Origin of the sequence: Pseudoalteromonas sp. B62 (assembly GCF_037162565.1) — a bacterium.
GTDB classification, from domain to species: domain Bacteria; phylum Pseudomonadota; class Gammaproteobacteria; order Enterobacterales; family Alteromonadaceae; genus Pseudoalteromonas; species Pseudoalteromonas fuliginea.
The window spans coordinates 1-230,686 of sequence record NZ_JARLVB010000002.1 but is presented as its reverse complement, the minus strand read 5'-3'; the positions used below and the strand labels follow the sequence as shown (position 1 = coordinate 230,686).

The window sequence follows — 230,686 nt, the reverse complement described above, 5'->3', positions numbered from 1 at the left end:
ATTAAATGAAAACCCCGCGAGCGAGGTTTTAATACTATGACCTTTTGTTGCCAACTCATAGCTTATCGAAACTAACTTCAATATTTGCATTACCAGCATCGCTAGTGAATGGCATGATGATTTTTTTACCTTGGCTTTTATGGGTAATTGTATGCCCTTTCCCTGATACGACAATAGGTGTTGCCATATCAAAATCAAAGCCTTTTTCACCTAATAAATTTTTAGCGCCACCGGTAACCATATTAGTAATTTCGCCAACCATATCGGTTACTTCTTCATCAATTGAATCAGGGCGTTCGCCTAGCATGCGTTCCATAATAGTTAATGCTAGCTCTTCATCAAAGGTAATTGAAAATGAACCTTTAGTTTTTGGGCCTACCATGCCAATAAGGCCAGACACATCACCACAGGCTATTTCATCTGTTTTTATACGTGGTTTACCTGGCTTTAATTGAGTTTGAGCCATGGTACTTAATACATTTATCAAAGAAGATAAAAAAGGATTGATGAACTCTACATTCATATTGCTTACTCTTAAATTGATACTATGAAAATGGCTATAATTATATTAAGTATAGCCAATGTGGGTAACTTTGAGGGCTAGGATGTCCTACAAGAATCACATTTTCCATGTGCTTCGATAGTTTGTCCTGAAACAACAAATCCACCCTCAGCCGCTAAGTTATTAAGCTCATGTGAAATAATGGTAGAATGTAACTCTTTTACAAAACCACAAGTATCGCAAATTAATAACTGTACGGGATGAATATGATCAAAATGATGACACAGCATAAATGCATTTGTGCTTTCAATTTTATGAATAAAGCCTAGTTCGGCCAAAAAATCTAAGGCGCGATATATAGTGGCAGGTTTAGCACCTGACTCAGTTACTTTTAATTGTTCAAGTAAGTCATAGGCCCCCACGCCACCTTGGGCACTAGCGAGTAAGCGAAATACTTTCTCACGAATGGGTGTGAAACGTGCGCCACGGTTATCACATACTTGTTTTGCTTTACCTACGAGTGATTCTATATTCATCATTCTCTTATCCTTACGCTACCGTGATATACTAGCATACTGTGTTGTAGTTGCAGCGTTTTTATTAGACGCTTTTTATCTAGGAAACCCAGTAATGCATGAATTATTAGCCATATTTATCTTCTTTTTTGCGGTGATAGACCCCATTGGCACTGTACCTGTATTTATTGCAGTTACTCGCGGTGAAGATGAAAAATTTAAGCGCAAAGTAATATTTAAAGCCGTAGGTGTATCTGCCATCGTGCTTTTATTTTTTGTTGTAGCGGGTGAGCAACTACTTAATGCCATAGAAATTCCGCTTTCAGCATTTCAAATTGCTGGCGGCATAGTATTACTTATTTTTGCACTTTCAATGATATTTGGTGAAAGCAAACCAGAAACAGAAATAAAAAGTGTTCGAGATAGCACTGAGACTGCCATTTTCCCACTGGCTATTCCTTCTATAGCAAGCCCTGGTGCTATGTTGGGGGCCGTGTTGATGACTCGTAACGAAGAGCATACATGGGTTGAGCAGCTAATAACATCATCAACGATGTTAGCGGTGTTGGCTATTGTCCTAATTTTATTGCTCTTAGCTACGCATGTGCATAAATTAATTGGTGACAGTGGTGCAAGTATAATAAGTAGAATAATGGGGCTTATTTTGAGTTCAGTTGCGGTAACAAATATTTTAAGCGGTATTGCTCATTACTTTGGTTTGCAAGTGTTTACTTAAAGTCGTTGCGATTTTAGGAGACCATGACATTATATTTACTAACTTGAATTTGAAATAATTAATCACACGTAACGATATTTATGACTGGGAAATATTGGGTTTGCGTGTAGTAGGCCTACTGCTTATATGCAAATTACTCTTGCTGCCATTATGCGTATTTTAAATGTAATTTTTTGATTTTAAAATGTATTGTTGTTTTTGAGTGCAGTTTGGCCGTGTTTTATTAGAACGATATAATACTAAACGCAACCCCTTACTATATCGTTACAGTCTTAAATTGCTCACTCGTAGCGTTGTGTAAATTAAAGTAGGTATTTTTTATAGTACCAATCCTCATAAAAGTTTTAGCCTAGGAGCAGTTTATCTTTTGAGATTTAATTTTTAGCTGTGTGTTTGTTTTTTAGGCAAGATAGAGCCTGTGTCGTGAATAAATAGGCGATAATGCAGTACAAATATGCGCCGCCCTAATGGGGGGAGGGACGATTAACCTTCTGTTACTTACATTGATGAAGTTAAGTAGGCGCGAGCTAGGCATGAAAGCTTTACTCGGTTTTTACATGCACTTAAAGGGATGCAAGCCATTAGAGTTACGCGGGAGCAGTTACCGAACCCACTCGATTACAAACCTCGCACCGCGATTTAATCTTCCTTGGATTGAACAAATTTCTATTCACAAAGATCAACATGGCCTAGCTACAGTGCAATTTAATTATTGTTAATAGACCTCAAATCTAAGCCGATTGTTGTAAGTGAAATAGTATTGTTTTTATTTTTTAACTGATTTTATAAAAAATTTTACTAAGTAAATAATCCTGCCTATATTTATTAACAATACCACCCTGCATATAGAATAAATGTTTTTCTTAATTGTTTATTAGTTATTACATTTTTGGCTTTGTTGTAAGGAATACTCATAGCTTAGTTCTTAAGGAACACAGACCGTGTGACTTCCTATCTTAAAACGGCAAATATCATTGTTTTTCTCAATGCTTTGCCGCTTACAATTTACCGCTAGTAGCTCAAATACACGATGTATCTTATGGCTGCACCGTGTTTGTTCTATGCAATCCAGAATATCATCCAACCAAAGATAACTGCACTTACTCGCTCTAAATGTCGAGATCGCACACTTAAACATACCCGCTGCACTATGGCAGATAAAACGCTTGATAAGTGTTTGCAGTATGCTCAGCCAAACCAATGATTCGGCAATATGAGGATCTCGTGTGATGAACCCTTTAAGGTTATTCCATGACTTTAGTTCTTTGAAAAACAACTCAATTTGCCAACGAGTTGCATATATATCGAGTAGTTCGTCAAAGCTAAACTGTGCCTCTTTTAAATTAGTAACAAGGAAAACGGGGCGCTTTTCATTCGGTAAATAGATAAGCCTGTACTCGGGCCCATTTTTCTTCCAACGTACTGTTAATTCAAGTGGTTGGCTTGCGAATTTATCGAGTAACGTTTTGATTTTAATGTTCTTTTCTTTAAGTTCTATACCCGCGCAATAAGCTGATGTAACGATTGGGTTAATGTTTTTATTTGCTCTGATCAAAAAATATCCGCCATCTTGAGCTACTTGCTCAAAGTAATCTAAGTCAAAATACCCAGCATCAGCAAGTAATAACGTATCTTCAAGTGTGTGGCTACCTGGTAAAAAGGCGCGCTCAGTTTCAACATCAGGACGAATATCTATTTCGCAGGGTTGTTCATTAAATAGGTCATAGGTAACGTGCAACTCAATTGCGGCAGGACTTACAGCAGTAAAACGACCAGCAAAAACCTGCGCTAATTCATCATGTAGAGCAAATGAAGAACCATCTTGCAATAACACTCGCTGTATTCCTCGCTGGGTAAAAAAGGTTTTATCCAGCGTGTTTACAGTCAATTTAGACATCGCTTGAATAACGAGCTCACGGACAAGCTCAGTCAAGGCTGGTTTTCGAATTTGATTATGAAAGGGTTTATAACTTATCGTGCAATCAGCCTGCGTTCGCAAGTTTTGATGGATATCTGACAAGTTAGCGTCTTGCAGGCAAGATAGGCTTTTAAATACGGCTTTGAGCAGAGAAACGATCGACAGGCAACGGTGTCGAACTTGAAATCCAGAGGTTTTTGCAAGCTCAATGAGGTGTTTTTCTGAGATAAGGGCTTTTAATTGGTTTGAAACTTGGTTAATCTGCATGTGAACTCTGTTTTTAGTCATGTTTTTATTGGCGTAACTATTTGATCATTAACAGAGTTCAACTTCAAGTTTTCTTAAGATCCAACCTATGAAGGAATACTAACGTTGATGTGATGCTGGAGTGTTTGTTTGTTTCCTTATTTACAAGAGAAGATTATGAAAAATAAAGTTTTAAAATTTACAGCGTGTTTCTTTATATTTTTGACTCCTGCTGTTCAGGCGGGTGACGAGGTGAAACATATACCAGGCGTTTTTATTGGTACTACACATTTTGACAGTGAAAGTGAGTTTACGTTTGGTGTTGAGTATGAATATAAAATCACTCAAAAATGGGGCGCCGGAGTGGTGTATGAGCGAACAAATGATGCACATCATGGCGATGGTACTGCTGTCGCTTTGGCTTCGCTCTATTATCATCCAACTAAAAATATACGTTTAGGGGTGGGTTATGGTGAAGAGCGTATAGGCGGAGCTCATCCTCATAATGAGGATTTATATCGCATTAGCTCAGCCTATGATTTCCATGTCGGTGATTTTGGTATAGCACCAACGATAGCTATTGATTTTATTGATGATGAAGAAGCAGTAGTTGTCGGTTTAGCTATTACTCGACCTTTTTAAGTTTTTACTTTGTAACAGTAAAGTTAGGTTTAAGCCTAAAATATGAAGGGGTCTAAAATGTTAAATAAGTTATCTATTACAAGTAAAATATACTGCCTAGGAATATCACAAATATTTTTAATGGCGGTAATTGGGATTATATCTTTAACACAAATGAACAAAATTGGTATAGAGCTGGTTGATATAGCTGAGCGAGATATTCCGCTCAGCAACATGCTTACTACAATGTCTGAGCACAAATTAGAACAAACGATATTTTTTCAGCGAGCTTTATTACACGCAAGTTTAGAACCAGGTAAAGCCAATGAAGAAATCGAGAATAAACTCACGTCATTAACGCAAAAAATTCAAAGTGAATTTAATAAGTCAGAAAAATTTGTCACCGATTCTATTGATTATTTACACAGTGAAGAGGCAAAAGCGAGTTTTACTTCGCTAGCGAGTGACCTGAAGCTTTTAAATAAAGAATACCAAAGTATTTCTCTGAATATTAATGACATTATTGAGGCCACTAAAACGCAATCCGTTGGCAGCTTGGGTGATAAAATAAAGTTAATAGAAGTCGCAGAAGATAAATTTGAGGAAAAACTTATAGCTTTACTCTCTCAGATCCAGCAGTTTACTTTAAACTCAGCTTTGCAAGCTGAAAATGATGAAAAGCAAGGTATTAACCTTATTATTTATATATTTATCTTCTCCGTTATTGTGGGTGTTGTTTTGTCATATATGATTAGCAGAGCAATCGCTTTGCCTGTGAATATGCTAAAAAATAGATTAGTTGAAATAGCTGATGGCGATGGCGATTTAACGTTAAAGCTTGATGAAAGCGCCGGCGATGAAACTGGCGATACAGCAAGAGCGTTCAACAAATTTTTATCAATGCTAAGAGAAACAATAAATGAAGCTAATATACATTTATCGCAATTAGACGACTCATCAAAGTTTGCCGTAACTGTTATGCAGGAAACGGTAGTTAATGTTGAAAAGCAAAGAGCTGAAACCGAAATGGTTTCAACAGCAGTAGAAGAAATGAACTGTACAACTTTAGAAGTTGCGAGTAATACCCAGAATGCTTCTGATGTAACAGAAGCAGTCAAAGAGCGTGTATTAAAGGGCAAGGTAGAAGCTTCTGAGGCAAAAGTTGTTATTCAGCGTTTAGCTAAAGAAATAGATGAAGCAAGTACCGTAATTGAGTGCCTTGTTACAGAAACAAATAATATCGGCAGCGTTTTAGATACAATACAGAGTATTGCCGAACAAACCAATTTACTCGCTTTAAATGCTGCAATAGAAGCCGCTCGTGCTGGTGATACTGGTAGAGGTTTTGCTGTTGTAGCGGACGAAGTCAGGGCACTTGCTCAACGAACACAGGTCTCAACTGTTGATATACAAGGGCTGGTTACTCGCTTACAAAGTGAGGCGAAAAATGCGGTTGTTAGTATGAATAAAGGGATTAGTAGTGCTGACGAATGCCTTAAAAAAAGTACTGAAACGTCAGAAATATTTGCCAACTCAGCCATTGCTGTTAATGAGATTACGGACCTAAACTTACAGATTGCTACCGCAGCGGAAGAGCAGTCTGCTGTTGTAAGCGAAATAAATCAAAATTTAATTAATATTACTGATATTGCAATAGAAACATCTACAGGAGCAAAAAATACGTCAGAAGCAAATGAAAGTATCGCCCGATATATTGCTAATTTAAGAGTTAATTTGAATAAATTTAAAGTTTAAATTATGTTTTTATATAGAAGCAATGGAAGTGTGGCAATTCGGTAACATCATTACTAATTTAAAGATGTATATTTCTTTGATAATTAATGATTTTATGGGTTATGTAATTGTCTTGGGGCAGTGGTATTAGTTTAATGACTGTCGTGTACACAAATTAATGATATTTGCGTAAATTTATTAGTAGAGCCATATGGTTTATTTTAAGCTCGGCTACACCGATTGTCTTTTAAATGGTGTAGCTCATTATTTTAGTTTTTAGGTGTTTGCTTTGCATTGATGCCCGCTAGGCTTTTGTGTAAAATACAGCGCCTTTTAAGCTGTGCTTAATAACTTAATACCCTGAGGTTTGCTTTGAATAAATGTACTTTGGATAGACGCTTTTCTGTAGCCCCAATGCTTGATTGGACTGATCGTCATTGTCGTACTTTTCATCGCAAAATGACTAAACACACTGTGCTTTATACCGAAATGATAACCACAGGGGCTATCTTATTTGGTCGAGGCGATTACTTACATTTTAATAAACACGAAGGCCCAGTTGCGCTGCAACTTGGTGGCTCTGATCCTAAAGCGCTTGCGCAATGTGCAAAGCTAGCAGGTGAGCGTGGCTATGACGAAATAAATTTAAATGTAGGGTGCCCGTCAGACAGAGTTCAAAATGGCCGATTTGGCGCATGTTTAATGGCAGAGCCTCAATTAGTTGCTGAGTGTGTTGCAGCAATGAAAAACGAAGTAAGCATCCCTGTTACCGTTAAAACACGTATTGGTATTGATGAGCAAGATTCGTATGAGTTTTTGTGTGCGCTTATTGAGGCGTCGCATAAAGTAGGGTGTGATGATTTTATTATTCATGCTCGTAAAGCATGGCTCAATGGTTTAAGTCCAAAAGAAAATCGTGAAGTTCCACCGCTTGATTACCCACGTGTTTACCAACTTAAAAAAGATTATCCGCAGCTAGACTTAAGCCTAAATGGCGGTGTTAAAACAATTGAGCAGAGCCTAGAACATTTACAACATATTGATGGTGTAATGATTGGGCGTGAAGCTTACAGTAACCCATTTATGCTCAATGACGTTGATGAGAAAATTTATGGTGATACTGCAAACACGCAATCACGCCACGATGTAGTACGCTCAATGTACAGCTATATTGAAGAAGAAATGCGTTTGGGTGCTAATTTTTGGCATATTGCACGTCACATGCTCGGTATTTTTCAGGGGCAGCCTGGTGCGCGAGGTTTTAGACGCCACCTTTCTGAAAGTGGTCACGGTAAGCAAGCCGATTTATCAGTAATGGATAAAGCATTAAGCTTTGTACCCGAATAAAACTAAGCTTTAAAAATTCTAAATTTAAGCCACTTTCAAGTGGCTTTTTTGAACCTAAAAATTAGTCAAAAGCATAATTTATTGGCTAATTACACTCTATGCTATTCAGCTTAAAGTTACTAAAAATTTAATGGTTTATTAATTATATTATTGATATTAGGCTATTTTTCATTGTTTTTATGAACTTGGCACAACTCTTGGAATCTTCTTGTTGAAATTAATTAAAAATCAACAGGAGAATACCATGGGAATATTTAACCGCGTAAATGATGTAATTCAATCAAACATTGTGGCCATGCTTGATAAAGCTGAAGACCCTGAAAAACTTTTAAACCTAATGCTTACCGAGATGCAAGATGCATTGAATGAGTGTCGTAGTACAGCAGCCGCTTTATTGTGTGAAGAGAAAGTAATTAATCGCCAAATTGATACTAAAAAAACAGAATTAGCAGCTTGGCAAATTAAAGCAGAACGTGCGGTTGAGAAGGGCAGTGATGACCTTGCTAAATCAGCCTTACTTGAGAAGCAACGCGTTAACGAAAGCATTGAAAATAAGCAAAATCAACTAGAAACATTGCAAGAGTCTATTGCAAAAATTAAGGTTGATTGTGAACGCTTGCAGCAAAAAATGGCTATGGCTAAAACAAAGCAAGCTCAGTTAATGCAACGTCATCATGTTGTTATTGCTAGAGAGCGAATTAATACGCAATTACAAAGTGATAAAGTTGCCCATGCGTTGTCTCGTTTTGAACAAATAGAGCAGCGTGTTGAAGGCATTGAAGCTCAAGTAGAGGCTTATGAGCTGACTGATACAGCAAGCTCTACCAGTGCCCAAATTGAGTCGTTAGTTAAAAATGAAAAAATTGATGCTGAACTGGCTCGCTTAAAAGCGAACTTAAATACTAATTTAAAACACACTGCTTAGGAGATTGCTATGAACAGCTTTAATCGTCAACGAGGTTGGTATAAAGATACTTTGAATAAAAAAATATCGGGTGTTTGTAGTGGTTTAGCACATAGATTGGACTTTCCAGTATGGGCAACCCGCCTAGTTACTATTTTATTATTTTTGAGTTTTCCGTTTGTAATTGCACTTGGTTATTTTATAGCGCATTGCTGCCTTGAAAATAAAGAGTATTAATACTAAGAGGCATAAATGTTTGAACAATTTAACGAATTAAATCACTCTATAGCGTTGTTGAATTTTTTATTTAGAACAACTAGATATAAAAACTTTTGCCTAGTTATAGCGCAATTTTCTTCTCGTTAAATAGACCCATATATAAGCCGGTTGGTATAAGGAGAATTACTATGAAAGCTTTGGCAGTATGTGTATTTATCTATTTATTACTGTTTACTGATTTAATAGCGTTTGTGCATGTTGATTCTTGGCAGTTACCATTATGGATTGCTGATATTAGCTGGGCAGGGCTCGAGCTTGTAGGTGCTTTGGCCGCAATTGTTGCTGTGGTTGCGGTAGTGGCCTTAATTACTATGGGATTAGTTGGAGCGGGTGTTGTAGCATTAGCTGGGACTGTTTTAGCGTTTTTATTCGGATCAATAATGATTGCATGGCCGTTACTATTTGTTGCAGTGTTGTGTTGGCTTGTTGCTGATAACAAAAAAGTAGCCTCTTAATCCTTAATTTGACTGACTATTATGGGTTAACTATGTTAAATTTAGCCTGTAATTTAATGTTTTCACTAGGGATGAAATGATGACAAAGCAGTTTTTTTCGATGGCTTCAGCGTTAATGTTAGGTTTATTTACGTCATCATTGGCGGCGCATTCAGGGCATGAGCATGGTTCTGATGTGGCTGTACTCGAAGTAACTAACGCGCAAGTGAGGGAGTTTTTACCTGCCAGTACTGCAACTGTAGGCTATTTAACGCTTATTAATCACAGTGGAACAAACGCCACTTTAACTAAGGCAACAATTGATGGCTTAGGGCGTGTGGAAATACACGAGCATTCACATGTAGACGGCATGATGAAAATGCAACAAGTTGAATCGGTTGTAATTAAAGCGCATGAAAGTGTTAGCTTCCAACCAGGCGGTTATCATTTAATGGCATTTGAACCATTAGAGCCATTAAAAGTAGGGCAAGAACGTAAACTCACGCTATATTTTAGTGACGGTAACCGCTTGTTTACTAATGCTCAAGTGGTGTCGCTTGAAACGCAAGCTAAGCAGTCAAAACCATCTACTCAACACGCTCATCATTAGGAGTACACATGTCGCAACATAAAGGAAAAATAGCAGGAACAATTGTTTTACTGCTTATCATATTTTACGCAATTGCTGTTTATTGGAGTACTGAACCGGCACGTTTTGATGTTGTCGCTAATGCAAAAGAGCAAGCGCAGTTACGTAATGAAAAAATAGTTACAGGTTATACAACAACGGCAACGCTTATTGAGGTAGCGAGTACGATACTAAATAAACCGGGTGGTTATTTATCGAATGATGTTATACCGCCAAGTATTATTATGGATGACATGCCAGCGTGGGAATATGGTGCGTTAGAAATGACGCGTGATTTAGCGCTTTCTATGCGAAAAGATTTTAGCCGTTCGCAATCGCAATCAACAGAGCATGAAGCACTTAAAAAAGCACAGCCACAGTTTAATATAAGCTCTGAAGCGTGGGCATGGCCAAGCGCGGAGGAGAGTATCAAAAAGGAATTGATTATCTAGTCGTTTATCGTACACAAATAGCGAATCAGCACGAACGTGATAGCCAATTTTATGCGCGAGCTGATAATCTACGTAGTTGGTTAAAAGAAGCGGAAAAGCGCTTAGGTAGCTTAAGCCAACGTTTAAGTGCCAGTGTCGGCCAAGAAAAAGTGAATACTGATTTAGCTGGAAATTCGTCAAATAAACAAGCGACTCTTGCACCATTACAACAGCAAGTCAGAACACCTTGGCTAAAAATTGATGATGTTTTTTATGAATCTCGTGGCGCAACTTGGGCGTTGTTACACTTTTTACAAGCGGTAGAGTATGACTTTGCAGATGTACTTGAGAAGAAAAATGCTCGTGTTAGTGTGCAACAAATAATACGTGAACTTGAGGCAACCCAAGAAACGGTGTGGAGCCCAATAATTTTAAATGGGAATGGTTTTGGCTATGTGGCTAATCATTCCTTAGTTATGGCAAATTATATTTCTAGAGCCAATGCGGCTTTAATCGAACTTAGCGAACTACTAGCTCAAGGATAAAAAATGAAAAAGTATTGTTTAGCAGCAGCCCTTTCAATGGCATGTTTAGCACCTGCAGCACACGCTGACACTTTATTAGGTTTATATGTAGGGGTTGATGGCTGGAAATCAGATAATGATGGTCAGTTTTCTTATAAAAATAATGCATCTCAAGATTTCAATTTTGAAGATGAAACATTTATAAGTTATTATGCAGCCCTTGAGCACCCAGTACCGTTAATACCTAATATTAAATTAAAGTATACCGAACTTGAACTAAACGGTTCTGCAGTTTTAACTGATACATTTAGCTTTAATGGTTCAGACTATGTGGTTGGTACGACAGTTAATTCAATTAGCGATCTAACACACATTGATTATATTCTGTATTACGAAATTTTTGATAACGATTTAATCTCTATTGATTTAGGTTTGAATGCGAAACAGTTTGATGGTGAGGTTGCTGTAACGGGTACTACTCAAAGTGGCAACACTAACTTTACTGAAACCGTTGATTTTTCAGGTTTTGTACCACTTGCTTATGGTCGTGCAGAAGCCGGCCTGCCATTTACTGGTTTAAGTGTGTTTTTTGAAGGTAGCTTTTTGGCTATAGACGATAGTAAAGTACAAGATTACCAAGTGGGTATTGCGTGGGAATTTATTGATAACCTAGCGATTGATGTTGCAGTTAAAGCTGGATATCGCTCCATGGTATTAGAACTTGATGATGTAGATAATATTACTACAGATATCGATGCATCTGGCCCATTTGCAGGTATTCAGATTCACTTTTAATTACTCACTTGATAACTAGTTGAGTGATTTTATAGCGTGGTTTACTACTTAGTAGCATGCCACGCTAAATCAAATTCTACTTCTAATGCACTATTTATTAATTGTTTATACACTTTATTTACTGGAACGTTTATTAGTTTAGATAGCTCATCACCCGTTTGAGTGAATTTGTAATAACTCAGTACTAAATCATTGCTTTTTGCTTTTAACGTTACTTTTTGAGAAAAAATGAAAGCGTAAGTTCTTGCCCTGATTTTAACACGGCTGATTCAATTTCTTTTCGATACAATAAGTTAAGATCCATTAAAGTTAAAATGTCAGGAAAGCTGATACCTGTTTTTCCTAAATTTAGAGATACTTTATTGCCTTTGCGTAGTAAGTCAAAAATCGATGGTTTTTTATAAAATCCGAGTAAAATAAAGTGACTGTCGTCTTTTTCGTTATAGCTACTTAGTGATACACATTTTTGTAATGCATCGGCTTCGCGCTGAGTCATGTGCTTAAGTGTTTGCAGGCTCTTAATTGAAAATGTTCCAGGATTAAGGGTTTCGCCTGTAAGTATTTTTGCCCATAATGTTTGCATTGATTCGTTTGAGGTGTCTTCACAGAGCCCAATAAAGTGCTCTACCCAATCCGCATCAGGTTGTTTGCTACTTGCTACATCGGGACAAAACGCCATTGCCATCGCTAAGATTGTTTCAATATTTTGCTGTTGCTTAATAAGTAGTAAATCTTGTCGCTTTTGAGCGCGAGCTAAAACTGAATTATCGCTACTAATATGGTACAGCGGTTTTATTTTCCCCTGTGGGTTATAGTTTTTTTCATCGTTTGAGAGTGCGCCATTACTTCCTACCTTGGTTATAGAGTAACCAAGTAATGATTCTATGATGTTTGCGAGATTAATTCTTGCTTGTGCTGTTTTGACTGTCATGACTTTCCATTACATTTTGTATATCACTTAGTTGAGCAACTGTTTTTAAATTATTTAGCCCTAATGCAATTGTATTATTGAGCACATATTCGCTAAATATAGCCATGTAACCAGAAACAAGTATTGTCGTTGCTTGCCCTTCAATATGGCACTCTACATTTACACTGTTGTTACTATTAGTTGTAAACGTCAATGTGCCTTGTACGATATGTTCATTATTTAATAAGGTATTAAATACCATCTTACGATCATTTAATGCAGTAATTGTCATCTCACCATGCCCCCATTTACTGATCCATGATTGATGAGCTCCAATACCAGCACTTGGTTCACTAACTGCAAATTTAATGGATGGATCGACTTGTTGCCAAGGAGACCATTTATGCCATTCATCAAAATCGGTTGTTAATGATTTGATAGTACGAATACTTGCATTCACTTCGATAGTCTTATTGACGCTATAGTTTTGAGGAAGCATTAAGCCAATAATAATAATAGTGAGTAACAAAATTAAGAGACATTTTAACAGTGTTTTTAATAATTTAATAATTAGGCCTTAACTGAATTATTTACTTAAAATATAACAACTTTCCATTAGTAGACTATAGTATGAGTAGAGTTGTAAACCAAAATCTAAATCTAAAGCTGTAAACTTAGAAGTTCAAACAATCTAATCCTAACTAAGGTGTTAACGAGAATGTTGAGCTGTTGTTTTTACTAAGTTATTGTTTTTAAGTTGGTTGTTTTTTTGCTTGTTATTAATAGGATCATGAATGTCATCAGAATCGAGCGGTTTTTTATTTTTAAAAGAAGACCATGATGAAGTCATCTCAGAGCCTTCTGATTGCTGGGATATTTTAATCGTCGATGACGATCCTGCTATTCATTCTGTAACTAAATTAGCTCTCTCTGGGTTGGAATACAAAGGAGCTGGATTTCGATTTCATGATGCTTATTCTGGTGCTGAAGCTATTGCTATATTATCTCGAAAAAACTCAATCTCAGTCATTTTTTTAGATGTGATAATGGAAACTGATGATGCAGGTTTACAGGTTGTAAGGCGGGTCCGTGAGGAGCTTAATAACCAACATGTTAGGATTATTTTACGTACGGGGCAAGCCGGTAGCATACCTGAAGAAAAAGTAACTCGTGAATATGACATCAATGATTATAAAACAAAAACGGAATTAACACGTTCTAAGCTCGTCACCTCTTTAATTACCGCAATTCGCTCATATGAACAAATTGGCCAATTAGAGTACCAGCATAAAGCAATGGACTCTATTTTATCGGCTTCGAAGTCTATTTTAGGACAGACCGACATAAAAGTACTGTGCAGAAGAATTATAAAGCACTTAAGTGTTATTTTACAGTGTCCGGATAAAGGCTTAATTTGCAGCAAACTAGATGGTAATAATTACATTCAAGTCTTGGGTGGTTGCACGCGCTATGAAACATACTTTGGAGAAAATTTAGCTGAGGTTGATAGTCGGATATACAATGAAGTAGAAGCGTCTTTTAGTCAAAAAAACATCAATATACAGATACTAGCGCTACATTTTTTAAGAAGTAAGCACAGAAAAGCAGCCATTTATATTGAATGCGACGAAGTGATAACGCGTACTCAATTGCAATTTGCAGAAATATTTTTTGCAAATGTAAGCATTGCTTTAGATAACGTTAGGCTATTTGTTAAGTTGAGAGATGCGGCTTACAGAGACGTACTGACAGGTATTTCCAATCGAACTAATTTTATTGAGCGAATAGAGCGCTATCAAAAGCCACAAAAAAATGACTACCTTCTTGTTTTACTTGATGTAATGAATTTTTCGGATGTTAATAATGGTTTAGGGCAAGAGGTTGGTAATAAGTTATTAATTGCTATTGTTGAGCGTTTAAAGGAAATTTATCCAACAGCTAAATTACTATCACGTATTGGGGCTGATGTATTTGGTTTTGTTATCCTTAAAAATGAATTTAATATTACAGACTTTAACGAAAAACTTAGTATTTCATTTTGTGCTGCAGAGCATATATTACCGGTGGGGTTTAAAATTGGTTTATGTCAACAGCAAGATTTTCAAAGTACAGGTATTGAAACCCTCAAAGTAGCTTATATTGCGCTTAATCAAGCTAAAAAGAATAAACATAAAGAAGGTGTTTATTACTGCGTTGATATGGAGGACGCCATTGCATGGCGACTCGGTATTATTAGGCAACTAAGGCATGATTTTGCTAGAAATAAACTAGAGGTGTGGTATCAGCCTCAATTGGCGTTTAATGATCTATCATTAATTGGCTGTGAGGCGCTTTTGCGCTGGCCTTTAGAAAATGGCACTTATATTTCACCTGCTGTATTTATTCCCTTAGCTGAAGATGCAGGGCTAATAGTTGATATAGGACAATGGGTATTAGAGCAAGCATGCCAGCAACAAAAACGATTGGAAAGTGCCGGCGCAGATATTTGCATTGCAGTAAATGTATCTGTTCCACAATTTAAAGTAAAAGGGTATGCACAAACCGTTAAAAATACATTATTAAAATATGGTGTGCAGCCAAAAAATATAGAGTTGGAAGTAACTGAAAGTGTGGTTATGGATGAGTTAGAAACTGTCATTAATACACTCCAAGAACTCAAAAAATTAGGTGTTGAGGTGGCTATTGATGATTTTGGTACAGGCTTTTCATCTTTAAGTTATATCCAGAGTTTACCAATTGATAGATTAAAAATAGATAGGGCGTTTATTAAAGGTTTACCAAATGATGACACCGGTGCAATTGCTGCTTTGGTTATATCACTTGGTGCTAAGTTGGGTTTAAAAACGATTGCAGAAGGAGTTGAAACGCAGGAACAAGCTAAATTTTTGAAAGATTTAGGGTGCGATGAGGTGCAAGGGTTTATGTATGCCAAGCCGATGCCTGAGCACGAATTAATTGAGTTTATTAATAAGCAAAATAATTAAAGTTAAATTAAGATTTTACAGCTAAAGGCGCATCACAGATTGTAATGTTGTATATATAAACAATGCTATAAGGTATAATTCGCGCCTTTTGTTATTCTACGGCTAAATTTATGAGCACACTCAAAGCTAAGCGCGCCTTATTTTCATACCCTAAATATTGGGCTGAATGTTATGGCACCGCGCCATTTTTACCTACTACACGTGAAGAAATGGATGCACTTGGCTGGGATAGCTGCGACATAATTATTATCAGTGGCGACGCGTACGTTGATCATCCTAGTTTTGGTATGGCGGTAATTGGCCGTGTACTTGAAGCGCAAGGCTTTAGAGTGGGCATTATTGCCCAGCCAGCATGGGACTCTAAAGATGCATTTATGGAGCTAGGCAGACCGAATTTATTTTTTGGTGTAACAGCTGGGAACATGGATTCAATGATCAACCGCTATACTGCCGAAAAGCGTATGCGTCATGATGATGCTTACACACCTGATAACGTCGGCGGTAAACGCCCCGATCGTGCCGTAATGATTTACTCGCAAAAATGCCGTGAAGCATACAAAGGTATCCCCATTGTTATTGGTGGTATTGAAGCTAGCCTTCGTCGTATTGCTCATTATGATTATTGGCAAGAAAAAGTACGTCGTAGTATTTTGTTTGATGCAAAAGCGGATATTTTAATTTATGGCAACGCAGAGCGCCCGTTAGTTGAAGTTGCACACCGTATTGCGGCCGGTGAAACGATGGATACGATTCAGGATATTCGCGGCACGGCTGTTATTCGAAAAGAACCCCTACCAGGTTGGCGTGGCAGTGATTCTACCGCTATTGATAAAATTGGTAAAATCGACCCTATTCCAAACCCATATGGCGCGGATGATGTTGGCTGTAGTAAATCTGAATTTAAACAAGCCGGTATTGATTTAAAAGCTGAAGCTGCAAAACCAATTATGGTTCAGCCTGCGCGACCTAAACCGTGGGAAAAAACCTACGTTAAGTTACCTGCTTATGAGCAAGTAAGTGTTAACAAACCTTTGTACGCCCACGCCTCGCGCATTTTGCATCAAGAAACAAATCCTGGTTGTGCAAGAGCGCTGTTTCAGCGACACGGCGATCGTTCTATTTGGGTAAACCCGCCAGCATACCCGTTAGAAACACATGAAATGGATGCTGTATTTGGTTTGCCGTATCAGCGTATTCCTCACCCAAGTTATGGTGATGCTAAAATACCTGCTTACGATATGATTAAAACATCAGTTAATATTATGCGTGGCTGTTTTGGTGGTTGTTCGTTTTGCTCAATTACAGAGCATGAAGGGCGCATTATTCAAAGTCGTTCGCAAGAATCTATTATTGAAGAAATTGAACAAATTAGAGATAAAGTTCCCGGCTTTACTGGTGTTATTTCTGATTTAGGTGGTCCAACGGCGAATATGTATAAGCTGCGCTGTACGAGCAAAAAGGCAGAGAGTACCTGTAGACGCTTATCATGTGTATATCCTGATATTTGTAAACACATGGATACAGATCATACGCCAACAATAGATTTGTATAAAAAAGCACGTGAAGTTAAGGGTATTAAAAAGGTATTGATTGCTTCAGGTGTACGTTATGACCTAGCTGTACGCGACCCTCGTTACGTTAAAGAGTTAGTAACGCATCATGTGGGTGGCTACTTAAAAATAGCGCCAGAGCATACAGAGGATGGTCCATTATCAAAAATGATGAAACCAGGTATGGGAGCGTACGATCAATTTAAAGAACTATTTGATAAGTACTCTAAAGAAGCCGGTAAAAAGCAGTATTTAATTCCGTACTTTATATCTGCTCACCCAGGTACAAAAGATGAAGACATGGTAAATATGGCTTTATGGCTTAAATCAAACGACTTTAAGCTTGATCAGGTACAAAATTTTTACCCATCACCTATGGCTAATGCGACGACTATCTACCATACAGAGATGAACTCTTTACGTAATATAAAAAACAACTCAGAAGTTGTTCCAGTACCTAAAGGCGCTCGCCAACGTAGATTACATAAAGCTATTTTACGCTACCATGATGCAGCAGGTTGGCCGATGATACGTGAAGCACTACGTAAAATGGGTAAAGCTAATTTAATTGGTAAAGGACCGAACTGTTTAGTGCCTGAAGAAGGGCGTGATGAAAAAATAGGTAAAGGCGGTAAAAAAGGCGGGCGACCAGCATTAACGCGACATACCGGTTTTAGCCAATTTAAAAAGGCAAACACTAAACCAAAAGTAGGTGGTAATCGTCAAAGTACACGTTAGTAATTCAATCTGCCAGTTATTAGTTTAATTGCGATACGCGCTTTTCAGCCTTCGTAATACGTAAGTTGAGTTAACCTTGCTCTTTATTATCAATATTATTGTAGATGATAAAGAGTGAGCTTTTAGAGCCCCCTCTTTGAGCTGCGCGTATTTAGTGCCTATATATTTGCAGTCAGTTCTTCCTTATAACGTTGATGATAACCACAAACGTAATTTAAGTGACCATAACGGCTGAATACCTGTTAGCCCTTGCGTCATTTTATTATCTTTTAAGATTATATAAGATGGCGTGACTTGTCCCTGCCAATCGGAAAATATCTCCCCGTGTTGATCGTTAACAGTACTGAAGCTGTAGCCTTGCTCATTTAGATAGTTATGTAGTTCTTGATCAGAACCTGATTTTATTGCGATGCTCACGATAGGATAATTATTCTCGTTTGCGAGTTCGTTTATGGCAGGGGAGGTAATACTACAAATAGAGCACCAAGTTCCCCAAAAATACACAAGGGTTGGTTTATCTTGGCTCATTGCAGCTAGATCAATGTTTTGCCCTTTATAATCTGTTAATTGTAATTGAGGATTTGCTGGCATGACAGGTTGTCGCCACCAATTGACGGCAGTATAAATGACGAAAAATATAGAGCCATATACCAATACACTTTTTAATATGGATACGCTTTTTTGTTTTAGCGTTTTTTTGGGTGTCACTTTTTTATTCTTGATATTCGTTGTCATAATTGCTGCTTTACCCTAAGTATTTTTTACTTTAGTTATTTGCAAAAAATTCTAATTTATACCAGCAACCAGGTAGCAGTTCCTAAAAAGGCGAATATACCAACAATATCTGTCACTGTGGTTAGCACCACACTCCCTGCAAGTGCGGGGTCTATATTCATTCTTTTAAGTATTATTGGAATACTTGCGCCAGCCACACCAGCCACGACTAAGTTCATAAACATAGCGAAGGCAAGTACACCACCAAGCATAAAGTCCCATTGCCATAGGGCAATAACACCTGCAATTAATAATGACCACAAAATACCGTTTAACGCACCAATGGCAAGTTCTTTCATCATTAAAAAGCGTTGGTTTGTTTGGTTTATATGGCCTACTGCAATACCGCGTATAACAAGCGTTAACGATTGACTTCCTGCAACGCCACCCATAGAAGGGACAATACCGTTTAGTACCGCCAAAATAGGTAAAACATCTAGTGTTCCTTCAAAAAAGCTAGCAACAAAGGCCGCTGCAAGTGCGGTTAGTAAATTGACACCTAACCAAACTGAGCGCTTTTTAGAGCTTTTGAGTACTGGCGCAAAGGTATCTTCTTCATCATCTAGACCGGCTAAGCCTAGTAAACTATGCTCTGCATCTTCTCGAATTACGTCAACAATATCATCGATAGTGACACGACCAAGTAATTGATCGTTATCATCAACAACAGGTGCTGATATCCAATTATGGCGCTCAAATAGTTGCGCGACTTCACTTTCATCCATTGAAATTGGGATTGATTCACAATCTTCATCCATTAAATCGCGAACAATTTTTTCAGGTGGGTTCGTTAATAACGTACTCAGTGATAGAGCGCCTATAAAACAGTTGTGTTTATCAACAACATATAGGTCATCTGTACCTTCTGGTAGCTCCCCACGTAGCCTAATATATCTAAGTACAACATCGAGCGTTACATCAGGACGAATGGTTACCGTATCGGTGTTCATTAGCGCGCCAGCTGAACGCTCTTGATATGAAAGTGCTTGTGTTGCACGCTCACGGTCTTGAATATCCATCGCGCTGACAACGTCTTTATAAACGGTGTCTGGTAAACTACGGAGTACTTCACCTAAGTCATCGTGGCCCATGTCTTCAGTTGCGGCTGCAATGTGCTCAGGTTCCATTTGGGCAATAATGCCTAAACGAACATCTTCGGAAAGCTCTTCAAGAACATCACCTTGTACATCAGGGTCAACCAATTGCCAAAGTAGTCGGCGAATTTTATGCGGCGATGACTCTAATAATAATGCGGTATCACAAGGAGCTGTTTTTGCTAACATCCGCCTAACTTGAACAAATTGACCACTGTTAAGCGACTTTGTCACTTGTTTTAATTGTTGTAGTGGATAGTCTTGTTCAAAAGCTTCGGGCATTGGCGTCCTTATTGATTTTTATATAACTATGGATAGGGAGGTTTATTAATGGGGTAATTAACCACATTTAGTTTATCTTAGTTTCGGTTTTTAGCTAAGTGCTATTCTTCTTCATTAAAGCGTTGTGCTATCAATTGACCAACGGCATGTAAAGCTTGTTCGGCATCAGGGCCCTCACACACTACTTTTACCTCTTTTCCTTGACTGCTTTCCAGTAGCATTAAAGCCAATACACTGTCCCCAGGCGCTTCTTTATCATCTTGATATATCATGATTGAGGCATCAAATTTAATTGCAAGTTGCGCTAATACTGTAGCGGCTCTTGCATGAAGTCCTAATTTATTTTTTATTAAAAAAGTGTCTTCTAAACGCATAAGTTACTCTACCTAAGCTGAACAGATGATTATTTTGAATGAGTTATTTTTCTTGTTCTCTATGGCGGATTTTTACATTTGGATGTGTCATCGAAAAACTTTCACCAATCGTTTGTGCTAAATATACTGAGCGATGTTGCCCACCAGTACAACCTATAGCAATAGTTAAGTAGCTACGGTTATTTCGCTCTAAATGTGGCAACCATGTTTGTACAAAAGTTTGAATTTGCCAAGTGAACTTTTGGACAATGCTGTGGCTGGCTAAGTAATCCTTTACGGGTTGGTCTAAGCCATTTAAAGGTTTTAATTCTGGCTCCCAATGTGGGTTCGGTAAAAAGCGTGCATCAAAGACATAATCAGCTTCCTTAGGAATGCCGTGTTTAAAGCCAAATGACTCAAAAGTAACAATGAGTTGTTTATCTTTTTTACCCAGAATTTTTTCACGAATTGATTCAGCAAGTTGATGAACACTTAAATCACTCGTGTCGATCATATAGTCAGCGCGAGTAGTGAGAACATCGAGTAGTTCTTTTTCTTTTTTTATAGCTAAATCAAGAGGTAATGAGTCAACTGATAACGGGTGTAGACGGCGAGTCTCAGAAAAACGTTTAATTAATGTTTGATCCTCACTGTCTAGATAAAACAGAGTCGGTTTAGCAAAGCCAGGTAAGTATTCAAGGATATCGTTAAATTCATCTTGCTCTTTTGGTAAATTACGGACATCAATACTAACTGCAATTTTGTCGTAGTTATCAGATACACTTCTCACTAAAGAAGGTAGCAGATTAATTGGAATATTATCTACGCAATAATAACCTAAATCTTCAACTACGCGTAAAGCAACCGATTTTCCAGAACCGGAACGGCCACTTATGATAATTAATTCCATTTATCACCCATTATGTTAATTACGATTGTTCTACAATAACTTGATACAGTTCAGTATCTGATTTTGCGCTGCGTAACTGTTTACAAAAATCTTTATTATTTAGTTTATCAGCTATCGTTGCGAGCGTCTTTAAGTGCTGCTGGTTATCGCCATCAGGTACGATGAGAGCAACAAATATATCAACAGGGCGATTATCTATTGCATCAAAATTAATAGGTGTTTCGCTTACTAATACGAGTGCTAAAGGCTCTTCTGCACCGCTCATTCGCCCATGAGGGATTGCAATACCTCTTCCTATACCAGTGCTTCCCAGTTTTTCTCTATTCATTAAGGCGCTGAGAATATCTTGTTGAGAAAGATATGGAAGCTTGTCATGAGCAAGTTGACTGATGAACTCTAAAATTCTTTTTTACTATTAAAAAGGACCGCAGCTCTGCTGCAGTCCTGGCATATAAGTGAACTTAATTTCATAATATTAGTGTCGAGCAAGCTTCTCTTTGTGTTTAATAACTTGGCGATCGAGCTTGTCAATCAGCGAGTCAATGGCGGCGTACATATCTTGATGTTCAGTAGAGGCAAATAACTCAGCTCCACTTACATGAATCGTTGCCTCAGCTTTTTGGTTTGATTTTTCTATATCAAGAATGACATGAACATTATTAATATGATCTGAGTGTCTTTCTAGCTTCGCAAATTTGGTATTTACATAATCTCTTAATGAATCAGTTACTTCTACGTGACGACCAGTTAAGTTTAGTTGCATAAGCATTACCCTCTTTGTTTAGCGTCTTAAATCAAACTTTTTCGCTGATTTGACGGTGGAATAGCTAGAGATTCGCGATACTTTGCGATTGTACGTCTCGCTACTTTTATTCCTTGCTCAGCTAATATATCTGCAATTTTACTATCACTCAATGGTTTTGCTGAGTTTTCTGCTGCGATTAATTTTTTAATGAGAGCGCGTATTGCTGTTGATGAGCATTCGCCTCCATTTTCAGTACTTACATGGCTTGAGAAAAAATATTTAAGCTCAAAAATACCGCGAGGTGTATGCATATATTTTTGAGTTGTTACGCGTGAAATAGTTGATTCGTGCATTTCGACCATTTCTGCTACATCATTTAAAACCATTGGTTTCATGGCTTCTGGGCCATGCTCAAAAAAACCTTGTTGTTGCTTAACAATACAATTAGTTACTTTTAATAGTGTATCGTTTCTACTTTCTAAACTTTTAATAAACCATTTAGCTTCTTGTAGATGCGAGCGAATAAACTGGCTATCACCACTTGATTTAACGGTGCGTGACATTGCTGCATATTGGCTGTTGACTCTGATTTTAGGCATGCTATCTGGGTTTAGTTCAACAACCCAGCGACCTTTTATTTTTTTCACCGATACATCAGGAATTACATACTCAGATTCTTCTCTAACTATAGTATCCGCCGGTTTTGGGCTAAGAGTATGTATTAAAGTCATTATTTCTTTAAGCTCTTCTTCTTTGAGCTTTGTTTTTTTCATTAATGTACGATAGTCGCGAGCAGCTAATAGATCAATGTGCTCGGTTAAAATCATTTTTGTTTCATTAATATAGGGTGTTTCTTTATCGTATTGGTTCAGCTGAATACATAAGCATTCTTGTAAACTACGTGCTGCAATACCAACAGGGTCAAACAATTGAATTCGTTTTAAAACCGCTTCTATTTCGTCAAGTTCAACTTCGTTGTCTTCTTCGTTCTCTTGATTAAAACTTTCTAAAATTTCTTCTGCAGCTTAGCGTTAAAATACCCGAATCATCGACGGCTTCAACAATCGCAATCGCAATCGCTTCATCGGTAGGACTAAAGGGAGTCAGTTGTAGTTGCCACATTAGGTATTCGTGGAGCGTTTCAGTCGAGGAGCCTTGGTATATAGATTCATCTTCAGGCATTGGTCCTGATGATGATGCTGGGGCTGCGCTCATATATTCATCCCAACTAACATCCATAGCCATTTCATCACTTAGCGTATCTTTAGCAAGTGCTTCACCACTGTCTTGCTCATATTCGCTCGGAACATCATCAGCATTTGCGCTAACAGTTACATCGTCGTTATCTGCTTTTTGCTCGTTTTTACCAGCAGAATCTTCGGCGTAATCTTGCTCTTCAACCTCTAATAGGGGTTGCTGTCGAGTGCTTCTTGTATTTCTTGCTGGAGATCCAATGTACTGAGTTGCAACAGGCGAATTGCTTGTTGCAGCTGTGGAGTCATTGTAAGTTGCTGGCCCATGCGCAGCTGTAATGATTGCCTCATGTATCTCTAACAATCCTTTTATGTTGTTATAATTAATACTAGCAGATGCTTAAAGACATGGCGTAAATGTTACAGCCTAAATTGCTCGCCTAAATAAACATCACGTACTGTTTTATCGTTTAATACGTGTTCTGGAGTGCCTGATGCAATTAACTCACCATGAGAAACTATGTAGGCTTTTTCGCAAACATCAAGAGTTTCTCTTACATTATGGTCGGTAATTAACACACCAATACCACGATTTTTAAGATGTTCTATTATTTTCTTTATATCTAACACTGAAATAGGGTCAACACCAGCAAAAGGCTCATCAAGCAATATAAATTTAGGATCAGCGGCTAGTGCTCGCGCTATTTCAACTCGGCGACGCTCGCCTCCTGATAATGCCATACCTTGGCTATCACGAATGTGCTGAATACTAAATTCATCTAATAAATTGTTAAGTGTGTCTTCTCTTGCTTGCTTATTTAGCTCTTTACGTGTTTCTAAAATAGCCATTAAGTTTTGATAAACAGTAAGCTTTCTAAAAATTGATGATTCTTGGGGTAAGTAACCAATGCCTAATCTAGCACGACTATGCATAGGTAAAAGAGTAATATCGTTATCGTCGATAGAAATTTTGCCTTTATCACTAGGTACAAGGCCTACAATCATATAAAACGTTGTGGTTTTACCTGCACCATTAGGGCCAAGTAACCCGACTATGCTGCCAGCCTTTACTTCCAGACCTACATTTTTTACAACTTCACGGCCTTTATAACTTTTAGCTAATAGTTCTGCTTTTAATGTACTCATGGCTGACCTTTATCGTTTTTTTCTTTTTTAGTCTCAATAGGTACTAAAATAGTATGCACACGATCGGTTGAGTTTTCGTCTTTTTCAGCGCTAATTAATTGCTGTTGCATATCGTAAGTAATACTCTTGGCATTTATTTTTTGACCCGCTTGCGATACTTGTGCATCGCCAATAAGGGTTAAAAATCGTTTAGCTACATCATAACGAACTTCGTTTGCGCTGGCGCTCATTATAGTGCCATCAGTTTGTTTTTCTTCGAAATATGCAGGGCTACCAGTTGCAATTAGTAGCTGTTTATTATCGCCTAATTCATCACGTTTATGTACTTCTAAACGGTCGGCTGTAATACGGCGGTTGCCGTGAATAATCTCAACATTTTTTTCAAAAATTCCGACGTTTTCTTTTAATTGGCCTTCTTGTTTGTCGGCACTTATTGATATTTGATTCGCTGCAGGTTGAATCGCTTGTTCAGCAGCGCTAAGGTTGAAAGCTAGTATAAGTGTCGGAATAATAAGTATTTTTGAAATTTTATTGGTCATAATATATAGTTCGCGTATGGTTAATAAGTTTTATCACTTCAGTTTTTAAATCGGCTTCAAGGCCTTTACCGGTGATCTTTAAATTGGGTCCCGTAACAATAACGGGTTGCTCTGAACGCATCGTGAGTAGTTTTATATCTACTTGAATATTATCCGCATTAATCTTGTCTATCATTGCATTATCAGTAAGATTCTTGGCAACCACGTTACCTTCTAAAATTAATTGTTTTCCTTCATATAACGTTGCTTCGTCTGCATTTATTCGCCATGTTTGTTTTTCGTTATATAAGGTGAAAATGGGCTTTTCAAAAAAGGTAAAGCCTAACTGTTGATATAATTCCATTTTAGCAGCTGTAACTTTATGATTAATTTTACCATTTTCATCATAGGCCGTTTGTTTTAGCTCAATAGCAATATAATCAGGCTTAGCGATAACTTCAGCTTCAACCTGAGCTGTCATATTTGTTTGTGCAAAATAAGGGTACCAAAGCCAAACCATACAGCTGATGAATAAAACGCTTAAAATTATGCGCGCTGTATTCATGAACTAGTACCTTTGCTAGTAAGTGGTTTGTCGTTCTCTAGCATAAGTAAGTCGGTTAGTTCTCTCACTGCGCCAAAACCACCCAGCATCTGTGTCGTGTAATGTGATAAACGCTTGATTAGTGGGTGAGCATCGTTAACTGCAACGGCAAACCCGACTAATTCCATTACCGGCATATCGGGGCCATCATCACCAATGTAGGCAATTTGATCATCACTTAGGTGAAGCTTGTTTTTTAGCTCTTCGTAAGCAATAAGCTTGTTTTCTTGACCTTGATAAATATGTTGTACTGTTAAACTGGTCATACGTTGTTGCACTATCTGCGAATGGCGACCAGTAATAACAGCCACTTCAAAGCCACTGTTTATAAGCGCTTTAATGCCAAAACCATCTTTTGTATTAAATGCTTTGAGCTCTTCACCTTGATTGCCAAGATAAATTCGGCCATCAGAAAATACACCATCAATATCGCATATAAGTAATTTTACTTTTTTAGCACGTGCTTTTGCATCAGCACTCAGCGGTTGATAGAGTTCTTCAAATTGCATTTATAATACTCCTGCTTTTAATAAGTCTTGCATATTTAGTGCGCCAATAGGCTGGTTTTGCTCATTAACAACAATCAAGCCATTTATACGTTTGTGTTCCATTATATTAAGCGCTTCAGCAGCTAAAATATCTTGTGTAGCTGTTGTGCATGACCTAGTCATAACAAGGTCTATTTGTGTTGTATGAATATCTAGTCTTTGCTCTAAAATACGGCGTAAATCACCGTCGGTAAATAATCCCACTAGCTGATTACTTTTATCAACAATGGCTGTCATACCAAGGCCTTTGGCTGACATTTCAATAAGTGCATCTTTTACGGTTTGTGAGACGCTAATAATAGGTGTATTTGCGCCGCTGTGCATAACATCTTTTAAGGTTAGTAATAATCGTTTGCCTAAACTGCCCCCAGGGTGAGAAAGCGCAAAATCATCGGCGGTAAAACCACGAGCTTCTAACAGAGCCACTGCCATCGCATCGCCCATAGCAAGAGTCGCTGTAGTGCTCGCCGTTGGTGCTAACCCTAAAGAGCATGCTTCTTTTTCTACTTTAATGCATACATGTACATTTGCATGTGTTGCCATGGTCGATTTAGTATTGCCTGTCATGGCGATTATTTTTGCGCCAAGGCGTTTTAAAACAGGGATAATATTTAAAACTTCACTCGTCTCACCTGAGTTTGAAATAAGCATGACAACATCGTTTTTGGTGATCATTCCTAAATCGCCATGGCTAGCTTCGCCTGGGTGTACAAAAAAGGCAGGGCTTCCTGTACTTGCAAGTGTTGCTGCAATTTTATTACCTATATGGCCTGATTTACCCATGCCAATAACAATAATTCGACCTTCGCAGTCAAACATTAATTGGCATGCTTGATGAAAATTTTCATCTACATATTGCGCTATGTCATTAAGTGCTTGGCGTTCAATATTGAGAACACGAAGACCCTGTTCGATAAAGTTCAGCGTCGTCATTATTTACCCTACTTGACTAAAAATGTACCCTTGGTAGCCCAAAAATGCGATAAGCAATAAGCCACCTTCCATTCTATTGATGCGTTGGGTGCCTCTAAAGTTCAATGACATGATGATAAGAGCAAATGTTGCACCAATCATAATGAGTATATCTCGACTCGCTACTGACGGATCGATAATGGATGGATTAATAATACCTGCGAGCGGTAACACAGCCAATATATTAAAAATGTTTGAACCAACAATATTGCCTAGAGCTAAATCATCTTCATTTTTTAATACACCGGCAATTGAAGCTGCAAGCTCCGGTAAGCTCGTGCCAATGGCAATAATAGTTAAGCCAATGACTAGATCGCTTAGGCCAAAGTATTTAGCTATGTCGACTGCGGAACCAATTAAAAATGTGAGCTAACAGGGAGTAGAACCATGCCAATAACTAACCAAAATACCGCTTTTTTAGTTGGTACATCGTTAGGTACGTCGTCACAGGCTTCGGTTATAAATGGGTCATCTTGGTTTTTTGCGCGCAGTGAAATAATAATCAAACCGCCTATAAACACGATAAAGCCAATAAGTAAGGCGACACCTTCGGCTAATGAAAAATAATTGTCTGAAAAAATATACCAGGTAGCGAATGATATCAGCAAGACCAGTGGCATTTCGCGTTTTAATGTACTTGAAGATACAGACAGAGGTCTAAATAACGCTGTAATACCTAACACAAGTAGAATGTTTGTTATGTTTGAACCGACAGCGTTACCAACTGCAGTATCTGTTTTATTTGCGAGCGCTGCAGAAGCGGAAACCATCATCTCTGGGGCTGACGAACCCATTGCCACAACAGTTAAGCCTACAATTAGGGTTGGTACGCCAAAGTTTTTTGCAAGTGCCGCTGCGCCATAAACAAACCTGTCTGCACTCCAAACAAGAGCCGCAAAACCAAGAATTAAAATAACAAACGAGGTAACCATTATATTAAGCCAGTTATTCAAAATACAGATGGCGCGAATAGTAACAAAAGCAAAGGTGAAAGTATAAATAAAAGAGTCAGGTCAACTCTAATTACAATAACTTGTTGAATAATATTTTAAGGCGCTTATATCAGCACCTTAAGCTGCAGTTAAGCCGTTATAAACGAGTCTTATACTCCTTTTTGCAAGTGTATTACAAAATCTTACGAATTGTTTTTTCCATCTTGGTTAAAAAAGCTTTAAAATAGGTGCACTAGTGAACATTGTTATGGAGAGCGACTTGTCGCAATCAATAGTAGAAGTCAAGGATGTTAGCTTTTCGAGAGGCGATAGAAGCATATATAAAAATATGAGCTTTAGCGTTCCTAAAGGTAAAATCACTGCGATTATGGGGCCAAGCGGAATTGGTAAAACGACCATGTTGCGTTTAATTGGCGGTCAACTTAAGCCTGACTCCGGTGATATTTTATTTGAAGGTGGTAGTATCCCAAATATGTCGCGCAAAGAACTCTACGAAGCGCGAACTAAAATGAGTATGCTTTTTCAAAGTGGTGCGTTGTTTACTGATATGTCGGTATTCGATAATATAGCGTTCCCAATTAGGGAGCACACTGAATTGAGTGAAGACCTAATTCGGTTGGTTGTGCTAATGAAATTGCAAGCTGTTGGGCTACGCGGGGCGAAAGATTTAATGCCTTCTGAATTATCGGGAGGTATGGCTAGGCGCGCAGCTCTGGCACGTGCTATTGCGCTCGACCCTGAACTTATAATGTACGATGAACCATTTGCAGGCCAAGATCCTATTTCTATGGGGGTGTTGGTTAAATTAATTAAGTCACTCAACGAAGTGCTTGGTTTATCTTCTTTAATTGTAACCCATGATGTTAACGAGGTAATGAGTATTGCTGACCACGTTATTATTATCGCTGATCAGGGTGTAATTGGTTGTGGAACACCTGACGAAATGCGCAATCATGAGTCTCCTTTAGTGCAACAGTTTTTAAAAGGTTTGTCTGATGGTCCCGTGCCTTTTCATTTTCCAGCTCAAACATATGCAGATGAGTTGCTTGGAGAAAAAGCATAATGTTGGATTTATTTCAAAAATTAGGGCATAAGACGCTAGGTCGTTTTGCGGCTCTGGGTCGCTCAACTTATATGCTTTTTGGCGCACTTGTAAATGTACCTAACTTTAAAAAGGGTACACCTCTACTTATTCGTCAGCTCTACATGGTGGGTTCGCAATCTTTGCTCATTATTATGGTGTCAGGTTTATTTATCGGTATGGTCTTGGCATTACAAGGCTATACGGTATTAGTTGGATATGGTGCAGAGGATAGTTTAGGGCCATTAGTGGCATTAAGTTTATTACGAGAACTCGGGCCTGTTGTTACAGCGTTATTATTTGCAGGGCGAGCGGGCAGTGCGCTTACTGCAGAAATAGGCTTAATGAAAGCAACAGAACAGTTATCATCATTGGAAATGATGGCAATTGATCCACTAAAACGAATTATTGCACCGCGCTTTTGGGCAGGCTTTATAAGTATGCCGTTACTAGCGGTGATATTTTCAGCAGTGGCAATTATTGGTGCTCATTTAGTTGGAGTTGATTGGCTTGGTGTTGATACGGGTAGCTTTTGGTCAATTATGCAATCACAAGTATCGTTTCAGCAAGACATACTAAACGGTATTATTAAGAGCTTTGTATTCGCCATTGTGGTGACTTGGATAGCACTTTATAAAGGGTATGACTGTGTGCCGACCTCTGAAGGGATCAGTAAAGCAACCACCGAAACGGTTGTTCATTCGTCATTGGCGGTTTTAGGGTTTGACTTTATTTTGACAGCGGTAATGTTTACCAGCTAATAGGGTATAGATAATGAATTCACGGAAATTAGAAATTTTAGTTGGTTTTTTTGTGGCGTTAGGAATTTTAGCGTTTGCTATGCTTGCGCTTAAAGTCGCCAATTCAGGTATTAGCGGCTCAGGCGAGACGTACACACTTAATGCTAAATTTGAAAACATAGGGTCATTAAAGGCACGTGCACCAGTAAAAGTGGGCGGAGTCGTTATTGGTCGAGTAGAGTCAATTTATGTTCATCCACAGGAGTTCTTGCCAGTGGTTAATATGACCATTGATGCACAGTATTTATGTCGTTTTTCAGACACGAGCTCAATCTCAATTTTAACATCGGGTATTTTAGGTGAGCAGTATCTAGGTATCCACCCTGTTATTTCTCCTAATTCAGCAGAGCAACGCTGTTTAGGTCAAGTCGTAACCGAAAATAAGCAAGACGAAGCAATTGATGATTTATTTGGTGTAGACAGTAAAGCGTTAGGTGACGGTGATTCAATCACTGATACTAAGTCTGCCATTGTACTTGAAGAGTTAATTGGGCAGTTTTTATTCAACCAAGGTAGTGAGTAATTATTATGTTGAAAAAGTTTCTAGCTATTGTAGCAATTAGCACAATGACGCTAACTCAAAGCGTAAGTGCTGCAGATGTTAAACTGAATGATCCAAACAAAATGGTGCGTCAAGTAGCGGACAATACGTTTGCACGTATCAAAAAAGATCAGCCATTAATCATTAAAAATCAAGAGCATCTTCGTGTCATTGTTGAAGAAGAATTAATGCCTTACATTGACTACAAATATGCAGCACTTCGCGTGTTAGGTAGTGAAGTATCTAAAGTACGAGCAATTACAGATGAAGCTGAAAAAGCCCAAGCGATTAAAGATATTCAGCGCTTTATTGGTGTATTTAGAGAATATTTAGTTGCCACTTACGCTGGTGTATTTACACAATATACAAATCAAAAAGTTGAGTTTGGTGCTGAGCAACCATTTAAAGGTAAAGATGTCGTTGTTGTTAAAACTAAAATTCTTGAAGATGGTAAACCTGATATCAGAATAGACTTTAAAGTTCGTGAAGATCGCGATGGTGAATGGCGAGCTTACGATATGATTGCTGAAGGTATTAGTTTATTAGACGCCAAACAAAGCGAACTACAAGGTATTTTACGTCAGCAAGGTATTGACAATGTAAGCAACCTTTTAGAGCAAAAGAGTAAGTTACCTGTTCAATTTAGAGGCAGTAGCTCGAATGACTAAATTGGCAATTAGCCAAGTTGATGAACAGCAGTTTCGAGTAAGTGGTGAACTTACTCGAAATTCCATTAGTAATGAACGGCTTTTGAACGATAAGTTAATAACTAAGCATAAAACCACTTATTTTGACCTTAGTGAGGTATCAAGGGTTGACACAGCGGGCTTAGCTTGGTTAATTCACTCTTTTGCAGAATTTAAGCAGCAAGGCATTCGTCTTGAATTGCAAAATCCACCTGAACAATTGCAAAATTTAATGCAGTTGGGTCAAGTTACAACCCTATTTGAGTGAGAGTTATGGAAACTAGCCAAGTCGAAACATTATTACGCGATGAACTTCAATTAGCTGAAGTGCATGTAAAAGCTAATGGTAGTCATTATGAAGTAATTGCAGTTGGTGAATGCTTTGACGGTTTAAGCCGTGTTAAAAAGCAACAGCTAGTTTATGGTCCGTTGATGAATACAATTTCAGATGGCACAATTCACGCAGTTTCTATTCGCGCTTTCACTCCAACAGAGTGGAAACGTGAACAAAAATTTATTTTACCGCAATAAGTAAGGCCTCCTAAATGGATCAATTTGTAATTCAAGGTGGCACTTCACTTGCTGGTGAAGTTACTATTTCTGGTGCTAAAAATGCAGCGCTTCCTATTTTGTTTGCTGCTTTACTTGCTGATGGTAAAAGTACATTTACTAATGTTCCACGTTTACGTGACATTGTTACCACCGAAGCACTATTAAAAACTTTAGGTGCAGATGTTAATTGGCAAGGCGACACACTTATTATTGATGGCGCAACGGTAAATCAGACGCTTGCCCCTTACGAGCTCGTTAAACAAATGCGTGCTTCTGTGCTTGCACTAGGCCCTTTAGTGGCACGCTTTGGTGAAGCTCAGGTTTCATTACCAGGTGGTTGTGCTATTGGTGCTCGTCCTGTTGATATCCATATTCAAGGTTTAGAGCGCTTAGGCGCACAAATAAGCGTTGAAAATGGTTATATTAATGCAAAGGTAAATGGTCGCTTAAAAGGCGCTGAAATCTTTATGGAGATGGTTAGTGTTGGTGCTACTGAAAATTTACTGATGGCAGCAGCGCTTGCTGATGGAAAAACCATACTTGATAATGCCGCGCGTGAGCCTGAAATTATCGATTTAGCTAATTGTTTAATTGCAATGGGGGCTAAAATTACTGGTGCAGGTACTAGCCGTATCGAAGTGGAGGGTGTTGAGCGCTTGGCGGGTTGTGAGCATAGTATTTTGCCAGATAGAATTGAAACAGGTACATTTTTAGTGGCGGCTGCAATGGCTGGCGGTGAGGTACTTTGTAAGAATACTGATTTTCATTCACTTGAACCCGTGATTGAAAAGCTGCGTGCAACGAATGCATTGCTTGAGGTGCATGATGACAGTATTTACTTAGATATGCGTGGCCGAGAGCTTAAAGCTGTTAATATTAAAACCGCTCCACACCCAGGTTTTCCTACTGATATGCAAGCTCAATTTACAGCATTGAATGTTGTGGCAAATGGCAGTGCAACGATTACAGAAACGATTTTTGAAAACCGTTTTATGCATGTGCCTGAGTTACAGCGCATGGGTGCTAATATTCGTCTTGAGGGCAACACGGCTATTTGTGGTGAAACCAAAAGCCTAAGCGGTGCGCAAGTTATGGCAACTGACTTACGTGCTTCAGCGAGTCTAATTTTAACAGGTATAGTCGCGCAAGGTGAAACCGTTGTTGACCGTATTTATCACGTTGACAGAGGGTATCAGCGCATTGAAGATAAGCTCAGTGCATTAGGTGCTAATATTAAACGTAGAAGCAGTTAAAAGCGCCTAATATATGTAGGTCGGATATGTAAATACACACCGACCTACAATTAGTAGTTATAGTTTTGTTTCAAGCTCTGCGACCATCACCATGATTTTTTCTATTTTGCCATTTCGATAAAGCTCAAACTCTATTTCTTTCCCAGGTTCTGTATTGCCTATTTTTTCAAGTACTTTTTGCGGATTTGCTACGGAAAGCCCTGCAATTTTAATAACGATATCTTGTTCTTCAATACCTGCTTGCCAAGCTGGGCCTAAGGGATCTAAGTTCGTAATTCGCATACCTGAAACAGGAGTTAGGCTATCGTTAACTTCTTTACCTGTGCTGTCTACTGCGGTGCCTTCAAAACCAAGGTAGCCTCTAACTACACGACCATGTCGAATCAATTTTCCCATTACTTTTTTAGCAAGTGAATACGGCACAGCAAAAAATATTCCCTGTATGTTTAAATTTTCACGCGTTTTAAATTGGGCTGAAGTGATACCAACTAAATCACCGTTAGAATTAACTAATGCGCCACCTGAATTCCCTACATTAATGGCGGCATCCATTTGTAATAAGTTATTATAAGGGCTGTCTGTGATTTTTTGCTTACCAGTAGCGCTAATAATACCTTGGGTAATTGTCTGTCCTAAATTAAGTGGGTTACCTATGGCTAGTACTACATCACCTACACTCGACGTATAGCTATCGCTTATAGGAATAACGGGAAGGTGGTCTGCGTTTATTTTAAGTAATGCAAGATCAGTAATCGTATCAAAGCCGATTAGTTGGACATCAAAAAAGCGCCTGCCGTCTGTCAGAATAACCATAATTTGATCTGCATTATTCACTACATGATAGTTAGTAAGAATGTAGCCATCTTGCGACATAATCACACCAGAGCCTAATTCTTGTACGGTATTTTGTCTTTTATAACGAGGCTCTTTCGAAATGCTCTCAGAAAAAATAGTCACTACGGAGGGGGCTGCACGTTTAACAGCATCTGAGAAACTTAAATGACTAGTACTCATTGCACTCGCAAGAGGCACGTTCGGTAATAGAGAAGCTCGCATATTAGGGCTGAAAAAAACCACTAAAAAAGCAATGCTAAGCCCTGCAAATAATGGCGGGAGAATAAATTTTATTAGTTTCAGCACGGGATTCTTATTATAAGGAAGTAATTTCTTTATGATGGCATAAAAAAATAACAGCGGCAAGTGCCACTGTTACTTTTATTTCATTTATAGCAATATTTATTACTGAATTAAGATAAATATAGATTCACGGCCACGTTTCACGCCAAGCACTATATTGCCTTTTGTGTCATCGATGATCTTATTCATATCACGAATTGTTTCTACGCGTTGACGGTTTACCTGCATTATAATGTCACCCTCTTCAAGGCCAACACGGGCAGAAGGTGAACGAGGATCTACAGAGGTAACTTCAACACCTTTATTACTATTTTTTTGCACGTTTTCAAGCTCGGCACCTTGAAAAGCAGGATGTAGCTCTTCCCCTGTTGCCGTAACACCTGATGCACCATCGAGTGTAACTTTAACTGTTTTAATTTTTCCGTCACGATAAATGCCGAGCTTGATTTCTCTACCTTCACCCAAGGTTGCTATTTTGCTTCGTAATTCATGGAAGCCGCTAATATCACCGCCATTAATACTTACAATAACATCACCGGCTTTGATTCCTGCTTTACTTGCAGCGGTGTCATCCATTACTTGCATAACGTAGGCACCTTGTTTGACGTCAAGTTGCTGTGCTTTAGCTAGGCCTGCATCAAGTGGGCGCCCAGAAATACCAAGTGAGCCACGACGTACTTCACCGTGTTCAATAATTTGATCTACTAGGTTTTTCATCATGTTAGACGGGATAGCAAAACCAATACCAACATTACCGCCTGAAGCCCCTAAAATAGCAGTGTTAATACCTATTAATTCACCATTTAAGTTAACTAAAGCACCACCAGAGTTGCCTTGGTTAATCGCTGCGTCGGTTTGAATGAAATCTTCGTAGCCTTCAATGTTTAAACCACTGCGACCAAGTGCACTCACAATTCCTGATGTAACAGTATGGCTAAGGCCAAACGGATTACCGATAGCAACGGCAAAGTCACCCACGCGCAAATTATCTGAGTTTGCTAGTTTTACTTCAGTTAAATCATCAGCGTCGATTTGTAAAAGCGCAATGTCGGATTCTTTATCAGTTCCAATTTTAATCGCTTCAAACTCACGGCCGTCTTCAAGAGTAACAACCATTTTTTCGGCATCTTGAATCACATGGTTATTAGTTACTACATAACCTTCATCAGCATTAATAATAACGCCAGAGCCTAAACCGCTAAATTGACGTTTTTGGCTTCGGGGTTGTTGCTGTCCGAAAAAGTATTCAAGTGGGTCCGCACGGCGACGCACTTCTTTAGAGCCTGAAACTTGAATGCTTACAACGCCTGGAGTAATTTTTTCGAGCATTGGGGCAAGTGTTGGCAACTGTTGACCATTTACGGCAACCGGTATTTTTGCATAAGACGCTACCGGGCTTAATAAAAGGCTAGTAGAAAGAATAGCTGCGCTGATAAGTGATAATTTCATTTTCATAGTCTGGGTTTACTCCACTTCGAGAAAAGCAATAAATTAAAAAGGGCTACATAAGCAGCCCTTTTTAATTTATCAGTAAGATAAAACAACAAAGCTGTTATATCTAAAGACTATGGGGTTAAAAAAAGTTCATCAAGATGCTTTAGAATGTTCTGAAACTTTATTTTGTCCTGCAAATAAACCTGATTCGCCTGAAACATAATCAGCAGGTTGTGCTTTTGCTGATGAGCGATCGCATCGGCGCTCTTTTATCGATGCTTGTAATTGCTCAGTAGTTTCTTTTGAAAAGAAAGGTTCAGCTGGTGTTTGCTTCCGATCCTCTAGCAGCAGTTGATTGGTTTCTTCAACATGGCTAAGTAGTTGATCGTAATTCTCTTTCATTTTATTTACAAGCTTGCCTGTACTCGCTAAATGATCGGCTACATCTTGACGATATTGCTCTAACGCATTGTTAGCTTGCTCTGCCTGTTTTTCCAACTCATCCTGTTTAAATTGTTTTTTAGTGACAAATGCACCAATAAAAAAAGCTATAACAGCAACAATAACAATTAAACCTACCCACGTGACTGTGCCCATAAATCTACCCCTTTGGGAAAATAACTAACGAATGCTTGATTCAATTATAAATCATACTAAGTGTAATATACCCCGAGTATTGATGCGTGTTAATATGCTTTGCAAATTAAACTGCATTTTAACTGTAAATAGATATGACTCCTTGGCAAACATACCAACAAGATTTGAAGCGAGATGACTTTGTACATGATGTAGCACAAGAAAATGCAGTGCGCCATTTACAGCGTTTATATGACGATTTAACCCAGAACAAAATAAAATCAAAAAGCTTTTTTGCCAAGCTTTTTAATAAAGATGAGCCAGCGCCTATAAAAGGTTTATATTTCTGGGGAGGAGTAGGGCGTGGTAAAACTTATTTAGTTGATACTTTTTATGAAGCCTTACCAGGCACGCGGAAGATGCGCGTACATTTTCATCGTTTTATGCATCGCGTACACGATGAACTTAAAAAGCTAAACAATACTGTAAACCCATTAGAAAAAGTCGCGGATATTTTAAAAGCTGAAACAGACATAATTTGTTTTGATGAATTTTTTGTTCAAGACATTACAGATGCCATGCTGTTAGGCGGTTTAATGGAGGCATTATTTGCACGCGGTATTGTACTTGTTGCAACGTCAAATATAGTACCTGATGATCTTTATAGAAACGGTTTACAACGTGCGCGTTTTGTACCAGCTATTGAGTTGGTTAAACTCAATACAGAAATAGTAAATGTAGACTCAGGTGTCGATTACCGATTACGTACGCTAGAACAAGCCGAAATTTTTCATAGCCCGCTTGACGAACAAGCAGATAAAAATCTATTTGATTACTTCGATAAACTTTCCTCAGAGCCTGGCCAATTAGATGAGCCTATAGAGATAGAAGGGCGTTTAATCAAAACGCGCAAAGTAGCTAAATGTGTTGTGATGTTTGAGTTTAGTGAATTGTGCGAAACAGCGCGAAGCCAAGTCGATTACATGGAGATTAGTCGCCTATACAATACGGTTATTATTTCTAACGTGAAACAGCTTGGGCAAACTAACGATGATGCTGCAAGACGCTTTATTGCTTTAGTTGATGAATTTTATGAGCGCCACGTAACTTTAATAATTTCAGCTGAGAAGCCGATCACCGACCTTTATACTCAAGGTAACCTTAATTTTGAATTTAAGCGTTGTATAAGCCGTTTGCAAGAAATGCAGTCTTTAGAGTATTTAGCTAAAGAGCATTTAGTTTAAAGTAAGTAGGCAAATGTGTAATAGGCCAACGCTTAAAAATAAGAGGTACATATATATTACTTCTTATTTCTAAAATTTCTTGTGGAAAAAACAACCGGCGAGTAGCAATGTGTTTTAAGTGCTGGTATACTCCCGCGTCTGCCACGTTGCGTTCTATGCCATCATATAGTCTAGCCACTTGTGAGCGGCGCAAAAGTCTAAAACTCGAAGGGGTTGTAGCAAACTTAGAGCAGTAGTTAATATTAACTACTTGTGGTTTTAATTGAAAAACATTGGATTTTTATAAATGAAAACGTTTGTTGCTAAACCAGAAACAGTAAAACGTGACTGGTACGTAGTTGACGCTGAAGGTAAAACTTTAGGTCGCATCGCTACTGAAATCGCTCATCGCCTACGCGGTAAGCATAAAGTTGAATATACACCGCACGTAGATACTGGTGATTATATCATCGTTATCAACGCTGAAAAAGTTACTGTAACTGGTAACAAATTCAAAAACAAAGTGTACTATTCACACTCTGGTTTTCCAGGTGGTCTTAAGTCTACTACTTTTGATAAACTTCAAGCTGCAAAGCCTGAAATGATCATCGAGAAGGCTGTTAAGGGCATGTTGCCACGTGGTCCTTTAGGCCGCGCTATGTACCGTAAACTTAAAGTTTACACAGGTACTGAGCACAACCATGCTGCACAACAGCCTCAGGTTCTAGACATTTAAGGAGCACCATCATGGCAAATCAATACTACGGTACAGGTCGTCGTAAAAGTTCAAGTGCTCGCGTATTCTTACGCCCAGGCACTGGTAACATCGTAATCAACAAGCGCTCTTTAGAAGAGTACTTTGGTCGCGAAACAGCACGCATGGTTGTTCATCAAGCTCTTGAGCTAGTTGATATGACTGAAAAATTTGATCTTTTCATCACCGTTTCTGGTGGTGGTACAACTGGTCAAGCTGGTGCTATCCGTCACGGTATTACTCGTGCACTTATGGAGTTTGACGAGTCATTACGTCCACAACTTCGTAAAGCAGGTTTCGTTACTCGTGATGCACGTAAAGTTGAACGTAAGAAAGTGGGTCTTAAGAAAGCGCGTAAGCGTCCACAGTTCTCAAAACGTTAATCTATACGTTATCAAAAATTCAAAACCCAGCTTATGCTGGGTTTTTTGTTTTTAAAAATAGTAATTCCGACAATGAAAGATATGCCTAAGTTGACTCGTTATCGTGTCTAGGCTTAATAATTACAGTTACTTGTATTGATCAAACTCCTCAATAACAGCGTATTTAATAAACGAAAGTTAAAAAATACTCAGATAGCTGCAAAAAAGTTAAATAATTATCGTAATTAGTTTAAATCCATCAGTTAATTGGTGGAATTTTTTGCTACAATTGGCATGGAAGTAAAACGATCGAGTTTTACGACACTACGCACCGTTTTAGAGTTTTTGCTTAGTGAAGTTGATCTTGGTCAGTACATAGTTTTTACAGAAACGGTATTATGACTATTCGGCCCTATACTCAAACTGGCTTACTGAACCCTAGGTGAAGTTGGATGTGTTAGAGCATGAGGCTGTGAATAACCTTGTTTTAACCAAGGGTTTTAATTATGATCGTTTCTATTTTAAAAATTCGAATAATTAACCTGCTGTAACTGATGTTCTCAATATAGCAAGTGTTGAGAATCGTAAGTGGAGATAAGTGGATGAGCAATGCGCCTGTAGACAATGGCCGACGTCGCTTTTTAACCATAGCTACCTCTGTTGTTGGTGGTGTTGGTGCGGCTGGGGCTGCTGTTCCTTTTATTGCGTCTTGGAATCCAAGTGAGCGAGCTAAATCTGCGGGTGCGCCTGTGGAAGTAGATATCAGCAAACTTGAGCCGGGACAATTAATACGTGTCGAGTGGCGTGGTAAACCTGTATGGGTTGTATCACGTACCCCAAAAATGCTTGAGCAGATGAAAGAACATGAAGGTCAACTTCGTGATCCACAATCGCAAGAGCCACAACAATTAGAATCATCAACAAATGATTACCGTTCATTACGCCCAGAAATATTTTTGGCTGTAGGTATTTGTACGCATTTAGGGTGTTCTCCTGGCTTTTTACAAGGTAACTTTGGCGAAAAAGTAGAAGGGACTGACGATGGTTTCTACTGCCCATGCCACGGTTCTAAATTTGATATGGCTGGCCGAGTTTTTCAATCGGTACCTGCACCATTAAACTTAGAAATACCACCTTATACTTTTCTAGATGAAACCACTATTTTAGTGGGCGAAGAAAGAGGGGTAGTCTAATGTTTGGTAAGATTATTGGTTGGATAGACGACCGAATCCCAATGACACGTGTTTGGAATATGCACATTGCACAGTATCCAGCACCTAAAAACTTTAACTTCTGGTACTTTTTTGGCTCACTAGCCATGCTGGTACTAGTAAACCAAATTCTTACAGGTATTTGGTTAACGATGAACTTTGTGCCATCTGCTGAGGGCGCATTCGCCTCGGTTGAATACATCATGCGTGATGTAGAATATGGCTGGTTATTGCGTTACTTGCACTCAACAGGTGCTTCAGCGTTTTTCATCGTTGTATATATGCATATGTTCCGTGGCATGATCTACGGTTCTTACCAAAAACCACGTGAATTACTGTGGTTATTCGGTATGTTTATTTTCTTGGCATTAATGGCTGAAGCGTTCATGGGGTACTTATTACCTTGGGGTCAAATGTCATTTTGGGGTGCGCAGGTAATCATTTCTCTATTCGGTGCAATTCCGGTTATTGGTGATGACTTAACACTTTGGATCCGTGGCGACTACGTAATATCGGGTGCAACGCTTAACCGCTTCTTTGCATTGCATGTAATTGCACTCCCACTGGTTATCGTAATCTTAGTTTTCTTACACATTGTTGCATTGCATGAAGTGGGTTCAAATAACCCCGAAGGTATTGAAATTAAGCGTAAGAAAGGCTCTGTAGCTGAAGAAGATAAACCTAAATTTAAATTTCATGAGTATTACACTGACAAAAAAGATATTGTTGATGCAATACCGTTCCACCCTTACTACACAGTTAAAGATATTGTGGGTGTGGTTGGTTTCTTAATATTGTTCTGTTGGGTTGTGTTTTTTATGCCTGCGATGAATGGCTTCTTTTTAGAAGGTCCAAACTTCGAAGCAGCTAACCCTCTTAAAACACCGGAGCACATTTTCCCAGTTTGGTACTTTACGCCATTCTATGCAATCTTACGCGCAATCCCTGATAAGCTTATCGGTGTTGCAGCAATGGGTGCATCGATTGTTGTACTTGCGTTACTACCTTGGGTAGACCGTGGTAGAGTTAAATCGGTTCGTTACCGTTGTGGTTTCCATAAATGGAACATTGCAGGTTTTGTTGTTACTTTCGTTCTTTTAGGTTGGGTGGGTGCAACTCCACAAACAGACCTTAAGACGATAATTTCTCAAATCTGTACTGTGACTTACTTTATGTTCTTCGTACTGTTGTTTGTATACAGTAAGAACGAAAAAACTAAGCCATTGCCAGAGAGGTTAACGAAATGATGAAAAAGCTTATTATTGGTTTATTTGCTTTATCAGTAAACTTGTTGCCGAATATGGTTATGGCAGCGGGTCCATCGGTTCCTTTAATGGAAGCGAATAACGACCTTACTGATCAACCATCTTTACAGCGCGGTGCAAAGTTGTTCATGAACTACTGTCTTGGTTGTCACCAAATGCAGTATCAACGTTATGAACGTACTTTTCGCGATATTGGTATCCCAACAGAGGTTGGTTTAGAACAATTGATTTTTGACGGTTCTAAAGTCGGTAGCCATATTACTAACGCGATTACAAAAGATGATGCAGCAAAATGGTTTGGTGCGGCTCCGCCGGATTTAACGCTAATTGCTCGTGTAAAATCACCAGATTATATTTACACGTACTTAAAATCGTTTTATAAAGATGAATCTCGCCCGTTTGGTGTAAATAATATTGTTTTCCCATCTGTTGGTATGCCTCATGTTCTTCAAGAGCTGCAAGGTTTGCCAACGCCAATTACTGAAGAAGTAGAAGAGCATGGTCACACTGTGACTAAAGTTATTGCTACTGAAACAGATGGTACGGGTGAACTAAGCGTAGATGAATACGACCAAGCAGCTCGTGATTTAACGAACTTCCTTGAGTACGTGGGTGAACCTTCACGTCTTGAGTCGGAAGCATTAGGTATTAAGGTAATCGGATTTTTAATTATCCTGTTTATCTTGGCATTTATGCTTAAGAAAGAATACTGGAGAGATGTTCATTAAGTTTGAACATATTTAAAGGTAATTTTGCAATAGGGGCTTAAGCCCCTATTGCTGTTTTAGTGATTTAATGGAGGTAGGCATGGCCGTAGCTGCCAATAAGCGCCCTGTAATGACCCTTTTTTCTGGGGCTAACTGTATGTATAGCCACCAAGTACGAATTGTACTTGCGGAAAAAGGTGTAAGTGTAGATATTCATTTGGCTGAAAAAGATAACCTGCCAGAAGCACTTCACGAAATTAACCCTTACGGTACAGTGCCAACACTGATTGACCGTGAGCTTGGTTTATATCAGGCAAATATCATCATGGAATACCTTGATGAACGTTTTCCTCATCCTCCACTAATGCCTGTATACCCGGTAATGCGTGGTCGTAGCCGTTTAATGATGCACCGTATTGATACAGATTGGTACAGCCTAGCTGAAAAAATCATCAATAATGCATCTGATGCAGCTCAAGCTCGTAAAGAGTTAACAGAAGCATTACTAGCTGTAGCACCTATCTTTAGTGAAGCTCCTTACTTTATGAGTGAAGAGTTTAGCTTAGTGGATTGTTACTTAGCTCCACTACTGTGGCGTTTACCAGAGTTTGGTATTGAGCTTAATGGTGCTGGTTCTAAAGAGCTTAAAGAATACATGATCCGTTTATTTGAACGTGAGTCATTCCAAGCTTCTTTAACTGAAGCTGAGCGTGAGATTCGTTTATAATGACGCCTAATCGTCCTTATTTATTACGTGCTTTTTTTGATTGGATAGTTGATAACGAATGCACGCCACATTTAGTGGTAGACGCTGGGTTTGCTAATGTACAAGTGCCTACACAGTTTGTTCAAGACGGACAAATTGTTTTAAACATAAGTCCATCAGCAGTCACACAGTTTTCGTTAGACCTAACCCAACTTAGCTTTAACGCGCGCTTTGGTGGTCAGCCAATGCAAGTGTATGTGCCCTTAGGTGCAGTGCTGGCAATATATGCACGTGAAAATGGTGAAGGTACGGTCTTTACAGCAGACGAGTTTTTAGGGGACGAAGACGACTTTGCTCCAGAGCTTGAAAGTGTTGACTCATCAGCTGAATTTATTGATGAAGCACCACCAGAAAAGCCTGAAAAGAAAAAGGCTCTCATTTACGTGTTATTAAATAATACATAAATGCCAAAAAAACCGCTTATTAAGCGGTTTTTTTATGCCTGATACAAAAGCGAGCCGGTGTATGTAATTAGGCTATCTATCATTTTACAACTACATATATTCAAAAACTTTTATTACGCGTTCAACGCCAGATACATTACGTGCAATGTTTACTGCTTGATTAGATTCAGACTCAGAGACTAATCCCATTAAAAATACTTCACCGTTCTCAGTAACTACCTTAATATTATTGCTACTAATATTCTTTGCAGTGAGTAGCTGCGCTTTTACTTTTGAGGTTAACCATGAGTCGTGGGTTTGTGTGGTGATACCAATATTTGATCCAATACGGATTTGATTATGAATTTTACGAATACCAGCAACGTCTTCAATTGTACGTTGAGCTTCACCTTTCATTTCTTGATTTGCGACTTGACCAACTAATAAAACGATACCGTTTACGCTTACTGCATTGATATTAGCAAATTTCTCAATGCGCTCTACCTCACTCAAGGCAATGCTGGCTTTTATCTCAATATTGTTATCATCAATTTGTGAGCCAATAGTGCGGCGATCGTTCGCTGCTGTTACTGCACTAGCTGTACCTGCAACAATAGCGGCCGCACAGCCTTGCAATAATACAACAGTACTTAAAACAATAAGGGAGCGTTTAAACATAGTTTTCATCCTGCGGAAAGAGGGTTAAATCAACAAGTTCGCTTAAACAGTGTAAGTTAACTAAATGCGATTCGATAATACGGCTAGGGCGCTTAGAAGGGGTTCTAATTTCAACGTCATTAGGGCCAAGTAAGCCAACTAATTCCCCTCCATCATCACCGACCATCACGATTACTTTCATATCTTTAGTAAGTGCAGCCTCTACAGCAGAAATAATATGTTTTTCGTTACCGTTTATAGCAAGTGCAAGAAGTAAATCCCCTTGCTGGGCAAAAGCACGAACTTGTCGCGCAAATGTATCGTGATCATCGCCTTGGTTATTTTGACCTAAATTTATATTTTCTTGAGACAAAGCTATCGCGGGGAGACACGGCCGCTCAGTTTCATAATGGTTAACAAGTACACCCGCAATATGTTGGGCTAGCATATGGCAATTTGCAGTGCCGCAACAAATGAGTTTATTACCGTTTATCAAGCTTTGTGCAATGGTAAATGCTGCTGATTCAAGTGCACTGGGTAATACTTCACCTGCAGCGATTTGTACTTGAATGCTCTCTGTAAAAATTTCTTTAATTGTATCTTGCATAGCCTACCAATAATTTATACTTAATCTTTATATGAACTTAAGCCTATATTGCCTAAGTATTTAAAATACGTTTTTAAGCCAGTTAATTTTGGGAGATGATTCTCCTGTAATGGCTACATAATCAATTCTAAGCGCTTCATTTGTTAAGTTTTTAGCGGCTAAGTAATGATAAATACTGCGTTTTAGTCTTGCCTGCTTCTGCGGGCTTAATGCATAATTAGCGCCGCCGCGCGCATTGTTTTTGCGAAATTTAACTTCTACAAAAACAAGGGTGTCACCTTCTTTCATAATGACATCAAGCTCACCAAAGGGGCAGTAATAATTACGCTCAATGGGGTTAGTCCCTGAGATACTAAATATTTTTGCGCTTGGAGCTCATAATACTGACCTTTTTCACGGCTATTTTGCCACAGCTCTTTAAACCACGACATGTCGCCCCCTTTAATTACTTGTTTGTATTGTATTTGCTGATTGCATAAATAGTGGTATTGGGCGCTGCGTTTTTAACTGCACAGGTTTTATACGACGATTAGAATACTGCGCCCAATTTAATGTTCGCTCTATGTGCCCATTGCTGTTTATAGATAACTTACCGCTTAAACCACTAAATTCGTTGCCAGGCACAATACTTAATTGCCTTATTTCTGGAAGTACTAATATTGCATCATACGCCATAGCAAATAAACGTTGGCTTATATCAACTTGTTCAGGCCATAAAGTGTCATATTGTGCTCGCAAGGTATGTAGTTTAACTTGTGAGTTAAGCATCCATGGGAGCTCAGTAAAATATAGCCCTTCTAGATCACCTTTATCTGTACGGTCAATTTGTTTGCTATGACTTTTAGAGCTGGCATAAAGTGGGATACGATCAGCAAATGTACTTACATTTACATCAAGGTAAGGTTTAATTAAACGGGTTTCTATTGCATCACCTAAAATGTAAATAACATCTATGTCACTACGCGATCGCGTTTCGTTCTCTACTTCTTGTTTAAAAAGTGCTTTTACAGTTTTTATACGCTCTTTAGACTTATCAACTTCTAGTAAGCTGGTAATTGTATTAGGCATGTCTTTTTTATCATTATACAGGCCAATCTGAGGTTTGGTTTCACTGTAGCGTTGCCACTGTAAATTAAAGTAGTCAATTAAACGTTGGCCATTTACATTATTAGGTGCAAGCAACATTGGTTTTTGGTAGCCCATGGCTAAAAAGTGTTCTAAAGCTTGTTCTACTTCGTGTTCAGGACTCAGTGCAAAGAAGTAATGCTGCAATGAAATACGCTCACCATCAAAGGTATTTAAATGCAGAGCCGGTATATTTATCAAGGTATTAGCTGCTGTAAGTTTATCAATATTGGCTTTTAACAAAGGTCCAACAACAAAGTCGGGGTTTATTTCCTCAATTTTAGCTGCAAGTTCTTCAGTGTTTAGGTTTTCATCTAGAAACAGAGTTTCACTAATGTTTTGTTTATCAAGCGCAGCTAGAACACCGGCTTTGAGTGCATCGCCTAATCGCTCATTTGGGCCTGATTGCGGGAGCAGTATAACCAAACGTTCTATATTTATAGGGGAAAACTCTGTAAACAATTCATCTTGTTTAGGTAATACCGTTACCGCTGGGTGTCCAACATAGCGGCGTCGCCAGTTATTGATTGCTTGATCTAACTCAACACCGCTGCTTGTATATACTTGATGATATAAGGCAAGGTTAGCCCAACCTTGTTGAATTACTGAACCTCGGTTAAAGCGCTCTAATGCATAAGATGACAGTTTTTTTAAGTTATCCCACAAGTTTTGATTAAGCTGTGGGATCTCAATATTATTCTTAGCTGCTGTCTCAGATGCCCTAAAGAAATAAGGGGCCGCTTTTTTAGGAAAATTTTGTGATGCGTAAATACTGGCAGTTAAAAACTGATGCCATGCAAAGTGCTCGGGTTGGGTTAGTTGCCCGTCTAGCGATTGTAGAATAACCAAGGCTTGAGCATTTTTATCCTGTTTTTTTTGCGCAAACGCAATATAAAGACGGTTTTGAATTTGATCAACACTGGCTGTTAATTCAAGGTCGCTACCTATTTTTTCTAGTAGCGGCCAGTTTTGCTCTGTAATAGCTGCATCTCTTGCGCTATACAACAATTGTATTTTATCAGCCCCTTGACGATTTTGAGCCAATTGATAGATAGATTGTGCGCTGGTAGCTTGATTTTTTAATGCATTTGCACTGTTACTGAAGTTATCACTGTTTTTAGTTGGTTTTTCGGTTGTGCTGCACGCCGATAACCCTGACAATATAATTAATAGACTAACTAGTTTAAGTCGCACAATGATTTCCCAATACGTTAACGCGATTTGCTTATATTACTGACTGACGCAGGAGACCTCAATGTTAAATGAGGAGAATTCACAGAAAATTGGCACTCTTTACATTGTAGCCACCCCAATTGGCAATTATGACGACTTAAGTCAGCGTGCAATCGCGACATTATCGCAGGTTGACTTAATAGCTGCTGAAGATACTCGCCATACCGGCAAGCTACTTAGCCACTTTGGTATCAAGGCTAAAACATTCGCATTACACGACCACAACGAAAAGCAAAAAGCACAACAAATTATTGATCAACTTAATCAAGGTTTAAATATTGCTTTAGTATCTGACGCTGGTACACCACTAATTAGTGATCCAGGCTACGCGGTTGTAAACTTATGCCGTGAGCAAGGCGCGCATGTGACACCTATACCTGGTGCGTGTGCTGCTATTACCGCTGTATGTTGTTCAGGCTTACCAACCGACCGCTTTCAGTTTTTAGGCTTTACGCCAGCTAAAAGCAAAGCTCGGCAAGACTTTTTACCGAAGCTGTTAACTCAGGTATCACCAGCATAATGTACGAAAGTACGCACCGTATTATGGCAAGCCTTGATGATTTAGCACTAGCACTTGGCGACGATCAACACGTTGTGTTTGCTAAAGAGCTAACCAAAACCTTTGAAACATTTTTTAATGGTAGTGTCAGTGAGCTTAAACAGTTTTTAACAGATGATCCTACCAAGCAGCGCGGCGAAATAGTGCTGATGCTTGCGGGCAAACCAAAGCAAATAGACGATGTTCCGCCTGAAGCGCGCAAAATGTTGGCACTTCTTGAGAGTGAAATGCCAATGAAAAAAGCCTGTGGCGTTGTTGCTGAATACTTTGGAATGAAGAAAAACGCTTTATACAAAACAATTATTGAAGAAAAAGAGTAAATTTTACTGCGCTTGGTATTAGCCTCATGTATACTGCGCGCCGAGTCAGCCAAGATGATCGCTGCCTGTGACGAAAATGATCAGGGGGAGGAAAGTCCGGGCTCCATAGGGCAGAGTGCCAGCTAACGGCTGGGGGCGTGAGCCCACGACAAGTGCAGCAGAGAGGAGACCGCCAATCTTCGGGTTGGTAAGGGTGAAAGGGTGCGGTAAGAGCGCACCGGGCCGCTAGTAATAGTCGGTTGCAAGGTAAACTCCACTCGGAGCAAGACCAAATAGGGTTCTATCATTTTAAATAATGAACGCGTGGCCCACGTGAGAACCGGGTAGGTTGCTTGAGCCATAGAGCGATTTATGGCCTAGACGAATGATTATCACTTTCTTCGGAAAGGACAAAACCCGGCTTACCGGCTGACTCACTCATTCAACAAAAAAGCCCGCAGTTAACGCTGCGGGCTTTTTTGTGTTTAAAAATTAAGATAAGTCACTAGTTTTGAGCCGTATGATCGTGTACTCAGCTGAGTTTAAGCAAATAGCGATAAGCTAACAGTGGCAAATTATGATGTATGAAGTCAAGATTTGGTCCCATTGGGTTTCAAAAGGTTGTTGGTCATGAGCTTCCAAAGGTAGGATTACAGATAAATACACATGGCGTGACTAGTGTCAAAAGGTTAGAAGAAGTCGTGAACTCTTTTTAATTTTAAAAAATATTTCTACGCTCTATAAAACATAATTACTAGTGATATAAGCACAGGGACTATTACGAATATAAACCCAATAATAGTGTCATAATGTTTATAGTTTAGTTCTATTCTTAGTCTTTTAAATTTACTTATTTTCGCTATATTTGGAAAGTCATCAGGGTTTTGTAGCTGAAAATAAATATCATCTATTGTCTCATGATTCAGTAAATACTTTGCAGTTATTTGGTTGTATTCATTTGCTATAGCTGAAATTTTGTCTGTTTCAGTATTCGGAATGAATTGTAACTTTGAATAACAGCCATCGAGTTCAATTCCACATGAGTGGTGCCTTTCAGATTTTAGACCGTGCTCTTTACCATTTTCATATAAACCATAAGCCAAAATGATAATAGATATTATAATAGATATGAAACTGAGCCACTGTGATTGGTTTGTAGATATAGTAACTAGATTGGTCAGTTGAATAATACTAATGGCTAATAAATGTATCGATGAACATGAAGTGACAAATGTTAAGGTGCTATTTTTCTTCGCTAGCCTTCTGTAAGCATTAAACCTAGAACCCTTTGTTCGCCAAATTCTATTGTTTAGTAGTTCTTTATTATCCATAATCTTTTTTCCAAATAATGAGGGCACCCCTCTAGTGATTCAAGTAGTTATTCTCTAACGATAAGTTTAAGTTAGAAACTAGAAACAGCTTAAGCCGATATTATTACCTTAGCCCGTTATCTTAAGATAGGGACTTGCACATTTGTACAGGAGGGGTACCTAAGATATGTTACCAATATCTTCTTCTAATTTCACTAATCTTGTACTTTTAGCAATCTCAAACTTTCTTGCAATCTCTTCTTCTGTAAAATTCTGTGTATCTTGCTCATTAAGATAACCAAATTTAACTAAAAAACGAATTTTTTCAATTGTTGATTTGTAAACGCCGTAATTATGTATATAGCCATCAAATGTAGAGTATTTAGCTGAATAATGACTTTTAACAAGTGATTTTAGCTCTTTTGGGGGCTGCTTATTGAACATCTCTAATCGAGTAAATTGTTTACTAATAATAGAATCTAGTTTATGTAAACTATGAATATCGGTTATTTCTATGAAATAAAAGATCCACCCATATCTCTTCGTTTCAGTAATAGCTCCTGTAATCTTTTCATTAATATTTAATAAAAAAAGAGCTTTCATATGCTCAGGTGTTAACCACTTAGAATTTTCGACCCTATAATGAAAGTTTAACTTGAAGTCTGTAAACATAGCGATGATAGAGTTAATAAAGCGATCAATAGTAGACTCTCTGACAGATATTTTTTCAGATGAAATCTTATAACCTAAGTAATCAAATGGCTTTGAAATTAAACCTTTTTCAGTTTTGTCGTTTGTTTCTAAACCTATTTTTTTAAAGCTTTATCGATTTGTTCCTCTATAGCTAATATTTCATATTCGTGAGCAAATATTAAAATATCATCCACATATCTTAAATATTTAATACCTATTTTAGAATGCTCCTTGTCAAAGCTGCTCATATAGATACCAGCAAGAACGTTAGAGATAGACAAACCTTGCGGAACTCCTCGTGTTCCATGATATTTTGATGAGTCTTTTTTCTTATAGTTTTTAGGTACAGTTTTGTTTTTGATAGCACGACGAATTAAAGCAATTACATGCTCATTATTTAGTCCGCCCAAGTAATTGTCTAAAAGGTTCGTATGATCTAAATTGTCATAGAACCCTTTTATATCTATTTTTAGGTAGTGGGTTTTTTCAAGGTCATTTTTACTTATTAGGTCTTTAATCTCTCTAATGAAACTATTCGGCAACTGCTTTTGAATACAGCTGTCGTAATAGTAGTGGAGAGTATCTTTTAAAGCACATAAGGTTAATTTATCTCTAATGGTAGGTTTCGATATTATCCTCGGAGTTTTCCCTCGGCCTTTAGATTTGACTATCTCTAAATATGGGCTGAAACGGTATTGAGAGCTCAGTACTTTTTTTGATATTCCTAATGAAATTAAACCAAGATTTTTTTCTATCTGTGCACTGCTTACTCCATCGATACCTTTACCTGTTTTATTTTTTATTTTTTCATGAAAAGTACTCTGTAACTTAGCTGGGGAAAAATTAAATAAAAACTGTTTTTCAAAATCTTCCATAAATTATAAATCCATAAATTTAGGCTTAAAAATTTGCTAGTAAACAATTAATGCATTCTTCTAAGCAACTCTAATTCGTCTAAATGACATATACTTAGTAAAGCCTGTTTTAATTATTGCTTTCCCTTGGGTTGAAAATCCAACATGGCCTACAATGATAACATCTGAACCATCTAGTTCAGACACATCTTTAAGCTTGAAGTTTGTGAGCAGTTCCTCTTTCAAACGAGAATTAAGAGCTATACTTGGCTCTGTTCTATAATCACCATAGTTGAGCCAAAGATCTCCATTTTTATCTGTGCTCAGATTATTGACCTTTCCCCAGAAAATATAGTCTTTACCAATATGATTTCTAGTTACATTTTCTATTTTTACTAAGCTTTGGTTAAGTCCGCCTTCGATAACTACTCGTCCAGAATTAGCTACGATGGTAATCGTTTGATCATCATCGGCATAGTCAGTATTGCGACATAGGTTGGTTAATAGTTGACGAAGAGATTTTCCTAAAGGGAAGCCATCTGAATTACCAATAGCTCTTTTTTTGGATTTACCTTTCCATTCGGATTCATCATCACCATGTTTATTATTATCATTAGACACATATATAGATTGTGTTGATGCTTTATCTAAATCTACCCTAATATCGCTATTTTGGTTTAATTCATCACCCTCATTCACCTCATGATCGTCTGAAATAAACTCTACAGTTGATGCATTGCAGCCATCTTTATGTTTTGCACCGAAGCATGCCATCCTGTTTACTTTCTGCGTTTCATAACCCTTTGTAAACCATGCTTTTACACCGCATTCTATACAATAAATTAAGCCACGATACTTATCTGGGTTATTTTCATAATCAGTGGTTGTGCAAATTGAATTATCTTCTTTATAGATGCAATTGAGCATTTACCGTCCTTAGTTCAAGTGCTATTTTTGTAAATATATAGCTTTCTTTATGCTTAGCATAAAGTTACATGTAAATGATATGAGCGTAAACAAGCAACTTCGAAATAATTGATGACCTATGTTAGTTGACAAAGGCTTAATATTTCAAGGATACTTTTTATAGTCGTGAGTGAGGGCATTCCGAATTATAAAGCTGCGTTTAGAGGCTGCTATGCAAAAATGCTAAGTAAGTCACTATTAAAAGTAATCCCAGTTAAATTATTTTCTTTCACAAGAGTTTTAAATGCGGCATTACAGTAAATTGATTTACCACCTTGCATGCTCGACTTAAAAATTAGATTTAGATCGGACTTAAAGGCCAGAGATTTTAGACCATCTTCAAATCCATCTAGATAAGCTTTTTCCGTCAAATCTTTATCTTCTTCTTCAAAAATTAGTGGGTTGAATAAAAATAATTCTTTCTCACAATTCAATGGAACAAATTCCCCGCAGCCTTGTAAATGATTACCTATGGCCGTGTAAGCTTTTTTATTTAACACCAAGTAACTCGAAAATAAGTTTATATCATAGTCTTGTTGCTCAGCTTCTTTCTCAACTTTACAGTTAAACCCATTTTCTACAACGTCTAATATTTTAGCTTTCCCTCTTGGGAAATCATCCATAGCTATTTTCACTGCCTCGTTAAAACTGCTCTCTTTTTCTTTAGCAATTTGCTTTGCCATAGAAACAGTCGTGAGGTCGATTATGTCGTATGTTTTTGATGGCTTATGTATTTTGAAAATTACTAGATCCCTTTCCATAACTCATCCTTTTTTTCAAATATTCTAGCAGGTAACATGCCTGTTCTAATAAGCATTTTTGTATTTCTAAGCTTATTTAAGAACACTGTCTTATCTGTAGCCATACTCTCACCTAACATTGCGCCAATCCATGTTTCATAGTTATATCTATGGGTTTTACGATGCGGCGGTGCGTTAGTAGTTGATCAATCAATTATTTTGAGGTAAGAAAACCGTGTTGGTAACAAGGTAAAAATTTCGTTATTTAGTTGTTCTATATCAGAGATTTTTAACGAAGTTGGTGTCTGATTTAATCCTTCAAATTGATTAAGTATTATTACGGATTGGTATCAGTGCGGTTTGACTCATTAGCTAAAATGGGGGAAGTTGTTCGATACTTATAAACAGGCAAAAAAACGGCTCTTGAGAGCCGCTTTTTTAGTAAAAGAAGAATTAACAATTAGTTTCTTCAGCGTTTACGCCTTCTTTAACATTTTCACATGCATCTTCTACTTTGTTTTGCACGTCAGTTACTGCTTCGTCAATACGTTCACCTGCGTCTTCTGCATGATTGTCTTCACAACCCATGATGAAAAAACTTGCGAATAGACCGATTAGTGCTGCTTTTACAGTTGTTGAATTCATAATGTAATTCCTTGTAAGTGTTAATTAAGTATAAGTGTTTGTTAGTCCTATGGATTATCTACCTGGGTGATTTACCACGTAGTGCACCTGAAACTAATGAAATCACTAAAAGTACTAAAAAGATAAAAAATATAATTTTTGCTATACCAGCTGCGGCACCTGCGATGCCACCAAAACCTAACACTGCAGCGATTAAAGCAATAACTAAAAATGTGATTGTCCAGCGTAACACTGTTTTCTCCTTGGTTTATAAATTTTGCTCACAATAACTAATGCCAGTTACATGCCAAAGTGTATTGTTGTTTAATATCATGTGCTTATGTTTTTTGTGTGTTTTGGGTAATTAGTTGATTAGTAACTTTTACGCTTTGCTATGTAAGTTATTCACACCGTTACACATTGCTGGCAAATATTCACTAAATACATTTATTTTGGTAAGACCAATTAACAATTTGTCCTTTGTTTTTGTGTTTCCTATGATTTTTCATGTTTTTTTATTTAACCGGATAGTTAATTAACAACTTATATATAACTATTAGCTATAGTCATTATTTCCTGTAGCTATTGTAGGCTGCGTGATTGCAGGGTTCTGGTATGTAAATTAGTTGAGTTTTATGTTGATTATAGTTTAATTGGTTTTACCAATTTACAAGGAGTAGACAAAATAATTAGTTTTGTTATTATCCAGTGAATAAATATTTAATTAAATCGATTTTTTATTTTCGATATGGGTTTCAAGGGGGAGAAAAATGGATATAGGTGCTCTACTCACAACGGCTGGTAGCTTAATGCTAACTGGTATGGTTGGGGTGTTTGTATTTCTGTCGATATTAATTGGTGCAGTAACGCTTATGTCTAATTTGGTGACGCGCTTTAGCGAACCAGAGGCATCACCAGCTAAATCACCGTCTTTTAAATCTCAAGGTGTGCCTAATGAGCACATCGCTGCTATTAGTGCTGCCATTGCTCAGTACAAATCAAATAACAAATAAGGGGCACACACATGGCTAAATTAAAATTAACAGAATTGGTATTACGCGATGCGCACCAATCATTGCTCGCAACACGTATGCGCTTAGACGATATGCTACCTATTGCTAGCAAGCTAGATGATGCAGGTTATTGGTCTATTGAATCGTGGGGCGGTGCTACATTTGATTCGTGTATTCGTTATTTAGGCGAAGATCCTTGGGAGCGTATTCGTGCGCTTAAAAAAGCGATGCCCAATACTAAACAGCAAATGCTATTACGCGGTCAAAACCTATTGGGTTACCGTCATTACGCTGATGACGTAGTTGAAAAATTTGTAGAGCGCGCGCACAAAAATGGCGTTGACGTATTTCGTATATTCGATGCAATGAACGATGTACGCAACCTTGAAACAGCTATTAAAGCGGCTATAAAAGTAGGCGCACACGCTCAAGGTACTATTTCGTACACAGTTAGCCCTGTTCATACGCTTGAAATGTGGCTGACTCTTGCTAAGCAATTAGAAGATTTAGGTTGTCACTCAATTTGTATTAAAGACATGGCGGGTTTATTAAAGCCATACGATGCTGAAAAACTAATTAAAGCACTTAAAGAAACTGTATCGGTTCCTATTGCTATGCAGTGCCATGCTACAACGGGTTTAAGTACTGCGACTTATCAAAAAGCGATTGATGCAGGCATTGATATGCTTGATACCGCTATTTCATCTATGAGTATGACTTACGGACACACTGCTACTGAAACTATTGTATCGATAGTTGAAGGTACCGAGCGCGATACTGACCTTGATTTAAATCACCTAGAAGAAATTGCTGCTTACTTTAGAGATGTACGTAAAAAATATGCGGCATTTGAAGGTAGCTTAAAAGGGGTTGATGGTCGTATTTTACTAGCTCAAGTACCTGGTGGCATGCTTACAAACATGGAAAACCAACTTAAAGAGCAAGGCGCGGCAGATAAGCTTAATGAAGTTTTACTTGAGATCCCACGTGTACGTGAAGATCTTGGCTTTTTACCTTTAGTTACACCCACGTCGCAAATTGTAGGTACTCAAGCAGTACTTAACGTGCTTACAGGTGAGCGTTATAAAACAATTACTAAAGAAACTGCTGGCGTATTAAAAGGTGAATATGGCTTAACACCAGCACCAATGAATAAAGAGCTACAAGAGCGTGTACTTGATGGAGCTGAGGTTATTACTTGTCGCCCTGCAGATAACATTGCACCAGAGCTTGCAACGCTTGAAGCTGAATTATTAAAAGAAGCGCAAGAGCAAGGTTTAACACTTGCTGATGATCAAATTGATGATGTACTAACTTATGCATTGTTTCCACAAGTTGGTTTGAAGTTTATTAAAAACCGCAACAACCCAGATGCATTCGAGCCAGTACCTTGTGTTGAAGATAAAAGCAGTAAAGCACCTTCTAAATCAACTTCAAACAATAACGGCGTAAAAGCTGAGCAGTACAGCGTAAAAGTAGATGGTAAAGTTTACGACGTAGTAGTGGCGCAAGGTGGTGAACTTAAAGAAGTAACCTTAAAAGACTCTGAGCACATTCCCCAGTCGGCTTCGGTAGCATCAGGCGAAACGCTTAACGCACCTCTAGCCGGTAATATTTTTAAGATTAAAGTAAAAGCTGGGCAAGTTGTTAACGAAGGCGATGTAGTGATTATTATGGAAGCCATGAAAATGGAAACTGAAATACGCGCTACGCATACCGGAACAATTGCTGAAGTGTTAGTTAGTGAAGGCGATGCTGTAACTACCGGCGACGCTATGATTGCATTAGCTTAGGAGTAAATAGAGGATGGAAGGTATTTTAAACCTCTGGAATGCGACAGGCATTGCTAACTTTACAATCCCATCGTTAATAATGATTGCGGTAGGGTGTTTATTACTGTTTTTAGCGATAGCTAAAGGCTTTGAACCACTATTATTACTACCTATTGGTTTTGGTGCGATTTTAACAAATGTACCAGTGGCAGGTTTGTCAGACCCTGGTGGGCTTTTGTACTACGTTTATTATGTGGGTATTGATACGGGGATTTTTCCGTTATTGATATTTATGGGAGTAGGGGCGCTAACCGATTTTAGTGCGCTTATTGCTAATCCACGTATGTTGCTATTGGGTGCGGCTGCACAGTTTGGTATTTTTGCGACTCTGTTTGGCGCGATATTATTAAACTATGTGCCAGGCTTTGAGTTTACTTTACAGGATGCATCGGCTATTGCGATTATAGGTGGAGCAGATGGACCTACTGCAATATTTTTAGCGTCAAAACTGGCACCTGATTTACTTGGTGCAATAGCGGTAGCCGCATACTCATACATGGCACTTGTGCCAATTATTCAGCCGCCAATTATGCGTGCGTTAACAACTCCAGAAGAACGTAAAATAAAAATGCCAGAGCTTCGTAAAGTATCTAAAAAGGAAAAGATTATTTTCCCTCTTATGGTGCTTAGCTTAACGGCTATGTTTTTACCGGCTGCTATACCGCTGGTAGGTATGTTTTGTTTAGGTAACTTAATGCGAGAGTCAGGTGTTGTTGATAGATTAAGTAACAGTGCTCAAAACGAAATCATCAATGTTACAACTATATTTTTAGGCTTAGCTGTAGGCTCAAAGCTTGCTGCAGATAAGTTTTTAACTGTTGAGACGATTGGTATTTTAGTACTTGGCGCACTCGCGTTTGCAATTGGTACGGCATCTGGCGTATTTATGGCAAAAGGACTTAATCGAATATCTAAAACGCCTATAAATCCATTAATTGGGGCGGCAGGTGTATCGGCTGTGCCAATGGCGGCACGAGTAGTTAATAAAGTGGGCCTTGAAAGTAACCCACATAACTTTTTACTTATGCATGCAATGGGACCAAACGTAGCAGGTGTACTTGGTAGTGCCGTTGCTGCGGGTATTTTATTAGCACTTGTTGGCTAATAATTAAAGTGGTAGTTAATAAATGATTTAGCGCAGTTTACTGCGCTTTTTTTGCTTTTATTTCTCGTCGTTAATAGTTTCTTGTTTCTGTATTTTTGTTTAAAGTGGATGTTCTTCGCAATTTTAAGGATAGTCATAATGCTCCACACACCTTTAGCAAAATATTTACCTAATGTTAGTAAGCTTGTATTTGGATGTATGGGTCTGGGCGGCGGTTGGAATAAAGACGCAATCACTGACGCACATGTTAAGCAAACTCATGAATGTATAGATAACGCCATTGAAAGTGGTATTAACTTTTTTGACCATGCTGATATTTATACCTTTGGTAAGGCCGAGCAAGTATTTGGTAAAGCGCTAAGTGAGCGAGCAGAGCTTAGAGAACATATATATATTCAATCTAAGTGTGGGATTCGATTTGAAGATGACTTAGGGCCGAAGCGTTATGATTTTTCAGCTAAATGGATTGAGCAATCAGTCGAAGCGTCCTTAAAGCGATTAAACACAGAGTACTTAGATGTACTTATGTTGCACCGCCCTGATCCACTCATGGAAGTTGATGAAATTGCACGTGTGTTTAGTTGTTTAAAAGAAAGTGGCAAAGTACGCAATTTTGCAGTATCTAATATGCAGCAGCACCAAATGAACTTTTTACAACATGCGCTTGACATGCCAATTGTTGCCAATCAAATAGAAGCGAGCCTGCAAAAACATCAGTTTGTTGATGAAGGCATATATGCCGGTAACAGTGACGGTAAAGATCTTAATTTTACACCAGGCAGTATTGAGTACTGTCGCCATTTTGAAATCCAAATTCAAAGCTGGGGTAGTTTATGCCAAGGTTTGTACACTGGTAGTGATTTATCAAATGCATCGCAGGCCGATATAAACACCAGTATTTTAGTTAATAAGCTGGCAGCATTTTATGGTACTTCTGCTGAGGCAATTGTACTTGCATGGTTGCTTCGCCATCCCGCATCGATCCAACCAATTATTGGGACGACTAACGCTAAGCGAATTAAAGCCTCTTGTGATGCTGTAAATGTAGAGCTAACTCGTGATCATTGGTATGCACTTTATGTGAGCGCTAAAGGGCATGAGCTACCATAAGTAGGGCACTGATATGAATATATTCGTTATTTTAATTGGTTTGTTTGTAGCACTTGCTGTGCTTATTCCGTTACTTGAAAAGTATCAAACTAAAATAGGGCTCAACGGCGCAACCAAATACAGTAAATATATTTGGCCATTAGTGATGGTGTCTTTAGTTATTCAGCTCATATATGTACTAATGTACTAATGTACTAATGTACTAATGTACTAATGTACTAATGGTTTATAGCGTATACAAAAAAGCCTTTGCAGGTTAAACCTGCAAAGGCTTTTTTAATGTTTATTAATAAACTTTATTTAAGTGCTAACTGTAGCTCGCGATTGCGCTCAAGCTGGGCAATAAAGTTATCAGCAATAGGTTTAAACTTGGCAAGTTCTGAGCGAGGTAATGGCTCTGACTTAGGTAGTTTTACAGTTTTAGGGTTACGGTGAACGCCATTTACTAAAAATTCATAGTGTAAATGTGCACCAGTAACACGACCTGTAGAACCTACAGTACCAATTTGTTGGCCCTGTTTAACTTTTTGGCCCGTTTTAACTAGCTTCTTATTTAGGTGTAAGTACTTAGTTACATATTGCGTACCATGGCTAATAAATACGTAGTTACCGTTGTACTTGCTGTAACCCGCTTTAATTACTTTACCGTTACCAGATGCAACAACTGGTGTACCGGTGCGTGCTGCAAAGTCGATACCACGGTGCGCTCTAACTTGCCCAGTAACAGGGTGTAAGCGGCGAGGATTAAAGCTCGAACTAATATACTTAAAGCTTACAGGTGCACGTAAAAATGCTTTTTTCATGCTACGCCCTTCAGGCGTATAAAAATTGCCGTCGGTATGGCGAATAGCTGCAAAGCGCTGACCTTGGTTTACAAATTCAGCTGCAATAATCTTACCGGTACCAATAAACTCGCCATCAACATAGTGAGACTCGTAAATTAAGCCAAATACATCACCTTTGCGAATGTCGTTTGCAAAATCAACATCCCAACCAAATATGTCAGCAAAGTTCATTATTTGGCGTTCGCTTAAACCAGCTGCAATTGCTGAAGTCCAAAAGTTGTTAGATATTTCGCCGCCAGCGGTTTTGGTTAGCGTTTCAATTTCTTTGCTATCAATAGCTGTATCGTAGTTACCTTCTTCATTTAAGGTAACAAATAAAGTATCTGTTTTTGAAATTACATAGCGCAGTTGGGCTAAGGAGCCATCTTCAGCTGTCGCAAAACTAAGTATTTCACCTGGGTGAATTTTAGTCAGTTTGCGAGTCTCTGCATTAGTGTTAATTAGTTTATGAAGCGTTTGAGCCGAAAAACCAGCACGCTTAAAGATAATTGCTAAATTGTCGCCATTTTTAACTTTATGATCGACAAAGTCGTATTCTGGTAACTTTTCTGCTGCTTGCTCTGAATTTAACTCAGTTAATTTTTCGTTGTTATCAACTTTAACTTGTAACTCATAGCGCTTACCAATCTCTAGTGCATTTACACTATTATCTTTAGATGCAGTTGCTTTTTCAGAAGGAAGAAAGAGCAAGCCGGCAATAGCAGAAACCAAACCTAGAATAAGCAATTTGTGTTTTTTGGGGAGGGTGTTAACCACGTGAACCATAACGTGCCTTTTTCTGCTGTCAAGATAATAAATACATAATATTGCAGGATATACCTAATAATGTGCGAATACTAGTGTTTTGTAGATTTAAACTAACGCTGAATTGCGCTAGAATCGAGGTTTGAAGACCTTTTTTAACTGCTTCGTTAACTCAGACTATACGTATTATGTTTAGTTGCATTAATCACTTAAAAAGTTATTTTAATTAGGTAAAATTTGTTATGTTAGTTACATATATAATCTTGGTTTAAACCTGTATTAAATCGAGATAACGCAACTAGCTAGTCGCCTCTTTCGTTGGCAGAATTTTGGAGTAATACACAGTGGATTTACAAACCGCTCTTGCAGAGATAAAACGCGGTGCAGAAGAAATATTAATTGAAGACGAATTAGTTGAAAAACTAAAGACGGGTAAAAAGCTAAAAATAAAAGCGGGTTTTGATCCAACAGCACCTGATTTGCATTTAGGGCACACTGTACTAATTAATAAAATGAAAACCTTTCAAGATCTTGGTCATGAGGTTATTTTCTTAATTGGTGATTTTACAGGCATGATTGGTGACCCAACAGGCAAAAATGTAACGCGTAAACCACTTACTCGTGAAGATGTACTGGCTAATGCTGAAACGTATAAAGAGCAAGTATTTAAAATACTTGATCCAGCAAAAACAACAGTTGCGTTTAACTCTACTTGGATGGAAAAGTTAGGCGCTGCAGGTATGATAAAACTTGCTGCCAATCAAACCGTTGCGCGTATGCTTGAGCGTGATGATTTTAAAAAACGTTACGGCAGCGGTCAGCCAATTGCGATTCATGAATTTTTATATCCACTTGTACAAGGTTGGGATTCGGTTGCACTAGAGTCTGACGTTGAACTGGGTGGTACTGATCAGCGCTTTAACTTGTTAATGGGCCGTGAGCTACAAAAAGTAGAGGGTCAAAAGCCGCAAACAGTATTAATGATGCCATTACTTGAAGGCACTGACGGCGTTCAAAAAATGTCTAAGTCGCTTGGTAACTACATTGGTATTACTGATGCGCCAAACGATATGTTTGGTAAAATAATGTCAATTAGTGATGTGCTAATGTGGCGTTATTACGATTTATTAAGCGCGCTTTCTATTGAGGAAATTGCAGCTCAAAAAGAACGTGTTGAGCAAGGTACTAACCCGCGCGATATTAAAATTGAGCTCGCAAAAGAGTTAATAGCGCGTTTTCATAGTGAAGAAGATGCACAAGCTGCTCATAATGATTTTATTCAACGCTTTCAGAAAAAAGCGCTGCCAGATGAAATCCCTGAGCTGACAGTAACAATTGCCGAAGATGCTATTTTAATTGCTAACTTGCTTAAAGAAGCAAACTTAGTCGTAAGTACATCAGAAGCAATGCGTATGATTAAGCAAGGTGCAGTTAAACTTAACGGTGAAGATAAAATCACCGATACCAAACTTGAAATAGCAAAAGGCACAACGGCTATTTACCAAGTAGGTAAACGTAAGTTTGCAAACATCACTGTAGCTTAAACACAGTTTAAAAACGTAAAAACCAGCCTCGGCTGGTTTTTTTGTGCTCGTATTTTGAGCCCTTTAAATCACTTTTAATATTTCTATGCTGACTATCACTAACAACCAAAATACACGTGCCTGATTCAGTCTATTAATTATTACGGGTACATCATTGGGTGTGGGTAATCTATCAGTACCAATACGCATTTTATTAAAGCGAGTTCCAAAATAAACAGCTGGTCCGCCTAGTTGTACCCCACTAGATGCAGAACATGTACTGAGTAGCCAGCCCGTATTTGTTTGATAAAAGTGCCGGCCATAATGCTTTATATAATGCATGCTTTGTTTGCTTGCTCTACTCGCTGCAATAGTTAAAGCGAGTAAGCGCATAGGAATAAACTCAATGATAAACAAACTTACTTTAAGTGGCTTTAAAAACGGGCTGTTAGGAAAGATATCTCCACGCCATGCTTGCAGTATTAAGGTAAGTAGTCGATAAGCAAGGGCGGCAATGGGGCCAAAAGCTAAAAATATAAATATAACTACGAAATAGTATCGAGCAGTGCGCAGTATTAAACTCTCTATTAATGCTTTGATAATACCAGCAGATGAAAGTCTGCTTACTTCACGGGCAAGCAGTGGTTTTAGTAATTCGCGTGCTGTCGATTTTTGATTTTGTTTAGTTAGTTTTGCAATACGCAGCGCTTTTTTATCAATACTTTTACTTTCGAGGCATAAATATAAAATAAGGCCTGCGAGTAATTCAGGGTAAAAAGCGAATTCAAGCAATAGCACCACAATAATGAGAATGACACTTAAAATAAGCGTGCTTGCGAGTGTTGCAGCTAAATATTGGTAACTTTTAGGTTCTTTGCTTTTATATATACGCTTACCAATAGCACTAAAAACAGCATTTAACGCTGTATTGGGGTGATACCAACTAACAAGAGGAATAAAGCGCTCAGCAAAGAGCGCTATAATAAAGGCAATAAAGTCCAAATGGTTCTGAACAATATTGCTAAGCATTTACAGAGATACTGCCGTTAGCTTTTCTAAAAGTGCGACGACCATTTTAGATGAATTGATTGATGCTGTTTCTAGGTATTCTTCAAATGACTGCGGTGATTCTTTTCCTGCAATATCAGACATCGAACGAATAACCACAAATGGTGTATTAAGCGTAAAACATGTTTGTGCAATTGAAGCACCTTCCATTTCAACGGCAAGCATTGTAGGAAAATCGCTGCGTGCTTTATCAATGCGTACAGGGTCACACATAAATGTGTCGCCAGTACAAATCAAGCCCACTAATGTTTTAACATCACTAATTTTTGCGATTGTTTGCTCTGCTGCTTCAACCAATTTAGGGTGAGCTGCAAAGCCTGCTGGCATTTGTGGTACTTGGCCAATCTCATAACCAAAAGCAGTGACGTCTACATCATGGTGACGTACTTCTGACGAAATGACTACGTCGCCAACACTTAGCGATGGATCGAATCCACCGGCTGAGCCTGTGTTAATTACGCAGTCAGGTTTAAAGTTATCGATAAGTAAGGTGGTTGCAATAGTTGATGCCACTTTACCAATACCAGATTGAACAAGTGTTACTGTGTTACCAGCTAGTTCGCCAGTATAAAAAGTGAAACCTGCTTTAGTTAAAATTTGTGGATTTTGCATAGCTTCGCGTAAAATTTTAACTTCTGGCTCCATTGCGCCAATAATACCAACATTCATAATGTTTAATTCCTGAGTTTGAATGACTTGATTATACGTGAAGTTAGCCATAAAAAACAAAAAAGCGAGCAGTTTTCACGGCTCGCTTAAAATACTTTTAGAAACGTGTTTAGCTCAGAGTATTACTAAATTTCAGCTAAAGCTGTTGTTTGTGCCTTTGCTTGAGAAGGTGATAGTACTGCCGGTTTATGAACACGATTACGAATTGGGCGTTTTGCTTGAGAGGCGCCAGGTTTACCAATTTTATACATAATAGCATCGCGTACTTCAGAAGGGCGGTATCCCGACTTTACTTTCATTCGAATATGAGGAATACCTGCTGCTTCAAGTGCACCATTAACAAACCAATCACGCTGTGCTTTGTGGCCATCTTTATTTGCGTTATTAACTAAATCAACTGCGGCTACAATAGTCATTTTATCTTTATCGATTAATACAAAATCAAGTTGTTTATTTTTTGCTTTAGCAATTGCTGCACGTTTAGATTTAGGTGATAAGCCTTCTTTACAATCAATTACATCGACTAATTTTACGCGGCTTACAATTTTGTATTGATCGCCAACAGCACGTTCTAATAAACTTAAAAAGGCACTCTCTACTTGTGTAAATACGCTCTGCTTGCGAGTAAATGGATACGGATTCCCACCATCGTCACTAAATTTTGATACAACAACAGACGCACCCACAACTAATACTAAAATAGATAATAAAGCGAATTCCATACGGTAACCTCATAACAACAAATTGACACTGCATAACTAAAGCAATTAGTGTGCCTAAATAATGTGTATTAAGGTTTTATTGTTATCGCGTTTTTATGCTTTATTCAGTTTATGGTTAAGCTTGATAACCGTTAGTGAGCCCTTTAACTGCAATAGCAACTGCATCATGGGCATGGAGTGATTCATAATGGTTTATTTGTAGCCAATAATCTGCGTAATTATTATGTTCAAGTAATGCTTTTATTTTACGTGCAGCATCTTCGCAAAACATTAAGTTTTGACCATTCAAACGAGCAAACTCCTGTTCATCTTCGCGCTTAACTGCGGCTTGAACAGGTGTTTTTAGTTCCTCCTCAAGCATGTTTATTAAATTTACGACGTCAAATTCATCAGTTTTGCTATTAAGTTTTACTTTTACATTAGCAATAGAGCGTTGTGAGTGAGGGGTGGCAACAATACCTTGCGTTGTACCAAGCCACTCACGTACGTCTTTCTGGCTTAGTGTTTCTTGATTAAACTTCTCACTAAATGCATTTTGTATCAGCTGACGAGCAAGCGCCGCTGAACAGGGACAGGTTGAAGAATAAGTAACGTCGACTGTTAGCTCATAATGAATATTGTTATTTTCAAGTGTACTAGTGAGCGTAATTGGATAGCTTTTCCAACCTGTTTTACCACTTAGTAGTGATTTACGGCGTAATGGTAGTTCAAATTTAAATTCAATTTGTGCTTTATCGCTCAGGCCTTCGTGACTAGTAATAAATGTATCGAGTGCTTGCGCTATAGTTTGAGGGTTAACTTGCTGCTCAGTAGACAACATATCAAGGGCTAAAAATAGGCGCGACATATGAATGCCTTTAGCCTCTTCTTTGTGAAGGTTAACAAATGCACGGGCTTTAGCATTAACAGTAACAGGCGCTAAATCACGGGATTCGAAAATGAATGGCAGCTCAATTTCACCCATACCAACCCAGTCTAATTTACCTGTTTGTAAAGCGGGGGCGGTGTCAGCTATATCGGGCATATTAGTTTGCATGGTATGTTACTCGTTAATTGCAATGATAAGGCGTCGTATTTTACACGAAATAATCATCTCCTGAAATGAGGACTTTAATAGTGTTTACTTTCGAGCATGAATTTTTTCTGTTTTTGTCGCACAACATGAAAATAGCTAATAGAAAAATGCTAAAATCGGCAAAAATAGTATGTTTAGCAATTTTTACTGCCTTACTTATGTTTAAGCACACCGCTAAGAGATAAAATTACGTATGACCGATTATTCTTTGAGCCCTTGGGTTCGGGTACTTTCCAGCTTAATAACACGATTTGGTGAGTTTAAAACTGCCGCTATTTGTTATTCTTTATTATTAGCCGCATCTCTTATTCTATCGAGCATGTTTTATTATGTCGCAATAGGTGAATTTCACTTTGTTGATATTTTAGCCGTGGTTTTTTTGCTGCTGTTGTGTCTCCGCTAATTATTAGTGTGCTACTCAATTCAATCCGTCAGTTAGACGCCTCATATGCATATTTAGATAGCGCAACCAAACAAGAAAAATTACTAAATCAGACGCTTAAAGATAATATCAGCCGATTAAATATTGAAATTGATGAACGTAAAATGGCATTTCATGCTAAGCATCGCGCTATTGAAGAGTTACGCCGAGAAATAGCAGAACGTAAAAAAACACAGCAAGAGTTAGCACAACAAAGTATGTTGCAACGCTCTATTGTTGACTCATCACCTGATTTATTTTATTACCGCGATAACAATGGTGTGTTTGCTGGATGTAATAAAGTATTTGAAGAAGTAATGGGAAAGTCCAGCAGTGAGCTTATTGGTAAAACAGCTGAGCAAATATTTCCAAGTGATTTTCTATCTGAAGTTTTAAGAACCGATAAAGAAGTAGAGCAAAACCATCAACCCCTAACTATCGATGTTGGTTACGAAGTAAACGGTGAAACTCGTTGGTTTGAACTACGTAAACTTCCTTTTATTAATGATGAGGGCGATTACATAGGTTTACTTGGCTTTGGCCGTGACATCACCAGCCGAAAAGAAGCCGCGCAAGCACTTGAAACAGCATATAAAGATAAAGGGAAGTTTATTGCAACATTGAGTCATGAGTTACGTACTCCGCTAAATGGTATTGTTGGGTTAACTCGGATGTTACTTGATACGGATCTTAATAAACAGCAACGCAGTTGGTGTAATACAGTCTTCTCGAGTGCTGAAACATTAGGTAATATTTTTAACGATATTATAGATTTAGATAAAATAGATAGAGAACAACTCGATATAGCCACTAATTCAATTAATGTTTCTGACTTTATTAATGACGTTGTGAATTTTGCTGGGCTTATTGCTGAACAAAAAGAACTAAAGTTTAATATTGAGCGTCATGGTGTGCTTGACGTATATGCAGAGTTAGATCCGACCCGATTGCGCCAGGTTGTATGGAACTTAATTAATAACGCTGTTAAGTTTACTCAGCAAGGTGAAGTTAAGCTGGTTTGCCGTAGAGAAAATCGCTCTGAAGGCGCTTGGTTAGTCATGAAAATTTCAGATACAGGCCAAGGCATACCGCAAGAGCAACTCCCACGAATATTTGATATGTATTATAAAGCACCAGATATAAAAGGGACTAATGCAATTGGTTCAGGAATAGGACTTGCTGTTACGAAGGCCTTAGTGAGTGCTATGAATGGTATTATCACTGTCGATAGTACCGAAGGGAAGGGCAGTTGTTTTACGGTTCAAATACCGTTAAGCCTCTGTATTGCTCCAACGGAACAAGGTTATGTTGGTCGAAGCCTGCATATTTTACTGGTAGAAGATGTGCCGCTCAATGCAGAGATTGCGACTAACTTATTAGAGCAGCGAGGACACGAAGTATTATGGGCCGAAACAGGTGAAGATGCTCTATCTTTTGTTGAAACTGAAGACGATTTAGATTTAATTTTACTTGATATGCAATTACCAGATATAAATGGTGACGAAGTAGCTAGGCAGATACGAGCAGATAGTTATTTTGATAAATTACCGATTGTTGCACTTACTGCTAACGTTCGAAGCGCAGAAGAAGAGCTTGCGGGAATATCAATACAAGGAGCACTTGCTAAACCTATTAATACAGTGAAACTTGATAAAATGCTTGCTGACCTATTTGATATTAAAAAAATAGAGAATAAAGCGCCTCAGTTAAAAGTAAGTGCAGAAGCACTTAAAGGCATTGATGCTCATTTACTTGATGTTGAGACAATAGAAGACTTTGTTAACTCAATGGGAGTGGTTGTATTTAAACGCAGTAGTCAGTTGTTTGAAAAGTTAAACCCACAATACCAACAAGAGTTACTTGCTTCATTAAATAGCGGTGATAGAGAAGAGTACAAATCGGTAGCGCACAAGCTTAAAGGAGCCGCTGGATCTGTTGGTTTAAATGATGTGCAACTTCATGCAAAAGTAATGGAATATGGCGCTATTGATGAAACTGATGAAGTTTTAAACGAATGGTTAGATGTTCTAGCAGATAAAATAAATGAAGGACAACAAGCCCTTCATTTATTTTTACAGCAATTAGAGTAAATGTTCGTTCTAATTAGCTATCAATTTTACCAATAAAGCGATAACCCTCACCATGGATAGTGCTGATTAACTCTGATGTTGAGTTGTCGCTTTCAAAGTGTTTACGAATACGACGAATTGTAACATCAACAGTACGGTCGTTTGCACGAAGCTCACGGCCCGTCATGTGTTTAATTAATTGCTCACGGCTAAAAATTCGGCCAGGAGAATCAAGCATTAAACGCAGTGCTCTGTACTCACCTTTAGGTAAACGCTTAGCATCACCATTGGGAGATGTTAGGCAACGGCTGTTTTCATCAAGTTCCCAACCATTAAATGTAATAACACCATTTGTTTCTAGTGCTGATTCTTCACCACCTAGCGCTGTACGTGTAATTAGGTTACGCGCTCTAATTGTCAGTTCGCGTGGGTTAAACGGTTTAGTGATATAATCATCAGCACCAATTTCAAGCCCCAAGATACGATCAACATCGTTATCTCGACCCGTTAAGAAGATAAGGCCCACTTTGCGCTTTTGGCGTAATTCACGAGCTAATATAAGACCGTTTTTACCTGGAAGATTGATATCCATAACTACAAGATTAACGTCATCGTTATTTGTAAGCTTGTCATGCATGTCATCGCCATCAATGGCTTCAATAACTTTGTAACCTTCAGCTTCAAATAAACTAACGAGGTTTAGTCGAGTTACGTCTTCATCCTCTACGATTAGAATGACTGGCGTTTGCATTATTAATTAACCTTTTGGATTATTTACAAAAAAATCGGTATTACACATAAAACCGATTACTAGAGATTATAGGATTATATCCAATTGTTAACAAGAAAAAACAATGTGGATAAATTTTAAACAGTAGCGTATTCAAAGTTTACTAAAAAGGGCCGTGCAAAAACTACTGTTTAATAGATATATCTACGGATGTACTCATTTGAATAGTAAAGTCGAAGCCATTTTCTTTTAATAATCGATACATCCATCAATTATGTAAAAGTGCTTAAAATAATCAAACCAATTCAAAGCGAAATTATATCATCATCTAACCTTTCATCAATGTATGTGATATCACAAAGATGATAAAGTTCACAAATGACTTCGTATTAATTATTTAATATTACGTATTTTACCACATGCACTCTTTATGTGGTCATTAAGTAGTAATTCAAGGACTAAATTTTAAATTAATGTACTTTTTAGTTATATTCCATTAAGGAATTGTAATTATAAAGCGTGCACCCTGTTGTTCTTCTAGATCAAAGAGTATTCGCCCCCAAGTGATTGCGTAACTAAATTATAAACTAGATGCATTCCAAGACCGCTTGCACCTTGCCCTCTTTTAGATGTAACAAAGGGGTCAAAAATTCTATGCTTAATACTGTTATCTACACCTTGGCCATTGTCACTATAAACGATAGTGAGTTGTTTCCCGATTAGCTCAATATCAAAGCGTATTTCGTTGTTTTCAGCATCTAAAAAACCATGAATTACAGAATTAAGTAATAGTTGTTGAAATATTTGCTGTAACGGTTCTGATTTACTCTGTATGGCTAAATCAGTAGGACAATTAATAGTAACGACAGGGTTTTTATCGGTAAGCTCTGATTGCATTGATGTTAGAACATCGCTGATAAGCTTATGGATGTTTAAATTGGTATTGTCACCATCATCTTGGATAACCGCAACTTTTTTAAAGTTAGAAATTAAATCAGCAGCGCGATTTAAGTTACGATAAATTAAATCAAGATTTTCTATACCTTCATCTATAAAGTTTTTTAATTGGTTAGACGTAAGTTTTTTATCATCAAAGCTTAGTTTTATATCAGCGAGTTTATCACGCAACAACGTAGAGCCGGTGATCCCAAGTCCAATCGGTGTATTAACCTCATGAGCAACGCCTGCAACCATTTGCCCAAGTGAGGCCATTTTTTCATTTTCTACAATTTGTGTTTGATACTGGTGCATACGCTCAAGTGTCGTTAAAAGATCTTGATTTGCTTCTCTAAGTGCAATAGTACGTCGATTTACTTTTTCTTCTAGATTCAGGTTTAATTGTTTTATTTCTTCTTTATCTTTTTCGTGTCGGGTAAGTTGCTTTTGAGTTCGGGCAAGCATGATATTTAAACTGTTAGAAAGCGCGGTAATTTCTTTTACATTGGTTGATGGCGCTCGTGCGTCGTAATTATGGTTCTTTGATACGTCTTGCAATAGTCTGTTTAAATGCTCAATTGGCTTTGCAATCCGTTTTTGTACTTTTATAGCAATAAAGTACACCACAATAAGTATTAGTAGCGTTAAAAATATATCGATTAGTATTTTTTGTTTTATATATACATCAAGGCTCTCAAGGCTTCCACGCATGTAAACGTAGCCAACTAATTTTTCATCATTTAAAATTGGGCGTATAAGTTCAATATATTCATTGTTGATACGTGGTGTTTCTAATTCGTCAATGCTATCTATTCTAAGTGGCACCGGAGGTGTTTTTTTGCATTAAAACTGATAAAAAAACTGGTTTTTGTGAGGTTTTTTCTATTGAATAAATATGGATGTTTTTAACAAGTGGGATTTTATCAAACGATTTAAGCCGTCTTTCTTCATTTTTTCTATTGTTTGTTATTACAGAGTTTCCTGCATCAAAAGCAACAATTTCAGAAAGAATCACCAGTTTGCTAATAATTAACTGCTTTTGTTCTTTAACACTTAAATAAGTTGAAATAGAAATAGATAACGACAAGCAAATCGCTGTTATAAGCATAATTAAGTTTATTAGCGCTTTGCGAATACTACTTTGATGTACTTTTTTAGGCATTGTTTGATCGTCGCCTGAGTTAATTTAATTAGTTAAGGTTATAGTTTAGCAAAGACGCAGAAAAATGAAGGAAAAAACGAGGCTAATTCTTATATTTATTCGAAAGTTAGCGCGAGCACTTAACGTGCTCAATCAGTTAAATATTTAAATTAGCTACTATAAACAGCAAATTTATTATTTTTAAATACCGTTTGATAGTCTGCAAATTGAGACTCTAGAATAGGCGGGTACTTTAAAAAGCTGTTAGCAACAATATTCAGCTTGCCCACTTTCGTCAAATGTAATTTTGCGTTTGCAAGAAAAGTTTCAGCAACAGTGTAATCAGTTGCAATACCAGTATGAAATGGTGGGTTACTTACAATTAAATCAAATTTCCCGCTAATATTTTTCAGACCATCGCTTAATATAGCAATGCCTTTTATACCATTTAGCTTTAAAGTTTGTTCTGTTGCATATGTTGCTAAGGCGCTAACATCGCTACAGACAAACTCAAGGGCTGAGTTTTGCAGTCCTAAATAGGTTGCTATTAAACCTGCGCCGCAGCCAAAGTCGAGCACTTTACCTTGTTTTATCGTTGGTGCGTTTTCAAGTAGTATTTTTGTTCCTGCATCCAAACTGCCGTGGTTAAATACCCCAGGAACACTAATAGCTGTAAACTCAGTGTCGGCAACATTAACAACAAACTTTTTGTGATAGGTCGTAATATCAAAGTGTGGGTGTTTGGTTATTTCAGCAAATGAGTAAAGAACGCAGTGCTTAGCTGAATCAATCTTGTTACTAAACTCAGCTTTACCAGCTAATTGTTTTTCAATTGATTTAACACCACTTTTGTTTTCACCTACCACCAATAGCTCGGCATCATCAGTAATAGCAGAGCGGATATTATCAAGTGCCATAAGTAATTCTGGTTTTGATTTAGGGTAGTAAAGAATAACTAAATCGTAGTCGTTACCAGGTATTGTGTGACTTACATGAATATCAACATCTTTGGTGTTTTTAGCAAACTCTCCGTTAGCATGGTTGTAGCTAAATGCAGTTACTTTGCTTTGCGGGTTAAGTTCTTTAAGCTCTGTTAAAAAGCCATCTTGAACAAAGTTGACCACCAAGATAGATTTACCCGTTAGTGCCTCGCTATTTCGAAGTAACAGTAAACTTGGGTTGGTTAATACGCTCATAAATGGCTTTGCCTTACAGTATGTTTAGTTTTATTAAAAGTGAGATTAAGTAATTAAAATTTAATTACTCAGTACGCTCAAACATTAAATCCCATACGCCATGGCCTAAACGATGGCCGCGTTGCTCAAACTTAGTAAGAGGGCGCAAATCTGGGCGTGGAACATAATCGTTTGTTTCAGATTGGTTTTTAAAACCAGGTGCTACTTTCATAACTTCAAGCATATGCTCTGCGTAGTTTTCCCAATCTGTAGCCATGTGAAAAACACCGCCCATTTTTAATTGAGTTCTTAATTTTTCAACAAACTCAGCTTGTACAATACGACGTTTATGATGACGTTTTTTATGCCAAGGATCAGGGAAAAATAATTGCAGTGTGGTTAAGCTTTCATTAGGTATGCAATCTGCAAGTACTTCAACTGCATCGTGTTCAAAAATACGTAAGTTGGTAATGCCTGCTTCATCGGCATCCATTAAACAAGCACCAACGCCTGGGCGGTGTACTTCAATACCGATAAAGTTTAGATGTGGGGCATTTGTTGCCATTTCGACAAGCGATTTACCCATACCAAAACCAATTTCTACTACTACATCGTTGTTGTTGCCAAAAACTTCGCTTAAATCAAGCATACCGTTTTTATGCTCTAGGCCCATTGTTGGCCAGCATTTTTCGATTGCAGCGGCTTGGCCTTTGGTTAATCGACCTTCGCGTTTTACAAAACTGCGAATGGTGCGGATGTATTTACCTTCTTGCTTAGCTTGCTCAAGGTTAGTGTTACTTGATTCACTCATATTATTGGCCTGACAAAAACAATGTGTTTAAAAATGGTTGCATATTATCCCTGACCGAGCCCGCAATCACAAGTATTAGCTGGTTTTACACCCCGTATAGCTTGATCTTTTTGTTAACTGCAATAGACTGAGCCGCCATTGGGCATCAGTAAAAGTTAAAAATGTTGGATTTAAATAAAGAACAGTCACACTGGTTTTCTAATCAAGTTGTTGATTGGTATCACCTTCATGGGCGTAAAACACTCCCGTGGCAGCTAGGTAAAACACCTTATAAAGTGTGGGTGTCTGAAGTGATGCTGCAGCAAACCCAAGTTATTACTGTTATTCCGTATTTTGAGAAATTTATGGAGAGCTTTCCAGATATCATAGCTTTAGCAGATGCTGACGAAGATCAAGTATTACACCACTGGACTGGTTTGGGTTATTACGCACGTGCGCGTAACTTACATAAAACAGCCAAAATAGTACGTGACAAATACCAAGGTGAGTTTCCGAAAACACTCGATGAAGTAATGGATTTACCTGGAATAGGGCGCTCTACTGCCGGGGCTGTTTTATCATTGTCGCTTGGGCAGTATCACCCTATTTTAGATGGGAACGTTAAGCGAGTATTAGCGCGCTATTTTATGATTGAAGGCTGGTATGGTGTTAAAAAAGTCGAAAACCAGCTTTGGCATTTATCAGAGCAGTTAACGCCTAAAGATAATGTTACCGAGTTTAATCAAGCTATGATGGATTTAGGGTCGAGTGTTTGCTCACGCAGTCGATTTGATTGCGAGGCTTGCCCATTAAACTCAGGCTGTGGTGCTTTTAATACAGGCAAGGTAAAAGAGTTCCCACATTCAAAACCTAAAAAAACAACGCCTAAAAAAAGCTGTCATCAGTTAATAATTAAGTGTAATGACAAAGTTTTAATGGAAAAACGACCTAATTCGGGAATTTGGGGGGGTTATTTGGCTTTTTTGAATTTGCTGAGTACGCAAATCTAGAAGTATTTATGGCGCAGCAAGGGTTTAAGGCTCAGCTAAAACAGCTTGATCCATTTGCACATATATTTTCGCATTTTGAACTAACGATAAATCCACACGTACTGAATATAGAGTGTATTCCTGATGTTGTTAATGACAGACAGTTAATATGGTATCCATTAGATCAGTCGATAGAAGTTGGTTTGGCCGCACCGACTAAAAAGTTGGTTAAACAAATTGCACCAATAGGTTAAACTGTTTGCATTTATCGCTAAAGAGAATTAATTATGGCACGTACAGTATTTTGTCAAAAGTTACAAAAAGAAGCAGAAGGTCTTGGGTTTCAATTATACCCAGGTGAAATTGGCGAAAAGATTTTTAATAATATTTCCAAAGAAGCATTTGCTCAGTGGCAACATAAGCAAACAATGCTGATTAACGAAAAGCATTTAAATATGATGGATCCAGAACATCGTATATTTTTAGAAGAGCAGATGGTTGGCTTTTTGTTTGAAAATAAAGATGTAGAAATTGAAGGTTATAGACCTCCAGAAAAGTAATTTTACTTTAAATTAAAAAGGGCTGTCTAACAGCCCTTTTTAATTTTGTTAAACGATAGCTAAATTAGCTCATCGTCTTGTGCGGCAATTTTCACTTGTTCTTTTAAAAATTGAGCCGCTTTTGAATATTCAATCTCTAACTTATCTCTTAAATAAATTAGCTCATCACTTGTTAGTTCATCAGCCTTACATTTATCTTCAAATGACGTTGCTAAATCGGCCACCATTTGCGCACCGATTGTCTTTGATATTGACTTTAACTGGTGACAGCCTTCAATTATTTCATTTAAGTCACTTACCATAACACCCGAATTAATAGATTTAATTAAACTTTGGCTTTGTTCTAAATACATTTTGAAAAAACGCATTTGTTTAGCTTTATCACCGTTTACATATTTAGCAACGGCATTCATATCAACAGGTAAAGCGGTATTTTGATGAATAACAACATTTTTACCGTTGTTTTGTTTATCGCTCCAGCGTTTTAAAGTACTTTCTAATGCATTCAATTCAATGGGTTTAGTGATGAAATCATTAATACCTACTGCTAAACAGCGCTCTTTCTCACCTTTTAAAGCATTGGCCGTGACGGCTACAATATAAGGTTGGGCATCGATTGCTTCTAGTAACTCAGCTTCACCTCGGATTTTTTCAACCATGTCGTAGCCAGACATTTTAGGCATATGTAAATCAGTTAAAATAAGTGAGTAATTGCCTTTACGCCACATATTAAGGCCTTCTACGCCATCATTGGCAACTTCTACTCCGTAACCCAATATGTGTAACTGGTCGGTTAATACCTGTTGATTTAAGAGGTTATCTTCAACAAGTAGTATTAGTTTGTTAGCTTGGCGGGCTTGCTCAACATTCAAATAGTTGTTAAGCGTTTTAGTTTTCTTAATCTGTTTTGGTTGGTGCAGGCCAGCGGCAACAAGTATTGAAAGCATAAAGTTAGATTTACATAATGGAGCTGCATTAATATAAAAAATATTTTTATGATTTATGGCTGCTTCATCTAGTTTGCTCAGCACTACCACTTGTTGGTTATTATCTTCCAAAGAATAAAGCAAACGTCTCAAAAGTGCGTTAATTTTATCCATATTGTCGATACCGTCGACGACCCAAATTATATCCGGATCATATTGATGCTCTTCAATTTCCTGCTCATTATACACATTCGTTATTTTAGCACCCATAAATGATAAATAACGATACATTACTTTTTGACGCTCAAGGTGATTACTCACAACAACAATATGTTTAGCGTTTAATGCTCCTTTGTGATCATATTTTATTTTCCCCGAAGTGCTAAATGGGAGCTCAACAGTGAATTCACTACCAATGCCAATATGGCTGTTTACGTGTATGGTTCCAAGCATTAGCTCTGTTAAGCTTTTACAAATAGATAAGCCTAAACCGGTACCGCCATATTCTCTTGTGATTGAGTTTTCTGCTTGAATAAATGGATTGAATATTTCTCGCAATTGAGCTTGTGTCATCCCTTTACCGTTATCGGTTACACAAAAACGTAAAGTGAAGTGATCGGCTGTATTATGTGCAACTTCAACTGAAATTTTCACATGGCCCTGCGTTTTTTCATCCGTGCTAGTAAATTTAATTGCATTACTACATAAGTTATAGAGTACTTGGCGTACTCTAATAGTATCACCTATAAGGTTAATCGGAATGTCTGGGGCAATAGATAGCTCTAAATCAAGCTCACGTTTTTTTGCCACTGAGGAAAGCACTCGAGCAACTTCTTCAATAGTATCAGTTACTGAAAATGGGATTGGGTCTATATTGAGTTTACCAGCTTCAATTTTTGAGAAATCTAAAATGTCGTCCAATATACTTAGTAGAGAAAATGCAGACTCACGAATAATGGTACTCAGACGATGCTGAGCGCCATCTAGCTCTGTTTGACGAAGTAAATCAATAGTACCTATAACACCATTCATCGGTGTTCTGATTTCGTGACTCATAGTCGCTAAAAAAGTTGTTTTAGTTTCACTTGCTCGTTCGGCCTTTAACGTTGCTTGTTCAAGGGCCAGTGTGCGGTTGTGCACTTCTGTTTCTAAGCTGTTTTGAAGCTTTTGTAGCTCTTTTTGGGCTGTGTCGTTATTTGTCATTGCCGTTTGTACTTTTTGCAGCAACAGATTAATATTTTGCGCAACAACATTTAAACCTATTTCAAGTTGTTCACTTACATTACTATCGTAATTACCGTTCTCAGCGATGGCTTGAAGCTCTTCGGTTAGCAAACCAGTGCTTGCACGTAAGCGATTGTTTATATAAGCATTAAACATTAATGCAAATATAAACAGTGCTATAACACTGGCAATAGCGATTAGATAGGTAACAACTTGGGAGTTCTGCATGGTAAGTAAAAGGTTGGATTGCTTTTGCTTAATTATAAGCTCTCCAATAGGTTGGTCGTTTAACATTAGTAAGTGATGTAAAACACCATCGTCAATTAGGTGCTCATTTAGTTTAATAGAAGCGATTGCTGGTTTGGTACTGCTATATACTAATTCTGTTTGTGAAGTGGAGTTAAAGCGATACAAAGTGTAATGAAAGTCATTATTTAATAATGAGGTTAAATCGAGTAACTGCCTTACTTTACCTTGGCCATACATAGTTAAAGCATCGACCATAGGTAAATCAAGCCTAGTTGCGAGATCTGCAATATTTATATACGGCTCTATTTTTTCAGAACGAGTTTGATTTTGTGAGTAAAGTGAATAGGCAACAATAGCAAGCGATGTCACTACTAAATTAATGATTAAAAAAAGAGGTAGTAAGCCCTTTACTGGCGAAGAATATTTACTCTGCATTGATTGTTCCCGTTGGTATATTTTACTACGATAAGTCCTTATCGTATTTATCTGAGTAATCGTAACACCTAAAAAAAATAATTCACTACGTTTTTAGTCTGGTTTCAGTGTATTTATATGCTACATCAACTTTTGTTGTAGGAAAAATAAACATTATTAATAAAAAATGTACGGGGTTGGCTGAAAACCGTGCAAACGGTTATAAAGGATAAAAAAAAGTTGACTTGTAAGGGCAAAACTCGTTTAATACGCCGCACGCCCAGATAGCTCAGTCGGTAGAGATGAGTGGGAATTGCATTAAAAATCATTTAAGATTTTTAATTAGCACTGTTTAAGTGCCTCGATAGCTCAGTTGGTAGAGCAGAGGATTGAAAATCCTCGTGTCCCTGGTTCGATTCCGGGTCGAGGCACCATTTATTAGAGTAATGGTGTTTAATCAACAGTTTAAACATTATTACGCGTGCCTTAGCACACAGCTTTGTGTGCCGACTTAGCTCAGCTGGTAGAGCAACTGACTTGTAATCAGTAGGTCAACCGTTCGACTCGGTTAGTCGGCACCATTTATTTACTAAACTAGTTTAGTAAAAAGTTAACTTAGAAAATTTAGTTAACTAGCACAGTTTATGTGCCTCGATAGCTCAGTCGGTAGAGCAGAGGATTGAAAATCCTCGTGTCCGTGGTTCGATTCCGCGTCGAGGCACCATCTACTTTAAGTTCTCAATCTTTAAAATTGAACGTGCCTTAGCACACAGTTTTGTGTGCCGACTTAGCTCAGCTGGTAGAGCAACTGACTTGTAATCAGTAGGTCAACCGTTCGACTCGGTTAGTCGGCACCATTTATTTACTAAACTAGTTTAGTAAAAAGTTAACTTAGAAAATTTAGTTAACTAGCACAGTTTATGTGCCTCGATAGCTCAGTCGGTAGAGCAGAGGATTGAAAATCCTCGTGTCCGTGGTTCGATTCCGCGTCGAGGCACCATTTATTGAAAAGCCTTGCTTATGCAAGGTTTTTTTATTTTAAGTGCTTTATAAAAGTTATCAATCTTTAAAATTGAACGTGCCTTAGCACACAGTTTTGTGTGCCGACTTAGCTCAGCTGGTAGAGCAACTGACTTGTAATCAGTAGGTCAACCGTTCGACTCGGTTAGTCGGCACCATTTATTTAGGTAACTTAAAGCAACTGACTTGTAATCAGTAGTCTGTATAAGTTACCCGCTCGACTTTGTTAGTCGGCACATTTACTTAAAGCCTCGCTTATAGCGGGGCTTTTTTGTTTTTGTATATTTAATCTCTTAGACACATTACAAAAAATTAATTTTTTATTGTTAAAAATTGCTGATCATTTGCTCATTTTTACCGTATAACTGGCTATTATGTTAGTTCATCGCTAGCTATGTAATGTTATGTAAAGTAGGTTGAGCAAAATTTGCCAAAGTGCTTGAATTAACCTCATAAATAGCAGTAATTTAGGTTTAATTATGATTTGGCAATGCAAGCCAACCCTATTGGCAATTAGTGTGATGCTGCTTAGCGGCTGTGCGAGTGATTTAAACTCGTCGCAGCGCATGCAAGCGCCTAATAATATGCCTCAGCAATGGCAGCAAGAAGCATCAAGCTCAGCATTAAAAGTACAAGAGCAATGGCTTACACAATTACAAAACCCTACGCTTAACAAATTTGTACAACAAGCACTTAAAAATAACCAACAGCTTTTGCAAACGAGTTATGATGTTGAAATTCAAAAGCAGCAACTTATAGTCTCGGGCGCTGCACTTTGGCCAAGCCTCGATTTATCAACACGTACAAGCCGTAGTAAAGACAACCGCCCTGTAAGTTACGACAACGCAAGCTCCGTAAGTTTAAATTTAACTTACGAGGTTGATTTATGGGGTAAGCTTTCTGACGCTAAGCGCGAAGCTAATCTTAACTATTTAGCGCAACAGGCACGATTTGAGCAAGCTAAACAGCAACTTGTTGCTGATGTAGTAACAGGCTGGTTCGATGTGGTTACGGCGCAGCAATTACTGGATTTATTTAAGCGTCGTGAAGCCAATGCACAACAAAATCTAGATATTATTGAGTCTGGCTATCGCCAAGGTATAAACGAAGCGCTCGATGTGTATTTAGCGCGTAATGAGCTTAATAATGAACGCTCTCGCATTGCCACTCAAACAGCGAGTTTATCGGCATCAGCACGTGTACTTGAGCGTTTACTTGGTGAATACCCAAAAGGCGCTATTACTGCTAGTAGTGACTTACCTGTTATTAATACCGATATTCCTCTAGGATTACCTTCTGAGCTTATAACGCGAAAACCTACTCTACGTGCAAGTTGGTATGAGCTTTTAGCAGCCGATGCATCATTGGCATATGCGCATAAACAACGCTTTCCAAGTTTAGATTTAACAGCTTCATTAAGTGATAGTACAGACCGAGTAAGCGACTTGTTTTCTCCATCAAGCCTTGCATGGTCTTTATTAGGTAGTATTTCAGCGCCACTTTTTGAAGGAGGGCGCTTAAAAGCCAACGAAGAAATAGCGCGTCTTAATACTCAAAAGCAAGAGCAGCTTTATTTACAAACGCTTTATGACGCGTTTGGCGATGTTGAAAATGCAATTTCGCAGCAGCAGTCCCTCAAAGCTCAATATACAAGCACATTAGAGGCACAAGAAAACGCACTAGCTGCAGAGCAATTGTCGTTTGAGCAGTATCAAAGTGGCTTGGTAACTTACACGACAGTGCTTGATGCCCAAGACCGTTCTTTTGACGCGCAAAGCTCCTTAATCGATATTAAAAACCAATTAATAGCCAATAGAATTAACTTACACATTGCCCTTGGTGGTGATTTTGCAAAGCCCTCAAGTGAACTAAAGAGCAATAACGATGAAAACTAAAACAGCAAAAATTATTATTCCAGCGGTGGTTATAGTTGCCACTATTTTAATTGTTATGTTTATTAAAAATAACACGCCTGAGGCTAAACGCTTTGGGACACCTCCTAAGGCATCAATAAGTGTGGCTGCGCTTGAGCTAAAACCACAAAATTATCAAGTGATGATAGACAGCTACGGTACGGTAAAACCACGTACACAAAGTTTGTTAGTGGCTCAGGCATCTGGGCAAATAATTGAAGTAAGTGATGACTTTAGAGAAGGCGGTTTTTTTGAAAAAGGCGATGTACTTTTAAAACTAGACGACAGAGATCATCAAGCTGAAGTTAAATCTGCTCAAGCCAATTTATTAACCGCAGAGCAAGGTTTACTAGAAGAAAAAGCGCGTGGGCAACAAGCTATTACCGATTGGAAACGCCTTGGCGGCTCAAATCAGGCAAGCAGCTTAGTACTACGTGAGCCACAACTAGCAGCCGCTGAAGCTGAGGTTTTATCGGCGCAGGCAGCACTTGAAAAAGCGATGCTTGATTTAGAGCGCACTAAAGTAACGGCGCCATATGCGGGGCGTATACTCAGCCGTAGTGTTGATTTAGGGCAAGTGGTTACTAACAACACACAGCTAGCCACCATTTACGCAATCGATAGCGTTGAGATTCGCCTACCAATTAAAAATAAAGATCTCCCATTTGTAAATTTACCAGAGCAGTATCGCGATGGTGCTAAAAACCAAGCGGGTTCAATTGTTAAATTTACTTCTGACTTAGTAGGTGAGCAAACGTGGCAAGGTCAATTAGCACGCACAGAAGGTGCTATAGATGAAGGCGCACAGCAGCTTTATGTAGTTGCTAAAATTAATGACCCGTATAAAGCAACAGCAAATAACCAGTACCCAATAAAAATTGGGCAGTATATAAAAGCGCAAATTACCGGCAGAACAGTATCTAACGCACTTATAATTCCTAACAGTACAATTTATCAAGGAACGTACGTTTACATTGTTGAAGGTGGCGTACTTAAGCGCAAAGACATCACACTAGCTTGGCAAAATGCGACTCAGGCGATGATAAAAACCGGTTTAAACGCAAATGATAAGCTTGTTATTACTCCACTTGGTCAAGTAAGTTCAGGAACTCAAGTAAGTATTTTAGGTGAACAAAGCGCAGATCAACCTAAAAGCCGTGGAGCGAATGGGCAAGGTAAAGGAAAGCGCCCGACTCCAGAGCAGCTTGAACAAAAAGCAAAAGAGCTTGGTATTAGTGTTGAAGAGTTAAAAAAACGTCGTGCAGCAAAGCAAGGAGATAAGCCATGATAGCTTGGTTTGCCAAAAACCATGTTGCTGCTAACTTATTGCTAGTGACACTGTTACTGTCGGGGCTTTTTAGCCTATCAAGCAAAATACCGCTTGAAGTATTCCCTTCATTCGAAACCGACATGATAAGCGTGAACGTAAGTTTGCGTGGCTCAACACCAGAGGATGTAGAGCAAGGCGTAACAATTCGTATAGAAGAAGCCGTACAAGATTTAGAAGGTATTAAGCAAATATTTAGCCGCTCTTCTGAAGGTTCAGGCTCTGTAACAATAGAAGTTGAAACGGGCTACGACCCGCGTGAGCTTTTAGCCGATATTAAAAGTCGTGTAGACGCAATTAACACTTTTCCAGCCGATGCTGAAAAGCCAATAGTCGCGCTTGCGGAGCGAATTCGCGAAGTTATCGCGGTTACCGTATCGAGTGATTACGGCGAAAAAGAAACCCGTGAATATGCAGAAACAGTACGCGATCAAATTCTACGCTTACCAAATGTGACGCAGGTAGAGCTAAGTGGTGTTCGTGATTACGAAATTGCCATTGAAGTAAGCCAAGACGTTCTTCGCCAATACGATTTAAGCCTTGCACAAATATCGAGTGCGATTGCTAATTCAAGCTCTGATATTTCTGCTGGTAACTTAAAAACTGAAGGTGGGGACGTACTTATAAGCTCTAAAGGGCAAGCATATCGTAAAGATGAATTTGCCAATATTGTTGTTAAAAACCAAGCTGACGGCACGATTATTCGTTTAGGCGATATTGCAATAATTAAAGACGATTTTGAAGAAACCCCAGTACGTACTCGCTTTAATGGTAAGCAGGCTGCATTTATCGACGTATATCGAATTGGTCCGCAAAGTGCGATTACTGTTGCTGACGAAGTTAAAAATTACATAAAAGAGCAACAAAGCTCCCTTCCACAAGGATTTGAACTAAGTTACTGGGATGATGATTCGGAGCTGGTTAAAAGTCGAATTGCCACACTAACGACCAATGCCCTACAAGGCGGTATTTTAGTACTTGCTTTACTTACTTTGTTTTTACGACCTGCAATTGCATTTTGGGTATTTATTGGTATTCCGGTATCGTTTATGGGGGCGTTTATAGCGATGCCTATATTTGGCGTAACCCTTAATATCATGAGTTTATTTGGCTTTATATTAGTACTGGGAATTGTTGTTGATGACGCCATAGTTACTGGCGAAAATGTCTATACCCATTTAAAAACAGCTAAGTCGGGCGAGCAAGCTGCAATTTTAGGTACTCAAGAAGTCGCAACACCAGTAACATTTGGTGTATTAACTACCGTTGCTGCCTTTTTACCTTTGGCCTTTATTGAAGGGGCACGCGGTGCCTTGTTTGCACAAATACCGGTAGTGGTTATTCCAGTATTATTGTTTTCATTGATTGAATCTAAATTTGTACTACCCGCACATTTAAAATATATAAAACTACGCCACGAAAAAGGCGAACCTTCAAAGTTTGATGTTATTCAACAGCGTTTTGCAGATGGATTTGAAAACGCGATTTTAAAATATTACCAACCCACTTTAAATTTAGCACTGCGCCATAAATTGGCTTCGGTAAGTTTGTTTGTTGGTGTGTTTATAATAATTTTAACCATGATCACTAGCGGTTGGACTAAGTTTGTATTTTTCCCGCGTATACCAAGCGAAACGGTCCGCGTTAACTTAACACTACCAACAGGTACGCCGTTTGAAGTCACTAATAAATACGTAATTGATATGTCGCAAAAGGCGCAGCAATTACAAGAAAAATACCGCGACCCAGATACAGGTGAAAGCGTTATTTTAAATATATTAGCCACAACAGGTGGGCGCGGTGGTGTATCTAATTCAGGTTCTGTACGCTTTGAAATAACACCGGCTGAAAAGCGTGAATCAGAAATAGGATCAAGAGAGCTTGCCAGCGAATGGCGCGATTTAATTGGTGTCATTCCAGGTGCTGAAAGCTTAACATTTAGAGCTGAAATTGGCCGAAGTTCTGACCCAATTGATGTTCAGCTTAGCGGGACTTCGTTGACTATTTTACAAGACGTGGCTGATCATATTAAAACCCGTTTATCGACCTACCCAACGGTATTTGATATTGCCGATAGCATGTCTGATGGTAAAGAAGAGTTACAAATAGAGCTTACGCAGCAAGGCTTAGCGCTGGGTTTAAATAGAGTTAATGTTGCAGGGCAAGTGCGTAACTCTTTCTTTGGCTCGCAAGTCCAACGTATTCAGCGCGGACGTGATGATGTACGTGTAATGGTACGCTTGCCTATTGAAGAGCGTCGCTCTGTAGCCGATTTACAAAATATACTCATCAATACACCAGCTGGTGGCTCGGTGCCGTTATCGCATGTTGCAACCCTTACCGCAGGGCAAAGTCCATCAACTATTAACCGAATAGACCGCTACCGTACTTTAAATGTAACAGCGGATATCGAAAAAAATAACACCAACATGACCATACTTCAGGCTGACCTAACGGAGTATTTAGATGGATTAATGCAACAATATCCTGGAGTAGATTATAAACTAGAAGGTGAGGCTAAAGAGCAGCGAGAGTCGTTTGGCTCATTGGCTTGGGCACTTGTGTTTGTATTTTTCATAATTTATGCGCTATTAGCAATACCGCTTAAATCTTACTTACAGCCAATTATAGTAATGAGTGTAATTCCATTTGGCATGATAGGTGCTGTAGTCGGGCATTGGATTATGGGCATGGATTTAACCATTATGAGCTTGCTTGGTATGCTCGCTTTAACTGGGGTGGTAGTAAATGACTCCCTTGTACTAGTTGATTTTATTAATAAAAAGCGCAGTGAAGGTGGAAAGTTATTAGATGCGGTTAAAATTGCAGGAGCATCGCGTTTTCGCCCTGTAATGCTAACTAGTTTAACGACCTTTATTGGCTTAATGCCATTACTGTTTGAAAAAGCGACTCAAGCACAGTTTTTAATACCAATGGCGGTGAGCTTAGGGTTTGGGATTATTTTTGCTACCTTTATTACTTTATTGTTAGTACCAATAAACTACATGATGATGGAGCGCTTTCAAGGTTGGTTTAAATAACTCCACTCTTAAATACATGACTATTAAAGCTGTGGGTAAGTAATTACCTACGGCTTTTTTATAAGCTAATAGTAATGTTAGACAATTGAAGATAAGTGAATAAAAAATTTAGATAAATATAAGAGTAAACAGGAAGGTTAATTTTTTTGATAAAGCCTTTTAAAGGCGAGGGTTTGCAAAAAAGGTGTTCCCCAAGATACGGTACTCGGTTTCAGTCCTGAAACCAGAAGGTTTCAGGGCGGGAATCTGCGGTTTACCGTAGGCTTCTCGGTACATGCCGAGCCTGCACAATAGTAGACGAACAGAAACCCTGGTATAAAATTTATCGGCTCAGGGACTTAACTAAGCTCCGGTACCCCAGGGAACAATTTAAGTATATAAGACATAATCCAATCCTTAAACCCCAAACGTAAAAAATTAAACTGTTCGCTTAGTTTTTCCGCATCTTTAACCCGTCATTTACTTAATCGCATGGTTTTTGAGCTTGATCATACAATTAATTGGAGTTGCTTTTTATCGAGTGGTAGCATTGCCTTAACTTGCAAAGCGAAGATTCGATTATGAACGATTTACCCGATTACGAAAAAGCTCAACTGCTTTTAGAAAAAAACGAAATATTTGTATCACCTGCCGAAGCGCATGGTGTAATTAGTGGTTTACTTGCGTGTGGTTTAACCATTGACGACAAAGAATACTTAGGCCTTTTAAGCGATGTGTTTAACGATGGTGAATCGTTTAGTAACGATTTAAAGCAGTTTTTTGGCACTATTTATAAGCAAGTAGTCGCGAGCTTTAATGATGATGAATTTCAGTTTGATTTATTTTTACCAAGCGACGACGAAACACTCATCGATCAGGCTAATGGCCTCGTATCATGGGTAGCAGGTTTTATGCTTGGTTTTGGCTTAAAGCAAAAAGATTACGGTAAACTATCGAGCGATGTTAAAGAAGTTATTACTGATTTTAGCGAAATCACTCGCCTAGATACCACTTTTGAAGAAACCGAAGAAGACAGCCAAGCGCTGCACGAAGTGATTGAATATGTGCGCGTATCAGCACTACTTTGTTTTGCAGAGCTTGGTAAAGAGCAAAACACGCAAAGTACTAAAAAAACACTTCATTAGTTTAAAAAGTTAAACGGGTTGGTTAATAATGGTTGAAGTACAAAAGTCAGAATTTAAAGCACGCCGCGAGCGTTTACTTGCGCAAATGGATAAAAATAGCGTTGCTATTATTCCTGCTGCGAGCGAAGTTACGCGCAGCCGCGATACCGAATATGCATTTAGACAAGATAGCGACTTTTTTACTTAACTGGCTTTAACGAACCCGACGCTGTACTTGTACTATGTAACAACAGCGATGCACCCAGTACTTTATTTTGCCTAGATAAAGACAAGCTTGCAGAAATTTGGCATGGCCGCAGAGTTGGCTTTGATAAAGCTAAAAGTGACTACTTGTTTGATGAAGCTTACCCACTAAGTGAATTAAACGATAAGCTACTCGATATACTAAATGCAAAAAATGCGATTTATTTTGCACAAGGTGCTTATCCTTCATTTGATACAAAAGTGTTTTCGTTACTAGGTACACTTCGAAGTGGCTCTCGAAAAGGCCTCAAAGCACCGAGTACTTTAAAAGAAATACGCGGCCTTATTCATGAAATGCGTTTGTTTAAATCGCCAAGCGAGATAGATGTTATGCGAGAAGGCTGTGAAATTAGTGCGCGAGGGCACATGCGCGCTATGCGTTTTTCACACCCCGGAGCTACTGAATTTCAGCTAGAGGCTGAGCTACATCATCATTATGCCATGAATGGTGCGCCGCACCCTGCATACGGCACAATTGTTGGTAGTGGCGACAACGCCAATATTTTACATTACACGCAAAATAGCGACGTATTAAAAAATGGCGACCTGGTACTTATAGACTCCGGTTGTGAACTACAAGGTTACGCCGCCGATATCACCCGTACTTTTCCAGTAAATGGACAATTTAGCGAAGAGCAAGCCGCGCTTTATAATATTGTACTTAAAGCGCAAGAAGTTGCTTTTGATGAAGTAAAACCCGGTGGTTACATGTCGCATGCTAATAAACTAGCAATGGAAGTAATGACCCAAGGTTTACTTGATTTAGGTATTTTAACCGGCGACTTTGATGAGCTAATGGCAAAAGGGGCATGTAAAGAATATTACATGCACGGGCTTGGGCATTGGCTTGGTTTAGATGTACATGATGTTGGCGATTACAAAGTAAATAACGTTGAGCGTGCATTTGAGCCCGGTATGGTACTCACTATAGAGCCTGGGCTTTATATAAGCGAAGACTCAAGCGCACCGCAAAAATACAAAGGCATTGGTATTCGTATCGAAGATAACTTGCTAGTTACCGAAACCGGCCATGAAAACTTGACCCTAAGCGTACCTAAAAAAATTAGCGATATAGAAGCACTTATGCAAAGTGCTAAAAACGTATAAAGCTCGGAGAGTAAAGTGGCTAAGCAGTTTGATGTAGTTATTATTGGCGGTGGTTTAGCGGGAGCAAGCTGCGCATTAAGTGTGGCTAAAACTAATCCCGCGTTAAATATTGCCGTTGTAGAAGCTAATCAAGTAACCGGCGACTACCACCCAAGCTTTGACGACAGAAGCATTGCACTTGCTCAGCAATCGGTAGAGTATTTACAAAGCCTCAATTTATTTGAGCAAAATGCCCCTTACACCGCAGCAATCAAAAAAGTGAGCGTGTCTGATAGAGGCCACTTTGGCAAAGCGCACATTAATTGCGACGAATTTGCTAAGCCCTCACTTGGTTACGTAGTAGAAGTAAATCCATTTGGCCGAGCGCTTCACCTGCGTTTAACGCAGTCAAATATTACGCTTTTGTGCCCCGATAGCGTAACTGCCATTGAGCAAACTCTGCATAGCAATACACTCACCCTACAAAGCGGCGAGCAATTAAACGCAGCGCTATTGGTTATTGCTGATGGCGCACAATCACCAACACGTAGTTTACTTGGGCTTGGTTTTAATACCCAGCCTTATGAACAAGGCGCTATTATTGCTAATGTAGAAGTGGCTGGTGGGCATAATAATCATGCCTTTGAGCGTTTTACACAAAACGGGCCTATGGCGTTATTACCTATGAGCAACAACCGTTATTCGTTAGTATGGTGTATGCGCCAAGATCAAGTTGAACAGCACATGGCACTTAGTGAGCAATACTTTTTAAGTGCTCTGCAAAGCGCGTTTGGTTATCGCGGTGGGCAATTTACTAAAGTAGGCATGCGCACGAGTTACCCGCTCGTTTACGGGCAAGTTGAGTCTTTGACTGCGCACCGTACAGTGGTTATTGGTAATGCTGCACATGCTATTCATCCTATTGCAGGGCAAGGTTTTAATTTAGGCCTTCGCGACGTGCAAGTACTTAGTAATTTAATAGCAAACAGCCAACACGATTTAGGCAGCTATGCGTTTACACGTGAATATTCAAAAAAGCGCTGTGATGATATAAAAACCGTAATGAGTTTAACCGATGCACTTGTTAGGCTTTTTTCAAACTCATCGCGAGTGCTCGCATTGGGGCGCAGTATTGGGTTGTTTTCGATGGATTTATTTCCCGCATTAAAAGCGCCATTAGCCAAACAGTTAATGGGGCAAGTTAAACAAGGTAGGCGTTTATGAAGCAAGCACAGGTTTGTATTGTAGGTGGTGGCTGCGTAGGGTTGACACTGGCACTTGGATTGGCAAAAGCCGATATAAGCGTAGTTGTACTCGACGGCGCACCAACACAAGTGTTGCCAACTGACGAATATGGTTTGCGCGTAAGCGCGCTAAGCATTGCAAGTCAAACCTTGCTTGAGCAGTTAAATGTATGGCCCGAAATTATCGCACAGCGAGCGTGCGCTTATACACATATGGATGTACGTGATGCCGACAGTTTTGGCAAAATAGCGTTTAATAACGAACAACTTGAGCTTGATCATTTAGGCCACATTGTTGAAAACGACATTATCCGCTTTGCGCTTATAAAAGAGCTAGAGCAACAAAGTAGTGCAACACTAATGTTTGATACGCATTATCAGCAAATACATCAAAGCGAATCAGATGTATTTATAACGCTTAAAAGCGGCGAGCCTATTATTGCTAAGCTGCTGGTGGCGGCCGATGGCGCAAACTCGGCTATTCGTAAACAATTTAATATGGCGCTTAGCTTTAAAGATTACGACCACCATGCGCTTGTTGCGACTGTTAAAACTAAAGAGCAACATGCAAACATCGCACGGCAAGTGTTTTTACCAACCGGGCCGCTGGCATTTTTACCTCTGAGCGATGCAAATACTCATTCAATAGTATGGTCTACTAGCCCAAACCACTGTGATGAGCTGCTTGCAATGGATAACACTGCCTTTAATAAAGCCGTTATGGCTGCAATAGATGGCCAATGCGGGCTATGTGAAGTGCAAAGCAAACGCGCTGCTTTCCCACTTAAAATGCGCTACGCCCAGCAATGGGTTTCAGGCAAAGTGGTACTCATTGGCGATGCTGCACATACAATCCATCCACTTGCAGGGCTTGGTATGAATCTAGGCCTAAAAGACGCCGCTTATTTAATTGAGCTTTTAACAAGTAATAATAAAGAATTTGCAAGCACGCGCACACTTCGCGATTACGAACGTACCCGTAAGCTCGACGCACAAAAACACATAGCCATGATGCAAGGGCTAAAAGAGTTATTTGAAGGTGCAAACCCAGTTAAAAAGCTTATTCGCGGAGTAGGGTTGTCGCTAGTTGATAACCTAGGGCCAATAAAACACTTGTTCGCCAAAGAAGCGATAGGAAAGTAAAAACATCGACAATAAGTTTTGTAAAGAAGGATGCTTAATTTAAGAGCGCCTTTTTTAATGTTTATATTGAGTTAAATTAAGTGCTTCTTATTTTTTGAAATTTATCCAAACTAAACACTTGAATTCAAGACGATTAATTACCAAACCTCGAATTTTATAAGCGCCAAGTTAAACATACCGCTGAAAATTTAACCTCAAAAAATAAACATGCCTTATACCAATCCGCAATAATACTTAATCAATTTGAGGGATTAAATCTGACACTAACTGTGTTAAAATTTTCTGATATAGAACAACTAATTTGCCTTATAATCGACAAGGTTTTCTTGCCCCAAAATAGACCACTTAATTAATTTAGTTGGTATTATTGATAACTATAAAAATAATGAACTGCGCTTAAAGTTAACTTAAAAAGCAAAAAAGAGGATTTAATGGCAAATTTAATAGAACTAACAACTAAAAATAACACAGCTATACTCACCATGAATACCGCTGAAAACCGTCATAATCCAGCGTTTTTGGCTGAGTTTAATTTACACCTAGACCACATTGAAGCAGAACAAAATATTAAGTCAGTTATTTTAACGTCTTCGAGTGATAAAAATTGGTCATTGGGTATCGACCTTCAATGGATGTCTAATCCAAGTATTTTACCTGCAGCAATTTCTGACTTTATGGTGCAAATAGGCGATTTATTTAAACGCATCGTTACGTTTCCTATGCCTATTATTGCTGCGTTAAACGGGCATACCTATGGTAATGGTTCTGTACTTGCGTGTGCGTGCGACTTTAGATTTATGAAATCAGACAAAGGCTTTTTTTGTTTTCCTGAAGTGGATGTAATGGTGCCGTTTGTTCCGTCGATGTTTCCTATAATTAATAAAGCAATTTCGCAAACATTCTTTAATCGTCTAGCTATGTCAGGAGAGCGGGTTGGTGCAGAGCAGCTGCTAGAGAACAAAGTAGTTGAAGCTGTGTTTGCAAATAATGACGAACTACAAGCGGGTGCACTTGAGTTTGCCCAGCAGTTTAATAAAAACCGTTGGATTTACGCTCAAAATAAAACACAAATGAATAAGCAGGTTTTACTTACGATGAAAGAAGAAGACCCAAGCTTTATTGATAATATAAGTAAACTGCTGTGGAAAAACCTACAAAAAAATAAATAACCTGAACTCTGGTTAAGAGATTTACCAACGTATTGAATCATGGTGATATTTAAATTTATTTTCTCTAGCCAGAGATTTTTAGTGAAAACAAGGCGAATTTACGCGTCAATAGCTGGCCTATTGCAAGTATATTCAACGCTGTTAGCGCTGAAAATAGCTGCTCGAGATAGATTTATTATCCAGAGCTCAGGTTATAATAGCGCGAAGTGTTTTAGTATTGTTACTAGATGACTAAATGCTTTGCAGTTAAGGGATCGTTAAGTCCCATTGCGCTAGATTTCTAAACTATACAGTAAGGTAAAAGTGCTTTCTTAAAAGTTTAATAGCTTTTACCTGTCTCATTATAACTATATGGGTTAAAATACCTACATAACCAACTAACAAGATAGTGAATGTCAAACCAAGATCCAAATCTCAGTCGAGAACAAGAAAAGTACGAAAACCCAGTCCCTAGTCGTGAGTTTATACTTACTCACCTTCAAGAGCGTTCAAAGCCTGCTAACTACGCGCAATTATGTGAAGAACTAGCAGTAAACGATGACGAACGCCAAATAGCATTTAAACGCCGCCTTCGCGCTATGGAGCGTGACGGACAGCTGTATTTCAATAAATTTAAATGCTACGCCCTAATTGACGAAGCCGGTTTAACCAAAGGCAAAGTAATAGGCCACAGAGACGGTTTCGGCTTTTTAGAAGTTGAAGGCGAGAGTAAAGATTGGTTTATTGCTAAGCACCAAATGAATATGGTGTTACATGGCGACATTGTACTAGCTAAAGGCACTAAACGTGGTTCTGGCTCAAAATGCGATGCACGTATTATAAAAGTGCTTACTAACGAGCGCGCGCCAATTGTTGGCCGTTACTTTGTTGAGCACGGTGTTGCTGTGGTAGTCGCTGAAGACCCGCGCATAACGCAAGATATAATGATTTTACCAGGCAACGAAAACGGTGCCCGCCATAACCAAATGGTGCAGGTTAAAATTACGCAAAATCCAAGCCGTAACATGAACGCGGTAGGTAAAGTTATAGATGTACTTGGTGAGCATTTAGCCCCAGGTATGGAAATTGAAGTCGCACTGCGCAATCACGATATTCCACATGTATGGCCAGAAGAAGTTGAAGCACAAGTTGCTCACCTAGGTGAATTTGTTGAAGAAGCTGACAAACAAGGTCGCGTAGATTTACGTGATTTACCACTTGTAACTATTGATGGCGAAGATGCACGCGACTTTGATGACGCCGTATACTGTGAACCTAAAAAATCAGGTGGCTGGCGCTTATGGGTTGCCATTGCCGATGTATCGCATTACGTAGGAATGAACACGCCGCTTAACAAAGAAGCAATTTTGCGTGGTAACTCAGTGTATTTTCCTGAGCAAGTAATTCCGATGCTACCAAAAGTGCTTTCTAACGGATTATGTTCGCTTAATCCAAAGGTAGATCGCTTATGTATGGTTGCCGAAATGACCGTATCGAGCGCGGGTAAACTTTCGGGTTATAAGTTTTACGAAGCCGTGATGAACTCGCATGCACGTTTAACTTACACCAAAGTAAATGCCATTTTACAAAACGACGAAAAACTACGCGAAGAATACTCAGCCGTTGTGCCACATTTAACTGATTCTACAGCAAATGTACATGGCACTTAAAGCAGCACGCCAAGACCGTGGTGCCATTGAGTTTGAAACCCTAGAAACACGTTTTGTATTTAACGCTCAACGTAAAATAGAATCAATAGTGCCTGTTATTCGTAACGACGCGCACAAACTCATTGAAGAATGTATGATTTTAGCCAACGTATCTGCGGCTAAAATTCTTGAAAAGCATGAAGCGAGTGCGCTTTATCGTGTGCATGACGAACCAGACCAAGAAAAACTAGGTAACTTTACTAAGTTTTTAGGCGAGTTAGGTATCGAAAGTACATTAAGCGACGAGCCAACACCAAAAGAAATAACGCAAGTATTAGCGCGACTAGGTGACCGCCCAGAAGCTGAACTTATTCAAACTATGTTACTGCGCTCAATGAAACAAGCTGTATATCAGCCAGATAACATTGGTCACTTTGGTTTAGCGTTATCGGCTTACGCGCATTTTACATCGCCAATACGTCGTTACCCAGATTTAGTCGTGCATCGTGCTATTAAAGCAGTAATAAGAGCACAAGGTCAGCAAACGTCTGGCGAATACGCTTATACCGACGACGAAGTTGATCAGCTAGGTGAGCAGTGTTCTACAACAGAGCGTCGCGCTGACGATGCAACTCGCGAAGTAGCCGACTGGCTTAAATGTGAGTTTATGCAAGATCACGTAGGTGACGAGTTTAACGGTGTTATTTCATCGGTCACTAACTTTGGTTTGTTTATTCGTTTAGATGATTTACAAATTGATGGGCTTATTCACGTTACTAATTTAGGCGATGAGTTTTTTGCACATGATGCTGCAAAACACACCCTAATAGGTGAGCACTCGCATACTGTTTATCGCCTTGGCGATAAAGTAACAGTTAAAGTTGCATCGGTTAGTTTAGACGATCGCCGTATAAACTTAACGCTTAAAGGCGATGTTGCACAAGACAGATACTCACGTCGTCGTGCACCTAAAAAAGGCTCAGGCAAATCTGAGCATGCGCCAGCAAGTGTGCGTTCGCAATTAAAAGCAGGCAAAGTACCGGGTAAAAAGTCGCACAGCGATGACAAACCTAAAGGTAAAAAAAGCCAGCAAATAAAGATAAAGGCAAGCCTGCAAATAAGTCTGCAACAAAACCTGCAGATAAAAAAGCAGCAGACACTGCCGTAAAGAAAAAACCGAAGAAAAAGGCCGTTAAAAAGCCTAAAAGAGCAGGCAAAAATGCCCGTAAACGTACTAGCCCAGGAGCAGACAATACGTGAGTAATGAATTAATTTTTGGCTTTCATTCTGTTGAAGCAATTTTAGAAAGCGAACCAGAGCGCTTTGTAGAAATTTATGCCCTTAAAGGTCGTGACGACAAACGCTCAACTCCGATTATTGATGAAGCACGTAAATTTGGTATTTCAGTACAGTTTATGCAGCGCAAAGCCCTTGATAGCAAATCAAAAGGTGAGCAGCATCAAGGTATTATTGCTAACGTAAAAGCAGCGCCAACGTTTAACGAAAAAGATCTTGATGCGATAATCGCTCGTGAAGACACACCGTTTTTACTGGTGCTTGATGGTATTACCGATCCGCATAACTTAGGCGCATGCCTGCGTAGTGCAGACGCTGCTGGTGTTCACGCTATCATTGTACCTAAAGATCGCTCTGCAAAGCTTAACGGCACAGCGCGTAAAGTAGCTTGTGGCGCAGCCGAAACAGTACCGCTTATTCAAGTGACTAACCTCGCGCGTACGCTTCGCGAAATTAAAGATGCAGGCGTATGGGTTGTAGGCACTGCTGGCGAAACTGATAACCACGTATTTGATGCAAGCTTAACAGGCCCAATGGCTATTGTTATGGGTGCAGAGGGCGAGGGCATGCGACGCTTAACGCGTGAGCATTGCGATATGCTTGTTAAAATTCCAATGGCGGGTACAGTTTCAAGCTTAAACGTATCGGTAGCCACGGGTATTTGTTTGTTTGAAGTTTTACGCCAACGTAACGCAAATAACTAATACCTAATAAATAATACCTAATTAAAATTAAGTATTAAAAAAGCCGAGATTGAAATTCAATCTCGGCTTTTTTGTGTCTGTAATTTACGCTTTAACTTTACACCAATTGATGCTCTATTATAGCGATAGGAAAATAGCTCTATAGCAAGGAAAAAATAACGAAATATAGTTGTTCTTATATCAGTTGTTTTTAAAGCAGCTAGTGAACCATTTCTCCTATACAAAGCGCAGGTAAACGGTTTAATAACAAGGTAATAGTTTAGATGTGTAGTGCTTTTACATAAAAAATTATTAACGCTGTTAGTGAACCACTTACCCTATACAAAGCGCAGGTAAACGGTTTAATAACAAGGCAATAATTTAGATGTGTAGTGCTTTTACATAAAAAATTATTAACGCTGTTAGTGAACCGTTTATCTCATACAAAGCGCAGGTAAACGGTTTAATAACAAGGCAATAATTTAGATGTGTAGTGTTCTTACATAAAAAATTATTAACGCTGTTAGTGAACCGTTTAACCAGCTTTCAATTTAGAATGAGTAAGTGTAGCCCATCTGTACAGTACGCGGCTTACCTGGCTGAATGCCACCGTTTGAACGGTTAGCAACGTATGTTTTATCAAACAAGTTATCAACGCTTAGGTATACTTTTTGATTTTCATCGATTAAGTATTTAGCGGCTAAATCCCATACTACGCGGCTATCAATTGCGTTTAAGCCCGACTGCGTTAAGTTAGCATGCGCATCAGATACGTAACGTATTTGGCTGTTAACTACAAACGCAGAAAACTCAGCACCTAACGATAACGCTACTTGGTTTTCTGGTACGTAAGGCATTGCATCGCCTTTTTCTACCGCGCCCCAAATTTCTGAATCAAAATCGTTTTTAAACTCAGAGTCTGTGTAGGTGTACGTTAATTTAACTGGGAACATAGCTGTATCAGTTGCAAACGTACGTGCTGCACTAAATTCAAAGCCTGCTACTTCTACTTCACCGTAGTTGTATTGGTCGCCAATGTTGTCGTCGCTACAACCAACCGCTGCAGTACAGTTACCGTGCATGTTGTCGTAATCTGAGTAAAAAGCAATTACTTCACCGCTAAAGCCATCCATATTAAAGCGAGAGCCAAACTCAATGTTTACACTTTCTTCTTCTTCTTGGTCTGCATTACCAGGTGCTGCTGGTGCATAACCTTTTTGAATGCCCGCAAGTAGCGTTACGTTTTCGTTAAGCGTGTATGTAGCACCTAGTGACGGCACTAAAATTTCAGTGTCGTTCGACACATCTTTAGTTAAACCGTTGCTGCGTGTTGGATCTGATTTAGACCACTCTTCACGAGTAATCGTAATGTCTTCATAACGAAGACCTGCACTTACTACTAATGCGTCAATTGTCCACTCGTCTTGAATAAACAAGGTGCTTGCTTCTGCACTATCTACGCGGTTGCTATCAGAGCCCGGAACGCCTTGCTCTGTAAGCGTTAAGCTTAGGTCTTGATTAAGTGTGTATTTGTCTTCCCACTGAAAACGATCCATTTCGTCTTCGTGGTAACGTACGCCAACAGTCACATAGTGATCGCCTGCAGGAATATGTAATTCAGACTGAATACCTTTAGCTTGGTAGTCGCGGTTATTAGCTTTAACGCCAATACCTTCAATACCTTCGCTTGTAGGGTTTGCTTCAAAATCGCTGTACTGCTCAAGAGTACTTAAGCCTACGCTGCTGGCTTTATACCAGTTACGATGAAAATCGTTTAAGTAAGCCGTAGCTAAAAACTCATAGCCATCACCAAAACGGTACGCGTAGTTAAGTTGGTATGCGTTGTGGCGCGTATTCATTTCATCGTTTTGCGATGCAGCATAACGACGGTAAGGACTTTCTTGATAGTCTTCGTCAGTTAAGCCCATGTATGTTTCGTCTGATGTTTCGTCAGAGTACTTAATTTTTAGCTCAAGATTATGCGCATCGTTTTGACCAAACGTATGGCCAAACTTTAGTAGTAAATCTGTTTTTTCAAAGCCGGTGTTGTCATTGCCTACTGGCAGCTCTTTAAAGCCATCTGCGCCGTAAGTAAATACTTCAATTAAACCTGCTGTGTTATTTTTTTCTTTACCAAAGTAAGCGTGTCCTTTGTAGTAACCGTCGCTACCAAGGGCTGCATCTACCATACCTTTTGAGCTATTTGGCTCAGTTGGTAAGCTGCGCGAAAGTAAGTTTAAAACACCACCCGTAGTACGCGGGCCGTACTTAACTGAGGCTGCGCCTTTTAATACTTCAATAGATTCCATACGACCCATAGTAGGGAAGTAGTATGCAGAAGGTGCTGAATATGGTGCTGGTGCAACTAATACACCGTCTTCCATTACTGATATTTTATCGTTACGGCCAGTACCTGTACCGCGCATACCAATATTAGGACGAAGGCCATAACCGTCTTCTTCTTGCACGTAAACGCCCGGAACAGACGCTAAAACGCGAGAAATATCGGTAAACTGGAATTTTTGCAGATCTTCTTCAGAAATAAACGTAGCCGAACCAGGAATATCGTTAATTGCCTGCTGAGAGCCAATAACAGTAATTTGTTCAAAGCGTTGTTCTTTATTGCTGGTGTCTTTTGCTATTGCAGTAGCACTAAAAGACAAAGCAACCGCAGTTGCCAAAGTAGATACTAAAAACTTAGGGTTCATTGTGTTCCTAATCATGTCAATTATCTTAATTGGCGTAATTTGAACACGTTAACGAATACGAATCAATGTTATTAACTATTTAATTATTCAGTTTAATAGAACTAAAAACACCTGCTTATGCAACTTAATTAACTAAATTGTTTCTTTTGTATTGTTTTGTAATTGTTTTACTAACTATAAAGGCTGAACGAATTATATGTGCTACGTAAGCGCTAGCCCAAGCGTAGAGCTATAAATTCAGCGAGTTTATCTACCGCATTTTCCGACTCACCCGAACTTTTAACCAAGCTAATACCAATATTACCAAGAGCTGGTAAATGCTTGGTTTGAACCTGATAGTTAAGCTCACTCGGTACTGTACTTTTGGCAAGTACCGTAATACCTAAGCCTTCTTTTAATGCAGCAATAAGGCCGGTTAAATCGGCGTTGCTATAAACTATTCGGTATTTAATGCCTGCACTTTTTAATGCATCAGTAGCACGGCGACGATAAATACATCCCTCTGGTGCGGTAACTAGGGTAACCACCTCATTATGCGCAAGTGACAGGTCGCCCACCCACACTAGCTCGTCTTGCATAAAAATAGGAAACTTATCAGAGTTGAGTCGCTCATTTAGCGCAAGTACTAAATCAAACTGATCTTGGCGAGAAGCCGAAAGCAAATGCTTACTTAAACGCGACTTAACCTCTAACGACACCTCAGGGTAGAGCGCCACAAAGTCGCCAATAATAGAAGGTAAAATACGCGCTGCAAATTCGCTCGGAATACCCAAACGCACTTTACCTGCAATGTTTTCTGAGGTGAACTGCTGCAAAATAGCATCGTTGTGTTGCATCATCTGCTTTGCCATAGGCAGTAATAGCTCGCCGTACTGGTTTAATACTTGGCGCTGTCCTTGTTTTTTAAATAGTTTATAGCCAAGCACATCTTCTAAACGTTTTATTTGTAGGCTTACCGCAGGTTGCGATAGGCCAAGTAAGTCGCCTGCTTTAGCAAAACCACTTACTTCAACTACCATTACAAAGGTGCGTAAACTGTCGGTTGATATGTTTTTCATATTTATAATTACAATTTATATGGCTATATATATAAGTATTATTTATCAATTGATAAATAATTACAATTTGTTGTTACACACCTCGCGCAATATACTTTTAGCATTGAAAATACACAGGTGTTTGTTATGACTTTTAACCCAATAATGTTTGCCCGCCACAGCAACGCAAGTAGTGCGGTTACTAACGCTTTGCAAGCAAACAGCAGCAATGTTGTAATGGATTTTAGTGGCACCGAAACCAGTGTATTTTTAAGTTCTATTTTAGGCCTTGATTTAACTAAGCTTACCGCTAGCGGTTTAGGCTTAAAAGGCACGCTTGATGGCGACTATAATTCTGACTACAGCTTTGCTGTTTATTACTTTAGCGAAACTGCGTTTAGATTCGTTCTGCCACACAGCGCAAGCCTTCAATTACAAGCGCTTATAAATGAGCAACAACTTCGTTTTGATATCGATTATGTAATGCGAACCGACCTAGCTACTTTTACTCTAAGCGGTAGCAATGCATTTGACACCCTAGTAAATGCTTTTAAATTAACACCAGGTTTGCGCCTTTCTGACGCGCAACTTTGTTACGGTGCACAAAGCGGTGATGTATTTATTACCGCCATTGATAATAACGACGAACAACACTTTGTATTAGTCGCTAAACAACAAGAATTACAAAAATGGCAAAGCTACATGCAAGCGCAAGGTTTTGCACTTATGCATAGTGAAGCCGCATAACGAATACAAACAACAGGTAAGCATAACAATGCTTGCCTGTTTTTATATCTATTTAAGCCACGCCCTAAACAGGGTTAATTTAAACGTGAAGGAATGTTATGACTTCTAAAACTGTACTACATGCTAAGCACCTAGAAGCGGGCGCAAAAATGGTTGATTTTCATGGCTGGGAAATGCCAATCAACTACGGCTCACAAATAGAAGAACACAATAGCGTGCGTACCGACGCTGGTATGTTTGACGTATCACACATGACTATTGTTGATATTGAAGGGCCTCAAGCAAAAGCATTTTTACGTAAGCTAGTAGCTAACGACGTTGCAAAATTAACCGTACCAGGTAAAGCGCTTTACACAGGCATGCTTAACGAGCAAGGCGGTGTAATAGACGACTTAATTATTTATTTCTTTAGCGAAACGTTTTACCGCCTAGTTGTTAACTCAGCAACGCGCGAAAAAGACCTAGCGCATTTAGCTAACGTATCGAGCGACTTTGACGTAACTGTTACAGAGCGCCCAGAGTTTGCAATGATTGCAGTACAAGGCCCTAACGCTAAAGCAAAAACAGCCACTCTTTTAAATGCTGAGCAACAAGCCGCTGTTGAAGGTATGAAGCCATTTTTTGGTGTTCAAGTAGGTGATTTATTTATTGCCACAACGGGTTATACTGGCGAAGACGGTTACGAAATAGTAGTACCGAACGACCAAGCAGCCGATTTATGGCAACAACTGCTAGACGCAGGTGTTAAGCCTGCTGGTTTAGGTGCACGCGACACGCTACGTTTAGAAGCAGGTATGAACCTTTACGGCCTAGATATGGACGAAAGCGTATCACCACTTGCAGCTAACATGGCATGGACCATTGCATGGGAACCAGAGAGTCGTGACTTTATTGGTCGTGACGTACTTGTTAAGCAACGCGCAGAAAAAAGCACTGACAAACTAGTTGGCTTAGTGTTTGAAGAAAAAGGCGTTTTGCGAAGCGGTTCAAAAGTAATTGTTGATGGTGGTGAAGGGGTTATTACCTCAGGTACTTTCTCACCAACACTTGGTTTTAGTGTAGCCCTTGCACGTGTACCACGTTCAACAGGCGATACAGCTCAAGTAGAAATGCGTAAAAAATTAGTAAACGTTAAAGTAGTAAAGCCTAGCTTTGTACGTAACGGTAAATCAATAATTTAAATGATTTGGTTATACCAATCACAATCATTATTTTGATTGGTATCCTCCCAATATAAACCAAAGGACAAATAAAATGAGCAACATTCCTAGCGAGTTAAAATACGCACCTTCACACGAGTGGGTTCGTAACGAAGGCGACGGTACATTTACTGTTGGTATTTCTGAGCATGCACAAGAACTTCTTGGCGACATGGTATTTGTTGAATTACCAGAAGTTGGCGACGAAGTAGACGCCGGCGAAGACTGTGCAGTAGCAGAGTCGGTTAAAGCGGCATCAGACATTTACGCACCTATCAGTGGCGAAGTTGTTGCTATTAACGAAGAACTTGAAGATTCACCAGAAACAGTAAACAACGACGCTTACGGCGACGGTTGGTTATTTCGTATTAAAGCATCTGACGAGTCTGAGCTAGACAACTTATTAGACGCTGAAGGTTACTCGCACACTATTGACGAAGAATAATAATTTTTTGAAGATAACTAAAAGCCCCGTTTAATGTACAAAAATGGGGCTTTTATGATTTTACAGCTCACCACCCCATACTTAGTGAGTTGTAAAATCGTCAAATATTTTAATTAATGCTAGTTACCCATTAGCATTTAGGATCATAGGAATCTGGACACATGTCAAACGCCAAATCTCTTGAAGAACTAGAGCAAAAGCAAGATTTTATTCGCCGCCATATTGGGCCAAGCCCAGCACAAGTAAGCGATATGCTAAGTGCTTTAGAAGTATCGAGTGTGCAAGAGCTCATTGACCAAACTGTACCGGCTAGCATTCGTCTAGAGCAACCGTTAACAGTTGGACAAAGCCGTACTGAAGTTGAAACACTAAGCTACTTAAAATCAGTAGCAAGCAAAAATAAAGTTTTCAAATCGTACATTGGCCAAGGCTACCACCCAACTAACGTACCGCACGTAATTTTACGTAACGTACTAGAAAATCCAGGTTGGTATACAGCGTACACACCGTATCAGCCGGAGATTGCACAAGGGCGTTTAGAATCATTATTAAACTTCCAAACTATGACCCTAGATTTAACTGGTCTTGATTTAGCAAGTGCATCACTACTTGACGAATCAACAGCCGCTGCAGAGGCTATGGGCCTTGCAAAACGCGTATCAAAAGCTAAAAAAGCCAATGCCTTTTTTATTGCCGACGACGTACACACACAAACAATCGACGTAGTAACAACGCGTGCCGAGCAGTTTGGCTTTGAAATAATTGTAGGTAAAGCAGAAGATGCCGTAAAGCACGATATTTTTGGCGCATTGTTCCAATACCCAACTACATCAGGCGAAGTGGTAGACATAACTGACCTAATTGCTGGCGTACAAAGCAAAAAGGCCATTGCCTGTGTTGCTGCCGACATAATGAGTTTATTACTATTAAAAGCACCGGGTAAACTAGGCGCAGACGTAGTACTTGGTTCGGCTCAACGTTTTGGCGTACCTATGGGTTACGGCGGCCCACATGCTGCATTTTTTGCAACACGTGACGCATACAAACGTTCATTACCAGGTCGTATTATTGGTGTATCTAAAGACCGTTTAGGTAACGACGCACTACGTATGGCAATGCAAACGCGCGAACAACACATTCGCCGCGACAAAGCCAATTCAAACATTTGTACAGCGCAAGTATTACTTGCCAACATGGCAGCGTTTTACGCGGTGTACCACGGCCCACAAGGCTTAAAAACTATCGCGCAGCGTATACATCGCTTTGCTGATATTTTAGCTACTGGCCTTAAAGCTAAAGGCATCGCACTTAAGCACAGCACTTGGTTTGATACGCTAACAATTGCAGGTGAAAACAAAGACGACGTAATAGCGCGTGCAATTGCAAAAGGCGTAAACTTTGCTACAAACCACGAAGGCGAGTACTCAATTTCGGTATCAGAGACAACAACACGTGCCGATGTAGCTGAGTTATTCGATATTATTTTAGGCGAAGGCCATGGCCTAAGTGTTGACGCTATTGCAGCCGACGTTGAAGCAAATGGCAGCGAGTCAATTCCTGCAAGTTTAGTACGTGACGACGAAGTACTAACGCATCCAAACTTTAACAGCTACCATAGCGAAACAGACATGCTTCGCTACATTAAGCGACTAGAAAGCAAAGACTTATCGCTTAATCACTCAATGATCTCGTTAGGCTCATGTACCATGAAACTAAACGCGACCGCCGAGATGATCCCAATTACGTGGCCTGAGTTTGCAAACCTTCACCCATTCTGCCCGCTAGACCAAGCAGAAGGTTACCAAATAATGATTGGCGAGCTACACGACTGGCTAGTAAACATTACCGGTTACGATGCAGTATCACTACAGCCAAACTCTGGCGCACAAGGTGAATACGCAGGCTTAATCGCGATTCGTAAATACCACGAGTCACGCGGCGATGCACACCGTAATGTATGTTTAATCCCAAGCTCTGCGCACGGTACTAACCCTGCATCAGCGCAAATGGCGAGCATGAAAATTGTGGTAGTTAACTGCGACAAAAACGGTAACGTAGACATGAGCGACCTTAAAGCGAAAGCTGAGGAAGTTTCTGAAAACTTATCGTGTATTATGATCACATACCCGTCTACGCACGGCGTATACGAAGAAACAATTCGCGAAATTTGTGACATTATTCATGAGCACGGCGGCCAAGTTTACATGGACGGCGCAAACATGAACGCGCAAGTTGGCGTAACAAGCCCAGGCTTTATTGGCTCAGACGTATCGCACTTAAACTTGCATAAAACATTTTGTATTCCACACGGTGGCGGTGGTCCAGGTGTTGGCCCAATTGGTGTTAAATCGCACCTTGCGCCATTTATGCCAAACCATAGCGTAATTAACGTACCAGGTACTAACATTGGTAATGGTGCGGTATCGGCAGCGCCTTACGGCTCAGCCGCTATTTTACCTATTTCATGGGCTTACATCACCATGATGGGTTCAGAGGGCTTAAAACAAGCTACTGAAATGGCAATTGTTAATGCTAACTACTTAACGCATGAGCTAAGCAAGCACTTCCCAATTTTATACCGTGGTCGTAACAACCGTGTTGCTCACGAATGTATTGTTGACCTGCGCCCGCTTAAAGAGCTATCAGGCATTACTGAAATGGACGTAGCTAAGCGCTTGCAAGATTACGGCTTCCATTCACCAACTATGTCGTTCCCAGTGGCTGGCACATTAATGATTGAGCCAACTGAGTCTGAATCAAAAGGTGAGATTGACCGCTTTATCGAAGCAATGGTGTCAATTAAAGGCGAAATTGAAAAAGTAATCTCTGGCGAATGGTCAATCGAAAACAACCCGCTAGTGTTTGCACCGCATACACAAGGCGACGTGTTAGGTAACGAATGGGACCGTGCGTACGACCGTTTTTACGCTGCATTCCCAGTGCCTGCAGTGGCTAAAAACAAGTTTTGGCCAACTGTTACACGTATAGACGACGTATACGGCGACCGTAATTTGGTATGTTCATGCCCAGCGGTAGAGACTTATCGCGACTAAGAACCGCGACTAATTTTTGAATTTTAATGGGTAGTAAGTTCCATTATAGTTTGGGAATTTATCAAAATTATAAAAGCCGTTGCAGCAATGCAACGGCTTTTTTGTGCATAGTAATTCGTCATAAATAATATGCGCGTAGGTTGGGAAGAGTGAAACGAAACCCAACGAATCACAAATATACTTTCTCGCTCAAAAACTAAGAGTATGTGTTATTTATTGTAGGCGTTTAGCTTGCTGACGCGCGGGCGGCAGCCTTAAAGTTATAAATAACATTGTATGCTTGTAGCTTTTAGGCTACATTTGTTCAGCAAGTTGAATAAATTAGAGTAATTATTATGGCGCTACAAACATCAGATTTTAACCCGTTTGACTATATGGAAACACAGCAAGAAATTAATACATTTTTAGAAGAGTGTTTAGCTGATGATGATCCAAATACCTTTATTGAAGCACTTGGCTTATTAGTAAAAAAACATGGCGTGAGTGATATTGCTAAAGCAACGGGGTTAAACCGTGAAAGCTTATATAAAGCAGTTAACGGTAAAACCAAGCCACGTTGGGAAACTATTTTTAAAGTGATGAAAGCACTTAACTTTCGCCTTACAACACAAGTTGCATAAGCTGGATTGAGTGAAACGAAACCCAACGAATCACAAATATACTTACTCGCTCAAAAGCCAAGAGTATGTGTTATTTATTGTAGGCGTTTAGCTTGCTGACGCGCGGGCGGCAGCCCGAATAAGTCTTTGAATAGGTGCTTGAGGTTACTATTACAGATAGCGCGAATACGTTTGGCACTTTTTAAAGATTAGAAACCTTATTCAAAGTTTTGTCGCGCTGGCGACGGCAGCCAAAGAGGGGCTGCCGCTGGTCCCTCTCTGGACACTCTCAGCGCACCCGAGCATCACGCATAATCCTTCAATGCACAATTGATTTGAACGTAAACGGCGAAGATAGGCCATCCATGGCCTAGTTTCGCCTTATCGCGCATCCATGCGCGACATTACTCATCAATTGCTTATTTTCAGGGCGTGATGACGGGGAAGGGTGTTAAACGTGAGGTTGGTGTTTGGTCTTGGCAAGAAACAAGACCTGCACCTCTCTGTAGTTCCTCTAGGCTGGGTAGAGTGTAACGAAACTCAGCAAATCCTAAATATACTTATTCGCTCAAAAGCTAAGAGTATGTGTTATTAGTTATAGGCGTTTAGCTTGCTGACGCGCGGGCGGCAGCCCGAATGAGTATTTGAATAGGTGCTAGAGGTTATCATCACCGATAACGCGAATGCGTTTCACACTTCTAGAAATTAGAAACCTTATTCAAGGTTTTGTCGCGCTGGCGACGGCAGCCAAAGAGGGGCTATAGATTTTCAAATTTTACTCTGCTGTAAGTAATTCATCCTTGAAGCTGGGTTACTGTCGGCATCCATGCCTTCACTTCCTCATACTGCGAAGCTGCGCTTCGGTTATTCGTCACCTCTCAGCGCACCCGAGCATCACGCTTAATCCTTCAATGCACAATTGATGTGAACGTAAACGGCGAAGATAGGCCATCCATGGCCTAGTTTCGCCTTATCGCGCATCCATGCGCGACATTACTCATCAATTGCTTATTTTCAGGGCGTGATGACGGGGAAGGGTGTTAAATGTGAGGTTGGTGTTTGGTCTTGGCAAGAAACAAGACCCTTTTTTAATAGGCTTTATTAGATTTCTATTTTTACTAATAGAAATCTAATAAAAATTATGATGCTCTTGAGACTCGAGATTTAGGAATGCACCCCCAACTTAGCATAAGCTGACCAATATCCTTCCAATGAGGCAAAATATCAAGGTCGATAGATAATTTACGCAAATGCATATTCGCTATATGCTCATTGACATTTTTTAGAATATGCTCACCTAGTCCTGCAATTTCAGGGCAGTTGCCACAATCGTGACATACTTTATTTTTCAAGCAAGCCATTTGAGAAAAACGGTTATTACTGGCCAAAATATCAAGCCAAAAATCACCGTATTTAGTATCAAGTTCAATAGCTTTTTTTAACGAAAATCCTTCTTTGTGATCAAAAAAAGTTCTAAAATTAGGATTTTTTAAATTAAACTCCTTAATTTCATCTATAGCGTCAATATTTTTAGGTTTTTTTGCTCGACTAATATTTTTTCAATAATATTTAATGGTAGTAAGGTTTCAATTTCTCTTACATTGATAACGTTAACTAAACTTTTATTGTTATAATTCCTATCATAATGAGTAAATACTTTTGAGGTTGAACCCTCACCTTTTTTGGGGTGTGATTTATCGTTATCTACCAAGCATAATATTATTTTACCTTCATTAGTTAATCTATCGAAACTTGGCTTAGATTGACTACCAGCACCATGATGAAATTTAAATGAGACATCTAATTTAAGAGGAGATATATATTTAGAGTAGTAAGTAGCTATTACAGAGTAGAAGTTAAAATCTAATTCACCTTCAGTTATTAGCCCTATTAGCCCTGAGTTTTCTGGATCAATAAAGTAGTCATAGCCTACTCTGATTACCCATTGATTATTTTGGAAAGTACAGCTTACTTGCCTAGAATCAAAGTCAACAACACAATATACAGCTAGTTGTTTAGCAATAACTCCATATTCCCGTCTGTTCTTTTCGATATCCGATGCAAACGTTTTAGCTGGAGCTCGATATAGTTTTGAGTGTAATAGTTTTTCAATAGCATTTTTTTCTATAATAACTATATTCTTTCTTCTACCGCTGCTTAAAAGTAGGTGATCTAGTGCTAGTTGTTTATCTACATCATTCTCATATTGGTCGGGGAAGCAATTTTCAACTTTAAAAAGCATTAACTTCTACCTGAAAAGAAGCCGATCGGCCATTGCTCTAAAAAACCCTCGTCATTAAAATGAGAAAATTTAATGTTTGTTGTACTGCTGTTAAAGTCTTTTTCAAATAAAACTATATTCACGTCCGTAGGGGATAAATCTCCATCTTCAATGCAGTCCCCCAAAGTATCAATCATCGTATTACTATGGGTCTCGAATATTATATTTAACTTTATATCATGTTTTTTTGCTGTATTAATTACAGAGACAAACATTCTAGTGAGGCGAGCTTGGTATTCCGGATGTAAATGTAGCTCAGGCTGCTCTATCGCAAATACTATACTTGTGTTAAGACCTCGATTGCGTCGTATTGGTTTTGTAGTTTCAATCCAAATGGATGCAACAATTGGCAATATCTGAGAAAAACCAAACCCCATATCATTAATATTATATTCTCGTGGATCATTTTCTGTTTGTATACGTAGTTCGTAGTGTAAACCACGTTCTTCAACTCTAACTTTAAAACCGAAATTTTCACTTGTCCATTCTGTAAATCTTTCATTTTCTCTAGATGAAAAAGATCTTAATAACATTGCTAAATTTGAACCAGTATGATCAATTTCTTTTACTTGTAGATCTTGGTGACGATAATATCTTTCCGCAGTAGCTCTAAGTGGGGCAATATACTTGATATTTGTAAATGTTTTTTCTATTTCATCGTTTAAATTACCTAAAATAACGCTGATATTAGTGGATAATGATAATTCATAAACTAGATCACAAATAATATCTTCTTTCTTTCCCAAATTATTAATAAAAGTTTTATTGCTTTTGAAGGTCCTAGTTAATATTTTTTTTATATCATTTCGCTCGTTTACACCAATACGGGCTAACCCATTTTTAATAGTGGACTCACTAGTGTTACCTTGAAAATATGGTTTCAATTTTCGGTATAGTATTTCAGAAAAATGCTCACTAATTGCTTCATCGTTAAATCGAAATCCTGAATTTTTACCTTTCAACATAAAGCCAATCAAAGGTAAAAATTGATTTACTGACAAATGATTTAAATCTTCAGAAAATTTTTCTAGTTCATTGTTTATGAATAATTCACATTTGTGATCTTTATTAAAAATAAACTTATATTCAGTATTATAAATCTCTAAAATTAATTCTTTTGCTACTGTTTTTTTATCGGTCTCTGTTACTCCAATCTTTATTGATACGATTATTGATTCAGAGTTTATTTTTTTACTATCATGCCATAGAAACTTTGGCATGAAGCTCATTCTGTTATCAATTGTAATATTAAATTTGAAATCAAAATAAATAATGTTATTTTTACTATCAAACTTTTTTGCTTCGGAGAATGCGCCAAAATCTACATAAGAGTCATACCATAATATTGGTCCGGTAGTGTTGGCTTCAATGGACTGCCTTAGTAAAGGAAAACTACGTAAAAAAGAGCTTTTACCACTACTGTTTTTGCCTATTAAGACCGTTATAGGCTTTATATCTACATAAGGTGCATCTTCATCATCTGAAAAACTACGTAAATTTCTAAGCCTTAGCGCTTGTAGCATTATATTATTCCATTAAGATCAAACTGTTATAACAAATATAACATATTAATAACTATATCCAATAAATATATTCATGCTCATGAAGCCTATTCTTTACGTCTTGAACACATATTTGCTATAAAAACTAATGAGGTTAAACCTGGCTTTACACATCAAATACCTAGCTTTTTAGTTTATTGCTCATCGAGTCAATTACTATGTCTAGACCACGGCGAATAGAATATGAAAATGCGTTTACCATGTGATTAACCGTGGGAGAGTGCATGAGAAAATAAAGGGCAATAATATTGCCCTTTATTACGCTCTTAAACTTATTTTTATAACTATAGCGCTACTAAGCTTTGCTCTAGCATTGCCTTTATTTGTTTTACTATTTTAGCTTCTGTTTCAGGTTCGAACTGTTGTATACGTGGGGTGTGAATATGCCCTGTAGGTATACTTGAATTAAGCGCATCGCGCAGGCGAATACTTCGGTACGATATTTCGTTAGACAGGTAACCACCACCGCCGCCATTTACCGCAATACTATTTTTAAGCTCGCCGTACGAACCCGCTTTATAGGTTTTTTCAAGCGTGGTGACTTCGTGATTGTCGATAACTTTATAAGAGCCTTTGGCTTGTTGCATGTAATTTACAGGCAAGCTAAATTTTACAAACTCGTTGCCAGGGAGTGGTCGGCCATTAAGTTTTGGTATTACTGGGCTCGTTTGCGTTCCACCATACACAATATTGGCATTATCGGGGGCGGTTACACTGCGGCGTTTACCTGGAAAGTGCTCTAAATCAAACTCTGTTCTGCCCATACTTACGGTTACTACCATGTCTACATTATTAAGTGCGTAGTAGGGGGCAAGTAGCGATTCTATTATACCTTGATCAAAGTCTTCGTAGCGCACTGGCACCATAACGGTGTTTATTTCTGCGCTCACGCCGTTGTAATTAATAACTTGGCCGTCGAGTAATAGCGCCGCAACACCTGAGGGGTTACTTTGGTTTATGTTTCTATCGAGTAAAAATGGGTCAAAGCCCGTTAGTAATATTTTTTAGTACTGCCTGATGAAAAAGCAAGATCGGTACGGCCTCTGCTGCCGTCCTCAAGTAGGGTTAGCAAAGTATTTAGTTGAGCCTGCGTAATTGAAAATTTAGGTGACGTTGTGCGTATTACTTTGCTTGAAAGCAGGCGTGCCCAGTAAAGCTCTCGGTCGTCGTAATTGTTGGTTTTTACTATGCGTTTTTTTGCGTTTTCCCACAGTTCAAAGCTAAAATTTTGCACTAATTTATTTTACCAAAGAGTAGCTGAGAAATTAATTGCATATTATTTAATACCCTATAAAATATTTTAATATCGACAAGGACTGTGGGTAATCTTCATAATAAATTACACATTATTCCTCCTAAAACAATCATATTCCAAGAGGTTATTGTGTCAGTCATCGACAAAATTCAAAACTTCAGCGCGAAAATCCAACCTTTTTTTGATAAATTTGGTGCAGATAAAGTACACCTATCTCCTGAAGTATTCGGGTGTTTAAAAAATAATGGTGAGCCAATTGGCAATCAATTGATTTTACGTAGTCTTAGCTTTTCAGATGGTAAACCACGTAGAGATTTTGTTTATACAGACCCCGATGGTAGTTTTAGATTTCCTGAAAAAACGATTCGTTCCGATGAACCCAGCATACCATTCAAAGAAATATTTACTAATCAATACATTACCACGACTATTAATAGAAAAAAATTTATTATTTGGCGAGCGACATTAATAGGGAAAAACCCTATTAATGAATTTAACAGTAAATTAAGTTGCCTTAACGCTGATATTAATAATGAGGCCATTTTATTTAGCTTTTCTAGTAATCGAGAAGAAATGAGCTTAGAGGGAACTTCAATTTGTCGTTGGGATAAAGACTTTGAAGTTATTGATGTTGATGAACACCTAAATCTAACATAACGATTATGTTAAATAAAAATATAAGGAAATAATTATGATGCAAGTTTTAACTCCTTCATTAGCAGCTAGATTTGCTGCTATATCATATTCAACTGACACAACTGATGGTGTCGAGGGCTCTGCTTATTATGGAGCTTTATCTAGGCACTTTGATTTTGATAGTGATTCAGTAAAGGGCATAAGTGGATCTATCCTAGAAAGAGTTTTCCGTCATCGTACACCGTTTGGTTGTATTGCTAAGGGAAAAACTAACGCGTTTAAGGGTCATTATGTACTAGCGCTTAGAGGAACAGCAAAAATGCGCGATTGTATTACTGATCTACATTGTGGTGTTTCCACTGGTCCCAATAACCAAAGTGTACATGCAGGATTCAATCAAACATTTAACTCGCTCAAATCACAGTTAGAACAGTATTTTTCGAATAATCCTACAGCTCCTGTTCATGTTGTTGGTCACAGTTTAGGTGGCGCATTAGCTAATTTAGCTGCAAACTGGTTGAAACAACGCTTCAAAGTACCTGTTAAACTCTATACTTTTGGGGCTCCGCGAGTTGGGCTATCGAATTTTGCAAACCATACACAAAATGCTTTACAGGGGTTTACCGCTGTGTGCATGCTGGTGATCCTGTACCAATGGTACCTGTGTGGCCTTTTGTACACACTACTTATGAATATATTTTAAATTCATCCCCTTCAATATCACCAGGGGCGCATAGTATGTCTAACCCAACACCAGGGTATTTGAATACGGCATCAAAATATAAAACTTATGAAGATATACAAAAGGGATTCGAATTACGCTACCAAGAAGCCACTCGTCTTGAATTTGAAAAACGTCATCAAGCTAGTTTCAATGCTCTTTGGGCCAGGAAAATAGGTGCAGCACTTCTTGATTTTTTAAATAAAATAGGTGCGATTAGTGCACTACAAGTTAGTGTTACAGGTTTATTAACTGTTTATGATGCCATTGCGTCTTATTTAGCGAATGAAGTAGAAACCTCGCGAGCTTATGCTGCAGAAGTAAAAGGTATAGTAGGCCATATGTATGTTTTTTGTGGCTTACCAGCAAGTAAGCTTATAGATTTTAGTTACCGTGGGATTCGTGCTATTTTGAAAAAAATGCTGATTAAACTTTCTCAACTGGCTAAATTCTCAATTGAATTAGCAAGTCATACAGCTCATTTAATGGTTTAAATAAAAACCGAGAAGACTGTAAATAGAAAAAAGGGCAATGTTATTGCCCTTTTTTATGCGCTTAAATTGGTAGTTATAAACTATAGGGAAACCAAAGGGGTCACCCCCTGTTGATTTTCTGACGAATCCAAGCATAAGATTATTTTCCTAGGATAAAAGATACTAGATGTGGCATAGGCTTTTTTTATGAGTTATTTACGTGTACTAGGTTATTAGGTACACTAATGTTGTATAAAAAATTAGCTGTCTGACCTAATGTAAATACCTCTATTTAGGTCTCAGGAAAATAAAATTATAAGTAAATGGAGTTTAAGTTCATATGGAAGTTCATTTTTATCCAGGTCAGGACCTTTTGGTTATAAAGCAAAATGGTTTGAAATTCGCTCAATTTGAAGCGATGGGAGGCCCTCCACAAATTGGTAATGATCCCAATATGGCCGAAGAGCCGACTACGGCAGGTCATTATATAATAGACAAAACAGAAGCTTATAGAACACCTACTTGGCCTACATCAAAACTAACTTGGGGTACTAAGTTGAAAGATATGCCTGCAAAAGGAGATATTTGGTATGCCTTACCAAGTGGTAAGTGGGGAAGTCTAAATCAGTTATATAAACTACCTGTACGTAGTGCGATTATGGAAATGCATAAAGAATTGTATGGAGAAGAGGTGGTACCTGACAAGTGGGTGTTCAATGATTTCGGGCCTACTGCTATTCGTTGGTTTAAAGATATTAATGGGAATAAAATACTTGATGGAAAAGAGCGTCTATCAGGGCAAATGTTTCACACTACGCCAGAGAACGAAGCCGAAAAAACAACAGGTTCGACTGTTCGATTGGTACCTTCGCATGGGTGTATTCATTTAAAACCTAACGATAGAGATCGCTTATTCACCATAGGTGCTTTTAAACGAGGCACTTCATTTACGGTATATAAATATCATGAACGTTATAAATCAAATTAATAAAAGTATCTGCATTTTATCAGTGACGATGAGTGCTTTTTTTTATTTAGTAATAACCTGCTTGCTGCAAGTATGTACTTGCTACCTAACGGTAATGAAGTATCTATTGAACTTGATAGCGTATCTACTGTTTTTGACTCAAATAATGGCTGGTTACTCGGAGGTTATAAAATAATAAATGGTAGTAATGCATCATATGTGAGTTTTATTCCCTATAACAAGGAACCAATAAAATACTGGTCTTTAACAAGAGGTTATGCGTCACAATTTTTCAAAGCTAATAATAACTTTTATGTTATTAGTTCAGCAGGAGATGCTCTTCAAATTGAAGAGAATGGTCTAACCTCAACAGACTTTAAAGTTAAGCCTAAGTCTACAGTGGTAGCTGTAAAACCTTATTTAATTGCTTGCCATCCACGCGGGTGGGCAAAGCTTAGCTCTATGAATACAGGCAGTTGCTATAGGCTGGATGGTACATGGGATATTGAATTATCTTGGACTGAAATAAACATTCCACCAAAGCTGTGTAAGGGGAACTTAAAAGTATTAATAACAACCAATAAAAACCAAAATTGGGATGTTATAACCCTTGATACAGAAACAGGAAAAACGCTAACAAGTAAAAAAATAGCAAAACCAAAACATGAAATGTCGTTGTGTGAGCTATAGAAGTTAATAGATTAAAATACTGTATCTATTTTAATAGACTAAATGATCTTGGATTTTGATGTATTGAACACTTTGCTTAATGCGGGTTATAAAAGGGCAATGTTATTGCCCTTTATTATGTGCTGAAATTGGTAGTTATAAACTATAGTGCGACTAAGCTTTGCTCTAGCATTGCCTTTATTTGTTTTACTATTTTAGCTTCTGTTTCTGGTTCGAATTGTTGTATACGTGGGGTATGAATATGCCCTGTAGGTATACTTGAATTAAGCGCATCGCGCAGGCGAATACTTCGGTACGATATTTCGTTAGACAGGTAACCACCGCCGCCGCCATTAACCGCAATACTATTTTTAAGCTCGCCGTACGAACCGGCTTTATAGGTTTTTTCAAGCGTGGTGACTTCATGATTGTCGATAACTTTATAAGAGCCTTTAGCTTTTTGCATGTAATTTACAGGCAAGCTAAATTTTACAAACTGTTGCCCGGGAGTGGTCGGCCATTAAGCTTTGGTATCACTGGGCTTGTTTACGTTTCACCATACACAATATTGGTATTATAGGGGGCGGTTACACTGCGACGTTTACCTGGGTAACGCTCTAAATCAAATTCTGTCCTGCCCATACTTACGGTTACTACCATGTCTACATTATTAAGTGCGTAGTAGGGTGCAAGTAGCGACTCTATTATACCTTGATCAAAGTCTTCGTAGCGTACAGGCACCATAACGGTGTTAATTTCTGCGCTTATGCCGTTGTAATTAATAACTTGGCCGTCGAGTAATAACGCCGCAACACCTGAGGGGTTACTTTGGTTTATGTTTTTATCGAGTAAAAAAGGGTCTAAGCCTGTTAGTAATATTTTTTTAGTGCTGCCTGATGAAAAAGCAAGGTCGGTACGTCCTCTGCTGCCTTCCTCAAGTAGGGTTAGTAAAGTATTTAGTTGAGCCTGCGTAATTGAAAATTTAGGTGAAGTTGTGCGTATTACTTTACTTGAAAGCAGGCGCGCCCAGTAGAGCTCTCGGTCGTCGTAGTTATTGGTTTTTGCTATGCGTTTTTTTGCGTTTTCCCACAGTTCAAAGCTAAAGCTTTGTACTAATATTTTTGCACTTTTAAAGTTGTTTAATTCTTTAAATTGTTGCTCAAAACTTGATACTTGTGGGGTAAATGCATTTAAAACATTTGGCATTGCTGATTGGGCTTTGTTGATACGCTGTTCTTCAACAGTTAAAGGATTACTTAAAGCAGCGAATGAAGAGGCAATTAAGCTGGTCGCTAATAATACTTTGATCATAATACTCCTAAGATAAAGCTATTGTTTTATGTGTAATTTACTATCCTATTATTACTAACTTAGGGCAACCAATTAACTTTGAATCGACTGATATTTGCTTTTGTTGTTTGTTATGCAATTGCACTTTTAACTTAATTGCGTACTGTAGTGGTATTGTTGTTGGAGAAGGTAGCGGGTATTTAGGTGGAAAGTATTTCTCAGAAAAAGGAGATAAATTGGAAAGGGTTTTATATGAAAAGATCGAAAAGTGACTATTGATATCGAACTTTTTGGCTTACTTTTATTTGGGATTGGTCTAGGTGTCATTTTTATCATTCTTTTACCGTTAGTCTTTTATTTAAAAGGGGAAAAGCTCAGAACGGTTGAAGATATTTTAGAGTCAGGAAATCGTTACTATTCCCTAAATATTTTTATGGTGCTCCATGGTTTACTTCATTATGGCAGTGTATTTTTATTTGATTGTTATGCGAAACGTTATAATTTATTAAATGATAGAAACAAGGTGCCAGCTCAAGTCTCGATACTATTTAAAGTGTATTTTGTAATTTTTATGCTTTGCGTACTTTTAATTTTTTCATCTACATTATTTTTTGAATAATGACTTTAGGCGATAGAAAAACCAAGGCTGCCCTGTCCCCCATTAGAAAGCTTCAGTCAAGCAGGCAGCTGTGTTTTCTTGAACTTTTTATTCAAAAACCAAGTGTTCTTATTATTTAAACTCAATTTGAAGATGGCTACACATCAAGTAATTAAGTCGATTGGTGTGAATATACACTGTGGGCTGGGTAATAACGCCGTGAAAACATATCCATGCTTGCCTATTTTCAGGGCATGGTGACGGGGAAAGGTGTTAAACGTGATACTTGTTTTGGTCTTGGCAAGAAACAAGACCTGACACTTAGCATTCTTCTGTATTCTAGGTTTTAGCGAGTAACTTTAGCTTTAATAAATGTTTAACTTTGCAGGGATGACTATTTGTTGGCTTTGTTTGTGAGGTGTATGTTTTATTTTTGTTTACAAATTATTTCAATTTAGTTACTTGCAACCTGTTTTTGACCTAATTAAATTGAGATAATGAAATGGAATAAACATAATGGACTAATAAAAATGAATAAATTTATACTTACCCCACTCGCTATTGCACTTTCTTTAACGCTCAGCGCATGTGGCGGCTCTTCATCAGAAGGGAACTCTGTAAGCTCATCAAATGGCGGCAGCACTGCTCAGCTTCAAACCATTTCATTACAAACATTAACTCGCCAGTGTGGAACCGATTCTGCGTATCAAACTGATGTGGTATTTCACAATGATGATGGTGGTGCTATCGGCTCTGTTAAAACCGACGCCCAAGGTAGTTTTTCAGGTGAACTACCTTCTGGTACAAAACATGTATCAGTACTGGGTGATGTTGTTGATGAAGCCGATGGTGCTTATACGCACATATTTACAGAGCTTGATATTGAAAATAGAACTAATTTAGGTAAATACCATTTTAATAAGTTTAGCGAAAACTGTGGTTGTCGCGCAGTGAGCATAGATACATCTGAACTAAATACAATACCTAATGATTACAGGGTGTATCAATACGAAGGCTCAGAAATTTCAGATTCTGTTTTTATTTGCCCAACTACAGAAAACCTTTACCTTACCGCAAAATCTTACTTTTCAAATGACGCTAAAGTGGCTGTTATTGAAGTTCCGCAAAATGCGTCTGTGATAAAAATAACGGATACAGATTTTAGCCATGATGGTGTGGAGGTGGCTAATCAAGGCAGTTTTAATGCAACTTCTGTTAGTACTCGAGGGTATATAGAAGATATAAATTCCTATGAGTTTGTACAGTTTACATACATTAACTCCCCTGAACCGCTATTTGTTTTCCCAACGGTGACTGAGCATAACTTTTATGTACAAACAGATTCATCGGTTGAGCCAACAACAGTTGATGGTGCCCGAATCGACATGCATAGTTATGCTCGAAGTAGTGTAGATTCAGATGGTAGTTATGAGTTGACAGAGCTACCTACTATAACCGAAGACTTAGGATTCAGTTTACTTCAATTTACTGAAAGCAATGATTCAAGCTTTGATTTTAGTAATGTTGATAGCCGATTTGCAAGAGCAGTATGGGATTACAGCTTTTTGGTTGATGATGAAGCAGAAAGCCGATTTGATTGGACAATAAGAGGTGGCATAAGCGGTCAAATTCCAGATTTATCTTTTGGTACTGTGTTTCCTGAACCTACTGATGAAGTTATATTAGAAGAACTCACATTATTTCTGTTTGGTTACGCAGGTAATGCAACTGATGCAAACAGTTATGCAAAGCTTTTAGATACGATTACTGAAGGCGGGCATTTAACTAAGCCTGAATTTAGTAATTACGTATATGTATTTTTAAATGCTGAATTAGATTAATAATTACGTTTAATTTTGTATTATAAGGCCACATTTGTGGCCTTATAAATTATGATATTTTTGCTTTTAATAGTTATGAAGGTTTATTGGATAACACCATGCTCTCAATTAATGGCACCGTAACATAAGCACTCCACTTTACTGTTAAGTTACTTTTTTAGTAGGCGGTGTTTGGCATGACAAATTTTTACTTGAAATCCAAAAGGACCAAACCTTGAGGAACCCCACATTTTTATCCGAACGACAAGTACTCACCACAACCCTTATTTAATTGTACCAATACGTTAGGTGCCGATTAGCTTTCGTGAGTGTCGCCCTATTGGTTTCTTTATTAGCCATGCGAAGGCCATCGTTGCACCGACACCAATAATCATATTTGCAATACCTAATAAGCCGATAATGAAAGCATCTCGATGACTTTGAATATAGTCTTGCAGGCCCATAATTAGAAAACCAACGAAGAAAACATGGTAAAAATAAATAGAAAACGAATATTCACCAATGTTGCATATGGTTTTGGGTAGACGTGTTTCAATATTTTGAAGCCACTTTAAGAGTAGTAAACAAGCTAATATTTTTTGAATGTAGAAAAGAGTTTGTCGAGATGAATACCACCCATCTACTTTATATTCATTAATATATTGGGTAAGGATGGCTGCGTTGATCAAGGCAATAAAAGCGATTAACCACGTTTTATATTGATTGACCTTAGCCATTGTCTTTTCGTAATGACTCCCTATTATCATTCCGAAACAATATGCACCACAAAAATACACCAAACTCTGCATGCTTAGAAAATCAGGAAAGGCGCTGCGGGATATAACCAAGGGCACGCATGCAAGAAAAAACATCAGCTTTGGTGTGCGTTTATTCACAAAATCTAGCAATGGTGTCAATATGAAAAGTACTAATAAAATCGGGATGTACCAAAATTGAATAGCTGCGGTTCCGGATACTAGGTTTGTGGCGACTGTGATAATAAACGATATATCGATTGCTGCACCATCAGCAAGATAATATTGCCAGTACACAGCTGTCGCTATTGTGCTTGCGGCAACATAGGGTAAAACAACATTAAGTATTTTACTCTTATAAAATGAAATCCACCCTTTATTCTGTAAAATTTTGCTGAAAAGTAATCCCGAGATAATGGCGAAGTATAGTGTGCTGCCGTGAAACAATAGTTCAGTTGAGTAAAAAAGCGTTTTTAAACCGAGAGAATCTAAATCGCCAGTCCAAAAAATAGCAAATGACCACGCATGTGCTGCGACAATACTTAAAATCGCAATGCCTCTAAAGGCTTGTAAATGAGAAATATATGAAGACATAGACAAAAATCATCGCTCGTTAAATATACGTTATAATTATGTTACTGTTCAGGTGGTGCGATAGATACCCATTACATACGTATTCAGGGCTTATAAATTTAAACGAGGTAAATCTTACTACTCCAAATTTATCGCCAAAATGCCACCTTGAGCTTTTTGTATCTTGCCTTTTTCATTTTATAACGCAGCGATTTAGTGTCTTTTAATTGCTAATCCAAACACGATGCAATAGATAATGAGTCGCTTGAGAGGTCTCACTTTGCGTCTTTCTCGCTAATGTATATTTTGCCAAACCCAACAAGTGTCTATTTTTTAAGATCGACAGAGCCTGCGAAGCAGTACATTATAATGCGTGCTTTAATTGATTTGAAAAAAGGGGATTTAATTGGATTCACTCACACAAGTGGTGCTTGGCAGTGCAGTTGCTTATGCAACATTGGGCAGTAAATTAGGTCGCAAATCTTTATTAATTGGGGCGGCGTTTGGCACTTTACCAGATTTAGATGTGCTAATTAATTTTGGTGGCGATGTTGAAAATTTTGTTTATCATCGTAGCTTTAGTCATTCTTTGTTTATACAGCTGTTATTGAGCCCCTTATTTGCGTGGCTTTTACTCAAAATGAATTGGGCTAAATGTATAACGATGACGCGTTGGTCGGCTGGCATTTTTTTAATTTTAAGTACGCATTCATTACTCGATAATTTTACCGTTTACGGTACGCAGTTGTTATGGCCGTTGTCGACATATCCTTTTAGTATTTCGAGTATATTTATTATTGACCCTGCGTATACTTTGCCTCTTGTGTTGTCTTGTATAGCGCTGTGTTTTGCACGTATGCGACCGCATGCACAACTTATAAACACGAGCGCGTTAGTCATTAGTTTGTTGTATTTAATTTGGGGCTTTACGGCTAAATACTACATTAATAGTAAAATTTATCAGGCGCTGAATCAAAAAACATCACATTCTCACATTTTGAAAGCACGCCGACTCCGCTTAATACTTTGCTGTGGCGCGCTGTGGCTATTACTAAGCAAGGTCATTATGAGATTTATGTATCTGTGTTTGATGAAGTTAAAAACGTTAATATTCAATTTTACCCTACAGAAAACGCGTTGCTAACTAAGCTCAATGATGCAAAGCAGATCGTGTTATTAAAACGATTTACCAAAGGGCTTTACGGTGTTTATCAACAAAATGAACAGGTTGTTATTAGTGATTTAAGAATGGGGGTAGAGGGCAACTATGTATTTTCATTTGTGGTTGCTGAACAAAAAGATCAGCAGTTGATCCCAGGGCAATATCAGAAGCTCAGTAATCGATTGCCGCTAGATAAGCTTAAGCTGGTTTTTGCTCGTATTACAGATCCAAATATCGATTTATAAACGAGCGTGGCGTATCCACTTTTTTAATCATGGGTTTTAGTTGGGATTGCTCACTATTACCTAAGCCTAATTTAGTCATCAGGCCCTTTGAGCGTAAATATTAAATGCTTGCGCATATCTTTTAAAATAACGCCTTTTTTAAGCATTTCGCCACTTAAGCGTTTTTGCCATTTTAATAAATTTGGCTCTGCGGCCGCTAAAGCTTGCTCGCTTTCAAACTGAAAACACAAAAGTAGTGAACTTGGAAATAAATGATATTGAACATCAAACCAGCATTGCAGCATGCCTGGGAGCTCAGCGCGGCCTAGTTCTTCTAATTTTTCAGCTGTATTAAGTACAAGTGCTTGCTGTTTTATTTGCACCGCAGAGAGTTTTTTCATTATTAAAATCCAAGTTAGCGGCTAAAAAATGCAGCCGGAATGGGGGCATTATACGCAAGCTTGTAGGCAAGCAACAACCGTAGGTTGATTTGAGTTAAACGAAACCCAACGCATAGCTAATGTAACAAACAGAGCTATAGATAAATGTGAATGTTATTCGTTGTTGGCGCATAGTTTGCCGATGCGTTGGGTGATAGCTCAATAAGCGGATTCTACCGCCAGTGCTTAAGTGTTTCGCTCAAGGTATAAAATTTTATTCAAAGTTTACTGCGTTTACAAAAGCTCTCCAAATACGCCTCTGTAATTTATGAAGCCTAAGGCTACTTTACTAACTAAGTAGTTGTTTAATAATATCCAATTTAGGATTAGTATTAGAAACTACTTAAAACAACAATAAAAGTAAGAAGCAATGCGCCCTTACTAAAGAGGTATACATGGAAGATGCATTCATAGCCGTATTTGCAAATGTCGGTGCTATCTTAATTTTAGCTTTAACATTAAAAGCATTTAATAAAGTCGATATAAATATAACGTGGTCTTTAATCTCATTAGGCATTTTTACGTGTTACGTTTTTGCTCTATTTAGAGGCGCCGAGGTTATTCCTTTGGATATATTTTTTACTGATATGTCTTGGAATTGGTCAGGAAAAATAGCTGTAATTATCCTGTGGGGGAGTGCAATCCTAGCCTTAGCGAAATATAAACATGGCTTTCGTATTGCTGATGCTGGTTTTACTTTCAAACAAAGTGAAGGTTCTTTAAAACCTGCTTTTATTGTTTTGTGCTTGTTTGTAGTTCTCCAAGTCATTGTTTCATGGTTCTGGAGTGGCGAGCCTCGCTATGATTTAGAAACATTACTTTATCAAGCAACCATGCCAGGGTTTGACGAAGAACCGATGTTTAGAGGGGTCTTACTATTTTGTATTTCCTTGGCAATAGTATCTAAGCGATACAGTTTGGCGAGCGCGCCGATAAATATAGGTGGATTACTTTTAGTTTTGTTATTTGGCTTGGTGCACGGCGTTATGTTTAGCGCTGGTGAGTGGTACTTTTCGTTTACCTCTATCTTATTAACCGGAGGTTATGGTTTTATTTTACTGTGGCTAAGAGAGCGAACGGGGAGCTTGGTATTTCCAATTCTAGCCCATAATAGTGTTAACTTTGTTGGGCAATTAATTTAGGCAGTGACTAAAACCTTGTTTAAGGTTTTTTCGCCCTAGGATTGCAGTGGTAGAGATGGCAGTGAAAAGGAAGGAGTCTTCGCTTTCTCTGGCCCCGATCATTACGTTTGATGCCGGAGGCAATTAAGTGATTTGAAGGTAAACGTCATGAAATAAATTATTTATCAGTTGCTTATGTCCAGGGCATGGTACCTGGGAAGCTCGTTTTTATTTATAGTTACGCTATTCATACTTGCCACAGGGCATCAATACCTTTATGTGCTGTAAGTGAACTCCGGGATCTACTTAACTAGGGGTTCATGTTATTTATATAAAAACGCGCACTACTTGTTGATGAGTGTAATTATATGGGTAGGAGTTTTTTACAAAATTTAGTAATTTTTACTTTAATAATAAGAATGTTAGAACTGGATTTTAATTTATCTCATTGATTTAAAATAATAATTTATTTGGTTCGAGTTTTGCTCAGTAGTAAGTGTATTTTCTTAAATAAATAAAGGAGTTATTATGAGTACCGTTATTACTGGGTTATTCGAAAGTGCATCACAAGCAACACTCGCAATTTACAGATTAGAAGCTTTGGGTATCAACGAAGCTGATATTAGTATTGTAGCCAACGACTCATACGCAAAGGAAGATTTTGCTGTAGACGAAGGTACTAAAGCTGCCGAGGGCGGTATTATAGGCGCGGCTTCAGGTGGTATTCTTGCTGCAATTATTGGAGGATTTACTGCCGTAGGGACTGTAGCAACAGGTGGTACAGGCTTATTAGTTGCCGGTCCATTAGTCGCTGCATTTGCCGCTGGTGGCGCAGGCGCTGCAGTAGGTGGTACTTTAGGGGCCGCAGTTGGTGCGTTTATCCCTGAGCATGAAATTAAGTATTACGAAGATGCCATTGAAAAAGGCTCTATATTAATTGGTATTAAGTACGATAGTGACAACAAAAACGCTATTGAAGAAATACTTAATAATGCAGGCGCAAGTAATGTTTCTACAGCGTAATGCTAATTAATTAGTTTCAAAATTAATAAAAAAGGTGAAACTTAGTTTCACCTTTTTTATGCTATTTTGCTTTTGATTAGGCATAAATCTCACTTTAAGTAGCGCTTACAATTAAGTTATTATTTTAACTGTATTAATACCAAGCCCGAGAACACTTTGAATTATTTAGCTCACCTTTATTTAGCACAGCCTACAGCCGATTCTCACTTTGGGAACTTATTGGGCGACTTTGGTGGTAAAAGGCATGTAGAACACTTACCAAACACGGTTAAAAATGGGCTCGATAACCACTATTTAGTCGATAAATTTACCGACTCCCATCCTTTAGTTAAACACGCCAAGCAGTACTTTTCACCCGAGCGTAAGCGATTTGCTGGTGTGGCTATTGATGTGGTGTTTGATCACTTTTTAATTGTGCATTGGCAACACTTTAGCAAGCAATCTTTAAGTGAGTTTAAGTACACCAGCTACCAGCTTTTAAATCAGCGCATACCTGTTATGCCAACGTGTATGCAGCATGTTGTAACAAGTATGACTAAAAACGATTGGTTTAAAGAATACGAAACCATTGATGGAATAGGGCTAGCACTTGATAATATTGCCAAGCGTATTCGTTTTACTAACACTTTTTCGGGTGCGGCTGATGATATAGCGCGTAACTACGATGAATTAGAAGCCGTGTTTCTAGCGTTTTTTCCGGAGCTAATTAAGCATGTAAGTAAGTCTGGTTTTGAAAGCACTTAAAAAAGTTAGATAAAGAGCTTTATTTAAAGTCAGTACGCATAACTATACGATGATTTGGCTGGGCGTTTTTTTGCTATTAACGACATTGAAATTGGTTATTCAGCCGATATTTTTGAAGATGATGTTGAAACAAAAACACAAGATATACTGCTTTCTTATAGAAAATTTAAAAATTCTAACATCACTTTTAACTATCAAACGCTTGAAGGGCTGCAAGGCACGGCTAGCAATTTAGGCGGCAATTAGTTAGGACAATTTTCTCGAAAAATACACGTTCAACTAAGTTTGAGCTATCTGGCCAATACAACTTTTATACCTTCAATAATACAAATCCAGATCTAGGTTTAAAAGATCTGGGTAGCGACATACAGCGGTGAAATTTCTTGGACTTCCGACAATAAAAAACTTATGGTCGTACTACGCGCTTGAGAACAAACAGGCCGACATATAGATATTTTTTTTGGTGACTTGTCAGTAATTAAGTTTTTTAGTATTGAGCACCGTAATAGTGAATTTAGCAGGAATATTATGAGTAAGAATAACGATGTACCTCAGGCTTATGTGAAGCAAGAGGAAGGTTACCGAATTAAAGCCTTAAGATTGTACCCTTGGGTATGCGGGCGTTGTGCCCGCGAGTTTGAGTACTCTAATTTACGAGAGTTAACGGTGCATCATGTTGATCACAACCACAGTAATAATCCAGAGGATGGCAGTAACTGGGAGTTATTGTGTATTTATTGCCACGACAATGAGCACAATAAATACCACGAACATATTATGTATGGCGGGTCGACTACAGAGCGAAAAGTTGAGGCTGCAACGCATTCTCCATTTGCCGATTTAAAAGCGATGCTTAATAAATCCAAGTAGCTACTATGATTTCAACTGTTTGGATAAAAACAAGGTTGTTACATCAGCTACTTTAATAAGTGACAGTTTATCTGCATGGCTCCATGAAATTTTTGAGCCAACACTTTCACAACAAATAACACCTAGCGGTTTGTTATCAATAAAGTAGATGTAATCAAGCAAGGAGTAAATGTTTGATGGTTCAAAATAAACCTTGGTTAAGTTTTTAGTGATTTCGTGGTTTCTCGCATCTGATGCGTCTAATACTTTATGCTCTAAAATATAGTCAAAGTATGCAGGAAAGTCTTTAGCTTTTAAAACTGCATTACTTACTATCTCATTTTTTTCATCAAGGCAAATTAAGCTATTAATGGCAGTATAGTCGTGATTAAACAACCAGAGACTGACTCTGTCGGCATTTGAAATTAACTTTTTTAGCTCATTGCATATCTGTTTTAGCTTACGTTCACTCGTAATGTTTGGGTTACTAACTTTAACTGCTAAATTTTTGAGATTTGAGTTTTTTGGATTATAAACATTGAGCAAGCTATTTAAATGATCTTTATTAAATGGCTTCGTTAAATAGCCATCCATACCAATATCTAAATAATGTTCAATATCTGGTTTCATGGTGTTGGCTGTCATGGCAATAATTGGCGTTGTTTTATCTGTTTGTTGCGCTCTAATTATCTTAGTGGCTTGTACTCCATCCATCACTGGCATTTGAATGTCCATAAAAATTAAATCAACATGGTTGGCAAAAAAGTAATCAACGCATTCTTTGCCATTTTCGGTAAATATTACTTTCGCATTATGAGCTTGTAGCATTTTACTTACGACAACTTGATTTACTTTATTGTCTTCGGCAACCAAAATAGTGCACCCTTGTAAATCGGTTATTTCTTTATTTGGTCTTAATAATTCATCGAGTTCTGATGTTTCAAAGCTTTGTTGGTAAGTAAATACAGAACCTTTATCTTCTTTACTCGTGAAGTTGATTTTGCCATTCATTAAATCACTTAGCTTGGTGCAAATAGAGAGACCAAGTCCCGTGCCCCCGTACTTTCTAGATGTAGATGAATCTGCCTGATGAAACTCTTGAAATAAATTTTGCTGTGCAGCTTTACTAATACCAATACCCGTATCGATTATTTCAAATACAATATTTTGCGTGTTTAAGAGGTTCTCCTTTACAGTGACTTTAAACTCTACCTGGCCTTGTTGTGTAAATTTAATCGCATTTGAGCATAAGTTATTTAAAATTTGAGAAACTCTGACAGGGTCGCCTTTTAGGGTTGTAGCGATATTTTTATCTATAGATGGAATAAATTTTATGCCTTTATCTGTGGCTTGTTTCATTAGTGGATTAATTACATTGTTAATGACTTCGCTCAGGTTAAAGTTAATATTCTCAATATTTAACTTACCCGCTTCAATTTTTGAAAAGTCTAAAATGTCATTTACAATATTTGAGAGTATATTCGCGGAGCTTAAAATACTCTTTAAGGCGTTATCTTTTTGTATATTTGAAGTCTCTGCTAGTCCAAACTCAGCTAAATTTAAAATGCCGTGCAGCGGAGTTCTTAGCTCGTGCGACATATTTGCTAAAAATCGACCTTTTAGAGTGTTAGCTGTATCAGCTTCTTTTTTTAGTTCTTCAAGATTTTTATTATGTATTTGTTGTTGTTTTAATGCAGTGGCCAGCTTTCTGTTGTTTAACCTGAGCTCAAGTTGTGCGATAACTTCTTTGCCAAGTATTTTCAGTGCGTTAATTTGTGTTTGAGTGAGCTTTTTTGGCTGGTCGCTGATAACACATAATGTACCAATTGTGCTGCCACTAGGTGTAACTAGCGGTGTGCCCGCATAAAACCTAATGTTTGGATCGCTGGTTACTAGAGGGTTATCATAAAAACGTTCATCAAGTAGAGCGTTTTGTATTTCAAATACTTGGTCTTGCAGTATTGTATGAGAGCAAAATGCGATATCTCTTTCGGTGGAGTCTACATCGATACCATACTTTGATTTAAACCATTGCCTTTGTGGATCAACTAAGCTTATAAGTGATATGGGGGCTTCACAAATATCAGAAGCAAGTTGAGTTAAATCATCAAATACTTTTTCGGCTTCAGTATCTAATATTTCATACTCGTAAAGGGCCTTTAATCTAGATTCTTCGTCAGCTGGTATTTGTGCTTTTATCATAGTATTGCTCAATATTTATATAGATTCACTATAAGAGTAATTTAGTGATAATGACAACTTTAACATGTAAATCAGGCTAATAAATAGATTCTGTATTTTGCTACTCCATTATTACTTTTTTGAAATGTTTTTTCTATTGTGACTAATATTGGTTTTTAAACTCGTATTTTAAAATCTGCTCTAAATACTTAAAAGTAACTTTGCTAAGCTTTTTAGCTAAGTAAGCTGTTATTAAAAAGGCCGAACCCCATTTAATGGTTCGGCCTTTTTCAAACTTTAGGTTAATAACAATAAAAGTTATTTTTTCTTTTCGCTTGGTGCTGGTTGGCCATAATTAGGTGAACGAGGTCCATATAACAAGCCGTTGTAAACATCTGAAGAAAGTAAGCGTGTTGAAGTCATTGCTGCGATTTCAAAGCCTTTATCGGTTACAGTTTCAGCAATTTGATTAATTGCTGCAATAACAAGCATACCTACAAGGCCACCACCGCCATTACTTTGTTGTTCAGCGGAAGAGGCTCTTGCTTTACCTTGCCACAATTGCTCGCCAGTGCGTAAATCAACTAATGAAGCAGATACAGTAACAGCAGTTTCGCTAGAAATAACAACATAGCTAGTACCGTATTCTTCAATAGTGATGTAAAGCGCAGAGTCTGCACCAAAAATCTCATGTAATTTATTTACCGGTACTTGGTGCACGTCGCTTGCAACAGTGAGGCCATTACCTTTAAAGGTTTGCTCAACTAAAGCAACAGGAAAAACATAGAAACCCGACTCAGCTATGGGCGCGACCATTTGAGTCATCACACTGTATGGTGCAATTACTTCCGGTGTATTATTTAGCGGAGGTAAAATAATAACAGAGTGAGGGTCTGCTTGTTTAAATGCTGTGTAGTCATGTGCTGGTGGAGGTGAAACACAACCAGCGAGTAATGCGACTAATGCGATCGCTGTGTATGATTTTAAATTAAGCATATTAAGCGCCTTTCGCAGATTTTAGAAGGAAGTCGATGTAATGAACTGATTCTGGGAAAAGTGATTTCTCAGTTTCGAAGTGAGTAGTACCTAATGAAGGATTACCCGTTTCAAAATACAGCATACCTAGGTGAGCATGTAGGCCAGGCGCAACATTCTTACTTTTGTTTGCGGCATCGACAATAATTTGCTCAAGCATACTAATTTGCTCTTCGGCTGTTACGTCATCTGCTTTTAAATAGGCGTATACGGCAGTGCTATAGTCGCCGTAATAGTAAATAGGTTCTTTCGTTGCGTTACAACCTGTTAGGGCTATACAAACAAATGCTAAGGTAATTAGCTTTTTCATTATTTATTGCCCCATTGGCCAGCTTCAAGACCAGTAACTAACTTGTTAACGACTTCGCGAATAGCTAGGTCAAGTACTTTGCCATTTAATGTGGCATCGTATGAAGCTGTGCTACCAAAACCAATAACTTCACGTTCTGATAGGCTGTATTCACCAGCACCTTGCACTGAATAAATAACTTCTGATGTAGTAACATCAACAACATTAAGCGTTACTTTGGCATAAGCAATTTGCGATTTACCTTTACCCAATAAACCAAAAAGTTGGCGATCGCCAATAGCTTTACGGCCAAACTCTGTTACATCACCAGTTACAACAAATTTAGCACCGCTAAGAACTTGTTTTGTACCTGTTAACTTTGCTTCTTTTGCAAGGGCTGCCATATTGTCGCGATCAAGCACACTAAAGCGATTTGTTTGTTGTAAGTGGCTCATTAGTGTGGTTTTTGCTTGGCTGCCTAAACGGTCTTGCCCTGATGAAAATATACCATTTTGAAAGCTCGAACGGTTTACAAACTGACCTACGACTAGTTTGCTTTTTGTACCTGAGTAGGTTGTGTTATAGCTAGCAACAGTTGGTGTTTCTATTACTTTTGATGATGTTGTAGCACACCCAGCTAAAAAGGAAGCTGTAATTGCAGCGATTACAATTGTTTTAATGTGGCTTTGGTTAATTCGCATAAATTTTTGTCCATATAGATAATTGCAGAAGTTTTTATTGATAGGCGCTTGATTTTTATACTTATAAGTCAATTACTTATTTCAAGAGTCCATTCAACTTACTTTATAAACAAAAGTCGATGTAAATAGAATGTTATTTAAGTTTTATACAGATACACACAATAAAAAAGAATAAATTCTTTGTAATAATAATGCTAATTCATTAGTTTTTAAATTATTTAAAGCCTTTTTCTATAGTTGATATACAAGGACATTTATTGCGCGCTGAGTTGTTAATTAGTAATTTTATTCAATTAACTTTAATTTTTAAAACCAATCGGCTGCAACTTGAAGTGGGGTAGGGTCGCCTTTTTTAGATACCCAAAACACTAAGGCTTGCTTTGTTGGCGATATTTTTTAGCGCGAGGCAGGGTTAAGTCAGTTAATGATAATTGCTGCTTGGTCTGCATGTCACTTTGCTCGTAGCCAATAACAACAAAGTCGTGCTTTAACTTATGGCCTGCGTTTTCGCCGCTGTGTATTTGTGTTTCTATGCCAAAGCCTAACAGAGCTACATGGGCTATTAAGTTTTGGTTAGTATTATCTTCGATATTAACAGTATCGTATTCGAGATTAATTTTACTGTTGTTTATAGTCGCTTTTAAATTACCTAAATAACGGGCTTTAGCTACGGGAATAGCTTGTTTATAAAACCAACCTTGCCACCCGTTGCCGTTAACCATAAATCCTGGAGTAGCTACAATCCTACTTTTACCGAGTGCCTTATACGTGCGTTGTCTTTTACTAAAAAGAGCAGAGGCAAACGGGTCTTTCCATCCTAAATAATCCCAATAAGTAACATGAAAATTAATAGGGATTAAATCAGTCCATAGTTTTTCATCATCTGTAAACGTTGAAATCCAGCGCTCTGCTGGTGGGCAGCTACTGCAACCTTGCGATGTGTAAAGCTCTAAAAAGGTAGTCGGATTAGCTGTACTGGAAATAGTTACTTGCTCAGCAGCTTGGCTTTGAAAGCAAAAAATTATTAACCCAACAAGTGAGATTAAAAATGGATGGGATAGTGCTTTAAAAGGCATATTACTTCTTACAAAAGTTTATTTTTTTTAGCATAAGTGATTTTTACGATTGAAGTATCACGGAATACTCACAATTAAATCACGTTTTAACTGTGTATTTTACTTAGTTAAAACTTAATTTGAACACCCGCTCAAGCTGTGCTTTAATCATTGTTCAATTATTGAGGGACTTTACATGATTAAATTTTATTTTCACCATACGCCTAACCCAATGAAGGTGGCACTCTTTTTAGAAGAAACAGGCTTGCCGTTTGAGCTTGTTCCTCTTGATACTTTGAAAGGTGAGCAACATACACCTGAATTTAAAGCAATTAATCCAAACGCTAAAGCACCTGCCATTGTTGATGGTGAAACGCGTGTGTTCGATTCGAATGCTATTTTAATGTACCTTTCTGAAAAATATGCAAAGCTAGAAGGCAAGGGCGAAGACCGCGCTGAAATGCTGTCGTGGTTAATGTTTATTGCATCTGGTTTGGGTCCGTATTCTGGGCAAAGTGTACACTTTAGACATATGGCACCAGAAGGGCTTGATTACGCGGTTAATCGATATTTGCGTGAAGCACAGCGTCACTACGAAGTGCTTGATACGCACCTTGAAGGTCGTGACTTTATTGTGGGTGATACATATACCATTGCTGATGTATCTGCATGGGGGTGGATTGATAAAGCGTCGGTTGTATTAGGTGAAGAGGGCTTAGCGCCTTATCCTAATCTTAAACGTTGGTTTGAAAGCATTGATAGCCGCCCAGCGGTTGCACGTGCACGCGTAATTGGTACTGATATAGCCTTTAAAAAAGAGTTTGATGAAGATGCTAAAAAAGCATTTTTCCCTTCCAATTACCCTAAACAATAACTATAGTAAGCGAGCTTATTATGGGCCGCTAGTTAACCTGAACTCTGGATAATAACTCTACCTCAAGCAACTATTTTCAGCGCTCACTGCGTTGAATTTACTTGCAATAGGTCAGCTATTGACGCGTAAATTGCCTTGTTTTCACTGAAAATCTCTGGCTAGAGAAAATAAATTTAAATATCAATATAATTCAGTAGGTTAGTAAGTATCTTAACCAGAATTCAGGTTAATTATCAAATTTTAATGATTTCTCTATTGTTGGACTGATTACTTAACGTGATGGTCGTTAAAAATAGTGAACTCTCATGTTCGATAGAGTCCTCTAGTAAAATACAAAAAATAAGTAAACGCGTATTTATTCCTGCTTTACCCCATCCTAATTTTGAGAATAAATCATCTATCAGGTTTTGCGTTATGCTTTTAACCCCAATCCAATAATCTAAGTCTTCTTCCAATTCGTGAGTGAGTTTTAATAAGGTTTGATTTAGTTTTTCTAGCGTTTCAAAATGGTTTGTATTGGCATCAAATGCTTTAACTGCTTTTTTACATTTTTTAATGTTGTTGGAAAACGCTTTAGTGCTCTTGCAGCTTTTCCAATGGTTGTAAGGCGTTTAGCTACTCCCTTCCATGACTTATTTGCATTGGCACCATTTTGAGAATCAGGGACAAGCGCAAGATAGTCATCCCATTTATCTGTATTTTTTAAATCTTTTTTAATACGACGGTAATCAACGGTTCTACTAGAATCCCCATCTAATAAATGGTCAAACAATATACTTAGATCATTATATGATTCATCTTTTAGGGCATATAAATGCAGTATATTAAAAATAACTTTCCTTTCAAAAGGCGAACCACTTTGTAAGTAAATTAAATAACGTGCTGCATTATGATATAGCTTATCGCCATTTAGTTGTTCAAATTGTGCATAGACTTCATGCCCAGAACGCATCGTCATTGCTATGACGCTACTAGTATAAATGTTGCTGTTTTCAATACTATGTTGATAACGACTAATTGCGACTTTTATATTTTGCTCGGGAATAAGTATGGGTACATTTATTGGTAAAGAGTCGGCATGACGGTGGGTCGATAAATCAAGGGAATCAAAGAAGTCTTCAATCTCTCTTAAATTGTGCAGTTTGTTATCTTGATTTGTATACTCAAGTGAAATAGCACCATTAAACTCGGGATCTAATGCTGATTGCGCAACACCAAAGATGATTCCTAATTTTGCTTGTCTGGATTCTGAAAGCCCTGATGCAGTTCCTTTAATGGTGTAATCGTGTTTAACATATAAGTTACCATTGGCATCAACTTCAACCGTTAAGTCTCGATTAATATCGCGTACTTTACTTATATCAAAGCCAATAATGTTTAGGCCCAGCCGAGTTGAACTATTAAGTGCTGTTTCAAACCGTGTAGTGATAGGTATTAAGTTTATTGCACCCGCTCTGTTTAATGCTTGCATAAGTAATGAGGCTTTTTTCCCATCGCCTATCGCTAAACAGCGGAATAAGGTTTGTACTTGTTTATTTCCTGGTTGTAGGATTATTATTTTTAATTTTTGAAGTTCGAATAAACGTTGTTGTTTAATCGATTCTAAATTAAGACCAAACTTAATGTTGGCTGCTTTTTCTAATTTTTCAGTGATGTTCTTTTTAAATATCTGGTATCGATTTATTACACGATTAAAATTAGCTTCTATATTTTGATCAAAATTAGCAATCGTCTGTGCTACGTCATCGCCGAGCGAAGCGATAGGTTTTAGTTGGGAAGCTGTTTTCTCTTTTAAATCGTTAGCAAACTCATCCGCTTTCTCACGAAGTTTTTGCTGTAATATTTTTATTTTTTCAGACAGATATTTTTCTGACTTGTGCTGAGCAGCCATAAAAATAGGGTCAACATTTGATTGCACAACACCAAATAAACTCAGTAATCTATTAATTATAGATGTTGCTAAGTCGTCTGGGGCCGCTTCTGTTGAGAGCAATGTCTTATTGAATTGCACGATTAACTCATCATCAAGTAACTTTTTAATTACATCATCGATCTCATTTTGTCCTAGTGTGATTTCGGCTATTGGCTTGTACCATGTATCTTCATCAATTGTATGTAATATGTCATCAACCAAGATTTGGCCAGGGTTACTGCATTCCTCAAGCTTACTAACCAGTTCATTACCTTTACCAAGCAGCATTTCTATGTACTGTTTGGCGAGTGCATCCATTCCTTCAATTTCTGCTTCAAGTGCTAGTTTTAAGGTGTTTTTTGTCTGCTCTGTTTCTCTTAAAGTTAGTAATAGTTCTATTTGCTGTTGATCATTACGATATACATCAAGTTCCAAGTCACCAGCTATTTCTTGGCGCCTTGAAAGAGAGACTGCTACGGAGGCGTCTACTCCAATAAGATGCCCTTTAAGATTTGTTTTTGAAGCGAGTGATTTTCCAATTTCTAATTCGCCAGATAATATTAGAGAAGATGCCATTTTAATTGAAAATGCACGATATCCCTCTCTAGCATCACTACTAGTACGCTTGATTAATTGAGTGTTTATATCGTTCAAGTTCCAAGGGCGAACTGGTTTTTTAAACATACTCCACAGGGTTTTATAGCTAGTAGTTTCTTCATTTACTTGGTAGTACGAATCAAACTCCACACTACCTGATTTATCTAAACCGGCACCTATTTTAAAAATATTAGCAGAGGTTGATGCTGATACATTAATATCATAGGCAGCTTTTACATCTTGATTGACGAGGCAAAACCCATTTGGAAGTGTTTTGGATAAAAATGTTGGGCGCTTTGTGTCATTTAAAACAGAGATACTAAATTCACCGTAGGCGCCAGCTGTTACACCAACACTAAGTTGATCAATTTTTGATTTGTGCTCTTTAGTAAATTCAAACTCTTTTTTTAATCCGTTAGTTTGTTCACCAATTGGTGTTTCAAGAACAGACCAAAGTTGAAATGCTTTATAGGCTTCTTGATAAATTTCAGAGCTTTTAATTTTTTTATTTGTTCAGCTGAAAAAAGTACGACTATATTTTCAATGACCTTTTTTATTTCCTCGACTAGGTCATCTATATTGGGGTCTTTAATAATTCCATAAGCACTGTTAACCAAAGTAATAATATCAGAAAGCTTAGTGCTATTTGCTTCATCAATATTAAAGTACTTTTTTAAATTTGTGGCAGAAGATAGGCTTTCGAGTAAGTCGTGGGCTTTAGCTGGTGCTAAATATGAGGAAGGAACAACGCGATCAAGTGATGTTAGTGATATCATTTTAAAAATCCTTTTGATTTTAGTTTATATTTTATTGATCACCTTTTATGCGACTACATCAACTGTAACCTAGAATAAATTGCTGTTAAATAAATGGCAAGGCTATATTTTAAACAACATATTGATTGAATCATAAGTGCTTAATTTTTGGTTATAAGCGTAACTAGAATAAACGATTTAATTAAAAGCTGCGCTTTCACGCGAGCAAGCTCGGCGTCTACAATAAATATTAAACCCCGAGTTCAGCTTTACCTGTAGGCGTACAGCTTGCTGACGCGACGAGCAAAGCTCGTAATGTTTTTTGGTTGTAAGCGTAACTAGAATAAACGATTTGATTAAAAGCTGCGCTTTTCACGCGAGCAAGCTCGGCGTCTACAATAAATATTAAACCCCAAGTTTAGCTTTACCTGTAGGCGTACAGCTTGCTGACGCGACGAGCAAAGCTCGTAATGTTTTTTTGGTTGTAAGCGTAACTAGAATAAACTATTTAATTAAAAGCTGCGCTTTTCACGCGAGGAAGCTCGGCGTCTATAATAAGTATTAAACCCCGAGTTCAGCTTTACCTGTAGGCCAGGGCGCGAGCATACTTTGTTAAAAATGTTAACCAAAAAGAAGTTCTTCTCTAAAAGCATCATCATAACAAGCTCTTACACACTTACTTCTTATTGACCCCTTGCTTTTCGTATGCTGCTTTATCATGTTCCTAACGACGCGTCTAAATAGTGCCATATGTTGCGCACTTAATGGCTCATGTATTTGACAGGCATCTTCTTTAAATACGACATCCAGTATCCAGTGTTGCTGATTTTCTATCAGCCAATGTTGTCTTATTGCTTTACTTATCAATGTATTGTCTGTCAACGATGTTAGGTAGTAATGTGTGTCAATACTCGTTCTATTACCCTTCGTTCGCTCTCGCTGCACCGCAACGATTGTCCTAACTGATGGCCAGCTCTCTTAATGTCACTCGGTAATAAACGCGCATCAAGACAATCTATCGTGCGTACTTCTTTTCGCCCATGCCCTGCATCTTGTGTTACATGACTAAGTATCTCTGAGTTTTCAGATTCATACTGGTGTGTAAATGCATCTTGAATCGCGCTATAAAGTTTCTTTTGATTACCCTTTGCTTGCACTAGATAATCTGCATGTCTGCTAATTAGCTGTTTTAGCGTTTCTTTTTGGCAGTGCAAAGCATCAAGTGTAATGACGGTGTTATTGATATCGAGTATTTTCAATAAATCCCGAACTGCCGGTATTTCATTCGTCTTACTGCTAACTGTTTGGTGGAATAATGTGAGACCTGCCTCACAATCAAATGCTGAAACGAGGTGTAATTTATCAGCAATGTGTTTACTTGCTCCGCGAATAGTTTTGCCATCGAAGGCAATGACAGGATGCGCTGATTTAACGCGGTTTTGATTGACCCAGCTATACATCGCGAGTAGTAATGAGTCAGTATCAACGGTTCTAAAAATCCGAGCAATACTATGTCGAGTGGGTATGCCATTTTTGAAAGAACGAAATCCTCTTAACCAATTAAGCTTACTTTCGCCATAGACTTCAATATCTTGCCAGTTTTCACACCCTGATGTAACGGCAGTAATAATAAGAAAAAGCACATCAACTAAGTTATGGTGTTGATTTATATGTGAACGATTATCTTTGACGAGTTCTAAATGTGAGAAGAGTGACATAATAAGTTTAAGGTGATGAAATTTATGGTATTAGATCATAAAATTTGTTTATTTACAAAGTGTGATCCCGCCCTGACCTGTAGGCGTACAGCTTGCTGGCGCGACGAGCAAAGATCGTAATGTTTTTTGGTTGTAAGCGTAACTAGAATAAACTATTTGATTAAAAGCTGCGCTTTTCACGCGAGCAAGCTCGGCGCTACAATAAATATTAAACCCCGAGTTCAGCTTTACCTGTAGGCGTACAGCTTGCTGGCGCGACGAGCAAAGCTCGTAATGTTTTTTGGTTGTAAGCGTAACTAGAATAAACTATTTGATTAAAAGCTGCGCTTTACACGCGAGCAAGCTCGGCGTCTACAATAAATATTAAACCCCGAGTTCAGCTTTACCTGTAGGCGTACAGCTTGCTGACGCGACGAGCAAAGCTCGTAATATTTTTTGGTTGTAAGCGTAACTAGAATAAACGATTTGATTAAAAGCTGCGCTTTTCACGCGAGCAAGCTCGGCGTCTACAATAAATATTAAACCCCAAGTTTAGCTTTACCTGTAGGCGTACAGCTTGCTGACGCGACGAGCAAAGCTCGTAATACTTACCTATAAACACTTATCTATAAAAGCTTTAAAAACTTGCTTGCTTAATTATCCTACTAAGCGTAAAATGCGCGCTCATTTCGGCTTTTAAACTATTAATTCCTTGCCTTAAACCGACCGGCCGAAACGGTAGAAGGCTCTATTAACCGTAAGGAATATCCATGCGTCATTACGAAATCGTATTCATGGTTCACCCAGATCAGAGTGAGCAAGTTGCTGGTATGATCGAACGTTATACTGGTTCTATCACTGAAGCTGGTGGTGTTATCCACCGTCTTGAAGATTGGGGCCGTCGTCAATTGGCTTACCCAATTAACAAGCTTCATAAAGCTCACTATGTTCTAATGAACGTTGAAGCACCAACTGAAGTAATCAGCGAGCTAGAAACTACTTTCCGCTACAACGATGCAGTGCTTCGTAACTTAGTTATCCGCACTAAAACTGCTGAAACTGAAGCGTCTCCTCTTGCAAGAGAAGAGAAGAAAGAAGCACCAGCTGCTTAATTGTTTTGAGTCCAAGCATGGCGTTTAACTGGCGGTAAATATAAATGGTTAGCCCTTTTATGAATCAGCTGGTTATATCTGGGGTAGTTTGTAAAACGCCCAAGTTTAGCCAAAGCCCAGCTGGCATCCCGCATTGTATTTTTGTTGTAGAACATAAATCGATGCAAACCGAAGCAGACCTTAACCGTAATAGTTACGTGAGGCTTCAGGTAGTTGCCAGTGGAAAGCAAATGCAACAACAGACTCAACATTTGCACGTTGGGCAGGCATTGCAAGTGAGTGGTTTTTTAAATCGCCACGAAGGTCGTAACGGCCTTAGCCAATTGGTTTTGCATGCTCAGCATATCGAAAGAATTATTTGAGGAATTAATCTCATGGCACGTTATTTCAGACGTCGTAAGTTCTGCCGCTTTAAAGCGGAAGGCGTAAAACAAATCGATTACAAAGATCTAGCTACTCTTAGAAACTATGTTACAGAAAGTGGCAAAATCGTACCTAGCCGTATCACAGGTACTAGCGCTAAATTTCAGCGCCAGCTAGCAACTGCTATTAAGCGTGCTCGCTACTTAGCCCTTCTTCCATACACTGACTTACATAAGTAAGCAGCGGATTAACAGTTTTTAAAAGGTGTAGAAACATGCAAGTTATTCTACTAGATAAGATCGCTAACCTAGGTAGCCTAGGTGAACAGGTTGTAGTTAAATCTGGTTTCGCACGTAACTTCCTTTTCCCTCAAGGTAAGGCAGTTCCTGCGACTAAAGCTAACATTGAAACGTTTGACGCTCGTCGTGCAGAACTTGAAGCGAAAATCGCTGAACAGTTAGTAGCTGCACAAGCACGCGCTGAAAAACTAGAAGCATTAGCAGAAGTTACATTAGTATCTAAAGCTGGTGACGAAGGTAAGTTATTCGGTTCAATCGGTACTCGTGACATCGCTGACGCTATCTCAGCTGTTGGTGTTGAAGTTGCTAAGTCAGAAGTTCGTTTGCCTCTAGGTACTATCCGTGAGACAGGTGAATTTGACGTATCAATTTCAGTTCACTCAGACGTAACGGCTACTATCAAAGTAATCGTAATCGCTGAAGCTTAATTTTTAATTAAGCGACAAAAGCCGTGCTATTAGCACGGCTTTTTTGTGCCTATAATTTGGCTAACTTTATTAGTTAAGGGCACTGTTAAATAATACCAATCCGCAATAATACTTAATCATTTTGCGGGGCTAAACGTGTCGCTACCTGTGTTAAAAAATTCTCATTTACGACTGCATGGATGCAGAAGGTAGAGCAATGCAGGAGCAATTGCCGAGAACAACTAAATAGCGAATTTTTTGTCTAGCTATTAACACGTTTTTCCATCCTCAAAATAGATCACTTAATTAAGCGAATTGGTATAAAGCCTCGTATAAGCCCCTTTTTTATTCAATTATTTTTTCATTCTCCTTAAACCTTTTCGAACTGTCATTACGTCTAACTTATCAATACACTTAAATAGCAATTCAACAATAATAATTAAAAGGCGGCATCACGGATGTTACACGTTAAACCCGAACCAACGCTTTTGTGCGAAGCTGCACTCATTGAGCGAGTTAAATCGGGTGATCAAGGCGCATACACAACGCTTTATGAGTTACATATAAAACGAGTATACGGTTTATGTTTACGCTTATTAGCAGACCAAGCACATGCCGAAGACGCCGCCCAAGAGGTATTTGTACAGGTATGGCATAAAATAGCATTGTTTGATGGGCGTTCGCAGTTTTCTACTTGGCTTTACAGTGTTGCCAGTAATGTAGCGATAAGTTACCTGCGCAAGCAAAAAAACTGGTTACAAAAAGTAGTAAGTATTGAACACAGCGGTATGGATGAGCAATCAGCTAACGACTGCAAAGGCTTAAATGGCCTCGATAAGTTAATAGTAAGGCTTCCTGAGCGCGCACGTATGGTATTTGTATTATTTGCTATTGAAGGTTACAGGCACGAGGAAATCGCGGAGCAATTAGGTATGGCTGTTGGTTCAAGTAAGTCACAGTATCATCGTGCTAGGCAGTTATTACAAGAGTGGTATGAAAATGAGTAAACCAAACTTTAACGACTACTTAAACAAGTCATTAAACACGCTTGATAAAGAAATTACGCCACAAAAAGACCTGTGGGCGGGGATTGAGCGAGCAATTGTTAATAATAAGCAGAGTCCAAACAGCACTATTATTTGGCCAAAACTAACGGCAATAGCTGCGTGTACTGTGGCTGCTTTAACTGCTGTAAATATATTTTTTATAGCACCTGAACCACTGCCCGTAGTGGCTATAAGTGATTACTTTTCGGCTCAAAAAAATAGTTTGTTAGTTGAATACGAAAATAAAGAAGCATTGACCACTAACTGGCAAACGCAACTACAAGAACTGGAAGAAGCTGAGCAAGCAATAAAGCAAGCTCTTGAAAACGAACCACAAAACCAAGCGCTACTGACAATGTTAGCGCAAATATATCAACAACAACTTGATTTAATTAACAAGGTGCACGCGCCACGTTGGCAGCACATTTAGGAGTACGACATGAAAGCGATTTTATTAGGACTGAGCTTATTTCCATTGGCAGTATTAGCGGGTGAAAAAATAGATAAGCAAATAGACGTACCAAGTGGCGGCACTATTTTTATTAAAAACCAACGCGGTGATATACATATTACAGGCTGGGATAAAAACGAATTTAAAGTATCTGGCGAGCTTGATGATAAAGCACAAGGTTATGAGCTTAAAACAAGTGGCGATAAAACACAGTTTATTGTAAAAATGCCCCGTAAATCAAATTGGAGTAATAGTGGTGACGGCTCAAACCTAACTATATTTATGCCTAAAAGCAGTAGCTTAGAGTTTGCTGGCGTTAATGTATCGGTGACTGCAAAGGAGCTTAAAAACGGCGCTGAAGTTGATGTGGTTAACGGTGAAATTACGGTAAATGATATTACTGGCAACATTAAGCTCACCACTGTAAATGGTGATGTGAACGCTGAGAACTTAAACGGTAATATTCAGTTTGAAACCGTAAATGGTGAAATTAATGATAGGCAATCAAGTGGTGAGCTGCGTTTTAGCGCTGTTAATGGTGATATTAAATCAACTTCAAGCGCTAATGATGTACGCCTTGAAAACGTAAATGGCGATATAGAATTTACGCTATCGGCTATTAAAAACCTACGTATTAATACGGTCAATGGCGAAGCAGAAGTACAGATTAACGAGCTTTTAAAAGGCGGTGATGTACGTTTTGAATCAGTAAGTGGTGATGCCGACTTTTATTTCCCACAAAGTGTATCAGCAAAGTTTGAAATTAAAGCCCATGCTAATGGTAAAATCATTAACAAAGTCAGTAGTGACAAAGTCAGTAAAGCTAAATATGGCCCAGCCAGTGATTTAGAGTTTAGTATTAATGGCGGTAATGCAAATGTTGAAATGGATACAATTAGTGGGCGAATAGAGCTGCGTACCAAATAACACTCATTCCCCATCACGATTACAAAAAGCAGGAAAGATTTCCTGCTTTTCTATTTGCACAGCCCCTGCAAGTCGATAGAATAGAGCCATTCAATTTTACTACTGTGAAGTTATGGCCAAACCAGATAAGCAAGTCGATACTCTTAAAGTTCCTCCCCATTCAATAGAAGCTGAACAATCTGTTTTAGGTGGCTTAATGCTTGATAACCAAGCTTTTGACCGCGTAGCTGAGCTTGTTGTATCACAGGATTTTTATACCCGCACGCACAAGTTAATTTTTGAGGCGATGACGGCACTTGCTGAGATTGGCGATCCGATAGATTTAATCACTATTTCTGAAAGTTTAGAAAAAAATAATAAACTTGCAGGCATTGGTGGTTTTGCTTACTTAGCCGAAATTGCTAAAAATACCCCAAGTGCAGCCAACATTGATGCCTACGCAAACATTGTACGTGAGCGTGCTGTTGTACGTGAAATGATTGGCGTGGCAAATGAAATAGCCGAAGCGGGTTTTAATACCGAAGGGCGTACTAGTCACGACCTACTCGATTTTGCCGAAAGCAAAGTATTTAAAATTGCCGAGCAACGTACAAAAAGTACGGAAGGCCCGCAAAGTATTCATAACATACTCGAAAAAACCGTTGATAAAATAGAAGAGCTTTATCAATCACCACAAGATGGTGTTACGGGTGTAAGTACAGGTTATGCCGATCTAGATAAAATGACGACAGGCCTGCAACCTTCTGACTTAATTATTGTTGCAGCGCGTCCATCTATGGGTAAAACCACTTTTGCGATGAACCTTGCAGAACATGCCGCAATGACTCAAGACAAACCCGTGCTAATTTACTCGCTAGAGATGCCTTCAGAACAAATTATGATGAGGATGCTAGCGTCTCTTGGCCGTATTAACCAAACTAAGGTACGTACTGGTCAGTTAGATGATGACGATTGGGCGCGACTTTCATCAACAATGGGCTTGTTGATGGAAAAAGGCAAAATGTATGTTGATGATGCCTCGGGCTTAACACCTACCGATGTTCGTTCTCGTGCACGTCGTATTGCGCGTGACCACGGCGGCATTAGTATGATCATGGTCGATTACTTGCAGCTAATGCGCGTACCTAGCCTTGCTGATAACCGAACGCTTGAAATTGCTGAAATTTCGCGTTCACTTAAATCACTAGCAAAAGAGCTAAAATGTCCGGTTGTTGCGCTTTCGCAGCTAAACCGTACGCTAGAGCAACGTGCCGATAAGCGCCCAATTAACTCAGATTTACGTGAGTCAGGGTCGATAGAGCAGGATGCCGATTTAATCATGTTTATTTACCGTGACGAAGTTTACAACGAAGACAGTACCGATAAAGGTATTGCCGAAATCATCATAGGTAAACAACGTAACGGCCCAATTGGTAAAGTACGTTTAACATTCCAAGGTCAATTTTCTCGCTTTGATAATTACGCGGGACCAGCGGTAGATGACGATTACTAATGCGCTTAGCCACTGCTGAAATTAATTTAGCTGCACTTGCACATAATTTAGCGCAAGTTAAGGGATTTGCACCTAACAGCAAAGTAATGGCGGTGCTAAAAGCAAATGCTTACGGGCATGGATTAGTAACGATTGCGCAGCATTTAAATAATGCTGACGCATTTGCTGTGGCGCGTATTGACGAAGGGCTTGCCCTTCGAGCTGGGGGCTTAACAAAGCCAATAGTTTTATTAGAAGGCTTTTTTAACAAAGCTGACTTACCTATTTTACTCGCTAATAACTTTCAAACTATTATTCATGATGAATACCAATTAGCTGCGCTTGAAAAAGCAAAGCTCGATGCGCCAATAACATGCTGGTTAAAAGTAAATACAGGTATGCATCGATTAGGTATTGCGCCAGAGCAGTTTGAAGCGTTTTATAACCGCTTGCAAAAAACATCTAATGCTAAGAATACGGTTAATTTAATGACCCACTTTTCGTGTGCTGATGACGTTGATAATGCTAAGACGGTTCAACAAATTACGTTGTTTGATAATTTAGTGAATGGCATTGAGCAAGCGCATTGTTTATCAAATTCTGCTGGTATTATTGCCTGGCCAAGCGGTCATGGTGATTGGGTACGTCCTGGGCTTATGCTCTATGGTGTATCGCCAATGGCAAATAGCATTGGGCAACAACACAAATTAAAACCAGTTATGCGTTTAACTACGCGCGTAATTGCAGTGCGTGATGTGCCAGCTAATGAGGCTGTTGGGTATGGTGGTCGTTGGAAAAGCGATAAACCAACCAAGTTAGCTGTTGTAGCTATGGGTTATGGCGATGGTTATCCTCGGCATGCTAAAGAGGGGACACCGGTAATAATTGGTAAGCAGCGTTATGGTATTGTAGGAAGCGTAGCTATGGACATGATCAGCGTTGATATAGGCGCTAATGAGCATAATATTAAAGTAGGCGACAGAGTCACTATGTGGGGCCCTGAACTACCAGTTGAAGAAATAGCACTGTGCGCTGGTACCATTCCTTACGAGCTATTATGCAATATTACACCGCGCGTAAGTTATGAGTATCAGCGTTAATACAGCTATAAGCGATACTTACTCTTTTATAAAGTAAATGTCGCTAAAGCCCATACGGGCAAATTCTTGGTCGCGAAAGTTACGCACAGAAGCAGACCCTTTTGAGGTCATTTCTATTTGGCGTACCATGCTTAAGTAATTTGTTAAATCAATACCTTCGGCGGCAGCAATAGCTTGATACATGTCGTGGTATTTATCTTTTGCGAAGTTAATTTCGCGCGGTTGGTTTTTAAACGTATACGTTATTCTACGTGCCATAATAAGCTCAGTTAAATTGAGTGTTAGTATAATTTTACACTGTATTGAACTGGCATTGAATGATTTGTTTAAATCAAATAATTAAAAAGTAGAGTTTAAAATGAAATTATCAGTAGAGATCAGTAAATATCCACTTCACCAAGATTACATTCCGTTTATTAAAGGCTTTATCGACCGCTTAAACGAATACGAAGATTTAAAAGTGATTACTAATACGTTATCAACGCAAATTTTTGGTGATTACGATTTAGTTATGCAAGTGTTAAATACCGAAATTAAGCGTTCATATGAAGAATTTGGTAAAGCTATTTTTGTATGTAAGTTTCTCTCTGGCGACTTATCGCCTGAATAATCTATAATACCAACCTGCATAAATCTTTGATCAATTTAACGAATTAAATTGCACTATAACGTCGTTAAAAATTTTTTATTTAGAACAACTAGATACAAAAATTTTTGCCTAGTTCTAGCGTAATTTTCTTAACGTTAAATAGACCCCGTATATAAGCAGATTGGTATAACAATCGGCACAACTGAACGGTGATTGCATAGTATGGACTTTTTAACACAAACCTTAAGTGGTTTTACAGCGATGTCGCATTGGGAATACATAGCGGTGGGGTTGTCGATGGCGTACTTATTATTGGCAATAAAAGAAAGCTTATGGTGTTGGCCTGCAGCATTTTTTAGCACACTCATTTATACAATAATGTACTGGAATGGTGCATTATTAATGGAGTCATTACTTAATTTTTATTATATGTATATGGCTGTATTTGGGTGGGTTGCATGGCGAAAAGGCAAAGCTGAAAATCTAAATATTACGTCTTGGTCGATGAACCGTCATGCTGTTTTAATCAGTTTAACAACCGTAGCTGCAATAGTTATTGGTTACGTTATGCAAAACTATACTCATGCCGACTTTGCTTATCTTGATAGCTTTACAACATGTTTTGCAGTAGTAACTACTTACTTAGTTGCTAAAAAAGTCCTCGAAAACTGGCTGTACTGGATTGTAATAGATGCAGCTTCTATGTATCTATACTACGAAAAAGGCTATTACCCAACGCTAGCACTCTTTATATTTTATACCATTATGGCAGCGTGGGGCTTCAAAACCTGGTACGAAGAGTACGAACAAAGCCAAGCTAAGTCTTTAGCGCAGCTTTAATTTATGATTGAGCATAATCAGTTAGTAAAAATGTGTAGTGCGTTTATAGAGCCTAAAAGCATTGTTTCAAGCGAGCGATTGCTGAATGGCTTTAGCAACGATAATTTTTTAATACGTACCGAGCAACAAGGGTATTTGTTAAAGTGTTATAAAAGCCGTTGGCCAAGTGACGGCCTTGAAGCGCAGCGCTTTTTAAGTGACTTGGATATATGCCCTGCGCCTATTTGGCTCGATAAAAAGAATAGTCGTGCGGTATTTAATTATATTGAGGGTGAAACCGCACAGTCAGATATAACGCTCAGCTTAGTTAATAAATTAGCCCAAGTACACAGTTACAGCGTAACGACTACACCAATGGATATAGCCAAAGAGCTGCACTTTTATCAAAATACGGATGTATATACGTTATACAAATCACAAATAGAGCGGGCACTAAAAGCAGTTACAGCGATGCCATTTAATGCGGGCTTTTGTCATAACGATTTAGTAAGAGACAACATTATTGTAAATGCTTCGGGTATGTATTTAATTGATTTTGAGTACGCACAAACTAACGATGTGTATTTTGATTTAGCCGCGTTGTGCGTGAGCTTTAATCTGGATAGGCAAAGTGAAGGTGAGTTATTAGATAATTATAGTAAGTACTGTAGAGCCGGTGTAAGCTTTTTTAAATCAGTAAATAAGCTTGATTTTTTTAAGCTGTTTTTTTTAATATTGTGTATAGGATGGTATGAGCAGCGCGACATAACTAATCACTTAATTGAATTACGCGCGCAACTAAATAAACTCACTTTATCTATGAGTTTTTAAAGACCACCAAAACGTGCAGCTAGTTCTTTATATTTTTTTACTTCATCAGCATCAAATTGCGGTTCGCCATTTTCATCCTGCGATTTCGCAATTAGTAAACTTTCACGAGTAAGGCGTTTAACACGCTCTACTTTTACACCTAAAAACTCAGCAACTTGCTCAGTAGACATCAAACTCATAATCACTTCCTCTTTTAAATCAAATCACATAGTCACTATAATAGTTAAAATGTTGCTAAACAGTTACTTTTTTTATCTAATATTGATAAAAAGCGTGTTTTTAACTAATTGTGAAGTGTTTTATTCTAAATCGCTTAATTAATAGGCATCTAAACGCATGGTGCTGGCAATTAACGACGGATATCTTTATCATTATAGACGCCAAAGCATTGATATCGCGAGTTAGTGCTGCGGCAACAAATGTGCTCTCGTGGTGAAATGGATATCACGTGGCCCTCCGGAGGCTGAGTTGTAGGTTCGATCCCTACCGAGAGCGCCATTTGCTTTATATGTTTATACCCTAAATTATTTCAGTACTTTTGCATAATCAAACTCTTTTCAATATCTAAAATTGGTTAACGATACTAGATAACATTGATGAACTTCATTTTTATAAAAATAGTGTTCTTATTAATTACACTTAAACTTGAATGAAAATAAACTTTTAGTATCTCAGTTCAAAACCCTTTAGCGTTCCCCATTAAATTAAAAATAACGCAAAATTAAATGAGATATTATTTAATAATATAAATTACTACTTTTTAGTGAATTATAACTACTAAAGTACGAATGAATGGACTTTAAGTATTAAACAATGCTATTTAAGGTACATATTCATTAATTGTAGAAATAGCCGCTTTTATGCTAATAACTTTACCTATCCCTGAGCTAATACCTGGCATGTATGTCGACAGTGTTACTAAGCAACATGAAGGGATTAATAGTATAAAAATTAAGACTAGCGGGTTAGTCAGAGACAAATCTATAATTAAGCGTTTAATTGCAGAAGGGGTTCTTGAACTTCTTATTGATTTCGCTAAGAGTGAAGTCGCAATCCCCGCCAAATATAAGCCACAAAATAAACCTAAAACATCGAGTAGCCAACAAAAACCAGTTAAGGCCAAATCTGCAATAACGGTACAGCAAGAATTTGCTAAAGCGAGTGTAAGCTACGACCAACATAACCGTAAAATACAATCTTTATATAGCGATTTAATAGCCGGTTTAACTCTTAACGTAAAAGTACTTGATGAAATAGCAAATGAAATCGTTGCTTCAGTATTTCGTAATGCAAATGCGATGACAATCCTTACTCGAATTAAAGATAAGCATAGCTATAATTGGCGTCATATGATCAACTGCGCCATTTTTACGAGTGTATTTGCTAAATACCTAGGTTACAAAGAAGCGCTTGTGCAGGAGCTTGCTATGGGCGCACTACTGCATGATTTAGGGCAATCTAAACTACCGCAAGGCATACTATCAAAACCAGGCAAAGTTACTAATAACGAAATGGCGAGTATTAAAAAGCATGTTGCTTTAGGGCTGGGTCTGGTCAAAGGTGAAAAGAGTATTTCGCCACTTATGTTAGATATGATAGTCAATCATCATGAACGATTAGATGGTTCAGGTTATCCCCGCGGCATTGCTGCAGAAAAAATAAGCCGTCCCGCACGGATAATGGCAATTGTAGATGTATATGATGCGATGACAGCAGACAGGCCTCATCAAGATGGCGAAGAACCTATTAATGCACTGCGTTACTTATTGGCTAACAAGCAAATGTTTGACGCTGAATTAGTGCAGCGTTTTATAAAGTGCTTGGGCGTGCATCCCGTAGGGACTATTGTGAAGCTGACTAATGAACGCCTAGCGTTAGTATTGGAGGGGAATAACTTGAATCCGATAAAGCCAAAAATTAAGTTATTTTTTAATGCTAAACATGGGCATCATGTAACTGCTAAAGATATTGATTTAAGTGATAGTAACCAAGAACTTAAAATTTTAGCGAGTGTTAAACCACTAGACTATAAAATTAATTTGTCTCGTTTGCTAAAAGAGCATCTGCTTGCGTAGTGTTTGTACACTTTCGTTGATTGCTTTTCTTGGCTGAAATAAATGCCCCTAAAAAACAACTTCCCATCAGTGTTAGCCACAATATAGTGCCTAGCTCTACATGCAGTGCTAAACAACAAAATGCGAGCGAAATTAGTGCGTTTAGCATAGCACCAAGCCAATAGTGATTTACTGGATTGTCGCATTGTCCTGCTTGCGTACATGCGCAGTAATTTGCTTTATAAAAACAAAATACACTCGCACCACAAAAAATAAGCCCAGCTACAATAAGTGAAATGATCACAGTTTTATTTCCTTTGTGATTTTGTAGTGAGTGTAAATTGCTAACTACTTTAAGTCAATCTAAATGATAACCAATTACATTTAGAGTGTATGCTCTAATAGCACAGATCTAGTCCGATGAGTTTTAATTAGTTGTTAAAATGTCGTTAAAAATCATGTTTTTCATAGTATTTTGACGTATTCATAGAGTCTTTTATAAAAAAATCAGGTAGTGTAGCCGGGTTTGAAATCCTAATAACAACACACATAGCTATCCAAACAGTTAGTTTGGTTAAGGACACAACAATGAAATTTACTAAAACTCTTATTGCAGCTTCGCTTGCATTTGTTTCTGCAGACAGTTTTGCAGCTGCATTTCAACTAGCAGAACAAAATGCATCAGGTTTAGGCCGTGCATATGCTGGTGAAGCTTCTATTGCAGACGACGCATCTGTTGTTGCACGTAACCCAGCACTAATGACTTTATTTAAAGACAAGCAACTAAGTGTTGCTGCTATTGGCGTTATTCCTGATGTAAGTCTTGAAGGTGAAAGTACTAATAACGGTATTGACCCAAGCGCATTAGATGATGACAGCATTGCTCCTAGCGCCGTTGTTCCTGCAATTTACTTTACTATGCCTTATAACGACAAAGTATCAGTTGGTTTTGGTGCTTTTTCTAACTTTGGTTTATCTACTGAGTTTAAAAATGACTACGTAGCAGGGCAAATTGCAGGTGAAACAGAAATATTTACTGTTAATCTTAATGCAAGCGTTGCTTATAAAGTATCTGAGCAATTTAGCTTTGGTGTAGGCCTAAATGCTATTTATGCTGATGCAACAGTTATTCGTAAAGTTGGTGCAAATGCAAGTGGCTTTGACTTTGGTACTGATGCAGTAAATCTTCAAGGTGATGATACTGGTTTTGGTTTAAACGTAGGTTTAATGTATCAATTAGATGAAAACAGCCGTTTTGGTTTTAACTACAGAACAGAAACTGATATCACGTTTGATGGTGATTTTTCTAATGGGCTACCTGCAGCCGCTGGCGGCACACAAGGCACAGTGCTTCCTGGTTCTGTAGAAATCACTTTACCAGCTATTGCTGAGTTTTCTGGTTCGCATCAGTTAGACGAAAAATTAGGGCTGCACTACAGTGTATTATGGACTGGTTGGAGTAGCTTTGAGTCTTTAGAAGCGCAAGTAACAGCACCAACGGGTAACAAGTTTACTGCGTTTGAAAAGAACGAGAGTTTTAGCGATTCATTCCGCTACTCAGTCGGTGCAGATTACCAGTTAAACGAAGATTTATTACTACGTGCCGGTGTTGCATTTGATGAGTCTCCTGTATCACAAACACATCTATCAATTTCGATTCCTGATACAGACCGTTTCTGGTTCTCGTTTGGTGGTAACTACACTATCGATCAAAACTCTAATGTTGATCTTGGTGTAAGTATTATCCGTGGTAAAACACAAACGTTTATAGAAGCTGATGACTCAGGCAGCCAGTGGGGCTTCGAATCTAAAGGCCACGCAGTACTAATTGGTGCTCAGTATAACTACAAATTTTAATGTAGGAGTGTCTTGTGGTTAATCACAGGGCACAAAAAAGCCGCTCACTTTAATTAAAGTGAGCGGCTTTTTTAATGCCTATTAAATAGTGTTAATAGGCATTTTATGAAAGCTTATAAACTTTCTATTTTAGTTTTTTGCTCAAGTAGCTTAGTTTTAGCATCGCTAAACTCAGCCAATTTTGCATTTTCTTTAGCAAGTACCGCTTCAGGAGCGTTATTAACAAACTTTTCGTTAGCGAGTTTGTTTTGCACTTGTGCTAGGCCTTTTTCTGCTTTTTCGAGTTGCTTATTAATACGCGAAAGCTCGGCTTCCACATCAATTAAGCCCGCCATTGGGATCATGATCTCAAGGTTGCCAACATAAGAAGTCGCACATGCTGGTGCGTCGTCTTTGTTTTCAAGCATTGTAAACTCTTCAATTTTTGCAAGTGATGCTAAAAATGATTTGTTTTCTTCAATGCGGCGCACGTCGTCGCTTGATGCATTAGCAAGTAATACGCTAAGTGGTTTACTTGGACTAATATCCATTTCACCACGAATATTACGAATCGCTAAAATGAATTGTTTAACCCACTCTAAGTCGTCCATTGCCTTAGCATCAACGCTTGCCTCGTTATATACAGGGAACGGCTGAACCATAATGCTGGTGTTTTCTGTTTCAAGGCCTGCAAGTGGTGCAACACGCTGCCAAATAGTTTCAGTGATGTATGGCATCATTGGGTGCATTAAACGCAGTAAGCTTTCAAGTACCGTTATTAACGTATGGCGTGTACCACGTTGCTGTGCTTCATTGCCTTTAAACAATACTGGTTTAGTTAGCTCTAAATACCAATCACAAAATTGATTCCAAGTGAATTCGTAAAGCGTGTTAGCAGCTAAGTCAAAACGGTAGTTATCTAAATGCTCTGTATAGGTTTTAACAGTAGCTTCATACTGACCTAAAATCCAACGATCAGCTAATGAAAGCTCCGTTTGAGCACCGTTTGCAAAACCACAGTCTTGCTCTTCTGTGTTCATTAATACGTAACGGCTCGCGTTCCATAATTTGTTACAGAAGTTACGGTAACCTTCAAGGCGGTTCATATCCCAGTTAATATCACGACCAGTAGATGCCATTGCAGCAAGTGTAAAGCGAAGGGCGTCGGTGCCGTGTGCTTCAATACCGCCTGCAAATACTTTACGCGTATCTTTTTCGATTTTAGCGGCAAGTTTTGGCTGCATCATGTTGCCAGTACGTTTTTGTACTAGGTCTTCAAGTTCAATGCCGTCAATCATGTCTAATGGGTCAAGTACGTTACCTTTTGACTTAGACATTTTATCGCCATTGTCGTCACGTATTAAGCCAGTTACATACACGGTTTTAAACGGAACTTGTGGTTTGCCATTTTCGTCTTTTACAAAGTGCAGCGTCATCATAATCATGCGCGCAACCCAGAAGAAAATAATATCAAAACCAGTTACCAACACGTCAGACGGGTGGAAGGTTTTTAAATCATCGGTATTTTCTGGCCAACCTTGTGTAGAGAACGTCCAAAGCGCTGATGAGAACCACGTATCAAGCACGTCTTCGTCTTGGCTTAGCGTTACGCTGTCTGCAATGTTGTTTTCACGGCGTACTTCAGCTTCGTCGCGACCAACAAATACATTGCCTTCACTGTCGTACCAAGCTGGAATGCGGTGACCCCACCAAAGCTGGCGTGAAATACACCAATCTTGTACGTCGTTCATCCACGAGAAGTACATGTTTTCGTATTGCTTAGGTACAAATTGAATGTCGCCGTTTTTAACTGCGTCTTTTGCAGGTTCAGCTAGTGGTGCAACACGTACATACCATTGGTCGGTAAGTAGTGGCTCAATTACCACGCCAGAGCGATCGCCGTAAGGAACGGTTAAACCATGGTCTTCAATTTTTTCAAGTAGGCCTAGCTCTTCAAATTCTGCCACAATTGCTTTACGCGCAGCAAAACGATCAAGCCCGTGTAGGCGCTCAGGAATTGGCGCATCAAACTCAAGCTCTTTACCGTCAAAGGAGTATGTTTCACCTTGGGTAAGAATAGCGGCGTCTTTATCGAAAATGTTGATCATCGGCATTTGATGACGCTTGCCCACTTCGTTATCGTTAAAGTCGTGCGCTGGGGTTATTTTTACACAGCCCGTGCCTTTATCTTTATCGGCATGTTCGTCAGCAACAATTTTAATACGACGATTAACGATTGGTAATAAAATCTCTTTACCGATTAAATCTGTATAGCGTTCGTCATCTGGATTTACTGCAACACCCGAGTCGCCAAGCATGGTTTCAGGGCGAGTTGTAGCTACTACTATGTAGTCTTTTCCGTCTTGTGTTGTTACGCCATCAGCCAGTGGGTAACGTAAGTTCCACATGTGGCCTTGCTTGTCTTTGTTTTCAACTTCAAGATCAGAAATAGCAGTGTGTAATTTAGGATCCCAGTTTACTAGGCGTTTACCACGGTAAATTAGGTTTTCTTTATGAAGGCGTACAAACACTTCTTTAACGGCTTCAGATAGGCCATCGTCCATTGTAAAGCGTTCACGATCCCAATCAACCGATGCACCAAGGCGACGAAGCTGTTTGGTAATAGTGCCGCCAGATTCTTTTTTCCATTCCCAGATTTTATTAATAAAATCTTCGCGGCCTAAATCGTGGCGTGTTTTACCTTCTTCGGCATGAAGCTTACGCTCAACCAACATTTGCGTTGCAATACCTGCGTGGTCAGTACCTACTTGCCATAATGTGTTGTTACCTTGCATACGTTTAAAACGCGTTAGGGTATCCATTATTGTGTCTTGGAAGGCGTGGCCCATGTGTAAGCTACCAGTGACATTTGGCGGCGGAATCATAATTGAATATGGTACGCCTTTGCCAGATGGCTTAAAGTAGCCTTTTTGTTCCCAGTCTTGATATAGAGACTGTTCAATATCTTGCGGATTGTAGGTTTTATCCATTACACAGAACCTTAAATAAGTACTTAAATTAGTTGGTTAGTTTGCCTGATTGGCTAGCTATTAATATCTTGCGTGGTGAGATTGGCACCGAGTTGGCGTAGCTTTTTAAAACGCTCGCGGGCTGCCTGTTTAGCAGCTGCTTCTACGGGTACAAAATCAAAAACTTGGTTAAACCGACGAATGTAATCCGGTAACTGAGTAGCCAAGTTAATTAAAACTTTACGATTGCCAACAGGTGGCGTAATACCAATTTCTACAGGTGCGCCGCCTTTAGGGCCTTCACCTTGTAAATTATGTGGCACAAAACTATCTGGATCGAATGCCCAAATTATTTCATCAATGGCACAGGCTGCTTCATTATCGTTAACACAAATAAACACACGCTGCCCATTTCGATACTGATCGGCCGCAATTTGAGCAGCCAAAGCAAAATGATCGTCAGCCTTAGCTGTTAACTCATCTTGTTGCTTTAGAACGAAAAATTTAGCGTTCATGTTCATTGTATCGGGGTTTCCCATGACATTGAATGTATACCAAATTGATATACATAAATTAAGAGGCAGATTTTGCCATATAACGGGGTTTGCTTCAATTAATACACAAATAAATAAGGCGCCAAACGGCGCCTTATAAACAGATATTAATTTAAACTAAACGTTTAATCTTGAGCTGCTTCACTTACACCAGCTCTATTTAGTAAATACTGAGTAAGCATTGGAACAGGGCGACCCGTTGCGCCTTTTTTAGCGCCACTGCGCCACGCTGTACCAGCAACATCTAAATGCGCCCAATTATACTTTTTAGTAAATTTAGACAAGAAACATGCCGCAGTAATTGTTCCTGCAGAGCGTCCACCTAAGTTTGTAAAGTCAGCAAATGGGCTATCTAGTTGATCTTGATAGTCATCCCATAACGGTAACTGCCATGCACGGTCGCCACTTTGCTCTGACGCTTTTAACAAATCGTGTGCAAGTGGGTTATGGTTTGATAGTAAACCAGTTGCATGCGCGCCAAGGGCTACAATACAAGCGCCTGTCAGTGTTGCCACGTCAATAACAGTATCTGGGTTAAAGCGCTCAACGTACGTTAGTGCGTCGCACAATACTAAACGACCTTCAGCGTCGGTGTTCAACACTTCAACTGTTTGGCCCGACATTGTTGTTAAAATATCACCCGGGCGATATGCGTTTGAGCCAGGCATGTTTTCACAGCCAGCTAAAACACCAATAACGTTAATCGGCAATTGCATTTGTGCAAGTGCACGCATTGCGCCAATAACACCTGCAGCGCCGCCCATGTCGTATTTCATTTCATCCATGCCTTCGCCTGGTTTTAACGAAATACCGCCTGAGTCAAATGTTAAACCTTTACCAACAAGTACAATGGGTGCTTGGTCATCGGCTGCGCCTTTATAGTTAATAATCGACATAACAGATTCATTAACGCTACCACGACCAACAGCTAGGTAAGAATTCATGCCTAGCTCTGCCATTTGCTCTTCGCCAATAATATCAACAGTGATGTTGTCAAAATTAGTTGCCAGCTCTTGTGCTTGCTCACCTAAGTAAGCAGGGTTACAAATATTTGGTGGCATATTGGCTACGTCTTTACATAACTTGCTACCTGCAGCAATGGCTAAACCATGCTCAATGGCACTTTCGCCAATAGTTAGTTCACGGCGTGTTGGCACGTTGAATACCATTTTACGTAATGGACGACGAGGGTCTACTTTTTTGCTTTTTAATTGGTTAAACGTATATAAACAATCTTGCGTAGTTTCTACCGCTTGGCGCACTTTCCAGTAGGTGTCGCGACCTTTAACGTGTTGTTCTGTTAAAAAGCATACCGCTTCCATTGAACCAGTATCGTTTAAGGTATTTATTGTTTTAGAAATAATTTGTTTGTATTGTTTATCGTCAAGTTCGCGTTCTTTACCACAGCCTACAAGCAATATGCGCTCGCTTAATACATTAGGTACATGATGCAATAATAAAACTTGACCTGGTTTACCTTCTAAATCACCACGGCGAAGTAAGTTTGAGATATAACCGTCACTGATTTTATCGAGTTGTTCACCAATGGGGGATAACCTACGTGGCTCGTAAACGCCAACTACAATACATGCGCTACGTTGTTTTTCTGGGCTACCACTTTTTACGCTAAATTCCATTGTCACTCCTGGTTTTGAGTCGATTAGGCTATTAAATAGGGGCTAAAAAAAGATTTCTAGTCTAATAACTCTAATATTAGCTGATTTTGCTAGACTCTTACTGTGTAATTGAACTTTATATGCTTAAGGGCTACTAATGCAACATTATATCGTGCTCTTAGGTAGGATAATTAAATTTGATGGCTTATAATAATGGCTAATTTGCCAGTACAAGCTGCGTAAAATAGCTATTTAACTATTAAATTATCACTATCTTAGTGAAATTCCATGTTTAACAGGGGCGAGCATTGCTAATTTTCCGTTATTTGACCTCAGAAGTTTTAAAATCGCAGGTCGCCGTATTTTTAACTCTAATGACCATTTTTTTGTCACAAAAGTTAGTTGTTATTTTAGGCGATGCCTCCGAGGGTAGTATCCCTGCCAAACTAGTTCTGTCGATGATTGCACTTAAATTACCGCAATTAGCCTCTTTAATACTTCCGCTGAGTATATTTTTAGGCATTATTTTAGCTTACAGCCGTATTTATGCTGATAGCGAAATGACCGTGCTTAAAGCCTGTGGCGTAAGTGAATGGTACGTTGTGCGCGTTACGCTTATATCAAGTGCAGGGTTGGCATTTTTAGCCGCAGCGCTCACCATGTACATCGCACCATGGGCAAGTGAGCAAGAGTACCAATTAAAAGAACAAGCTAAAGCCGATGCCGGTTTATCCGCGCTAAGAGCTGGGCGATTTCAAGAAACCGGTAACGAAAAAGCCGTGGTATTTATTCATAATATTGAAAAAGGCGGCAAAGAGCTTAATAAGGTATTTGTAGCGCAACTACCTAACAGCGAAAAAGATAACCTTGCACGCCTAGTTTACGCAGAACAAGGCGTAGTAGTAGAAGCCGTTAATGGTGAACAGCAGTTAGTGCTTACTGATGGTAAACGTTATGAAACTGACGGTTTAACACCTGCACTTAATTTAACTGAATTTGACGGCTACAGCGTACAAATCCGCGATCAAGAAATAGAGCATCAACGCCGTAAGCTAGAAGCGGTGCCAACTAATCAGTTGCTGGCAATAAATACCCCTGAATCTATAGCACAATGGCAGTGGCGTCTCGCTATTCCACTTTCTATTCCACTGCTTACTTTGCTTGCTGTGCCATTAAGTGTTGTAAACCCGCGTCAAGGTAAGTTTGCTAAATTAGTGCCAGCTATTAGCTTGTATTTGGGTTATTTTATTTTACTTAATGCAGCTAAATTTGCAGTTGAGGATGGTAAAATACCACCATCAATAGGGTTGTGGTGGATCCACATAAGTGCCCTATTTATAGGTGGGCTATTAATAATTAAAGGGCGTCCACTGGGCGCTTGGCTTAAAGCTGTTGTAACTAAGCGAGAATTAGGCTCATGATGAAAACGCTTGATTGGTATTTAGGCCGCAGTATTTTACAAACAACAGGCTTTGCCTTATTGGTATTAGTGGGTATTAGTACCCTCATAAAATTTATTGAACAGTTAAAATCGGTAGGGCGTGGTAGTTACGACTTAATTACCGCAATGCTTTACACTTTATATACTATACCGGGTGACCTTGTTGTATTTTTCCCTATGGCTGCGCTAATTGGCGGATTAACGGGTTTAGGTGCACTCGCCTCAAACAGTGAGCTGGTGGTAATGCAAGCGGCAGGTATGTCGCGTTTACAAATAATCGGCTCGGTAATGAAAACGGCCGTATTTATGGCTTTTTGTATGATGGCACTTGGCGAGTGGGGTGCACCAGAGGCACAGCTGCACGCTAAAGAAATGCGTAATCAGGCAATACATGGCGGTGATGTATTTAATGCGCAAAAAGGCGTATGGGCTAAAGATGGTAATAACTTTATTAACATAGAAGATGTTGATCAAAATGGAATGCTGCATGGTGTGTATATGTATCATTTTGATAAATCATTAGATTTGACTCAAATTACTAAAGCAAAAAATGCTTTGAGTCGTAATGACGGTTGGCTACTTCGTGATATAAATAAGGTAATTATCACCGACGAAAAAATTACCACAGAACAGGTGCCTGAAGAATTTTATGCCTCACAACTCACCGCTGAAAAGCTGGGTGTTGTATCAGTCAAGCCAGAGTCGTTATCGTTTACTGGTTTATGGTCGTATTTAGGGTATTTAGAACAAAATGAGCAAGACACTAGTACCTACGAGCTTGCCCTTTGGCGTAAGTTTATGCAGCCTGTATCTGTTGCGGTAATGCTGCTGGTGGCGCTCTCGTTTATATTTGGCCCACTACGTACCGTTACTATGGGGGCGCGTATTATTATGGGTGTTGTAACCGGTATCGTGTTTCATTTAACTAACGAAATATTTGGCCCAGTGGTTATGGTTTATCAAATACCAGCTATTGTAGGTGCTGTATTACCAAGCATAATATTTATAAGTTTTGCGACATACTTGATGAATAAACGAGTTTAATGCTTTTAAAATAGTGTAGGTAATAAACTTATAAACATAAAAAAGCGTGACAGTAGCCACGCTTTTTTACTTTAAAATAAGTGATATAGGTTCAATCTAGCTCACGATAAATACGCTTGTTTTCTTCTTTTGTTAGTGCAATTACTTCGGTTTTAGAAATATAATCTTGTAATGCATTTTTGTTTTTAAAATCAACTAACACCACTAAATTGCCTAGCCCAAGTAGTGAGCTTACACAGCGGATAATCGCTTGAGGCCAGCTAATAAGGTTACCGTCGAGTGTTTGTACTTTTAAACGCCATGCGCGCATACCAATGGTTTGGCCACTTTTAGTCCAAAAGTAAGCAAAAAGAAAATGTTTATACCTACAAATAACGTACTTCTAATGCCGTATAGCAGTGGGGAATCCTGTATATAAGCTGCAGGATCTTCTGCTTGAGCAATAAAACCCAAGGCACTTAGTCCTTGAATTACTGCAAAATAAAGTATGGCTGTAAGCATAGATAAAGAAATTACGACTAAGGCATCGTAAATTAAAGACGCAAAACGACGCCAAAAACTCGCCCGTGGAAACTTACCAGACATAAAGACACTCTCACTATTAATATGCTCGCTAGTTTAGCAAAAAAGCTTACAAATACTAAGTGCTATAGTTTAGCGATACTATTTAACCTAACAATCTCTTTTGTAAATGTTAATAGATGGCTAAATGTTAAGCGGTTGATCATGCTAATGTCATAAAACGCTTGCTGCTGCATGTATTGTTTGTATAATGCTTGGCATAGAGACGAAGGCATATAAACAAACCTTAGCTCTAAAGTGGTTTTTCTTTATCTTCTCGTGTTTAGAAGGTTAAAGAAAAATGACGCCAGCGTGATGAAATTGGTAGACATGGGGGATTCAAAATCCCCTTCCGAAAGGAGTGCCGGTTCGAGTCCGGCCGCTGGTACCACTTTTTATAGCCCCTACTAGATTTAGCAGGGGTTTTTTTATGCCTGAATTTTGAGTGATTAGCTTAAAGTATTACTAATAATATAGCGCAGATATAATATCAATTCGTGATAATTCTTAATTAATTTTAGGGATTAAACCCAGGGCAAGAACACGAACTTTACCTTGACTTAAAAGTATGATCTTATACTCCTTTTTTAAGGAGCATCCCCATGTCTAACATTCAGCTATTTAAATATTTCGAATCAATCGACGACCCTCGCCAACAAGGTAAAGTTGTTCATAAACTATTTGATATCATATTCTTAGCTGTTAGCGCTGTTGTTTCAGGCTGTCAGGGCTGGGAAGAGATTGAAGATTTTGGTCATGATAGACTAGATTGGCTCAGAAAATATGTTCTTCTTGAACAAGGGATCCCTCGCCATGACACAATTGCTCGTGTAATGAGCCGTATTGACATGACGCAATTCCAAGATTCCTTTTCTTCTTGGATGAAAGCCTGCTCCAAATTAACTCAGGCGGTGTAGTTGCTATTGACGGTAAACGATTGAAAGGTTCATTTAATCAGTCAGATAGACGCGATGCGCTTTATATGATCAGTGCATTTGCATGCGAAAATGGTGTTGTTTTGGCACAATGCCCTGTTGATAAAAAGTCGAATGAAATAAAAGCGTTGCCAGAGCTGCTTGAATTATTAGAGATAAAAGGCTGCTTAGTAACGATTGACGCTATGGGGTGTCAAAAATCAATTGCAAAAAAAATAATTGGTAAAGAAGCCGATTACTTACTTGCGGTAAAAGCAAACCATAAAAGGCTACTGTCACAAATAGAAGATGTGTTATTACCTGAGGTAGCACGACAAGCATCTGATGGGCTCTTGTTTAACGAAGCCGATTATCAAAAAAATAGAGAAGAATTTAGGTGCTGTGCAGTGAGCCATAACGTGAGCGGTTTATCAGAAACGATACACTGGGAAGGTGTAAAAACAGTGGGTGTTATTGTTTCTTATAGAAAAGAAAAAGGTAAATTAAGCAATGAGTTATGCTATAGATACTATATTAGTTCAGCGAATTTAACAGCGGAAGAACTCGCGAGAGGAGCACGACAACATTGGCAAATAGAAAATGGATTACATTGGCGTTTAGATGTAGGATTTAAAGAAGATGAGTGTCGAATTAGGCGCGAAGGTGCAGCACCTGTATTTGCGGGGCTGAGACACATCGCATTTAATCAGCTAAAAGCAGAAAAAGCTTTAGTAAAGGCATGCCCGCAAAACAGAAAAAAGCTATGCGCAGTACAGCCTACCTTGAAAAGGTACTGAACGCATAGACTTTTTTCATGCTCTTGCCCTGGGATTAAACCTGATACCAACTGCATTTGAAATTCCTGCCTTGTTATCGGCAAGGTTTTTTACCTAAAAATAGGCCCCATACAATAAGTAGAACGGTATAGTTTAAGTACTCTGTTTTAACTTCTGATTGCTTTACTTACGTGCTGTTTATTTTTGTTGTAATGAGGGGTTTTGCAAGACTGTAACAGCGGCACTTAAATGTATTAAGTGCCGTTAAAAATATTTTCTTTATATTAGTCGATTAAACTTACTTGGCCTTGGTAAGTATTATCACCAACCGAAAAGCTACCTTTACCATTCCATTGATTATCTACTGCGAAGCTTGCCGTGAATGGCGACTGATAGCTACCAATTGCAGGTGGTGGGAAGGATACAATGGCTTGGCCAGTTACTGCACCAACTTTGGTTACGTCATTGTAACCTGTTGCATGCATATGCCCTGATGCGCTAGAAGTAAATTGTGGCGCATGCTGAGTTCCCTCTAAAATGGCCCCATTTGCTCTACCATTTAATGATCCTGTTTTTGGATCTACTGATAATTGTAATTCCATAGAACCACCACCAACAACGCCAGATTTAAACTGTAGTTTAACCAGATATAAGCTTTCGTTAGACATTTTAATCTTCCTTTTTAAGTGTGTATGAACAATATTTAGTGGTTTTTCACTAACTAACCTAAAACCCGGGTAAAGATTTACTAACATATTGAACTGTATTGATATTTTTTATAGCTAGGTTTTTTCAGTGAAAATAAGGTGAATTCACCGCCAATAGCGGATCTGATTCAAATGAATTCAACTCAGTTAGCGCTGAAAATAGTTGCTTGAGATTGATTTATTATCCAGAACTCAGGTTAACTAAGGAAAGTGTAGAACGATTGCAGCTAAATATGTATTACAGAGCATTACAGGCAAAGGTGTCCCTAATTAGATGTTTGGATCTCGAAAATCATGTGATTAAAGCCAGAGTAGTTGAATATAAAATATAGTAGGTATGAGTTTAGTCGTGTGTGGTCTCGTTATTATTGTATTTATTGCTGTGCGAAAGCACACTTTAGCATCAAGCGTATTGTAATTTTTTATTGTCATTTTTTTAGATGTTACGCTTAATTCAGGTATTATTTGTACATCAAGTTTTTTAAGACATCATCATGACCCAATTAAGTGCCAAACAGAACATTCAAGCGATTGTTAAAGCAATCAAGGCAGAAGAAGTGTTACTTCGTCAAAAACACCCATTACTTGCACATCAAAATACCTTAGGGTTAATTATTTTATTGCTGTCGCTTAGCGCATTAACTGGTGTTGGTGTTTTATATTATTTAGCCATCATACCTGCTTGGGTATGTATAGTACTTGCGGCTATTGCTGCGTCTATTTCCCATGAGTTAGAGCACGACCTTATACATAAACAATACTTTAGTAATCAGCCTTTCATGCATAATTTTATGATGTTAGTAGTATGGTTAATACGGCCAAATACTATTAGCCCATGGTACCGACGTAAAATGCATTTACACCATCACAAAACCTCAGGCACACAACAAGACCTAGAAGAACGCTTGGTTGGAAATGGCATTAAAAATCCATTTTTACGTGCGCTAGTTATTGTAGATGGGTTATTAGGGTTAGTTATTTCTACCAAACGTTTTAGAAAAGAAATTAATGGCTTTAGTTTTTCGAGTGTTTTTAATGCAGGATTTCCGGTAACAACTGTGTATTTTGCTATTTTATACAGCGTTATTGTGTTTCATAGCGTTGATTTTTTTATACCACTTTCGCTAAATTCACCTAGCTGGGTACTAAGTATAATGAATGTGTTTGAATTTTTAATGGTCGTGCTCATTGTGCCTAATATTATTCGTTCAAGCTCGCTTAATTTTGTTACCTCAAGCATGCATTACTATGGCGGCGTTAATAACATGCTTGAGCAAACTCATGTACTAACGAGTCGTTTATTTATGCCGTTTCACTTGTTTTGTTTTAACTTTGGTAAAACGCATACCATTCATCATTTTGTGCCAAATCAGCCATTTTATTTACGCCAAATGCTAAGTAAAAAAATACTTAAAGTAATGGCGCAGCATAACGTGCGCTTTAACGATTTTGACAGCATTAAAAATGCGAATGCGTATAAATAATTACCCCCAACATAAGGGGAGGTTCTGCATTGCTATTCTTATTATATAGTTTGAATAGCAATTATGTGCCAAGCCCATTACCCGTGAATTTACTCTACCCATCGCAACGTTTATTAAGCCCGACTGTCCGTGCGTTGGTGGACTATTTAGTGCCATTTTTAAATCAACAAAAGCAAAAGTGGTAGGCTTAATTAGCGCTAAACCTTCACACTAAAAATAGATAAAGCCCCCCATAGTTGGGCATCTAGCTTAAATGGGATTGATTATTGTAGAGCCTTCAGTAATAGTGGTTATAGGGCGAACTAATTATGTTCTCAATAATACATAAGGTCTCGTGCTCATCAATATTATAAAACCAATAAATATAATAAGGACAAACAGGATGAAAAAATCACTAATTTCAGTAGCGCTGGGCTTTGCTGCCCTAAGTGCATTTAATGCCAATGCAAACATTGATCAGCAAGTGAAAAAGGTAGAGCAACAGGTTATTGACTGGCGACGTGATTTTCATCAAAACCCTGAGCTTGGAAATCGCGAAACCCGCACAGCAGGTATCGTCGCTAAGCACTTAAAGTCGCTGGGTATGGAAGTACAAACAGGGATTGCTTATACAGGCGTTGTGGGGTTATTAAAAGGTGCAAAGCCTGGCCCTACGGTAATGTTGCGCGCAGATATGGACGCGTTACCCGTTACCGAAAAAGCCGACGTGCCATTTAAATCAACTAAAACCACTAATTATCGTGGTGTTGATGTAGGCATAATGCATGCTTGTGGGCACGATACGCACGTGGCCATGCTAATGGGCGCTGCACAAGTGCTTGCAAACATGAAAGATGAGCTACACGGTAATATTATGTTTGTATTTCAGCCTGCAGAAGAAGGCGCACCAGAGGGGGAAGAGGGTGGCGCTGAGTTAATGCTTAAAGAAGGCATATTTAAACAATACAAACCAGAAGCTGCTTTTGGGTTACACATAACATCTAGTTTGCACAGCGGTAAAATTGGTTATAGAAGTGGCCCTGCAATGGCCAGTGCAGACCGATTTGAAATAACTGTACATGGCAAGCAGGCACACGGCTCTGCACCGTGGACTGGGGTTGACCCCATTGCCGCAGCTGCGCAAATAGTAACAGGCGTAAATCATATTGTTAGTCGCCAAATCAACATTACCAAAGAGCCTGCTATTGTCTCGTTTGGTAAGATAGCGGGTGGGGTACGTAATAATATTATTCCTGAAGAAGTCGAAATGGTAGGCACAATTCGTAACTTTGATATGGATAACCGAGCACAAATATTTGAAAAAATAAAAACCACAGCCACGCACATTGCTAAATCGTCAGGTGCAACTGCAGAGGTACACATTCACGAAGGTTATCCGGTAACGATTAATAACCCAAAGTTAACTGCGCAAATGTTACCTAGCCTTAAAAAAGCAGCAGGTAATGAAAACGTAGTTGAAATGGGAAAAATAACCGGCGCAGAAGACTTTTCGTTTTACGCATTAGAAGTGCCGAGTGTGTTTGTATTTTTAGGCGGCACACCAAGTGAGCAAGATTTAAATACAGTGGCTAGTAATCACTCACCTTATTTTTATGCCGACGAATCATCGTTTAAAGTAGGCACTAAGGCGCTTAGCCTGTTAGCTGTTGATTATTTAAACGCACATAAAAGATAGCTTAAACACACCACGTTACGCTATTAGCTTAACGTGGTATTGCTGTTTTATTTAAAACATCGCATCATGTTTGTAGCACTTGCTCAACTTTGAAAAAATCACTCTCAAAAATTAAAAACCTAACCGAATATACAAATGAACCGGCGAGCAATTTTTTATATTTTAAAAATAATGAATCGATACTGCCGGTCTTATATCTCGATTCAATCTTCATAAGCATTAAGGATTTAAATAATGGAAATTACTGGAAGCTGTTACTGTGGTGAAATTAAATACCAGGCAAAGTCTCAAAATAACAATGCACTTGTTTGCCATTGTAGCGATTGCCAACGTATGTCGAGCGGCCCATTTAGAGCCGTTATAATTGCAGAGCCAAATTCGGTAGTATTTACCCAAGGTGAGCCAAAAGAGTTTGTTAAAACAGCGCAAAGTGGTAACAAACGTGCGCAAGGTTTTTGTGGCACATGTGGTACAACACTTTATGCAACTAACGAAGCTAAAGCTGACCGTGTATATGGTTTGCGTATTGGTGCGGTTGATCAGCGAGATCAATTTACGCCAACAGCACAAATTTGGGCTAAATCAACATTGAGCTGGTTGAGCGGCTTACACGAAGTACCTGCATTTGATACAACCCCACAAAACTAGTAATACTGATAAAAAATCACTTTTTAGTAAGCGGTTTGAAATTTATTTAACCAAATGACTGTCTACTTATAAGTCAGTCATTTGGAGAATAATATGTGTAGTTCACCTAAAAGCAGCCGAGCAGTAAATAAAACTGCAATAAACTTTAATGATGAGCTTACGCAAGAGCAGCGCTTGCGTTTTGCTGCAAAAGCTAATTTAGCACAAGAGCGCCGTGAACAGCGCGAAGCAACTAATAAACGTTATGAGCAAAAACACACGAGCAACAAACCTTCGTCTGGTTTATTTTCGTGGTTACAGCAGCTAGTTAGCTGATTTAGCTAAAGTGGTGTTTTTACCACTGCCCAAACCACATAAAGCACACAGTACTCCTGCAATAGCGCACAGCCATAATGGCGCACTCCAACTTCCCGTAGTCGTGTGTAATACACCAGCTAGCATAGGACCAATAGCCGCGAGCAAATAACCTACGCTTTGCGACATACCTGAAAGCGACGCTGCTTGTTGCGAATCGTCAGTTCGTAAACTAATAAACGACAGCCCCAATATAAAACATGCCCCAGAGCAAAAGCCCAGCATTAGGGTCCAAACAAAAGCAAAGCTAGGCATGTAAAGCAGCCCCAATGCACTGAGTGCACTCAACATGGCTAAAATAAAGCTAAGCGCGCTTTGATCTTTTAATTTGGCAAGTAACGGAATTAATATTAAACCCGGTAATGCAGTCGCTATTTGAAAAGCCCCATGATAAGCACCTGCTTGGGTAGCTGAGTGACCGGTTTCGGTTAATATGCTTGGTAACCACGTAATAATTATATAATTTAAAAATGAGTTTAAACCCAGCAGTAGGGTAATTTGCCATGCTAGTAAATAACGCCAAACACTTTTTGACGTGTTAGCGTGTTGAGCAATACTCGCGGGTTTTGTGTGCTTACTTAATTGCGACATCCATACAATAATACTCGCCAGAGTAATAATGGCTGATGAGCCCAGCGCAAGTTGCCAGCCTAATCCGTTTAACTGACTCAGCGGAAAAACCAAAGTAGAAAATCCGCCCGATACAACGCCCATTGTTAGCACGTAGGCTGAGGTCATTAACGCAACCTTTGCAGGGAAGTCGCGCTTAATTAAACTTGGTAATAATACGTTTGCTATAGCAATACCTACACCAATAATAGCGGTGCCTACAAAAAGCATGGCTGAGGTATTTATTACTCGCGCCGCAACCCCTGCAAGTATAAATAACAAAGCTACAAACAAGGTGCGCTCTAGCCCTTGCTTTTTAGCAAGAGTTGCAGCCATTGGCGATACAACCGCAAAGGCAATGAGTGGCAGTGTTGTTAAAAAGCCAGCTTGTGATGCGCTAAGCCCAAAGTGATTAATAATTTGTTCAAGCACAGGTGCAATACCTGTAAATGTGGCGCGTAAATTTGCGGCAATAAGTAATATGCCAAGCACAAGTAATATGCCAGCAAAGCGTGATTTAGGTGTGTTATTTAACAAAAGGGAAGACCATTAAAGCTAATACTTAATGGGCGCTAGTATAAAAGCTTAGCAAAAACTATAATTTAGAGATAATGACACTAAATAACTAAAAACAGACAAAACTATGTTTGATGCAATTGGCTGGGACGACATTAAAAATTTTGAAACTATGGCGCAGCCTATAATAGCCAAAATAGAGCACGCGCATGCCAGTCACGAAATACCACTACATACCCATCCTAAAGGGCAATTAATTTTAGCGCTACATGGTTATGTAACGTGTGAAGTGTCGGCCAAAATGTGGATGGTGCCCACGCACAGTGCAATTTGGATCCCAGCACAAAAGATGCATAGTAATAGGGCGTCTGATAACGCGCAGCTTTGTCATTTATTTATTGATAGTAGTAAAAACGGTATGCCGCTAAATACCTGTACGTTAGCTATTACGCCGCTGGTTAAAGAGCTAATGTGTGAGTTGGCTGGGCATAATCAGCACTATACTTTAAATAGTAAAACAGCGCGTTTAGCGCAGGTGTTATTTGATCAACTTATTGAAATGCCCGTACAACCACTGGATTTTGTATTATCTAAAAATGAGGTAATTCAAACTATGAGCGATCAGCTTATAAACAAGCCAAATAACCGAAAAACACTACCACAATGGGCTAAGCAGTTTGCATTAACTGAGCGCACATTAGCGCGGTTAATTAAAAAAGAAACAGGTATGACATTTGGAAAGTGGCGTACGCAATTGCATATAATTACAGCCTTAAAAGCGCTTTCTGATAAGCAAAGTGTGCAGCAGGTGTCGGAGTTATTAGGGTATGAGTCGGTGAGTGCATTTATTACTATGTTTAAAAAGGTAATGAAAAAGTCGCCTATGAAATACATGAGCGACTTAAATCAGTTAAATTAGCTTAGCCCTTAAATAAGGACTACCACGTATAAGTTGCCGAAAGCATCGCGTTACGTGGTTTGCCAGGGAAGTATCTGTCGCCGGTAAAACTGGTGTAATCGGCGCGCTCCGCATAAGCCTCATCAGTTAAGTTAATAATGCGAGCAAGTAGCTCAAGATTACTAGTAACTTGCCACTGTGCGCGTAGGCTTAAAACATCATGCCCTTGGTATTTATTTAAGTTTTCTGGGTCGGTGTAGTAGTTACCAACGCGGTGCCACTGCAAAGCAAATTGCGTATTACTGAGTGCCTGCCATGTTAAATCGAGATTAGCAATATTACGCGGCGCGGTATCTATGTCGTTGCCGTTTATATTTAAACCGTTAAGTATTTGGTTGTTAGTATAAGTATGCTTTGCGTGTGTGCCTGCAAAGTTAAGTGCAAGCGACTTAGTGAGCTGGTAGTCAAGCTCAAGCTCAATACCACGATGGCGAGAGCTGCCATTATTTACCGTAAAAAAATCACTATCGCGGTAAATCGTATTGTGTTTACTCATAGCGTAAAGTGACACACCATAACGTAGTTTTTCGTAAATCCCTTTAATACCCAGCTCTGCGTTATTGGCTATTTCGGCGCTTAAATTTGCAGTAGTTTGCTCGCGTTGTAATTGGTATAGCTCAGCCGCTTGTGGCGCTCTGTAACCGCGAGAAAAGTTTGCATAAAGCGTGTTATTTGTATTGTACTGATAACTAACCCCAAGCTTTGGCGATAGATTACTAAAACTATTTTTAGCACTCGCTGGGCGGCTGTATCGGCAGCCACCAAATCCGCATTTTGTGCCATCGTCTTTTGTTCTACCTGCTAGCATATTATTGGTGTAGTCGTACTGCATATGCTCGTAGCGCACACCTGCGGTAAGTAACCACTTATTTAATTGCCAATCAAGCGATGCAAAAGGAGCATAAAGCGTGGCGTTTACATCGTAATCGTAATGCTTACCTTGGGGTACTGTAGCAACTAAAAATGCAGAACCTTGAGTGGGCTCATTTTGGCTTTGAGTAAAATCGGCTTGCGTGTATTCGCCATCAAGTCCTAGGTTTATTTTTATATTACTTTGTAAATTATGTTGATAAAGCGATTGTATGCCAAAACCTGTTTGGCTGTTTGTTTCAAGCGGTGTGCCGGGTAAAAAGTGCTTAAAAAAGTCCATGCTTTGGTCGCGAAAATATAACGTAGTAGAGAGCACATCATCGTTATTTAATTGCCATGTTGCATTGCTCCATGCTCTAAATGCACGAGCTTTTCTAAATGCGTCAGGGTCAAAGTTTTTTTGCGCGAGGTCTTCGTTTTTATAGCTTTCAAAGCCTGTAATAAACCCAGCCGTTTGCTGATCAAGATTTGTGTAAGTAAGGCCTGAGGTAAGTAATAAATTATTATTTGAATAGCGATGGCGAATATTTACTTTTTGTTGCTCTACGCTTTCGTCGTCGCGGTAACCGCTATCATCGGTAACACTTGCGTTAATGCCGATACCGCTGTTGCCGTAATCTTGTCCTGCACGTAATTTGTAGCGAGTATAGCCGTACGAGCCATAGTCTAAACCAACTAAACCACCGCCTTGAGTAGTGTCGGGCGTTATTACATTAATAACACCATGCACAGCGTTTGAACCATAAAGTGCAGAACCAGGGCCTTTTAACACTTCAATACGCTGCGCCATTTCGCTGTGCGCTTCAAATAACTCGTTTATGTTACAAAACCCAGCGGCTCTCAGTGGTATACCATCTTCTAAGGTTAATATGCCACCACATGCGCCTGCGCCCGAAAGTACCGGAGAGCGCAATGCGGGTAAATATTCTTGGCCATTTCCGCGTTGAATATTAGCACCCGCTACACGTTGCAGGGCTTCTTCAATATGCGTAGGCGCTATGCTATTTAGCTGCGCTTCGCTGAGTGTACTTATTGATAAAGGGAGTGGGGTAGATAGCGCTTCAATACGTGATGCCGTAGTTGTTATTGTTTCTATTGCATCATTATTTTGATTATCGGCAAACGCAGTGTGGCTAAAGGGTAATATCAGCGGCAAAAAATAAGGTTTCATACATTCCTTGAAAGTAATCTGTATTGCATTGCCTCTATAATATGCGGTTTTAATATGCATTTAAACTTGTTGCGTTAAAGCGTACGTAACCTATAAACCCGATACGTAATTGATAAAACAAAACAAGCCACAGCAGGAAACACCAAAGCCAGCACTAAGTAATGCTTAAATAAAACGTAGCCGGTTATACCGCCTAGTAAAAAGCCTGCAATAATGAGTAAAAACATAACGCCTTTACGGGTATCAAATTGCTCACCTTTAAGCGCTTTACCTATCATTAAACCAAGGTCAGTAAAAATACCGGTTAAGTGTGTGGTACGAACTACTGCGCCACTGTAATTAGTTGCTAGCGCATTTTGTAACCCACACGCAGCAGACGTTAAAACAATGCCGTAAACGAATGTGTTTTTGAGTAAATAAGCACTTGCAAGTAGTAGCAATCCTTCAATAAAAAGCAAAGTGTCGTAATGACGACCAAGTTTTAATGAGCCACCAGAGAGCAAAAAGCCCGACAGTGCCGAACCCAACATAAAGCTAACAATTATTCATAGCTTAGTTCTTAAGGAACACAGACCGTGTGACTTCCTATCTTAAAACGGCAAATATCATTGTTTTTCTCAATGCTTTGCCGCTTACAATTTACCGCTAGTAGCTCAAATACACGATGTATCTTATGGCTGCACCGTGTTTGTTCTATGCAATCCAGAATATCATCCAACCAAAGATAACTGCACTTACTCGCTCTAAATGTCGAGATCGCACACTTAAACATACCCGCTGCACTATGGCAGATAAAACGCTTGATAAGTGTTTGCAGTATGCTCAGCCAAACCAATGATTCGGCAATATGAGGATCTCGTGTGATGAACCCTTTAAGGTTATTCCATGACTTTAGTTCTTTGAAAAACAACTCAATTTGCCAACGAGTTGCATATATATCGAGTAGTTCGTCAAAGCTAAACTGTGCCTCTTTTAAATTAGTAACAAGGAAAACGGGGCGCTTTTCATTCGGTAAATAGATAAGCCTGTACTCGGGCCCATTTTTCTTCCAACGTACTGTTAATTCAAGTGGTTGGCTTGCGAATTTATCGAGTAACGTTTTGATTTTAATGTTCTTTTCTTTAAGTTCTATACCCGCGCAATAAGCTGATGTAACGATTGGGTTAATGTTTTTATTTGCTCTGATCAAAAAATATCCGCCATCTTGAGCTACTTGCTCAAAGTAATCTAAGTCAAAATACCCAGCATCAGCAAGTAATAACGTATCTTCAAGTGTGTGGCTACCTGGTAAAAAGGCGCGCTCAGTTTCAACATCAGGACGAATATCTATTTCGCAGGGTTGTTCATTAAATAGGTCATAGGTAACGTGCAACTCAATTGCGGCAGGACTTACAGCAGTAAAACGACCAGCAAAAACCTGCGCTAATTCATCATGTAGAGCAAATGAAGAACCATCTTGCAATAACACTCGCTGTATTCCTCGCTGGGTAAAAAAGGTTTTATCCAGCGTGTTTACAGTCAATTTAGACATCGCTTGAATAACGAGCTCACGGACAAGCTCAGTCAAGGCTGGTTTTCGAATTTGATTATGAAAGGGTTTATAACTTATCGTGCAATCAGCCTGCGTTCGCAAGTTTTGATGGATATCTGACAAGTTAGCGTCTTGCAGGCAAGATAAGCTTTTAAATACGGCTTTGAGCAGAGAAACGATCGACAGGCAACGGTGTCGAACTTGAAATCCAGAGGTTTTTGCAAGCTCAATGAGGTGTTTTTCTGAGATAAGGGCTTTTAATTGGTTTGAAACTTGGTTAATCTGCATGTGAACTCTGTTTTTAGTCATGTTTTTATTGGCGTAACTATTTGATCATTAACAGAGTTCAACTTCAAGTTTTCTTAAGATCCAACCTATGAACAATTATTGAAAGTAACAATAAGGCAGTACTGGGATTAGTTATTGCTTTAATACCAAGTAAAGTAACAGAGCCAGATACATGCGAAATAGCCTGGTGCTCAAATCCTAATAAGCCTACAGCGTTTACTATGCCCGCTATAAATGCGAGCGTAAACGCGCCATATTCAGCCCACTTTGGTAGTTTTGTAAACATTGCTTAGATCTTATTATTTCTATGTAGATAGGTTTATATCATACACCTAAAGGTATTTTTTTAGGAACATAAAATAAAGATAAACGCATTTAGTCATCGTTTTTGTTAAGTCGCTTTGTTTGAAAAGCTTTAATTTGCTGATCGACTTTATGTGTATCAATGACTCCAAATTTAAATGCGATATACACAGGAAGTTGAAATTCATTTAATTCAATAGAGGTGATGTTTTTGAAAGGTTGTGTGTACCAAAGGCCAGCTTGGTAATTTGTAATAGCGTACTGCACTCGCCCTTTTTTAAGGAGCTTAAACGTGTCTTCGCTAGAAAGTGAACGCATTATATTATTTGAATCTATTGCGTACTTTTTGGCAATTTCTACTGGTAAATCAACGCCTCTGAGCATTGATATTGTAGCTTGAGATAAATTATTATTAATAACGTTTTGATCGTTAATCGTAAACAAGCCAAATTTAGTTATATGCAGCGGCACCGTTGTAAAGTCTAAGTATTTAGTACGCTCTGGATTATTACCTAATGAAAAATAACAGTCAAAGTTATCTTTTTTCATTTCTTTTTGAACACGTGCCCAAGGTAAATGCACTAGTTCAATATTTAATTCTAGGTTGTGCTCAATAAACCTTAAATATTCAATATCTAAACCAGTAAATGTTTCGGTGTTAGTGTCATATATTGTAAAAGGGGGTAGTGAGTAGTAACACAGCGTATGATTTTATTTTGTGATGCAAATAACGGTGTTGAATATAAAATTATAAAAAAGAAAATTACACGCATTAAGCCAAAACCCAGTTTTTTTATTAGTGTAGAAGATTATGTTTGATTATCCAGTCTGGTGCGTTTAACTGTACTGATCTAAGTAAATATAAAAAGCGTATTAACACAATTTGAGCAAATCTAAATGTTTAACGCAGAGCAACAATCGCGAATTATAGAAATGGCATGGGAAGACAGAACCCCTTACGAGGCAATAGAACAGTTATACGGATTAAAATACCCGCAATTGGTGGTTTTTATGCGTGAAAATATCTCAAATGGTAGCTTTAAAGTTTGGCGTAAACGCCATGCTGGTCGCAAAACAAAACACTTAAAATTACGTGACCCTGCTATTATGCGTAGTCACTGTAAAACACAATATAAACAGCGATGAGTTAGCTTAAATTTTAATGGCTGGTAATTTCATTCGTTGTTCATACCCGTTTGTTAAACTCATAAATTAATCCCAGTTATTAAATTCACTAAGTTAACTTATAAGGATATTAAAATGCTCATTGCGCTGGCTATCATCATCGGCTTTTTTTACTGGTTACCCTGTTACCCTGTTACCTATGTCTTACAGCCAACACTATTTAGTGCGTAGTTGCGACTTTGTGCGCTTACAAGTGTTTTATATTGCCAGTTTAGTCACTGTTACTTCGTTATTTTTATTATGGCAAAGTAGCGCAATAGGCTATGTATTTATAGCCTTAACCTCATTGCTTATAATGATTTTACAAGGTAAATGGATTTACCCGTATACGTGGCTTGCTAAAAAAGAAGTGCAAAGCGCACCTAAGCACATCGACCATAGCATACGAATTATGTCGGCAAATGTACTTATGTCGAACCATAAAAGTGAGCAGTTAATTAGCCTTGTTGATGAGCATCAACCTGACCTACTTATTACGCTTGAGAGCGATAGCTGGTGGGAAAATAAATTATCAGTCATTAAAAAAAATTACCCATATTACATAGAATGCCCTAAAGACAATCGTTACGGCATGCACTTATACAGCAAGTTTAAAATACTCGATGCACAAGTATGTGAGCTAATAGAAAAAGATATTCCCTCAATTCATATTTTGTTTGAAAACGATGAAGGCCTGCAAATGCAAGGGCACTTTATTCACCCCGCACCACCAAGCCCGACAGAGGAAGACTCATCGCGCCCGCGCGATTCGGAGCTAATAATGGTCGCTAAAGCGCTTAAAAACCCAACACGACCTACCATAGTTGCCGGTGATTTAAATGATGTAGCTTGGTCGCGCAGCACCCGTTTGTTTATGCAAATAAGTGGCTTTTTAGACCCTCGAAAAGGCCGAGGTTTTTATAATACTTTTCATGCAAGTTACTTTTTTATGCGCTGGCCACTCGATCACTTATTTCACAGCCCAGGTTTTAAAGTAAAGCGTATTAAGCGCTTAGCTAAGTATGGCTCAGATCACTTTGCGCTACTCACTGAGCTTATCTACGAAAACGCTAATCAGCAATCATTAGAAACTAAATCCGATGAACTTAAGCAAGAAGAAATTCAAGAGCTTGCTATGAATAAGGCAGATAAGCGAAAAGTGCCGAGGTTTGAGGAACAATAATAGCCTCAGTCATACTAATCAAAGCTTAGAACTTGATTATATTTAAGCGCTAATCTTCAGTTTCATCTACAAATATTTAAACTTGAAGTATTGATGAATAATTAACTTATTTCAGCAGATAATTGAATTAAAAGTGAAAGAAGACATAAGTTATCAGATTTGTTAGATTGTAATGTATAGATATTTGGCTGTTGATGCATTAAGGAACCTCATGGACGATAGTACACTAGATAGAATTGCTGAATTTATTTGTGGTAATGGAGAAAACCATCCTGAATATCGTTCTAGCTCAAAGATCACAAGTTTTTTTGAGCGATCTGGATTGCCTCAATTTATCCATGATGGCTCAACTCGACAGTGGTGGGTACATGAAAAGCTTAAAGAATGTAATCGTGAACAATTAGCTGCTGTTCTCAAGCGTCTTTCATCACCAAAAGAATACAAAGGTGATAGAGATAAAATTAAAAGTGCATTAGTCATGCTGAATGAAATCCTCTATGTAGAGGGTTTCAGGATTAAATTAGAAGGTCTTGAACCTAAGTTTGAAAAATTTGATATTAACTTTTCAGATGAAAATGTAAAAACTTCTTCACTTTCTCCAATGCCTGCACCTGATTTTATGGCGTTAGGTCTTGAATCAGAAGTAGGAAAGATACTTGTAGATCGTTGGGAAGAAGCCCAGCGTTGCGTCGATTCTAAAGCCCACCTTTCAGCAATAATAATCATGGGTAGTATGCTTGAAGGATTATTATTAGGAGTTCTTCAAAGAAACCCCGGTAAAGCAAATCAGTGTACTACTGCGCCTAAAGATTCAAAGTCAGGAAAAGTAAAAAGTTTCGCACATTGGAAGCTAGCTGAAATGATTGATGTGGCACATAACGTAGGTTGGTTAGGTATGGATGTTAGACAGTTCTCTCATGCACTTAGAGGTTTTCGTAATCTAATACATCCTTATGAGCAAATGGCTAGTAAAATGTACCCTGATGCAGATACATGTGATATTTCTTGGTTAGTTGTTCAGGCCGCAGTAAATGATTTAGCTAGAGCATTGAAAAACGACTAAACACTTAGGTGATATAAGTGTCTACGATTAAATATAAAATTAGACCACGATATTTATTCCCCATTAAAGGCTATGTTTGCAGTCTTTGACTCCTCAGATTAAAAGCGCGATGTAAAATCGCCCCTACGAATATATCTAAAACTCGGTACTGTCTCTTACTAAAAACTAAGTACTGCCTCCTGAAAACTACTTTCTAAAAGTCATAAAAAAGCCTAAAAGCGGTTACCCACTTTTAGGCTTAATAATTTTTGTATTTTAAACACGTATTAAAAATCTTTATTTAAAACGCGTATTTCATTTATGTAGCTAAATTAGCTGGCGATCATAATGCTTTTAACATTTACGAATTCACGCATACCAAAGCCGCCATGTTCTCGGCCGTAGCCACTGCCTTTAACGCCACCAAACGGTAAGTTAGGTTGTGCTAAACCGTAGCCGTTAATGTTGATCATGCCGGTGTCGAAGTACTTTTTAGCGAGCTCAATGGCTTTTTTCTCATCTTTTGAGAAAATACCACCGCCTAAACCGTAGCGAGAATCGTTAGCAATGCGCATTGCGTCGTCGTTGTCTTTGGCTTTAATAAGCGAAGCAACTGGACCAAATAATTCGTCGTCGTAGGCAGGCATACCTGGCGATAAATTATCAAGTAGCGTTGGTGGGTAGTAGTAACCCGTTTGCGATGGTATTTCGCCGCCCGTTACTATCTTTGCACCTGCTTTTACTGACTCCATTACTTGGTCGTGAATGCCGTCGCGTAAATCTTCACGTGCCATTGGGCCTAAGTCTGTGTCATCTGCCATTGGGTCGCCCATTTTCATGGCTTCAAACTGCTCTTTTATTTGCGCTTTAAAATCATCGTAAAGTGACTCAACAACAACATAACGTTTAGCTGAAACACATGTTTCGCCATTGTTGATCATGCGCCCGGTTACACAGGTTTTAACTGCAAGCTCTAAATCGGCGTCATCGAGTACTAAGTAAGCGTCGTTGCTGCCCAGTTCTAACACTGTTTTTTTAGCGTGTTTACCCGCTTCTTCAGCTACTTTTTTACCTGTGGCATCACTACCCGTAAAGGTTACGCCGCTAATTGCCTCGTGAGCAATGAGTGAGCTGGCGGTTTTACCATCGATGAGTAAGTTGTTGAAGCAGTACTCTGGGAAACCGGCTTGCTTAAATAGCGCTTCAATTTTTTCAGCCATGCCAAATACGTTACCAGCATGCTTTAATACGGTTGTGTTACCTGCCATGATGTTAGCGGCGCTGTAACGAATTACCTGATAAAGCGGGAAGTTCCACGGTTGAATACCCAGTAGTACACCCGTTGGTTGGTAGCTAATGATTGCACGGCCGCCATCCATCTCGCGATCTTCATCGGCAAGTACTTGTGGGCCGTTTTCAGCAGTATAACGACAAATGCCTGCGCACAGCTCAACCTCTTGTAAGCCTTGCTTGTACACCTTGCCCATTTCTTCGGTCATAAGTTTTGCAATCGCTTCTTTTTGCTCTTCAAAAAGTGATGCTAAGTTATTTAAATATTTCGCGCGTTCAGCGAATGACGTTAAGCGCCATTTTAAATATGTTTCGTGAGATTTTTCTATTTCCTGCTCCGCTTCTTTTTGAGAAAGCAGTGTATAGGTTTCAATGGTTTGCTCAGTTGCGGGATTAATCGTTTTAACTGTGTTACTCATTTATATCTCCTTACTAATTATGTATAGGTAGTAGTGCAAAACGAACACCAACTATTTAAAGATATAAAATTAAGTGTAACCTATTGTTATTTGTAGTTTTTTGTTTTTATTTGTGAGTGTGCTTATTTTTTATTTAGTTAGTTTTCTGATATGTTCTGTAAATAATGCAAGTTGCAGAAAAAATTACATGGAGAATAAAATGATACGGACACTTTTTGATATTTCAGTTGCGCTAATACAAGCGCCTATGGCAGGTGTGCAAGATGCCAACTTAGCTGCGAGTGTTTGTGAGGCTGGTGGGCTTGGCTCATTACCATGTGCGATGCTTTCTAATCAGCAGCTTATCGAACAGCTAGAGTTGCTTAGCCGCTCAACCAGTAAACCTTATAATCTTAACTTTTTTTGCCATTCAACCTTGCAATATACAAAGCTGCAAAAACAACAATGGCATTCATTATTAGCCCCTTATTTTAATGAATACGCTATTGCTGAAAGTAGTTTAACGGACGAAGCTTCTCGACAGCCAATAAATCAAAGTGTTATCGATATTATTGCGCCTTATAAACCTGCCGTGGTGAGTTTTCATTTTGGTTTACCTGCGCCTTCTTTGCTTGAACAAATTAAAAGCTGGGGAACAAAAGTCATTTCTACCGCAACAACTGTTGAGGAAGCTAAATGGCTTGCTGATAATGGTGCTGATGCTGTTATTGCCCAAGGCTTAGAAGCGGGCGGACACCGTGGTCATTTTTTATCTATGGATTTAAGTTTGCATAAAAGTACGGCTGAACTAGTGCAAGAATGCGTTGCGCACGTATCAGTTCCTATAATTGCTGCTGGTGGAATTGCAACTGAGGATGATGTAGCACATATGCAAACATTAGGCGCATCAGGGGTACAAGTTGGCAGTGCGTATTTACTCTGTAATGAGGCAACTACGTCAAAGCTTCATCGTGATGCTATTTTAGCTCAACAAAAAGATAGTACCGCGCTTACTACGTTGTTTTCAGGTCGTGCTGCGAGAGGCGTTTGTAATCGCGTTATGCAAGAGCTTGGTGCAATACCTGCACATGTGCCACCATTTCCTTACGCAAGTATTGCAATAACGGCTTTAAGAAGTAGAGCTGAATTGCTAGGTGGTAGTGGCTTTTCACCTTTGTGGTGTGGTCAAAAATACATTCCAAGAGAGAACATTAGCGCAGCTCAGATTACACAAATATTAATGCAAAAATGGTCTGTATAAATGCGTAGCTGTAAATAGTTGAACGCATGTTAGCTACGCAGGTAAAAGGGCGTATAAGTAATTAAGCGTGAGTCGTAATTAAAAAAGTTGTTTAGCAATCTTTTTGAGTAGATAGGTTTCACGAAGGATCGATAACCCTTGCTTTTCACTATTTGCTAACGTGCGTTCGTTGTGTGCGATTGCATCGCTAATATTAACCCATTTAGCGGTCATTCCATTTTGCTGTTCGTAATGCTCTAGTTGTGTTTTACCCAGCTCGTCGGCAATATTACAGACGTAGCAATATGATTTGATATGGATAATATCAAAGTCCTCTTTATACCAAGGGCGATACTCTTCATAGAGTCCAAAAGCTTTAACTACACTTATTTGTTGTGCACCGGTTTCCTCGCTTAGTTCGCGAATTAAGCCTTGTTCAATACTTTCGCTTTCATCCACGCCACCGCCTGGCAGGCTGTAGTCTTCATAACGATTTGTATACATTAAAAGTATTTTATTATTTTTAGTAACAATGGCACGGGCTGTTAAGCGGGTAAAAATAGTGCCTTCATTAATATTAATACCAGAGTGAATCAAGGTTTTTAATTGCTGCATTTCGTCTCCTTTTTAAGTTTGTAATGATAACAGTTGCTACCATTGTATAAATAGAAACGATTTTAATTATTTTTTAGGGTGTGTTCACTTTTTCGAGATTAAAAAAATTCAATCTTGAAATATTACCACGCCTAGTGATCGATTTTTTTAAGCATACGTAAATATTTAGTTGGTAATATAAACGCAGTGAATCACTTAAGTTAATTCGGGTTACTAGATTCTAGGCGTGACTTTAAATTTGTATTTAAGGTGCGTAGAATAATAAAAAAGCATAGGGATTTATCATGTTAAACATACTTTTAGTTGATGATGACGTTGAGTTTAGTGACGTTGTTTGCCACATAGTCGAATTCCTCGGCCATAATATAAACACCGCAACCAGTTTAAAAGAAGCACACCAATGGTTTGAAAATAATACTTTTGACCATGTGCTGCTTGATTTTATGTTACCTGACGGCAGCGGTTTACACCTACTTGATCATTTGAAAATGATTGGTCAATCTCCAAAAATTACACTTATATCGGGCCATCCTTCAGTTAAGGGGATTTTAGCTGAAATGTGTGAGCCTAATGTTGGGCATTTATTAAAACCATTACAGCGAGAAGACTTAGAGCTGGTTTTAAATGGGCCTAAAAAAACAGCTAAAAAAGTAAAACCCAGTGGTATTACGCGCCACTTTGGTAGCTTAATCGGTGAATCAGAGCCAATGCAAAAACTCTACACTATGATTGAACGTGTTGCTAAAACAAATGCTAACGTGATGCTAATGGGAGAAAGTGGCGCAGGTAAAGAAGTGGTCGCTCAGGCTATCCATAACGCTAGCCAGTGCGAAGGTCCATTAGTTGCAAGTAACTGTGGTGCGCTTTCAAAAGAGTTAATTGGTAGTGAATTATTTGGCCATGAAAAAGGCGCATTTACCGGTGCTATAGCGCGCAAGGAAGGTGTGTTTGAACAATCTAACGACGGTACTTTATTTTTAGATGAAGTAACTGAAATGCCGATTGATATGCAGCCAAATTTATTGCGTGTACTTGAAACTAAAAAAGTAACGCGTGTTGGTGGAAATAAAGAGATACCCACCAATTGCCGAGTTATTTCGGCGACGAATCGCTCGCTTATAGATTTAGCGCAAAATAATGTAATTCGTGAAGATATTTATTTTAGGCTGGCTGTTTTTCCTATCGATATACCGCCACTTCGCGATCGTAAAGAAGATATTCCCCTTTTAGCTAAAGCTTTTTTAGAGCAACTAAATGATGAAAATGGCACTTCATTTAGTTGGAAGAGTGAACAGTTAAAAGAGCTGCAAAATTATGAATGGCCGGGTAACGTTCGTGAAATTCGCCATGCGATACATCGTGCATTTATTATGAGCGATCCGCAATCAAGTGAAATTACACTGCCTGATAATTTAGAGTCACCTTTTTCTCGGGTCAATAATAAAACCGCTGAAAAGCAGGTATCGGCAGGGCAAACAATCGAAGAAGTCGAAAAAGAACTTATTCATGCCACGCTTGATAAAGTGCAAGGTAATAAAACGCTTGCAGCCCAAATGCTGGGTATTAGTACAAAAACACTTTATAACCGCCTTAATGCGTACGGTGGGATTGGTGAATACAAGTAATTTAAGTTCAGGTTAAATAAAAGGAAATAGAGTGTCTGAAGAAAATAACGAAGCTAAAATGCTTAATAAATTAGTTCATGATGCAAGAGCCCCGTTAAATAGAATCTCAATGAATGCGGAGCTAATTAAATTAGTGTTGGAAAACGATATGCCCAAACAAAAGGCACTCGAGGCCCTAGATAAAATAATTTTAAACTGTCAGCAGTGCAGTGAGAGTTTACAAAATATTACAGAGCATAATAACGGTTAGTAAATTCAACTAAGGCATTTAAACATCTATGAGCAAGCAAAAACAGCAAGGTAAAGCGAATGTTACATGGGCCGCTTTTATAGTCGTAGTACTAAGTATTATTGTGGGTAATGCTTTTTTGGCGTTAAATACTATTCAGGGGTTAACGCAAACCCAAAAGAGTTTAGACAACACTAGCATGCTAACGACGGCAATTGAGCAACTGCATTTGTCAATAGTGCAAGCTGAGTCTGGGCAGCGTGGCTATTTATTAACAGAAGAAGATGATTATTTAACACCGTATTATGATGCTATTGGGCAGTTAGAAGCACAAACTAATCATGTAAAGTCACTTCGTTCTGAAATTGATGGTCAAGCTGAGCGAATTGCTGAGTTGTTACTGCTTGTTGAGCGTAAAATACGTGAATTAAAGAAAACAGTTAATCTTGCATTAGATGATAAAGAACGACGTGCGTTAAATATAGTTAACACACATAGCGGTAGAGACCTATATAAGCAAATTCGTGAACATATTAATGAAATTCAAGACCGTGAATTACTCTTTAAGGTGAGTCACTTTTCGAAATTAGCAAAAATAAAAAATGAGGCAAAAATTACCTTTGCCATTACAGCCATAACAAGTGCTTTGCTTATTATTGGTATGTTTATTATGACCAGACTTAATTTAAGAAACGCGGCGCAATATAGGCTAGAACTTGAAAATCAAAATGAAACATTAGCAGGTAAAGTGTCTGAGCGTACGCAAGAGTTAACCCTGTATTCTGATGAGCTAAGCCGAAGTAACCGAGAACTTGAAGAGTTTGCTTTTGTGGCAAGTCATGATTTACAAGAGCCGCTTCGAAAAATTCAAGCCTTTAGCGACCGCCTCGAAACCATGTTTAAAGATGAACTGGGTGAAAAAGGGATGGATTATATTGGCCGTATGAAAAATGCGGCGCAACGCATGTCTAACTTAATTAACGATCTATTAGAGTTTTCACGCATTACAACGCGCGGTAAAGACTTCGCTGATACAAATTTAAACGAAGTGGTAAGCGATATATTAAGTGATTTAGAAATTGCGATAAAAGAGTCTAATGCACGAGTAGATGTAGAAGACTTGCCGGTTATTCAGGCTGATAAAAGCCAAATGCAGCAACTATTTTTAAATCTATTGTCGAATGCGGTTAAATTTAGGCATCCGGATGTAAGCCCACACATAAAGATTAGTTATGTGCATGAGGATATTTTTAGTGCTGATCATAATACGCATTTAAGTTTCCAAGTTATTACTATAAAAGATAATGGCATTGGTTTTTCACAAGACTATGCCGACAAGATATTTGTTCCATTTCAGCGTTTACATGGTCGTTCACAATACAAAGGGACAGGTATTGGTCTTTCTGTATGTCGGCGTATTGTAGAGCGTCACGGTGGAACAATTACAGCCCAAAGTAAAGACGGTGAAGGTGCTACCTTCGTTATAAAACTACCTGTGGAAGCTGCGCTTTTCACATTGCAAGGAGAGGCTTAAATGCCCTATTCAAAAGTAAAACCGATTACTATTTTAATGGCTGATGATGATGAAGATGATCGTTTGCTAACACAAGATGCCCTTGCTGAAAGTCGTGTACTTAACGAGCTTCACTTTGTTGAAGATGGTGTTGAGCTACTTGAATATTTAGAGCGCAGAGGTAAATTTGAAGATAAAGCTGCGTCGCCACGACCAGGATTGATATTACTTGATCTAAATATGCCAAGAATGGATGGCCGTGAGGCACTTGAGGCAATTAAATCAAATCCCAACTTGAAAGGTATTCCGGTTGTTATTCTAACTACGTCTAAACAAGAAGAGGACATGGTTAAAGGTTACAATTTAGGCGCTGCATCGTATATAACCAAACCCGTGACGTTTGATGGCTTGGTTGAGCTAATGAAAACGCTAGGAAAGTATTGGGTAGAGTTCGTAGAGCTGCCGACAACTTTTAACGATTAAAGGAGATTTTATGTTAGATAAAGTGACTCAGTTGCTGCTTGTAGAAGATGATGAAGATGATTACATACTCACCTGCGACTATTTAGACCAATTGGATTCACACACGTTTAACATTCAATGGATTAGCTCCCCAGAGCAGGCAATTGAAACGCTTAGTAAAAATGAGCATGACATTTGCCTGCTTGATTACCGCCTAGGTGCATCTAATGGATTAGATGTATTAAAAGAAGCCATTGCGAATGGCTTTAGCGGACCCATTATTATGCTTACTGGGCAGTCAAACGACGAATTAGATTCAGCGGCGCTTGATGCTGGTGCAGTAGATTACTTAATAAAAACAGAAATGAGCTCGAGCCGTTTTGCACGCGCTATTCGTTATGCACTTGCTCGTAAAGATGTTGAAGGCGAGCGAGTAGAGCGTTTAAAAGCCGAAGCCGAAAATCGCTCAAAAGACCGCTTTTTAGCTCATTTGAGCCACGAATTACGTACCCCTCTATCGTCCATTTTAGGGTACACCGAACTCTTAATGCAGAGCGACTTTAGTCAGCAAGCAGAAAATGAGCTAGGTGTTATTTATCGAAACGGTAAGCACTTATTGAGTTTGTTAAACGATGTACTCGATTTATCTAAAATAGCTGCCGATAAGCTAGAGCTGACCCTAAGTGAAGTTAATCTCGATAGCATGCTTGCTGATGTATACACATTAATGCGTGTGTCTGTGCTCGATAAAGGCCTTACGCTTCGCTTTGAATCTCATCAGCCATTACCTTTGGTTGCACAACTAGATGCAACAAGGATGCGCCAAATATTAATAAATTTAATAAATAATGCGGTTAAATTTACTGATAAAGGCGAAATAGTTGTTAATGCGTGGACACAGTGGGTTGATGAGCGCGAAATGCTATTTTTTAGCATTAAAGACTCAGGTATGGGTATTGCACCTGAAAAACAAGAGCTGATTTTTAAACCGTTTGAGCAAATTGCCGATGTAGAATCGCGCTCTGTTGGTGGTGCTGGTCTTGGTTTGGCAATATGCGCTGAGTTATTAGCGCGTATGCAAGGAAGCATTAGTTTAGACTCCGAAATTGGCAAAGGCTCTACATTTACTATTTCTGTGTATCCGGGAGATATTAGTGAAGTAGAACGACAGGTACTTAATTTTAGCAGTGCCCCACAATTACAAAGTAAATCAGCACCTTGTAAGGTGCATGGACGTGTATTAGTGGTAGATGATTTACGCGATTTACGCATGTTGGTTGGCCACATGATTAGTACTTGTGGTGCAAGGGTTGATTATGCGGAGCATGGGCAACAAGCGCTTGAAAAAGTGCGTATTGCTGATGCTTACAAAGCTCCATATGATATTATTTTTATTGATATTCATATGCCTGTAATGGGTGGCAAGGAAGCGACTATAGAGCTTAGAAAAATGGGCTATAAAGGCCCAATAATTGCGCTTACAGCGGCAACGATGAAAGGCATTCGAGAGGAATTGGCAGCCCTTGGTTTTAACGATGTAATCCCTAAACCAGTTGACAGTGCAGTTTTGTACCAGTGTTTACAAGATTACTTAGTGGCGCCTGAAAGCGCACCACAACCTAAAAATATAAATAGTAGTAAAAGTTTAACCGAGAAAAAACAGCGTTTTTTACTTGTTGAAGATGACCACGATGCTGCGCAAATTACGCAACTACTCTTAGAAAGTTTAGGTGTAGAGACCGTGATTGCATCGAGTTGCGCGCAATGTTTACAAATACTCAATCACGATCAGCAATTTAATAAAGTATTGTTAGATATGCACTTACCTGATGGGCGTGGCATTGATTTAGGCCAGAAAATTAACGAGCGTTACCCAGAGCTACGCTTGGTAATTGTAAGTGGTGCAGAGCCTAACCCTAGAGAAATAAAAGATTTAAATATTGACCGAGTTTTACTTAAACCTATTAATTTGAGCTTGTTAGAAACGCTTATTAGTTAGGGCCTGTTTATCTTTAGAGGTTAAATTTGCAGCAGTATGTTTGGTGTTTAGGTAAGGGAGAGCCTGTGTAGTGTGGTTATTCCCCATAAATAGGCGATAACGTAGCACAAATGCCAAATATGTGCTGCCCGAAGGGCTGACGAATCCCCAAAACGTGACAGGCACAGCAATTTATGATCTTATGTAAATCACCACAACCCACATAAGTCACAACTGCTATGCCTGACACATCAGTTTGCCATAAGTACTTTAAACATGCATTAGCGCCATTCAATAATGCCAGAGTAAAAACATTACTAAGCTGCAGTAATGCATTAATTTCGGGCAATAAACTTACCTTAACTGAAATCGGCAGAAATTTGTCTGGCGCTGTGGATGTAAAACATAAAATAAAACGCGTTGATCGCTTCTTAAAAAATACTCACCTCTACAATGAAAGGGTCGCTATCTATAAAGCATTAGCTCATCCTATTATCGACTCTTTACCAATGCTTGCAATTGCCGTTGACTGGAGCGGTGCCTGTGGTCACGACTATCACTTACTGCGAGCAAGCTTACTTGTGGATGGGCGCTCTATCGTGATTTATAACATGATTGTTGAGCAGAAGAATTTTGATAGCCCAGCAACCAACAGCCTGTTTTTAGATGAACTTTATGAAGTGCTTGGACGACATCCTAGTGTCTATATTGTAACAGACGGCGGCTTTCTTACGCCTTGGTATAGTAAAGTACGCGAACTTGGTTGGCATATGATAGGTCGATTAAGAGGCTCAATGAAGTGTAAACTAGCCATGCAATCACAATGGCATACATTAAAACAACTTAGGGCTGGTGCCAGCGATATACCAAAGGCGTTAGGTCAAGCAAGACTAACTCAGTCCAGCCCGACAGCATGCGATGCATTTTTACACGTATATCATGGAAAAAATAAAGGAAGAAAAGGAAAAAGCAGATTTACGAAAGATACAAAAATGTATCAAAACTTAGCGAAAGAGCCATGGTTACTCGCGACATCAGACAATACAATGACGAGTAAGCGAGTAGTTGGTTTATATAGTAAAAGAATGCAAATAGAGCAAAATTTCCGCGATGACAAAAGTTTGAGATATGGTTTTTCGTGGCGTTTTAGTAAAAGCACCGGCATAAATAGAATAGGAATATTATGCTTGATAGCCACAATAGCGAGCACTGCGTTATGGTTTATAGGGTGTGAAGCAGAAAAAAGAAAGTGGCATATAAAATTTCAAGCAAATAGTGTTAAGAATCGCCGAGTTCTTTCATTTTTAACCTTAGCCAAGCAAGTCATAAAGCTATGTAAGAGACGTATTACACAAAGCTATATAGAAAAAAGTTTAAAAAACTTTATTTCTAATTATCAAAAAGAGGCCGCTGGATAAAGTGGGGATCCCTCAGCCCGAAGGGTTCTGCCCAGGGGCTATTTACTCTTTGTTGCTCGGTTTTTACTTAGCCCACTAGGTTACAAACCTCGCGCCGTGATTAAATAGCCCCTAGATTGAACAAATTTTAATCCTGAAAGGTCAACAGGCCCAATAACTGAGACATTATTTATATGAATTCAATAAAGCTAGTATCCGAAGAATTAACGCCAACAAAAATAGTGTGTGTTGGCCGTAACTACACCGCACACATTGCAGAGCTAAACAACGAAACGCCAGATCAAATGGTGTTATTTAACAAACCAAATAGCGCGATTACTAATACGCTATTTGCAGCTCATAACGGCGATACGCTGCATTACGAAACCGAGTTATGTTTTGTAATTAAAAATAAAAAATTTGCAGGTGTTGGACTCGGCCTTGATTTAACTAAGCGTACCGTGCAAAGTAAATTAAAAAATAAAGGGCTACCTTGGGAGCGCGCTAAAGCATTTAATGGCTCGGTTATTTTAAGTGATTTTGTAGAGCTAACCGATGCGATGAAGCATTTTACATTTGAACTTAAAATTAATAATGAAGTAATTCAGCAAGGCGATACTCATTTTATGCTGCATAACCCTGACTCAATTTTACACGAAATTAGTGAATTTATGAGCCTAGAAGATGGTGATGTGGTTATGACAGGTACGCCGTCAGGCGTAGGTGAAGTGATTGCCGAAAGTGTGTTCACAGTCAGACTTTACGCTAATGAGCAATGCTTACTTGAGCAGCAATGGAGTGTAAGTTAACTGGACAATTAAACAGGTAATTAAACGTGATTTAGTTACCTGTTTAGGTTTGTATTAATAGGGCATTGGATTGTTCCTAAAAGTAACATCGATACTTGTAAGTACGTCGTCACTTAGCGTGATATCAAATGCATCAATATCTTCTTTTAATTGCGCCATATTTGTTGCGCCAATAATTGAAGACGTTACACCGTTTACTTGATTACACCATGCAAGAGCTAGTTGAGCAGGGGAAATATTGTGATCATGCGCAAGTTCAACATACTGTTTGGTTGCTTGCTCTGCGTTTGGTGTATCTCTAAAAATACCGTTACGTTGCATAAAGGTCCAGCGAGAGCCTTCTGGCCGAGCACCATTTAAGTATTTACCCGTTAATAAACCTGCCGCTAAAGGCGACCAAGGTAAGTAGGCAATATCTTCGTGAACACATTGCTCTATTAGATACGGCCAATCTTTGGTATGCGCTAAGCTAAACTCGTTTTGAATAGATACTATGCGCGGCAAATTATGCTCTTTTGACAGGTTTAAAAATTGGCTTATTCCCCAAGGTGTGTCGTCAGATAAACCACAGTGCTTGATTTTACCTGCTTTAACACAATCGTTTAAACCTTCTAAAATATCCAGCATGCCAGCTTGATGTTCTTGTGTGTTTACGTCGGTAAATTTAAGCATACCTGGCCATTGTCTACCAAAGTGTGGGGTAGAGCGGTTTGGCCAATGTAATTGGTATAAATCTATGTAGTCAGTTTGCAAGCGTTTTAGTGATTCATCAACCGCCTCTATAACAGTTTGGCGAGTAATATTACCGCCATCGCGAACCCATGCTAAGCCGTTACCAGCAATTTTGGTTGCAAGTACAATTTTATCGCGCTTTTGTTGGTTACGAGAGAGCCAGTTACCAATAATTTGCTCAGTTTTACCATAGGTATCGGGTGATGGAGGAACTGCGTACATTTCGGCTGTATCAATAAAGTTTACGCCTTGAGCAAGTGCGTAGGCTATTTGTTCATCTGCATCACTTTGGGTGTTTTGCATTCCCCAGGTCATGCTACCTAAACATACTCTTGAAACATTAACACCACTGCTTCCTAGTGGACTGTATTGCATAAAATTTCCTTATTGCTCGTCTTGAGCGTAGCTAATTAAAGCCGATAAAAGAGGCTCTGAAATAGGGGCTTTTTGACCTGTTTCAAAATCAAACATAACCACTTTCGAATTACCGGTTGTGGTTATGGCATTTTGTGCGTGACTAAATACTGTATAATTCATCATAAATCGGTCTGTTTTAATGTCAGAAATAGTGACGCCTACAGTAAGGGTATCTGGAAAAGTAACAGGGCGCTTATAACGAATATTATTTTCGCTTATAACAGGGCCAATGCCGCTTGGGCTAATTGTATCAAATAAGTTTATTTTATTTAAAAAGTCGATTCTGGCTATTTCAAAGTAACGCAGGTAAACCACATTGTTTACGTGTTGAAGGGCATCCATATCGGCCCACGCTACAGTAATGTCAGTATGAATAGGGTGCTGATCTTTAAACGTTTGCATGCACTTTAACTCTTTATTTTAAAGCACTAGATTATCAATATGACGATATGACCTCAAGGTAATTAGTGCGCTGTTTTTATGTATGACGAGTTTACTAAACTTGAACCCACCATAATAAATCGATTAATAAGAGTTTAGGAGCTTGCTTATTAATAATGATTAAACAATAATGGCTGTATAAATAAACAGTGTTGTAATGGTGATGAAAAAGTTTATTCATATAGATATGGACTGCTTTTATGCGGCAGTTGAGATGCGCGATAATCCTAAGCTGGCCAATGTGCCGCTTGCTATTGGTGGCAATAGTCGTAGAGGTGTACTTTCTACAGCCAACTACATTGCCAGAGAGTATGGCGTGCGCTCAGCTATGTCTAATTATCATGCAAAACAATTATGCCCTGATTTAGTTATTGTACCTGGGCGCATGGCTGTTTATAAAGAAGCTTCAAATCAAATACGTGAAGTATTTAATCGTTACACCAACTTAATTGAACCACTCTCTCTTGACGAAGCATACCTTGATGTAACTGATAGTAGCGTTTGTAAAGGCAGTGCTACGCTTATTGCGCAGCAAATAAGAGCTGATATTTATAATGCTACAGGGCTTACTGCATCCGCTGGTATTGCTCCTATTAAATTTATTGCCAAAATAGCGAGTGATGAAAACAAGCCTAACGGTCAGTTTGTTGTATTACCTGATGAGGTGGATGATTTTTTAGCACAGTTACCTCTGGGTAAAATTCCGGGTGTCGGTAAAGTAACGCTCGAAAAACTCAATTTAAAAGGATTATATACAGGTAAAGATGTACGCGAAAAAGGCGTAAATTGGATGCAACAGCATGTAGGTAATTTTGGCGTATCGCTTTACCAAAAATGTGCAGGTGAGTATGTCGGTAAGGTATCTACTAATCGTATTAGAAAGTCGCTAAGTGTTGAGCATACCTATGAGTATAACAAAACCAGCTTACAAGAATGCCTAGAACAGTTGCCTACGTTGTTAGATGAGTTAAAGGTGCGCTTGGAAAAACAACAATTACAAAATCGGATTAATAAACTGAGCGTTAAGGTTAAATTTGCGAATTTTATAGTAACCTCTGCGGATCAGGCTTATCACCAATTAAATACTGAGGTTTTTACACAACTACTTACTAAAGCTTTCCAGCGAGGTGTGCAGCAACCGGTCAGGCTTTTAGGTATTGGGGTGGGTATTAAAAATCAACCAGATCAAAACTTCCAACTTAGTATTCTCGATTAAGCTGTAAAGCCTGTAATTGCAAGTTGCCACTAAAAAGTGGATTAAACTAAACACTTATCGCAGCTTGCTGGTCTTCAATATTCAAATCGACGATAATAGGGGCTTATGTTTTTTAACAGGACCTTTATTTATGGCATATCCAAAAGCCGTATTGGCTCAGCCAGTAAGTGCTAGCCTTGAATCCACATCACATGATGCATTAATCATTATTAGTGATGACTTTTCTCAATTACCAAATAATTCGCTACGTGATGCTGTTTTAGCACAATCAAAAGTAGATTCTCGCATTGGTAAGCAAGTTATTTTATTAGTGATTGAAAATAAGCGTGTAGTACTTGCGCCAACCGGCCCACTAAACAGAGATTATGATGATGTGCGCCGTTATTTTGATGCAGCTAAACTTGCAATCAACGAAGCGAAAGCATCGGGTAGTATCAACCCTGCATTATTTTTACCAAATTTAAATGGCGATAGCCGTTACCAACATGCGCTGGAAGTTGCTTATTTAGGTGCTTGCCAAGCATTATGGCAGCCATTAGAAGCGCGTGAGTTTCATGGTGAAGGTATTGAACCGATAACAAGTATTGGTTTAGTGGGTGCTAGCGAGCAAACAATTAAAGCCGTTAATGCAATTGCTGCTGGTCAATATGCTGCGCGTGATTTATGCGGTACTGAACCTGAACGTATGGCTCCACCGCGCTTCGCAGATTACTGTGTTGATTTATTTAAAGGCTCAAACATTGCGGTTGATATAATCGATGATATTGCAGCTATTGATAAAAATTACCCAATGTTAAGCACTGTTGCTCGCGCATCGTATGCAGTTGAGCGCCATCACCCACGTGTTGTTAAGCTTGAATATGTACCAGAGGGTGAAATTACTCGTACCCTAATGTTTGTTGGTAAAGGCCTTGTATACGATACAGGTGGGGCCGATTTAAAAGTAGGCGGATATATGGCTGGCATGAGTCGTGACAAAGGCGGCGCAGCATCTGTTGCTGGCTTTATGAAAGCCGTTGCTGATTATCAACCTAAAGGCGTTAAAGTGGTATCGTACTTAGCCGTTGTTCGTAACTCTATTGGTTCGGATTGCTTTGTACCAGATGAAATTATTACTAGCCGTGAAGGTGTTCGTGTACGTATTGGTAATACCGATGCAGAAGGGCGTTTAGCAATGGGCGACCTGCTTAGCGAAATGAAAGATTTAGCTAAAACTGAGGTTAATCCAACGTTATTTACTGTAGCTACATTAACGGGTCATGCAGCTCGCGCAATGGGTCCATACGGTGCGTATGTTGAAAATGGTCCAGCTCGTAGTGCTGGTGTTTCACGTCAAATCGCTGACCTTGGAGATTTGTGGGCCGATGGCGCTGAAGTATCGCGTTCACGACGTGAAGACTACGACTTTATTAAACCACGTACGCTAGCTGACGATGTTTTATCTAGCAATAACGCAGCATCTGCCGTTACTGCGCGTGGGCATCAGTTCCCAATGGCATTTATGGCTATTGTTGGTGGGCTAGATAAGCACGGTAACGACTCTACACAGCCTTTACCTTACGTACATATGGATATTGCGGGTAGTGGCGTTGAAGGTGGTGATTGGCAGCACGGTAAGCCAACTGCGGCATCAGTAACTAGCTTGTTTGCTCGTTACTGTTTATAAAATTTAAGGCCTGTTGACCTTTGTGGATTAAAATTTGTTATACCCAATGGCGGTTTGATCACGACTCGAAATTTTTAACCTAGTGGGCTAGGTAGTTGCTCCTGCGTTACTTATATATGTAACGTAGGATGAGGCCAAAGGGTAGGGTACGTTTGTCATTTATGAAGAATAACCAGATACCATAAATAGGCACTGCTTTGCTTAATTACCAAACATACAGCTGAAAATTTAATCTGGAAAGATAAGCAGGTCTCAATATATAAATAAAAGCCCCAAATTATGAACCATAATTTGGGGCTTTTAATTTACACTATTTAAAATGTGATTCGAGGCTGATTTTTATTCTGAGTTCAATATTTAAACTATAGCTTAAAGCGATTAACAACATTGGATAACTCCGAGCTGCTTTGTTTTAGTTTATCACTAGCATCGGTAAGTTGTTTTGTATTGCTTAACGACTGTTCAGTTGAATGTGATAGGTCATTAATACGTAAATTAACTTCATCGGCTGCAGATGTTTGCTGTTCAGTAGCACGCGCTATTTGACTGTTCATTTCAGTTATTACTGATACAAGTCTTTCAATTTCGTTAAGTGACGTGTTGGCAGATGATGCTTGATCAACCGTTGATACGGAAAGTGTTTGGCTCGCTTTTACGGCTTCAACAGCTGCTTTAGTACCTTCTTGCAGCTTGGTGATCATTGATTGAATTTCATCAGTACTTTTACCCGTACGACTCGCTAGTGTGCGTACTTCGTCTGCAACAACGGCAAAGCCTCGGCCGTGTTCACCTGCTCGAGCGGCCTCAATGGCAGCGTTTAATGCAAGTAAGTTTGTCTGCTCCGAAATACTTCTAATAACATCGAGTACAGAACCTATATTATGGCTTTCGTTAGCTAGATCTTCCGTTACACGGCTCACTGTTTCTATATTGCTAGAAAGGGTTTCTATGGCAGTGATTGTTTTAGCTACAACATTTTTACCAGTAGATGCATTTTTAGCTGCATCATTAGCAGCCTGTTCTGCGGCTTCCGCATTACGGCTTACATCATGTATTTGGTGAGTCATTTGCTCCATTGCGGCGGCAACTTGAGTAGAGCTGTCGTTTTGTAATTCGATGAACGATTGACTTGTTTTACTTGATTCGTCAACAGTATGAACGTGCTCATTAACGTCTCGTACACTTTGTGAAACATTAGTAAGTGATTCACGCATTTTTGATATAAAGGAATTAAATGATTTAGAAAGCTCAGAAATCTCATCGTTGCCTTCTTCATTTAAAGTTCGCGTTAAATCGCCTTCGCCTTGAGAAATATCTTTCATCATATCGGCTGCAAGACGTGTTGGGATAAGAATACTTTTGCCAATAAAATAGCTAAGTAAAATAATGGCTAATATCATTACAACAGCATTGAGAATAATTAGGTTTCGTTGTTCTGAAAATGCGGTATCAATTGAATCAAGGTAAACACCAGAGCCAACAATCCATTGCCACTGATTAAATCCTTTAACAAATGCAATTTTTTCAACGGGTTTATCTTTACCTGGTTTTGGCCATTTATAAGGTATAAAACCCTCGCCATCTTTTTTCACTATATTTACCATATCAACAAATAGTGCTTTCCCGTCGGGATCTTTATTATTGATTAGGCTTTTGCCTTCAAGTGCTGGTTTTATGGGGTGCATTACCATTTCTGGTTGGTAGTTATTAATCCAAAAATAATTAGTTTCATCGTATCTAAGTGCACGAATAGTTTGTATCGCTTGGGATTGAGCTTGTTTTTGCGTAAGCGCTTTGTTTTGTTCAAGCTCATAAAAGTGATCGATTATGCTATACGCGGTTTCTACTACATTTTGTGTTTTAAGGTATTGTTCGTTCTTAAGGGCATTGTATTGATGAGTTAAGCTCGAAATACTCAATACAATTAAGCCAAAAATAACAATACCTACTAAAATGGCAAAACGCTGGAAAATACTAAAACGACGAAGATTAAGCATACATTTATCCTTTATGAGTTTGCACTATTAAGTGCTTAGAATAAGCGTAGCTAAAAAGTGTATTTAATCTAGGCTTAGCCGCTAATAAAACAAAAAAAGGCTGATTTTTCAATCAGCCTTTAGTCTACCTTTAATATTAACTCATCTATTTAACATCAAAATGACGATTAAAGAAGTTTGTTATGGTTTGATGTAAGTGTGTTTGCACTTGTTTCCCACGTAGGCTGTGTTTAGAGCCAGGGTAGGTCATCATTTCAAACTGTTTTTCGTTATCTTGCAGTTGTTTAAATAATTTAGTGGAATGCGTAAACAATACGTTGTCGTCAGCCATACCATGATAAATCATTAATGGGCCTTTTAAGCCATCTGCATATGGAAATACTGCGCTGTCTTCATAGCCTTTAGCATTTGTATCGGGGTGACCTAAATAACGCTCTGTGTAATGCGTATCGTATAGAGCCCAATCGGTTACTGGAGCACCTGATACGCCGGCTTGAAAGTAATCGCCCGCTTTAAACATAGTCATAAGTGCCATGTAGCCGCCGTAGCTATGGCCATAAACACCAATGCGTTGTGGGTCTACGTAATCAAGGGTACGTAAAAACTCTACGCCTTTAATTTGATCGGCAACCTCAACCACACCTAAGTTTTTATAAATAGCATCTTCAAACTTTTTACCACGGTTGTACGAACCACGGTTATCCAGTTGAAAAATGACATAACCTTGTTGCGCCATGTACTGAAAGTACAAGTTTTTACTGCGCCAGCTATTCGTAACTCGTTGAGCATGCGGGCCGCCGTATACGTTAACAATAACAGGGTGCTTTTTGCCATCAGTAATGTTGCTAGGCTTAAATAAACGGTAATGCATAACTTGGCCATCATCGGCTTTAATTGTGCCGTATTCTGGTTTTGTTAAGTCGCTTAAATAAGGAGTAAGGGGTGGCTACTATCTAGCTTATTTTCTTCAAGCCAGGTAATAAATTCGCCGTTTACTTTACGAAGCGCTGCTGAGTTTGGTTTATTATCAGACGAGCTATTATCGATAAAGGTTTTATTGTCTTTTGCTAGCACAACATTATGGTACTGACCTTTTTCGGTAATACGTTTGGCATCGCCTTTTTTAAATAAAGGCGCGCTGTATAAATGGCTTTCAAGCGGTGTATCTTTTCGACCAGCAAAGTACACAATGCCTTTTTTCTCATCAATGCCTTTTAAGCTATCAACAGCCCAATCACCAGAGGTAATTTGACGAACAAGTTGACCGTTTGTGCGATACAGATATAAGTGTTTAAAACCGTCGCGCTCAGATGCCCATACAAAATGTTTTTTGTCTTTTAAAAACGCAAGATCAAAATGTAGGTTAATCCACGTTTCGCTGTTTTCGGTTAATGCTACTTTTTGGACTTTAGTTTCGCTGTTATAAAAATGCAGCTCTAATTTATGTTGCGAGCGATTTTGCCATTGGTACGACAATGTATTGCCATCTTTTAGCCATTTAGCACGCGCGATATAAATGTCTTCATCTTTACCTAAATCAATCCAATCTACTTTTTGATCGTTTAGCTTAACCACACCGAGTTGAATTTTTACGTTATCGGTACCTGTAAACGGGTAGCGCTGGTTAAATAATTTAACTTCATCAGCGTAAATTTCGTTACGGATAGCTTCTTTTACTGGGGTTTCGTCAACGCGGGTATAGGCAATTTTAGTTTCATCACCTGACCACCAGTAACCTGTCATGCGGCTCATTTCTTCTTGAGCAACAAATTCGGCCATGCCGTTTTTAATTACGCCGCCGCCATCTTTACTAAGCTGAATTTCTTTACCTGATTCAAGCTCTAAAGCGAATAGGTTTTGCTCTCGAATAAACGATACGTAGTTACCTTTAGGTGAAAAGCGTGCATCGGTTTCAAATGTTTCAGTGTCGGTTAATTTTTTACTTTTAGCTGAGGCTAAATCGTAATAATAAAGGTCGCCATTGAGTGGGAACAAAAGTGCTTTACCGTCTTTAGACCATTTGTATTCAAGTATGCCTTTACCAAAAATACGTTGGCGTTCGCGGCGTGCTTTTTCTTCATCTGATAGGTTTTCTGGGCCTGAAAATAACTTTGCCGAATCAACTAGCACACGATTGGTGTTATCTTTTAGGTTGTATTCCCATAAATCGTAGCGGTTGTAGTCATCGCTTTTGCCTTGTAGGTAAGTTACACGGCTTCCGTCAGGCGAAAATTTAAGTTGCACAGGCGACTTACCCGACAAGCTTGGATCGTCAAAAATACGCTCCAGCGATAAAGGTTTTGCTTGAACAGCAAGGGTGCCAACCATTAATGGCAGGGCCAGTGAAAGATGTTTTATTTTTTTAGCACAAGGTTGCCTTCGCTTTTATAAATATTGCTTTGAATGGTAAAGCCAAGCGTGTGCAACTGCAACTAAATGCTATAAAGTGGCAATTATTAAAGACAAAGTAGGACATAACAATGACTAACCCTGAATTTAAATTAGCGCCAGAGCTTAAACGCGACTGTATAGAACTTGCCGATTGGCCGTTGTGTAAAGTACTTTTATTGAACGACAGCTTGTATCCGTGGTTTGTATTAGTGCCTAGGCAGGCTAACTTAAAAGAGATAATTGATTTATCTGAGGATGATCAAATTGTTTATTTAAAAGAGTCAGCCAAGCTAAGTAAATTATTAATGGATGTATTTAAACCTGATAAATTAAACATAGCTGCTTTAGGTAATATGGTGCCGCAATTGCATATTCATCATATTTCGCGTTTTACGAGTGATGCTGCATGGCCTGCGCCAATTTGGGGTAAGCACCCAGCAGTGCCTTATACAGATCTACAAATCACAGAGCTAAAAAAAGCGCTGCAGTTTTAAGCTGCAACGCTTTTTTAGGGTTTAACTAAGTTTAACTAAACTTATTTAAGCCCTAGTACTTCCCTACCTTGCTTAAATGTTACATCTACAGGGATATTAGCTTTACTTAGTTTTTCTAAGTCTTTAGCAAGTTCTTCTTTAATGTCGCCATGCGTTGCAATTAGTTGATCTACTTTTTCATAATCGCCATCACCTTGTAAGGTTAAAATTAAGCGAGAAAGCTTGGCCATTGCAATGCTCATTTTTTCCATATTAACGCGGTATAAGCCTGCTCCATTTTTAGAAAAAGCACCTTCTTGAGCAAAAAAGTTAAAGCGGATCATATTTGCTTTACCATGCGCGCTTGATGCTCCAAAACGAACTGAGCGGAATATACCTGCCATGAAGGTCGTGTAATAATCTTCAATAGTGCCTTCAGTAATTTCGCCTTTTTTAAGTAACTGTTCAATCATGTATAGACCTAAAATATCGGCTTTACCTTCTTCAAGTGCACTTGCGTGTTCTTGTAATGATTGACGAACAGTACCTTTACCTGTGATTGTATTTTTAATACCTAAACCGTGAGCCACTTCATGGAACATAGTGTTGGCAAAAAATGCATCAAAAGTAATGTGTTTACGCTGCTCTGGTACAATTAGCTGCTCTGAAATTGGCACTAAAATTTTATCAAATTTAGCACGCATCGCATTTTTAAGTTGTAGACGACGAGTTCCTTTTTCTAGCTGCACTTGTTCATCGTTTGGTAAGTTAATTGCGATTGTTTTACTGCCTGCATTTGAATGCCCAGCGTAGTAAACAACATCATATGCATTTAGGTCGGCGTCAGAGCCTGGTACTTCTTGTTTGTACTTAGCATCAACGGGTAAGTCTTTTTGAAGCTCAGGTAAAAATGCTGCAAATTTAGCTAGGCGTTCACTCCATTTTAAATCTTTAATAAGTACGTAAGATTCATAAGCAGCGCGGTAACCAAATAACTGATCTTCATAAGTTTCTATAGGACCAATAACCACATCAATAGGGTTATTTTTCATGTCCATCCATGCAAAGTCAGAGACTTGGAAGTCATCTTTTTGCAGAGCATCAGCGCGTAGGTTTAAGTAACTAGCAAATTCTTTGTCATCGGCGAGCTTACTGGCTTCGCGCAAAAGATCAGCTGCTTTTGCAAGTTCTGCAGCGTATTCTTTTGAGTAGGGTACGCTATAAAGCTTACCTTGCTCGTCACGCTTAATTACAGAATAAAGCCCTGTTTTGTCTTTTACGTCTGCATTATTTAATTCTTCTTTGGTTATGTCAGCAGGGTAAAACTGTGCACCAAGTGGCTTTTCTTTATAGCTGGATAAAAATGCTTTATCGCCATTTAAACGATCCCATGGGCCATAGTTTATATCGGCAAATTGACGTACTTTTTCATCGTTTAATTTTGCTAAAAAAGCATCTTTATTATCACCAAATGCTTGTTTCCAAAATAACTCATCCATTACTTTTGAAGCGTCAATAAGCTTTGCTACCATCGCTCGTTGGTTGTCGCTCAGGTGTGATAAATCACTTTGCAGACTAAAGTCGGTGTAAATATCTAAACGTTGTTTATCTGCATTAATAAGCTTAGGACCTGATTGTGCACTGCTTTTTTGAGCAAGCTCTACGGCTGTGTTGTCGGTAGAAGACGGCGCTTGTTCAGAACATGCACTAAGAAAAACGACACCAGAGAGCATAATTGCTTGGCTAATTTTATTTAAGATCATTATGTTGCCTGTTTGAAAAGTAAGTTTAATAATTTTTATGCACCAGCTAAGTAGCTAAATACATATAAACGTTTGCTTATAGTGACTGCATTAAAGCAAAACTAAATGGTAAATAGCAAGTGTTAGGCGTTGTAAGACAAGCCCTTGCGATAAAAGACATAGAATAAGGAATAAACTTCTATAATTTTCTTAACTTTAACGGTAAGTTAGACAATACTAATTGTACTATGAAAATTACAAAAATTAATTGTCGAAGTTTGCAGTTGCATTGCAATCGAAGAACAAAAGGATGAAAGATCTATGTCTACAGAAAATGCATTATTAACAATTTTAGTCGATAGAATAAATAACGATACACTCGTTTTACCTACATTACCTGAAGTTGCTGTAAAGGTTCGCCAAGCTGCTGATAACTCTGATGTCAATTTGATGCAAATGGCAGATGTGATATCACAAGACCCCGCGCTTTCTGCTCGTATGATAAAAGTAGCTAATAGTGCGATTATGGGGCGCTCTGTAAAAGTATCCAATTTACAACAAGCAGTGACACGTATTGGACTTCGTCAAATTAAAAATATTGCAACAGCAATGGCTATGGAGCAATTATTTGTATCTAATAACGAGATAATTAAAGGCTACATGGGCAAAGCTTGGCAAAAAACATTAACGGTTGCGAGTCATTCGATAACACTCATGGAGTTTTACTTAAAAAATAATAAACATACTTCATTAAATCGCGATTCAATCACTCTAGCTGCATTGGTTTATAACATTGGTGTGTTACCTATTTTAACTGAAGCTGAGCGTCATCCTGAAGTATTTGCTAACCCGAGCTTTTTAGCTCATGCAATTCAAAAGCTTAGTGGGAAAATTGGTTCTTCTATCATGTGTGCTTGGGAGTTTCCTGAAGAATTTTCTAATGTCGCTTTAAGTTGGGCTGATCCGAGTTATAAGTTAGAACAAATAAGTTATGTCGATTTCATTCGTATTGGCGCTATTTTAGAAGGAACACTCCAGGTTTCTGATAAGTCAGCTGCTTTACAAGTGTATATAGAAAAAGGGGTTATCCCTTCCATGGATCTGTTCTCGAGTGATGAATACAACGATATGCTTGACGATGTGAAAGACATGTTTAGCTAAAGTAAGTAATACCAGTCCGTTTAGATTATTTAAAGGTTTATACGGATTGGTATTAATGTTGACTATTAAAACACGATTTAATTGCAATGCTGTTTAAGGTATACAGTGGAGCAATTTTTTGAAATATTTAAATAACCTGAACTCTGGATAATAAATCCATCTCGAGCAGCAATTTTTAGTGCTAACTGCGTTGAATTTACTTGCAATAGGCCAGTTATCGACAGTATTTTCTTATCTCAAAATCGATCTCTTAATTAAGCGAATTGGGGGGTTATTTGCTGTACAAGCACGTACATTCTAACATTGTCAGATTAAAAATCTGATAATCGCGACTCATATCAAATTTTTAACTGAATGTTGTAAGGTCTTAAATAGCTTTTTTATGGATAACGTTTTACTAATTATTTAACCAGCCAAGCCAATTAATCAAAAACCTTAAAGCTGAGCAAAGCTGTCTACGTATTCACTTAGTTTGGGTATATCAACCGCTTGCAAACCATCGTTACTTCTAAGCACTAAGCCTTTTTCTACAAGTTCTGTAACAACCCGTCTGTAAGCTCTCTCAGTTGTTGCAAAACGTTCGGCTTCTGCATTTACCGTAGGGTAAGCTCTAAGCAGTGTAGGGTTGTTGTTTTCGGCTCTTAGTAAACAATCTTTAGCTATGTTGTAGCTTAGCGGTAGTAATAGCTTATCTAGATTGATTTTTTGATTTTCTTGAAATTTAGCCGCTATAGTCTGCGCTGTGTATAAACTCAGTTCTGGTTTTTCAAGCAGCAGTGCGCGCCAATGCCTTAATTCAATAAGGTTATAGGTTACATCACTAAAACACGTGACCGTATAAATACACGGATTATTATTTAGCGCTTCTATTTCACCAATAAGGGTGTTGTTACAATCCAATTGTCCTAACAGCAGGCGTCGTCCATTTCCTACATCGTAACTAAACGACACAGTGCCACTGCGTACAAGCACAAGCTTGCTTAAAGGCTGATCTTGATGGATCAGAACTTCTTTTTTGATTGTTGATAGCTACTACCGGCAAAGGTTAAAAGCTGATCAACAAGGTAACTAGAAAAATGGTATTGAAACATCAATGTGCTCTTCGGACATTTGTCCTATTTATTACATCTTAATGACGATAGCATTAAGACACTAAGAATTTACGCTAACTTGCTACTAATACTATTAGCTTTGCTAAGAGTATTATCTTACCTTCATTTCCCGTGTAATGATTTAAGAAGTTGCTGGTATTTTCCGGCAAACTTTTTCAGGTTTTTTAAGCAAGTTAGCTTTTTTATTTTGTTGTTACTTTGCAATACTTATAAATGTCATAAGCTAGCAGTAGTGTAATGCTAACCTAAAGGCTGGGAGAGAACAATTGAGTTGGGAATATTTAGGTTATATTGCGTCAGCTTTATTGGTTGCATCGTTAACAATGACTGATGTAGTAAAACTACGCTGGTACAACATGTTTGGTTGTATTGTATTTACTGCATATGGTGTTGCCATTGGTGCAGTACCTGTGATTTTTACCAACGGCTTATTGTCGCTCGTAAATTTATATCACATTATAAAAATATATCGTCAGCCAAAAGTTGAAGCGCCTAAAAGCTAAAATACTACGCTGTAACTATAAAGGGTTAACTTGCGTTAACCCTTTATAGGTTTTATTTATCGATAATATTTTTTTCTTTTTCGTACCGTTTTATTCCTGCTATCCATGTTTGCAACACATTCGTTTCATAAATCTCATCAACAGGTATTTTAAAGTAATCTTTGTCTATTAAAATAAAGTCAGCCCATTTACCTTGTTCTAAGCTACCAATTTTAAACTCTTGATGTGCGGCATACGCACCGCCTAAAGTAAATGCACGTAATGCATCTTCTCTACTTAATACTTCACTTGCACGCCAACCATTTTTAGGTAATTGATTGTGGTCCATGCGTGTAATGGCTGAATATAACCCATAGAATGGATTAGCGAGTTCTACAGGGTAGTCCGACCCAGCCGCAATAATAGATCCTTGCTGTAAAAAAGATTGCCAAGCGTAGGCACCGCTTAGTTGTTTTTCAGTTAAGCGTTGCTCTGCCATATGCATATCTGATGTAGCATGCACTGGTTGCATTGATGGGATTATCTTTAACTTTTTAAAGCGAGGAATGTCTTCAAGCGTTACAATTTGCGCATGTTCTATACGGTTACGAAGCAATATCCCTCCCGTTTTTTTAAACACCTTCTCATAAGCATCAAGTACCACTTTATTTGCTTTATCGCCAATAGCATGGGTGTGAGCGCTAAAACCGCGCTTAAAGCTTTGCGTAAAGAGTGCTTCGAGTTTTTCTTGTGTCTCTAGCATTAATCCATGATGGCCTGTACGGTCTGCATAATCTTCAATAAGAGCTGCGCCACGAGATCCAAGTGCACCATCGGCGTATACTTTAACACTGCGGATTGACATGAAACTGTTTGCGTCTTGGTATCGCCCTGCTTTAAGCATTGTGTTTAAGTCGGGGCTAGCACCACTTAACATGGCCACAATACGCACAGGTAAATTTCCTAGTTCACTGCGTTCTTTGTAAACTTCCCACGTTGCTTTATCAATGCCAGCATCATGGGTAGAGGTAATACCTAAACTTAATAAATGTTTACCTGCTGCATCTAGTGAGTCGCTTATATCTTGCTTGGAAGCTTCTGGCATATGCTGGGTAATTAGCGATTCTGCTTTATCTACAAATATGCCGGTAGGGTTGCCAAATTCGTCTTTAATTATTTCACCGCCTTCAGGTGCTTTTGTTTGGGCGGTAATACCTGCAAGTTCGAGCGCTTTTGAATTTGCCCAAATAGCGTGGCTATCTACACGTGAAAGCACAACTGGACGATCATTAACTACTTTGTCTAAATCTTTAGCTGTTGGGAAGCGGGTATCAGCCCAAAGCTCTTGGTTCCAACCTCGCCCTATAATCCAACCTTGTTTGTTATTGGCAAATATTTTTAGTTTATTTGTGACTTCATCAACCGATTTTGCACCACGTACATCAAGCTGCGATAAGTTATCTCCCAGGCCAATAACATGGCCATGAGCATCAATTAAGCCTGGTAATAAGGTGCTACCTTGTACATCAATGAGCTTGGCGTCTGGGTAGCTATCTTTAAGTGTATCGCTACCTAGTTTTACTACCTTGCCATCTTTAATGACAAGGGTAGAAAACTGCTGTACTTCGCCTTTGTATAAAGGGGTGTAACCATTGGCGTTATAAATTACTTTTGTTTGTGCAAGAGTGTAGCTAGAACTTGCGCAAAGGCTGGCTAGTATGAGTGGTTTGATTAGTTTTTTGAGTAGCATAAGGCATTATTTTTTTATTGTTAGTGAATCAACACTAACAAAATCATTTTTATAATACCAATATGATGAGATGGTTGGGGGACGAAGTAAACTAAAGCTAGTTAGTGATACCTACCTAGCTTAAGAGTTAACAATTATTTACTCGCGTATAAACCGTATTCATTTAATGTTAGCTTACCATCTTTATCTTGATCATAGCTTGAAAATCGAGACCAAAGAGCAGGGTCTATTGATGCTTCTCCACGTGTTAAAAAGCCATCTTGGTTTCTATCAAATTTATTAAATTGTTCAACAATATTATTGCTTGCGGCAAAACTTAGAGTGCAAAAAGTGCTGAATGCAAAAAGTGCCATATAGCGTATTTTTTTCATAGGAAATACTCAGTAGAGGTTATTGGTTAGATAATTTTTAAATTCGATTAATGAAATTTGGTTATCTTGATCTTTATCCCATATCAAAAATGTGCTCAATAATTGTGGTTGAGGTTCAAGTTCGTCGTGGGTTAAATAACCATTTTTGTTAGTATCGAGATGGGAAAAGCGTTGCTTAACATCAAGTGCTAGGGCGTCAAAGCTTGATAGTATTAAGGTGCTTGTAACAAAGGAAAGTATCTTCACGGTATTTCTTCCAAAAGATTATTTAACCTGTAATCTGGTTGAGAAGTTAGCTAACACATCTGACCTATTACGAGTAAATTCAACGCAGTCAGCGCTGGGAATAGCTGCTTGAGATAGATTTATTAACCAGAGTTCAGGTTATTTAGGTTATTTAGGTTATAAACAATTTAGTAGAAGCGGGGAAAGCACTTGCCATAATTTAAATCCCAACATTAAATCCTTTTACACACTCCCTCAGGGATTATGGCAAATGCTTTAGTTCACTCTACTAGATAAAAGCTTAAGCAAAACTTAACTTGTTAAGGCTTAAAGCTTTTAAACTCTGTCTTAGAAATCACTTCATCATCGTTTTCGTCTAAATCGGTAAATTGCTTCATTACTTCTTTGTCTTGCTTGGCTTCGATAATTGATATTTGTCCGTCCATGTCTTTATCTAGGTGGGCAAAACGCACATTTGTTGGCGATGCAATTACGGTGGCACTAATTGCTAAAAACATTAATGAAAAAGCGGCGATAAGTTGTTTCATAATCACGTTCCTTATTAAATGAGTTTATTGAATAAATTTTTTGAATTCATCTAGCGACAATTGCCCATCTTGATTTGTATCAATTTGAGAAAAATTCTCGTGTAACACGGCATCTTCACCTGCTTCGGCTTCACTTAATGTGCCGTTACTGTCTTTATCAAGTTCGTTAAAAGTCGCGTGAACGTCCATTGCGTGTGCATTAGCGCCTAAAAAGCCTAAAGCCAGTAATGATGAAATTACTAAAGTGCGTTTGTTCATAATTATTTCCTTATTGATTAAAGTTATTCCTCCTATTACAAAAATGGTGCCAATAATAATTATTGTTATTTTTCAATTGGTTATTATTTTTGCTTTAAGCCAGTGAGAAGTTTTTACTGGGTTTATTGTAATTTTTGTGCGCCTTTTGCAACATTATTTGGTGGGGGTGAAAGGGAGTTTATTAAAATCAACGAGTTACGTTGTCTCTATTTGGCGACACATTGTTTTTGTAGCGCTGGCTGTTAATCGTATTAAATATAATTGCTGGTTCAGCTAGTGTATAAGGTAAGCACTTAATAATAGAACGCTTAACTTAAAAGGACTAAACGAAATGCCAGCAACCATAGCTAAAAAATACCAAGCAATGCTTAACTGGCGGCCTAATTTAATTGGGCAATTTGCAATGAGTATGCTGCTTTCGTTACTCCCGCTTTCTATAGTGGTGATTGTATTTTTAAATGCGCTTAACAAGCAATTAGCGGTTACTCAAAGTATCGTGAGTAACAACTATCAAGTTACCAAATCGTTTAATACTCTAAAACAAGAGCTCAACAGCCTTGAGCGCGCCACTAGGCAAAACTGGGTATTAAAAAGTGAATCGCTTGATAAGCTCATTGTCGATAAATGGCAATCATCCCTACAAAGCATTGATGAACTCAAATTTGTAAACACGAATAAAGAGTATATTCACCAATGGCAACGCTTATATACCACCTTACAAACCGCGCATGTAAAACTCGTTGAGCAAAAACAACAACAAGCTGAGCTATTTGTGCCAGTGAGCGATTTAGTTGCTGAGCTTACTTTATGGTTACGTGATAAAAACGAAGCGCAAATTACCAATAACCAAAATGAGCTTACAAGCTTACAAACTTCATTTATAAACTGGCTGGTGGCACTTATTCCGCTTACTTTAATTGTTGGTGGTGGTTTTTTATGGCGTATAAGTGGGCGACTAAAAGGGTTAACTACGGTTATTGATAAGCTAGGGCAGGGGCATTGGCAGCAAAAAATATCTGTGAAAGGTTCAGCTGAGCTTGTTGAGCTAGGAGAAAAGCTCCAATGGGTGCAAGAGCAACTTCATATGCTTGAGCAGCAAAAAGATACTTTTTTACGCCATGTTACCCATGAGCTAAAAACGCCGCTTGCTTCAATGGTTGAAGGCACTGACTTATTAACTGATGAAATAGTAGGCCCAATTACCGCTGAGCAAAAAGCAGTGCTTGAGCTTATTAGCCAATCTATGGTGCGCCTTCGCACAATGATTGACAGCCTGCTGAGTTATAATGCGATTCGCACCAGTAAAGACAGCTTAAGCGAAGTTGAATTTAGTCTTCTTATTAATAAAATTAATAGCCATTTTGAGCATCGCTTAAGTGCGCGTGAGCAAGCTCTGCAGTGGCAAAACACTTTACCTAACAAACCGCTTGCTTTACCTAGTGAGCTTATTGAGATGATTTTAATTCAGCTTATTTCAAATGGCTTAAAATTTTCAGATAATAAGCAAAGCGTTACTATTAATTTAGCGCTTGAGCAAAACCAGCTTTGTATCGTTGTACTTGATAAAGGGTGCGGTATTAAAGAGCAAGAAAAAACTCAAATTTTCAGCGCATTTTATCAAGGTAAACACAGTAAAAATGTTACGCTGCAAGGCAGTGGGCTGGGCTTAACTATTGTAAAAGAGTCTGTTGAACAGCTAAGAGGTACACTTACTGTTGAGCATAACGAGCCACATGGTTGCCGGTTTTCAATTAAAATTCCCATAACAAAAAGTCTAGGAGTTAATTAACATGCGCTTGCGTTTAATCGCTATTTTATGTGTGCTTAGTAGCATGGTTATATCAGGTTGTGAAATTAATAATGGGCAAAAAGAGCGTGTGTCAATTACACCTGCACCTGTGGTCGATACAAAAAAACGAACGACAAAAACAGTAACCCTAGTCCAAAACCTAAACCAAAAATTGAACCAAGCTATCCTCCTGCAGAGCAAGTTATTGCATGGCACGCTAATCAGTGTGGCGGATTTAAATTGGTACCTAACAAAGATGTTTTTACAGGTGAAAACGAGCTTAAACGCTTTTTTAAATTTATGTGCTTAAACATAAATGATGATCCAAATACGGTAATGACTAAGTTGCTAAAACTCGATCTTGCTTACTTTTGGCCTGATGACATAAAGCAATATTTATGGCTTCAAAAGCAGCAAGTAACTATGCAAATAAATGCTAAAAAAGAGCAGCAAGCACTTAATAATAAAATGCAAGAAACCCTCTCATCGTTAGCTACGATTGAGCAGCAACTTTTACTACGAGAAGAAACGAAGGAGCAGTAACGATGGCAGCAACTAAAGTGCAAAGTGCAAAAGTATTACTCGTTGACGACGACGCTAGCTTATTAAAACTGCTCGCTATTCGTATTGAATCAAAAGGATACGAAGTGACAACCTGTGAAAACGGCTTAACCGCACTACAAATACTTAAAAGCCAAGTGTTTGATGCCGTAATAACCGACTTACGCATGGATGAAATGGATGGTATGGCACTGCATCGTCAGCTGCAAAACCGCTACCCAGCATTACCTGTCATTATGATGACAGCGCATGGCTCAATTCCTGATGCAGTAGAGGCAACTAAGCAGGGCATTTTTGCATTCATAACTAAACCTGTAGATAAAGATGAGCTATTTGACAGCCTTGCTAAAGCAATTGAAATTCACGGTGTTAACGCTGATGAAGCTGCACCTAAAAGTAATATAGTTACGCGCAGTGGTGCAATGCTGCACTTGTTAGAGCAAGTAAAACTACTTGGGCCAACGCAAGTTAATGTACTTATTTCGGGGGCTAGTGGTACTGGTAAAGAGTTACTCGCACAGGCGATTCATCAGCATAGTCATGTAAGCGGTGGCCCTTTTGTTGCAATTAACTGTGGCGCTGTACCAGGGAGCTTTTAGAGTCCGAATTATTTGGTCATAAAAAAGGCTCGTTTACGGGTGCAATTAAAGATCACCAAGGCTTGTTTCAACAAGCACAGGGTGGCACGTTATTTTTAGACGAAATAGGCGATATGCCGCTTAACTTGCAGGTTAAGTTACTGCGCGTATTACAAGAAAAAACAATTCGCCCAGTAGGTTTTCAAGAAGAGATAGCAATAGATGTGCGTATTGTATCGGCAACACACAAAAATCTTCCTGAAGCTATTTTAAACCAGCAATTTAGGGAAGATTTATACTATCGTTTAAACGTAGTTAATTTAAAATTACCGCCACTGTGTGAACGCCGCGAAGATATAAGCTTATTAGCACAACATTTTAGTGCAAGCATTGCTAAGCGCATGAACCAAAATGAAAAACACTTTGCAAGCGATGCTATGCATGCACTTGTACGTTACGATTGGCCAGGTAATATCCGCCAATTGCAAAACGTAGTAGAGCAGGTTGTAGCATTAACGCCAAGCGATGTTATTTCAGAGCACTTAGTGTTAGCTGCGCTAAATAGTAATGAAAAAAACGTAGAACCATTATCACTAAACGACGCTAAAAAAGAGTTTGAGCGCGACTATGTAATTAACACTTTAAAAATGGCTGGTGGTAACGTAGCTGAAGGCGCTAAGTTTGCCAAACGTAACCGTTCAGACTTTTATAAACTGATTAAAAAACATAATATTGATGTAGATAATTTATAAAGAGAAGCAAATGCAGTTATTTATGGTGTATTTAGGGGGCGAATTCAGGGTTGCCATATAGAAATGCATGATATTCGTTTTGTTGTAGGGGAGAATATAGAACAAACCTACTCAAAGTTAAAAAGCCAGTGGGTAGGCGACAGAAGTAATGTTCACATGGATAGCTACATGGCAATTAATCATATAGATGGTTTTAAAGTAGAAGTAGTCGAGAGCTATGTGGAGCAAAATAAACAACTCTATTTTGTAAATTTAGGCGCTTACCGAAGTGATTCTATGGCTGAGCAACACGACTTTGCACTGTATGTTGCAAGCAGTAGCCATGAAGCTAAAGAGCGTGCTAAAAACGATTTACTTGCAGGGCTTAGCCATATTCATAAAGATGATTTACATGATGTAGACGATTGCTTTGCCATTGATTTACTCGACAGCCAATTGAATATAAAGTTAACCCCCAGCGGTGAAGCACAAACCATAAAGCCAGATTGGTTTGGCTACCATATATTGTAATGACTTATGAGTATCGGAGCAGCTTGTTATTAACGCTGCTTTTTTTGTGAGATTAAAGCGACATAAAGACATGTTTTGCTAAAAGCAAAGCAATGAAACTAACTTTTAATGACACCTATATTGCAACATTTCTCCTTCCGCACGATATTTATATCTTTCAAAAGCTAATAATTAATTGTATCTGCCTGATGTGGGTACTCTTTTATTTTTGCATGATCCAAGTTGTAAAAATACATAGAAAAAGTGCAATCACTCTTAAAGTTCATCATCAACCTCACCTAATTAGATGCCAATAATCTGTGGCAAAGTAAAAAGCGTGCCACCTAATAAAGCGCGCCATACATACGGTTAGAAAACAGTGTGTTTCAATGAAAGCTAACTACGGTATGTGATTGCATGCTTTATGTAATATTTTAAGTTATTGTTTTTAAATGAATAGACTTTAAAAAGATATAAAGAAGTGACATAAAGGAGATTAAGGTGATTGCTATTTAATTAACATTTATTTAATTATAAGTAACAAATAAAATAATTAATAAATTGAACTGTTTTAACTTAAAAATAATGACATAAATATTAAAAACATTCATAAAGGGAAGCGTGTGAACACTTTATCAACAAGAAAATGCCTATTAGTAATCGCGATCACTGCAAGTTTTTCTCAGCAAGTGATAGCACAAGAAAATATTGATGTTGGACCACAAACAAATACAACGTTAGCTAAAAAAGTGGCCAAAACCAAAGAAAAAGTAGAAAAAATTGTTATAACAGGATCTCGTTTAAGACGTGATAGTTTTAGTGTTCCTACACCACTAGTTGTTATGACTCGTGAAGATATTGCTGATACAGGTGTGGGATCGTTAGCTGATATTTTAGTTGATGGTATTCCTTCATTAACTGAAGATATTAGTAATACTAATAGTCAGTCATTAGTTTCGGGTACCGGGCTTTCTACCGTTAATTTACGCGGTTTGGGTGCTAGTAGGACGTTAACATTGATTGATGGGCGTCGTGTTGTTTCAAATAGTTACAGTGGTAATAAAGTAAGTTTAAGTACGATCCTAGTGGTATGGTGCAGCGCGTTGAAGTTATTACCGGTGGCGCATCTGCAACTTATGGTGCAGATGCGGTATCAGGTGTGGTTAATATAATTACGCAAACTGATAAAGAAGGCTTTAGTTTAAGCGGTCGAACAGGGGAGTCGTTTGAAGGCGGTGCAAAAGAATTCACGATTGATATGGATTACGGTACTTCATTTGATGATGATAAAGGTTACGTCTTTGTTAGCTCTAGTTGGGACCGTGAATTTGGATTAAGTTACTCAGATAGAAAACGTGCCCAATTAGAAGATGTTCATGGCTACGACAGCTCGCTTATGTGTAACACAATGCAAAATGCAGATGGCGATGATGTATGTATGCGTGATCAAACACCCGCCGATTGGGCAAGCAAAAGTGATGGAACTCTAGGAGGCGTATTTTTAGAGTCTAGTAATAATGACACTCAATTTTGGTACGATGGGCAAACGTTACGTGATGATTGGAAAGGTAACGAAGAGCGTTACGGTATTAATTCAAATGAGTATGTTGCGCTCAAAATACCAAATGATAAATTTAGCACTGCCGTAAAACTTAATTACGATATTAACGACTCACTAACAGCATATGCTCAAGTTCAGTTAAGCCTTACTAGTTCTTTCAATAATAAGTCACCAGAAGACGATTATGAAAGTGCCTATGTACCAACTTTTGATGCAGAAACTGGCGATGCTTTAGATGATATTCGACCTGGATATATTCCAATAGATAACCCTTATGTTCCCCAGGAGATGATTGATACTAATCCATATAAAGATCGTATTTATTGGGATAGACGTTTTGGTGAAGTAGGTAATATTACAACCGAAAATAATCGTACAACCCTTCGTACTTGGGCTGGTTTACAGGGAACCGCTTTTAATGATGAGTGGGAATGGGATATGTCGGTAGGCTTTGGTAAATTTCATCAAGAACAGCATCGTAATAACGAACTAAATATAGTCAAAGTAAACCAAGCTTTGCAAGCAGAGCAACTCGAAGATGGTACTATTCAATGTAAAGATGAGCAAGCACGTGCAGATGGTTGTGTTGCATTAAATATATTTGGCGAAGGTTCAATTACACCAGAAATGGCCGATTGGATACGCAGTAGTCCAACAATTAATACCTATATTGAGCAATATAATCTTTTAGGTTACATGACAGGGGATTTATTTAAGCTACCAGCGGGTAATGTATCAGCTGTATTTGGAGGTGAGTACCGCAAAGACACTGTTGATTTACAAACCAGCGAAGAGCTAAAAGTGGGGGGATCACTTGGAATACAATTCCTGAGTTTAATGAATCAATGGATGTGTTTGAAATATTTAGTGAATTTAGTATACCGCTACTCAGAGAAGTAACTTTTGCTAAGTCACTTTCAGTCGAAACGTCATTACGGTTAGCACAATACAGCGTCGATAGTTTAGACAACGTAGCCAGTTATAAGCTTGGTTTTATGTGGATACCCGTTGAAGGTTATGGCATTAGAGCTAACTATTCACGTTCACAGCGTGCGCCAAGTATCAGTGATCTTTATTCACCTCCTCGAGGTGACTTTGATAACTTTGATGACATATGCGAAGGTGTAACAGCTACCTCAACAGAAGTTGGCCATGCAAATTGTCGATTAGATCCAACTCTTGCTACTTTAATCTCTGAGGATGAAGCATTTGAGTTGGCAGATGAGAACAATAGTTACTCTCCAAATGCAGGTAATTCAAATGTAAATGTTGAGACATCAGATTCTTACACGTTTGGAATCACAATGGCGCCTGACTTTTTAATAGGCTTCAACCTCGCGATAGATTACTACGACATTTCAATTGAAGATGCGCTTGGAGAAATCCCTAACGAAGAAATATTAGAGCAATGCTATAACTCAAGCCTAAGTTATGGCACCGACAATGCATTTTGTAACGATATTACACGAAACAGTGAAGGCCAGATAACTAAAATTATCCAACGTGTATATAACTTAAACGAAGAAAGTGCGCGTGGGGTTGATATAACATTTTCACAAAAAATTGATCTAAATGATTACGGTTCTTTAACACTAAAAGGTGATTTTAATCACGTTATTGAGCAGTCAACGACTTATGAAGGTAACGATGGTTTAGAGACCTTAAATTATGCAGGTTATTATACATCTCAAGATAAAGGTTCGGTTTCACTTCGATGGAAGCTTGATGAGTTAAGTGTACGCTGGAAAGTTAAATACTTGGGGGATTCAAAGATGAGCTAGAGACTGATGAAGATGTTAGCGATTATCTGGATGCTGTAGCTGATAATAAGGTCCTTTGTAATACGGGTGATAGCGGGTGTATTGAAAACCCAGAGCCATTGTACTTCCAAAATTACGGAACCTACCTAAGACACGATATTTCAGCCTCGTATTCAATGAAAATGGATAAAAACTCTCGTTTGAAAATATCAGGCGGTATCAATAATATATTTGATAATAACGGTTTGTTCCACAAAAGCACTGGTAACTACTACAGTGGTTACGGTGGTGGTGTTGGTCGATTTGGTTTTATAAAAGCTGAATATTCATTTTAATCGACGATAGCTTTATTTAAGTTTTTGCCACAAGGATGTGGTTTCATAAGGTTAAATATGAAACATATATTTTTTACTACTGCCTTTATTAGTATGTTCTGGGTTATATGCATTTTTTGAATATGACTTGTACACAAAAAATCAACAAACAACAATTAATGAGTTTTTTGTACTAAAAGACGGGCCTTATATTGCTGAAAGTAACTCTGTATTAGATATAGCTTGGATTTGTAACGATAAGGCGAAACACCAAGCAACAGAATTTAAAAGCATACCAATTTATTTTTCTCAGTGTGGTTTAACCGCAGAGGTAAACACCCTTGAGTTTACTGAAGATATAATTGAATTTACTGGAGTTTCTAAAATAGCGGCTCTAAGTGATTTGCACGGACAGTTTGATTTAATGAAGCAATTATTAACCAATAACAAAATTATAAATAATGAAGGCAAGTGGAGCTATGGGGATGGCCATTTTGTGATTACCGGAGATATATTTGATCGTGGTGATAAAGTAACTGAAATTCTATGGTTTATTTTTGAACTTGAGCAACAAGCTAAGCAAGCTGGTGGCTCTTTGCATTTATTATTAGGTAATCATGAGGTTATGGTACTGAATAACGACTTACGTTACCTGCATGCTAAATATGTCCGCACGGCAAAGTTACTTGATGTAGAATTTGTTAGTCTATTTAATAAGCACACTATTCTTGGTCGTTGGTTACGGAGCAAAGCGGTGTTAGTAAAAATAGATGATTATTTATTTGCTCATGGGGGTTCACCCCGACTTTGCTAAAAGTGCAGTGTCATTGCAATCGATAAACACAGTTTTTAAACAAAATTTAGTTAAAGTTGAGCTAGGTAACCCTAGAGAGGGCTTTGCTAAAGAATTACACAAAAAGAACGGGCCTATTTGGTATCGCGGATATTTTAAAGATGATGGTGCAACAGATATAGAAATCGATTTGTTGCTACAACATTTTGAAATTAAAAATATAGTGGTGGGACACACCTCTCAAAAACGAATAGAGTCGCGCTACCAAGGTAAGGTGATCGCAATCGATAGCAGTATTAAAAATGGTGAGTACGGAGAAATTTTATTTATAGAAAATGGTCTATTTAGTCGAGGCACTTTATCAGGCAAACGTTTAGCATTAAATTAAGCTTAATATAAGGGGAGGATTACTTGCTCTTTTTTTATTTTTATTGGAATAGTCAATAATTCATCGTGACTAAATTAAAAACCAGCATTCACCTATCCAACATTTGTGTTTTAATTACTTAACTCATGTAGAATAAAATAATAACTCGTAAACAGTGAAATATTGTTTTTAGATGTAATTGTTTGTATTTTAAATAAAATAGTAAGGTAAGTATTTCATTATGAATGTTGAACAGCCTTTTTCTGGGTCCCTATACTGTGCTGCCTCAAGAAGATGCTATTTTAATCAACACTAAAAATAAGCAATCAATTCAACCAAAAGTAACAGAGGTACTTTGCTATTTGGTTTTACATTACCCTCGTGTTGTTTCTCGCGCTGAATTAATTGAGCATGTTTGGGGGAATAATGAACTCGTAGGGAAAAAGCACTTACTAATACCATCTGGCAAATAAGGCAATGTTTTAAATATCCCAATAATGAAATTTGTGTAATAGAAACAATACGCAAGAGGGTTATAAGTTATTAGTTAAACCACAAGCCGTTAACGTAGAACAAGCTCCTTCCCTTTCAAGTAAAAACGACAAATCTAATGCTATACCTTGGTTAACCACACTATTTTTAATAACTATAATCATAGGCTTACTTTCTTTTTACTTAGCTCCTAAAAAGGCAGCTAATGCCACTGTTACGCAAATAACTAAAGATCCTGGTAGTGAATTATTTGTTTCACCTTCACCGGATGGTAAAAAAGTGATTTATATATGGGCTAATAATGCAGGGCGTCACTTATATTTAAAAGAGTTAGCTGCACCTCAAGTGCCACCTATACAGCTTACTATTACTAATGCATCCTATAGTCGAGCTGTTTGGAGCCTTGATCAACAATATATTTATTTTTATCTACAACTGCCTCTAAGTGCTTTGTTATAAAGTTTGAACTAATTAGTAAGAAGGAAACTAAACTAGCTACTTGTCCAGTTACAACTGGAGTTAAATATATTGCAATGTCATCAGATGGAAGGACGCTCGCTTTTAATTCTAAAGTGACAGGAGATATAGAAGACGGCATTTACTTTTTAAATTTAAATAACAATCAAGCAAAGCCTGAGCGGTTTAGTTGTCAAGACAATTGCGCATACAGAGAACGTGATATTGCTTTTTCTCCTAATGGTGAATACGTTGCCGTAGCAAGGCGTGCCAGTAATACTAGCGAAAATATATTTATAGTAAACTTAAAAACCAAAGCTGCTCAGCAAGTTACATTTAAGCATAATGATATTGAGGGGATGACCTGGCATAAAAGTAACGATTTGCTTGTCTTTGGAAGTCAAAAAGCAGATAAGCATTCAGGGTTTATACTTAATTTAAAAACCTTGAAGCAAACACCTTTAAATATATCTGGGTTTGGCTTTCCTAGCTTTTCTGCAGACGGCAGTCTATTTTACCAAAAGCGCCGAGAAACTTACTATATAGCGGGTTACGATCTTTCTACATCGGTTGGTACTAGTATTTATCCCGTTATTGAATCTGAGTTTAGCAATAAATACCCTACTTATTCAGAGGTATCCCAAGAGCTAGCCTATCTATCAAATGAAAGTGGTTATTACGAAGTGTGGCTATCTGATATTTATGGCAGTAATCGCAGGCAGCTTACTAATTTAAAAAGAATGCTAAATATCCCCTTTGGTCTAATAATGGTAAGAAATTAGTATTTGCGAGTGCAATTAGTAAGAGTGAAAATGAAATTTATGTTTATAATTCAGTAACAAAAAAAATCAATCGCTTAAATATTACATTAGATAAGTTTGGTCGCCCTACTTGGCATCCTAATAACAAAGATCTTGTAATAAGGTTAAATGTAGCTGGAAAACGTGAACTCTATTTATTAGATACTAATACGCTTATGACAAAAAAAGTAACAGATAATAATGGACGTTTTGGCTATATGGATAGTGATAAAATACTCGTATATGTAGATAATAAAAAGGAGTTATATAAGGTTGATATAAATGAACCTCATATGCCTGTAAAACTGCTCGATAGAAAACAGTTTGGTACCCGCTATGGCTGGAGTATACATAACCATGAAGTTTATTTTAAAAGTGGTGATAAAGCAGGGGATTCAATAAAACGTTTTAATATTGGGAAAAAACTATTGACCGATATTTTGTATGTCCCAACAATCTCTATTTTAGATTCAGAGCCTTTTTCTATGATCCCTTTACATAAAAAACTGTTATTTACTAAAAGTCTATCGGAACAATCTAATATTAATCAATTACATCACCCATTATTTAATTGATTTTCAACGAATGAGTAACATAAATGCTTTGCTATTAGTTTGAACAATAGCTAATTGAATATAAAGTTGGCCCTAAGTAGGCTGCCATAAATTAGTTTTAGCTAAATATTTTATAGTGTTACTTAAAAAACAGATAGGGATAAGTTGTGAAAAAGTATGGCTTCTTAGTGTTTATTCTATTATTGACCGGTTGCGAGTCAATATCGCACTTAGCGCCAGTAAGGGATCTCAATAAACTTGCAAAACAAGTAAAAAACAATCCCACCGATGTTAAAGCAATTGAAAAACAAGTAAAAAAAACGCAGCGCTCAATTAAGCAGCAAGTGGGGAGCGTTAGTCAGCTATTAGCAACGTTAGAAAGTGTAGTTAGTCGTAAATGGGGTAAAAAAATACTCAGCAACCAACACGCAGAAAATATGTAAAATACAGCAATGATTACCAAGCACGCGCTGTTATTGATTTTGACCGTAATATGGTACAGGTCGAAACCATAGCCACTAAAAATACCAATTCGCTTCTAACTCAAGCAATTGTAATGACATTATTGACCTCAAGTGATCCACATAAAACAGACATTTTTACCAGTGAATCGCCTATTTTAGGGGATGAACCTTTTTTGTATCAACAAGTGCTTGATGAAGACGGGCTCCCCATAAAATACCAATGGCGGGCAAATCGTTTTGCTCGTTACTTAGTAGACACTAAGGTACAAAAAAAACGTAGTGATGGTCATTCAATTACATCGGTATCTTTTCCTCTGGTAGAACAAAACGCTCACTTACGAAAGCAAAAATACAGTGATTATGTATTGGCTGCGGCAAAGAAATACCAAATATCTGCGTCGCTTATCTACGGTATTATTGAAACAGAGAGTCACTTTAACCCTTACGCAGTAAGTTCTTCAAATGCGTATGGTTTAATGCAAATAATTCCATCGCGCGCAGGAAGAGACGTCTATCAAAAAATAAAGAAAATACCAGGGGAGCCGAGTAAAGAAGTATTGTTTGATCCTAAAAGAAATATAGATATTGGCAGTGCGTATTTAAGTGTACTAAAAAATAGCTATTTAAATAAAATACAAACCAAACAAAACCAACATTACGCCATGATTTCTTCATATAACGGTGGCGCAGGCAATGTACTAAAAATATTTAATTCAAATAGAACAATCGCATTTTCAAAAATTAACCAATTAACGTCGAGCCAGTTTTATAAAATACTCACAACTAAGCACTCTAGAGCTGAATCGAGACATTACTTAGAAAAAGTGACCGTAGCCGAAAAAGCATATCAATAAGTTTCAAATTTATTTGTTATTGATAAACAAACCATAGCTGAATTCCTGTTTTGGTTCAATCGGTTACTTCAATTTCAGGTGAAATATTAAAAGGAGGTTTGGTGCTATTTTAACTGCCGTTTAAAGGCTGTTACTGGTGTTTGAGTGGCTAGGTTGAGAGGGAGTGGCTTTACTTTCTTTGTGTGTTTTTTTAGGCTGTGTATCTTGTTTACTTTCAAAACATTGGCATTTAAGTGAATATTATTTAGGTGCTTGAAAATACATAAGCCCTATGATGAATCAGCTTCCTTGCTGCATTGAAAAATAACGGAACAACGCTACTAAAATCTGCGGTGGAAAATAAGTTTTAGTGCTCATCAGCGTGTGTTGTTATCTGTTAATTAGCTATTTTCATTAGAGTTGCAGTTATGACAGCCGTTGCACTAATACATGCTACTAGTAGTGGGACTATAACCTTCCATCGCTCAAAGTTTGAAACCTGCCTATCATGAATTTCAATAGCAACTTCTATTAATTTTTGCACTAAACTCGGCTCTAATCGCTCACGTATTTTCTTACCATTTTTGGTTTCGTAAGATGCTACGTAACGAGATACTAAAGAGACCCTATTTATTTTATCTTCCTCATCTCTAACACGAAATAGCTCAGGGTGGGATTTTGATAGCTCCACCCAAGAATTCGCAGACCTTGGAATTAGTTTTAGTTCTTCAATTAAGCCTTCTTCACTACGACTTGTATTTCGATGGAATGCTAAGACCTGAATTAGTGCGATGACTTCGCCTAGCCGATGCTCTTTTAAGTACTCTTTTGACATTGCAATATATCCCCATGGCTCATAAATAATGAAGTGTTAGGTTGGATTGGAATCTCGTTTTTACACCGAAGGATAAGGCATGACCTATTGGTAACTATACCTTCGCTAATTACGCCACGAAAAATCAGTTATTCCTCTTGTTCTTCTTTTTCACTCTTAGCCGCCATTTTAAACGCCACAATAACCAATCCAAACATAGCAAACGGCAGTGCTGCCAACATGTATTCAACCACATTACTGTCTTGAAAGTTTGCTTGTAGCAAAAAGTGACCTGCTACGCACATTAAAATAACTACCAATAAAATAGGCAGTAACATAAGTTCTTTTTTTGATGAATGGTTTTTCATTAATTATGAGGCTGTAGCTAAAAATAATGGGCCATTGTAATGAGCTTGTTTAGGCTTGGCAAATACCGCAGAATTTTTTAATTAATGATATGATTAGCGTCAAACAATTGGGCAAGTGTTATTGGGAATAAAGTGAAAAGTAACTTAAAACAAGTTTACCTCGTTGGCGGTGCAGTGCGCGACAAACTGCTAAATATAAAATCAAAAGATAACGACTATGTAGTGATTGGGGAAACACCAAAAACGATGGAATCGCTTGGTTTTGTGCCAATAGGTAGCGACTTTCCGGTTTATTTACACCCAAAAACAAAAGAAGAATATGCACTAGGGCGCACAGAGCGCAAAAGTGGCAAAGGCTATACTGGCTTTGTGGTTGATGCCAGCCCAACCGTTACGCTCGAAGAAGATTTAGCAAGACGCGATTTAACTATAAATTCAATGGCGCTTGACGAACACGGTAATATTATTGACCCGTTTAATGGCCAAACAGACTTACAAAATAAAATACTGCGCCATACCACCGCTGCATTTGTAGAAGACCCTGTACGGGTACTGCGTATTGCCCGTTTTTTAGCGCGATATGGCAGCGATTGGCGTATTCACCCAAGTACGTATGCATTGATGCGCGAGCTTAAAAATAAAGGTGAGCTAAATCATTTAGTACCTGAGCGCGTGTGGCTTGAAACAGAAAAAGCACTGGGTGAAAAGTACCCTGAGCTTTATTTTGAAGCATTGCAAGGCTTGGGTATTTTTCCAGAGCTTGAGCGCATGGTTAATGTACCGCAGCCAGCAAACCATCATCCTGAAGGGGATGTATTTGTGCATACTATGTTGGTACTTAGGCGCGCCGCAGATTTAAATTTTGATTTGGAAACTCGTTTTGCAGCGCTGACTCATGACTTTGGTAAGGCGCTTAGTTTTAAAAAGTATGGAAATTTACGTGGGCACGAACGCGAAGGTGTTGCAATTATTGAGGCGTTTTGTGAGCGCTTAAAAGTGCCTAATCGCTTTCGTGATGTTGGTGTACTCACCAGTGATAATCACACCCTTTGCCACACAATTGATCAGTTAAGGCCGCAAACCGTTCACAAGCTAATAGTGACTAACTTAAATGCTTTGGTGCATCCGAATCGTTTTATAGCGTTTACTCAAGCGTGCCAATGTGATGCGCAAGGCCGTGGTGAAACATTGGTTGATAAGCCATACCCGCAAGCAGCTAAACTGCGAGCAATTCATACTGAGCTGCAAAAAATGGATAAGAAGCAAGTAGTGCAAGATGCGCTTAAAAATGGCAAAAAAGGCCCTGAAATAGGCGAAGAAGTAAAACTAGCAGAAATAAACTGCATTAAAGCATTTTTACAAAGCGAGAAACTGGAAGCTCAACAACGTTAGGCTGAGTTAAATTAAATAGTGTGACACGCCTTCGTTTTTAGGTATGTCGGGTTTTCGAAGTTCTTTATAATTAGCGTTCTTTGGTTTTACATTTTCAGATTTAGGCTTTTTAGATGGCCTATATAGGTCAAAAATAAAGTCTAGCTCTTCACGTTCTAGTAATTCTTTCATAAAGTAATCTCCTCAATAAGCAACTAGGGTATGGTCGTTCGACTGAATTAAAAGTGAATAGTTACATATGAAGTTGTACTAAATTGTAATCGGCAGGTTTTAAGGGGTGAGAGGGGTTTGTTTGTTTGTTAATTTATATGGAGTTAAGGTAAATTAAATTAACTCTTTTTAACTAAAAATATACAGCTTAATTTATTACGTACTTACTATTTGCATATAGTGCTGTGGCTATAAATATAACGGTATAAATACAGCCTTAACCATTTACTAACGGCAGTGTTACGGTAAATACTACACCATCGGCTTGTTCGTTGTTTTGCGCAGTTACGCTGCCTTTATGGTAATCGCACACCAGCCTTACAATATAAAGCCCTAACCCCAAATGTGGCTGTTGCTGCATTTGCTGGCTACGTACCGACACCATTGAATCAAAAATATGCTCAGTTAATCCTTCGGGTAAAGCAGGGCCTGTGTTTCTCACAGTTAATATTGCTTTATTTTCGCTCTGCGTAAGGCTTACATTAATAGCCGTATTGACTTCACTGAACTCCAGCGCGTTATTAATAAGTTTATCAAGCAGCTGAGCTATAAACTCCGGTGCACCTTGCATTGGTAATTTGTTTTGGCATACATCAAGCGTAAATAACTGGTTTGGGTAAGTAAGCTGATAGCCTTGCATGCAGCCACTTATTACTTTTTGTAAATCAAAAGGCTCAGGCTCGTTGCTTTGAATACTTTGCTCAAGGCGAGTGGCTTCGCTCATGGTGGTTATTATTTTCCCTAAGCGTTCAACGCCTTCACTGGCGCGATCGAGGTATTTTTGACTCAGCTCGTTTTGTGGCAAGCTTTGTAAGTTCTCGAGTGACGAGCGCACTACGGCAACCGGCGTGCGCAGCTCATGTGATAACCGCGACGACATATTTTCTAAGTAATCGGTATAGCCACCAAGTCGGCTCACAATGTTTGAAAAACTACGAGACAGATCGCCAATTTCATCGTTAGCGTCGCTGTAATTAATACTGCCGGTAACACGCCCTTGTGCATCAATTGCTTGCTCAGCTGTATCGCGCAGTCGCCTAATTCGGTTTGATATACGTGAGGCAAAAAAGAACAAGGTGACAGTACCAATTAGCATCACAGCTAAAATAACGTTAAAGAGTTTTTCGAGTGATTTATTACGCAGCGTACGTACGCCGTTTGTGGTTTCCTCTGCTATTACCGCGCCAATTACTTGGTCTTGAATCCAAATAGGGTAAGCGGCCGATAAAATAACGGCTTTGCTGTCGGGGGTTAAGCGCCAAGACGATGCTGGTTGTCCTTTTAATGCTTTCGCTAAATGTGTGCCCTGCATAGAAGCTACATCGTGCAGGGTATCTAAAAACTCATTTTCGGGGCGCGTTAATATTTTATAGTAAATTGGGTGTAAGTAATTTTGCTCAAAGCGCTGCCACCAAGTTTCAGGTGATTGGTTAGCAAGCCCATCAGCCCATACGCCATCTGCATTTTGAATAGTACCCGATTGTGCAAGTACGCGATGATGGTTATCAACTACCCAAATACGGCTACCACTGTGGCCCATACCTTTTAATATACGGCTAATTTCTGGGGAAGGGACTAATACTGAGCCTAAATCGTTTGGGTTATTTAAGTTTGAGGTCGACATTATTTTAGGCTCTAACAATGCCTCTTTACTATCTACGTCAACAATAGCAAAGCCAAGTTTGTTGCCTAGCATGCTAATAGGAAAGCGCAGCTCTACGTTATAACCTGATTCGGTACTTTCAAAATAGCCCTGAATTTTTGTAAAAGGGGCTTTGGTATTTGCGTCAAACGCATTAACCCAGCCATCTTGGCGTGGCGCAATTATATAGGTATTAAATTGGCCGTCAGGTGTTTTTAAGCCAATTTGTAAATAATCGTTATTGGTAATACTTAAGCTATTTTTAGCGCGATAAATAAGGGTATTGTCGGTTACTTTAAATACGGCGTATAAGTAGTTATCAAATTTTCCCACCATATGATAAAACGATAAGTCACGGGCTTGATGTTTGTTATCTGTTTTTTGTAAGTAGCGCTTATCGTAATGCCAAAATAGTGGTTGGTAGCTGTCCCAATCGTTAAGTTTACCGTCGAGCTGAATAGGGTTTTTAAGATTATAAGCGTATAAATCGCGGCCTTTTACTACTTGGTCTAAAAAGTTGGTTTGCTCGTCAAATAATGCAGGGCGTTCATGTAGTGCAGTGGCAAGTGCGCGAGTAGTGCCTACGAGGGTTTTTTCTTGGCCTTGGCGTAAAAACTTTTCCATTTCCCATACGTACTCGTAGCCAAGCCACGGCAGCAAAAACAAAAAACATGAAAGCAATATAAATTTACTGCGCAGACCAAATCGTAGCATTAGTGTTGTTCCCACCGATAGCCCATGCCATACACGGTATCTATGCAATCAAAGGAGCTGTCGAGTGCTATAAACTTTTTACGAATACGTTTTACGTGTGAAGTAATAGTGCTGTCGTCTACATAAATTTTTGCATCGCTCATTAAATCGTTACGGCTTTTAACATGGCCTGGTCGCTGGGCGAGTGAATGCAGCATCCAAAATTCGGTTACGGTTAAATCAACTAATTGTTGCTGCCAAAATACCTGCATACGTTGCGTGTCGAGCGTTAACTGCCCGCGTGTTATGAGAGCGTTTGCATCAGCGGGTTGTTCAAGTGCTTCCATTCGGCGAAATAGCGCACCAATACGTGCAGCCAAGTGAGCCAAGCTTATGTCTTTTGTTAGGTAGTCGTCGGCGCCCATGCGCAGGCCGCATACAGTATCTATTTCGCTATCGCGGGCGGTTAAAAAAATAATAGGCAGTGTTTTAGAAAGCGAACGCAATGTTTGGCACAGTAAAAAACCACCATCTATTTCATGGCCTAGGCCAATATCAACAATGGCTAAATCGGGCAGGGCGTTTTTAAATGCAGCTTCAGCGCTGGCGCGATTTTCAAAGCCACTGACTTGGTAGCCCTGTGCGCTCAGCATTTCTATGTAGTTTTCGCGGATTGCGGGTTCATCTTCAACGATGGCTATTTTTTTCATCTTAATCATTATCCTATCGGCTCTGCTGTGCACTATAACGAAGTTTTTAAGTTATACCAATCTGCTTATATATGGGGTCTATTTAACGTTAAGAAAATTACGCTAGAGCTAGGCAAAAGTTTTTATATCTAGTTGTTCTAAATAAAAAACTTTTAACGACGTTATAGTGCAATTTAATTCGTTAAATTGATCAAAGATTTATGCAGGTTGGTATTAAGTAAGGTTAAAAAGGCAATTGCCATTTTTTTGCCACAATTGCTCAGCAGTTTGCCATTTTTGATCCCCTTTGCTGCCACTTGAGCTTGTTTTAATAGGTCCATCAAAACAAAACATCACAAATTAAAAAGTAAGTTTAAGGATCAAATCATGAAGAAGACATTAATTGCATTAACACTCGTTGCTAGTTTTTGTACTCCAGCAATTGCCTCAACATCTAACACGCCATCAAAAGAAGCCCATAAAGAAACGGCTATTGGACTAGGTGCAGGCGCTATTATTGGCGGCGTAGTGGGCGGGCCAATAGGTGCGTTTATTGGGGCATTTGCCGGTGGTTTAATAGGCGATTCAAAAGTAGCTGATAACAAAATTGCAGAGCAAGAGCGTGCAATTACGGTCATGAAAGAAAAAACCAGCGATTACCAACACGTGCTTAACCACAATAATATGTTAGAGCAACAGCTAGAAGTGCTTGCCAATCAAAATGAGCAGTTAACTCAAGCTCAAATTAATAACTTATTGGCGATGACAGTACAATTTAAAACAGGTTCAAGTGTTATTGCCCCGCATTTTGCACTGCAGTTAGACCAACTGGTTACCTTGTTAAACAACCAACCACAACTCGCACTTGATTTAAGTGGCTTTGCCGATCAGCGCGGCGATGAGCAAGCGAACCTTTTACTTTCTAAAGCGCGTGTAAATGCCGTGCAAAGCTACTTAATAAAACACGGTGTGAGCCACAAACGTTTAAGCACGCAGGCATTTGGCGAGCAGCAAACATTAGCTAACAGCAACACGGTGGAAGATAACTTTTTTGATAGACGCGTAACGCTTACCACTCGCTCAATGAATCCAGTAAATGGCCAAACGGCGAGTAACTAAAACTAACTGAATCTAAGTAAAACAAAGCGTTCGATGGAGTGATTTTATGTTGAGTAAACCAACCAAAATGCTTACTAAATTAAGCATTTTTATATTCATAGCGATTGTGCTGTTAGCGAGCTTCAAAAGCCAAGCGCAATCACCCAAGTTAGAACTTTTTGATAGCAATGGTGCGCCAGCAGGCCCAGCAATAATATTAAAAAGCGACGCCAATATGACCTTAACTGGCCTAATTAATCATGTTGTAGTAACGCAAACCTATCAAAACGAAAACCCGTTTGCGGTTAATGCGCGCTACGTTTTCCCATTGCCTGATGAAAGCGCCGTACATGCGATGACGATGCGTATAGGTGAGCGAGTTATTAAAGGCCAAATTGATAAAAAGGTAGAAGCCGAAAAAAAATACGAGGAGGCTAAAAAAGCAGGCAAGCAAGCGGCCCTTGTACGCCAGCAACGCGCCAATATGTTTATTACGAATGTGGCTAATATTGGCCCTGGGGAGCAAGTAATTATTGAGCTTGAGTATCAAGAAATAATTGATTATAGCAGCGGTACATTCGCTATTAGGTTTCCTACTACCATTACACCGCGTTATCACGCGATTAGTGGTGAGGTTGAGGTGAGTACTCAAAAACAAGCGCACGTTAACTCACTCCCAACGGGATGGTTAAGCCCTGTTTACAGTATTAAAAGCAGTAATCAAAATGATAACGTACCAAGCAGCCAATTTAGCTTAAACATAGATATAGACGTAGGCTTAGAGCTGGTGGATATCAATTCTAAATTTCATAATGTTGATGTGCAAAACACTGCGTTTGGACAATATAAAATAGCATTAAATGAGACAAATGCAGTTAATCGCGACTTTTTACTTGAGTTTAAACCGCTGCAAAAAGAGCAGGCTCAGGCCGCATTTTTTACTCAGCAGTTTGAAAATGGTGACCGATACGGACTTGCTATGCTAATGCCACCAGGGGATCACTTTACACAAACTCAACGCTTACCTCGTGAAATGGTATTTGTAGTTGATACGTCAGGCTCTATGCACGGGCAATCTATGGAGCAAGCTAAAAAAGCCTTGTTTTATGCGCTGTCATTACTCGATAGCGACGACAGCTTTAACATTATTGGTTTTGACAACATAGTAACTCCAATGAGTGATAAACCACTTATAGCCAGTGACTTTAATTTACGCCGTGCAGAGCGATTTATTTATAGCCTAGAAGCCGACGGCGGCACTGAAATACAAGGTGCGCTTAATGCCGTACTTGATGGCAGCGAGTTTGATGGTTTTGTACGCCAAGTTGTATTTTTAACTGATGGCAGCGTAAGCAACGAAGATGCATTATTTAAAAATATTCAAAGTAAGTTAGGCGATAGCCGCTTATTCACAGTGGGTATTGGCAGCGCACCGAATAGCTTTTTTATGCGCCGAGCGGCAGATATAGGTAAAGGCTCATTTACGTTTATAGGCAGCACAAGCGAGGTGCAACCTAAAATGCAGCAGTTGTTTGATAAGCTTGCACATCCGGCTATTACTAATGTGGCGCTAAGCGATGAAAGCGGTAACAACTTAGATTTTTGGCCATCACCACTTCCTGATTTATATTTTGGCGAGCCTATCATGGTCGCTATAAAACTTAATAATGCTAAAAATGTGGTACTTGCTGGGCAAACAGCACAAGGGCCTTTAAGTATTAGATTAAGTACACAAAATAGTTCAAGCGCTCAAGGTATAGCAAAACTGTGGGCGCGCCAAAAAATTAAGTCATTACTTTTATACAACGAGCAAAGTACCGTTAAAGATGAAGTACAGGGGCTTGCGCTTACTCATCAATTACTTAGCCCGTTTACTGCTTTTATAGCGATTGAACAAACTCAAATAAAAGAAGTGGCAGAGCAAACGGCGCAAGCTACTAATGTAGTACCGCAAGGTATGGCAATGCGTTTACCACAAACCGATGGGCAAAGCAGGCTGCATATAGTATTAGGCTGTATTTTATTATTAGGATTTGGCGCGCTTAAAATAAACCGAGGGCTTAAATTAAGTAGGGAGCATAAATGAAAAAGTGGCTAAGCGCGGGCTTACTAATAGCTGGGCTTGGATTATTTGGGCACGGCACTTATATGCAGGCAAAAGCGTGGCTTGCTCAAGTGTTAATTGAGCAAGCATGGCAAGAGGCGCTTAAATCACCCGGCACTAAAGTAAAACCGTGGTATTACGCAGACAGTTACGTTACTGCAAAGCTTAATTGGCCAAGCCACAATAAAACTTTAAGTGTATTGGCAGGAGCAAGCGGGCGTAACTTAGCATTTGCGCCAAGCCAATTTTTACCCGCAGGGGCGCTTGGTGGTAAAGAGTTTGGTAACAACAAAGGCGCGCTAATAGCAGGGCATAACGACACCCACTTTGCATTTTTACAAAACGCAAAAGTGGGGGAGGCGTTTACTTTACAATTGCAAAGTGGGGTGATACAAAACTATGAAGTAACGGGGATTGAGGTTATTCATCAATCTCAACATGACTTTTTACAAACACCTGGATTGTACTTGCTTACCTGTTACCCTTTTGATTCGCTTGCCTCAGGTACTGATTTAAGATTGCTTGTATCTGCGCAAATGTCTTCGCCCGATTCACTAAGTGGTATATCAACCACAAGTTCTTGATGGCGCTGGCTTACCATTACACCAATAAATACCACAAATATGCTCAGCCATTGCCACACGTTGAGCACTTCGCCCAAAATAATAGCTGACAAAATAAGTGTAAAAATAGGAATTAAATTAGAATATGCAGCCGCGGTTAATACCGATACTTTGCTAATAGCATAATTGTACATGCCGTAGCCGCCAAGGGTTACACACGAACCTAAATATAAAATACTCATAAGCGCGGTTAAGTCGTGTTGGTTTTCGCTTGGTAGGTCGATAAAAAACAAAAAAGGTGCAAAAAACAAGCTGCCGCTAATACCTTGAAGTGCAATTAAAGTCAGGGGGAATAGCGATTAGCTAAATGCTTAATACTTACGGTATAAAATGCCGCACACACCATAGCCATCAACTCTAAAAAGTTACCCAGTAACGGATTTGGTGCTTGCTCAGAATTTGGGGATAGAAGAGTAAGTAAAATACTGCCGCCAATACACAGCGTAAAACCGACCACAATGGATTTACTTATGTATTCTTTAAGTAATACAAAGGCAAGTAGGGCAATAATTATAGGTAAGCACGACACAATAACACCCGCCTGCGAGGCTGATGTATATTCCATTGCATGGCCTTCAAATAAAAAGTACAAGCAAGGCTCAGCAAGCGACATACCCACTAAATACTTCCAATCACCTTTTAAATACTCAAAGCGAATAACGTAGCGCCATAAGCAAAGCGATAAAACTAACGTGGTGAGCATGCGTAAAAATATTACCAAGGCAGGGTCGTAAATGGCAATGGCATATTTAAGCGCTATAAAAGAGCTGCCCCATAAAAAGGTGGCAATAATTAAACACAAACTGGCAGGCATAGAGAGTAATTTATATAATTTAATAAAATCAGATCCTAGCATGAATATTTTTAACTTGTTCAAAAATACCGAGCTGGTATAAATTAATTCATCTTTAATTAATGATTAGTAAAAAGCACATGCAAAGGGAACAGGTAATAGTTGTAAAGCTTGGTACAAGCGTACTTACTGGCGGCACCGATAAACTAGATAAAGCACACATGGTTGAATTAGTACGCCAATGCTGCGAGCTTAAAAAACAAGGCCACCAGGTTATTTTAGTATCGAGCGGCGCGGTAGCTGCTGGGCGTGAACAGCTATTAAAACCCTGTGGCAGAAGCTTAATTGATAAACAAATGCTTGCTGCAATTGGACAAGGTCAACTTATTCATATTTGGCAGAGCTTGTTTGGTTTATATGGGATAAATGTAGGACAAATGCTGCTTACTCGCGCTGATGTAGACGACAGAGAGCGCTACCTTAATGCACGCGATACGCTCAATGCGTTATTAAATTACGACGTTGTACCCATCATTAACGAAAATGACGCAGTCGCTACCAGTGAAATAAAAGTAGGCGACAACGATAATTTATCGGCGCTTGTCGCTATTTTGGCTAATGCTAATAAACTATTGCTACTTACCGATCAAGAAGGCTTATTTACCAGCGATCCGCGCACAAACGCCGATGCCACCCTCATTGGCGAGGTAACACATATAAACGATGAACTGCGCCAACTTGCTGGTGGCAGTGGCACAAATTTAGGCACCGGCGGTATGGCAACTAAACTGCAAGCCGCCGATATTGCAAGGCGCGCAGGCGTTGAAGTTATTATTGCTAAAGGTGCAGGTAAAAACGTTATTTTAAAATGTATGAGTGACGAGTTACCAGGCACGCGTTTTTTAAAACTCACCGCCCCAAAAGATGGCCGTAAAAAATGGTTACTAGCCGGGCCTAAAAGTACCGGTCAAATTGTTATTGATACAGGTGCTATTGGCGCCCTTCAAAATAAAGGCGCAAGTTTACTCGCTAAAGGCGTTACTAATGCATTTGGACGTTTTGAACGCGGTGATTTAATTGATTTAATAGATGCAAAAAATCAAGTGATTGCACGGGGCTTAACGCGATTTAGTAGCGTTGAGGTAAATAAAATAAAGGGTGCGCACTCTAGTCAAATAGGCCAATTACTCGATTACGATAGTGGCGCAGAAGTACTTCATAGGGATGATATGGTATTGCTATAGAAGCACTTTTAGTAAATTAAATTACTTGAGTGTAATTCTCGGAGTATTACACTTTTTTGATTGCAAATTTGTGCTAAAATCTGGCTCCTTAAATTGTTGTAAGCAGAGCACAGAACATGAAATTAGTTCGTTGGTTTTTAGGTTGTATAATCTTATTCTTTAATTTTGTATTTACTCCTCGCAGTAAAAAGCGTGCAAGCGACGAGCAAGCACAGCTTGATCAGCAAACCTCACAATTTAAACTGTATCAATTTAAAGCATGCCCGTTTTGTGTAAAAGTACGTCGCGCCATTAAACGCGAAGGCTTAAACATAGAAACGCGTGATGCAAAAGACAATGAGCAATATCGTCAAGAGCTACTAGAGCAAGGTGGCAAAGTTAAAGTACCTTGCCTGCGTATAGAGCAAAATGGCCAAGTACAATGGCTGTATGAATCAAACGATATTATTGCTTATTTAAACAAAGTAGCTGCATAAACCACTTTTACTATCTCACTTATTTAAAGAGAATATACCATGACAATTCGCACCCGTGTTGCCCCGTCGCCAACTGGTGACCCGCATCTTGGCACCGCTTATATCGCCTTATTTAACTACTGTTTTGCTAAACAACAAGGCGGTGAATTTGTACTTCGTATAGAAGATACAGACCAAGTACGTAGCACGCCAGAGTCTGAACTTGCGATTATGGATAGCTTACGCTGGTTAGGGCTTGAGTGGGATCATGGTCCTGATGTGGGTGGCGAATTTGGTCCTTACCGTCAATCTGAGCGTAGCGATTTATATAAAAAATACGCGCATCAGTTAGTTGACGATGGTAAAGCGTTTTACTGCTTTGCAACAAGCGAAGAGCTTGATCAAATGCGTGAAGAGCAAATGGCAGAAGGCTTGCGCCCTAAATACGACGGTCGTGGTTTAAACCATACAGATGAAGAAATTAAAGCAAACTTAGCGGCAGGCAAACCTTACGTTATACGTATGAAAATCCCAAGCGAAGGCACATTTAAGTTTAACGACTACCTACGAGATGAAATTGAGATCCCGTGGGAAAACGTAGACATGCAAGTGCTTTTAAAAGCGGATGGTTTCCCAACGTACTTTTTAGCGAACGTAGTTGATGACCACCATATGCAAATTAGTCATATTTTCCGTGGCGAAGAGTGGATTAACTCAGCACCTAAATTATTAAAACTGTATGAAGATTTTGGTTGGGAAGCGCCAGTACTTGGTCACTTACCATTACTACGTAACCCAGATAAATCAAAGCTGTCTAAGCGTAAAAACCCAACATCTATTAATTACTATAAAGAAATGGGTTACCTGCCAGAAGCCGTGCTTAACTACTTAGGCCGTATGGGTTGGTCAATGCCAGATGAGCGTGAAAAGTTCACACTTAATGAAATGATTGAAAACTTCGACATGAAGCGTGTATCGCTTGGTGGCCCAGTATTCGACGTAGATAAATTAAGCTGGTTAAACGGCATGTGGATCCGCGAAAACCTAACCGACGAGCAGTTAATTCAGCGCTTTGTTGATTGGAAGTTTAACGGCGAAATGCTCGCTAAAATATTACCAGAAGTTAAAACACGTATTAATACGCTGTCGGATATGGTTGAGCTTGCAGGGCACTTTGTAGGGGGGATTCCAACTTACGATCCTGCGCTATTAACAGCCGGCAAAGCAGACGAAAACGTAATACGCCAAGCGCTGCAATTTTTTGTATGGCAGCTTGAAGGTTTACGTAGCTTTGAAAAGCCAGCTATTTTTGCAATTGCAAAAGAAGTTGCAACATTCCACGAGCTTAAAATTAAAGACTTTTTAGAGCCAATTTTTGTCGCTATTACAGGCAAAACATCAAGTACGTCAGTGCTTGATGCAATGGAAATATTGGGGTCTGACTTATCACGTGCTCGTTTACGTGTAGCCCTTGCTCATTTAGGTATTTCTAAAAAGCAGGCTAAAAATATAGAGCGTGCGTACCGCGAATACCCAAGTGCATAATTGCTAAACAATGTACTTTTAAAAGCCGAGCTTTACTAAGCTCGGCTTTTTTGTTTCAGGCTGTTTAGCTATATGACATCGTATTTTGATATTGTTTAGCCTAAGCATTCATAATTTACTAAATGCTACAATGCGGCATATAAACTCATAGGAGGCAGTATGATTGCAACCGTTAAAAACAAAGCTATTTTTAGCAGTAATACATTTTCGATAAACCTTGTTACTTACCCAACTAATCACAGCGTAATGAACCATATTGACCCTGTGCAGCAAGGGCGCTATTACAAGCTCAATTTTGTATTAGAGCAACCTAAAACAGGTGGGGTATTTAAATGCTCAAAATGCATTATAAATTTATTTAATCGTGTGTATTTGTTTAGACCCGATAAGTACGAACATAGCGTATCTAAAATCGAGTCTGGAAAGCGCGTACTACTTAGCTTTGCGCTTAATATATAATTTGCACTTTTACTTATTGATAGTCGTAGGCTTGTCCGCTACATAAAACAGATAAGTCGCAATACGATACAGACGTTTCGCTACAAGAGTTAATAGTAAAAGCATTCCCGCCTCTGCGCATGGCATCAGCTTTAAGTAAATCGGTAGCATTTGATTTAGAGCGATTGTAGCTTACATTATTGCTGCCCAGTCCATCGCCATCACAGCTTTCAGCTTCTATTCGGCCTAAAAGTGTTGCGCCACTTTCGTGTGCTTCTTGGTCGCTATAAAATTGCTGTAAATCTCTTTTATTAATGTAGGTGCCAATTTCTTGAGATAAAACGCCGTTGTCTATATCTGTATGAAAAGTAACGCCAGAACAGCCAGTTAACACGAACACCACGCTCATTATTGTTATAAAACGCCGCATATTTATTAGTCCCTTAATTTATTATTTGAAATAGTAAATTACTAACAAAATCAAATGCGGGCAATGTTTACTACTAAGTAAATTGTTAGCATTTGTAAATGTATTTAGATTTTATTGAGCATAGGGTAAGTAAACAAAAAGAAGTGGCAAACGTTCACTAACCAATGGCATAAAATAGCCCATTCTAAACGCTGCGTTTTATAAAAAATATAGCCGTATCCTAAGCCTGCTATAAACGAGACCAGCACATAGTTAATGCCCCCTGCAAAATGTGCCAAAGCAAAAATACCAGCCGTAATTAAAGGAGCAAGTAGCGCTAAACGGGTTGGTGTAATAATTTGGCTAAGCTTAGTTTGTAGTAAACCTCGAAATAAAGCTTCCTCGGCAACACAGGTAAATAAAAGATTAATAGCAATAAAGGCTAACCAAAAGTCGGGCACTTTTGGGTTAAAGCTTACAAGTCCAAGCATTAAAGCCGCTATGAGCGTAGCTAAAACAGTAGCAATAACTATTAAAATGGGTTGTTTAACGTTTAATTGACCCGCTTTATTAGAGTCTGCTTTTAAAGGCCTTTTATTTGAATAAAAATAAGCACAAAGAAATAACCCAGCCATAGCTTTATCAAAATTAGCATAAAGGGTAAAAGTAATCGCATCGCTGGTAATACGCTCGTTTATAACAATAGGGAGGTTACTAAAACCAGGCACCCAATGAAGTGCTAATGCTAATGAGGTAATAACAAAAACAGTACCTAATATAGTGCGTATTATTGCCCGCTTTGTATTTAGCGCACAGTAGTATAAAACAACGTAAAGCCCAGTGCTCAGCAGAGCATATAAATTTATATAACCTTCAGCATAAGCACTTACAACACTTAAAGCTACTAAGTAGTGCCAAAGGGGTTGTCGTATTATAAGAATATTGACAATGCCAGAATATAAAAAGCCATTTATTTATCATTTTCTAGTGTTAAGTACTAAACAATAACGTGCAATTTTGTATTAATAAACCATTATATTTTCACTAATCGGTACTGTCATCGTTGGTGTGTGTTTATAGATTTAATGAACAGGCTTATCTTATTAAACAGACAGTAATGAGCGATAAGTAGCTAGGCAGTACTTACGTGTATGAAATTAAAATTTGATCTTGGTCAGCCTATAAAAAGCAACTGCCAAAGCAGTACTTGTTATTAGTAACACCGTCTTTTGTTATCAATTTAGTTGGTTGCCTAGGTTAATAAATGCTGTGAATACAGACAGTGATTGTTGTTTTGTCCAATATTACTGATCTCCACCATTTTGGTGTATTTCTACAATTATAAAAACCGGGTTGATATTAACCATTTGTTTACATGGAGTTATTTCGTGACTAAAATAGATGCAACGTAATATATGGACATTTGTCGGTTTATAAAACGACAAATGTCGTATACAAAATTGTTAGTGTTCACGGAGGTTTCAGCTGAGAGTCAAGGCTAGCAAACAGTTAAAAGCTGAAATGTTCAAAAGAGTTTTGATCGCTTTAGTACTTTTTGTAATAGGAGTTTATATTCTAGGTTCACCTGATGGAGTTTGCTTTGAGATATTATCTCGCGATCTCTGTAACCTAGAAGAGAAGGCCGTAGTTTTTCGATGGATACTGTTTTTTGATTCTCTTTTGCTCGCATATGTTATGTTGCCTTTTTTTCACTTAGGCGCTATGAAATTCATTATTAAATCAAAGAACACTAACAAGAAAATCAACAAGGACTAAAAACAGCGGGCTGTTCGCTCCGCTCCATTTTAGCCCACTATTTTTAGCCTGTTATTTAGGCGTTATGCCTCAAGAGCGAATCATGGAATATAGCGAAATCATAGACAACTGGAAAACCTTCGCCAATGCAGTAAAAGCTATCGGAGGTGATGTCCAAGCTTTCACCATAGAAGATCCCGCAACTGAAAAAGAGGTTGCTGCCTTAGAGGAAAAGCTAGGTTTTCCTTTGCCTAAGTCACTGAAAGAGGTTTTGCTTAGCTTCTCAAGAAAAGTTGAGTATCGTTGGTTTCTACCTGATGAATTTGAACTCGAAGACGAAATGTCGGAAATTTTCTCGGGTGACAGGCATTGGTCACTAGAATGGCTCTATGATTTTAATGAGTCAAAGAATGGTTGGGTCGAAGAGTGTTTTCCAAACAAGGAAGACCCATATGATGTTGTTTGGCGCAACAAGCTTGCGTTTCATGAAGTGGGAAACGGCGATTATTTGGCAATTGATATGTCCTCCCCTGAAGCAGAGCCAGTTGTCTATTTAAGCCATGATGACGGTGATGGACACGCAGTCAAGCTAGCAAAAAATTTCAAAGACTTTGTTTTCGAAAGTAGCCTCATAGGTTGCGTTGGCGGTGAAGATTGGCAACAACTGCCATTTATTAAAAACGGCAACAAATACATAAACGGAAATTGTTCCAATGCTATTAGGCTTAGAGAAATCCTTGGAATCAAGGCATAACAAACGGCTGCACCGGACAAATTTCCGCTGTCACCTTTTGTGCAAAAATACGCACAAAAGCCGCCATCAAAAATTTGCTCGGTGAGCCGGGCGTTAGGTTTCAGGTCAACCGTTGGAATAGTTCATGAATCTAATTGAAGCAAAGTATTTTAAGACTAAGTTTTGGTCAGAAGAATACCCTTGTATATATATTGATGGTGTTCGCTTGGATTCAATTATTAATCAGCTTAAACCTGATCAAGATTATCTTGGTTTAATACCAACGCTATTTTCAGCATTAAATCATGATGTCGAAGAAATGGTGGTTTGGGAAAGGGTTTTACCTAAGAATGGAACGGCTATTTTACCATTGTTAATGTGTCCTGATGATGTGGATCTATATTGCACTTTAATTGTCGTTGAAGTGCTTATAAAAGGAAATACAGTTATATGGACAAGATTTGGGTTAGATGATTCTTCTGATGATGATTATGTTCCTAGATGGCTGGGAACTGAAGTAAATTGGTTTGAAAATAGCCCTGCTTATGAATTTAAACTCGAAACATATAAAGCAATGCTAGATGTTTTTTCCAAAGAACGAGTTAAAAATAAAAGCTAAAAACCTAACAAAAATATGCACTGGGACAATTAAACGTCGGCCCGTTTTTTGCGAAAAAACAAAGGCTGCAAAAAAGCAGTCCAACATTCAATAGCCCGTGATATGGGCGTTGGTATGACTACCACTGTCAAGTTAAACGCACTGATCCCTGCCTAACTTTTTTAAGCCATAATTACTTTAGCTCGAATTAGAGCGAGTTAATACATAGGATGAAGCAAGTAATGTCGTCGGTTATCTTGCTGATATTCGTTGGTTATTACTATTTCTAGTAACAGAGCAGACCTTACTTATTGCGTCCTGTGGCGGTCACCGATGGCACCTGTTTTCAGTCTATGTTCGTGGTTCAATGAAGCGTTAGCTACATTGCCATCCTAACGCCGTCGGTGGTTGTGCCACTCCCGATGCTTGATCCTATGCATTAACTCTAATTCGTTTATCATGCAGGTACTCTTGCCAATCTAAGTTTTGTATTTACTGGCGTTAGCACCACTTCTTTTGCAATTGCCCATATGTATGCAATCATTTCTCGAGCAATGGCGGTGACAACCAGGTTGTAATGTTTCCCTTTGGCTATCATTTTTTTATAGCGCTTGCAGAGCCTAAGTTGTGCTTTCCACGCAATATCAATAATGTCCTTTGGTAAACCCTCTTGTCGTTTTTGCATATCTGTCGATATATTTGCCGCATACCGATAAGTGTGTGCGCCTTCAACGAGAAGGCGCCTCGCTCGGCCGTTTCCGCATTTTGTGATGGCGCCAATATGGCGTTTGCCACCACTCGAGTGCTCACTAGGTACAAGACCAAGATAACTCATTAATTTGCGGGGGTGGTCGAAGCGCGATAAATCGCCAAGCTCAGCAACAACGCCGGTGGCGACCAACAAACGAACGCCACGCATAGCTTGTATTGCTTTTACTACAGGATAATAACGCCACTGGTGAACATGGTGTGTTAGTTCATTGTCTAGCCGTTCAAGTCGGCTTATTCGTTCATTAATTGTGTGTAAAAACTCTTGTAAGACGATGTGCTGCGCGGGATGTGGCAACACAAGCTCAGTGAGCCAACGTAAATGTTTTTGTGACCAATTTGCAGTGCCTCTGTAATTAATATTATTGCGAAGCAGCAGTGCCTTTAATTGATATTTAGCATCTTTTAAATCCTTCATTGCCACTTCGCGTGCGCGAGATAAATCACGTACGGCTTCATCTTCAGGCTCGGGAACATAAATAGGTGTTAAATCTTCAGATTTAAGTAATTTAGCGAGCTTAAGGGCATCACGTTTATCGGTTTTAATCTTCTCACCTGGCTTTTTGGGAATAAGAGAGGGTGCAACCACATAACAGCAATGGCCGAGACTGGTAATTAATCTGTAAATCCAATAACCACATGGGCCAGCTTCATAAACAAAATGAAGTGTTGCGCCAGGGTATTTGGATTCAAACTGACGAACAAGCTTTTGAACAGCCACTTTGGAAGACGAAACTCGGCCAAGATGAACGGGTTTCGCACCTCTATGTTCTTCAATATAGGCGACTTCATTGAATTCTTTATGTGTATCAAGACCGATAAAAAGTATGCTATGTTTATTCATGTTAGCCTCTGCTGTTTAGTTAATTGACAAACTAATTATGGCTCTGGCTTTGAATTAAGCTAACCCACGAAAAGCGGAGGCTAACACCGTGTGGGAGTCATTATGTC

199 protein-coding genes, 8 tRNA genes, 2 other RNA genes and 27 pseudogenes (1 of these 236 cut by a window edge) are annotated in these 230,686 nt (G+C 38.6%); 138 read left to right on the top strand and 98 right to left on the bottom strand.

What is annotated here, in order from left to right:
- The 3 genes from P4S71_RS05440 to P4S71_RS05430 form a co-directional block, all read right to left on the bottom strand.
- Positions 1-59, bottom strand: the 5' end (the start) of a protein-coding gene (locus P4S71_RS05440; RefSeq protein ID WP_008135799.1) for a secondary thiamine-phosphate synthase enzyme YjbQ. The gene continues 370 nt to the left of window position 1, outside the view; only the first 59 of its 429 coding nucleotides appear in the window; it begins with the start codon at positions 57-59; the stop codon falls past the left edge of the window.
- Entirely contained in the window at positions 56-523 is a 468-nt protein-coding gene (locus P4S71_RS05435; RefSeq protein ID WP_337150245.1) for a chemotaxis protein CheX, read from the bottom strand. The genes P4S71_RS05440 and P4S71_RS05435 overlap by 4 nt, the downstream gene beginning before the upstream one ends.
- Before the next feature lie 77 nt (positions 524-600).
- Complete coding sequence (locus tag P4S71_RS05430; RefSeq protein WP_337151596.1) at positions 601-1,038, bottom strand: transcriptional repressor; 438 nt, start codon at positions 1,036-1,038, stop codon at positions 601-603.
- A gap of 94 nt (positions 1,039-1,132) precedes the next feature.
- Here P4S71_RS05430 and P4S71_RS05425 point away from each other — a divergent pair, with 94 nt between their 5' ends.
- Entirely contained in the window at positions 1,133-1,753 is a 621-nt protein-coding gene (locus P4S71_RS05425; RefSeq protein ID WP_007378742.1) for a MarC family protein, read from the top strand.
- A 925-nt stretch (positions 1,754-2,678) separates the two neighbouring features.
- Here the strand turns inward: P4S71_RS05425 and P4S71_RS05420 are convergent.
- The gene (locus P4S71_RS05420) at positions 2,679-3,938 is read right to left on the bottom strand and encodes an IS4 family transposase (protein WP_337119945.1); all 1,260 of its coding nucleotides are present in this window, start codon (positions 3,936-3,938) and stop codon (positions 2,679-2,681) included.
- Between the two features lie 156 nt (positions 3,939-4,094).
- Here P4S71_RS05420 and P4S71_RS05415 point away from each other — a divergent pair, with 156 nt between their 5' ends.
- The 9 genes and pseudogenes from P4S71_RS05415 (at position 4,095) to P4S71_RS05375 (ending at position 11,614) form a co-directional block, all read left to right on the top strand.
- Complete coding sequence (locus P4S71_RS05415; RefSeq protein ID WP_096793724.1) at positions 4,095-4,559, top strand: hypothetical protein; 465 nt, start codon at positions 4,095-4,097, stop codon at positions 4,557-4,559.
- A gap of 57 nt (positions 4,560-4,616) precedes the next feature.
- On the top strand, positions 4,617-6,293 hold the full coding sequence (locus tag P4S71_RS05410; RefSeq protein ID WP_337150244.1) for a methyl-accepting chemotaxis protein: 1,677 nt from the start codon (positions 4,617-4,619) through the stop codon (positions 6,291-6,293).
- A gap of 393 nt (positions 6,294-6,686) precedes the next feature.
- Complete coding sequence (gene dusA / locus P4S71_RS05405; RefSeq protein ID WP_033029558.1) at positions 6,687-7,619, top strand: tRNA dihydrouridine(20/20a) synthase DusA; 933 nt, start codon at positions 6,687-6,689, stop codon at positions 7,617-7,619.
- Between the two features lie 244 nt (positions 7,620-7,863).
- Positions 7,864-8,544 (top strand): PspA/IM30 family protein, encoded by a 681-nt coding sequence (locus P4S71_RS05400; RefSeq protein WP_008135810.1) that lies wholly within the window; start codon positions 7,864-7,866, stop codon positions 8,542-8,544.
- Positions 8,545-8,553: 9 nt separating this feature from the next.
- On the top strand, positions 8,554-8,760 hold the full coding sequence (locus tag P4S71_RS05395; RefSeq protein ID WP_337150243.1) for a PspC domain-containing protein: 207 nt from the start codon (positions 8,554-8,556) through the stop codon (positions 8,758-8,760).
- A 170-nt stretch (positions 8,761-8,930) separates the two neighbouring features.
- Entirely contained in the window at positions 8,931-9,257 is a 327-nt protein-coding gene (locus P4S71_RS05390) for a hypothetical protein (RefSeq protein WP_007378285.1), read from the top strand.
- A 79-nt stretch (positions 9,258-9,336) separates the two neighbouring features.
- Positions 9,337-9,846, top strand: a complete 510-nt coding sequence (locus P4S71_RS05385; RefSeq protein ID WP_007378286.1) for a copper chaperone PCu(A)C — start codon at positions 9,337-9,339, stop codon at positions 9,844-9,846.
- Between the two features lie 8 nt (positions 9,847-9,854).
- Positions 9,855-10,840 (top strand): annotated as a pseudogene (locus P4S71_RS05380) (DUF2333 family protein).
- A gap of 3 nt (positions 10,841-10,843) precedes the next feature.
- Complete coding sequence (locus tag P4S71_RS05375) at positions 10,844-11,614, top strand: TIGR04219 family outer membrane beta-barrel protein (RefSeq protein WP_337150242.1); 771 nt, start codon at positions 10,844-10,846, stop codon at positions 11,612-11,614.
- 44 nt (positions 11,615-11,658) lie between these two features.
- Here the strand turns inward: P4S71_RS05375 and P4S71_RS05370 are convergent.
- A pseudogene (locus P4S71_RS05370) lies at positions 11,659-12,545 on the bottom strand (TIGR03899 family protein).
- Positions 12,514-13,053, bottom strand: coding sequence for an SRPBCC family protein (locus tag P4S71_RS05365; protein WP_081824556.1), 540 nt, complete (start codon positions 13,051-13,053; stop codon positions 12,514-12,516). The pseudogene P4S71_RS05370 and the gene P4S71_RS05365 overlap by 32 nt, the downstream one beginning before the upstream one ends.
- Positions 13,054-13,318: 265 nt before the next feature.
- Here P4S71_RS05365 and P4S71_RS05360 point away from each other — a divergent pair, with 265 nt between their 5' ends.
- Positions 13,319-15,508, top strand: coding sequence for an EAL domain-containing protein (locus P4S71_RS05360; RefSeq protein ID WP_337150241.1), 2,190 nt, complete (start codon positions 13,319-13,321; stop codon positions 15,506-15,508).
- Between the two features lie 110 nt (positions 15,509-15,618).
- Positions 15,619-17,796: a YgiQ family radical SAM protein gene (locus P4S71_RS05355; protein ID WP_007378293.1), complete on the top strand. Its 2,178-nt coding sequence runs from the start codon at positions 15,619-15,621 to the stop codon at positions 17,794-17,796.
- 183 nt (positions 17,797-17,979) lie between these two features.
- Here the strand turns inward: P4S71_RS05355 and P4S71_RS05350 are convergent, their stop codons facing one another.
- The 13 genes and pseudogenes from P4S71_RS05350 to P4S71_RS05290 form a co-directional block, all read right to left on the bottom strand.
- On the bottom strand, positions 17,980-18,531 hold the full coding sequence (locus tag P4S71_RS05350; RefSeq protein WP_337150240.1) for a protein disulfide oxidoreductase: 552 nt from the start codon (positions 18,529-18,531) through the stop codon (positions 17,980-17,982).
- Positions 18,532-18,587: 56 nt separating this feature from the next.
- Positions 18,588-19,946, bottom strand: coding sequence for a magnesium transporter (gene mgtE, locus P4S71_RS05345; protein WP_007378295.1), 1,359 nt, complete (start codon positions 19,944-19,946; stop codon positions 18,588-18,590).
- A 101-nt stretch (positions 19,947-20,047) separates the two neighbouring features.
- A complete protein-coding gene (locus P4S71_RS05340; RefSeq protein WP_033029547.1) occupies positions 20,048-20,320 on the bottom strand; it encodes an HPr family phosphocarrier protein in 273 nt (90 codons plus the stop codon).
- Between the two features lie 43 nt (positions 20,321-20,363).
- A complete protein-coding gene (gene rapZ, locus P4S71_RS05335; RefSeq protein WP_007378297.1) occupies positions 20,364-21,209 on the bottom strand; it encodes an RNase adapter RapZ in 846 nt (281 codons plus the stop codon).
- A 19-nt stretch (positions 21,210-21,228) separates the two neighbouring features.
- Positions 21,229-21,680: pseudogene (gene ptsN, locus P4S71_RS05330) on the bottom strand (PTS IIA-like nitrogen regulatory protein PtsN).
- A gap of 4 nt (positions 21,681-21,684) precedes the next feature.
- Positions 21,685-21,972 (bottom strand): ribosome hibernation promoting factor, encoded by a 288-nt coding sequence (hpf, locus tag P4S71_RS05325; protein ID WP_337120720.1) that lies wholly within the window; start codon positions 21,970-21,972, stop codon positions 21,685-21,687.
- A 26-nt stretch (positions 21,973-21,998) separates the two neighbouring features.
- Positions 21,999-23,498: pseudogene (locus P4S71_RS05320) on the bottom strand (RNA polymerase factor sigma-54).
- 69 nt (positions 23,499-23,567) lie between these two features.
- A complete protein-coding gene (gene lptB / locus P4S71_RS05315; protein WP_007378301.1) occupies positions 23,568-24,293 on the bottom strand; it encodes an LPS export ABC transporter ATP-binding protein in 726 nt (241 codons plus the stop codon).
- Positions 24,290-24,832, bottom strand: coding sequence for a lipopolysaccharide transport periplasmic protein LptA (gene lptA / locus P4S71_RS05310; RefSeq protein ID WP_007378302.1), 543 nt, complete (start codon positions 24,830-24,832; stop codon positions 24,290-24,292). Before lptA ends, lptB begins: the two co-directional genes overlap by 4 nt.
- Entirely contained in the window at positions 24,822-25,376 is a 555-nt protein-coding gene (gene lptC, locus P4S71_RS05305) for an LPS export ABC transporter periplasmic protein LptC (protein ID WP_007378303.1), read from the bottom strand. Before lptC ends, lptA begins: the two co-directional genes overlap by 11 nt.
- Positions 25,373-25,924 carry a 3-deoxy-manno-octulosonate-8-phosphatase KdsC gene (gene kdsC / locus P4S71_RS05300; protein ID WP_007378304.1) on the bottom strand — a complete coding sequence of 184 codons (552 nt, stop codon included), beginning with the start codon at positions 25,922-25,924 and terminating at the stop codon, positions 25,373-25,375. The genes lptC and kdsC overlap by 4 nt, the downstream gene beginning before the upstream one ends.
- Positions 25,925-26,896, bottom strand: coding sequence for a KpsF/GutQ family sugar-phosphate isomerase (locus P4S71_RS05295; protein WP_007378305.1), 972 nt, complete (start codon positions 26,894-26,896; stop codon positions 25,925-25,927).
- A gap of 3 nt (positions 26,897-26,899) precedes the next feature.
- A pseudogene (locus P4S71_RS05290) lies at positions 26,900-27,867 on the bottom strand (calcium/sodium antiporter).
- A 268-nt stretch (positions 27,868-28,135) separates the two neighbouring features.
- On the opposite strand from P4S71_RS05290, the gene P4S71_RS05285 reads away from it, so the two are divergent.
- From P4S71_RS05285 to murA, 7 genes are read left to right on the top strand one after another with little or no spacing between them, the layout of a single operon-like run.
- Positions 28,136-28,951 carry an ATP-binding cassette domain-containing protein gene (locus P4S71_RS05285; RefSeq protein ID WP_033015593.1) on the top strand — a complete coding sequence of 272 codons (816 nt, stop codon included), beginning with the start codon at positions 28,136-28,138 and terminating at the stop codon, positions 28,949-28,951.
- Complete coding sequence (gene mlaE, locus P4S71_RS05280) at positions 28,951-29,730, top strand: lipid asymmetry maintenance ABC transporter permease subunit MlaE (RefSeq protein WP_007378308.1); 780 nt, start codon at positions 28,951-28,953, stop codon at positions 29,728-29,730. The genes P4S71_RS05285 and mlaE overlap by 1 nt, the downstream gene beginning before the upstream one ends.
- A 13-nt stretch (positions 29,731-29,743) precedes the next feature.
- A complete protein-coding gene (gene mlaD, locus P4S71_RS05275) occupies positions 29,744-30,292 on the top strand; it encodes an outer membrane lipid asymmetry maintenance protein MlaD (RefSeq protein WP_008135833.1) in 549 nt (182 codons plus the stop codon).
- Positions 30,293-30,297: 5 nt separating this feature from the next.
- A complete protein-coding gene (locus P4S71_RS05270) occupies positions 30,298-30,978 on the top strand; it encodes an MlaC/ttg2D family ABC transporter substrate-binding protein (protein WP_007378310.1) in 681 nt (226 codons plus the stop codon).
- The gene (locus P4S71_RS05265; RefSeq protein WP_007378311.1) at positions 30,971-31,264 is read left to right on the top strand and encodes an STAS domain-containing protein; all 294 of its coding nucleotides are present in this window, start codon (positions 30,971-30,973) and stop codon (positions 31,262-31,264) included. The genes P4S71_RS05270 and P4S71_RS05265 overlap by 8 nt, the downstream gene beginning before the upstream one ends.
- Before the next feature lie 5 nt (positions 31,265-31,269).
- Positions 31,270-31,527 carry a BolA family protein gene (locus tag P4S71_RS05260; protein WP_007378312.1) on the top strand — a complete coding sequence of 86 codons (258 nt, stop codon included), beginning with the start codon at positions 31,270-31,272 and terminating at the stop codon, positions 31,525-31,527.
- Between the two features lie 14 nt (positions 31,528-31,541).
- Positions 31,542-32,801 carry a UDP-N-acetylglucosamine 1-carboxyvinyltransferase gene (gene murA, locus P4S71_RS05255; RefSeq protein WP_007378313.1) on the top strand — a complete coding sequence of 420 codons (1,260 nt, stop codon included), beginning with the start codon at positions 31,542-31,544 and terminating at the stop codon, positions 32,799-32,801.
- Positions 32,802-32,858: 57 nt separating this feature from the next.
- Here murA and P4S71_RS05250 read toward each other — a convergent pair whose 3' ends face one another.
- The 3 genes from P4S71_RS05250 to P4S71_RS05240 form a co-directional block, all read right to left on the bottom strand.
- Positions 32,859-33,941: a trypsin-like peptidase domain-containing protein gene (locus P4S71_RS05250; protein ID WP_007378314.1), complete on the bottom strand. Its 1,083-nt coding sequence runs from the start codon at positions 33,939-33,941 to the stop codon at positions 32,859-32,861.
- Between the two features lie 99 nt (positions 33,942-34,040).
- The gene (locus P4S71_RS05245; protein ID WP_096793713.1) at positions 34,041-35,393 is read right to left on the bottom strand and encodes a Do family serine endopeptidase; all 1,353 of its coding nucleotides are present in this window, start codon (positions 35,391-35,393) and stop codon (positions 34,041-34,043) included.
- Between the two features lie 132 nt (positions 35,394-35,525).
- Complete coding sequence (locus tag P4S71_RS05240; RefSeq protein ID WP_007378316.1) at positions 35,526-35,969, bottom strand: YhcB family protein; 444 nt, start codon at positions 35,967-35,969, stop codon at positions 35,526-35,528.
- A 134-nt stretch (positions 35,970-36,103) separates the two neighbouring features.
- On the opposite strand from P4S71_RS05240, the gene zapE reads away from it, so the two are divergent.
- The 8 genes and pseudogenes from zapE (at position 36,104) to P4S71_RS05200 (ending at position 42,633) form a co-directional block, all read left to right on the top strand.
- A complete protein-coding gene (gene zapE / locus P4S71_RS05235) occupies positions 36,104-37,192 on the top strand; it encodes a cell division protein ZapE (RefSeq protein ID WP_007378317.1) in 1,089 nt (362 codons plus the stop codon).
- A 286-nt stretch (positions 37,193-37,478) separates the two neighbouring features.
- Complete coding sequence (rplM, locus tag P4S71_RS05230) at positions 37,479-37,907, top strand: 50S ribosomal protein L13 (RefSeq protein WP_007378318.1); 429 nt, start codon at positions 37,479-37,481, stop codon at positions 37,905-37,907.
- A gap of 8 nt (positions 37,908-37,915) precedes the next feature.
- Complete coding sequence (gene rpsI, locus P4S71_RS05225) at positions 37,916-38,308, top strand: 30S ribosomal protein S9 (protein WP_086007041.1); 393 nt, start codon at positions 37,916-37,918, stop codon at positions 38,306-38,308.
- A gap of 581 nt (positions 38,309-38,889) precedes the next feature.
- Complete coding sequence (petA, locus tag P4S71_RS05220; RefSeq protein ID WP_007378319.1) at positions 38,890-39,480, top strand: ubiquinol-cytochrome c reductase iron-sulfur subunit; 591 nt, start codon at positions 38,890-38,892, stop codon at positions 39,478-39,480.
- A complete protein-coding gene (locus P4S71_RS05215) occupies positions 39,480-40,745 on the top strand; it encodes a cytochrome b (RefSeq protein WP_007378320.1) in 1,266 nt (421 codons plus the stop codon). Before petA ends, P4S71_RS05215 begins: the two co-directional genes overlap by 1 nt.
- A complete protein-coding gene (locus tag P4S71_RS05210; protein WP_008135840.1) occupies positions 40,742-41,491 on the top strand; it encodes a cytochrome c1 in 750 nt (249 codons plus the stop codon). The genes P4S71_RS05215 and P4S71_RS05210 overlap by 4 nt, the downstream gene beginning before the upstream one ends.
- Positions 41,492-41,570: 79 nt before the next feature.
- Complete coding sequence (gene sspA, locus P4S71_RS05205) at positions 41,571-42,197, top strand: stringent starvation protein SspA (protein WP_007378322.1); 627 nt, start codon at positions 41,571-41,573, stop codon at positions 42,195-42,197.
- A pseudogene (locus tag P4S71_RS05200) lies at positions 42,197-42,633 on the top strand (ClpXP protease specificity-enhancing factor). The gene sspA and the pseudogene P4S71_RS05200 overlap by 1 nt, the downstream one beginning before the upstream one ends.
- 97 nt (positions 42,634-42,730) lie before the next feature.
- On the opposite strand, the gene dolP reads toward P4S71_RS05200, so the two are convergent.
- From dolP to P4S71_RS05180, 4 genes and pseudogenes are all read right to left on the bottom strand, one after another.
- Complete coding sequence (gene dolP, locus P4S71_RS05195) at positions 42,731-43,297, bottom strand: division/outer membrane stress-associated lipid-binding lipoprotein (protein ID WP_096793712.1); 567 nt, start codon at positions 43,295-43,297, stop codon at positions 42,731-42,733.
- The gene (locus P4S71_RS05190; RefSeq protein ID WP_007379077.1) at positions 43,290-43,883 is read right to left on the bottom strand and encodes an SIS domain-containing protein; all 594 of its coding nucleotides are present in this window, start codon (positions 43,881-43,883) and stop codon (positions 43,290-43,292) included. The genes dolP and P4S71_RS05190 overlap by 8 nt, the downstream gene beginning before the upstream one ends.
- Before the next feature lie 60 nt (positions 43,884-43,943).
- Positions 43,944-44,314 (bottom strand): annotated as a pseudogene (locus tag P4S71_RS05185) (YraN family protein).
- A 10-nt stretch (positions 44,315-44,324) separates the two neighbouring features.
- The gene (locus P4S71_RS05180) at positions 44,325-46,202 is read right to left on the bottom strand and encodes a penicillin-binding protein activator (protein ID WP_337150239.1); all 1,878 of its coding nucleotides are present in this window, start codon (positions 46,200-46,202) and stop codon (positions 44,325-44,327) included.
- A gap of 61 nt (positions 46,203-46,263) precedes the next feature.
- On the opposite strand from P4S71_RS05180, the pseudogene rsmI reads away from it, so the two are divergent.
- Together rsmI and rnpB are read left to right on the top strand one after the other, a co-directional pair.
- Positions 46,264-47,120: pseudogene (rsmI, locus tag P4S71_RS05175) on the top strand (16S rRNA (cytidine(1402)-2'-O)-methyltransferase).
- Between the two features lie 41 nt (positions 47,121-47,161).
- An RNA gene (gene rnpB / locus P4S71_RS05170) (RNase P RNA component class A) lies at positions 47,162-47,540 on the top strand.
- A 290-nt stretch (positions 47,541-47,830) separates the two neighbouring features.
- Here rnpB and P4S71_RS05165 read toward each other — a convergent pair.
- The 7 genes from P4S71_RS05165 to P4S71_RS05135 all read right to left on the bottom strand — a co-directional run bounded on the left by P4S71_RS05165 (position 47,831) and on the right by P4S71_RS05135 (position 52,539).
- A complete protein-coding gene (locus P4S71_RS05165; RefSeq protein ID WP_096793709.1) occupies positions 47,831-48,430 on the bottom strand; it encodes an SLATT domain-containing protein in 600 nt (199 codons plus the stop codon).
- 159 nt (positions 48,431-48,589) lie between these two features.
- Positions 48,590-49,012: a hypothetical protein gene (locus tag P4S71_RS05160; protein WP_337150238.1), complete on the bottom strand. Its 423-nt coding sequence runs from the start codon at positions 49,010-49,012 to the stop codon at positions 48,590-48,592.
- A 203-nt stretch (positions 49,013-49,215) separates the two neighbouring features.
- Positions 49,216-49,977, bottom strand: coding sequence for a reverse transcriptase domain-containing protein (locus tag P4S71_RS05155; protein WP_337150237.1), 762 nt, complete (start codon positions 49,975-49,977; stop codon positions 49,216-49,218).
- 60 nt (positions 49,978-50,037) lie between these two features.
- The gene (locus tag P4S71_RS05150) at positions 50,038-50,883 is read right to left on the bottom strand and encodes a hypothetical protein (RefSeq protein ID WP_096793707.1); all 846 of its coding nucleotides are present in this window, start codon (positions 50,881-50,883) and stop codon (positions 50,038-50,040) included.
- A gap of 209 nt (positions 50,884-51,092) precedes the next feature.
- Positions 51,093-51,683, bottom strand: a complete 591-nt coding sequence (locus tag P4S71_RS05145) for a hypothetical protein (protein ID WP_007378919.1) — start codon at positions 51,681-51,683, stop codon at positions 51,093-51,095.
- Between the two features lie 432 nt (positions 51,684-52,115).
- Positions 52,116-52,307: a hypothetical protein gene (locus tag P4S71_RS05140; RefSeq protein WP_007378921.1), complete on the bottom strand. Its 192-nt coding sequence runs from the start codon at positions 52,305-52,307 to the stop codon at positions 52,116-52,118.
- Between the two features lie 58 nt (positions 52,308-52,365).
- Complete coding sequence (locus P4S71_RS05135) at positions 52,366-52,539, bottom strand: DUF1328 domain-containing protein (protein WP_002961939.1); 174 nt, start codon at positions 52,537-52,539, stop codon at positions 52,366-52,368.
- Positions 52,540-53,056: 517 nt separating this feature from the next.
- On the opposite strand from P4S71_RS05135, the gene P4S71_RS05130 reads away from it, so the two are divergent.
- The 5 genes from P4S71_RS05130 to P4S71_RS05110 all read left to right on the top strand — a co-directional run bounded on the left by P4S71_RS05130 (position 53,057) and on the right by P4S71_RS05110 (position 57,536).
- On the top strand, positions 53,057-53,299 hold the full coding sequence (locus P4S71_RS05130; protein WP_076925244.1) for an OadG family protein: 243 nt from the start codon (positions 53,057-53,059) through the stop codon (positions 53,297-53,299).
- 11 nt (positions 53,300-53,310) lie between these two features.
- Entirely contained in the window at positions 53,311-55,092 is a 1,782-nt protein-coding gene (gene oadA, locus P4S71_RS05125; RefSeq protein WP_076925245.1) for a sodium-extruding oxaloacetate decarboxylase subunit alpha, read from the top strand.
- A 13-nt stretch (positions 55,093-55,105) separates the two neighbouring features.
- Positions 55,106-56,236, top strand: coding sequence for a sodium ion-translocating decarboxylase subunit beta (locus P4S71_RS05120; RefSeq protein WP_002961942.1), 1,131 nt, complete (start codon positions 55,106-55,108; stop codon positions 56,234-56,236).
- A 138-nt stretch (positions 56,237-56,374) separates the two neighbouring features.
- Positions 56,375-57,346 carry an aldo/keto reductase gene (locus tag P4S71_RS05115; protein WP_337150236.1) on the top strand — a complete coding sequence of 324 codons (972 nt, stop codon included), beginning with the start codon at positions 56,375-56,377 and terminating at the stop codon, positions 57,344-57,346.
- A 13-nt stretch (positions 57,347-57,359) separates the two neighbouring features.
- Entirely contained in the window at positions 57,360-57,536 is a 177-nt protein-coding gene (locus P4S71_RS05110; protein ID WP_007378927.1) for a hypothetical protein, read from the top strand.
- A gap of 106 nt (positions 57,537-57,642) precedes the next feature.
- On the opposite strand, the gene P4S71_RS05105 is transcribed toward P4S71_RS05110, so the two are convergent.
- Entirely contained in the window at positions 57,643-58,956 is a 1,314-nt protein-coding gene (locus tag P4S71_RS05105; RefSeq protein WP_096793703.1) for a peptidoglycan DD-metalloendopeptidase family protein, read from the bottom strand.
- Positions 58,957-59,279: 323 nt separating this feature from the next.
- On the opposite strand from P4S71_RS05105, the gene tyrS reads away from it, so the two are divergent.
- Positions 59,280-60,479: a tyrosine--tRNA ligase gene (gene tyrS, locus P4S71_RS05100; RefSeq protein ID WP_007378401.1), complete on the top strand. Its 1,200-nt coding sequence runs from the start codon at positions 59,280-59,282 to the stop codon at positions 60,477-60,479.
- A gap of 63 nt (positions 60,480-60,542) precedes the next feature.
- On the opposite strand, the gene P4S71_RS05095 is transcribed toward tyrS, so the two are convergent.
- The 4 genes from P4S71_RS05095 to folE2 all read right to left on the bottom strand — a co-directional run bounded on the left by P4S71_RS05095 (position 60,543) and on the right by folE2 (position 63,953).
- Positions 60,543-61,487, bottom strand: coding sequence for a cobalamin biosynthesis protein CobD/CbiB (locus tag P4S71_RS05095; protein WP_337150235.1), 945 nt, complete (start codon positions 61,485-61,487; stop codon positions 60,543-60,545).
- Positions 61,488-62,195 (bottom strand): 5'-methylthioadenosine/S-adenosylhomocysteine nucleosidase, encoded by a 708-nt coding sequence (mtnN, locus tag P4S71_RS05090; protein ID WP_008133796.1) that lies wholly within the window; start codon positions 62,193-62,195, stop codon positions 61,488-61,490.
- 125 nt (positions 62,196-62,320) lie between these two features.
- Positions 62,321-62,917 carry a DUF2726 domain-containing protein gene (locus P4S71_RS05085; RefSeq protein ID WP_007378398.1) on the bottom strand — a complete coding sequence of 199 codons (597 nt, stop codon included), beginning with the start codon at positions 62,915-62,917 and terminating at the stop codon, positions 62,321-62,323.
- A gap of 115 nt (positions 62,918-63,032) precedes the next feature.
- Complete coding sequence (gene folE2, locus P4S71_RS05080) at positions 63,033-63,953, bottom strand: GTP cyclohydrolase FolE2 (protein ID WP_337150234.1); 921 nt, start codon at positions 63,951-63,953, stop codon at positions 63,033-63,035.
- A gap of 232 nt (positions 63,954-64,185) precedes the next feature.
- Here folE2 and arcB point away from each other — a divergent pair.
- Positions 64,186-66,503: pseudogene (gene arcB / locus P4S71_RS05075) on the top strand (aerobic respiration two-component sensor histidine kinase ArcB).
- A gap of 13 nt (positions 66,504-66,516) precedes the next feature.
- Here arcB and arcA read toward each other — a convergent pair.
- From arcA to trmB, 5 genes are all read right to left on the bottom strand, one after another.
- Positions 66,517-67,233 carry a two-component system response regulator ArcA gene (gene arcA, locus P4S71_RS05070; RefSeq protein WP_007378395.1) on the bottom strand — a complete coding sequence of 239 codons (717 nt, stop codon included), beginning with the start codon at positions 67,231-67,233 and terminating at the stop codon, positions 66,517-66,519.
- A gap of 516 nt (positions 67,234-67,749) precedes the next feature.
- Positions 67,750-68,973, bottom strand: coding sequence for an ATP-binding protein (locus P4S71_RS05065; RefSeq protein WP_442961655.1), 1,224 nt, complete (start codon positions 68,971-68,973; stop codon positions 67,750-67,752).
- Positions 68,963-69,310 (bottom strand): hypothetical protein, encoded by a 348-nt coding sequence (locus tag P4S71_RS23080; protein ID WP_442961654.1) that lies wholly within the window; start codon positions 69,308-69,310, stop codon positions 68,963-68,965. The genes P4S71_RS05065 and P4S71_RS23080 overlap by 11 nt, the downstream gene beginning before the upstream one ends.
- Positions 69,311-69,459: 149 nt before the next feature.
- A complete protein-coding gene (locus P4S71_RS05060; RefSeq protein WP_008133789.1) occupies positions 69,460-70,485 on the bottom strand; it encodes a methyltransferase in 1,026 nt (341 codons plus the stop codon).
- Positions 70,486-70,549: 64 nt separating this feature from the next.
- The gene (gene trmB / locus P4S71_RS05055; RefSeq protein ID WP_008133787.1) at positions 70,550-71,275 is read right to left on the bottom strand and encodes a tRNA (guanosine(46)-N7)-methyltransferase TrmB; all 726 of its coding nucleotides are present in this window, start codon (positions 71,273-71,275) and stop codon (positions 70,550-70,552) included.
- A 161-nt stretch (positions 71,276-71,436) separates the two neighbouring features.
- Between trmB and mutY the strand changes: the two are divergent.
- Both mutY and P4S71_RS05045 read left to right on the top strand, forming a co-directional pair.
- Positions 71,437-72,497 (top strand): annotated as a pseudogene (gene mutY / locus P4S71_RS05050) (A/G-specific adenine glycosylase).
- Positions 72,498-72,530: 33 nt separating this feature from the next.
- A complete protein-coding gene (locus P4S71_RS05045; RefSeq protein WP_007378389.1) occupies positions 72,531-72,803 on the top strand; it encodes an oxidative damage protection protein in 273 nt (90 codons plus the stop codon).
- A gap of 59 nt (positions 72,804-72,862) precedes the next feature.
- Here the strand turns inward: P4S71_RS05045 and P4S71_RS05040 are convergent, their stop codons facing one another.
- A complete protein-coding gene (locus tag P4S71_RS05040) occupies positions 72,863-75,637 on the bottom strand; it encodes a hybrid sensor histidine kinase/response regulator (protein ID WP_337150233.1) in 2,775 nt (924 codons plus the stop codon).
- 337 nt (positions 75,638-75,974) lie between these two features.
- Here P4S71_RS05040 and P4S71_RS05035 point away from each other — a divergent pair.
- From P4S71_RS05035 to P4S71_RS04995, 9 genes are all read left to right on the top strand, one after another.
- Positions 75,975-76,050, top strand: a tRNA-Phe gene (locus P4S71_RS05035).
- Between the two features lie 71 nt (positions 76,051-76,121).
- A tRNA-Thr gene (locus tag P4S71_RS05030) sits at positions 76,122-76,197 on the top strand.
- 67 nt (positions 76,198-76,264) lie between these two features.
- Positions 76,265-76,340 (top strand) — tRNA-Phe (locus P4S71_RS05025).
- 57 nt (positions 76,341-76,397) lie between these two features.
- Positions 76,398-76,473 (top strand) — tRNA-Thr (locus P4S71_RS05020).
- Positions 76,474-76,540: 67 nt separating this feature from the next.
- A tRNA-Phe gene (locus P4S71_RS05015) sits at positions 76,541-76,616 on the top strand.
- Between the two features lie 102 nt (positions 76,617-76,718).
- Positions 76,719-76,794, top strand: a tRNA-Thr gene (locus tag P4S71_RS05010).
- Positions 76,795-77,115: 321 nt separating this feature from the next.
- Positions 77,116-78,531 carry a TolC family protein gene (locus tag P4S71_RS05005; RefSeq protein WP_033023821.1) on the top strand — a complete coding sequence of 472 codons (1,416 nt, stop codon included), beginning with the start codon at positions 77,116-77,118 and terminating at the stop codon, positions 78,529-78,531.
- Positions 78,521-79,837, top strand: coding sequence for an efflux RND transporter periplasmic adaptor subunit (locus P4S71_RS05000; protein ID WP_337119377.1), 1,317 nt, complete (start codon positions 78,521-78,523; stop codon positions 79,835-79,837). The genes P4S71_RS05005 and P4S71_RS05000 overlap by 11 nt, the downstream gene beginning before the upstream one ends.
- The gene (locus P4S71_RS04995; protein WP_337150232.1) at positions 79,834-82,917 is read left to right on the top strand and encodes an efflux RND transporter permease subunit; all 3,084 of its coding nucleotides are present in this window, start codon (positions 79,834-79,836) and stop codon (positions 82,915-82,917) included. The genes P4S71_RS05000 and P4S71_RS04995 overlap by 4 nt, the downstream gene beginning before the upstream one ends.
- Positions 82,918-83,101: 184 nt before the next feature.
- Here P4S71_RS04995 and ssrS read toward each other — a convergent pair.
- A non-coding RNA gene (gene ssrS / locus P4S71_RS04990) (6S RNA) lies at positions 83,102-83,284 on the bottom strand.
- Positions 83,285-83,477: 193 nt separating this feature from the next.
- On the opposite strand from ssrS, the gene P4S71_RS04985 reads away from it, so the two are divergent.
- The 7 genes and pseudogenes from P4S71_RS04985 to rlmB all read left to right on the top strand — a co-directional run bounded on the left by P4S71_RS04985 (position 83,478) and on the right by rlmB (position 92,554).
- A complete protein-coding gene (locus P4S71_RS04985; protein ID WP_007378383.1) occupies positions 83,478-84,041 on the top strand; it encodes a UPF0149 family protein in 564 nt (187 codons plus the stop codon).
- Between the two features lie 28 nt (positions 84,042-84,069).
- Positions 84,070-85,391, top strand: a pseudogene (pepP, locus tag P4S71_RS04980) (Xaa-Pro aminopeptidase).
- 15 nt (positions 85,392-85,406) lie between these two features.
- Positions 85,407-86,594: a 2-octaprenyl-6-methoxyphenyl hydroxylase gene (gene ubiH, locus P4S71_RS04975; RefSeq protein WP_337150231.1), complete on the top strand. Its 1,188-nt coding sequence runs from the start codon at positions 85,407-85,409 to the stop codon at positions 86,592-86,594.
- Positions 86,591-87,757, top strand: a complete 1,167-nt coding sequence (locus tag P4S71_RS04970; protein WP_337150230.1) for an FAD-dependent monooxygenase — start codon at positions 86,591-86,593, stop codon at positions 87,755-87,757. Before ubiH ends, P4S71_RS04970 begins: the two co-directional genes overlap by 4 nt.
- A 431-nt stretch (positions 87,758-88,188) precedes the next feature.
- Positions 88,189-88,926, top strand: coding sequence for an enoyl-CoA hydratase/isomerase family protein (locus P4S71_RS04965; protein ID WP_337150229.1), 738 nt, complete (start codon positions 88,189-88,191; stop codon positions 88,924-88,926).
- A gap of 392 nt (positions 88,927-89,318) precedes the next feature.
- Positions 89,319-91,814, top strand: a pseudogene (rnr, locus tag P4S71_RS04960) (ribonuclease R).
- Positions 91,811-92,554, top strand: a complete 744-nt coding sequence (gene rlmB / locus P4S71_RS04955) for a 23S rRNA (guanosine(2251)-2'-O)-methyltransferase RlmB (protein ID WP_007378377.1) — start codon at positions 91,811-91,813, stop codon at positions 92,552-92,554. Before rnr ends, rlmB begins: the two are co-directional and overlap by 4 nt.
- A gap of 530 nt (positions 92,555-93,084) precedes the next feature.
- Here the strand turns inward: rlmB and P4S71_RS04950 are convergent.
- Together P4S71_RS04950 and P4S71_RS04945 are read right to left on the bottom strand one after the other, a co-directional pair.
- Complete coding sequence (locus P4S71_RS04950; RefSeq protein WP_337150228.1) at positions 93,085-95,241, bottom strand: TonB-dependent receptor family protein; 2,157 nt, start codon at positions 95,239-95,241, stop codon at positions 93,085-93,087.
- Positions 95,242-95,453: 212 nt separating this feature from the next.
- On the bottom strand, positions 95,454-96,299 hold the full coding sequence (locus P4S71_RS04945) for a LysR family transcriptional regulator (protein ID WP_337150227.1): 846 nt from the start codon (positions 96,297-96,299) through the stop codon (positions 95,454-95,456).
- Positions 96,300-96,425: 126 nt separating this feature from the next.
- Between P4S71_RS04945 and P4S71_RS04940 the strand changes: the two genes are divergently transcribed.
- The 5 genes from P4S71_RS04940 (at position 96,426) to P4S71_RS04920 (ending at position 102,342) form a co-directional block, all read left to right on the top strand.
- Positions 96,426-97,025 (top strand): hypothetical protein, encoded by a 600-nt coding sequence (locus tag P4S71_RS04940; protein ID WP_007378850.1) that lies wholly within the window; start codon positions 96,426-96,428, stop codon positions 97,023-97,025.
- A gap of 98 nt (positions 97,026-97,123) precedes the next feature.
- Positions 97,124-98,206: a glycine cleavage system aminomethyltransferase GcvT gene (gene gcvT / locus P4S71_RS04935; protein WP_337150226.1), complete on the top strand. Its 1,083-nt coding sequence runs from the start codon at positions 97,124-97,126 to the stop codon at positions 98,204-98,206.
- Between the two features lie 73 nt (positions 98,207-98,279).
- Positions 98,280-98,669 carry a glycine cleavage system protein GcvH gene (gene gcvH, locus P4S71_RS04930; RefSeq protein WP_096793688.1) on the top strand — a complete coding sequence of 130 codons (390 nt, stop codon included), beginning with the start codon at positions 98,280-98,282 and terminating at the stop codon, positions 98,667-98,669.
- A gap of 161 nt (positions 98,670-98,830) precedes the next feature.
- Positions 98,831-101,722 carry an aminomethyl-transferring glycine dehydrogenase gene (gcvP, locus tag P4S71_RS04925; RefSeq protein WP_337150225.1) on the top strand — a complete coding sequence of 964 codons (2,892 nt, stop codon included), beginning with the start codon at positions 98,831-98,833 and terminating at the stop codon, positions 101,720-101,722.
- A gap of 335 nt (positions 101,723-102,057) precedes the next feature.
- Positions 102,058-102,342, top strand: coding sequence for an addiction module antidote protein (locus tag P4S71_RS04920; protein ID WP_007579952.1), 285 nt, complete (start codon positions 102,058-102,060; stop codon positions 102,340-102,342).
- A 1,118-nt stretch (positions 102,343-103,460) separates the two neighbouring features.
- On the opposite strand, the gene P4S71_RS04915 is transcribed toward P4S71_RS04920, so the two are convergent.
- The 4 genes and pseudogenes from P4S71_RS04915 to P4S71_RS04900 form a co-directional block, all read right to left on the bottom strand.
- Positions 103,461-103,709, bottom strand: coding sequence for a hypothetical protein (locus P4S71_RS04915; protein WP_337150224.1), 249 nt, complete (start codon positions 103,707-103,709; stop codon positions 103,461-103,463).
- 125 nt (positions 103,710-103,834) lie between these two features.
- Complete coding sequence (locus P4S71_RS04910; RefSeq protein ID WP_337150223.1) at positions 103,835-104,563, bottom strand: hypothetical protein; 729 nt, start codon at positions 104,561-104,563, stop codon at positions 103,835-103,837.
- Complete coding sequence (locus tag P4S71_RS04905; RefSeq protein ID WP_337150222.1) at positions 104,563-106,125, bottom strand: AAA family ATPase; 1,563 nt, start codon at positions 106,123-106,125, stop codon at positions 104,563-104,565. The genes P4S71_RS04910 and P4S71_RS04905 overlap by 1 nt, the downstream gene beginning before the upstream one ends.
- Before the next feature lie 323 nt (positions 106,126-106,448).
- A pseudogene (locus tag P4S71_RS04900) lies at positions 106,449-107,401 on the bottom strand (hypothetical protein); the annotation flags it as partial.
- A 147-nt stretch (positions 107,402-107,548) separates the two neighbouring features.
- On the opposite strand from P4S71_RS04900, the gene P4S71_RS04895 reads away from it, so the two are divergent.
- The 5 genes from P4S71_RS04895 (at position 107,549) to P4S71_RS04875 (ending at position 110,906) form a co-directional block, all read left to right on the top strand.
- Complete coding sequence (locus tag P4S71_RS04895; RefSeq protein WP_337150221.1) at positions 107,549-108,076, top strand: DUF6795 domain-containing protein; 528 nt, start codon at positions 107,549-107,551, stop codon at positions 108,074-108,076.
- Positions 108,077-108,110: 34 nt separating this feature from the next.
- A complete protein-coding gene (locus P4S71_RS04890) occupies positions 108,111-108,758 on the top strand; it encodes a lipase family protein (RefSeq protein WP_337150220.1) in 648 nt (215 codons plus the stop codon).
- A gap of 35 nt (positions 108,759-108,793) precedes the next feature.
- Entirely contained in the window at positions 108,794-109,270 is a 477-nt protein-coding gene (locus P4S71_RS04885) for a hypothetical protein (protein ID WP_337150219.1), read from the top strand.
- A 319-nt stretch (positions 109,271-109,589) separates the two neighbouring features.
- The gene (locus P4S71_RS04880; protein ID WP_149606974.1) at positions 109,590-110,237 is read left to right on the top strand and encodes a L,D-transpeptidase family protein; all 648 of its coding nucleotides are present in this window, start codon (positions 109,590-109,592) and stop codon (positions 110,235-110,237) included.
- Between the two features lie 72 nt (positions 110,238-110,309).
- The gene (locus tag P4S71_RS04875) at positions 110,310-110,906 is read left to right on the top strand and encodes a hypothetical protein (protein WP_337150218.1); all 597 of its coding nucleotides are present in this window, start codon (positions 110,310-110,312) and stop codon (positions 110,904-110,906) included.
- Positions 110,907-111,048: 142 nt separating this feature from the next.
- Here the strand turns inward: P4S71_RS04875 and P4S71_RS04870 are convergent.
- A pseudogene (locus P4S71_RS04870) lies at positions 111,049-112,196 on the bottom strand (hypothetical protein).
- Between the two features lie 247 nt (positions 112,197-112,443).
- Here P4S71_RS04870 and P4S71_RS04865 point away from each other — a divergent pair.
- Both P4S71_RS04865 and P4S71_RS04860 read left to right on the top strand, forming a co-directional pair.
- Positions 112,444-112,794 (top strand): hypothetical protein, encoded by a 351-nt coding sequence (locus P4S71_RS04865; RefSeq protein WP_232525477.1) that lies wholly within the window; start codon positions 112,444-112,446, stop codon positions 112,792-112,794.
- 509 nt (positions 112,795-113,303) lie between these two features.
- Entirely contained in the window at positions 113,304-114,614 is a 1,311-nt protein-coding gene (locus P4S71_RS04860; protein ID WP_337150217.1) for a hypothetical protein, read from the top strand.
- A 284-nt stretch (positions 114,615-114,898) separates the two neighbouring features.
- Here P4S71_RS04860 and P4S71_RS04855 read toward each other — a convergent pair whose 3' ends face one another.
- Complete coding sequence (locus P4S71_RS04855; RefSeq protein ID WP_337150216.1) at positions 114,899-115,942, bottom strand: acyltransferase family protein; 1,044 nt, start codon at positions 115,940-115,942, stop codon at positions 114,899-114,901.
- Between the two features lie 403 nt (positions 115,943-116,345).
- Here P4S71_RS04855 and P4S71_RS04850 point away from each other — a divergent pair, with 403 nt between their 5' ends.
- Both P4S71_RS04850 and P4S71_RS04845 read left to right on the top strand, forming a co-directional pair.
- Positions 116,346-117,065: a metal-dependent hydrolase gene (locus P4S71_RS04850; RefSeq protein WP_337151595.1), complete on the top strand. Its 720-nt coding sequence runs from the start codon at positions 116,346-116,348 to the stop codon at positions 117,063-117,065.
- Positions 116,963-117,328 carry a hypothetical protein gene (locus tag P4S71_RS04845; RefSeq protein WP_337151666.1) on the top strand — a complete coding sequence of 122 codons (366 nt, stop codon included), beginning with the start codon at positions 116,963-116,965 and terminating at the stop codon, positions 117,326-117,328. Before P4S71_RS04850 ends, P4S71_RS04845 begins: the two co-directional genes overlap by 103 nt.
- Before the next feature lie 71 nt (positions 117,329-117,399).
- Here P4S71_RS04845 and P4S71_RS04840 read toward each other — a convergent pair whose 3' ends face one another.
- Positions 117,400-117,708, bottom strand: a complete 309-nt coding sequence (locus P4S71_RS04840; protein WP_007378459.1) for a hypothetical protein — start codon at positions 117,706-117,708, stop codon at positions 117,400-117,402.
- A 434-nt stretch (positions 117,709-118,142) separates the two neighbouring features.
- Here P4S71_RS04840 and P4S71_RS04835 point away from each other — a divergent pair, with 434 nt between their 5' ends.
- The 5 genes from P4S71_RS04835 (at position 118,143) to P4S71_RS04815 (ending at position 121,505) form a co-directional block, all read left to right on the top strand.
- A complete protein-coding gene (locus P4S71_RS04835) occupies positions 118,143-118,889 on the top strand; it encodes a CPBP family glutamic-type intramembrane protease (protein WP_033028869.1) in 747 nt (248 codons plus the stop codon).
- 507 nt (positions 118,890-119,396) lie between these two features.
- Positions 119,397-119,891, top strand: coding sequence for a hypothetical protein (locus tag P4S71_RS04830; protein ID WP_007378461.1), 495 nt, complete (start codon positions 119,397-119,399; stop codon positions 119,889-119,891).
- Positions 119,892-120,047: 156 nt separating this feature from the next.
- Positions 120,048-120,635, top strand: a complete 588-nt coding sequence (locus tag P4S71_RS04825) for an acyl carrier protein phosphodiesterase (protein ID WP_149614730.1) — start codon at positions 120,048-120,050, stop codon at positions 120,633-120,635.
- A gap of 54 nt (positions 120,636-120,689) precedes the next feature.
- Complete coding sequence (locus P4S71_RS04820) at positions 120,690-120,881, top strand: hypothetical protein (protein ID WP_008134268.1); 192 nt, start codon at positions 120,690-120,692, stop codon at positions 120,879-120,881.
- A gap of 282 nt (positions 120,882-121,163) precedes the next feature.
- Positions 121,164-121,505 (top strand): YajD family HNH nuclease, encoded by a 342-nt coding sequence (locus P4S71_RS04815; protein ID WP_007378464.1) that lies wholly within the window; start codon positions 121,164-121,166, stop codon positions 121,503-121,505.
- A gap of 3 nt (positions 121,506-121,508) precedes the next feature.
- On the opposite strand, the gene P4S71_RS04810 is transcribed toward P4S71_RS04815, so the two are convergent.
- The 5 genes from P4S71_RS04810 to P4S71_RS04790 all read right to left on the bottom strand — a co-directional run bounded on the left by P4S71_RS04810 (position 121,509) and on the right by P4S71_RS04790 (position 126,766).
- Entirely contained in the window at positions 121,509-123,686 is a 2,178-nt protein-coding gene (locus P4S71_RS04810; RefSeq protein WP_337150215.1) for a GAF domain-containing hybrid sensor histidine kinase/response regulator, read from the bottom strand.
- A gap of 297 nt (positions 123,687-123,983) precedes the next feature.
- Positions 123,984-124,661 (bottom strand): DUF799 domain-containing protein, encoded by a 678-nt coding sequence (locus tag P4S71_RS04805; RefSeq protein WP_007378466.1) that lies wholly within the window; start codon positions 124,659-124,661, stop codon positions 123,984-123,986.
- Position 124,662: 1 nt separating this feature from the next.
- Positions 124,663-125,010, bottom strand: coding sequence for a DUF4810 domain-containing protein (locus P4S71_RS04800; protein ID WP_007378467.1), 348 nt, complete (start codon positions 125,008-125,010; stop codon positions 124,663-124,665).
- Positions 125,010-125,690: a CsgG/HfaB family protein gene (locus tag P4S71_RS04795; protein ID WP_096793674.1), complete on the bottom strand. Its 681-nt coding sequence runs from the start codon at positions 125,688-125,690 to the stop codon at positions 125,010-125,012. The genes P4S71_RS04800 and P4S71_RS04795 overlap by 1 nt, the downstream gene beginning before the upstream one ends.
- A gap of 368 nt (positions 125,691-126,058) precedes the next feature.
- Positions 126,059-126,766 (bottom strand): DUF1223 domain-containing protein, encoded by a 708-nt coding sequence (locus P4S71_RS04790; RefSeq protein ID WP_337150214.1) that lies wholly within the window; start codon positions 126,764-126,766, stop codon positions 126,059-126,061.
- A gap of 175 nt (positions 126,767-126,941) precedes the next feature.
- Here P4S71_RS04790 and P4S71_RS04785 point away from each other — a divergent pair, with 175 nt between their 5' ends.
- Positions 126,942-127,619 carry a glutathione S-transferase family protein gene (locus P4S71_RS04785; protein ID WP_096793672.1) on the top strand — a complete coding sequence of 226 codons (678 nt, stop codon included), beginning with the start codon at positions 126,942-126,944 and terminating at the stop codon, positions 127,617-127,619.
- Between the two features lie 493 nt (positions 127,620-128,112).
- On the opposite strand, the gene P4S71_RS04780 is transcribed toward P4S71_RS04785, so the two are convergent.
- From P4S71_RS04780 to P4S71_RS04770, 3 genes and pseudogenes are all read right to left on the bottom strand, one after another.
- Positions 128,113-130,278, bottom strand: coding sequence for a hypothetical protein (locus P4S71_RS04780; protein WP_337150213.1), 2,166 nt, complete (start codon positions 130,276-130,278; stop codon positions 128,113-128,115).
- Between the two features lie 257 nt (positions 130,279-130,535).
- Positions 130,536-130,904, bottom strand: coding sequence for a hypothetical protein (locus tag P4S71_RS04775; protein WP_337150212.1), 369 nt, complete (start codon positions 130,902-130,904; stop codon positions 130,536-130,538).
- 600 nt (positions 130,905-131,504) lie between these two features.
- Positions 131,505-132,601, bottom strand: a pseudogene (locus tag P4S71_RS04770) (ISAs1 family transposase).
- Between the two features lie 749 nt (positions 132,602-133,350).
- Here P4S71_RS04770 and rpsF point away from each other — a divergent pair.
- From rpsF to alr, 9 genes are all read left to right on the top strand, one after another.
- Complete coding sequence (gene rpsF / locus P4S71_RS04765; protein ID WP_007378473.1) at positions 133,351-133,692, top strand: 30S ribosomal protein S6; 342 nt, start codon at positions 133,351-133,353, stop codon at positions 133,690-133,692.
- 44 nt (positions 133,693-133,736) lie between these two features.
- Positions 133,737-134,054, top strand: coding sequence for a primosomal replication protein N (gene priB / locus P4S71_RS04760; RefSeq protein ID WP_033015549.1), 318 nt, complete (start codon positions 133,737-133,739; stop codon positions 134,052-134,054).
- A 12-nt stretch (positions 134,055-134,066) separates the two neighbouring features.
- Complete coding sequence (gene rpsR / locus P4S71_RS04755; protein WP_007378475.1) at positions 134,067-134,294, top strand: 30S ribosomal protein S18; 228 nt, start codon at positions 134,067-134,069, stop codon at positions 134,292-134,294.
- Positions 134,295-134,329: 35 nt separating this feature from the next.
- Positions 134,330-134,782, top strand: coding sequence for a 50S ribosomal protein L9 (gene rplI / locus P4S71_RS04750; RefSeq protein WP_002962755.1), 453 nt, complete (start codon positions 134,330-134,332; stop codon positions 134,780-134,782).
- A 437-nt stretch (positions 134,783-135,219) separates the two neighbouring features.
- Positions 135,220-135,768, top strand: coding sequence for an RNA polymerase sigma factor (locus P4S71_RS04745; RefSeq protein ID WP_033038111.1), 549 nt, complete (start codon positions 135,220-135,222; stop codon positions 135,766-135,768).
- On the top strand, positions 135,755-136,237 hold the full coding sequence (locus tag P4S71_RS04740; protein WP_337150211.1) for a hypothetical protein: 483 nt from the start codon (positions 135,755-135,757) through the stop codon (positions 136,235-136,237). Before P4S71_RS04745 ends, P4S71_RS04740 begins: the two co-directional genes overlap by 14 nt.
- A 9-nt stretch (positions 136,238-136,246) precedes the next feature.
- Positions 136,247-137,185 (top strand): DUF4097 family beta strand repeat-containing protein, encoded by a 939-nt coding sequence (locus P4S71_RS04735; protein ID WP_337150210.1) that lies wholly within the window; start codon positions 136,247-136,249, stop codon positions 137,183-137,185.
- 112 nt (positions 137,186-137,297) lie between these two features.
- Positions 137,298-138,677 (top strand): replicative DNA helicase, encoded by a 1,380-nt coding sequence (dnaB, locus tag P4S71_RS04730; protein WP_002963050.1) that lies wholly within the window; start codon positions 137,298-137,300, stop codon positions 138,675-138,677.
- Complete coding sequence (gene alr / locus P4S71_RS04725) at positions 138,677-139,756, top strand: alanine racemase (protein WP_337150209.1); 1,080 nt, start codon at positions 138,677-138,679, stop codon at positions 139,754-139,756. The genes dnaB and alr overlap by 1 nt, the downstream gene beginning before the upstream one ends.
- 18 nt (positions 139,757-139,774) lie before the next feature.
- Here the strand turns inward: alr and P4S71_RS04720 are convergent, their stop codons facing one another.
- Positions 139,775-140,014 (bottom strand): DUF2960 domain-containing protein, encoded by a 240-nt coding sequence (locus P4S71_RS04720; protein ID WP_007378480.1) that lies wholly within the window; start codon positions 140,012-140,014, stop codon positions 139,775-139,777.
- A gap of 100 nt (positions 140,015-140,114) precedes the next feature.
- Between P4S71_RS04720 and P4S71_RS04715 the strand changes: the two genes are divergently transcribed.
- The 3 genes from P4S71_RS04715 to P4S71_RS04705 all read left to right on the top strand — a co-directional run bounded on the left by P4S71_RS04715 (position 140,115) and on the right by P4S71_RS04705 (position 141,995).
- Positions 140,115-140,366: a hypothetical protein gene (locus P4S71_RS04715; RefSeq protein ID WP_008135690.1), complete on the top strand. Its 252-nt coding sequence runs from the start codon at positions 140,115-140,117 to the stop codon at positions 140,364-140,366.
- A 201-nt stretch (positions 140,367-140,567) separates the two neighbouring features.
- Positions 140,568-141,185 (top strand): nicotinamide riboside transporter PnuC, encoded by a 618-nt coding sequence (pnuC, locus tag P4S71_RS04710; RefSeq protein ID WP_337119353.1) that lies wholly within the window; start codon positions 140,568-140,570, stop codon positions 141,183-141,185.
- A 3-nt stretch (positions 141,186-141,188) separates the two neighbouring features.
- Positions 141,189-141,995: a phosphotransferase gene (locus tag P4S71_RS04705; protein WP_096793666.1), complete on the top strand. Its 807-nt coding sequence runs from the start codon at positions 141,189-141,191 to the stop codon at positions 141,993-141,995.
- Here P4S71_RS04705 and P4S71_RS04700 read toward each other — a convergent pair.
- On the bottom strand, positions 141,992-142,174 hold the full coding sequence (locus P4S71_RS04700; protein ID WP_007378484.1) for a hypothetical protein: 183 nt from the start codon (positions 142,172-142,174) through the stop codon (positions 141,992-141,994). The genes P4S71_RS04705 and P4S71_RS04700 overlap by 4 nt on opposite strands.
- A 244-nt stretch (positions 142,175-142,418) precedes the next feature.
- Here P4S71_RS04700 and P4S71_RS04695 point away from each other — a divergent pair.
- Together P4S71_RS04695 and P4S71_RS04690 are read left to right on the top strand one after the other, a co-directional pair.
- Positions 142,419-142,493: transfer RNA gene (locus tag P4S71_RS04695), tRNA-Arg, on the top strand.
- 362 nt (positions 142,494-142,855) lie between these two features.
- Entirely contained in the window at positions 142,856-144,070 is a 1,215-nt protein-coding gene (locus tag P4S71_RS04690) for an HD-GYP domain-containing protein (RefSeq protein WP_007378485.1), read from the top strand.
- Here the strand turns inward: P4S71_RS04690 and P4S71_RS04685 are convergent.
- The gene (locus P4S71_RS04685) at positions 144,030-144,353 is read right to left on the bottom strand and encodes a hypothetical protein (protein WP_096793665.1); all 324 of its coding nucleotides are present in this window, start codon (positions 144,351-144,353) and stop codon (positions 144,030-144,032) included. The two genes, P4S71_RS04690 and P4S71_RS04685, sit on opposite strands and share 41 nt — an antisense overlap.
- A gap of 284 nt (positions 144,354-144,637) precedes the next feature.
- Between P4S71_RS04685 and P4S71_RS04680 the strand changes: the two genes are divergently transcribed.
- Entirely contained in the window at positions 144,638-145,906 is a 1,269-nt protein-coding gene (locus P4S71_RS04680) for an outer membrane protein transport protein (RefSeq protein ID WP_337119352.1), read from the top strand.
- 113 nt (positions 145,907-146,019) lie between these two features.
- On the opposite strand, the gene P4S71_RS04675 is transcribed toward P4S71_RS04680, so the two are convergent.
- The 3 genes from P4S71_RS04675 to pepA all read right to left on the bottom strand — a co-directional run bounded on the left by P4S71_RS04675 (position 146,020) and on the right by pepA (position 151,045).
- Positions 146,020-148,875, bottom strand: a complete 2,856-nt coding sequence (locus P4S71_RS04675; RefSeq protein ID WP_337150208.1) for a valine--tRNA ligase — start codon at positions 148,873-148,875, stop codon at positions 146,020-146,022.
- Positions 148,876-148,928: 53 nt separating this feature from the next.
- Positions 148,929-149,375, bottom strand: coding sequence for a DNA polymerase III subunit chi (locus tag P4S71_RS04670; RefSeq protein ID WP_024600719.1), 447 nt, complete (start codon positions 149,373-149,375; stop codon positions 148,929-148,931).
- A gap of 158 nt (positions 149,376-149,533) precedes the next feature.
- Positions 149,534-151,045 (bottom strand): leucyl aminopeptidase, encoded by a 1,512-nt coding sequence (pepA, locus tag P4S71_RS04665; protein ID WP_337150207.1) that lies wholly within the window; start codon positions 151,043-151,045, stop codon positions 149,534-149,536.
- 287 nt (positions 151,046-151,332) lie between these two features.
- Between pepA and lptF the strand changes: the two genes are divergently transcribed.
- Both lptF and lptG read left to right on the top strand, forming a co-directional pair.
- On the top strand, positions 151,333-152,445 hold the full coding sequence (gene lptF / locus P4S71_RS04660) for an LPS export ABC transporter permease LptF (RefSeq protein WP_007377062.1): 1,113 nt from the start codon (positions 151,333-151,335) through the stop codon (positions 152,443-152,445).
- Entirely contained in the window at positions 152,442-153,509 is a 1,068-nt protein-coding gene (gene lptG, locus P4S71_RS04655; RefSeq protein ID WP_033015376.1) for an LPS export ABC transporter permease LptG, read from the top strand. The genes lptF and lptG overlap by 4 nt, the downstream gene beginning before the upstream one ends.
- A gap of 91 nt (positions 153,510-153,600) precedes the next feature.
- Here the strand turns inward: lptG and P4S71_RS04650 are convergent.
- Positions 153,601-154,094 (bottom strand): annotated as a pseudogene (locus P4S71_RS04650) (RDD family protein).
- 282 nt (positions 154,095-154,376) lie between these two features.
- On the opposite strand from P4S71_RS04650, the gene P4S71_RS04645 reads away from it, so the two are divergent.
- Together P4S71_RS04645 and P4S71_RS04635 are read left to right on the top strand one after the other, a co-directional pair.
- Positions 154,377-154,461 (top strand) — tRNA-Leu (locus P4S71_RS04645).
- A gap of 211 nt (positions 154,462-154,672) precedes the next feature.
- Positions 154,673-155,781 (top strand): annotated as a pseudogene (locus P4S71_RS04635) (ISAs1 family transposase).
- Positions 155,782-156,044: 263 nt separating this feature from the next.
- Here the strand turns inward: P4S71_RS04635 and P4S71_RS04630 are convergent.
- Positions 156,045-156,428 carry a DUF1842 domain-containing protein gene (locus tag P4S71_RS04630; protein ID WP_096793661.1) on the bottom strand — a complete coding sequence of 128 codons (384 nt, stop codon included), beginning with the start codon at positions 156,426-156,428 and terminating at the stop codon, positions 156,045-156,047.
- Between the two features lie 533 nt (positions 156,429-156,961).
- On the opposite strand from P4S71_RS04630, the gene P4S71_RS04625 reads away from it, so the two are divergent.
- From P4S71_RS04625 to P4S71_RS04610, 4 genes are all read left to right on the top strand, one after another.
- The gene (locus tag P4S71_RS04625) at positions 156,962-157,951 is read left to right on the top strand and encodes a fatty acid desaturase (protein ID WP_337150204.1); all 990 of its coding nucleotides are present in this window, start codon (positions 156,962-156,964) and stop codon (positions 157,949-157,951) included.
- Positions 157,952-158,333: 382 nt separating this feature from the next.
- Positions 158,334-159,626: an amidohydrolase gene (locus P4S71_RS04620; RefSeq protein WP_337150203.1), complete on the top strand. Its 1,293-nt coding sequence runs from the start codon at positions 158,334-158,336 to the stop codon at positions 159,624-159,626.
- A gap of 234 nt (positions 159,627-159,860) precedes the next feature.
- Complete coding sequence (locus P4S71_RS04615) at positions 159,861-160,274, top strand: GFA family protein (protein ID WP_007377055.1); 414 nt, start codon at positions 159,861-159,863, stop codon at positions 160,272-160,274.
- A gap of 93 nt (positions 160,275-160,367) precedes the next feature.
- Positions 160,368-160,589, top strand: a complete 222-nt coding sequence (locus tag P4S71_RS04610; RefSeq protein WP_007377054.1) for a hypothetical protein — start codon at positions 160,368-160,370, stop codon at positions 160,587-160,589.
- Here P4S71_RS04610 and P4S71_RS04605 read toward each other — a convergent pair.
- Positions 160,578-161,774, bottom strand: coding sequence for an MFS transporter (locus P4S71_RS04605; RefSeq protein WP_096793658.1), 1,197 nt, complete (start codon positions 161,772-161,774; stop codon positions 160,578-160,580). The two genes, P4S71_RS04610 and P4S71_RS04605, sit on opposite strands and share 12 nt — an antisense overlap.
- A 106-nt stretch (positions 161,775-161,880) precedes the next feature.
- On the opposite strand from P4S71_RS04605, the gene P4S71_RS04600 reads away from it, so the two are divergent.
- Positions 161,881-162,672: an AraC family transcriptional regulator gene (locus P4S71_RS04600; RefSeq protein WP_337150202.1), complete on the top strand. Its 792-nt coding sequence runs from the start codon at positions 161,881-161,883 to the stop codon at positions 162,670-162,672.
- Positions 162,673-162,691: 19 nt separating this feature from the next.
- Here the strand turns inward: P4S71_RS04600 and P4S71_RS04595 are convergent, their stop codons facing one another.
- From P4S71_RS04595 to P4S71_RS04575, 5 genes and pseudogenes are all read right to left on the bottom strand, one after another.
- The gene (locus P4S71_RS04595) at positions 162,692-164,752 is read right to left on the bottom strand and encodes a TonB-dependent receptor (RefSeq protein ID WP_337150201.1); all 2,061 of its coding nucleotides are present in this window, start codon (positions 164,750-164,752) and stop codon (positions 162,692-162,694) included.
- 74 nt (positions 164,753-164,826) lie between these two features.
- A pseudogene (locus P4S71_RS04590) lies at positions 164,827-165,297 on the bottom strand (YoaK family protein); the annotation flags it as partial.
- A 14-nt stretch (positions 165,298-165,311) separates the two neighbouring features.
- On the bottom strand, positions 165,312-166,571 hold the full coding sequence (locus P4S71_RS04585) for an IS4 family transposase (protein WP_337119945.1): 1,260 nt from the start codon (positions 166,569-166,571) through the stop codon (positions 165,312-165,314).
- Positions 166,572-166,662: 91 nt separating this feature from the next.
- Positions 166,663-166,857 (bottom strand): annotated as a pseudogene (locus tag P4S71_RS04580) (DUF1275 family protein); the annotation flags it as partial.
- A gap of 89 nt (positions 166,858-166,946) precedes the next feature.
- Complete coding sequence (locus tag P4S71_RS04575; RefSeq protein WP_337120719.1) at positions 166,947-167,507, bottom strand: substrate-binding periplasmic protein; 561 nt, start codon at positions 167,505-167,507, stop codon at positions 166,947-166,949.
- Positions 167,508-167,771: 264 nt separating this feature from the next.
- On the opposite strand from P4S71_RS04575, the gene P4S71_RS04570 reads away from it, so the two are divergent.
- From P4S71_RS04570 to P4S71_RS04560, 3 genes are all read left to right on the top strand, one after another.
- Positions 167,772-168,020, top strand: a complete 249-nt coding sequence (locus P4S71_RS04570) for a TIGR03643 family protein (RefSeq protein WP_096793653.1) — start codon at positions 167,772-167,774, stop codon at positions 168,018-168,020.
- Positions 168,021-168,198: 178 nt separating this feature from the next.
- A complete protein-coding gene (locus P4S71_RS04565) occupies positions 168,199-169,221 on the top strand; it encodes an endonuclease/exonuclease/phosphatase family protein (RefSeq protein WP_442961708.1) in 1,023 nt (340 codons plus the stop codon).
- A gap of 211 nt (positions 169,222-169,432) precedes the next feature.
- On the top strand, positions 169,433-170,284 hold the full coding sequence (locus tag P4S71_RS04560; protein WP_096793651.1) for a hypothetical protein: 852 nt from the start codon (positions 169,433-169,435) through the stop codon (positions 170,282-170,284).
- Between the two features lie 311 nt (positions 170,285-170,595).
- Here P4S71_RS04560 and P4S71_RS04555 read toward each other — a convergent pair whose 3' ends face one another.
- Positions 170,596-171,972 (bottom strand): NAD-dependent succinate-semialdehyde dehydrogenase, encoded by a 1,377-nt coding sequence (locus P4S71_RS04555; protein ID WP_337150200.1) that lies wholly within the window; start codon positions 171,970-171,972, stop codon positions 170,596-170,598.
- 199 nt (positions 171,973-172,171) lie between these two features.
- Here P4S71_RS04555 and P4S71_RS04550 point away from each other — a divergent pair, with 199 nt between their 5' ends.
- Positions 172,172-173,212: an NAD(P)H-dependent flavin oxidoreductase gene (locus P4S71_RS04550; protein WP_033038008.1), complete on the top strand. Its 1,041-nt coding sequence runs from the start codon at positions 172,172-172,174 to the stop codon at positions 173,210-173,212.
- A gap of 78 nt (positions 173,213-173,290) precedes the next feature.
- Here the strand turns inward: P4S71_RS04550 and P4S71_RS04545 are convergent, their stop codons facing one another.
- The gene (locus P4S71_RS04545) at positions 173,291-173,806 is read right to left on the bottom strand and encodes an NUDIX hydrolase (RefSeq protein ID WP_096793649.1); all 516 of its coding nucleotides are present in this window, start codon (positions 173,804-173,806) and stop codon (positions 173,291-173,293) included.
- A gap of 284 nt (positions 173,807-174,090) precedes the next feature.
- Here P4S71_RS04545 and P4S71_RS04540 point away from each other — a divergent pair, with 284 nt between their 5' ends.
- The 7 genes from P4S71_RS04540 to P4S71_RS04510 all read left to right on the top strand — a co-directional run bounded on the left by P4S71_RS04540 (position 174,091) and on the right by P4S71_RS04510 (position 181,819).
- Positions 174,091-175,431 carry a sigma-54-dependent transcriptional regulator gene (locus P4S71_RS04540; protein WP_007377040.1) on the top strand — a complete coding sequence of 447 codons (1,341 nt, stop codon included), beginning with the start codon at positions 174,091-174,093 and terminating at the stop codon, positions 175,429-175,431.
- A gap of 58 nt (positions 175,432-175,489) precedes the next feature.
- A complete protein-coding gene (locus tag P4S71_RS04535) occupies positions 175,490-175,681 on the top strand; it encodes a histidine kinase (protein WP_033016122.1) in 192 nt (63 codons plus the stop codon).
- 28 nt (positions 175,682-175,709) lie between these two features.
- Positions 175,710-177,194, top strand: a complete 1,485-nt coding sequence (locus P4S71_RS04530; protein WP_008137547.1) for a sensor histidine kinase — start codon at positions 175,710-175,712, stop codon at positions 177,192-177,194.
- Positions 177,195-177,656 carry a response regulator gene (locus P4S71_RS04525; protein WP_337150199.1) on the top strand — a complete coding sequence of 154 codons (462 nt, stop codon included), beginning with the start codon at positions 177,195-177,197 and terminating at the stop codon, positions 177,654-177,656.
- 10 nt (positions 177,657-177,666) lie between these two features.
- Complete coding sequence (locus tag P4S71_RS04520) at positions 177,667-179,634, top strand: response regulator (RefSeq protein WP_337150198.1); 1,968 nt, start codon at positions 177,667-177,669, stop codon at positions 179,632-179,634.
- 218 nt (positions 179,635-179,852) lie between these two features.
- Entirely contained in the window at positions 179,853-181,031 is a 1,179-nt protein-coding gene (locus tag P4S71_RS04515; RefSeq protein WP_050484169.1) for an IS4 family transposase, read from the top strand.
- A 173-nt stretch (positions 181,032-181,204) separates the two neighbouring features.
- Positions 181,205-181,819: a fumarylacetoacetate hydrolase family protein gene (locus P4S71_RS04510; RefSeq protein WP_007377035.1), complete on the top strand. Its 615-nt coding sequence runs from the start codon at positions 181,205-181,207 to the stop codon at positions 181,817-181,819.
- Between the two features lie 54 nt (positions 181,820-181,873).
- Here the strand turns inward: P4S71_RS04510 and P4S71_RS04505 are convergent, their stop codons facing one another.
- Positions 181,874-182,926 (bottom strand): aldo/keto reductase, encoded by a 1,053-nt coding sequence (locus tag P4S71_RS04505; RefSeq protein WP_337150197.1) that lies wholly within the window; start codon positions 182,924-182,926, stop codon positions 181,874-181,876.
- Positions 182,927-182,935: 9 nt separating this feature from the next.
- Positions 182,936-183,370: an acyl-CoA thioesterase gene (locus P4S71_RS04500; RefSeq protein WP_008137540.1), complete on the bottom strand. Its 435-nt coding sequence runs from the start codon at positions 183,368-183,370 to the stop codon at positions 182,936-182,938.
- Positions 183,371-183,572: 202 nt separating this feature from the next.
- Between P4S71_RS04500 and dinB the strand changes: the two genes are divergently transcribed.
- Together dinB and P4S71_RS04490 are read left to right on the top strand one after the other, a co-directional pair.
- A complete protein-coding gene (gene dinB / locus P4S71_RS04495; RefSeq protein ID WP_033016120.1) occupies positions 183,573-184,625 on the top strand; it encodes a DNA polymerase IV in 1,053 nt (350 codons plus the stop codon).
- 130 nt (positions 184,626-184,755) lie between these two features.
- Positions 184,756-186,291, top strand: a complete 1,536-nt coding sequence (locus P4S71_RS04490; protein ID WP_337150196.1) for a M17 family metallopeptidase — start codon at positions 184,756-184,758, stop codon at positions 186,289-186,291.
- Between the two features lie 362 nt (positions 186,292-186,653).
- Here the strand turns inward: P4S71_RS04490 and P4S71_RS04485 are convergent, their stop codons facing one another.
- Positions 186,654-188,288, bottom strand: coding sequence for a methyl-accepting chemotaxis protein (locus P4S71_RS04485; RefSeq protein WP_008137536.1), 1,635 nt, complete (start codon positions 188,286-188,288; stop codon positions 186,654-186,656).
- A gap of 145 nt (positions 188,289-188,433) precedes the next feature.
- Positions 188,434-190,616 (bottom strand): annotated as a pseudogene (locus P4S71_RS04480) (DPP IV N-terminal domain-containing protein).
- 152 nt (positions 190,617-190,768) lie between these two features.
- Between P4S71_RS04480 and P4S71_RS04475 the strand changes: the two are divergent.
- Positions 190,769-191,173: an HIT family protein gene (locus tag P4S71_RS04475; RefSeq protein ID WP_337150195.1), complete on the top strand. Its 405-nt coding sequence runs from the start codon at positions 190,769-190,771 to the stop codon at positions 191,171-191,173.
- Positions 191,174-191,214: 41 nt separating this feature from the next.
- Here P4S71_RS04475 and P4S71_RS04470 read toward each other — a convergent pair whose 3' ends face one another.
- Positions 191,215-192,915 carry a dipeptidyl-peptidase 3 family protein gene (locus tag P4S71_RS04470; protein ID WP_337150194.1) on the bottom strand — a complete coding sequence of 567 codons (1,701 nt, stop codon included), beginning with the start codon at positions 192,913-192,915 and terminating at the stop codon, positions 191,215-191,217.
- Between the two features lie 300 nt (positions 192,916-193,215).
- On the opposite strand from P4S71_RS04470, the gene P4S71_RS04465 reads away from it, so the two are divergent.
- Positions 193,216-194,055, top strand: a complete 840-nt coding sequence (locus P4S71_RS04465) for an HDOD domain-containing protein (RefSeq protein WP_337150193.1) — start codon at positions 193,216-193,218, stop codon at positions 194,053-194,055.
- Positions 194,056-194,490: 435 nt separating this feature from the next.
- On the opposite strand, the pseudogene P4S71_RS04460 reads toward P4S71_RS04465, so the two are convergent.
- A pseudogene (locus tag P4S71_RS04460) lies at positions 194,491-195,146 on the bottom strand (Crp/Fnr family transcriptional regulator).
- 287 nt (positions 195,147-195,433) lie between these two features.
- On the opposite strand from P4S71_RS04460, the gene P4S71_RS04455 reads away from it, so the two are divergent.
- Positions 195,434-195,670, top strand: coding sequence for a YgjV family protein (locus P4S71_RS04455; protein WP_007377025.1), 237 nt, complete (start codon positions 195,434-195,436; stop codon positions 195,668-195,670).
- A 52-nt stretch (positions 195,671-195,722) separates the two neighbouring features.
- On the opposite strand, the gene P4S71_RS04450 is transcribed toward P4S71_RS04455, so the two are convergent.
- The 5 genes from P4S71_RS04450 to P4S71_RS04430 form a co-directional block, all read right to left on the bottom strand.
- Positions 195,723-197,399: an amidohydrolase gene (locus P4S71_RS04450; protein ID WP_096793640.1), complete on the bottom strand. Its 1,677-nt coding sequence runs from the start codon at positions 197,397-197,399 to the stop codon at positions 195,723-195,725.
- Positions 197,400-197,533: 134 nt separating this feature from the next.
- On the bottom strand, positions 197,534-197,770 hold the full coding sequence (locus tag P4S71_RS04445; protein ID WP_007377023.1) for a calcium-binding protein: 237 nt from the start codon (positions 197,768-197,770) through the stop codon (positions 197,534-197,536).
- A gap of 9 nt (positions 197,771-197,779) precedes the next feature.
- Positions 197,780-198,016, bottom strand: a complete 237-nt coding sequence (locus P4S71_RS04440; protein ID WP_337150192.1) for an EF-hand domain-containing protein — start codon at positions 198,014-198,016, stop codon at positions 197,780-197,782.
- A gap of 299 nt (positions 198,017-198,315) precedes the next feature.
- Complete coding sequence (locus P4S71_RS04435) at positions 198,316-198,543, bottom strand: hypothetical protein (RefSeq protein WP_007377022.1); 228 nt, start codon at positions 198,541-198,543, stop codon at positions 198,316-198,318.
- Between the two features lie 24 nt (positions 198,544-198,567).
- On the bottom strand, positions 198,568-198,801 hold the full coding sequence (locus P4S71_RS04430; protein WP_033031627.1) for an EF-hand domain-containing protein: 234 nt from the start codon (positions 198,799-198,801) through the stop codon (positions 198,568-198,570).
- Between the two features lie 331 nt (positions 198,802-199,132).
- On the opposite strand from P4S71_RS04430, the gene P4S71_RS04425 reads away from it, so the two are divergent.
- The 14 genes and pseudogenes from P4S71_RS04425 to P4S71_RS04345 all read left to right on the top strand — a co-directional run bounded on the left by P4S71_RS04425 (position 199,133) and on the right by P4S71_RS04345 (position 211,385).
- Positions 199,133-200,590, top strand: coding sequence for a sensor histidine kinase (locus tag P4S71_RS04425; RefSeq protein ID WP_096793637.1), 1,458 nt, complete (start codon positions 199,133-199,135; stop codon positions 200,588-200,590).
- Position 200,591: 1 nt separating this feature from the next.
- A pseudogene (locus P4S71_RS04420) lies at positions 200,592-201,133 on the top strand (hypothetical protein).
- A 2-nt stretch (positions 201,134-201,135) separates the two neighbouring features.
- Positions 201,136-202,481, top strand: a pseudogene (locus P4S71_RS04415) (sigma 54-interacting transcriptional regulator).
- A 10-nt stretch (positions 202,482-202,491) separates the two neighbouring features.
- Positions 202,492-202,991: pseudogene (locus P4S71_RS04410) on the top strand (DUF1543 domain-containing protein).
- A 602-nt stretch (positions 202,992-203,593) separates the two neighbouring features.
- Positions 203,594-206,626: pseudogene (locus tag P4S71_RS23075) on the top strand (TonB-dependent receptor domain-containing protein).
- 127 nt (positions 206,627-206,753) lie between these two features.
- On the top strand, positions 206,754-207,419 hold the full coding sequence (locus P4S71_RS04385) for a metallophosphoesterase (RefSeq protein ID WP_337150188.1): 666 nt from the start codon (positions 206,754-206,756) through the stop codon (positions 207,417-207,419).
- The gene (locus tag P4S71_RS04380; protein WP_337150187.1) at positions 207,394-207,786 is read left to right on the top strand and encodes a hypothetical protein; all 393 of its coding nucleotides are present in this window, start codon (positions 207,394-207,396) and stop codon (positions 207,784-207,786) included. Before P4S71_RS04385 ends, P4S71_RS04380 begins: the two co-directional genes overlap by 26 nt.
- Positions 207,787-208,043: 257 nt before the next feature.
- A complete protein-coding gene (locus P4S71_RS04375) occupies positions 208,044-208,238 on the top strand; it encodes a winged helix-turn-helix domain-containing protein (protein ID WP_337150186.1) in 195 nt (64 codons plus the stop codon).
- Positions 208,239-208,269: 31 nt separating this feature from the next.
- Positions 208,270-208,716: a TolB family protein gene (locus tag P4S71_RS04370; protein WP_337150185.1), complete on the top strand. Its 447-nt coding sequence runs from the start codon at positions 208,270-208,272 to the stop codon at positions 208,714-208,716.
- Positions 208,717-208,790: 74 nt separating this feature from the next.
- Positions 208,791-209,495, top strand: coding sequence for a TolB family protein (locus tag P4S71_RS04365; RefSeq protein ID WP_337150184.1), 705 nt, complete (start codon positions 208,791-208,793; stop codon positions 209,493-209,495).
- A gap of 194 nt (positions 209,496-209,689) precedes the next feature.
- A complete protein-coding gene (locus P4S71_RS04360) occupies positions 209,690-210,088 on the top strand; it encodes a hypothetical protein (protein ID WP_337119324.1) in 399 nt (132 codons plus the stop codon).
- Positions 210,089-210,234: 146 nt separating this feature from the next.
- The gene (locus P4S71_RS04355; RefSeq protein ID WP_337150183.1) at positions 210,235-210,510 is read left to right on the top strand and encodes a hypothetical protein; all 276 of its coding nucleotides are present in this window, start codon (positions 210,235-210,237) and stop codon (positions 210,508-210,510) included.
- 26 nt (positions 210,511-210,536) lie between these two features.
- A pseudogene (locus P4S71_RS04350) lies at positions 210,537-210,821 on the top strand (murein transglycosylase domain-containing protein); the annotation flags it as partial.
- 75 nt (positions 210,822-210,896) lie between these two features.
- Positions 210,897-211,385 (top strand): transglycosylase SLT domain-containing protein, encoded by a 489-nt coding sequence (locus P4S71_RS04345; protein WP_337120717.1) that lies wholly within the window; start codon positions 210,897-210,899, stop codon positions 211,383-211,385.
- A gap of 376 nt (positions 211,386-211,761) precedes the next feature.
- On the opposite strand, the gene P4S71_RS04340 is transcribed toward P4S71_RS04345, so the two are convergent.
- Both P4S71_RS04340 and P4S71_RS04335 read right to left on the bottom strand, forming a co-directional pair.
- Positions 211,762-212,199, bottom strand: coding sequence for a hypothetical protein (locus tag P4S71_RS04340; RefSeq protein ID WP_033037986.1), 438 nt, complete (start codon positions 212,197-212,199; stop codon positions 211,762-211,764).
- Positions 212,200-212,327: 128 nt separating this feature from the next.
- The gene (locus tag P4S71_RS04335; RefSeq protein WP_033023621.1) at positions 212,328-212,546 is read right to left on the bottom strand and encodes a hypothetical protein; all 219 of its coding nucleotides are present in this window, start codon (positions 212,544-212,546) and stop codon (positions 212,328-212,330) included.
- Between the two features lie 132 nt (positions 212,547-212,678).
- Between P4S71_RS04335 and P4S71_RS04330 the strand changes: the two genes are divergently transcribed.
- A complete protein-coding gene (locus tag P4S71_RS04330) occupies positions 212,679-213,938 on the top strand; it encodes a multifunctional CCA addition/repair protein (RefSeq protein WP_337150182.1) in 1,260 nt (419 codons plus the stop codon).
- 6 nt (positions 213,939-213,944) lie between these two features.
- Here the strand turns inward: P4S71_RS04330 and P4S71_RS04325 are convergent, their stop codons facing one another.
- The 3 genes from P4S71_RS04325 to pdsR form a co-directional block, all read right to left on the bottom strand.
- On the bottom strand, positions 213,945-214,109 hold the full coding sequence (locus P4S71_RS04325) for a hypothetical protein (protein WP_002961633.1): 165 nt from the start codon (positions 214,107-214,109) through the stop codon (positions 213,945-213,947).
- A 256-nt stretch (positions 214,110-214,365) separates the two neighbouring features.
- A complete protein-coding gene (gene pdsS, locus P4S71_RS04320) occupies positions 214,366-216,504 on the bottom strand; it encodes a proteobacterial dedicated sortase system histidine kinase (protein WP_337150181.1) in 2,139 nt (712 codons plus the stop codon).
- The gene (gene pdsR, locus P4S71_RS04315) at positions 216,504-217,193 is read right to left on the bottom strand and encodes a proteobacterial dedicated sortase system response regulator (RefSeq protein WP_337151594.1); all 690 of its coding nucleotides are present in this window, start codon (positions 217,191-217,193) and stop codon (positions 216,504-216,506) included. The genes pdsS and pdsR overlap by 1 nt, the downstream gene beginning before the upstream one ends.
- A 366-nt stretch (positions 217,194-217,559) precedes the next feature.
- Here pdsR and pdsO point away from each other — a divergent pair, with 366 nt between their 5' ends.
- The 3 genes from pdsO to P4S71_RS04300 are packed head-to-tail and all read left to right on the top strand — an operon-like array spanning position 217,560 to position 220,958.
- Positions 217,560-218,291 carry a sortase-associated OmpA-like protein PdsO gene (gene pdsO / locus P4S71_RS04310; RefSeq protein ID WP_337150180.1) on the top strand — a complete coding sequence of 244 codons (732 nt, stop codon included), beginning with the start codon at positions 217,560-217,562 and terminating at the stop codon, positions 218,289-218,291.
- A gap of 46 nt (positions 218,292-218,337) precedes the next feature.
- Entirely contained in the window at positions 218,338-220,356 is a 2,019-nt protein-coding gene (locus tag P4S71_RS04305) for a marine proteobacterial sortase target protein (protein ID WP_337150179.1), read from the top strand.
- Complete coding sequence (locus P4S71_RS04300; protein WP_076915761.1) at positions 220,353-220,958, top strand: class GN sortase; 606 nt, start codon at positions 220,353-220,355, stop codon at positions 220,956-220,958. The genes P4S71_RS04305 and P4S71_RS04300 overlap by 4 nt, the downstream gene beginning before the upstream one ends.
- Here P4S71_RS04300 and P4S71_RS04295 read toward each other — a convergent pair.
- Positions 220,853-221,811, bottom strand: a pseudogene (locus P4S71_RS04295) (DMT family transporter). The gene P4S71_RS04300 and the pseudogene P4S71_RS04295 sit on opposite strands and share 106 nt — an antisense overlap.
- Positions 221,812-221,930: 119 nt before the next feature.
- Between P4S71_RS04295 and proB the strand changes: the two are divergent.
- From proB to P4S71_RS04275, 4 genes are all read left to right on the top strand, one after another.
- Positions 221,931-223,034, top strand: a complete 1,104-nt coding sequence (gene proB, locus P4S71_RS04290) for a glutamate 5-kinase (protein WP_170071763.1) — start codon at positions 221,931-221,933, stop codon at positions 223,032-223,034.
- 116 nt (positions 223,035-223,150) lie between these two features.
- Positions 223,151-223,510: a glutaredoxin family protein gene (locus tag P4S71_RS04285; protein ID WP_007581591.1), complete on the top strand. Its 360-nt coding sequence runs from the start codon at positions 223,151-223,153 to the stop codon at positions 223,508-223,510.
- Positions 223,511-223,549: 39 nt separating this feature from the next.
- The gene (gene gltX, locus P4S71_RS04280) at positions 223,550-225,034 is read left to right on the top strand and encodes a glutamate--tRNA ligase (protein ID WP_033037980.1); all 1,485 of its coding nucleotides are present in this window, start codon (positions 223,550-223,552) and stop codon (positions 225,032-225,034) included.
- 159 nt (positions 225,035-225,193) lie between these two features.
- A complete protein-coding gene (locus tag P4S71_RS04275; protein ID WP_007377003.1) occupies positions 225,194-225,493 on the top strand; it encodes a hypothetical protein in 300 nt (99 codons plus the stop codon).
- Positions 225,494-225,506: 13 nt separating this feature from the next.
- Here the strand turns inward: P4S71_RS04275 and P4S71_RS04270 are convergent, their stop codons facing one another.
- Both P4S71_RS04270 and P4S71_RS04265 read right to left on the bottom strand, forming a co-directional pair.
- Positions 225,507-225,902, bottom strand: a complete 396-nt coding sequence (locus P4S71_RS04270; protein WP_337150178.1) for a hypothetical protein — start codon at positions 225,900-225,902, stop codon at positions 225,507-225,509.
- 104 nt (positions 225,903-226,006) lie between these two features.
- Positions 226,007-226,855, bottom strand: coding sequence for a lysostaphin resistance A-like protein (locus tag P4S71_RS04265; protein WP_442961707.1), 849 nt, complete (start codon positions 226,853-226,855; stop codon positions 226,007-226,009).
- A gap of 884 nt (positions 226,856-227,739) precedes the next feature.
- Here P4S71_RS04265 and P4S71_RS04260 point away from each other — a divergent pair.
- A complete protein-coding gene (locus tag P4S71_RS04260) occupies positions 227,740-228,390 on the top strand; it encodes an SMI1/KNR4 family protein (protein WP_337150176.1) in 651 nt (216 codons plus the stop codon).
- Positions 228,391-228,514: 124 nt separating this feature from the next.
- Positions 228,515-228,988, top strand: a complete 474-nt coding sequence (locus tag P4S71_RS04255) for a hypothetical protein (RefSeq protein WP_337150175.1) — start codon at positions 228,515-228,517, stop codon at positions 228,986-228,988.
- A 436-nt stretch (positions 228,989-229,424) separates the two neighbouring features.
- Here the strand turns inward: P4S71_RS04255 and P4S71_RS04250 are convergent, their stop codons facing one another.
- The gene (locus P4S71_RS04250; RefSeq protein WP_033040661.1) at positions 229,425-230,579 is read right to left on the bottom strand and encodes an IS110 family transposase; all 1,155 of its coding nucleotides are present in this window, start codon (positions 230,577-230,579) and stop codon (positions 229,425-229,427) included.
- Positions 230,580-230,686 lie beyond the last annotated feature (107 nt).

Bases quoted from the DNA above. Each gene is read 5' to 3' on its own strand.
- P4S71_RS04965 (WP_337150229.1), top strand. From the start codon at position 88,189: ATGGCAAATTTAATAGAACTAACAACTAAAAATAACACAGCTATACTC.
- P4S71_RS04880 (WP_149606974.1), top strand. From the start codon at position 109,590: ATGGAAGTTCATTTTTATCCAGGTCAGGACCTTTTGGTTATAAAGCAA.
- P4S71_RS05190 (WP_007379077.1), bottom strand. From the start codon at position 43,883: ATGCAAGATACAATTAAAGAAATTTTTACAGAGAGCATTCAAGTACAA.
- P4S71_RS04475 (WP_337150195.1), top strand. From the start codon at position 190,769: ATGACTAACCCTGAATTTAAATTAGCGCCAGAGCTTAAACGCGACTGT.
- P4S71_RS23080 (WP_442961654.1), bottom strand. From the start codon at position 69,310: ATGCCTAAAAAAGTACATCAAAGTAGTATTCGCAAAGCGCTAATAAAC.
- lptG (WP_033015376.1), top strand. From the start codon at position 152,442: ATGATGAAAACGCTTGATTGGTATTTAGGCCGCAGTATTTTACAAACA.
- P4S71_RS04600 (WP_337150202.1), top strand. From the start codon at position 161,881: ATGTTTGATGCAATTGGCTGGGACGACATTAAAAATTTTGAAACTATG.
- P4S71_RS05110 (WP_007378927.1), top strand. From the start codon at position 57,360: ATGAATATATTCGTTATTTTAATTGGTTTGTTTGTAGCACTTGCTGTG.
- P4S71_RS04285 (WP_007581591.1), top strand. From the start codon at position 223,151: ATGAAATTAGTTCGTTGGTTTTTAGGTTGTATAATCTTATTCTTTAAT.
- P4S71_RS05385 (WP_007378286.1), top strand. From the start codon at position 9,337: ATGACAAAGCAGTTTTTTTCGATGGCTTCAGCGTTAATGTTAGGTTTA.
- kdsC (WP_007378304.1), bottom strand. From the start codon at position 25,924: ATGCAATTTGAAGAACTCTATCAACCGCTGAGTGCTGATGCAAAAGCA.
- P4S71_RS04855 (WP_337150216.1), bottom strand. From the start codon at position 115,942: ATGTCTTCATATATTTCTCATTTACAAGCCTTTAGAGGCATTGCGATT.
- petA (WP_007378319.1), top strand. From the start codon at position 38,890: ATGAGCAATGCGCCTGTAGACAATGGCCGACGTCGCTTTTTAACCATA.
- P4S71_RS04945 (WP_337150227.1), bottom strand. From the start codon at position 96,299: ATGAAAAACATATCAACCGACAGTTTACGCACCTTTGTAATGGTAGTT.
- alr (WP_337150209.1), top strand. From the start codon at position 138,677: ATGCGCTTAGCCACTGCTGAAATTAATTTAGCTGCACTTGCACATAAT.
- P4S71_RS05245 (WP_096793713.1), bottom strand. From the start codon at position 35,393: ATGAAAATGAAATTATCACTTATCAGCGCAGCTATTCTTTCTACTAGC.
- P4S71_RS05425 (WP_007378742.1), top strand. From the start codon at position 1,133: ATGCATGAATTATTAGCCATATTTATCTTCTTTTTTGCGGTGATAGAC.
- lptB (WP_007378301.1), bottom strand. From the start codon at position 24,293: ATGAGTACATTAAAAGCAGAACTATTAGCTAAAAGTTATAAAGGCCGT.
- mlaD (WP_008135833.1), top strand. From the start codon at position 29,744: ATGAATTCACGGAAATTAGAAATTTTAGTTGGTTTTTTTGTGGCGTTA.
- P4S71_RS05105 (WP_096793703.1), bottom strand. From the start codon at position 58,956: ATGGTTCACGTGGTTAACACCCTCCCCAAAAAACACAAATTGCTTATT.
- P4S71_RS04510 (WP_007377035.1), top strand. From the start codon at position 181,205: ATGAATTCAATAAAGCTAGTATCCGAAGAATTAACGCCAACAAAAATA.
- gcvT (WP_337150226.1), top strand. From the start codon at position 97,124: ATGACTTCTAAAACTGTACTACATGCTAAGCACCTAGAAGCGGGCGCA.
- P4S71_RS05285 (WP_033015593.1), top strand. From the start codon at position 28,136: ATGGAGAGCGACTTGTCGCAATCAATAGTAGAAGTCAAGGATGTTAGC.
- folE2 (WP_337150234.1), bottom strand. From the start codon at position 63,953: ATGCAAACTAATATGCCCGATATAGCTGACACCGCCCCCGCTTTACAA.
- P4S71_RS04875 (WP_337150218.1), top strand. From the start codon at position 110,310: ATGTACTTGCTACCTAACGGTAATGAAGTATCTATTGAACTTGATAGC.
- P4S71_RS04450 (WP_096793640.1), bottom strand. From the start codon at position 197,399: ATGCTACTCAAAAAACTAATCAAACCACTCATACTAGCCAGCCTTTGC.
- P4S71_RS04815 (WP_007378464.1), top strand. From the start codon at position 121,164: ATGAGTAAGAATAACGATGTACCTCAGGCTTATGTGAAGCAAGAGGAA.
- dolP (WP_096793712.1), bottom strand. From the start codon at position 43,297: ATGTTTAAACGCTCCCTTATTGTTTTAAGTACTGTTGTATTATTGCAA.
- P4S71_RS04250 (WP_033040661.1), bottom strand. From the start codon at position 230,579: ATGAATAAACATAGCATACTTTTTATCGGTCTTGATACACATAAAGAA.
- P4S71_RS04910 (WP_337150223.1), bottom strand. From the start codon at position 104,563: ATGCTTTTTAAAGTTGAAAATTGCTTCCCCGACCAATATGAGAATGAT.
- P4S71_RS04610 (WP_007377054.1), top strand. From the start codon at position 160,368: ATGTGTAGTTCACCTAAAAGCAGCCGAGCAGTAAATAAAACTGCAATA.
- P4S71_RS04940 (WP_007378850.1), top strand. From the start codon at position 96,426: ATGACTTTTAACCCAATAATGTTTGCCCGCCACAGCAACGCAAGTAGT.
- rpsR (WP_007378475.1), top strand. From the start codon at position 134,067: ATGGCACGTTATTTCAGACGTCGTAAGTTCTGCCGCTTTAAAGCGGAA.
- P4S71_RS05420 (WP_337119945.1), bottom strand. From the start codon at position 3,938: ATGCAGATTAACCAAGTTTCAAACCAATTAAAAGCCCTTATCTCAGAA.
- P4S71_RS04735 (WP_337150210.1), top strand. From the start codon at position 136,247: ATGAAAGCGATTTTATTAGGACTGAGCTTATTTCCATTGGCAGTATTA.
- hpf (WP_337120720.1), bottom strand. From the start codon at position 21,972: ATGCAACTAAACTTAACTGGTCGTCACGTAGAAGTAACTGATTCATTA.
- P4S71_RS04620 (WP_337150203.1), top strand. From the start codon at position 158,334: ATGAAAAAATCACTAATTTCAGTAGCGCTGGGCTTTGCTGCCCTAAGT.
- P4S71_RS05355 (WP_007378293.1), top strand. From the start codon at position 15,619: ATGAGCACACTCAAAGCTAAGCGCGCCTTATTTTCATACCCTAAATAT.
- P4S71_RS05270 (WP_007378310.1), top strand. From the start codon at position 30,298: ATGTTGAAAAAGTTTCTAGCTATTGTAGCAATTAGCACAATGACGCTA.
- P4S71_RS05430 (WP_337151596.1), bottom strand. From the start codon at position 1,038: ATGAATATAGAATCACTCGTAGGTAAAGCAAAACAAGTATGTGATAAC.
- P4S71_RS04740 (WP_337150211.1), top strand. From the start codon at position 135,755: ATGAAAATGAGTAAACCAAACTTTAACGACTACTTAAACAAGTCATTA.
- P4S71_RS05160 (WP_337150238.1), bottom strand. From the start codon at position 49,012: ATGAAAGCTCTTTTTTTATTAAATATTAATGAAAAGATTACAGGAGCT.
- sspA (WP_007378322.1), top strand. From the start codon at position 41,571: ATGGCCGTAGCTGCCAATAAGCGCCCTGTAATGACCCTTTTTTCTGGG.
- P4S71_RS04445 (WP_007377023.1), bottom strand. From the start codon at position 197,770: ATGAAAAAAATACGCTATATGGCACTTTTTGCATTCAGCACTTTTTGC.
- rplM (WP_007378318.1), top strand. From the start codon at position 37,479: ATGAAAACGTTTGTTGCTAAACCAGAAACAGTAAAACGTGACTGGTAC.
- P4S71_RS04680 (WP_337119352.1), top strand. From the start codon at position 144,638: ATGAAATTTACTAAAACTCTTATTGCAGCTTCGCTTGCATTTGTTTCT.
- P4S71_RS04430 (WP_033031627.1), bottom strand. From the start codon at position 198,801: ATGAACAAACGCACTTTAGTAATTTCATCATTACTGGCTTTAGGCTTT.
- P4S71_RS04540 (WP_007377040.1), top strand. From the start codon at position 174,091: ATGTTAAACATACTTTTAGTTGATGATGACGTTGAGTTTAGTGACGTT.
- P4S71_RS05400 (WP_008135810.1), top strand. From the start codon at position 7,864: ATGGGAATATTTAACCGCGTAAATGATGTAATTCAATCAAACATTGTG.
- P4S71_RS04830 (WP_007378461.1), top strand. From the start codon at position 119,397: ATGAGTACCGTTATTACTGGGTTATTCGAAAGTGCATCACAAGCAACA.
- P4S71_RS04800 (WP_007378467.1), bottom strand. From the start codon at position 125,010: ATGAAAAAGCTAATTACCTTAGCATTTGTTTGTATAGCCCTAACAGGT.
- P4S71_RS04555 (WP_337150200.1), bottom strand. From the start codon at position 171,972: ATGAGTAACACAGTTAAAACGATTAATCCCGCAACTGAGCAAACCATT.
- pdsS (WP_337150181.1), bottom strand. From the start codon at position 216,504: ATGCTACGATTTGGTCTGCGCAGTAAATTTATATTGCTTTCATGTTTT.
- pdsO (WP_337150180.1), top strand. From the start codon at position 217,560: ATGAAGAAGACATTAATTGCATTAACACTCGTTGCTAGTTTTTGTACT.
- P4S71_RS04795 (WP_096793674.1), bottom strand. From the start codon at position 125,690: ATGCGAATTAACCAAAGCCACATTAAAACAATTGTAATCGCTGCAATT.
- P4S71_RS04560 (WP_096793651.1), top strand. From the start codon at position 169,433: ATGGACGATAGTACACTAGATAGAATTGCTGAATTTATTTGTGGTAAT.
- arcA (WP_007378395.1), bottom strand. From the start codon at position 67,233: ATGCAAACGCCAGTCATTCTAATCGTAGAGGATGAAGACGTAACTCGA.
- P4S71_RS04775 (WP_337150212.1), bottom strand. From the start codon at position 130,904: ATGATATCACTAACATCACTTGATCGCGTTGTTCCTTCCTCATATTTA.
- P4S71_RS04325 (WP_002961633.1), bottom strand. From the start codon at position 214,109: ATGAAAGAATTACTAGAACGTGAAGAGCTAGACTTTATTTTTGACCTA.
- P4S71_RS04565 (WP_442961708.1), top strand. From the start codon at position 168,199: ATGTCTTACAGCCAACACTATTTAGTGCGTAGTTGCGACTTTGTGCGC.
- priB (WP_033015549.1), top strand. From the start codon at position 133,737: ATGGTTAGCCCTTTTATGAATCAGCTGGTTATATCTGGGGTAGTTTGT.
- P4S71_RS04525 (WP_337150199.1), top strand. From the start codon at position 177,195: ATGCCCTATTCAAAAGTAAAACCGATTACTATTTTAATGGCTGATGAT.
- P4S71_RS04890 (WP_337150220.1), top strand. From the start codon at position 108,111: ATGATGCAAGTTTTAACTCCTTCATTAGCAGCTAGATTTGCTGCTATA.
- P4S71_RS04950 (WP_337150228.1), bottom strand. From the start codon at position 95,241: ATGAACCCTAAGTTTTTAGTATCTACTTTGGCAACTGCGGTTGCTTTG.
- P4S71_RS04805 (WP_007378466.1), bottom strand. From the start codon at position 124,661: ATGCTTAATTTAAAATCATACACAGCGATCGCATTAGTCGCATTACTC.
- trmB (WP_008133787.1), bottom strand. From the start codon at position 71,275: ATGAGTGAATCAAGTAACACTAACCTTGAGCAAGCTAAGCAAGAAGGT.
- P4S71_RS04485 (WP_008137536.1), bottom strand. From the start codon at position 188,288: ATGCTTAATCTTCGTCGTTTTAGTATTTTCCAGCGTTTTGCCATTTTA.
- P4S71_RS04535 (WP_033016122.1), top strand. From the start codon at position 175,490: ATGCTTAATAAATTAGTTCATGATGCAAGAGCCCCGTTAAATAGAATC.
- P4S71_RS05120 (WP_002961942.1), top strand. From the start codon at position 55,106: ATGGAAGGTATTTTAAACCTCTGGAATGCGACAGGCATTGCTAACTTT.
- P4S71_RS04860 (WP_337150217.1), top strand. From the start codon at position 113,304: ATGAATAAATTTATACTTACCCCACTCGCTATTGCACTTTCTTTAACG.
- P4S71_RS04360 (WP_337119324.1), top strand. From the start codon at position 209,690: ATGACAAAAAAAGTAACAGATAATAATGGACGTTTTGGCTATATGGAT.
- P4S71_RS04785 (WP_096793672.1), top strand. From the start codon at position 126,942: ATGATTAAATTTTATTTTCACCATACGCCTAACCCAATGAAGGTGGCA.
- P4S71_RS05260 (WP_007378312.1), top strand. From the start codon at position 31,270: ATGGAAACTAGCCAAGTCGAAACATTATTACGCGATGAACTTCAATTA.
- dinB (WP_033016120.1), top strand. From the start codon at position 183,573: ATGAAAAAGTTTATTCATATAGATATGGACTGCTTTTATGCGGCAGTT.
- P4S71_RS04515 (WP_050484169.1), top strand. From the start codon at position 179,853: ATGCCTGACACATCAGTTTGCCATAAGTACTTTAAACATGCATTAGCG.
- P4S71_RS05005 (WP_033023821.1), top strand. From the start codon at position 77,116: ATGATTTGGCAATGCAAGCCAACCCTATTGGCAATTAGTGTGATGCTG.
- P4S71_RS04840 (WP_007378459.1), bottom strand. From the start codon at position 117,708: ATGAAAAAACTCTCTGCGGTGCAAATAAAACAGCAAGCACTTGTACTT.
- P4S71_RS05150 (WP_096793707.1), bottom strand. From the start codon at position 50,883: ATGCTCAATTGCATCTATAAAGAAGATAATTCAATTTGCACAACCACT.
- P4S71_RS04670 (WP_024600719.1), bottom strand. From the start codon at position 149,375: ATGAACATGAACGCTAAATTTTTCGTTCTAAAGCAACAAGATGAGTTA.
- gltX (WP_033037980.1), top strand. From the start codon at position 223,550: ATGACAATTCGCACCCGTGTTGCCCCGTCGCCAACTGGTGACCCGCAT.
- P4S71_RS04615 (WP_007377055.1), top strand. From the start codon at position 159,861: ATGGAAATTACTGGAAGCTGTTACTGTGGTGAAATTAAATACCAGGCA.
- P4S71_RS05130 (WP_076925244.1), top strand. From the start codon at position 53,057: ATGGATATAGGTGCTCTACTCACAACGGCTGGTAGCTTAATGCTAACT.
- P4S71_RS04500 (WP_008137540.1), bottom strand. From the start codon at position 183,370: ATGCAAACGTTTAAAGATCAGCACCCTATTCATACTGACATTACTGTA.
- dusA (WP_033029558.1), top strand. From the start codon at position 6,687: ATGCTTGATTGGACTGATCGTCATTGTCGTACTTTTCATCGCAAAATG.
- P4S71_RS04690 (WP_007378485.1), top strand. From the start codon at position 142,856: ATGCTAATAACTTTACCTATCCCTGAGCTAATACCTGGCATGTATGTC.
- murA (WP_007378313.1), top strand. From the start codon at position 31,542: ATGGATCAATTTGTAATTCAAGGTGGCACTTCACTTGCTGGTGAAGTT.
- P4S71_RS04335 (WP_033023621.1), bottom strand. From the start codon at position 212,546: ATGAAAAACCATTCATCAAAAAAAGAACTTATGTTACTGCCTATTTTA.
- P4S71_RS05395 (WP_337150243.1), top strand. From the start codon at position 8,554: ATGAACAGCTTTAATCGTCAACGAGGTTGGTATAAAGATACTTTGAAT.
- P4S71_RS05435 (WP_337150245.1), bottom strand. From the start codon at position 523: ATGAATGTAGAGTTCATCAATCCTTTTTTATCTTCTTTGATAAATGTA.
- gcvH (WP_096793688.1), top strand. From the start codon at position 98,280: ATGAGCAACATTCCTAGCGAGTTAAAATACGCACCTTCACACGAGTGG.
- P4S71_RS04275 (WP_007377003.1), top strand. From the start codon at position 225,194: ATGATTGCAACCGTTAAAAACAAAGCTATTTTTAGCAGTAATACATTT.
- P4S71_RS04790 (WP_337150214.1), bottom strand. From the start codon at position 126,766: ATGCCTTTTAAAGCACTATCCCATCCATTTTTAATCTCACTTGTTGGG.
- pnuC (WP_337119353.1), top strand. From the start codon at position 140,568: ATGGACTTTTTAACACAAACCTTAAGTGGTTTTACAGCGATGTCGCAT.
- P4S71_RS04700 (WP_007378484.1), bottom strand. From the start codon at position 142,174: ATGAGTTTGATGTCTACTGAGCAAGTTGCTGAGTTTTTAGGTGTAAAA.
- P4S71_RS04550 (WP_033038008.1), top strand. From the start codon at position 172,172: ATGATACGGACACTTTTTGATATTTCAGTTGCGCTAATACAAGCGCCT.
- P4S71_RS05410 (WP_337150244.1), top strand. From the start codon at position 4,617: ATGTTAAATAAGTTATCTATTACAAGTAAAATATACTGCCTAGGAATA.
- P4S71_RS05360 (WP_337150241.1), top strand. From the start codon at position 13,319: ATGTCATCAGAATCGAGCGGTTTTTTATTTTTAAAAGAAGACCATGAT.
- P4S71_RS04470 (WP_337150194.1), bottom strand. From the start codon at position 192,915: ATGATCTTAAATAAAATTAGCCAAGCAATTATGCTCTCTGGTGTCGTT.
- P4S71_RS04625 (WP_337150204.1), top strand. From the start codon at position 156,962: ATGACCCAATTAAGTGCCAAACAGAACATTCAAGCGATTGTTAAAGCA.
- P4S71_RS05000 (WP_337119377.1), top strand. From the start codon at position 78,521: ATGAAAACTAAAACAGCAAAAATTATTATTCCAGCGGTGGTTATAGTT.
- P4S71_RS05145 (WP_007378919.1), bottom strand. From the start codon at position 51,683: ATGGAAAGGGATCTAGTAATTTTCAAAATACATAAGCCATCAAAAACA.
- P4S71_RS04705 (WP_096793666.1), top strand. From the start codon at position 141,189: ATGATTGAGCATAATCAGTTAGTAAAAATGTGTAGTGCGTTTATAGAG.
- P4S71_RS05045 (WP_007378389.1), top strand. From the start codon at position 72,531: ATGGCACGTACAGTATTTTGTCAAAAGTTACAAAAAGAAGCAGAAGGT.
- rpsF (WP_007378473.1), top strand. From the start codon at position 133,351: ATGCGTCATTACGAAATCGTATTCATGGTTCACCCAGATCAGAGTGAG.
- oadA (WP_076925245.1), top strand. From the start codon at position 53,311: ATGGCTAAATTAAAATTAACAGAATTGGTATTACGCGATGCGCACCAA.
- P4S71_RS04835 (WP_033028869.1), top strand. From the start codon at position 118,143: ATGGAAGATGCATTCATAGCCGTATTTGCAAATGTCGGTGCTATCTTA.
- P4S71_RS05140 (WP_007378921.1), bottom strand. From the start codon at position 52,307: ATGAATTCAACAACTGTAAAAGCAGCACTAATCGGTCTATTCGCAAGT.
- P4S71_RS05295 (WP_007378305.1), bottom strand. From the start codon at position 26,896: ATGACGACGCTGAACTTTATCGAACAGGGTCTTCGTGTTCTCAATATT.
- P4S71_RS04260 (WP_337150176.1), top strand. From the start codon at position 227,740: ATGGAATATAGCGAAATCATAGACAACTGGAAAACCTTCGCCAATGCA.
- P4S71_RS04905 (WP_337150222.1), bottom strand. From the start codon at position 106,125: ATGCTACAAGCGCTAAGGCTTAGAAATTTACGTAGTTTTTCAGATGAT.
- mgtE (WP_007378295.1), bottom strand. From the start codon at position 19,946: ATGCCCGAAGCTTTTGAACAAGACTATCCACTACAACAATTAAAACAA.
- proB (WP_170071763.1), top strand. From the start codon at position 221,931: ATGCAAAGGGAACAGGTAATAGTTGTAAAGCTTGGTACAAGCGTACTT.
- P4S71_RS05340 (WP_033029547.1), bottom strand. From the start codon at position 20,320: ATGCGTTTAGAAGACACTTTTTTAATAAAAAATAAATTAGGACTTCAT.
- pdsR (WP_337151594.1), bottom strand. From the start codon at position 217,193: ATGAAAAAAATAGCCATCGTTGAAGATGAACCCGCAATCCGCGAAAAC.
- P4S71_RS04810 (WP_337150215.1), bottom strand. From the start codon at position 123,686: ATGATAAAAGCACAAATACCAGCTGACGAAGAATCTAGATTAAAGGCC.
- P4S71_RS05390 (WP_007378285.1), top strand. From the start codon at position 8,931: ATGAAAGCTTTGGCAGTATGTGTATTTATCTATTTATTACTGTTTACT.
- P4S71_RS04675 (WP_337150208.1), bottom strand. From the start codon at position 148,875: ATGGATAAAACCTACAATCCGCAAGATATTGAACAGTCTCTATATCAA.
- P4S71_RS05155 (WP_337150237.1), bottom strand. From the start codon at position 49,977: ATGGAAGATTTTGAAAAACAGTTTTTATTTAATTTTTCCCCAGCTAAG.
- P4S71_RS05115 (WP_337150236.1), top strand. From the start codon at position 56,375: ATGCTCCACACACCTTTAGCAAAATATTTACCTAATGTTAGTAAGCTT.
- P4S71_RS04885 (WP_337150219.1), top strand. From the start codon at position 108,794: ATGTCTAACCCAACACCAGGGTATTTGAATACGGCATCAAAATATAAA.
- P4S71_RS05085 (WP_007378398.1), bottom strand. From the start codon at position 62,917: ATGGAATTCGCTTTATTATCTATTTTAGTATTAGTTGTGGGTGCGTCT.
- P4S71_RS04425 (WP_096793637.1), top strand. From the start codon at position 199,133: ATGCCAGCAACCATAGCTAAAAAATACCAAGCAATGCTTAACTGGCGG.
- P4S71_RS04435 (WP_007377022.1), bottom strand. From the start codon at position 198,543: ATGAAACAACTTATCGCCGCTTTTTCATTAATGTTTTTAGCAATTAGT.
- P4S71_RS05060 (WP_008133789.1), bottom strand. From the start codon at position 70,485: ATGAGCGTATTAACCAACCCAAGTTTACTGTTACTTCGAAATAGCGAG.
- rapZ (WP_007378297.1), bottom strand. From the start codon at position 21,209: ATGGAATTAATTATCATAAGTGGCCGTTCCGGTTCTGGAAAATCGGTT.
- P4S71_RS04715 (WP_008135690.1), top strand. From the start codon at position 140,115: ATGAAATTATCAGTAGAGATCAGTAAATATCCACTTCACCAAGATTAC.
- P4S71_RS05415 (WP_096793724.1), top strand. From the start codon at position 4,095: ATGAAAAATAAAGTTTTAAAATTTACAGCGTGTTTCTTTATATTTTTG.
- P4S71_RS04490 (WP_337150196.1), top strand. From the start codon at position 184,756: ATGGCATATCCAAAAGCCGTATTGGCTCAGCCAGTAAGTGCTAGCCTT.
- P4S71_RS05215 (WP_007378320.1), top strand. From the start codon at position 39,480: ATGTTTGGTAAGATTATTGGTTGGATAGACGACCGAATCCCAATGACA.
- P4S71_RS04465 (WP_337150193.1), top strand. From the start codon at position 193,216: ATGTCTACAGAAAATGCATTATTAACAATTTTAGTCGATAGAATAAAT.
- P4S71_RS05375 (WP_337150242.1), top strand. From the start codon at position 10,844: ATGAAAAAGTATTGTTTAGCAGCAGCCCTTTCAATGGCATGTTTAGCA.
- P4S71_RS05165 (WP_096793709.1), bottom strand. From the start codon at position 48,430: ATGGATAATAAAGAACTACTAAACAATAGAATTTGGCGAACAAAGGGT.
- P4S71_RS05210 (WP_008135840.1), top strand. From the start codon at position 40,742: ATGATGAAAAAGCTTATTATTGGTTTATTTGCTTTATCAGTAAACTTG.
- dnaB (WP_002963050.1), top strand. From the start codon at position 137,298: ATGGCCAAACCAGATAAGCAAGTCGATACTCTTAAAGTTCCTCCCCAT.
- P4S71_RS05095 (WP_337150235.1), bottom strand. From the start codon at position 61,487: ATGCTTAGCAATATTGTTCAGAACCATTTGGACTTTATTGCCTTTATT.
- P4S71_RS04720 (WP_007378480.1), bottom strand. From the start codon at position 140,014: ATGGCACGTAGAATAACGTATACGTTTAAAAACCAACCGCGCGAAATT.
- P4S71_RS04570 (WP_096793653.1), top strand. From the start codon at position 167,772: ATGTTTAACGCAGAGCAACAATCGCGAATTATAGAAATGGCATGGGAA.
- gcvP (WP_337150225.1), top strand. From the start codon at position 98,831: ATGTCAAACGCCAAATCTCTTGAAGAACTAGAGCAAAAGCAAGATTTT.
- P4S71_RS05240 (WP_007378316.1), bottom strand. From the start codon at position 35,969: ATGGGCACAGTCACGTGGGTAGGTTTAATTGTTATTGTTGCTGTTATA.
- P4S71_RS04630 (WP_096793661.1), bottom strand. From the start codon at position 156,428: ATGTCTAACGAAAGCTTATATCTGGTTAAACTACAGTTTAAATCTGGC.
- mtnN (WP_008133796.1), bottom strand. From the start codon at position 62,195: ATGAATGTTGGTATTATTGGCGCAATGGAGCCAGAAGTTAAAATTTTA.
- pepA (WP_337150207.1), bottom strand. From the start codon at position 151,045: ATGGAATTTAGCGTAAAAAGTGGTAGCCCAGAAAAACAACGTAGCGCA.
- P4S71_RS04255 (WP_337150175.1), top strand. From the start codon at position 228,515: ATGAATCTAATTGAAGCAAAGTATTTTAAGACTAAGTTTTGGTCAGAA.
- P4S71_RS04300 (WP_076915761.1), top strand. From the start codon at position 220,353: ATGAAAAAGTGGCTAAGCGCGGGCTTACTAATAGCTGGGCTTGGATTA.
- P4S71_RS04920 (WP_007579952.1), top strand. From the start codon at position 102,058: ATGGCGCTACAAACATCAGATTTTAACCCGTTTGACTATATGGAAACA.
- lptA (WP_007378302.1), bottom strand. From the start codon at position 24,832: ATGACCAATAAAATTTCAAAAATACTTATTATTCCGACACTTATACTA.
- P4S71_RS04520 (WP_337150198.1), top strand. From the start codon at position 177,667: ATGTTAGATAAAGTGACTCAGTTGCTGCTTGTAGAAGATGATGAAGAT.
- P4S71_RS04530 (WP_008137547.1), top strand. From the start codon at position 175,710: ATGAGCAAGCAAAAACAGCAAGGTAAAGCGAATGTTACATGGGCCGCT.
- P4S71_RS04380 (WP_337150187.1), top strand. From the start codon at position 207,394: ATGGGGGTTCACCCCGACTTTGCTAAAAGTGCAGTGTCATTGCAATCG.
- P4S71_RS04745 (WP_033038111.1), top strand. From the start codon at position 135,220: ATGTTACACGTTAAACCCGAACCAACGCTTTTGTGCGAAGCTGCACTC.
- P4S71_RS04985 (WP_007378383.1), top strand. From the start codon at position 83,478: ATGAACGATTTACCCGATTACGAAAAAGCTCAACTGCTTTTAGAAAAA.
- lptC (WP_007378303.1), bottom strand. From the start codon at position 25,376: ATGAATACAGCGCGCATAATTTTAAGCGTTTTATTCATCAGCTGTATG.
- P4S71_RS05265 (WP_007378311.1), top strand. From the start codon at position 30,971: ATGACTAAATTGGCAATTAGCCAAGTTGATGAACAGCAGTTTCGAGTA.
- P4S71_RS05040 (WP_337150233.1), bottom strand. From the start codon at position 75,637: ATGCAGAGTAAATATTCTTCGCCAGTAAAGGGCTTACTACCTCTTTTT.
- rplI (WP_002962755.1), top strand. From the start codon at position 134,330: ATGCAAGTTATTCTACTAGATAAGATCGCTAACCTAGGTAGCCTAGGT.
- P4S71_RS04545 (WP_096793649.1), bottom strand. From the start codon at position 173,806: ATGCAGCAATTAAAAACCTTGATTCACTCTGGTATTAATATTAATGAA.
- mlaE (WP_007378308.1), top strand. From the start codon at position 28,951: ATGTTGGATTTATTTCAAAAATTAGGGCATAAGACGCTAGGTCGTTTT.
- P4S71_RS04995 (WP_337150232.1), top strand. From the start codon at position 79,834: ATGATAGCTTGGTTTGCCAAAAACCATGTTGCTGCTAACTTATTGCTA.
- zapE (WP_007378317.1), top strand. From the start codon at position 36,104: ATGACTCCTTGGCAAACATACCAACAAGATTTGAAGCGAGATGACTTT.
- P4S71_RS04585 (WP_337119945.1), bottom strand. From the start codon at position 166,571: ATGCAGATTAACCAAGTTTCAAACCAATTAAAAGCCCTTATCTCAGAA.
- P4S71_RS04970 (WP_337150230.1), top strand. From the start codon at position 86,591: ATGAAGCAAGCACAGGTTTGTATTGTAGGTGGTGGCTGCGTAGGGTTG.
- P4S71_RS04365 (WP_337150184.1), top strand. From the start codon at position 208,791: ATGTCATCAGATGGAAGGACGCTCGCTTTTAATTCTAAAGTGACAGGA.
- P4S71_RS04595 (WP_337150201.1), bottom strand. From the start codon at position 164,752: ATGAAACCTTATTTTTTGCCGCTGATATTACCCTTTAGCCACACTGCG.
- P4S71_RS05350 (WP_337150240.1), bottom strand. From the start codon at position 18,531: ATGACAACGAATATCAAGAATAAAAAAGTGACACCCAAAAAAACGCTA.
- P4S71_RS04340 (WP_033037986.1), bottom strand. From the start codon at position 212,199: ATGTCAAAAGAGTACTTAAAAGAGCATCGGCTAGGCGAAGTCATCGCA.
- P4S71_RS04505 (WP_337150197.1), bottom strand. From the start codon at position 182,926: ATGCAATACAGTCCACTAGGAAGCAGTGGTGTTAATGTTTCAAGAGTA.
- P4S71_RS04270 (WP_337150178.1), bottom strand. From the start codon at position 225,902: ATGCGGCGTTTTATAACAATAATGAGCGTGGTGTTCGTGTTAACTGGC.
- P4S71_RS04305 (WP_337150179.1), top strand. From the start codon at position 218,338: ATGTTGAGTAAACCAACCAAAATGCTTACTAAATTAAGCATTTTTATA.